185 protein-coding genes, 16 tRNA genes, 4 rRNA genes and 2 other RNA genes (2 of these 207 only partly in view) are annotated in these 230,686 nt (G+C 41.6%); 145 read left to right on the top strand and 62 right to left on the bottom strand.

Annotated elements, in window-relative coordinates:
* Both ACXAFE_RS10330 and ACXAFE_RS10325 read left to right on the top strand, forming a co-directional pair.
* On the top strand, positions 1-831 hold the 3' portion of the coding sequence (locus tag ACXAFE_RS10330; protein ID WP_475152016.1) for an ABC transporter ATP-binding protein. It extends 69 nt beyond the left edge of the window; only the last 831 of its 900 coding nucleotides appear in the window; the start codon falls outside the window, past its left edge; it ends in the stop codon at positions 829-831.
* Positions 824-1,837 (top strand): ABC transporter permease, encoded by a 1,014-nt coding sequence (locus tag ACXAFE_RS10325; protein ID WP_475152011.1) that lies wholly within the window; start codon positions 824-826, stop codon positions 1,835-1,837. Before ACXAFE_RS10330 ends, ACXAFE_RS10325 begins: the two co-directional genes overlap by 8 nt.
* Before the next feature lie 34 nt (positions 1,838-1,871).
* Here the strand turns inward: ACXAFE_RS10325 and ACXAFE_RS10320 are convergent, their stop codons facing one another.
* Positions 1,872-2,768, bottom strand: a complete 897-nt coding sequence (locus ACXAFE_RS10320) for a DUF350 domain-containing protein (RefSeq protein WP_237129855.1) — start codon at positions 2,766-2,768, stop codon at positions 1,872-1,874.
* Between the two features lie 69 nt (positions 2,769-2,837).
* Here ACXAFE_RS10320 and glnE point away from each other — a divergent pair, with 69 nt between their 5' ends.
* Entirely contained in the window at positions 2,838-5,630 is a 2,793-nt protein-coding gene (gene glnE / locus ACXAFE_RS10315; protein WP_475152007.1) for a bifunctional [glutamate--ammonia ligase]-adenylyl-L-tyrosine phosphorylase/[glutamate--ammonia-ligase] adenylyltransferase, read from the top strand.
* Here the strand turns inward: glnE and ACXAFE_RS10310 are convergent.
* The 3 genes from ACXAFE_RS10310 to tolC all read right to left on the bottom strand — a co-directional run bounded on the left by ACXAFE_RS10310 (position 5,627) and on the right by tolC (position 8,680).
* The gene (locus ACXAFE_RS10310) at positions 5,627-6,193 is read right to left on the bottom strand and encodes a TcpQ domain-containing protein (RefSeq protein WP_475152003.1); all 567 of its coding nucleotides are present in this window, start codon (positions 6,191-6,193) and stop codon (positions 5,627-5,629) included. The genes glnE and ACXAFE_RS10310 overlap by 4 nt on opposite strands.
* A gap of 181 nt (positions 6,194-6,374) precedes the next feature.
* On the bottom strand, positions 6,375-7,301 hold the full coding sequence (gene lpxL, locus ACXAFE_RS10305) for an LpxL/LpxP family Kdo(2)-lipid IV(A) lauroyl/palmitoleoyl acyltransferase (protein ID WP_475152001.1): 927 nt from the start codon (positions 7,299-7,301) through the stop codon (positions 6,375-6,377).
* Positions 7,302-7,399: 98 nt separating this feature from the next.
* Positions 7,400-8,680: an outer membrane channel protein TolC gene (gene tolC / locus ACXAFE_RS10300; protein WP_100913868.1), complete on the bottom strand. Its 1,281-nt coding sequence runs from the start codon at positions 8,678-8,680 to the stop codon at positions 7,400-7,402.
* A gap of 194 nt (positions 8,681-8,874) precedes the next feature.
* On the opposite strand from tolC, the gene nudF reads away from it, so the two are divergent.
* The 8 genes from nudF (at position 8,875) to rraB (ending at position 16,793) form a co-directional block, all read left to right on the top strand.
* A complete protein-coding gene (gene nudF / locus ACXAFE_RS10295; protein WP_475151998.1) occupies positions 8,875-9,498 on the top strand; it encodes an ADP-ribose diphosphatase in 624 nt (207 codons plus the stop codon).
* Entirely contained in the window at positions 9,492-9,938 is a 447-nt protein-coding gene (locus tag ACXAFE_RS10290; RefSeq protein ID WP_010561704.1) for a DUF1249 domain-containing protein, read from the top strand. The genes nudF and ACXAFE_RS10290 overlap by 7 nt, the downstream gene beginning before the upstream one ends.
* The gene (locus ACXAFE_RS10285; protein ID WP_475151994.1) at positions 9,925-10,707 is read left to right on the top strand and encodes a metallophosphoesterase; all 783 of its coding nucleotides are present in this window, start codon (positions 9,925-9,927) and stop codon (positions 10,705-10,707) included. Before ACXAFE_RS10290 ends, ACXAFE_RS10285 begins: the two co-directional genes overlap by 14 nt.
* On the top strand, positions 10,689-11,255 hold the full coding sequence (locus ACXAFE_RS10280) for a YqiA/YcfP family alpha/beta fold hydrolase (RefSeq protein ID WP_475151991.1): 567 nt from the start codon (positions 10,689-10,691) through the stop codon (positions 11,253-11,255). The genes ACXAFE_RS10285 and ACXAFE_RS10280 overlap by 19 nt, the downstream gene beginning before the upstream one ends.
* 113 nt (positions 11,256-11,368) lie before the next feature.
* Positions 11,369-13,267, top strand: coding sequence for a DNA topoisomerase IV subunit B (gene parE / locus ACXAFE_RS10275; RefSeq protein ID WP_010561701.1), 1,899 nt, complete (start codon positions 11,369-11,371; stop codon positions 13,265-13,267).
* Between the two features lie 29 nt (positions 13,268-13,296).
* A complete protein-coding gene (gene parC / locus ACXAFE_RS10270; RefSeq protein ID WP_475151988.1) occupies positions 13,297-15,603 on the top strand; it encodes a DNA topoisomerase IV subunit A in 2,307 nt (768 codons plus the stop codon).
* Positions 15,604-15,745: 142 nt separating this feature from the next.
* Entirely contained in the window at positions 15,746-16,483 is a 738-nt protein-coding gene (locus tag ACXAFE_RS10265; protein WP_100914545.1) for a 1-acylglycerol-3-phosphate O-acyltransferase, read from the top strand.
* Positions 16,458-16,793 (top strand): ribonuclease E inhibitor RraB, encoded by a 336-nt coding sequence (gene rraB, locus ACXAFE_RS10260; RefSeq protein WP_010561698.1) that lies wholly within the window; start codon positions 16,458-16,460, stop codon positions 16,791-16,793. The genes ACXAFE_RS10265 and rraB overlap by 26 nt, the downstream gene beginning before the upstream one ends.
* 59 nt (positions 16,794-16,852) lie before the next feature.
* Here the strand turns inward: rraB and ACXAFE_RS10255 are convergent, their stop codons facing one another.
* Entirely contained in the window at positions 16,853-17,137 is a 285-nt protein-coding gene (locus ACXAFE_RS10255) for a hypothetical protein (protein WP_010561697.1), read from the bottom strand.
* Between the two features lie 522 nt (positions 17,138-17,659).
* On the bottom strand, positions 17,660-18,031 hold the full coding sequence (locus tag ACXAFE_RS10250) for a PilZ domain-containing protein (protein ID WP_010561696.1): 372 nt from the start codon (positions 18,029-18,031) through the stop codon (positions 17,660-17,662).
* A gap of 124 nt (positions 18,032-18,155) precedes the next feature.
* On the opposite strand from ACXAFE_RS10250, the gene ACXAFE_RS10245 reads away from it, so the two are divergent.
* Positions 18,156-18,731, top strand: a complete 576-nt coding sequence (locus tag ACXAFE_RS10245; protein WP_237129843.1) for a hypothetical protein — start codon at positions 18,156-18,158, stop codon at positions 18,729-18,731.
* A gap of 6 nt (positions 18,732-18,737) precedes the next feature.
* On the top strand, positions 18,738-19,820 hold the full coding sequence (locus ACXAFE_RS10240; protein WP_475151976.1) for a rhomboid family intramembrane serine protease: 1,083 nt from the start codon (positions 18,738-18,740) through the stop codon (positions 19,818-19,820).
* Between the two features lie 62 nt (positions 19,821-19,882).
* On the opposite strand, the gene ettA is transcribed toward ACXAFE_RS10240, so the two are convergent.
* Entirely contained in the window at positions 19,883-21,556 is a 1,674-nt protein-coding gene (ettA, locus tag ACXAFE_RS10235) for an energy-dependent translational throttle protein EttA (RefSeq protein WP_040641993.1), read from the bottom strand.
* A gap of 195 nt (positions 21,557-21,751) precedes the next feature.
* Between ettA and ACXAFE_RS10230 the strand changes: the two genes are divergently transcribed.
* From ACXAFE_RS10230 to ACXAFE_RS10180, 11 genes are all read left to right on the top strand, one after another.
* Entirely contained in the window at positions 21,752-23,929 is a 2,178-nt protein-coding gene (locus ACXAFE_RS10230; RefSeq protein WP_475151970.1) for a patatin-like phospholipase family protein, read from the top strand.
* Between the two features lie 199 nt (positions 23,930-24,128).
* Positions 24,129-25,385, top strand: coding sequence for a serine hydroxymethyltransferase (gene glyA, locus ACXAFE_RS10225; RefSeq protein WP_054980014.1), 1,257 nt, complete (start codon positions 24,129-24,131; stop codon positions 25,383-25,385).
* Between the two features lie 70 nt (positions 25,386-25,455).
* Positions 25,456-25,905: a transcriptional regulator NrdR gene (gene nrdR / locus ACXAFE_RS10220; protein ID WP_010561691.1), complete on the top strand. Its 450-nt coding sequence runs from the start codon at positions 25,456-25,458 to the stop codon at positions 25,903-25,905.
* Positions 25,906-25,909: 4 nt separating this feature from the next.
* The gene (gene ribD / locus ACXAFE_RS10215; RefSeq protein ID WP_475151967.1) at positions 25,910-27,031 is read left to right on the top strand and encodes a bifunctional diaminohydroxyphosphoribosylaminopyrimidine deaminase/5-amino-6-(5-phosphoribosylamino)uracil reductase RibD; all 1,122 of its coding nucleotides are present in this window, start codon (positions 25,910-25,912) and stop codon (positions 27,029-27,031) included.
* Position 27,032: 1 nt separating this feature from the next.
* Entirely contained in the window at positions 27,033-27,692 is a 660-nt protein-coding gene (locus tag ACXAFE_RS10210) for a riboflavin synthase (RefSeq protein ID WP_475151965.1), read from the top strand.
* A 24-nt stretch (positions 27,693-27,716) separates the two neighbouring features.
* Entirely contained in the window at positions 27,717-28,829 is a 1,113-nt protein-coding gene (gene ribBA, locus ACXAFE_RS10205; RefSeq protein ID WP_054980017.1) for a bifunctional 3,4-dihydroxy-2-butanone-4-phosphate synthase/GTP cyclohydrolase II, read from the top strand.
* Between the two features lie 109 nt (positions 28,830-28,938).
* Positions 28,939-29,403 carry a 6,7-dimethyl-8-ribityllumazine synthase gene (gene ribH, locus ACXAFE_RS10200; RefSeq protein WP_010561687.1) on the top strand — a complete coding sequence of 155 codons (465 nt, stop codon included), beginning with the start codon at positions 28,939-28,941 and terminating at the stop codon, positions 29,401-29,403.
* A gap of 9 nt (positions 29,404-29,412) precedes the next feature.
* On the top strand, positions 29,413-29,826 hold the full coding sequence (gene nusB / locus ACXAFE_RS10195; RefSeq protein WP_475151963.1) for a transcription antitermination factor NusB: 414 nt from the start codon (positions 29,413-29,415) through the stop codon (positions 29,824-29,826).
* Between the two features lie 34 nt (positions 29,827-29,860).
* Positions 29,861-30,829 carry a thiamine-phosphate kinase gene (gene thiL / locus ACXAFE_RS10190; protein ID WP_475151959.1) on the top strand — a complete coding sequence of 323 codons (969 nt, stop codon included), beginning with the start codon at positions 29,861-29,863 and terminating at the stop codon, positions 30,827-30,829.
* A gap of 11 nt (positions 30,830-30,840) precedes the next feature.
* Positions 30,841-31,311 carry a phosphatidylglycerophosphatase A family protein gene (locus tag ACXAFE_RS10185; protein WP_100913855.1) on the top strand — a complete coding sequence of 157 codons (471 nt, stop codon included), beginning with the start codon at positions 30,841-30,843 and terminating at the stop codon, positions 31,309-31,311.
* Between the two features lie 14 nt (positions 31,312-31,325).
* Entirely contained in the window at positions 31,326-34,445 is a 3,120-nt protein-coding gene (locus ACXAFE_RS10180) for a diguanylate cyclase domain-containing protein (protein WP_475151948.1), read from the top strand.
* Between the two features lie 71 nt (positions 34,446-34,516).
* On the opposite strand, the gene dxs is transcribed toward ACXAFE_RS10180, so the two are convergent.
* The 3 genes from dxs to xseB form a co-directional block, all read right to left on the bottom strand.
* Positions 34,517-36,382: a 1-deoxy-D-xylulose-5-phosphate synthase gene (gene dxs / locus ACXAFE_RS10175; protein WP_475151944.1), complete on the bottom strand. Its 1,866-nt coding sequence runs from the start codon at positions 36,380-36,382 to the stop codon at positions 34,517-34,519.
* Positions 36,383-36,451: 69 nt separating this feature from the next.
* Positions 36,452-37,309: a (2E,6E)-farnesyl diphosphate synthase gene (gene ispA / locus ACXAFE_RS10170; protein ID WP_475153604.1), complete on the bottom strand. Its 858-nt coding sequence runs from the start codon at positions 37,307-37,309 to the stop codon at positions 36,452-36,454.
* Positions 37,310-37,350: 41 nt separating this feature from the next.
* Positions 37,351-37,584 carry an exodeoxyribonuclease VII small subunit gene (gene xseB, locus ACXAFE_RS10165; protein WP_010561680.1) on the bottom strand — a complete coding sequence of 78 codons (234 nt, stop codon included), beginning with the start codon at positions 37,582-37,584 and terminating at the stop codon, positions 37,351-37,353.
* Positions 37,585-38,003: 419 nt separating this feature from the next.
* Between xseB and pomA the strand changes: the two genes are divergently transcribed.
* Both pomA and ACXAFE_RS10155 read left to right on the top strand, forming a co-directional pair.
* Complete coding sequence (gene pomA / locus ACXAFE_RS10160; protein ID WP_010561679.1) at positions 38,004-38,765, top strand: flagellar motor protein PomA; 762 nt, start codon at positions 38,004-38,006, stop codon at positions 38,763-38,765.
* Positions 38,766-38,768: 3 nt separating this feature from the next.
* Positions 38,769-39,686, top strand: coding sequence for a flagellar motor protein MotB (locus tag ACXAFE_RS10155; RefSeq protein ID WP_010561678.1), 918 nt, complete (start codon positions 38,769-38,771; stop codon positions 39,684-39,686).
* Positions 39,687-39,752: 66 nt separating this feature from the next.
* On the opposite strand, the gene ACXAFE_RS10150 is transcribed toward ACXAFE_RS10155, so the two are convergent.
* Complete coding sequence (locus tag ACXAFE_RS10150) at positions 39,753-41,810, bottom strand: TonB-dependent receptor (RefSeq protein WP_475151937.1); 2,058 nt, start codon at positions 41,808-41,810, stop codon at positions 39,753-39,755.
* Positions 41,811-41,932: 122 nt separating this feature from the next.
* On the opposite strand from ACXAFE_RS10150, the gene ACXAFE_RS10145 reads away from it, so the two are divergent.
* The 5 genes from ACXAFE_RS10145 (at position 41,933) to ACXAFE_RS10125 (ending at position 46,847) form a co-directional block, all read left to right on the top strand.
* Positions 41,933-42,199 carry a hypothetical protein gene (locus ACXAFE_RS10145; protein WP_475151935.1) on the top strand — a complete coding sequence of 89 codons (267 nt, stop codon included), beginning with the start codon at positions 41,933-41,935 and terminating at the stop codon, positions 42,197-42,199.
* Positions 42,196-42,522, top strand: coding sequence for a hypothetical protein (locus tag ACXAFE_RS10140; RefSeq protein WP_475151933.1), 327 nt, complete (start codon positions 42,196-42,198; stop codon positions 42,520-42,522). The genes ACXAFE_RS10145 and ACXAFE_RS10140 overlap by 4 nt, the downstream gene beginning before the upstream one ends.
* Positions 42,519-44,138, top strand: coding sequence for a PepSY-associated TM helix domain-containing protein (locus ACXAFE_RS10135; protein WP_475151930.1), 1,620 nt, complete (start codon positions 42,519-42,521; stop codon positions 44,136-44,138). Before ACXAFE_RS10140 ends, ACXAFE_RS10135 begins: the two co-directional genes overlap by 4 nt.
* Positions 44,139-44,390: 252 nt before the next feature.
* Complete coding sequence (locus tag ACXAFE_RS10130; RefSeq protein WP_475151925.1) at positions 44,391-44,873, top strand: hypothetical protein; 483 nt, start codon at positions 44,391-44,393, stop codon at positions 44,871-44,873.
* Positions 44,874-44,942: 69 nt separating this feature from the next.
* Complete coding sequence (locus ACXAFE_RS10125) at positions 44,943-46,847, top strand: DNA topoisomerase III (protein WP_475151923.1); 1,905 nt, start codon at positions 44,943-44,945, stop codon at positions 46,845-46,847.
* On the opposite strand, the gene ACXAFE_RS10120 is transcribed toward ACXAFE_RS10125, so the two are convergent.
* Positions 46,844-47,044, bottom strand: a complete 201-nt coding sequence (locus ACXAFE_RS10120) for a hypothetical protein (protein WP_475151921.1) — start codon at positions 47,042-47,044, stop codon at positions 46,844-46,846. The two genes, ACXAFE_RS10125 and ACXAFE_RS10120, sit on opposite strands and share 4 nt — an antisense overlap.
* 90 nt (positions 47,045-47,134) lie before the next feature.
* Positions 47,135-47,548, bottom strand: a complete 414-nt coding sequence (locus ACXAFE_RS10115; protein ID WP_475151917.1) for a hypothetical protein — start codon at positions 47,546-47,548, stop codon at positions 47,135-47,137.
* 251 nt (positions 47,549-47,799) lie between these two features.
* Between ACXAFE_RS10115 and ACXAFE_RS10110 the strand changes: the two genes are divergently transcribed.
* From ACXAFE_RS10110 to ACXAFE_RS10090, 5 genes are all read left to right on the top strand, one after another.
* Positions 47,800-49,056 (top strand): efflux RND transporter periplasmic adaptor subunit, encoded by a 1,257-nt coding sequence (locus ACXAFE_RS10110; protein WP_475151916.1) that lies wholly within the window; start codon positions 47,800-47,802, stop codon positions 49,054-49,056.
* A 41-nt stretch (positions 49,057-49,097) separates the two neighbouring features.
* Positions 49,098-49,799 (top strand): ABC transporter ATP-binding protein, encoded by a 702-nt coding sequence (locus ACXAFE_RS10105; protein WP_010561670.1) that lies wholly within the window; start codon positions 49,098-49,100, stop codon positions 49,797-49,799.
* Positions 49,800-49,810: 11 nt separating this feature from the next.
* Positions 49,811-52,234, top strand: a complete 2,424-nt coding sequence (locus ACXAFE_RS10100; protein ID WP_475151912.1) for an ABC transporter permease — start codon at positions 49,811-49,813, stop codon at positions 52,232-52,234.
* Between the two features lie 153 nt (positions 52,235-52,387).
* Entirely contained in the window at positions 52,388-53,764 is a 1,377-nt protein-coding gene (locus tag ACXAFE_RS10095) for a sigma-54-dependent transcriptional regulator (protein WP_475151911.1), read from the top strand.
* Between the two features lie 2 nt (positions 53,765-53,766).
* Positions 53,767-55,065, top strand: a complete 1,299-nt coding sequence (locus tag ACXAFE_RS10090) for a sensor histidine kinase (protein WP_475151908.1) — start codon at positions 53,767-53,769, stop codon at positions 55,063-55,065.
* Here ACXAFE_RS10090 and ACXAFE_RS10085 read toward each other — a convergent pair.
* A complete protein-coding gene (locus ACXAFE_RS10085; RefSeq protein WP_475151904.1) occupies positions 55,058-56,359 on the bottom strand; it encodes an NAD(P)/FAD-dependent oxidoreductase in 1,302 nt (433 codons plus the stop codon). The two genes, ACXAFE_RS10090 and ACXAFE_RS10085, sit on opposite strands and share 8 nt — an antisense overlap.
* 235 nt (positions 56,360-56,594) lie before the next feature.
* Here ACXAFE_RS10085 and ACXAFE_RS10080 point away from each other — a divergent pair, with 235 nt between their 5' ends.
* The 3 genes from ACXAFE_RS10080 (at position 56,595) to ACXAFE_RS10070 (ending at position 60,121) form a co-directional block, all read left to right on the top strand.
* A complete protein-coding gene (locus tag ACXAFE_RS10080; RefSeq protein WP_475151899.1) occupies positions 56,595-57,596 on the top strand; it encodes a 4-hydroxyproline epimerase in 1,002 nt (333 codons plus the stop codon).
* A gap of 12 nt (positions 57,597-57,608) precedes the next feature.
* The gene (locus ACXAFE_RS10075; RefSeq protein ID WP_475151897.1) at positions 57,609-59,087 is read left to right on the top strand and encodes an aldehyde dehydrogenase (NADP(+)); all 1,479 of its coding nucleotides are present in this window, start codon (positions 57,609-57,611) and stop codon (positions 59,085-59,087) included.
* A gap of 380 nt (positions 59,088-59,467) precedes the next feature.
* The gene (locus ACXAFE_RS10070) at positions 59,468-60,121 is read left to right on the top strand and encodes a GntR family transcriptional regulator (RefSeq protein ID WP_040642007.1); all 654 of its coding nucleotides are present in this window, start codon (positions 59,468-59,470) and stop codon (positions 60,119-60,121) included.
* Positions 60,122-60,200: 79 nt separating this feature from the next.
* Here ACXAFE_RS10070 and ACXAFE_RS10065 read toward each other — a convergent pair whose 3' ends face one another.
* Positions 60,201-60,575 carry a rhodanese-like domain-containing protein gene (locus ACXAFE_RS10065; RefSeq protein WP_475151894.1) on the bottom strand — a complete coding sequence of 125 codons (375 nt, stop codon included), beginning with the start codon at positions 60,573-60,575 and terminating at the stop codon, positions 60,201-60,203.
* 11 nt (positions 60,576-60,586) lie between these two features.
* Entirely contained in the window at positions 60,587-61,894 is a 1,308-nt protein-coding gene (locus ACXAFE_RS10060) for an amidohydrolase (protein WP_475151892.1), read from the bottom strand.
* A gap of 81 nt (positions 61,895-61,975) precedes the next feature.
* On the opposite strand from ACXAFE_RS10060, the gene ACXAFE_RS10055 reads away from it, so the two are divergent.
* From ACXAFE_RS10055 to ACXAFE_RS10025, 7 genes are all read left to right on the top strand, one after another.
* Positions 61,976-62,833 carry a tetratricopeptide repeat protein gene (locus ACXAFE_RS10055; protein WP_475151889.1) on the top strand — a complete coding sequence of 286 codons (858 nt, stop codon included), beginning with the start codon at positions 61,976-61,978 and terminating at the stop codon, positions 62,831-62,833.
* A 654-nt stretch (positions 62,834-63,487) separates the two neighbouring features.
* Positions 63,488-65,020: ribosomal RNA gene (locus ACXAFE_RS10050) — 16S ribosomal RNA — on the top strand.
* Between the two features lie 283 nt (positions 65,021-65,303).
* Positions 65,304-68,186, top strand: a 23S ribosomal RNA gene (locus ACXAFE_RS10045).
* A gap of 193 nt (positions 68,187-68,379) precedes the next feature.
* Positions 68,380-68,494 (top strand): 5S ribosomal RNA (rrf, locus tag ACXAFE_RS10040).
* Positions 68,495-68,578: 84 nt separating this feature from the next.
* Positions 68,579-68,693 (top strand): 5S ribosomal RNA (rrf, locus tag ACXAFE_RS10035).
* The 16S, 23S and 5S rRNA genes sit together here with 1 tRNA gene alongside, the layout of an rRNA operon.
* A gap of 394 nt (positions 68,694-69,087) precedes the next feature.
* A tRNA-Leu gene (locus ACXAFE_RS10030) sits at positions 69,088-69,172 on the top strand.
* A gap of 150 nt (positions 69,173-69,322) precedes the next feature.
* A complete protein-coding gene (locus ACXAFE_RS10025; protein ID WP_105171802.1) occupies positions 69,323-69,820 on the top strand; it encodes an RDD family protein in 498 nt (165 codons plus the stop codon).
* 45 nt (positions 69,821-69,865) lie between these two features.
* Here the strand turns inward: ACXAFE_RS10025 and lptG are convergent, their stop codons facing one another.
* Together lptG and lptF are read right to left on the bottom strand one after the other, a co-directional pair.
* Positions 69,866-70,930 carry an LPS export ABC transporter permease LptG gene (gene lptG / locus ACXAFE_RS10020; protein WP_475151887.1) on the bottom strand — a complete coding sequence of 355 codons (1,065 nt, stop codon included), beginning with the start codon at positions 70,928-70,930 and terminating at the stop codon, positions 69,866-69,868.
* The gene (gene lptF / locus ACXAFE_RS10015) at positions 70,927-72,042 is read right to left on the bottom strand and encodes an LPS export ABC transporter permease LptF (RefSeq protein ID WP_475151884.1); all 1,116 of its coding nucleotides are present in this window, start codon (positions 72,040-72,042) and stop codon (positions 70,927-70,929) included. Before lptF ends, lptG begins: the two co-directional genes overlap by 4 nt.
* A 155-nt stretch (positions 72,043-72,197) precedes the next feature.
* Between lptF and pepA the strand changes: the two genes are divergently transcribed.
* From pepA to ACXAFE_RS09995, 4 genes are all read left to right on the top strand, one after another.
* On the top strand, positions 72,198-73,709 hold the full coding sequence (gene pepA / locus ACXAFE_RS10010) for a leucyl aminopeptidase (RefSeq protein ID WP_054981005.1): 1,512 nt from the start codon (positions 72,198-72,200) through the stop codon (positions 73,707-73,709).
* 21 nt (positions 73,710-73,730) lie between these two features.
* A complete protein-coding gene (locus ACXAFE_RS10005; protein WP_475151882.1) occupies positions 73,731-74,171 on the top strand; it encodes a DNA polymerase III subunit chi in 441 nt (146 codons plus the stop codon).
* Positions 74,172-74,188: 17 nt separating this feature from the next.
* On the top strand, positions 74,189-77,035 hold the full coding sequence (locus tag ACXAFE_RS10000) for a valine--tRNA ligase (RefSeq protein ID WP_475151879.1): 2,847 nt from the start codon (positions 74,189-74,191) through the stop codon (positions 77,033-77,035).
* A 179-nt stretch (positions 77,036-77,214) separates the two neighbouring features.
* Positions 77,215-79,374, top strand: coding sequence for a S46 family peptidase (locus ACXAFE_RS09995; protein ID WP_475151878.1), 2,160 nt, complete (start codon positions 77,215-77,217; stop codon positions 79,372-79,374).
* Between the two features lie 46 nt (positions 79,375-79,420).
* Here the strand turns inward: ACXAFE_RS09995 and ACXAFE_RS09990 are convergent.
* Positions 79,421-80,622, bottom strand: a protein-coding gene (locus ACXAFE_RS09990) for an IS3 family transposase (protein WP_475149860.1) whose coding sequence is annotated in 2 segments (ribosomal slippage) — positions 79,421-80,274 and positions 80,274-80,622 — 1,203 coding nt in all. Because the reading frame shifts where the segments join, the coding sequence is not laid out codon by codon here.
* A 105-nt stretch (positions 80,623-80,727) separates the two neighbouring features.
* Here ACXAFE_RS09990 and iscX point away from each other — a divergent pair.
* Complete coding sequence (gene iscX, locus ACXAFE_RS09985) at positions 80,728-80,928, top strand: Fe-S cluster assembly protein IscX (RefSeq protein WP_475151876.1); 201 nt, start codon at positions 80,728-80,730, stop codon at positions 80,926-80,928.
* Between the two features lie 5 nt (positions 80,929-80,933).
* Here the strand turns inward: iscX and ACXAFE_RS09980 are convergent, their stop codons facing one another.
* Positions 80,934-81,785, bottom strand: a complete 852-nt coding sequence (locus ACXAFE_RS09980) for an HDOD domain-containing protein (RefSeq protein WP_475151872.1) — start codon at positions 81,783-81,785, stop codon at positions 80,934-80,936.
* 149 nt (positions 81,786-81,934) lie between these two features.
* Between ACXAFE_RS09980 and ACXAFE_RS09975 the strand changes: the two genes are divergently transcribed.
* On the top strand, positions 81,935-82,894 hold the full coding sequence (locus tag ACXAFE_RS09975; RefSeq protein ID WP_475151870.1) for an FAD:protein FMN transferase: 960 nt from the start codon (positions 81,935-81,937) through the stop codon (positions 82,892-82,894).
* A gap of 25 nt (positions 82,895-82,919) precedes the next feature.
* On the opposite strand, the gene ACXAFE_RS09970 is transcribed toward ACXAFE_RS09975, so the two are convergent.
* Genes ACXAFE_RS09970 through ACXAFE_RS09960 form a run of 3 tightly spaced genes read right to left on the bottom strand, consistent with a single transcriptional unit; the run spans position 82,920 to position 88,138 of the window.
* Positions 82,920-84,500: a hypothetical protein gene (locus ACXAFE_RS09970; RefSeq protein ID WP_475151867.1), complete on the bottom strand. Its 1,581-nt coding sequence runs from the start codon at positions 84,498-84,500 to the stop codon at positions 82,920-82,922.
* 10 nt (positions 84,501-84,510) lie between these two features.
* Positions 84,511-86,937, bottom strand: coding sequence for a LamG domain-containing protein (locus ACXAFE_RS09965; protein ID WP_475151866.1), 2,427 nt, complete (start codon positions 86,935-86,937; stop codon positions 84,511-84,513).
* A gap of 1 nt (position 86,938) precedes the next feature.
* Positions 86,939-88,138, bottom strand: coding sequence for a hypothetical protein (locus tag ACXAFE_RS09960; RefSeq protein ID WP_475151865.1), 1,200 nt, complete (start codon positions 88,136-88,138; stop codon positions 86,939-86,941).
* Positions 88,139-88,332: 194 nt separating this feature from the next.
* On the opposite strand from ACXAFE_RS09960, the gene ACXAFE_RS09955 reads away from it, so the two are divergent.
* The 30 genes from ACXAFE_RS09955 (at position 88,333) to ACXAFE_RS09810 (ending at position 116,476) form a co-directional block, all read left to right on the top strand.
* The gene (locus ACXAFE_RS09955; protein WP_475151860.1) at positions 88,333-90,894 is read left to right on the top strand and encodes an HzsA-related protein; all 2,562 of its coding nucleotides are present in this window, start codon (positions 88,333-88,335) and stop codon (positions 90,892-90,894) included.
* A complete protein-coding gene (locus tag ACXAFE_RS09950; RefSeq protein ID WP_475151857.1) occupies positions 90,894-91,625 on the top strand; it encodes an SH3 domain-containing protein in 732 nt (243 codons plus the stop codon). Before ACXAFE_RS09955 ends, ACXAFE_RS09950 begins: the two co-directional genes overlap by 1 nt.
* A complete protein-coding gene (locus tag ACXAFE_RS09945) occupies positions 91,595-92,242 on the top strand; it encodes an outer membrane beta-barrel domain-containing protein (protein WP_475151853.1) in 648 nt (215 codons plus the stop codon). The genes ACXAFE_RS09950 and ACXAFE_RS09945 overlap by 31 nt, the downstream gene beginning before the upstream one ends.
* A 12-nt stretch (positions 92,243-92,254) precedes the next feature.
* Positions 92,255-92,749, top strand: coding sequence for a TlpA family protein disulfide reductase (locus tag ACXAFE_RS09940; RefSeq protein WP_475151851.1), 495 nt, complete (start codon positions 92,255-92,257; stop codon positions 92,747-92,749).
* Positions 92,742-92,969 (top strand): DUF4266 domain-containing protein, encoded by a 228-nt coding sequence (locus ACXAFE_RS09935; protein ID WP_475151849.1) that lies wholly within the window; start codon positions 92,742-92,744, stop codon positions 92,967-92,969. Before ACXAFE_RS09940 ends, ACXAFE_RS09935 begins: the two co-directional genes overlap by 8 nt.
* Positions 92,956-94,095: a DUF3570 domain-containing protein gene (locus ACXAFE_RS09930; RefSeq protein ID WP_475151846.1), complete on the top strand. Its 1,140-nt coding sequence runs from the start codon at positions 92,956-92,958 to the stop codon at positions 94,093-94,095. Before ACXAFE_RS09935 ends, ACXAFE_RS09930 begins: the two co-directional genes overlap by 14 nt.
* 12 nt (positions 94,096-94,107) lie before the next feature.
* The gene (locus ACXAFE_RS09925) at positions 94,108-94,626 is read left to right on the top strand and encodes a hypothetical protein (protein WP_475151842.1); all 519 of its coding nucleotides are present in this window, start codon (positions 94,108-94,110) and stop codon (positions 94,624-94,626) included.
* A 3-nt stretch (positions 94,627-94,629) separates the two neighbouring features.
* A complete protein-coding gene (locus ACXAFE_RS09920) occupies positions 94,630-96,426 on the top strand; it encodes a hypothetical protein (RefSeq protein WP_475151839.1) in 1,797 nt (598 codons plus the stop codon).
* Positions 96,423-99,221 (top strand): tetratricopeptide repeat protein, encoded by a 2,799-nt coding sequence (locus tag ACXAFE_RS09915; RefSeq protein WP_475151836.1) that lies wholly within the window; start codon positions 96,423-96,425, stop codon positions 99,219-99,221. Before ACXAFE_RS09920 ends, ACXAFE_RS09915 begins: the two co-directional genes overlap by 4 nt.
* Positions 99,208-99,906, top strand: coding sequence for a tetratricopeptide repeat protein (locus tag ACXAFE_RS09910; protein ID WP_475151832.1), 699 nt, complete (start codon positions 99,208-99,210; stop codon positions 99,904-99,906). The genes ACXAFE_RS09915 and ACXAFE_RS09910 overlap by 14 nt, the downstream gene beginning before the upstream one ends.
* Positions 99,899-100,195: a hypothetical protein gene (locus tag ACXAFE_RS09905; RefSeq protein ID WP_475151831.1), complete on the top strand. Its 297-nt coding sequence runs from the start codon at positions 99,899-99,901 to the stop codon at positions 100,193-100,195. Before ACXAFE_RS09910 ends, ACXAFE_RS09905 begins: the two co-directional genes overlap by 8 nt.
* Positions 100,196-100,220: 25 nt before the next feature.
* On the top strand, positions 100,221-100,877 hold the full coding sequence (locus ACXAFE_RS09900) for a MotA/TolQ/ExbB proton channel family protein (protein WP_100913818.1): 657 nt from the start codon (positions 100,221-100,223) through the stop codon (positions 100,875-100,877).
* 10 nt (positions 100,878-100,887) lie between these two features.
* Positions 100,888-101,394 (top strand): ExbD/TolR family protein, encoded by a 507-nt coding sequence (locus ACXAFE_RS09895; protein WP_138630099.1) that lies wholly within the window; start codon positions 100,888-100,890, stop codon positions 101,392-101,394.
* Positions 101,391-101,894: an ExbD/TolR family protein gene (locus ACXAFE_RS09890; protein ID WP_475151826.1), complete on the top strand. Its 504-nt coding sequence runs from the start codon at positions 101,391-101,393 to the stop codon at positions 101,892-101,894. The genes ACXAFE_RS09895 and ACXAFE_RS09890 overlap by 4 nt, the downstream gene beginning before the upstream one ends.
* Complete coding sequence (locus ACXAFE_RS09885; RefSeq protein ID WP_475151825.1) at positions 101,891-102,838, top strand: AgmX/PglI C-terminal domain-containing protein; 948 nt, start codon at positions 101,891-101,893, stop codon at positions 102,836-102,838. The genes ACXAFE_RS09890 and ACXAFE_RS09885 overlap by 4 nt, the downstream gene beginning before the upstream one ends.
* A gap of 304 nt (positions 102,839-103,142) precedes the next feature.
* Positions 103,143-103,751, top strand: coding sequence for a GTP cyclohydrolase II (locus ACXAFE_RS09880; protein ID WP_010559595.1), 609 nt, complete (start codon positions 103,143-103,145; stop codon positions 103,749-103,751).
* Between the two features lie 68 nt (positions 103,752-103,819).
* Positions 103,820-104,635: a BPSS1780 family membrane protein gene (locus ACXAFE_RS09875; protein WP_475151824.1), complete on the top strand. Its 816-nt coding sequence runs from the start codon at positions 103,820-103,822 to the stop codon at positions 104,633-104,635.
* Positions 104,635-105,099 carry a regulatory protein RecX gene (locus tag ACXAFE_RS09870; protein WP_475151822.1) on the top strand — a complete coding sequence of 155 codons (465 nt, stop codon included), beginning with the start codon at positions 104,635-104,637 and terminating at the stop codon, positions 105,097-105,099. The genes ACXAFE_RS09875 and ACXAFE_RS09870 overlap by 1 nt, the downstream gene beginning before the upstream one ends.
* 8 nt (positions 105,100-105,107) lie before the next feature.
* The gene (gene alaS, locus ACXAFE_RS09865; RefSeq protein ID WP_475151820.1) at positions 105,108-107,708 is read left to right on the top strand and encodes an alanine--tRNA ligase; all 2,601 of its coding nucleotides are present in this window, start codon (positions 105,108-105,110) and stop codon (positions 107,706-107,708) included.
* A gap of 2 nt (positions 107,709-107,710) precedes the next feature.
* The gene (locus ACXAFE_RS09860; protein WP_475151819.1) at positions 107,711-108,925 is read left to right on the top strand and encodes an aspartate kinase; all 1,215 of its coding nucleotides are present in this window, start codon (positions 107,711-107,713) and stop codon (positions 108,923-108,925) included.
* A gap of 82 nt (positions 108,926-109,007) precedes the next feature.
* The gene (csrA, locus tag ACXAFE_RS09855) at positions 109,008-109,199 is read left to right on the top strand and encodes a carbon storage regulator CsrA (RefSeq protein WP_010559600.1); all 192 of its coding nucleotides are present in this window, start codon (positions 109,008-109,010) and stop codon (positions 109,197-109,199) included.
* A gap of 117 nt (positions 109,200-109,316) precedes the next feature.
* Entirely contained in the window at positions 109,317-111,137 is a 1,821-nt protein-coding gene (locus tag ACXAFE_RS09850) for a DUF885 domain-containing protein (RefSeq protein ID WP_475151815.1), read from the top strand.
* 169 nt (positions 111,138-111,306) lie between these two features.
* Positions 111,307-111,399 (top strand) — tRNA-Ser (locus ACXAFE_RS09845).
* Between the two features lie 104 nt (positions 111,400-111,503).
* Positions 111,504-111,580, top strand: a tRNA-Arg gene (locus ACXAFE_RS09840).
* A 59-nt stretch (positions 111,581-111,639) separates the two neighbouring features.
* A tRNA-Arg gene (locus ACXAFE_RS09835) sits at positions 111,640-111,716 on the top strand.
* Positions 111,717-111,775: 59 nt separating this feature from the next.
* Positions 111,776-111,852 (top strand) — tRNA-Arg (locus ACXAFE_RS09830).
* Positions 111,853-111,955: 103 nt separating this feature from the next.
* A tRNA-Arg gene (locus tag ACXAFE_RS09825) sits at positions 111,956-112,032 on the top strand.
* A gap of 1,252 nt (positions 112,033-113,284) precedes the next feature.
* The gene (locus tag ACXAFE_RS09820; RefSeq protein WP_105171778.1) at positions 113,285-113,521 is read left to right on the top strand and encodes an OadG family protein; all 237 of its coding nucleotides are present in this window, start codon (positions 113,285-113,287) and stop codon (positions 113,519-113,521) included.
* Between the two features lie 17 nt (positions 113,522-113,538).
* Positions 113,539-115,329 carry a sodium-extruding oxaloacetate decarboxylase subunit alpha gene (oadA, locus tag ACXAFE_RS09815; RefSeq protein WP_475151814.1) on the top strand — a complete coding sequence of 597 codons (1,791 nt, stop codon included), beginning with the start codon at positions 113,539-113,541 and terminating at the stop codon, positions 115,327-115,329.
* Between the two features lie 16 nt (positions 115,330-115,345).
* Complete coding sequence (locus tag ACXAFE_RS09810; RefSeq protein WP_054981336.1) at positions 115,346-116,476, top strand: sodium ion-translocating decarboxylase subunit beta; 1,131 nt, start codon at positions 115,346-115,348, stop codon at positions 116,474-116,476.
* Positions 116,477-116,688: 212 nt separating this feature from the next.
* Here ACXAFE_RS09810 and ACXAFE_RS09805 read toward each other — a convergent pair whose 3' ends face one another.
* Together ACXAFE_RS09805 and ACXAFE_RS09800 are read right to left on the bottom strand one after the other, a co-directional pair.
* The gene (locus tag ACXAFE_RS09805; protein WP_475151811.1) at positions 116,689-118,884 is read right to left on the bottom strand and encodes a DUF6351 family protein; all 2,196 of its coding nucleotides are present in this window, start codon (positions 118,882-118,884) and stop codon (positions 116,689-116,691) included.
* Positions 118,885-118,964: 80 nt separating this feature from the next.
* On the bottom strand, positions 118,965-120,281 hold the full coding sequence (locus tag ACXAFE_RS09800; protein WP_105171775.1) for a peptidoglycan DD-metalloendopeptidase family protein: 1,317 nt from the start codon (positions 120,279-120,281) through the stop codon (positions 118,965-118,967).
* A 185-nt stretch (positions 120,282-120,466) separates the two neighbouring features.
* Between ACXAFE_RS09800 and tyrS the strand changes: the two genes are divergently transcribed.
* Both tyrS and ACXAFE_RS09790 read left to right on the top strand, forming a co-directional pair.
* The gene (gene tyrS, locus ACXAFE_RS09795; RefSeq protein WP_010559608.1) at positions 120,467-121,666 is read left to right on the top strand and encodes a tyrosine--tRNA ligase; all 1,200 of its coding nucleotides are present in this window, start codon (positions 120,467-120,469) and stop codon (positions 121,664-121,666) included.
* A 29-nt stretch (positions 121,667-121,695) separates the two neighbouring features.
* Positions 121,696-122,202 carry a methylated-DNA--[protein]-cysteine S-methyltransferase gene (locus tag ACXAFE_RS09790; protein WP_475151810.1) on the top strand — a complete coding sequence of 169 codons (507 nt, stop codon included), beginning with the start codon at positions 121,696-121,698 and terminating at the stop codon, positions 122,200-122,202.
* Here ACXAFE_RS09790 and ACXAFE_RS09785 read toward each other — a convergent pair.
* The 4 genes from ACXAFE_RS09785 to ACXAFE_RS09770 form a co-directional block, all read right to left on the bottom strand.
* Positions 122,199-123,029, bottom strand: a complete 831-nt coding sequence (locus ACXAFE_RS09785) for a helical backbone metal receptor (RefSeq protein WP_475151808.1) — start codon at positions 123,027-123,029, stop codon at positions 122,199-122,201. The two genes, ACXAFE_RS09790 and ACXAFE_RS09785, sit on opposite strands and share 4 nt — an antisense overlap.
* Positions 123,007-123,960, bottom strand: a complete 954-nt coding sequence (locus ACXAFE_RS09780) for a cobalamin biosynthesis protein (RefSeq protein WP_475151806.1) — start codon at positions 123,958-123,960, stop codon at positions 123,007-123,009. Before ACXAFE_RS09780 ends, ACXAFE_RS09785 begins: the two co-directional genes overlap by 23 nt.
* Positions 123,961-124,671, bottom strand: coding sequence for a 5'-methylthioadenosine/S-adenosylhomocysteine nucleosidase (gene mtnN, locus ACXAFE_RS09775; protein ID WP_237131109.1), 711 nt, complete (start codon positions 124,669-124,671; stop codon positions 123,961-123,963).
* A gap of 134 nt (positions 124,672-124,805) precedes the next feature.
* On the bottom strand, positions 124,806-125,399 hold the full coding sequence (locus tag ACXAFE_RS09770; RefSeq protein WP_475151805.1) for a DUF2726 domain-containing protein: 594 nt from the start codon (positions 125,397-125,399) through the stop codon (positions 124,806-124,808).
* 253 nt (positions 125,400-125,652) lie between these two features.
* Between ACXAFE_RS09770 and ACXAFE_RS09765 the strand changes: the two genes are divergently transcribed.
* Together ACXAFE_RS09765 and ACXAFE_RS09760 are read left to right on the top strand one after the other, a co-directional pair.
* On the top strand, positions 125,653-127,491 hold the full coding sequence (locus tag ACXAFE_RS09765; RefSeq protein ID WP_475151803.1) for a type 1 glutamine amidotransferase family protein: 1,839 nt from the start codon (positions 125,653-125,655) through the stop codon (positions 127,489-127,491).
* Between the two features lie 41 nt (positions 127,492-127,532).
* Positions 127,533-129,857 (top strand): ATP-binding protein, encoded by a 2,325-nt coding sequence (locus tag ACXAFE_RS09760; protein ID WP_475151802.1) that lies wholly within the window; start codon positions 127,533-127,535, stop codon positions 129,855-129,857.
* Positions 129,858-129,861: 4 nt separating this feature from the next.
* Here the strand turns inward: ACXAFE_RS09760 and arcA are convergent, their stop codons facing one another.
* The 3 genes from arcA to ACXAFE_RS09745 form a co-directional block, all read right to left on the bottom strand.
* Positions 129,862-130,575 carry a two-component system response regulator ArcA gene (gene arcA / locus ACXAFE_RS09755; protein ID WP_010559616.1) on the bottom strand — a complete coding sequence of 238 codons (714 nt, stop codon included), beginning with the start codon at positions 130,573-130,575 and terminating at the stop codon, positions 129,862-129,864.
* A 417-nt stretch (positions 130,576-130,992) separates the two neighbouring features.
* A complete protein-coding gene (locus tag ACXAFE_RS09750; RefSeq protein WP_475151800.1) occupies positions 130,993-131,502 on the bottom strand; it encodes a YfiR family protein in 510 nt (169 codons plus the stop codon).
* Entirely contained in the window at positions 131,502-133,151 is a 1,650-nt protein-coding gene (locus ACXAFE_RS09745; protein WP_475151799.1) for an ATP-binding protein, read from the bottom strand. The genes ACXAFE_RS09750 and ACXAFE_RS09745 overlap by 1 nt, the downstream gene beginning before the upstream one ends.
* 132 nt (positions 133,152-133,283) lie before the next feature.
* Between ACXAFE_RS09745 and ACXAFE_RS09740 the strand changes: the two genes are divergently transcribed.
* Positions 133,284-133,742, top strand: a complete 459-nt coding sequence (locus ACXAFE_RS09740; protein ID WP_475151797.1) for a hypothetical protein — start codon at positions 133,284-133,286, stop codon at positions 133,740-133,742.
* Here ACXAFE_RS09740 and ACXAFE_RS09735 read toward each other — a convergent pair.
* Positions 133,724-134,746 carry a methyltransferase gene (locus ACXAFE_RS09735; protein WP_475151795.1) on the bottom strand — a complete coding sequence of 341 codons (1,023 nt, stop codon included), beginning with the start codon at positions 134,744-134,746 and terminating at the stop codon, positions 133,724-133,726. The two genes, ACXAFE_RS09740 and ACXAFE_RS09735, sit on opposite strands and share 19 nt — an antisense overlap.
* A 4-nt stretch (positions 134,747-134,750) precedes the next feature.
* Positions 134,751-135,476: a tRNA (guanosine(46)-N7)-methyltransferase TrmB gene (gene trmB, locus ACXAFE_RS09730; RefSeq protein ID WP_475151794.1), complete on the bottom strand. Its 726-nt coding sequence runs from the start codon at positions 135,474-135,476 to the stop codon at positions 134,751-134,753.
* 163 nt (positions 135,477-135,639) lie between these two features.
* Between trmB and mutY the strand changes: the two genes are divergently transcribed.
* Positions 135,640-136,698: an A/G-specific adenine glycosylase gene (gene mutY, locus ACXAFE_RS09725; RefSeq protein ID WP_475151792.1), complete on the top strand. Its 1,059-nt coding sequence runs from the start codon at positions 135,640-135,642 to the stop codon at positions 136,696-136,698.
* 31 nt (positions 136,699-136,729) lie between these two features.
* Complete coding sequence (locus tag ACXAFE_RS09720; protein WP_054981351.1) at positions 136,730-137,002, top strand: oxidative damage protection protein; 273 nt, start codon at positions 136,730-136,732, stop codon at positions 137,000-137,002.
* Positions 137,003-137,310: 308 nt separating this feature from the next.
* Here the strand turns inward: ACXAFE_RS09720 and ACXAFE_RS09715 are convergent, their stop codons facing one another.
* Positions 137,311-140,061 carry a hybrid sensor histidine kinase/response regulator gene (locus ACXAFE_RS09715; protein ID WP_475151791.1) on the bottom strand — a complete coding sequence of 917 codons (2,751 nt, stop codon included), beginning with the start codon at positions 140,059-140,061 and terminating at the stop codon, positions 137,311-137,313.
* Positions 140,062-140,472: 411 nt separating this feature from the next.
* Between ACXAFE_RS09715 and ACXAFE_RS09710 the strand changes: the two genes are divergently transcribed.
* The 9 genes from ACXAFE_RS09710 to ACXAFE_RS09670 all read left to right on the top strand — a co-directional run bounded on the left by ACXAFE_RS09710 (position 140,473) and on the right by ACXAFE_RS09670 (position 150,713).
* Positions 140,473-140,548: transfer RNA gene (locus tag ACXAFE_RS09710), tRNA-Phe, on the top strand.
* Positions 140,549-140,575: 27 nt separating this feature from the next.
* Positions 140,576-140,651 (top strand) — tRNA-Thr (locus ACXAFE_RS09705).
* A 57-nt stretch (positions 140,652-140,708) separates the two neighbouring features.
* Positions 140,709-140,784: transfer RNA gene (locus ACXAFE_RS09700), tRNA-Phe, on the top strand.
* 27 nt (positions 140,785-140,811) lie between these two features.
* Positions 140,812-140,887 (top strand) — tRNA-Thr (locus ACXAFE_RS09695).
* Between the two features lie 140 nt (positions 140,888-141,027).
* A tRNA-Phe gene (locus tag ACXAFE_RS09690) sits at positions 141,028-141,103 on the top strand.
* A 617-nt stretch (positions 141,104-141,720) separates the two neighbouring features.
* Complete coding sequence (locus ACXAFE_RS09685; RefSeq protein ID WP_475151789.1) at positions 141,721-143,136, top strand: efflux transporter outer membrane subunit; 1,416 nt, start codon at positions 141,721-141,723, stop codon at positions 143,134-143,136.
* On the top strand, positions 143,126-144,430 hold the full coding sequence (locus ACXAFE_RS09680; RefSeq protein WP_475151788.1) for an efflux RND transporter periplasmic adaptor subunit: 1,305 nt from the start codon (positions 143,126-143,128) through the stop codon (positions 144,428-144,430). The genes ACXAFE_RS09685 and ACXAFE_RS09680 overlap by 11 nt, the downstream gene beginning before the upstream one ends.
* Positions 144,427-147,540: an efflux RND transporter permease subunit gene (locus tag ACXAFE_RS09675; RefSeq protein ID WP_475151787.1), complete on the top strand. Its 3,114-nt coding sequence runs from the start codon at positions 144,427-144,429 to the stop codon at positions 147,538-147,540. The genes ACXAFE_RS09680 and ACXAFE_RS09675 overlap by 4 nt, the downstream gene beginning before the upstream one ends.
* Before the next feature lie 437 nt (positions 147,541-147,977).
* On the top strand, positions 147,978-150,713 hold the full coding sequence (locus ACXAFE_RS09670) for a TonB-dependent receptor plug domain-containing protein (protein WP_475151785.1): 2,736 nt from the start codon (positions 147,978-147,980) through the stop codon (positions 150,711-150,713).
* 108 nt (positions 150,714-150,821) lie between these two features.
* On the opposite strand, the gene ACXAFE_RS09665 is transcribed toward ACXAFE_RS09670, so the two are convergent.
* Positions 150,822-155,744: an ImpA family metalloprotease gene (locus ACXAFE_RS09665; RefSeq protein WP_475151783.1), complete on the bottom strand. Its 4,923-nt coding sequence runs from the start codon at positions 155,742-155,744 to the stop codon at positions 150,822-150,824.
* Between the two features lie 144 nt (positions 155,745-155,888).
* A non-coding RNA gene (ssrS, locus tag ACXAFE_RS09660) (6S RNA) lies at positions 155,889-156,071 on the bottom strand.
* Between the two features lie 176 nt (positions 156,072-156,247).
* On the opposite strand from ssrS, the gene ACXAFE_RS09655 reads away from it, so the two are divergent.
* From ACXAFE_RS09655 to ACXAFE_RS09620, 8 genes are all read left to right on the top strand, one after another.
* The gene (locus tag ACXAFE_RS09655) at positions 156,248-156,808 is read left to right on the top strand and encodes a UPF0149 family protein (RefSeq protein WP_010559630.1); all 561 of its coding nucleotides are present in this window, start codon (positions 156,248-156,250) and stop codon (positions 156,806-156,808) included.
* A gap of 15 nt (positions 156,809-156,823) precedes the next feature.
* A complete protein-coding gene (gene pepP, locus ACXAFE_RS09650) occupies positions 156,824-158,143 on the top strand; it encodes a Xaa-Pro aminopeptidase (RefSeq protein ID WP_475151782.1) in 1,320 nt (439 codons plus the stop codon).
* 16 nt (positions 158,144-158,159) lie between these two features.
* Positions 158,160-159,332: a 2-octaprenyl-6-methoxyphenyl hydroxylase gene (ubiH, locus tag ACXAFE_RS09645; protein WP_475151780.1), complete on the top strand. Its 1,173-nt coding sequence runs from the start codon at positions 158,160-158,162 to the stop codon at positions 159,330-159,332.
* Positions 159,332-160,498, top strand: a complete 1,167-nt coding sequence (locus ACXAFE_RS09640; protein ID WP_475151779.1) for an FAD-dependent oxidoreductase — start codon at positions 159,332-159,334, stop codon at positions 160,496-160,498. The genes ubiH and ACXAFE_RS09640 overlap by 1 nt, the downstream gene beginning before the upstream one ends.
* A gap of 21 nt (positions 160,499-160,519) precedes the next feature.
* Positions 160,520-161,671: a cell division protein ZapE gene (gene zapE, locus ACXAFE_RS09635; RefSeq protein ID WP_475151778.1), complete on the top strand. Its 1,152-nt coding sequence runs from the start codon at positions 160,520-160,522 to the stop codon at positions 161,669-161,671.
* Between the two features lie 121 nt (positions 161,672-161,792).
* Positions 161,793-162,023, top strand: coding sequence for a TIGR02647 family protein (locus tag ACXAFE_RS09630; RefSeq protein ID WP_054980885.1), 231 nt, complete (start codon positions 161,793-161,795; stop codon positions 162,021-162,023).
* A 76-nt stretch (positions 162,024-162,099) separates the two neighbouring features.
* The gene (locus ACXAFE_RS09625; protein ID WP_475151774.1) at positions 162,100-162,927 is read left to right on the top strand and encodes a DUF4124 domain-containing protein; all 828 of its coding nucleotides are present in this window, start codon (positions 162,100-162,102) and stop codon (positions 162,925-162,927) included.
* Positions 162,928-163,157: 230 nt separating this feature from the next.
* Positions 163,158-163,541, top strand: coding sequence for a DUF1842 domain-containing protein (locus tag ACXAFE_RS09620; RefSeq protein ID WP_100913786.1), 384 nt, complete (start codon positions 163,158-163,160; stop codon positions 163,539-163,541).
* Between the two features lie 73 nt (positions 163,542-163,614).
* Here ACXAFE_RS09620 and speB read toward each other — a convergent pair whose 3' ends face one another.
* Together speB and speA are read right to left on the bottom strand one after the other, a co-directional pair.
* Positions 163,615-164,544 carry an agmatinase gene (gene speB / locus ACXAFE_RS09615; RefSeq protein ID WP_475151772.1) on the bottom strand — a complete coding sequence of 310 codons (930 nt, stop codon included), beginning with the start codon at positions 164,542-164,544 and terminating at the stop codon, positions 163,615-163,617.
* Positions 164,545-164,547: 3 nt separating this feature from the next.
* Positions 164,548-166,461: a biosynthetic arginine decarboxylase gene (gene speA, locus ACXAFE_RS09610; RefSeq protein ID WP_475151771.1), complete on the bottom strand. Its 1,914-nt coding sequence runs from the start codon at positions 166,459-166,461 to the stop codon at positions 164,548-164,550.
* A gap of 221 nt (positions 166,462-166,682) precedes the next feature.
* On the opposite strand from speA, the gene ACXAFE_RS09605 reads away from it, so the two are divergent.
* The 4 genes from ACXAFE_RS09605 to ACXAFE_RS09590 all read left to right on the top strand — a co-directional run bounded on the left by ACXAFE_RS09605 (position 166,683) and on the right by ACXAFE_RS09590 (position 170,097).
* Positions 166,683-167,471 (top strand): RMD1 family protein, encoded by a 789-nt coding sequence (locus ACXAFE_RS09605; RefSeq protein ID WP_475151768.1) that lies wholly within the window; start codon positions 166,683-166,685, stop codon positions 167,469-167,471.
* 168 nt (positions 167,472-167,639) lie between these two features.
* Positions 167,640-168,650 carry a GlxA family transcriptional regulator gene (locus tag ACXAFE_RS09600; protein WP_475151765.1) on the top strand — a complete coding sequence of 337 codons (1,011 nt, stop codon included), beginning with the start codon at positions 167,640-167,642 and terminating at the stop codon, positions 168,648-168,650.
* Positions 168,647-169,894 carry a S41 family peptidase gene (locus ACXAFE_RS09595; RefSeq protein ID WP_475151762.1) on the top strand — a complete coding sequence of 416 codons (1,248 nt, stop codon included), beginning with the start codon at positions 168,647-168,649 and terminating at the stop codon, positions 169,892-169,894. Before ACXAFE_RS09600 ends, ACXAFE_RS09595 begins: the two co-directional genes overlap by 4 nt.
* A complete protein-coding gene (locus ACXAFE_RS09590) occupies positions 169,894-170,097 on the top strand; it encodes a DUF1272 domain-containing protein (RefSeq protein WP_475151760.1) in 204 nt (67 codons plus the stop codon). Before ACXAFE_RS09595 ends, ACXAFE_RS09590 begins: the two co-directional genes overlap by 1 nt.
* Before the next feature lie 90 nt (positions 170,098-170,187).
* On the opposite strand, the gene ACXAFE_RS09585 is transcribed toward ACXAFE_RS09590, so the two are convergent.
* Positions 170,188-171,354 carry a hypothetical protein gene (locus ACXAFE_RS09585; protein ID WP_475151758.1) on the bottom strand — a complete coding sequence of 389 codons (1,167 nt, stop codon included), beginning with the start codon at positions 171,352-171,354 and terminating at the stop codon, positions 170,188-170,190.
* A gap of 258 nt (positions 171,355-171,612) precedes the next feature.
* On the opposite strand from ACXAFE_RS09585, the gene ACXAFE_RS09580 reads away from it, so the two are divergent.
* On the top strand, positions 171,613-172,473 hold the full coding sequence (locus ACXAFE_RS09580; RefSeq protein ID WP_475151756.1) for an IS982 family transposase: 861 nt from the start codon (positions 171,613-171,615) through the stop codon (positions 172,471-172,473).
* Positions 172,474-172,751: 278 nt separating this feature from the next.
* Here the strand turns inward: ACXAFE_RS09580 and ACXAFE_RS09575 are convergent, their stop codons facing one another.
* Positions 172,752-173,180, bottom strand: a complete 429-nt coding sequence (locus ACXAFE_RS09575; RefSeq protein WP_475151753.1) for a hypothetical protein — start codon at positions 173,178-173,180, stop codon at positions 172,752-172,754.
* Positions 173,181-173,568: 388 nt separating this feature from the next.
* Between ACXAFE_RS09575 and ACXAFE_RS09570 the strand changes: the two genes are divergently transcribed.
* From ACXAFE_RS09570 to ACXAFE_RS09555, 4 genes are all read left to right on the top strand, one after another.
* Positions 173,569-174,078 (top strand): hypothetical protein, encoded by a 510-nt coding sequence (locus tag ACXAFE_RS09570; protein ID WP_475151751.1) that lies wholly within the window; start codon positions 173,569-173,571, stop codon positions 174,076-174,078.
* Positions 174,075-174,479, top strand: coding sequence for a hypothetical protein (locus tag ACXAFE_RS09565; protein WP_475151747.1), 405 nt, complete (start codon positions 174,075-174,077; stop codon positions 174,477-174,479). Before ACXAFE_RS09570 ends, ACXAFE_RS09565 begins: the two co-directional genes overlap by 4 nt.
* 891 nt (positions 174,480-175,370) lie before the next feature.
* Positions 175,371-176,228, top strand: a complete 858-nt coding sequence (locus ACXAFE_RS09560) for a DUF6694 family lipoprotein (RefSeq protein ID WP_475151743.1) — start codon at positions 175,371-175,373, stop codon at positions 176,226-176,228.
* A gap of 751 nt (positions 176,229-176,979) precedes the next feature.
* A complete protein-coding gene (locus ACXAFE_RS09555) occupies positions 176,980-178,371 on the top strand; it encodes a hypothetical protein (RefSeq protein ID WP_475151740.1) in 1,392 nt (463 codons plus the stop codon).
* Positions 178,372-178,558: 187 nt separating this feature from the next.
* On the opposite strand, the gene ACXAFE_RS09550 is transcribed toward ACXAFE_RS09555, so the two are convergent.
* The 7 genes from ACXAFE_RS09550 to ssrA form a co-directional block, all read right to left on the bottom strand.
* Positions 178,559-178,756, bottom strand: coding sequence for a hypothetical protein (locus ACXAFE_RS09550; RefSeq protein ID WP_475151737.1), 198 nt, complete (start codon positions 178,754-178,756; stop codon positions 178,559-178,561).
* A gap of 199 nt (positions 178,757-178,955) precedes the next feature.
* Positions 178,956-179,381, bottom strand: coding sequence for a hypothetical protein (locus tag ACXAFE_RS09545; protein ID WP_475151736.1), 426 nt, complete (start codon positions 179,379-179,381; stop codon positions 178,956-178,958).
* A 16-nt stretch (positions 179,382-179,397) separates the two neighbouring features.
* A complete protein-coding gene (locus ACXAFE_RS09540; RefSeq protein WP_475151733.1) occupies positions 179,398-179,850 on the bottom strand; it encodes a hypothetical protein in 453 nt (150 codons plus the stop codon).
* Positions 179,851-179,861: 11 nt separating this feature from the next.
* The gene (locus ACXAFE_RS09535; protein ID WP_475151732.1) at positions 179,862-180,113 is read right to left on the bottom strand and encodes a helix-turn-helix transcriptional regulator; all 252 of its coding nucleotides are present in this window, start codon (positions 180,111-180,113) and stop codon (positions 179,862-179,864) included.
* A 99-nt stretch (positions 180,114-180,212) separates the two neighbouring features.
* Positions 180,213-181,055 (bottom strand): hypothetical protein, encoded by an 843-nt coding sequence (locus tag ACXAFE_RS09530; protein WP_475151730.1) that lies wholly within the window; start codon positions 181,053-181,055, stop codon positions 180,213-180,215.
* 4 nt (positions 181,056-181,059) lie between these two features.
* The gene (locus ACXAFE_RS09525; protein WP_475151729.1) at positions 181,060-182,295 is read right to left on the bottom strand and encodes an integrase domain-containing protein; all 1,236 of its coding nucleotides are present in this window, start codon (positions 182,293-182,295) and stop codon (positions 181,060-181,062) included.
* Positions 182,296-182,468: 173 nt separating this feature from the next.
* Positions 182,469-182,824, bottom strand: a transfer-messenger RNA (tmRNA) gene (gene ssrA, locus ACXAFE_RS09520).
* Positions 182,825-183,040: 216 nt separating this feature from the next.
* On the opposite strand from ssrA, the gene ACXAFE_RS09515 reads away from it, so the two are divergent.
* Entirely contained in the window at positions 183,041-184,339 is a 1,299-nt protein-coding gene (locus ACXAFE_RS09515) for a hypothetical protein (protein ID WP_475151727.1), read from the top strand.
* Between the two features lie 84 nt (positions 184,340-184,423).
* On the opposite strand, the gene rnt is transcribed toward ACXAFE_RS09515, so the two are convergent.
* Positions 184,424-185,083 (bottom strand): ribonuclease T, encoded by a 660-nt coding sequence (gene rnt / locus ACXAFE_RS09510; protein ID WP_475151724.1) that lies wholly within the window; start codon positions 185,081-185,083, stop codon positions 184,424-184,426.
* 228 nt (positions 185,084-185,311) lie between these two features.
* Between rnt and ACXAFE_RS09505 the strand changes: the two genes are divergently transcribed.
* Positions 185,312-186,148, top strand: a complete 837-nt coding sequence (locus ACXAFE_RS09505; protein WP_475153603.1) for a flagellar protein MotY — start codon at positions 185,312-185,314, stop codon at positions 186,146-186,148.
* Positions 186,149-186,201: 53 nt separating this feature from the next.
* Here the strand turns inward: ACXAFE_RS09505 and ACXAFE_RS09500 are convergent, their stop codons facing one another.
* Both ACXAFE_RS09500 and ACXAFE_RS09495 read right to left on the bottom strand, forming a co-directional pair.
* On the bottom strand, positions 186,202-186,531 hold the full coding sequence (locus ACXAFE_RS09500) for a hypothetical protein (protein WP_010559649.1): 330 nt from the start codon (positions 186,529-186,531) through the stop codon (positions 186,202-186,204).
* A gap of 29 nt (positions 186,532-186,560) precedes the next feature.
* Positions 186,561-186,980, bottom strand: coding sequence for a CBS domain-containing protein (locus ACXAFE_RS09495; protein WP_475151721.1), 420 nt, complete (start codon positions 186,978-186,980; stop codon positions 186,561-186,563).
* Between the two features lie 372 nt (positions 186,981-187,352).
* Between ACXAFE_RS09495 and ACXAFE_RS09490 the strand changes: the two genes are divergently transcribed.
* Entirely contained in the window at positions 187,353-190,151 is a 2,799-nt protein-coding gene (locus ACXAFE_RS09490; protein WP_475151720.1) for a collagenase, read from the top strand.
* A 67-nt stretch (positions 190,152-190,218) separates the two neighbouring features.
* On the opposite strand, the gene mnmC is transcribed toward ACXAFE_RS09490, so the two are convergent.
* Positions 190,219-192,201, bottom strand: a complete 1,983-nt coding sequence (gene mnmC / locus ACXAFE_RS09485) for a bifunctional tRNA (5-methylaminomethyl-2-thiouridine)(34)-methyltransferase MnmC2/FAD-dependent 5-carboxymethylaminomethyl-2-thiouridine(34) oxidoreductase MnmC1 (protein ID WP_475151718.1) — start codon at positions 192,199-192,201, stop codon at positions 190,219-190,221.
* Between the two features lie 207 nt (positions 192,202-192,408).
* Here mnmC and fabB point away from each other — a divergent pair, with 207 nt between their 5' ends.
* The 10 genes from fabB to purF all read left to right on the top strand — a co-directional run bounded on the left by fabB (position 192,409) and on the right by purF (position 206,544).
* Complete coding sequence (gene fabB, locus ACXAFE_RS09480; protein ID WP_010559653.1) at positions 192,409-193,623, top strand: beta-ketoacyl-ACP synthase I; 1,215 nt, start codon at positions 192,409-192,411, stop codon at positions 193,621-193,623.
* Between the two features lie 116 nt (positions 193,624-193,739).
* Positions 193,740-194,867 (top strand): 4-phosphoerythronate dehydrogenase, encoded by a 1,128-nt coding sequence (locus ACXAFE_RS09475; RefSeq protein ID WP_475151716.1) that lies wholly within the window; start codon positions 193,740-193,742, stop codon positions 194,865-194,867.
* A 1-nt stretch (position 194,868) separates the two neighbouring features.
* Positions 194,869-195,885, top strand: coding sequence for an aspartate-semialdehyde dehydrogenase (locus ACXAFE_RS09470; protein ID WP_010559655.1), 1,017 nt, complete (start codon positions 194,869-194,871; stop codon positions 195,883-195,885).
* A gap of 321 nt (positions 195,886-196,206) precedes the next feature.
* On the top strand, positions 196,207-200,598 hold the full coding sequence (locus ACXAFE_RS09465) for a FimV/HubP family polar landmark protein (RefSeq protein ID WP_475151713.1): 4,392 nt from the start codon (positions 196,207-196,209) through the stop codon (positions 200,596-200,598).
* A 100-nt stretch (positions 200,599-200,698) separates the two neighbouring features.
* Entirely contained in the window at positions 200,699-201,490 is a 792-nt protein-coding gene (gene truA / locus ACXAFE_RS09460) for a tRNA pseudouridine(38-40) synthase TruA (protein WP_475151710.1), read from the top strand.
* 131 nt (positions 201,491-201,621) lie between these two features.
* The gene (accD, locus tag ACXAFE_RS09455) at positions 201,622-202,497 is read left to right on the top strand and encodes an acetyl-CoA carboxylase, carboxyltransferase subunit beta (protein WP_010559658.1); all 876 of its coding nucleotides are present in this window, start codon (positions 201,622-201,624) and stop codon (positions 202,495-202,497) included.
* A gap of 29 nt (positions 202,498-202,526) precedes the next feature.
* A complete protein-coding gene (folC, locus tag ACXAFE_RS09450; protein ID WP_475151703.1) occupies positions 202,527-203,795 on the top strand; it encodes a bifunctional tetrahydrofolate synthase/dihydrofolate synthase in 1,269 nt (422 codons plus the stop codon).
* Positions 203,796-203,797: 2 nt separating this feature from the next.
* Positions 203,798-204,448: an SPOR domain-containing protein gene (locus tag ACXAFE_RS09445; protein ID WP_475151701.1), complete on the top strand. Its 651-nt coding sequence runs from the start codon at positions 203,798-203,800 to the stop codon at positions 204,446-204,448.
* A gap of 60 nt (positions 204,449-204,508) precedes the next feature.
* The gene (locus ACXAFE_RS09440; protein WP_010559661.1) at positions 204,509-204,997 is read left to right on the top strand and encodes a CvpA family protein; all 489 of its coding nucleotides are present in this window, start codon (positions 204,509-204,511) and stop codon (positions 204,995-204,997) included.
* Between the two features lie 26 nt (positions 204,998-205,023).
* Positions 205,024-206,544 (top strand): amidophosphoribosyltransferase, encoded by a 1,521-nt coding sequence (purF, locus tag ACXAFE_RS09435; protein WP_475151698.1) that lies wholly within the window; start codon positions 205,024-205,026, stop codon positions 206,542-206,544.
* 92 nt (positions 206,545-206,636) lie between these two features.
* Here purF and ACXAFE_RS09430 read toward each other — a convergent pair whose 3' ends face one another.
* Entirely contained in the window at positions 206,637-207,239 is a 603-nt protein-coding gene (locus tag ACXAFE_RS09430; RefSeq protein ID WP_010559663.1) for a Yip1 family protein, read from the bottom strand.
* Between the two features lie 262 nt (positions 207,240-207,501).
* Here ACXAFE_RS09430 and miaE point away from each other — a divergent pair, with 262 nt between their 5' ends.
* Positions 207,502-208,278, top strand: a complete 777-nt coding sequence (miaE, locus tag ACXAFE_RS09425; protein ID WP_475151696.1) for a tRNA isopentenyl-2-thiomethyl-A-37 hydroxylase MiaE — start codon at positions 207,502-207,504, stop codon at positions 208,276-208,278.
* 24 nt (positions 208,279-208,302) lie between these two features.
* On the opposite strand, the gene ACXAFE_RS09420 is transcribed toward miaE, so the two are convergent.
* Both ACXAFE_RS09420 and ACXAFE_RS09415 read right to left on the bottom strand, forming a co-directional pair.
* A complete protein-coding gene (locus ACXAFE_RS09420) occupies positions 208,303-209,025 on the bottom strand; it encodes a UDP-2,3-diacylglucosamine diphosphatase (RefSeq protein ID WP_475151694.1) in 723 nt (240 codons plus the stop codon).
* 44 nt (positions 209,026-209,069) lie between these two features.
* On the bottom strand, positions 209,070-209,564 hold the full coding sequence (locus ACXAFE_RS09415; RefSeq protein ID WP_054979888.1) for a peptidylprolyl isomerase: 495 nt from the start codon (positions 209,562-209,564) through the stop codon (positions 209,070-209,072).
* Positions 209,565-209,706: 142 nt separating this feature from the next.
* Here ACXAFE_RS09415 and cysS point away from each other — a divergent pair, with 142 nt between their 5' ends.
* Positions 209,707-211,083: a cysteine--tRNA ligase gene (gene cysS, locus ACXAFE_RS09410; protein WP_475151692.1), complete on the top strand. Its 1,377-nt coding sequence runs from the start codon at positions 209,707-209,709 to the stop codon at positions 211,081-211,083.
* A 67-nt stretch (positions 211,084-211,150) separates the two neighbouring features.
* Here the strand turns inward: cysS and folD are convergent, their stop codons facing one another.
* Positions 211,151-212,005, bottom strand: coding sequence for a bifunctional methylenetetrahydrofolate dehydrogenase/methenyltetrahydrofolate cyclohydrolase FolD (gene folD, locus ACXAFE_RS09405; protein ID WP_475151690.1), 855 nt, complete (start codon positions 212,003-212,005; stop codon positions 211,151-211,153).
* 271 nt (positions 212,006-212,276) lie between these two features.
* On the opposite strand from folD, the gene ACXAFE_RS09400 reads away from it, so the two are divergent.
* The 11 genes from ACXAFE_RS09400 (at position 212,277) to ACXAFE_RS09350 (ending at position 221,672) form a co-directional block, all read left to right on the top strand.
* Positions 212,277-212,353: transfer RNA gene (locus tag ACXAFE_RS09400), tRNA-Pro, on the top strand.
* 43 nt (positions 212,354-212,396) lie between these two features.
* Positions 212,397-212,473 (top strand) — tRNA-Arg (locus tag ACXAFE_RS09395).
* A gap of 37 nt (positions 212,474-212,510) precedes the next feature.
* Positions 212,511-212,586 (top strand) — tRNA-His (locus ACXAFE_RS09390).
* A 19-nt stretch (positions 212,587-212,605) separates the two neighbouring features.
* A tRNA-Pro gene (locus ACXAFE_RS09385) sits at positions 212,606-212,682 on the top strand.
* Positions 212,683-212,708: 26 nt separating this feature from the next.
* Positions 212,709-212,785, top strand: a tRNA-Pro gene (locus ACXAFE_RS09380).
* Between the two features lie 305 nt (positions 212,786-213,090).
* Positions 213,091-214,395 carry a trigger factor gene (gene tig / locus ACXAFE_RS09375; protein WP_475151689.1) on the top strand — a complete coding sequence of 435 codons (1,305 nt, stop codon included), beginning with the start codon at positions 213,091-213,093 and terminating at the stop codon, positions 214,393-214,395.
* Between the two features lie 190 nt (positions 214,396-214,585).
* A complete protein-coding gene (clpP, locus tag ACXAFE_RS09370) occupies positions 214,586-215,197 on the top strand; it encodes an ATP-dependent Clp endopeptidase proteolytic subunit ClpP (protein WP_475151686.1) in 612 nt (203 codons plus the stop codon).
* A gap of 111 nt (positions 215,198-215,308) precedes the next feature.
* On the top strand, positions 215,309-216,592 hold the full coding sequence (clpX, locus tag ACXAFE_RS09365) for an ATP-dependent protease ATP-binding subunit ClpX (protein ID WP_010559671.1): 1,284 nt from the start codon (positions 215,309-215,311) through the stop codon (positions 216,590-216,592).
* A gap of 173 nt (positions 216,593-216,765) precedes the next feature.
* Complete coding sequence (gene lon, locus ACXAFE_RS09360; RefSeq protein WP_105171735.1) at positions 216,766-219,123, top strand: endopeptidase La; 2,358 nt, start codon at positions 216,766-216,768, stop codon at positions 219,121-219,123.
* A gap of 204 nt (positions 219,124-219,327) precedes the next feature.
* Entirely contained in the window at positions 219,328-219,600 is a 273-nt protein-coding gene (gene hupB / locus ACXAFE_RS09355; protein WP_010559673.1) for a nucleoid-associated protein HU-beta, read from the top strand.
* Positions 219,601-219,764: 164 nt separating this feature from the next.
* Complete coding sequence (locus ACXAFE_RS09350; RefSeq protein WP_475151673.1) at positions 219,765-221,672, top strand: SurA N-terminal domain-containing protein; 1,908 nt, start codon at positions 219,765-219,767, stop codon at positions 221,670-221,672.
* A gap of 82 nt (positions 221,673-221,754) precedes the next feature.
* On the opposite strand, the gene ACXAFE_RS09345 is transcribed toward ACXAFE_RS09350, so the two are convergent.
* From ACXAFE_RS09345 to pspF, 6 genes are read right to left on the bottom strand one after another with little or no spacing between them, the layout of a single operon-like run.
* A complete protein-coding gene (locus tag ACXAFE_RS09345) occupies positions 221,755-222,516 on the bottom strand; it encodes an ATP-binding cassette domain-containing protein (RefSeq protein ID WP_475151670.1) in 762 nt (253 codons plus the stop codon).
* Complete coding sequence (locus tag ACXAFE_RS09340; RefSeq protein ID WP_010559676.1) at positions 222,516-223,514, bottom strand: peptide ABC transporter ATP-binding protein; 999 nt, start codon at positions 223,512-223,514, stop codon at positions 222,516-222,518. Before ACXAFE_RS09340 ends, ACXAFE_RS09345 begins: the two co-directional genes overlap by 1 nt.
* Positions 223,515-224,408 (bottom strand): ABC transporter permease subunit, encoded by an 894-nt coding sequence (locus tag ACXAFE_RS09335; protein ID WP_010559677.1) that lies wholly within the window; start codon positions 224,406-224,408, stop codon positions 223,515-223,517.
* Complete coding sequence (locus ACXAFE_RS09330) at positions 224,395-225,429, bottom strand: ABC transporter permease (protein WP_475153602.1); 1,035 nt, start codon at positions 225,427-225,429, stop codon at positions 224,395-224,397. Before ACXAFE_RS09330 ends, ACXAFE_RS09335 begins: the two co-directional genes overlap by 14 nt.
* On the bottom strand, positions 225,429-227,111 hold the full coding sequence (locus ACXAFE_RS09325) for an ABC transporter substrate-binding protein (protein WP_475151663.1): 1,683 nt from the start codon (positions 227,109-227,111) through the stop codon (positions 225,429-225,431). The genes ACXAFE_RS09330 and ACXAFE_RS09325 overlap by 1 nt, the downstream gene beginning before the upstream one ends.
* A complete protein-coding gene (gene pspF, locus ACXAFE_RS09320) occupies positions 227,095-228,174 on the bottom strand; it encodes a phage shock protein operon transcriptional activator (protein WP_475151661.1) in 1,080 nt (359 codons plus the stop codon). The genes ACXAFE_RS09325 and pspF overlap by 17 nt, the downstream gene beginning before the upstream one ends.
* 184 nt (positions 228,175-228,358) lie before the next feature.
* Here pspF and pspA point away from each other — a divergent pair, with 184 nt between their 5' ends.
* The 4 genes in view from pspA to ACXAFE_RS09300 are tightly spaced (at most 37 nt apart) and all read left to right on the top strand, a layout consistent with a single transcriptional unit that may run on beyond the window.
* A complete protein-coding gene (gene pspA, locus ACXAFE_RS09315; RefSeq protein ID WP_475151659.1) occupies positions 228,359-229,024 on the top strand; it encodes a phage shock protein PspA in 666 nt (221 codons plus the stop codon).
* A 31-nt stretch (positions 229,025-229,055) separates the two neighbouring features.
* A complete protein-coding gene (gene pspB, locus ACXAFE_RS09310) occupies positions 229,056-229,289 on the top strand; it encodes an envelope stress response membrane protein PspB (protein WP_010559682.1) in 234 nt (77 codons plus the stop codon).
* Positions 229,286-229,696, top strand: a complete 411-nt coding sequence (gene pspC / locus ACXAFE_RS09305; protein ID WP_010559683.1) for an envelope stress response membrane protein PspC — start codon at positions 229,286-229,288, stop codon at positions 229,694-229,696. Before pspB ends, pspC begins: the two co-directional genes overlap by 4 nt.
* 37 nt (positions 229,697-229,733) lie before the next feature.
* Positions 229,734-230,686, top strand: partial view of a YcjX family GTP-binding protein gene (locus tag ACXAFE_RS09300; RefSeq protein ID WP_475151655.1) — the 5' portion only. It continues 484 nt past the right edge of the window; only the first 953 of its 1,437 coding nucleotides appear in the window; it begins with the start codon at positions 229,734-229,736; its stop codon lies beyond the right edge, outside the window.

Raw genomic sequence — 230,686 nt, 5'->3', positions numbered from 1 at the left:
GATTTCAAAGTGACTAAAGGTTCGTGTTTTGGTTTGTTAGGACCAAATGGTGCGGGCAAAACCACCACCATCGAAATGCTTGAAGGGATTTTAACGCCAACATCCGGTGAAATTTTATTTAATGGTCAGGGAATTACACGAGAAGATTTTCAAAAGCTGGGTATTCAGTTTCAGCATACCGCGTTGCAAGATTATTTAACGGTACGAGAAACGCTCAATTTGTTCTCGTCGTTTTATAAAAAGACAGTGCCAATCGACGAGCTTATTACGCAATGTCAGTTAACTGACTTTATTAATGTTGATCACCGAAAGTTGTCGGGCGGGCAAAAGCAGCGTTTGCTATTGGCGCTGGCATTAATTAACGACCCAGAACTTATTTTTTTAGATGAGCCAACCACCGGACTCGACCCCCATAGCAGGCGCTTATTTTGGGATTTAGTAAATGATATTAAAGCGGCGGGCAAAACTATTTTATTGACGACCCATTATATGGATGAAGCCGAGTACTTATGTGACCAAATTGCGATTATGGATAAGGGGCAGATTATCGCGATGAATAGCCCTGAAAACCTATTGAGAGAGCATTTTAAAGGATCATTAATATCGTTACCAAAGCAAAATGTATCGTCACAAATTTCGTTTACGAATGCTCATTACAGTCAAGATAGTGTGCTGATTCATAGTGATAATACCGAGACCACATTAGCTCAGTTGTTAACGGAGCAAATTTCATTGCAGGGGCTGCAAGTTAAGTCGGCTAATTTAGATGATTTATTCCTAAAGTTAACAGGTCACGCATTACACACTAACGAGGAAAAAGCAGATGTTTAAACGATTTTTTGCTGTTTTAGTGGCGCGTAATTTAGAGTTTTTCCGCGACCGCTCGGCGCTCGGTTGGAATTTAGCATTTCCTATTTTGTTAGTGGTTGGGTTTGCCTTTATCTTTAAAAATGATAACCCGACACTGTTTAAAATTGGCTACGTAGGTGATTTACAGCAACATAGTATTAGCCAGTATAAGCATTTAGAGTTTATTGAGTATCAAGATAAAAGTGTGGCAATCGAAAAACTACGTCAACATAAATTGGATTTACTGGTGAGCTTTGATGCAAAACAGTATTGGGTAAATTCAAGTTCGGCAAATGGTTATATTGCAGAAAAATTGCTACTTGCTGAAACAACACAAGCAACCGCGCAGTTTGTAAAAGAGGCAATAGAAGGCCAAGAAATACGCTATCTTGATTGGGTTGTGCCCGGAATTTTAGCGATGAACATGATGTTTTCTTGTTTGTATGGCGTGGGTTATGTGATTGTACGTTATCGTAAAAACGCAGTGCTAAAGCGTTTAAGTGCCACACCATTAAAGCCGGTAGAATTCCTGGCAGCGCAAATCGTTTCGCGTTTATTGATTGTTGTGGCGTTAACATCCGCCATATTTGTAGCCTGTCATCTTATCTTTGATTTTTATTTAATCGGCAGCATGTGGTGGTTATTAGTACTGTGCGTACTTGGTGCGTTTTCACTTATTTCGTTATCTTTATTAATCGCGTGCCGCTCTGAGTCGGAAGAATTTACCGGTGGCATTCTCAATTTAGTGTCATGGCCGATGATGATGTTGTCAGGTGTGTGGTTTTCGCTTGAAGGCAGCCCGGCATTTGTACAGGCAATTTCTCAGATATTTCCGCTTACGCAAATGCTGATTGGCGCGCGAGCCGTGATGTTGGAAGGGGCAGGGTTTGTTGAAATTGCACCACAGCTGTTTATTCTCATCGGGCAAAGTGTGGTGTTTTTATTGCTTGGCGCTCTATTCTTTAGCTGGAAAGGGCAAACGCGGTAAACCGCGCTTGCTCTAATTCCAACTAAACCAAATATTAAAGCGAGAACAAACGCAGTAGTAAAATGCCTATCGCAATATGAACAGCAAGCTCAATACTGGCGATGCCGATGTTGTCTTGTTGTTCCACTTCAATGTTGTTTTGTACTTTTGGTAGCGCCAGTTTTAATACCAATAATGCGGTAATTTGGTGCAGTGCAACAAACACAACCACGTTTAATAAAATCATCATGATATTGTCGATAAAGTTACCGGCAATAAACTGAATACTGGCAAGTGCTGCAAAAATTGCGAGCGATAACGCAATCATTCGTGATGCAAAGCGCAGGCCTATCGACGTGTTGTCGTAGGCAAAATATGTTTGCATTGAAGCGCCTTGATTGGTGGCGGCAAAGCGTTTCTCTTGCCAGCGAGTATGTAGCAAAATAATAAATTGAATCGCAATAAACGCGATAATATCAATTAGTAAAGTATTAAAGTTCGTCGCTTTAGACCATTTATAAAGACCAAGCACAATAATTGAATTTGCCAGCAATACACCGGTATCGATGAGTGCCGCGCATACATTGCGCTTCTCTATTGCTCTTGCTTCATTAAAATCTCTTAGAATGAGCCGGTTATGGATCCATTTACCAAACCAAATAAAAACCAATGCGAGCGCGAGAGCGATAGCCATGTGCGGTAAACTTTCTTGCCATTGCGACAAGTCAAATTCCCTTGCAATAAAACTAACAACTAAAATAATGCTGAAAATAGAAGACGCATAACTAATGCCCATAGCAAAGTTATCTTTTTTCGCTAATTCATCCATTAAATCATGTTCGCTGCTGTCGGCTTGTAATTGCTTTTTAACCACCATTAAGACAACCAAAACTAATAGTCCGGTGATGGCGAATGCGACTAAAAGATCGTTAGATAGACTGATATAAGACATAAAAATAGCTTTCTTTTTTGCTAAGATACTGGATAGCTTTAGAATTTAGTTTAAGAGTGTAAGTAAGTTATGGAGTTAGCACAAGGTTTACAACAACTGGGGCAGCAGCGATTTATTGAGATCTTCGCTGATAAGCAAGCTGAACCAAATGTAGTGGCACTATTAGCGTTGAGCGACTTTGCTTTTCGTATATTAGCGCAGCACCCACACTTTATAGACTATTTACACAATGACCAATGGCTTGCGTCGCGCGATGCCAGCGCTGTTTTTGATAAGCAATCACTTGCCCAGATTACAGAAAGTGATGCTTTTCAAACGCTCAGAGAATATCGCAACTTACATTGGTTAAAGCTTGCATACCTTGATCTTGTGCTTAAAAATGATATTCGCGACAGCATTAGTTACACCTCTCAATTAAGTGAACAGTTAATAGACTCAGCCTATCGCTGGGCATATGCGCAGGTTGCTAGCGTTTGGGGCAAGCCTACCGATGAACAAGGGGATGCCATGCCGATGCTGATTTTAGGCATGGGCAAGCTGGGCGGCTATGAGCTTAATTACTCGTCAGATATCGACCTGATATTTACGTATCCGTACCAAGTTGAAACCCAAGGTGGACGTAAATCTTGTGAAGCCCAAGTTTTTTTTACGAAAGTGGCGCAAAAAACCATTGCCGCATTGAATCAAGTTACGCCTGAAGGGCAGGTTTTCCGCGTTGATATGCGTCTTCGACCATTTGGCGACAGCGGCCCATTAGTTATGAGCTTTAATGCAATGGAAGAGTATTACCAAGAGCAAGGTCGTGATTGGGAGCGTTATGCCATGTTAAAGGCGCGGTTACTGGGCACTGAATCAGGCTATTGGCAAGAGTTTTACGATTTACTAAGGCCGTTTGTTTATCGTAAATACATAGATTTTTCGGTGATTGAATCGCTTCGAAAAATGAAAGCACTTATCGCACAAGATGTGCGTCGTAAAGGACTTACTGAAAACATTAAACTTGGTGCTGGTGGCATTCGTGAAGCCGAGTTTGTGGTGCAGGCACTGCAAATGATCCGAGGAGGGCGCGAGCCGAGTTTACAGGTGCAATCATTTTGCAAAGCGCTTGAAGCATTAGCAAAGCTTAATGAAGTACCACAAGATGTTGCCAATACATTAACTGACGGATATTTGCTCTTACGCCGTATTGAGCAATATTTGCAGCAATTTGATGACAAACAAACACAGACATTGCCACAAGATGACGTTGGCCAAATGCGTTTAAGTGCCTTGTTAGAAACGTCAAATTATGGTGATGCAACAGCATTGATTAACCAACAAATGCGACTTATTCACGATGAGTTTAATGCCATGATCGGCGCGGAGGACGATGATGAACAAGATGTCGACTCACGCTATGAACTGCTGTGGGAAAAACCAAGTATTGAGGTGATTAGTTCGCATCAGTTGTTTGGGCAAAATACTGAGTTTTTTAATATCGTTTATGATTTTAAAGTGTCGGGAACCAAGCGCAAATTGGGCGGGCGCGGGCGCGATGTGCTTGATAAATTGATGCCGCTATTACTGCAGCAAGCAGATAAATGCGGTTGTGAACCGATTATTCTTAAGCGCGTACTCGCTGTGGTAGAAAAAGTGATTTCACGTACAGCCTACTTAGAGTTATTGCTAGAAAACCCAGGGGCACTCAATCAGCTATTTAAACTCTGCGCGCATAGCAAATGGATAGGCGATCATTTAGCTTGTTATCCTATTTTGCTGGATGAGTTAATTGACCCAGCCCAACTTTATAAAACTTTGCCGCTAAGTGGCTATGAGCAGGAAATCCGTCAGTACTTTTTACGTATCGATGAAAATGACCTAGAGCTGCAAATGGAAGCATTGCGTCAGTTTAAACAAACGCATCAATTACGCATCGCCGCGGCAGATGCCACCGGTGTGCTTGATGTTATGAAAGTTAGCGATCACCTTACGGCACTATCAGAAGCGATAGTAGCTCAGTGTGTAAATCTGGCTTGGCAGCAAATGGTAACGCGTTTTGGCTATCCACCTGAGGCCAGCGATGATGAAAAAGGCTTTGCAGTTATCGCGTATGGCAAAGCGGGTGGGGTAGAGCTAGGCTACGATTCTGATCTTGATTTAGTATTTGTGCATAACTGTGATGGTGTTGGGCAAACTAATGGCGATAAACAAGTTGATGCGCGCCAGTTTTATTTGAAGTTAGCACAGCGTTTATTGCACTTATTTAATACTCGTACAGCCTCTGGCATTCTATATGAGCTTGATACACGCTTACGCCCGGAAGGGGCGTCTGGTTTATTGGCTATTAATATTGAAACTTTCCGTGAATATCAGTTAAAACAAGCGTGGACATGGGAACATCAGGCGCTAGTAAGAGCGCGCATGACCTATGGGCAAGCGTCGTTACTTACACGTTTTCATGAAATTAGAAATGAAGTGCTGTCGCGTCAGCGTGATGAACAAAAATTACGTGAGGACGTTGTAAAGATGCGACAAAAAATGCGCGACCATTTAATTAAAGGCAGTGGTGCTGAGTTTGATATTAAACAAGGCGTGGGGGGCATGGCGGATATTGAGTTTTTAGCGCAGTATTTTGTCTTAAAAAATGCCTATGCTCAGCCAAAAATAACTCAGTATTCCGATAATATACGTATATTTGCCAGTGCAGCTGAGTATGGTTTTATTGAGCCTAATGAAATGCAACAGCTAACATCAGCATATTGCGATTATCGCGAACTCTATCACCAAGTGAGCTTACGCCAAGAAGCGAAGCTAGTGAGCCTTGAAAGCGTGCAAAACGATGTAAGCGCCGTTACGACAATTTGGCAAAAGTACTTAGCTTAGAGAGTTGCTTTAACGCAGTTATCACGCACATAGCGGGTTGGATTTTCAGTGATAACTGCGGTGCTGTGTTTATAACAGAAAAAGCCGTACACCGTGTTTTCGAAGTCACTGTCGATGGCTTTAGAAACTTGGTACAGGGTTGTTATAAAGGTTTCGTCTACGCGAAAGTTATCTTTAATGACGTAATCTTTGTCGAGATACCACAAAAATTCAATGCCTTCTTGCTTGGCAAAATCCGACATTACTTCTTTTAATGTATCACCCTTATCGAAGCGGCGCGCTTTAATTTCACCGCGCCAATGCGCTGGAATTTTGTTTGAGGTACGGCGTTGCCTTAGTTGCTCAGCTAAAGAGCTGTCGGGTTCGCCTAACTGAATGACGTATTTCTCGCGTTCAGTCATCGAGCTTAAGGTACTGCGAAAGCTATTATAGAAGTTAGATAAGCCCTCTGCTGCTGCATTTGATTTGTTAGCTTCTAATACAGGCCCTTTGCCAAGTAGAAGATACAGTGCGGCCGCAATTAAGATAAAACCCAAAGATAAATGTTTAATCCAAAACCACACAACGACACTCACAATGATTAAATATAAAGCAAGTCAATAATAGCTGTAACCTAATACTAATTTGCATAATACTTAATTCGTATTTTTAGGTAATAAATTAACACTGATAACGCTTTATCTGCTTTTTGACAGACTGAAATGAAAAGCCGCTTTGTAATTTGAAGTACAAAACGGCTATGTATTATTTTTTATAGTACGACGGAGCGTTTGGATCTTTTTGCGTTTTAAAGCGACGGTGAAGCCACAAATATTGCTCAGGTGCTTTAGCAATCGCCTCTTCCATAGCTTGATTGACACGTGTTACATCGTCAACATCGTTCCCGGTTGGGAAGTTCTCAAACACAGGACTTACGTCAAGATAGTATTTATTATCCTTACGATGAGTAGAGAGTGCGACGGTTTCACTTTTCTTGCTGCTGGCAAAAATAAGCGTGCCAGTTGTAGTACACGTTTCTTTAACCGCAAAAAACGGCACAAATTCAGAGCGTTTGCGGCCATAGTCTTGATCAGGCAAGTAATAGCATAGCTTTTGTTGGCTTAATGCTTTTAATAAGCTTTTTACATCGCGCTTTGTAACCAGTGCTTCACTAAAGCGTAGGCGACCGTTGACAATAATGTATTCCATTAACGGGTTATTGTGAGGGCGATAAAAGCCAACTCCGTTGTTTTGTATTCCCATCATGCGGCCCGCAACTTCTAAGTGCATCATATGAGGAACCAGCAACAATACGCCTTTGCCATTATTAATCGCTTTTTCAATATGGTGATAACCAGTAATGCCACCAAAATGTTTTTTTGCACGCCACTGTGGCCACCACCACGCCATACCTGATTCAAAAATCGCAATGCCGGTATTTTCTAAGTTCTCTTTTACTAATTTTGCCTGCGCTGCTTTGTCTAGTTCGGGAAAGGCTAATGCAATGTTAACTTCGGCGATTTTACGGCGTTTTTTTACAAACCGATAAACGAGGCGACCTAATAACTTACCCAGCCAAATTTGCAGTCGATACGGTAACCAAGACAGAAGATACAAAATCAACACACTTAACCAAGTAAGCCAGTATTTTGGAGCAAGAAAAGAATATGAAAATGGCGCTTTAGTGATCACAATATTCGAAGGAAAAAGTAAAAATTAGCGCGAGTATAACAAAAAGAGAGGAAAACGTGGGAATTGATTTATTCCCACGTGGAATTACATCACCGAGATTAGTTTAAACCGCGGTTAATTGCTTCGATATCACTGCGCGACAGTGTACCTTCAGCAAGTTTTAAGCCTAGTGTAGAAACAACGTAACGGTAGCGTACCGCAGATAAATTACGGCTTGCGTCATATAAGTTACGTGTACTTAGCAATACGTCAACGATGGTACGTGTACCTACTTCAAAACCCGCTTCAGTTGCTTGTAATGCACTTTCTGCTGAAACAACCGCTTGCTCAAGGGCGCGGTAAGTTGCGATATCTGACACTACTTGGTTGTAAGAAGTACGTACTTGCTTATTTACATTGCGGTATGCGCTTTCGAACTCTTGGCTTGCAGCAACAAAGTACTCAGATGCTTGGTTTACAGCAGCTTGCGTACCGCCACCTTGATAAATCGGCACAGTGAAGTCTAAACCAACACTTGTTTGGTCAGCACGTGGACCTGTTTCGCCTAATTTATCACCATAAGATGCTGATAACGTAAGCTTTGGATAATGACCTGCTTTTGCTTGTTCAATTTGCTCTTTCGCAATATCTACAGAAACGCGTGATACCTGCAGTGAAATATTGTTTTCTTTTGCAGATTCAACAAACTCAGTGCTCTTACGCGCTGGTTTTACCGTTGAGAATTTGTCTGTATTAAGTGCGTTAAGCTTTTCGTGATATTTACCTGTGATTTCACCTAGTTCTTCACGTGCTGTTTCAACATCGTTAAGTGCCACAATTTCGCGGGCTACTGCGTTATCGTACTGTGCTTGCGCTTCGTGTACGTCAGTAATTGCTGTTAAGCCTACTGCGTGACGCTGTTTCGTTTGCTCTAACTGACGCTCAATCGCACGCTTTTCTGCGCGAACAAACTCTAAATCATCTTGGCGTGCTAGTACGTTAAAGTAGGCATTTGATACGCGTACAATCAGGTTTTGCTGTGCTAATCGGTAGCTAGCATCAGCTTGTAGCGCTTGCTTTTCTGCAATGTTTAGTGACTTCCATGAGCCTAAGTTGAATAGGTCTTGGTTAAGTGAAATACCGCGGCTGAACGTATCAGAATCGCCAGCATCGCCATCAACTTTGCTATAACCCATTGATGCGCCAATTTGTGGTAATAAACGCGACATTGCGATGTCAGTGTTGTAGTCTTGCGCATCACGTGTTGCTTTTGCTTTTAGTACAACAGGATCGTTTGCAAGTGCAATTTCGTATACTTGCATAAGGTCTTCTGCATTAGCGTGTGTAACTGAAAAGCCACAGCTTAATGCAACAAGCGCAGATAGTAATTTCTTTTTCATAGTGGTTGTCATCCCCAGACAATTTTTGAAAGCATCTTAGCGTGTTTTTTTATTGATTAGAAAAACAATACAGTAAAACAAAGTATTCAAGTGTAACAGAATATGAAAAATTCGTTTTATTCACTTTATCAGCTAAAATACCGAAAATTCGATAGATTATCGAATAGATTTTAAACTAATTAATCACCTTTTATATGGCCAAAATTACAAAATTCAAGCAATCAGACGTAGAAATCGTCGCGAAAAAGCGCACTTTTAACGGTTTTTTTAAAATTGATGAATATCACTTTCGTCATGCATTATTTGCTGGTGGGCAATCTGACGTGATTGTGCGAGAAATATTTGAACGCGGCGATGCGGTAGCAGTCTTACCTTATGATCCAAAATTGGATGCGGTGCTGCTTATCGAACAAATACGCATTGGCGCATTTAACGATGATAAATCGCCATGGTTGCTTGAAGTGATTGCAGGTATGACGGATGGCAGTAAAGATTATGAAGCCGTGGTAAAAAAAGAAGCGAAAGAAGAGTCTGGCATAGCACTTAATAATATTAAGTTTATGCTGTCGTATCTTTCAAGCCCCGGCGGAACATCAGAGCGTTTATACTTATATTATGGTGAAGCGGATTTATCACAAGCGGGTGGCATTTATGGCGTACCTGAAGAGGGTGAAGATATTAGGGTACATGTAATCCCAGTAGAGCAGGCGTTTCAACTACTTGATGAAGGTGAAATGGATAACGCTGCCACCGTAATTTGTTTGCAGTGGCTTAAATTAAATATTGATGTAATAAGAGAGAAGTACCGTACGTGTTAGCACAGGCTTATCGACAAAACTTACCTAAGTATATTCGTTTATGTGAGCAAAACTATGCTCGCATAAACCGCCTGATGCCAAAAGAAAATGATAGAGGGGCGGTAAATAAGGTATTGGTTGGTGGTTTTGAATTTACGCTTACCGTATTAGAAGCATCGCCTTACACTAATTTAGTCTCGCTTAAACAAACAGACCACCAAGTGATAGGATTTACGCGACCTGATTTAAACGTACGCGTCTATCACGATGCCAAAGTTGCAGAAGTAGTATGTAAATATTATCCCAAACGGGTTAAACCGGCTTATGGTTACCCAAACCCTGATATGCATCAAAAAGATGAAAAATATCAATTGAATGCATTTTTAAAAGATTGGTTAGAATACTGTATTAACCAAGGACGTAGTACTTTCCACTGGGATACCGATCATGACATGGTTTAGCCAACGCGAACACTTTGATAAAGCGCAATTAACACTGGTTCATATCACCGATAGTCATGTCTTTGCAGAACCAAATGGTGAATATTTTTGTGTAAATACCGCAAATAATTTAGCAAAAACATTAGCGTGTATTAAATCAATTGAATGCGATGCCATTATTTTTGGCGGAGATTTAACACAAGACCACAGTGAGGCGTCATATCACTTGTTCGCTCAATTGGTACAACAAGCAGGTCTTAGTGATAAGTTGTTTTGGCTACCGGGTAATCATGACGAAATAGGTGTTTATCGCGAGATTTTTAGTCAGTATGGCATTCGCGACAGTAAAGTGTTGGAAAATGAACATTGGCAAGTGCTATTAGCTAATTCTAAAGGGCCAACGCCAGCGGGGTTTGTAAGTGAAGCACACCTCAACGAAATACAAAATGAGTTAACGAGCAATACTAAGCATGCTTTGCTGTTTACTCATCATCACCCAATTCCCATTCAGGGTTATCTTGATAAACATATGTTAGAAAATGGCGAAGCACTGCTTTCACAATTAACCCAATTTAAAAAGGTGAAAGGGTTAGTCCATGGCCATGTTCACAATGAATACAGCTGGTTGTTTAATGAGTTTTCAGTATTTGCTACGCCCGCCACCTCGATACAATTTGAAAAAAATACCAGCGATTGGCAACAAGTCGACTTAGGTCCTGCCTTTCGTATGATACGATTACAGCAAAATGGCAGTTTAAACACTCAGGTAGTATGGCTAAACAACGCGTAATATACATTCATGGTTTTAATAGTTCACCAGAATCATTTAAAGCACAACAATTTGGTCGGTATTTAGCGGAACATCATGATGTTGAGTATTTAGTACCAAAACTAAACCATGAACCGCGTGAAATTTTGCTGACGCTCGAAGCGCTAATAACGGCCAATACTAAATTGATTGGCAGTTCATTGGGCGGATACTTTGCGACTATTTTATCCGAGCGCTATCAATTACCCGCGGTGGTTGTTAATCCGGCCGTTGCTCCATTTGACCTAATGCATGATTACCTAGGTACGCAGTACAACCCGTATCAAGATTACTATTACGATGTGACTGAACGTCATGTAGACCAGTTAAAGCAGTTTTACATTGCCAACTTGTCACAGCCTGAGTTGATTTTACTTTTACAACAGATGGGTGATGAAGTATTAGATTTTTCACAGGCGGTCGATTATTATAAAAACTGCCGTCAGCACGTTGAATTTGCTGGCGATCACAGCTTTATAGGGTTCGAACGTTATTTTCCTGTTATTGTAGATTTCCTGAAAATATCGTAAAACAATAGTGATAAGGGAATAACCTATAAAAACGCGCTAAAACCTAGTAAAAAAATACCCAGAAAAGGGCAGCTAGGTATCAAAGATAATTAATATAAAAAGAACCGCATTTCATGACGACACAAGATTATAATGCAGAAGCCATTGAGGTTTTAAATGGACTCGAACCGGTAAAGCGCCGTCCCGGCATGTATACCGATACCACACGTCCAAACCACCTTGGCCAAGAAGTTATCGATAACAGTGTGGATGAAGCCTTAGCTGGGCATGCATCGAAAATTGATGTGATCCTGCACGAAGACAACTCGCTGGAAGTAGTCGATGATGGCCGTGGTATGCCAATCGATATTCACCCCGAAGAAGGTATTCCGGGCGTTGAGCTTATTCTTACCAAACTTCACGCCGGTGGTAAGTTTTCCAACAAAAACTATCAATTCTCAGGTGGTTTACACGGGGTAGGTATTTCCGTTGTAAATGCCTTATCAACGCGTGTATTAGTTACCGTACGACGCGATGCAAAAGTGTATGAAATTGCGTTTGAAAACGGCGATAAGGTACAAGATTTAACCGAAGTAGGTACTGTAGGCAAGCGCAATACCGGTACGTCAGTGCACTTTTGGCCTGATCCAAGCTACTTCGACTCGGCAAATTTCTCGCTATCAAAGCTCAAGCATTTATTAAAAGCCAAAGCGGTTCTGTGTCCTGGCTTAAAAATCCGTTTTATCAATAAGCAAACTAAAGAAACCATTGAATGGTTTTTTGAAGATGGCTTAAAAGATTACCTTGCTGATGCATTAAAAGAATACGAAGTTTTACCGAAACAACCATTTACCGGTGAGTTTGCCGGTTCTACCGAAGGTGTAGATTGGGCGGTATTATGGTTGCCTGAAGGCGGCGAAGGGGTTTATGAGAGTTATGTAAACCTTATTCCCACAGCACAAGGTGGTACCCATGTAAATGGTCTGCGCCAAGGCTTGCTAGAAGCAATGCGCGAATTTTGTGAATTCCGCAATTTATTACCGCGTGGGGTAAAACTAACACCTGACGATATTTGGGACCGTTGTAGCTATGTGCTTTCGGTCAAAATGCAGGACCCACAATTTGCAGGTCAAACTAAAGAGAAATTATCATCACGTGCAACCTCAGCATTTGTTTCGGGTGTGGTAAAAGACTCGTTTAGTTTATGGCTTAATGAGCACACAGATATTGCAGAGTTGCTTGCCGAGATTTGTATTAGCAACGCGCAAAAACGCATGCGTGCGGCGAAAAAAGTGGTTCGTAAAAAAATCACCTCAGGCCCTGCATTACCGGGTAAATTAACCGACTGTAGCACGCAAGAAAGCGAGCGCAGCGAACTCTTTTTAGTAGAGGGTGACTCGGCGGGTGGTTCAGCTAAACAAGCACGCGATCGTGAGTTCCAAGCGGTAATGCCACTGCGTGGTAAAATCCTTAATACGTGGGAAGTTGAATCAGGACAAATTCTTGCGTCGCAAGAAGTGCACGATATCTCTGTGGCGATTGGTATGGATCCAGATTCAAAAGATTTAACTAATCTACGCTATCACAAAATTTGTATTTTAGCGGATGCGGATTCTGATGGATTGCACATTGCAACCTTGTTGTGTGCACTGTTTGTAAAACACTTCCCTGTTTTGGTAGAGCAAGGGCACGTTTATGTAGCAATGCCACCGCTTTACCGAATCGATGTGGGTAAAGAAGTATTTTATGCCCTTGATGAAGATGAAAAAACCGGCATTTTAGACCGTATCGAAGCAGAGAAAAAACGTGGCAAAGTGAATGTACAACGCTTTAAAGGCTTGGGTGAAATGAACCCAATGCAGCTGCGCGAGACGACAATGGATCCAAATACTCGCCGCTTAGTGCAATTAAGCTTAGAGGGCGACGAAGAAACGTTGGAAGTAATGGATATGTTACTTGCCAAAAAGCGCTCAAGCGATCGTCGTGAGTGGTTAGAAACCAGTGGCGACCAAGCGGATTCATGGAACTCATAACTAGCATTAAAAAATTTAGGTAAACGAGCATGTCAGATCTCGATACCCTCGCAATGCAAGGGATAGAAAAACAAACAATGGCGCAGTTTACGCAAAGCGCCTATTTAAATTACTCAATGTACGTAATTAAAGACCGTGCCTTGCCACATATTGGCGACGGTTTGAAACCCGTACAACGTCGTATTGTTTACGCAATGAGTGAACTCGGCCTATCGGCAGCGGCAAAATACAAAAAATCAGCCCGTACCGTGGGTGATGTACTCGGTAAATATCACCCACACGGTGATAGCGCCTGTTATGAAGCCATGGTACTGATGGCGCAGCCATTTTCTTACCGTTATCCGCTGGTGGATGGTCAGGGTAACTGGGGTGCGGCAGATGATCCTAAGTCTTTCGCGGCAATGCGTTACACCGAAGCGCGTTTATCTAAGTTCTCAGAGGTTTTATTAAAAGAACTAGGCCAAGGCACAGTCGATTGGATCCCTAACTTCGACGGCACCATGAAGGAGCCGGAAGTACTGCCTGCACGTTTACCGCATATTCTATTGAACGGTATTACCGGTATTGCTGTAGGTATGGCAACTGATATTCCGCCGCACAACGTACGCGAAGTGGCAGATGCCTGTTGTACATTACTGGATAAACCAAAAACCGAACTTGAAGAGCTGCTTGATTTAGTACAAGCACCGGATTACCCAACGGATGCGGAAATCATTACGCCTAAGGCTGAAATTCGCAAAATCTACTCAAGTGGTAAAGGCTCTATCAAAATGCGCGCGGTATATACTGAAGAGCAAGGCGATATTGTCATTACGGCGTTACCTCACCAGTGTTCTGGCGCTAAAGTGTTAGAGCAAATTGCTACGCAAATGCGCGCTAAAAAATTACCTATGGTGGCCGATTTACGTGATGAATCCGATCATGAAAATCCAACGCGTATTGTAATTGTACCGCGTTCAAACCGTGTAAAAGCTGAGCCACTTATGGCGCACTTATTTGCAACTACCGACCTTGAGAAAAACTACCGTGTTAACTTAAACATGCTGGGCCTAAACGGCCGTCCTCAAGTAAAAGACTTAAAAACAATTCTATCTGAGTGGTTAGTGTTTAGACGCGAAACGGTTCGTCGCCGTTTGCAATACCGCTTAGACAAAGTATTAGCACGTTTGCATATTTTAGAAGGCTTATTGATTGCCTTTTTAAATATCGACGAAGTAATTGAAATTATCCGCAGCGAAGATGAGCCAAAGCCAGTTTTAATGGCGCGTTTTGGTATCACTGAAACGCAAGCGGAGGCAATTTTAGAACTTAAACTTCGCCATCTTGCTAAATTAGAAGAAATGAAAATTCGCGGTGAGCAAGACGAGCTTGCCAAAGAGCGCGATAAACTTGAATTGATTCTTGGTTCTGAGCGCCGTATGTCGACGTTACTGAAAAAAGAAATTCAAGAAGCCGCTGAGCTTTATGGTGACGACCGTCGTTCGCCTGTAGTTGAGCGCGGTGAAGCTAAAGCCTTAAGTGAAAAAGACTTAATGCCATCAGAAAGCGTTACTGTTGTGCTTTCTGAAAAAGGCTGGGCACGTTTTGCTAAAGGCCATGATATTGACGCGGAAGGCCTGAGTTATAAATCAGGTGACAGCTTTAAGTCTCTTGCTAAAGGGCGCAGCAATCAGCCGAGTGTATTCTTAGATAGCTCTGGCCGAGCATTTGCAACCGATACCCATAGTTTACCTTCTGCGCGTAGCCAAGGTGAACCAATGACAGGGCGCTTTAATGTGGCACCTGGAGCGAACCTTGAACACGTGGTTATGGGTGAAGAAAAAGCCAACTTCCTGATGGCATCAGATGCAGGTTATGGCTTTATTACCGAGTTTAACGACTTGGTGAGTAAGAATAAGAACGGTAAAGCACTGGTAACGATTCCAGAAGCTGCATTATTAATGACACCACAGCCAATTCACGACATCACGACAGATCGCTGTTTAGCAATCTCCAACGAGGGTCGCATGCTGATCTTTCCAATTCGTGATTTGCCAAAACTAGGTAAAGGTAAAGGAAATAAGATCATTTCCATTCCGAGTGCCCGTGTTAAATCGCGAGAAGAGTTTGTTAAAGTGCTGGGCATTGTGCCTGATGGCGCATCTGTTACTCTACATGCAGGTAAGCGTAAACTAACGTTAAAACCAAGTGATTTAGAACATTACTACGGCGAGCGTGGCAGACGTGGTAATAAGTTACCGCGTGGCTTACAGCGTGTAGATTTAATGGAAGTTGAGTTTACTGCCGCACAAGAATTGATCGACGATGCTATTGATGCGGAAAATAGCGAAGATTAGTGCTTCTTTGCGTCGAAAAGCGTTAAAATAACGAAAACCAGTCTCAATATGGGGCTGGTTTTTTTTATAAACCGTGTTTTTTAGCTTACACATGTTAGCTAAAATTCGTATAATGGCGCGCTTAGTTATTGGAGACGTTATTTTGATATTTGCTGTTCGCTTAGTACTACTTGCGATTTTTATCTTTTTTAGTGCGATCTTTGGCTTGCTATTATGTTTAGTGATGCCGTTTAACCGCAACCATGTTCATCGTTTTGCTTCTTGGTATGGCAGCATGCAGGTGTTACTGGGCGCAAAAGTTGAAGTGAAGGGATTAGACAAACTGGATAAAAATAAATCCTACGTCTATGTATCTAACCATCAAAATAACTATGATTTGTTTACGGTGACCAACGCAGTACCAGAAAATACCGTAAGTATTGGTAAAAAAAGCATTCGCTTTATTCCATTTTTTGGCCAGCTGTATTGGTTGTCAGGTAATATTTTAATTGACCGCAATAATAAATCGAAAGCAAAAGGCACTATTGATAAGGCCGCGTCAAAAATTAAAAACGATAAGATTTCTGTGTGGTTATTCCCTGAAGGTACGCGCAGTTATGGTCGCGGTTTATTACCATTTAAAACAGGCGCGTTTCACACGGCTATGCAAGCCGGTGTGGAGGTTGTGCCTGTCTGTATGAGTACAACAACAGGGCGTATTAAATTAAATCGTTGGGCTAACCCAACCATTTATGTTGAATTACTTGATCCGATTTCGTTGGAAAAGGATGTATCGGCAAGAGAGCACGCAAAGCGAATTCATGCTATGATGCAGAGTAAAATTGAACAGCTAGATGCTAAAGTAGAGAGCGATTGTGGAAAACTGGCGCGAAATAAGTGAAGACATTGTTGAGTCGTTATTAGAAGACGGCTCAAACCCAGATAAACTGTACGAAGTAGAACACCACTTTGTATGTGAAGACTTTGATAAGCTAGAAGAAGCGGCACTTGCTGCATTCAAACTTGGTTTTGACGTGGAAGACCCAGCTGAACTTGAATTAGAAGATGGCAGCAAAATTTGGGGCTTTGACGTTGTAGTTGAATGTGAACTTGACGCAGAACTTATTCTTGAAGATGTAGATAAACTTATCGATCTCGCTGCAAAAGCTGGTGTGGAATACGATGGTTGGGGCACTTACTTTCAAGAGTAAGCTCCTGTGTTGTATTGACAAATCGAGTACAAAAAAATAGCGCCAAATGGCGCTATTTTTTATTGCGGCTTATCTTGTGAGAGTTTGAACGGGGAGAACAATAAGACAGGCACTAAAATCAATGTGTGAATTGATAACCAAGCAAGAGTTCCTTCATATACGCCTAACGCTGTAACTGCTGTAAAAAGGGCAAGTGCAGACGATACGACCGCCAGCAACCAATAAAGACCAATCGGGCTATTGCTATCAAAGCGAATACTTTCAGCGCATTGGTTACTTTTGAAATAGCACGACATTGCAATAATTACCGTAATAAATGAAAAAGCAATCAAAATAACTTCCATGGATTTTCCCTGCTAGGTTTACATGTTGGTAAGATTATACTGCGCAGAATTGCAAGTCAATAAAAATGATAATGATTATCAATTAATTCAATCGTAAATATATAAGTGCCAATAATCATAAAGTCTTTTGTCTTTTAAGGCGTATAGCTTAACGAATGTAATTACAAAGCTGCCAAACTCTCAACACTCCACGTTTTTAATGAAAATAATGATCCAATATTTGCAGAGTTAAAGTGTGTTTAAGGCTGTGATTTTTAGCAGGTAACAATGACGATAGGGGTTGTACTGGCTGTGAAAGGTGTTAAGTCTATAAAGTCGCAATAAATAAAAAGTTGCCTTGGTTATATTTGATGACAAAAAAGTTAACAAAGGGGAAAGTAGCAATGCTAAAAATGACTTGCGCGAATGAGCCTCAAGCTCACAATAAATAGAAAACGCGCTTTAGCGCGTGCTGGTGACCTCAAAAACGAGGTTGCGATTTACATTACCTGCAGCTAACTTTTGCTGCGATATTGAAACCGCCTAATCGTTTAACACCGATAAATGCTCAAGTTCACGATAAAGCTCTTCTTCATCTCCCATATTAAGTTCGATAAGGCGTTTTAAATGCGTCACACTGTCAATTTCAATTTGCTCACAGCGTAGCCCCAATTGGTCACTTTCAACATGTGCCAGCGACACCAGCATCTCAATCGCAATATCACTGTTAGAAAGTTGAAACACTAACTTGGCGTGATGCGAAAGATCACACGCAGTAGGCCAGTTATCAGGCTTATTTAAAAGTGCACCTTTAAGCGATAAATCAAGGATTTCAGCGTTATACTCTACGCCCATAAAGGTTAATTTTGCAGGCGTGCGGTAAATAATACGAGTGAAATGTCGTCTTTCTTGCATTAGGAGCGCTCCTTATCGTCATCTTTAAAGCATAGCCGATTAACAAAAAATATTAAATATTTTCATGCTGATATGTTTAAATAGCGGGCGCCACTTATGGAATTTATTTTTAAAGGGAAAAACAATGCCAGAACACGCTGAAAAACAAAAGATTGATCACGGTGAATTGAAAAAAACCGGATTTTGGTTAAATCAGGCGTTTATGATTGTATCGACAATTGTTGGTGTATATTTAGCTGCGCAAAGCGGTCTTGAACAAGCGCTAAAATTCGATACGTTAAGCAAAATGGAAGATAACTATTATCTGCGCATGTCGTTATACGATGAATTAGATGACGCGGTTAAAGAACTTGAAACGTACGCAAAAGTCCTCGCCAAAAGCCCGCCAAAAGTAGTGATTACAGAGCAGCGCCCAATGCTAGACAAATACGTTTGGCAAACGATGAAGTACAATCCCACTACTTTAGAAACGCCAAGTGAAATTCTTTCTGAAGTGCGCCGCTTTTACGGTAAGGCCGACCGCACCATCGATCAGGTAGGTCGCTGGGCCATCGGTTCCCGCCATGCATCAAAATTATTGTTAGAACAAACGGAATATTTTAAAAATGGCCCGCTGTTAAAGCTTAAAGACAGTGCTGATGAGCTAAAACGCTTGTTAGCGAAAGAAGATATTCAAATTGGCGTATTAAAAGGAGAGTAATGAGCCATGACCAAACGTTGTCCAAAATGCGTTAATGTTGCACTTGAAGTTACCCATTATTGCGGTGAAGAAATTGATGTTTGCCGTCAGTGCGGCGGTTTGTGGTTTGAGAAAAACCAAGTTAATCGCATGATTGAAGAGATTAATGACGGCCCGATTGGCGAATGTTATAGCCATCACTTTGGTGAGCCTCAGGGTAGCACAGAATTAAACTGCCCTGATTGTGGTAGCCATTTAGAAGCTGTGCACTTATTAAAAGATTATCAAACTGAACTGGACATTTGTCGTAAGTGTGATGGTAGCTGGATTGATAAAGACGAACTCACGTCAGTTGAAAACAGTCCTGAGTTACGCGGTGCACTTGATGAGCTAAATAAAAAAGTATCTTGGAAAACCTACTTATTCCAATTTTTAACGCAAATGCCAGTGGAATATAACTTAAAAACCAAGTCAAAACCTTGGGTAAACTGGTCTTTAATTGCGATTAATATTCTGATTTTCTGTGCGTACTTCTTTAACATTGAGAGCTTTGCTTATGTCTTAGAAAACTTTGCACTAAGACCTGCTGATGTTAACAACGGCCAAGAAATTTGGACGTTATTAACGTGTGTCTTTTTACATGGCTCTGTGATGCATTTAGTCGGAAACATGTATTTCTTATACATTATTGGTGACAACTTAGAAGATGCGCTCGGCCATAAAAAATATCTTATGTATTATTTAATATGCGGCATAGGTGCATCGCTGTTTAGCTTAGTTATGTCACAAGACCCGAATATTCCATCAGTTGGTGCCAGTGGTGCAATTGCAGGATTATTTGGCATGTACTTAATGTGGTTTAGACACGCCAGCTTAACCTTTATGTTTGTTATTTATCAAAAGAAACTGAGCGCGGTGTGGTTCTTTGCGATTTGGATAGCAATTAATATTTTCGGTCTAATCGTATTACAAGATGGCGTTGATTATGGCGCGCACATCGGTGGTTTTATTGTTGGTTTAGTGATTGGTTACTTCTTAAAAGAGAAGGTGCTTGCTGAAAACCCATTAATCAAACTGCTCAATCAGCCAGAAGCTGTGCTAAAACGTTAATAACGTTTATGCATTAAAAAGCCCGCACATTTGCGGGCTTTTTTGTATTGTGTGAAAACCAATTAACCGATTTTCTTGTATTTAATACGCTTAGGTTGCGCAGCTTCTGCACCAAGCGTTTTCTTAAGCCATGCTTCGTATTCTGTGTAGTTGCCTTCGAAGAAGTTAACTTGACCTTCATCACGGTAATCAAGAATATGCGTAGCAATACGGTCAAGGAACCAACGGTCGTGCGAGATACACATTACACAGCCTGGGAATTCTAAAATCGCATTCTCAAGGGCACGCAGTGTTTCAACGTCGAGGTCATTGGTAGGCTCATCGAGTAAAATCATGTTGCCGCCAGCTTTTAGAAGCTTTGCTAGGTGAAGACGGTTACGCTCACCACCTGATAGGTCTTTCACGTATTTTTGCTGGTCGTTACCTTTGAAGTTGAAACGCGATACATAAGCACGGCTAGCAATTTCAAAGTTACCAATTTTCAATACGTCTTGGCCTTCAGATAATTCTTGGAATACGGTGTTTGAACCATCTAAATCGTCACGGAACTGATCAACTGTTGCAAGTTCAACGGTTTCACCTAGTTCAAATGAACCTGCATCTGGTGTTTCTTGACCGCCTAGCATACGGAATAAGGTTGATTTACCAGCACCGTTAGCACCGATAATACCGACGATTGCACCTTTTGGTACTGAGAAGCTTAAATCATCAATTAGTACACGGTCGCCGTAGCCTTTTTTGATGTTGTTTACTTCTAGTACTTTATCACCTAGGCGAGGACCTGGAGGAATAAATAGCTCGTTAGTTTCGTTACGCTTTTGATAATCAGAATGTTGTAGTTCTGAGAATTGCGCCATACGTGCTTTCGATTTAGCCTGACGGCCTTTCGGATTTGAACGCACCCACTCAAGTTCTTGCGCAATTGATTTCTGACGTGCTTTTTCCGCTTTCTCTTCTTGCTTCAAACGCGCATCTTTTTGCTCAAGCCATGATGAGTAGTTGCCTTCCCACGGAATACCTTCACCACGGTCAAGCTCTAAAATCCAACCTGCCACGTTATCTAAGAAATAACGGTCGTGGGTAATTGCTACAACAGTGCCTTCGTAATCGTGTAAGAAGCGCTCTAACCAAGCTACTGACTCAGCATCTAAGTGGTTAGTTGGTTCGTCGAGTAATAGCATGTCTGGCTTTTCAAGTAACAAGCGACAAATCGCTACACGGCGACGCTCACCACCCGAAAGCACTTTAATTGGCGTGTCCCACTCTGGTAAACGAAGTGCATCGGCAGCACGCTCTAGTGCATTATCTAGGTTGTGACCATCGTGCGCCTGAATAATTGCTTCAAGTTCACCTTGCTCTTTTGCCAATGCGTCAAAATCTGCACCGTCCATTGCGTATTCAGCGTAAACTTCATCTAAACGTGCAAGTGCATTCGTCACTTCAGAAAGCGCTTCTTCAACTGTTTCACGAACAGTTTTGTTTTCGTCTAGTACAGGTTCCTGTGGTAGGTAACCAATTTTTGTATCAGGGAACGCGCGCGCTTCACCTTCAAATTCAGTGTCAACGCCCGCCATAATACGAAGCAAGGTAGATTTACCTGCACCGTTTAAACCAAGCACACCAATTTTTGCGCCAGGGAAAAATGATAGCGAGATATCTTTTAAAATAGTACGCTTTGGCGGCACTACTTTACTTACACGATGCATCGTGTAGATAAACTTATCCGGTAAAGGCATGAATAATCCTATAGTGATTTTAATAATGTAATTGCTGCATATTGTAGTGTGATAAATGGGGGCATTCAATGTCGTAGTAGATTTAAAATGTCATTCTGTTAAGTTAAGGTAAAGTCACATAAAAATAATAGTAATTGCTTACCTATGCCGGCGCTTAATAAAACCTCTCTTTACCTTTTATTTTGTTCAATATTGATGAGTTTTGAACTGACTGCATCGAATCAGCCAAAAATAGGTTTAGTGCTCGGTGGGGGCGGTGCCAAAGGTGGCGCGCACATCGGTGTGTTAAAGGTACTTGAAGCGAACAATGTAAAAATCGATTATATCGCCGGTACTAGCATTGGTGCTTATGTTGCAGGTATGTATGCCTTGGGTTATTCAGCAAGTGAAATTGAAAAATTTATGCTTAATGAAGATTGGAACCAAGGTTATTCAGATGATATTCCAAGAGAAGTATTACGCTACCGCGACAAAGAGTTACGCGATAAATATAATCTACAGCTGAATTTTGGTATTCGTGACGGTGCATTGCGCTCATCTAAAGGTTTGCTTGTCGGGCAAAGTATGAGTCGTTTATTGCGAAATTCCACCCGTTCAGTGCATTTGTTTGATGATTTTGACCAGCTGGCAATACCGTATCGCGCAATTGCGACCGATTTATCGACCAGTGAAGCTGTGGTAATTTCATCTGGTAGTATTGCTGAAGCAATGCAAGCTTCGGCCTCGGTACCGGGAGCTGTGCAGCCGACCGAAATTGATGGTCGCTTGCTGGTTGATGGTGGCATCGCCAATAATTTGCCGGTTGACGTAGTAAAAGAGATGGGCGCAGATATCGTTATAGCCGTAGATATAGGTGCATCACTTGCTCAGTCGAATGAGTTCACATCAACTATGGAAGTACTTGGCCAACTTTCTACCATTTTGACCAATGCCTCAACACAATGGCAAAAACGTTTGCTAAGTGAAAAGGACATATATATTCGCCCCGACATTGATGACTTAAGCACCACTGACTGGGCTGATTTAGAAGAGTCGTTAGTGCGCGGCCTTGCCGCTGCAAAAATCGCGGAACCAAAACTGCAAACCTTAGCTATTTCACCGAGTGCATTTGAAGCTTATCAAGTCGCTAAACGCGAGCGTAGCCAAGTGTGGTTTCAGCCAATTTATAACCCAGTACTTGCGATTTCGTTGGATAATTTGTCAGACGTTAATAATAAATTGATACTCAAACACTTTTCGATTTACCCCGGAGACACTCCGTCAGAGCATGATGTGCAGCAGGCGGTAAATCGCGTCTATGCGCTCAATGAATTTGAGCGTGTTGAAACCGAGTTTAAAGATACCGAGCAAGGGCGAGTGTTAGTATTAAAAACAATTGGCAAATCGTGGGGGCCAAATTACTTAGATTTTGGCGCTAATTATCAAAGTGACGTGACAGTAAACTCGGTGCTCTCGATTGATATGGCGTTTACGCGTAGCAATATTAATCGCTATGGAGGACTTTGGCGCAATGAGATTTCGCTTGGTTTTGAAGAGTATATCGCGACCGAGTTTTATCAACCACTAAACGCAGGAGATGACTATTATACGCGTGCTCGCTTTGCGTTTATCAAAGACAGATACAAGCTACAAACGGTAACGCAAGCGTACTTTGACTTAGAAAAGAATCACCTGCGTGGTAATTTAGCGCTCGGCTACAACATTAATAATTTTTGGCGATTTGAGTTTGGCACAATACGGGATGTAGGCGAACTTGAACAAAAATCATTGATTAATGATAAATTCCCCTTTGATCAAACGGGCTTTTACAGCAGTTTGATGTATGACACCTTAGATAGCATTAGTTTTCCAACTCAAGGTAATCGACTACGTGTTTATTATGGTCGTTTTAAAGAAGCGTATGACGATCGCCTTGATCCAATCGACAGTCGCTATGCCAGTAAATACAAAATTGATTGGCGCGGCGCTTTTTCTATTCGCCACCATGGCTTAGTTGGCACAGCATCGTATACCAGTTATGAATCAGACGGTACGTTTACCGTTAACACTGAGCGCTTGGGCGGCTTTTTAAATTTATCGGGTTATGGCAAAAACGTGTTAAACGGTCCTAAAAAAGCGTTTGGCGCAGTGATTTATCAATACGATTTAGGTCGCGATATGCTTAATATGACCAGCATGCCACTTTACCTTGGTGTGAGTGCTGAAGTAGGCAATGTGTGGGATATTCAACAAAGTGTCGATTTATCTGAACTTATTTTTGCCAGCAGCTTGTTTGTTGGCACCGATACACGCTTTGGCCCAGCTGCATTTGGTTTTGGTGCAACCGATGATGGCGAATCCAGCTTTTTTGTCTCATTAGGCAAACACTGGTAGTTGTATAATTAAATTTAATGAATGGTTTGTTTTGTATTTTAAATATTTATGTTTCGATTTAAAAATATCATTAAAAATACACTGTGAAAAATTTTCAATCCCTGTTTAAATAACTTCACATATACAAAGTAGGCAAGGGCGCTTTTTAAGCGTACAATACGCCCTTTATCCCACAACCATCTTCTATTTAGGAGTAACCATGTTAGAACGTAGCATGAATATCTCGGATTTTGATCCAGAACTATTTGGCGCAATGGAAAACGAAAAGCAGCGTCAAGAAGAGCATATCGAACTTATCGCGTCTGAAAACTACTGTAGCCCGCGTGTACTTGAAGCACAAGGTTCTCAGTTAACTAACAAATACGCGGAAGGTTACCCTTACAAGCGTTACTACGGTGGTTGTGAGCACGTTGATGTTGTTGAGCAATTAGCAATTGATCGCGCTAACGAATTATTCGGCACAGATTACGCAAACGTACAACCGCACGCAGGTTCACAAGCAAACGCGGCAGTATTCCAAGCGTTGCTTCAGCCGGGCGACACAGTTTTAGGTATGAGCCTTGCACACGGCGGTCACCTAACTCACGGTTCACACGTAAACTTCTCAGGTAAAACGTACAACGCAGTTCAGTACGGCCTAAACGAAGAAACTGGCGAAATCGACTACGCACAAGTTGAAGCGCTAGCACTAGAGCACAAGCCTAAAATGATCATCGGTGGTTTCTCAGCATACTCAGGTATTGTTGATTGGGCTAAATTCCGTGAAATCGCAGACAAAGTAGGTGCTTACCTTCTAGTTGATATGGCACACGTTGCTGGCCTTGTTGCTGCAGGCGTTTACCCAAGCCCAGTACCATTTGCACACGTTGTTACAACAACTACGCACAAAACATTAGCAGGTCCTCGCGGTGGCTTAATCGTGTCTAACTGTGGCGACGAAGAGATTTACAAAAAGTTAAACTCTGCGGTATTCCCAGGTGGTCAAGGTGGTCCTTTATGTCACGTTATCGCTGCTAAAGCGGTTGCATTTAAAGAAGCACTAGAGCCAGAGTTCAAAGCATACCAAACACAAGTTGTTAAAAATGCGCAAGCTATGGTTGAAGTATTCAAAGCTCGTGGCTACGACGTTGTTTCTGGTAAAACAGACAACCACCTATTCTTACTTGATTTAATCAACAAAGATATCACAGGTAAAGATGCAGACGCAGCACTTGGTAATGCTTACATTACAGTTAACAAAAACTCAGTACCAAACGATCCACGTTCTCCATTTGTAACATCTGGCCTACGTATTGGTTCTCCTGCAATCACACGTCGTGGTTTTAAAGAAGCAGAAGCAAAAGAGTTAACTGGCTGGATCTGTGATGTTCTAGACAACATCGAAGATACAAAAGTACAAGATGAAGTACGTGAGAAAGTAAAAGCAATTTGTGCGAAACACCCTGTTTACGCATAATGTTTTCTCATTGTTAACATGATATGATAAGGCCGCTTTTTTGCGGCCTTTTTTCTTTCGAGAGTTGTTTATGCATTGTCCTTTTTGTACAGCCAATGACACCAAAGTTATCGATTCACGCTTAGTAGGTGGTGGTCATCAGGTTCGCCGCCGTCGCGAATGTAATGAATGTCACGAACGTTTTACTACCTTTGAAGGTGCCGAGCTTGTTATGCCACGTGTAATCAAGCAAGACGGCAGCCGAGAGCCGTTTAATGAAGATAAACTTCGCAATGGCTTGCATCGTGCGCTAGAAAAGCGCCCTGTCAGTACAGAACAAGTAGAAGAAGTAGTACACCAAATTAAATCGCAATTGCGTGCAACAGGTGAGCGCGAAGTTGATAGTAAAACAGTCGGCGAATTTATTATGGAAGCGCTGAAAAAACTCGATAAAGTTGCTTACGTACGTTTTGCATCTGTTTACCGCTCATTTGAAGACATTAAAGAATTTGGCGAAGAAATCGCACGCTTAGGTGAGTAATCTGATGCACAACAATCGCTTTTCTGAATGTGACCACAAATATATGGCGCGCGCCATCGAGCTTGCTAAACGCGGTCGATTTACCACTACGCCTAATCCCAATGTAGGTTGCGTTTTAGTTAAAGATAATCAAATCATCGGTGAAGGTTTTCATATTCAAGCGGGTGGCCCTCATGCCGAAGTGCATGCACTGAAAATGGTTGACGATAACGCTAAAGGGGCAACCGCGTATGTTACGCTCGAGCCGTGTTCGCATTATGGCCGTACGCCGCCATGTGCTGAAGGCCTTATTAAAGCAGGCGTTAGCCGTGTTGTTGCTGCTATGGTTGATCCAAACCCAGAAGTCGCAGGTCGCGGCTTAAAAATGCTCGAAGATGCCGGAATCGAAACCGATTTTGGCTTATTAAACCATGAAGCCGAAGCGCTCAATTTGGGCTTTTTAAAACGCATGCGCACCAACTTACCTTATGTACGCTGTAAACTCGCGGCAAGCCTTGATGGCAAAACGGCACTTGAAAATGGTGAAAGTAAGTGGATTACCAGCAGCGAATCGCGCCGCGCTGTGCAAGATTTACGCGCTGAAAGCTGTGCAGTACTGTCGGGCGCTGATACCGTTATTATCGATAATGCGAAGTTAAATGTCCGCCCTGATGAATTAACAGATCTTGATGCAAAACACAGTACTCGCCAGCCAATACGTGTGATTATTGATTCGCAAAACCGACTTACGCCAGATCTCGCGTTATTTCAGCAACCATCTAAAATAATTATTGCACGTACAACTCTTGATAAATCGCATACTTGGCCGCATTTTGTTGAACAAGTAGTGGTTGATAAAAACAATAGCAAAGTAGATTTACACGCTTTATTGTCATTATTAGCAGAGCGCGGCGTTAACTTAGTATTGTTAGAAGCGGGCGCAACCTTGGCAGGTAAAATGTTCGAACAACAGTTGGTCGATGAACTTGTTTTGTTTATGGCGCCTAAATTGATGGGACACAGTAGTAAGAGCTTGATTAACTTGCCAACATTTTCAACCATGTCTCAAGTCCCTGAACTTGAAATAAACACACTCAAGCAAGTTGGACAGGATATCTGTCTACATGCATTAGTTAAAAGAAATTAATATGTTTACAGGCATTATAGAAGCAACCGGAAACGTTGCGGCAATTGAAATGATTGCTGGCGACATGCGCGTTACTATTAACTCAGGCAAACTTGATTTGGCTGATGTTAAATTAGGCGACAGCATCGCAACCAATGGCGTATGTCTAACGGTTATTGCTTTAACAGGCCACGGCTATGTAGCCGATGTATCAAAAGAAACCCTATCGTTAACCAACTTTGAAAACTATCAAGTTGGGCAAACCGTTAACCTTGAAAAAGCGTTAATGCCTCAGTCGCGTTTAGGCGGTCATTTAGTTTCAGGGCATATAGACGGCATTGCTACCGTAACCCGTATTGAAGCCAATGCCCGTGCAACCGATTACTGGCTTTGTGCACCAGCGCAATTACTCAAGTACATTCCGTATAAAGGCTCGGTTTGCATTGATGGCATTAGCCTTACCGTAAACGAAATAAACGACAACGAATTTAAGCTAACTATTGTGCCACACACAGCAGGCGAAACCACGATTAGTGGCTTTAAAGTAGGTAGCACAGTGAATTTAGAAGTGGATCAGCTCGCACGCTATTTAGAGCGTTTAATGATGCCACAGCAAGATGCAAAACCAACCAGTTCTCTCACTCATGAGCTTCTAGCGCAAGCTGGCTTTATGAATCGATAACCAGTCGCAAGCAAAGGTAACAAAATGGGCTTACACACTGCAGCAGAAATTATTGAAGATATCCGTCTAGGTAAAATGGTCATTCTGATGGATGACGAAGACCGTGAAAATGAAGGCGACTTAATTATGGCATCTGAGCACATTAGTGCCGATGCAATTAACTTTATGGCGACACATGGCCGTGGTTTGATTTGTTTAACGCTAACACAAGAGCGTTGCCAGCAACTTAACTTACCACTAATGGTAAGCAATAACGGCGCACAGTTTTCTACCAATTTTACCATGTCGATTGAAGCGGCAAAGGGTGTAACAACGGGTATTTCAGCAGCAGACCGTGCACGCACAGTGCAAGCTGCAGTGGCAAAAGGTGCGGTACCTGACGATATCGTACAGCCAGGTCACATTTTTCCAATTATGGCGCAACCGGGTGGGGTATTGACTCGTGCAGGACACACCGAAGCCGGTTGTGATTTAGCGCGCTTAGCAGGCTGCGAGCCATCTTCAGTGATCGTTGAAATACTCAATCCAGATGGCACCATGGCGCGCCGCCCAGACCTAGAAATTTTTGCTAAAGAGCACGGTTTAAAAATGGGTACCATTGCCGATTTAATTGAATACCGCAACTTAAATGAAGCCACTATTGAACGTGTAGCAGAATGTAAATTGCCAACTGAACACGGTGAGTTTGATCTAGTGACGTATAAAGACACCATCGACGGCCAACTTCATTACGCAATGAAAAAGGGTGACGTAAAAGAAGATGATGCAACCTTAGTACGTGTTCACTTACAAAGTACGTTCAACGATATTTTATTGTCAGATAGGGCATCTGATCGCAGTTGGACACTGTCAGGTGCGATGAAGTACATCGCTGAAAATAACGGTGTATTAGTTATTTTAGCGAAACACGAAAACCCTGAAGAACTAGAGCACTTGTTTAAAGCGTTTGAAGCACAAGACAAAGGCGAAAGCCCGAGCGTTCGCAAGTTCCAAGGTACATCGCGCACCGTAGGTGTAGGTTCTCAAATTTTGGCTGATTTAGGCATTCATAAAATGCGTTTAATGAGCATGCCGAAGAAGTACCATGCGATTTCAGGTTTTGGCTTAGAAGTAGTTGAATATGTTGAGCCGCAATAGGCTCAACCACAAGCCTAAAAATAAGCCTAAAAAAATTTAATTTAGTATGATAAACTCCGCGCCTTTGCGATTGCGCGATAAATGAATTAGCCAAAGAGAAGGGCATAAAATGAAAGTGATTGAAGGTAAATTAAACGCTCAAGGGAAAAAGTTTGCTATCGTTATTTCTCGCTTTAACGATTTCATTGGTAAAAGCTTACTTGATGGTGCAGTTGATACCTTAAAGCGTATTGGTGATGTAAATGACGACGATATTACCGTTGTTTATGTACCAGGTGCTGTAGAGCTTCCTCTAGCAGCTAAGCGCATCGCAGCAAAGAAAGAATTTGATGCAATCATTTCACTTGGTGTGATTATTCGTGGTGGTACGCCGCACTTTGACTTAGTTGCTAATGAGTCAAATAAAGGCCTAGCAAGTGTATCGCTAGACTACGACATTCCTGTAGCGTTTGGTGTTTTAACAACTGAAAACATCGAGCAAGCAATTGAGCGTGCAGGCACCAAAATGGGCAACAAAGGTGGCGAAGCTGCTTTAGGTGCGCTAGAAATGGTTAACCTGTTAGAACAAATTTAAGGGTACTTAATGAAACCAGCAGCTAGACGTAAAGCCCGTAAACTGGCATTACAAGCAATTTATTCATGGCAAGTAAGCGGTAATCCGGTTGCAGATATCGAACAACAAATGCTTGTCGAAAACGACGTAACCAAAATTGATGTGGATTATTTTAAAGACTTAGCACGTGGTGTTGCAGTCAATCATAAGGCGCTAGATGAAGCTGTTACGCCGCATTTAGATCGTCCTTTTGAAGAAATCGATTTAATCGAGAAAGCGATTTTGCGTCTGTCTTGTTATGAACTTAAGTTCCGCGAAGACGTACCTTACAAAGTTGCTATCAATGAAGGTATTGAGCTGGCAAAACTATTTGCTGCTGATGATAGCCATAAGTTTGTGAACGGGGTGCTAGATAAGACCCAGAATCAGCTTAGAAAGAAATAATTGGAGAGCCGGCTTTAGGCCGGCTTTTTTGTGCATGCAAGAATTTGAATTAATCTCTCACTTTTTCAAAGGCCGCGGTGTCGCACGTAAAGATGTCTCATTGAGCATTGGTGACGATGCAGCACTGATAAACGTTCCTGAAAACTGCCAATTAGCTGTGACCACAGATACCCTTGTTGAAGGTGTTCACTTTTTTAAAGATATCGACCCAAAAGCACTGGGCTATAGAGCGCTTGCCGTAAACTTAAGTGACCTAGCCGCAATGGGCGCAGAGCCTGCGTGGATTTCTGTGGCGCTTACGCTGCCAAACGCCGAGACAAAATGGCTTGAGCAGTTCACCCAAGGAATGCATGAAATTGCTGAGTACTACAATGTGCAAATTGTCGGTGGTGACACGACACAGGGCCCATTAACCATTAGTATTTGTGCTAAAGGTTTTGTGCCAAATGGCAGTGCTTTAACGCGCAGTGGTGCAAAAAATGGTGATTGGGTGTTTGTTACGGGGTCACTCGGTGATGCTGGGCTCGTAATTGATAGCAAGTATGGCAAAGTATCGCTTACTGAGCAGCAGTTTACCAATGCCAATAAAGCGTTTGATTACCCCACACCACAAGTTGCCGCAGGGCAAATGTTACGTGGCAAAGCAACCAGTTGTATTGATATTTCAGATGGTTTAATTGCCGATCTCGGCCATATTTGTCAGATGTCGGGCGTTGGTGCTAAATTGTTTGCTGAAAATATCCCACTGGCGGCAACAATAAAAGACGTATTGCCATTAGAGTCAGCGCTTAATTATGCCTTAACCTATGGTGATGAATATCAGCTGCTATTCACGTTACCGGAAGAACGTCGTACCACAGTTGAAATGACGCTCAAACAGTATGGCGTTGCTCTGTCGTGTATCGGTCAAATCAACAATAATGTTGGTAAGGTTGAATTGACGCTTGAAGGTAAACCGTTAACATTAACGCAATGTGGCTTTGAGCACTTTAATGCAGAATAATCGGAGTGTGCGTGGCACAATTTAACTTAAAAAAATTTACACATTTCTGTGCGCTGGGTTTTGGTTTAGGACTGGCGCCTAAAGCACCTGGCACCTTTGGTACCTTAGCGGCAATTCCGTTTATTTTCCTTACTATGATGGCGCCGCTGTGGCTACAGTTGGTTGTTGCGATTGCAATTTGCGCTATAGGTATTTGGTTTTGTGACGTTGCAAGTCGCGATGCTGGCGTACATGATCACCCATCCATTGTTTGGGATGAAGTTGCGGGTTTTTATATCACCATGATTGGTGCCGCGATTTCGTGGCAAACCTTACTGGTTGGCTTTATCTTATTCCGCTTTTTCGATATTGTTAAACCTTGGCCGATCACACTGCTCGATAAACACGTAAAAGGTGGCTTTGGCATTATGGTTGACGATATTCTGGCAGGGATATTTTCACTTATATGTTTACAGCTAGTTGTTTATTACGGGCTAATTTAATAATGAGATAAACCGTGCTGTTTCGCTTAATATTGTTATTTACAGTTGTACTGCTTAGTACACTCAAACCGACATACGCTTCGCTTGATGACTATGTGGTAAAACAGTGGCATATTCAGCACGGGCTTGCATCACAATCACTTAAAAACATTGTACAAGATCAACAAGGTTACTTGTGGATTGGCTCCCAGTTCGGCTTGAGTCGTTTCGACGGTAATCGCTTTACTAATTTTAATGTTAACAACAGTGATTTTTTGCCAAGCAATGCAATTAACAGTTTGCTTATCGATAACGACGGTTTTTTATGGATTGGCACCGATAACGGGCTAGTTAAATTTAGCCCAAGTGAGCTGACATCAGAGCGCTTTAGTTTAAACGGTCCAGTACGTGATATCGCACAAGATAACAACGGCCGTATCTGGATTGCATCGAACAGTCTTTACCTTTACTCCAACCAAAAACTCAATACCATTTCTCAGCTGCTTGGTGTAAGTGACACCAATAATAACTTTAGCAATAAACGAAATGCCTTAGTGAAACTGATTGGTGAAGTGCGCAAAATGGCACTGTCGCCTGACGGTATTTGGCTTATTAACGATCGCTTCTTACTACATTTACAAAGTTTAGCGAATGAAACTACCGGTAAAATTCGCTTTGAAATTACTGAACGTATTTCATTGCCACAGCGCTTAGCACAATCGGTATTATACGACTTAGCGTGGCTGGAAGGGGACTTATTTATTGCCTCTGAAGTTGGCGCTTACTTTCTTGATATTGACCAAGAGTTAAGACCTTTTTCATTACCCTATGCCAATAACGCCACAGTATATAAATTCATGTACGATTCGGATGGTTCATTGTGGGTTTCGACTAAAGGGCGGTTATTGTATCGCGATAGCAGTGGTATTTGGCAGTGGATTGAGCAGTCAGACCTTGAGCAAACGGTTTGGTTTTCCGATATTTTCAGAGGGCAAGATGACATTATTTGGCTTGCAAGTTTAACCGAAGGATTGTGGCAAGCGCGCCCTAGCCAAGTAAAACGTCATCGCGATAGTAAAGGCTTAAATCAATCGGTTACTACGCTAAAGTACGGAGAAGATCAGCGTTTATGGTTAGCTACCAAAAACGGTATTGGTTATTTAGATGAAAGCGGTTTATTTAACGTAGAAATCGCGGCTGCAAAACTCGGCGGTTTGACTGTTCATGATTTACATTTTCAGGGCTCGCGTTTATTTATCGCAACGAACCGTGGGGCCTTTGTTTACGATGGTAAAGAATTACTTAAGCTTGATGCTGCAACCTTGCGTGCAACAGCCGTGTTTGCTATCGAAAGTGCAGAGCAAGGCGGCGTTTGGTTAGCCACAGATCGTGGTTTATATCGTTTGGCCTTTAACGGGTTACGCTCGTTTGTTTATAACTCGTTTCTTGATAGTAAATACATTACCTTTATCGATGAGCAAAATGGCAAAGGTTACTTAGGCACTTCGCGCGGCGCTTATTTTTTCAGTGAGCGTGGTATCGAGCGTTTAGCCATGGGCAGCGCATTAGCTGAATCAAATATCAGTTTTATTCTCCCCGTTGAAAATAGGCTGTTTGTTGCAACGCAAAATAATGGCTTATTTTATCGCAGTGAAAAAGGCGTTTGGCGTCAGTTAGATGTATCTAATGGCTTGCCTTACGGACCTATTTTAAGTTTGCATTTTGATCAAGTACTGAACTATTTATGGGTGAGCACTAGCAAAGGTGTCTATCGCTTGCCGCTTAAACAGTTTGAAGAAGGCATTCACTCCCTTGAAGTTGAACAGGTTATCTCACCTTACAATAAACAGCTTGATGGCAAAACCAGTCAGTGTTGTTCGGGTAATGCGCTTGGTGCAATTGCTCGTGTTGGTTCGAGCTTGTGGTATCCAAGTAAATCTGGTTTAGTTGAAATCCCAACCAATATTCGGTTATTTAGTGAAAGTGATATTCGTCCGATTATTGAAACGGTCACGGCCGATAACGGTGGCGAGAAAAATACCTATTCAGTACCTGAGGTCGATACGCTTACACTGCAAACCGAGGAACGAAATTTAACACTGGGTTATACCGCAATTAATTTCCAAACAGCCTCTGAAATTGATTTTCGCTACCGCCTTGTAGGTCTTGATGGGGTATGGCGCGAAGCAAATAATAGCCGTGAAGCAAACTATGCAAACTTACCAGCTGGACAGTTTATTTTTGAACTGCAAGCAAAACGACGCGGACAAGAGTGGAGTAGTGCCGATACAATCTCACAAACGTTGATTATTCCAAAAGCATTCGATGAAACTGTGGTGTTTCGTTTAATCGTTGTGATGTCGTTTATTCTTGCCCTGTATATTGTGTTTCTGTTTTATCGCAATCAAGAGCGTCGTAAGCAAGAAGAACTAGAACGCTTAGTTGAAACGCGCACACAGGCGCTTATTTCAGCGAATGAGCAACTTAATAAAGCCAATGACAGGCTAAAACTGGTAAGTCACTCAGATGAGCTTACAGGCCTTCGCAGTCGTCGCTTCTTATTTGATCAACTACCGAAAGACATCGAGCATTTCCAAAGTAACCGCGAAAGCCTTGAAATTCAGGGTAAATGTATGGCACTGCTGATTTTGAACTTAGACAAGTTTAGCCGTGTAAACGATGTGTTTGGTTCGTTTGCTGGCGATAACTGTTTACAGCAAATTGCGTCCTTGCTGACAGAGCAGGTACAAGGTGCCGACTATGTGGTACGTTGGAGTGGCGACGAGTTTTTGATTTTACTAAGGGATATGCAAAAGAGCGCTGTACATCAGTTTGCGCGCAGTATTAGTCATCAGCTTGCTGGGCAAAACTTTGTTATGCCTGATGGCCGTAAAACAAAACTAACAGGCTCGGTTGGTTGGGCATTTTATCCGCTACCGTTGCTAGGCGGGCAAATTATTAGCTGGGAAACATCCATTAAAATTGCCGATATTGCACTGCAAAAAGCAAAGGCGAAAAAACCGGGCAGTGTCGCTTATTTTAGCTTTTCAGATAATATCGATGCGTTTGAATTTGAAGACAGTGAACGTGTTGCTCAGCAGTTAGAATCGTTATTAGATTCAGAGCAAGCTAAACTGCATATTTCTGAGATATAAAATAGGTAAGTGAGAACATTTAGAATTCAGATTTCAGAAAGTTGCTGAAACCTGAATTCTTAAGGAATGCGCTATTTGGCTAAGTACGCTTCGATACTCTTTTGAATACCGTCAGCGTCAAGGCCAAGCTCTTGATGGATCTCTTGCTGCGTACCGTGTTTAATAAACACATCAGGTAAGCCTAAGTTAAGTACCGGTATGCTTAACTTTTCTGCCATCACAAATTCGTTCACAGCAGAACCTGCGCCGCCCATAAGCGCGTTATCTTCAATGGTAACTAACGTCCTGTGAGAAGCTGCAAGCTGTTTAATTGCCGTTTCGTCAAGTGGCTTAACAAAACGCATATCAAGTAGTGTCGCGTTAAGCGCTTCAGCCACTTGCTTTGCTTCGTCAAGCAAGGTGCCAAAGCTTAAAATGGCTGTGTCCTTACCTTCACGAATAACCTTAGCTTTACCAATCTCAAGTGCGCTCATCGCATCATTTGGCATAATGTCGCCTGCGCTGCCGCGAGGGTAACGTACCGCACTTGGTCCTTGATGCAGATGGCCGGTGTAAAGCATTTGACGACATTCGTCTAAATCACTTGGTGCCATTATCACCATATTTGGAATACAGCGCATATAGCTTAAGTCGTATGCACCTTGGTGAGTTTCACCGTCTGCACCTACCACGCCAGCGCGGTCGATGGCAAACATTACTGGTAAATTTTGCAATGCTACATCGTGGATAAGTTGATCGTAACCACGTTGTAAAAAGCTTGAGTAAATCGCCACAACTGGGGTAAGCCCTTCACAGGCTAAGCCTGCACCTAAGGTTACTGCGTGTTGTTCAGCAATTGCCGCATCATAATATTGGCTTGGGAACTCTTTTGAAAATCGCACCATGCCTGAACCTTCACGCATCGCAGGCGTAATTGCCATAAGTTTCGGGTCTTTTGCGGCCATATCGCATAACCAATCGCCAAATACTTTTGAGAAAGTAGGTGCGCTTGGTTTTGACTTTGGTAAGCTGGTTTCGCTTGGGTCAAACTTTGGTACGCCGTGGTAGCCAATTGGATCAGCTTCTGCTGGTTTATAGCCTTTACCTTTTTGAGTGCGTACGTGAAGTAATTGCGGGCCCTTTAAGTTACGCATATTACGTAAGGTGTCGGTTAGCATGCCAACATCATGGCCATCAATTGGCCCAATGTAGTTAAAGCCTAACTCTTCAAAAAACGTACCTGGGATCACCATACCTTTAAGGTGCTCTTCCATACGACTTGCCAGCTCTTTTACCGGTGGCATGCCTGACAGTAGCTTTTTACCGCCTTCACGAATGTTGGTATAAAAGCTACCTGACAGAATACGCGCAAAGTGGTTGTTGAGCGCACCTACGTTTTCTGAAATCGACATTTCGTTGTCGTTTAGAATGACCAGCATATCGGGGTTTAAGTCACCGGCGTGATTCATTGCTTCAAATGCCATACCCGCGGTAATCGCACCATCACCAATAACGGCAACGACTTTACGGTCTTGGCCTTCTTTTTCAGACGCCAGTGCCATACCAAGTGCCGCAGAAATTGAGGTACTTGAATGGCCTACGCTAAAGGTATCGTATTCACTTTCTTCACGGAAAGGAAACGGGTGCAAACCATCTTTTTGGCGAATGGTATGCATTTGCTCACGGCGACCAGTTAAAATTTTATGTGGATACGCCTGATGGCCAACATCCCAAATCAAACGGTCAAATGGTGTGTTATATACGTAATGCAACGCCACAGTTAGCTCAACGGTGCCAAGACCTGAGGCGAGGTGCCCACTACTTTGTGATACCGAGTTAAGTAAGTACTCTCTCAGTTCATCGCTTAGCTCAGCCAAGTTTTGCTGCGGTATTTCGCGCAGTTGCTCTGGCGTATTCGCTAAGCTTAATAATGGATACTTGCTACTATCAAATGTCATGATGTTTTAAATTCTATCCTAAAAATGAGTCGCCAATTTATTGTTATCGCTTATTTGGCATACTAGGGATCAGTGATCTCTAGCAATTATATATTCTGCAATCGCTTTGAGTCGACCTGTATCGGCATCTATTTCAGACAAAGCGTCAATTGCTTGGTTCACAAGATTTCGCGCTTTATCTTTTGCGCCTTCAATACCGAGTAAAGCAGGGTAGGTTGCTTTGTTGGCTTCGATGTCTGATCCTTGTGGTTTACCTAAGGTGTGGGTATCACCTTCAACATCAAGAATGTCGTCTTGAACTTGGAATGCAAGGCCAATTGCTTCAGCATAGCGTGCTAGTGCCGCAATTTCTAATTCGTTGGCATTACCGGCAAGAGCGCCCATTTTAATTGCCGATTTTAGCAATGCACCGGTTTTTAATTTATGTACTTGCTCAAGTTGAGTTAGGGTAATTACCGAATCGGTTGCCGCAATATCAAGTGCTTGTCCGCCACACATACCTAATAATCCAGACGCATTTGCTAACGTGTTCACGATTTTTAGCTGGTTGTTAACAGTAGTGCCATTGAATTGTGATTCAGTAATGGTTTCAAATGCTAAACACTGCAGTGCATCGCCGACTAAAATTGCAGTCGCTTCATCGTAGGCAATGTGACATGTTGGTCTGCCGCGGCGCAGTTCATCATCATCCATCGCTGGCAGGTCATCGTGTACTAACGAATAGCTATGAATACACTCAATTGCGCATGCAATTCGGTCTAGGTCGGCGTTGTCGGCGTTAAATAATTCACCTGTTAGGTAAACCAAAATCGGTCGTAAACGTTTTCCACCATTTAATAAACTGTAGCGACATGCGGCTACGAGTTTTTCATCCGTGTGATGTGACGCTGTGCTCAGCGCACTCAAATTTTCTTCAATGCGCGGCAAATACGCAGAGATTATAGAGTCGACAGAATTCAATGGAACGCCTATTGGTTAAAATCCACAAGTTGGGCATTGTCATTTTGCCCCATCAAGATTTGCACTTTTTGTTGTGCTTGCTCAAGCTTTTGTGATGAAGCTGAGGCGAGGGCAATACCACGCTCAAATTGCTTTAACGCTGTTTCGAGAGGCAAATCACCGTGTTCCATTTCAGTTACAATTGTTGAAAGTTCTGAAATGGCTTCTTCGAAGCTTAAATTTTCAGGCTTTTTGCTCGCCATAAGTTACCTGCCACGCAAAGTAAAAAAGAATTGGCTAATTTTATGGTTATTGCCGCGCTAATTCAATTTAACTTGCTAAATAACCTAACGAATGTGCTTTAACGCTTTGTTTTACTCCTATTTGAGCTAAATTAATTTGTTAAAGGTTGGGTTAGAGCGCATAAATTTGTGATAAATGCGGCTAAACTTTATTGCTAGCAGTATTAAGGTGATTCTGTCTGGGGCGGACATCATGCCACTGTTTTTACTGAACGCTAAGTTGATGTATGCAAAATAAATTACTAATACTTTGCTAGCGCTTGCCGATAAATAAAAGTAAATTATTATAATAGTTACGGTATCTTGTCTTCACGCAAGCATATTGAGCCTCAAATTTAAAACCCAAATTTGGTTTATAAGTATTACAACTGGGAGTCAAAGTGGATTTAGCAACGGTTATAGGCATTGTCGGTGCAATCGGTTTCATTGTGATGGCAATGGTCATGGGTGGTGATATTGGCATGTTTGTCGATGTGCCCTCAGTACTCATTGTATTTTGTGGTTCATTATTTGTTGTACTCTCTAACTACACTATGGGGCAATTTTTTGGCATAGGTAAAGTCGCCGGTAAGGCCTTTATGTTTAAAATTGAAGCGCCAGAAGAACTTATCGAAAAATCAGTAGAGCTGGCAGATGCAGCCCGTAAAGGCGGCTTTTTAGCACTAGAAGAAGCTGATATCCCTAACCCTTTTATGCGTAAAGGCATTGATATGCTAGTGGATGGTCATGACGCTGATGTAGTGCGTGCCACATTGCAAAAAGATATTAGTTTAACCACAACACGTCATGAGGCTGGCGCTGGATTGTTTAAAGCATTGGGTGATGTTGCGCCCGCGATGGGCATGATTGGTACCTTGATTGGTCTGGTAGCCATGTTATCGAACATGGATGACCCAAAAGCCATCGGTCCAGCAATGGCGGTTGCTTTACTTACAACACTTTATGGTGCATTCCTTGCGAACGTAATCGCCATTCCAATTCAAGCTAAATTAGAAAACCGTAAAGACGAAGAGCAACTCAATCAGCGCTTAATTTTAGACGCTATTTTAGGTATTCAAGATGGCCAAAATCCAAAAGTGATCGAAGGTATTTTGAAAAACTATTTAGCAGAGTCTAAACGCCAAGTGGATACTGAGGGGTAGACGATGTCGGACGAAGCAGAAGAGTGTAAATGCCCGCCCCCCGGATTACCGGCGTGGATGGGCACCTTTGCTGATTTAATGTCGCTATTAATGTGCTTCTTTGTATTGTTATTAGCTTTCTCAGAAATGGATGTACTGAAGTTTAAGCAGATTGCAGGCTCGATGAAGTTTGCATTTGGTGTACAAAATAAGATTGAAGTTAAAGACATTCCAAAAGGTACTAGCGTTATTGCTATGGAGTTTCGTCCAGGTAAGCCCGACCCAACGCCGATAGAAACAATTCAGCAGCAAACCGTTGAGATGACTCAGCAAATGCTTGAATTTCAAGCCGGTGAAGAAGACAGTGCAGGTGGTAGGCAAGAGCAACGCGGTAATCGCCGAGGTGGCGAATCGGCAAGTACCTCTAAACAGACCGCCAGTGAAGCGCAGCAAGAAAAAACCAACGAGCTACTTAAAAAAATCGCGCAGCAGCTGGAGCAACAAATTATTGATGGCGCAATTGAATTAGAATCGCTCGGTCAGCAAATTGTGATCCGTATTCGGGAAAATGGCTCGTTTCCATCGGGTAGTGCATTTTTACAGCCACAGTTTAAGCCGATTATTCAAGAAATAGCGGCGTTACTAAATGATGTGCCCGGCGAAATCACGGTATCGGGTCATACCGATGATTTTCAAGTGAGCAACGAGCTTTACACTAATAATTGGGATCTTTCTGCTAAGCGCGCTGTTGCGGTAGCAACGGAAATGCAAAAAGTACCGTCGTTTGACAAAGGTCGCATGGTGGTAATTGGTCGCGCAGATACCAGACCGTTAGAGCCGAATGTTGATGAAGAGTCGCGTCGCCGCAACCGTCGGGTTGAAATATCAATTATGCAAGGTAAGGCAAAAGAATCGACACCAATTGATTTACAGTCAAATTAGGGCATAAAGGTCTACTTTCTCAATAAAAAACCCCGCAACTGCGGGGTTTTTTTTATGGCTATTTAATTAGAAACGATACGTGATTGAGCCACCAAATGTACGTGGGTCAACAATCGCTGCATAACCGTCAGGGTAACGACGACCTGCTGGTTCGTAAACTGTAACCGCTTCTTCATCAGCTAAATTATTGATAAACGCATTGATGATCCAGTTTTCAAGCTCGTAGTTAAGCGAGACACGTGCTACCGTGTAATCGCCAGCGATGCGCTCTTCTGAATTTGATATTTCACCGTAATAATCATCAACATATGAAACGGATGCTTTGGCCGATAAGGCATCGGTAAACCAGTAACTTGCGCCTAAGTTGGCTGTAATGCCCGGTGCTGAACTGAGTTCGTTACCATTAATGCTTTCGTATTGTGGGCTATCATCTTTTATTTCTGAGTTCATTAAGCCAAGACCTGCGTTTAAGCGAAGATCTTGCGTTACCATCGCGCTGATTTCGGCTTCTAAACCGTATGTAACGACCGAGTCGATATTTGAAATACGGCGCTGTAAATTAGTTGCTTGGTAATCTGAATAGTCATTGTAAAAAAGGTTAGCGCTTACGTTAATATTGCCATTATTTAGGCTAGAGCGAATACCTGTTTCAAAAGTATTAACCGATTCAGAATCATAATAATAGTATTCACCCGCAAACCAATCGAGTGCGCCGCCCGCTGAGTTATAGCCTTTACGTGCGCTCACTGTCGCTGTTGTCACATCTGAAATGGCATATTGCAGTACTAGTTTTGGCAGGGTAATGGTGTTGTCTTGGTCAAGTACCGATAGCTCATCATTCCCAAAATAATCGCGATACTGTGATTCTTTTTCCACACGACCACCCACAATCAGGGTAAAGGCATTGGCAAACTCAAAGTTAACTTCACCGTACAACGCTTTTGAGTCACTTTCATCGTGTCCATGATAAATTGAACCGCCAACACTCTCATAATCTTGCTCACGTTCAAAATAGGCTAAACCAACAAAACCATAAAGCGCATCATTGTTTAACCCGAAGCGCATCTTGCCATCAATAGTAAGGTTTTGTTCTTCGGTTGTTAGTGTTTGCTGGCGTGTAATGTCTGGGTCATAACTATCAAAACCCCATTGGTAATCCATACCTGCAATTAATAAGTCAAATGCAATATTGTCTGATGCTTTATAGTCAAACTTAGCGCTTACTGTTGTGCTGTCTGTATCCATATAACGTTGACCTGTTGGAATATAATCCCAAGGGTTGTCTGCTGTGAAGTATTTACGCCCGGTATCGCCTTTCTCTCGGTTATCAGAAACAGTGAAAAGTGCCGAAAAATCTTCTAATGCTGATGGTTCCCACAGTAACTTTGCTTTTAGTCGTGTTGTTTTTAATTCATCTAAATCAAATGTTGGATTGTGACTTTCATAAATTACACTGTTATCGTACGATTCACCGCTCAGTAGCTGACCTGTAAAACGAAACGCAAGTTGATCTTCGATTAATGGACCAGAAGTCATAACTGACGCATCAACATATTGGTCTTGGTTGCGATAGCCTACACGTGCTGCACCTTCCCAATCGTAGCTAGGATCTTTGGTTTTAATGTAAATTAAGCCACCTAAGCTGTTGCGGCCATTACTAGTAGATTGCGGACCGCGAAATACTTCAATTTGTTCAACGTCCCAAATACCACTATCACCCGTTAAATCAGCCATAAAGGGCTCGGCAACGCCGTCAATTAATGTTGAAACGCGAGCACGAGCCCCGCCAGTTACGCCATTAAAACCACTTGCTGAGCCGTTACCAGATACACCTCGAATGTCAGGCACTGCGCCAGTTAACGCAACCACATTTGGAATTTCAGATACCGCCTGACTGACCGTAATGTTTTGTATTGAACGCAGCGTTTCTTCGGTAATAACAGATACACTAGATGCAGTGTCTTTTAAGGTGCGGTCGGCTTTTTCACCAATCACAATAATTTTTTCGATTGATTCTAATTCTTGCTCATCTTCTGCAATGGTGAAGCCGGAATATAAACTTGCTGAAATAACTAACGTAAGGGTACTAAGTTTAAAACTAGCAATTGACTTTGCTGTAGGCATTTGTGGGATTTCCTTTGTAAGATATTAATAGTATTATGAATACGGATTGAATTCTAAATGCAAATAATTATCATATCAATTTAAATTTATTTAATTTTTAAACTAGTTTAACGGGGCGTTTAATGAGTTATTTTATTGTATTGCCTGCAACAATCATGTTGTTTGCAGTTGGCTTGTTATATTTATCGAATAAACATCAGCTGCTACGTGTAAAACCGCTTACAAAAAAATTACGCCCAATCGCCTATCTTATGTTGCTACTTGCTTTTGTGCTAATGGCAGCTAAATACGCTGTTAGTGCCTCGCTATTTATCGGCCTGATGGTGATTATGTTGTGTGTGATTGCTTTGCCATTGATGGCGTTATTTTTAAAGGGGAATAAAACGTGAGTGAACATCTTAGTCGGCAGCAAAATAAGATTCAGCCTGACTGGTGGTCAAAAACACTGGCGGGCGTGGTATTGGGGTTTTTCTTAAGTTATGGACTGGTAGCGCTTTTTGCATGGTTTGGCCCTGATAATCTGACAACAAGCTTATCAAACGAGCGCGCCTTGTGGCGTGTGCAATTTAACATGTGGTTAATTACGCCAATTTGGTTGTGTGTTATTGCCTTTGTGTATTTATTCAAAAGTGGCAAAGTAGCCTGGCTTAAACTAGGCCTAGCGAATGTGTTTGTTTATAGCGTTTGGGTATTACTAAGGAGTACGCTATGAAAGTAAGAAGTGATATTTTAAGGGTTTATCAAAACGTTCATACATGGACGGGCATTATCGCAGGGCTGTTTTTATTTATTGGCTTTTTTGCTGGCAGCATTACCATGTTTCGAATGGCCATTGATGATTGGGCCACACCACCAAGTGTAAAGCTTGAACAAGTTGAGTTTTCAAAAATTGAGTCGGCGCTGCCAAAACTTTTAGCGCAGCACGAGCAAGCACAAAAAGAACTCACCATACGTTTTGATGAGGCACATTCGCCATTTCAATGGTATAGCCAAGGTCAAGGCCGCGGTTTACGGCTTGATGACAAAGTGGTTAATGCCAGTGTTGACCAAAACGGCGAGATAATCACACAAGATGCCAATGTAAATGAGCTTTCGGCACTGGTTGATATGCTGCATAGAACAGGCGGTATTTTAGGCGATGTAGCGGGGCACCATATCCTCGGTGAGTTTATAATGGGGTTTGCGGCATTTTTATATTTTGTTGCCTTAGTGTCTGGAGTGATTTTTTTATTGCCAACATTAACCAAAAGCTTTTTCGCGCTGCGTACAAAAAAAGGGGCGAGTCGTTTTTGGCTAGATACCCATAATTTAGTTGGCATTGCGAGTTTACCCTTTCATATCATTATTGCGTTTACTGTGGTGGTGTTTGCGTTTCACGATTTTTTGTATGCAGGGCTTTCAAAAGTATATGGCGATAAGCCCATGTTTCCATCTGATCCGCCAAGTAAGGTTGAATATTCCTTGGCTGAATTACCGACTTTATCAGATTACATCAATAAGGCTAAGGAATATGCCCCTGGTTATTCTGTGAGTGAAATTCGTTTGTCGGGTTTAAGCGGTGCACGTGCCAATGCGGCTATTTCTTTGGTTAATGAAAACCAAGTTATGCGAGGACCAAATAACGATTTTATTTTTATGCACCCGTATACACTTGAAATACAAACCAGCAGTGTTGCAAACGGCGATCAAGGTGTGTGGGGCAGCGCAGTAAGTACGTTCTTTGCTCTGCATTTTGGCAGCTACGGTGGCAACTTTGGACGCTGGCTTTACTTTATTATGGGCTTAGCGGGTGCGTTGTTGTTTTACACGGGCAACTTGCTGTGGCTTGAAAAACGTCGCCAAAAGCAAGGTGGGCAAACAAAGTCGGTTCGCTTTATGGCAAACCTAACTGTTGGTGTGTGTTTGGGGTCATTACTTGGTGTAATAAGCTGTTTTGCGGCAACTAAATGGTTGACCATTGGTGGTATTAACATTAATGCGGCGTATATGTGGATTTACTATAGCTGCTTTATTGGTGCGCTGTGTTTAAGTTTTTACAAAGGCGCAACGAGTGCCGCAATGGTATTGATTAAATTAAGCATTGTTGCCTGCCTTTGGGTACCGCTAACGTCGATTATTGCATTAGTGATCCCCACATTGGGTTTATGGCCAGCAACTGGATTATCGCAAATAACGCTCGAAGTATGCGCAATAATAACGGCATTTATTTACTTTAAAGCATATCAACGCCTCGAAAAACGCGCTTACTTTGGTGACCAAGAGAGTATTTGGTCACTCGATAAATCAAAGCAACTAAACGTTGAAGGCACTGCAAGCATCGCAAAGTAAACCGTTACTTGCATAGAGACTGTACAAAAAGGTGTTTTTTTATAGGCAAACACTTCTTTGTAATAACATGAAATAATTTTTCATGAAAAAGTACTTGTGTTTTTTAGTAATTTCAGTAATTTGAAAGGTGCCTTAAGGCAAAACAACTACAAGGAGATAATTATGAAAACAGTAGATAAATTTTCTTATATGCCAGGTACCGGTGGAAACGGTGGTGGTACTGATGATGAAAATAAAAAATAGCATTCGCTAATGCCTATTAAAGAGCTGCTTATTGTATTAGGCAGCTATCAAACCTTACTTGTTGTTATTTCTTTTTTACTTCTTGTAGCTTTAAAACAAAAACAAGGAGCGATTTTTGCTGGCACCACAGCGTTCTTTTTTTTGTTCGCTAATTTTTACTTTCCTTATTTAATTGAGTGGGACTCAGAAAACCTTTATCGCTACTTTATTTGGTTGCTCCATGATTTAGCATGGATGGGCAGCATTGCCTATTTAGGTTTGAAGGATAAAGTCTCTTGGCGTCAATCAGTGCTTGGTCAACTTTTTTGTATTCCAATTATTTGCTTAAATGCATTTCGTGCAATGGACATGGGGTTTAATAGTTTCAACTTCTCACTAGCACCCTATCAATTTATATACCCTGTGTTTGAAACAGCCATTGTTGCACTTTGCTGGATGCCCATTTTTGTTTATTTAAAAAACAAATTCTTTGTAAAATCGCAACCTGCATAATTCTTTATTAGCATTTATTCTGTAATGCGATATAGTTAACTGTAATTATATACAGTTGTTTGTTTTGATTTGAAACTTTATATCGCAGAAAAACCATCATTAGGGCGTGCTATTGCCGATGCACTGCCAAAGCCTCATAAAAAAATGGATGGCCATATTATTGTGGGTAATGGTGATGTGGTGTCATGGTGCATTGGTCATTTGCTTGAACTTGCCGAGCCTGATGAATACCATGAACGCTATAAAAAATGGAACTTAGGCGATTTACCCATAGCGCCCGACACATGGCAATTAAAAGCCAAAGCTAAAACTCGCAAACAACTCACCTTGCTTAAAAAACTCATAAAACAAGCCAGCCAACTTGTGCATGCAGGTGACCCTGATCGTGAAGGGCAGTTGCTGGTGGATGAAGTTATTAGTGAAGCGAAAGTATCAAAAACAAAACTTGATAATACCGAGCGCTTACTGATCAGCGACCTAAACTTAAACGCCGTTAAAAAAGCGCTTGCCAACTTAAAGTCGAATCGCGATTTTATACCACTGTCTGTGTCAGCGCTCGCACGCTCGCGTGCCGATTGGTTAATTGGCATGAATTTAACCCGTGCTTATACCATTAAAGGTAAACAAGGCGGCTATACGGGAGTGCTCTCGGTTGGGCGGGTACAAACACCTATTTTAGGGTTAGTGGTACGTCGTGATTTAGAAATCGAAAACTTTGTCAGCCGCCCATTTTTTGAAGTACTCGCTGAGAATATCACTGAGCAAGATGAGCAATTTCAAGCTAAATGGCTGCCAAGTGAGGCGTGCGTGCCTTATCAAGATGAAGATGGCCGTGTGCTCCATAAGGGCCTTTGTGAAAATGTTATAAGCCGCATTACGGGACAACAAGGGCAGGTGTTATCTGTTGAGGAAAAAACCAAAAAGCAAGCACCGCCATTACCTTATAATTTATCGGCACTACAGATCGATGCGGCAAAGTTATTTAAAATGCCAGCCAAAAAAGTGCTGGATATTTGCCAAAGCTTGTATGAGAAACACAAGCTGATTACGTATCCACGTTCAGATAATCGCTATTTGCCCAATGAACATTTTTTTGAAGCGTCACAGGTGCTTAGTGCGATAGAAAATAACAAAGGGCAAACGAGTGAGTTAATTGCAAACGCCGACACGTCACGAAAGCATAAATGTTGGAATGATAAAAAAGTGGAGGCGCACCACGCTATTATTCCTACCAGTAAAAAGCTTAAAAGCGCGAGTTTAGGCTTTGAAGAAGAAAAAGTTTACGGCCTTATTTGCCGCCAATATTTAGCATTGTTTTACCCAGATTATATTTATCACGACACAACAGTGTTGGCAGAAATTGCTGGTGGTAAGTTTAAAGCGACTGCAAAGCGCGAAAGCCAACTAGGCTTTAAAGTGCTTATGGGTAAAAGCGAGTTAAAAGACGAAGTAACCCTACCTGCGCTTTCAAAAGGGCAACTATTCACCTGCCAACAAGGACGCTTGGTTGAAAAGCAAACAGAGCCGCCACAACATTTTAATGATGCCAGTTTATTAAGTGCCATGACCGGAATTGCGCGTTACGTGGATGATGCTGAAATTAAAAAAATTCTGCGCGACACCGACGGGCTAGGCACCGAGGCCACCCGTGCTGGCATTATTGAATTACTATTTAAACGCGGCTTTTTACAACGCCAAGGTAAACACATATTAGCCACCGAAACCGGCAAAGCCTTAATCAATGTATTACCTGAAAAATTAACAAAGCCCGATATGACCGCGCTTTGGGAGTCGCAGCTTACTCATATTGCTGAAAAGCATGGCAGTTACAGCAGTTTTATGACGCCATTACTCAATGAGCTACAAGGTCATATTGAATTGGCTAGCGAAACACCCGTCTCTGGATTTAGTAATTTACCCTCACCCAAGCAAAAGCCGTTTAAACGCCGATACAAACGTAAAAAGCCGGCTTAAAGCAAGCCGTCACGTTTGTAAATTAGCGTCATTTCACCGCTTTCATTAGTTACGTATGTAAACATTGCTGAGCTGTTTTTAGACCACGTTTGCTCATCTAACAGGCGGGCAAAGTTCATACCGATCATCAGTGTATGCTGTTGATTAGGCTGAACTGTGATTTTGCAATGAGTTGATTTACAACTGGAGTTAACCAAGGTGACATCTGAAAACTCAAGCCTATCAGCAAAAAGTTGTGCGATATTTTGCTCAGTTTCAGTTGCCCACGCGTAATCGATTTCCTCATTTTAAAATAGGTTGAGGGCATCAGCTACAAAGTCGGTAGGTCCTTCTGAATTTTGTTGTGTCGCGACCTTGTTTGCCAATTCAGTTTGACCAGACTGTTCTGGGATCGACGTCTCAATATTTGCTAGTTCGGAGTGTGAAGTAGTTGGTTGTGTATCGGCATTTGTGTCATTCGTTAGTCGTTGATTAAGCCTTTCAATCTCAAACTGCAATGCTGCAACTTTGTTATCTCCTGTTGTCACGCTCGCAAGCTTCTTTCTTAATTCGATTAACTGTTGTTCTTGCATAAAAGTGGTTTCTTCTTGAGATATAAGCTCATTACTTAAGCCTGAAATTGTTAGGCTTTGTTGGTAACTCATATTTGCAAAGTAAAGAGTTGTCGCACCTAGTAATACAGGCGCAATAAAGTTTTTCATATTAAGTCCTTTTAGTTATTGTTGTTTTGTTAAAGTACCACTTACCTATTCAGCTGCCAAATTATAGTGGTGAATGTAAAGCTATCCCAACTTTGGGATGTGGTTTTTTAAACGTCATCCCAAAATTGGGATGTGATAGAATCCTCAAAATTGCGACTTTATAGTAACGTGCTGTTATTATTGGTTTTTATTGTTTGGCACGCTCTTTGATATAGGTCTATTACCAATGCAAACATAATTAGGCATTTAAAATGGACATTATCAAAACTAAAAAAACACCGTTTTACAAAAAGAAAGCAGCAGTATTTTCTGTGGCAGCTGCGCTTTTCGCAGGCGCCGTTTATGGCTTTGCGCAAGTGGATTTTGCAAGCGCAACGGTTAAGCGTTCTAACTTACTAACAGCAGAAGTTAAAGCAGGCGAATTTACAATTAAAGTATCGGGCCATGGTGTGTTAGCACCGCGCGATGTGCGCTGGGTTGCCAGTAATGTTGAAGGTAAAGTCGAAAAAATTCTTATGAAGCCAGGTGCAGCGGTTAATCAAGGTGACTTAATTGTTGAACTTGCTAACCCTGAACTAAAGCAAAAAGTGGAAGAACTACAGTGGGAGCGCACAGCGCTTGAAGCTGAGCTAGCTGCACTAAAAGTAAGCCAACAAACCAAATTACTGGATATGCAAGCAAGCTTGCTACAAACCAAAATGGCCTATGATAAAGCCAATATGCGTTTGCAAGCAGAAGAGCAATTAATTCAAAAAGGCAACGCTACGGTTTCTCGTCTTGATTACGAAAGCTCAAAATTGACTGTGTCGCAGTTAAAAGAAACCCTTGCGATTGATAAGCGCCGTGAAATGCAGCTTGGCGAAAACTTAAAAGCAAACCTTACCGCGCAGCAAGCGCGTTTGGAAAAACTAAACAAAACCATTGAACGTGCCGAATTTCAACTTGCATCACTAAAAGTAGTGGCGCCGGTTTCGGGCATTTTACAAGCAATGCCGCTTGAATTAGGTCAGCGAGTATCACTTGGTAGTAATGTTGCTAAATTTGCTAAGCAAGATGATTTAATTGCTGAATTAAAAATCCCAGAGCTTAAAGCATCGGCCATTGCACTAGGTCAAAGCGTGGCGATAGATACCCGCTTTAACACCATTATGGGTAAAGTTAAACGAATCGATCCTGCGGTTGTAGAAGGTACGGTACAAGTGGATGTTGAGCTTGAAACACCATTACCGCAAGAAGCGCGCCCCGATCTCTCTGTTGATGGCGACATCATAGTCGCTAAGAAAAGTAACACCTTATTTGTGCGTCGCCCAGCATTTTCGCAAGCTGAGCGTACCCTAAGTGCTTTTAAACTGGTTGAAAATGGCCGTTACGCTGAAAAAATAGCGGTGACCTACGGTAAAGCATCAAGCACCGAAATTGAAATTGTAACTGGATTAGCCGTGGGTGATCAGGTGGTCATCTCTGAGCAAAGCGAATTTTCACGTCATGCACGTGTTGCGCTTGACTAATCCAAAACCACATTAATAACGAATTTTGAAGGAATAATCACATGAATACACTAATTAAACTAACAAACCTAAAAAAAGTATTTGCTACCGATGAAGTTGAAACTCACGCACTAAGCGAGATTAATTTAGATATTAAACAAGGCGAGTACGTATCAATTTCAGGCCCTTCAGGTTGTGGTAAATCAACCTTACTATCAATTTTAGGCTTACTGGATACCTGCTCGGGTGGCAGTTTTGAATTAAATGGTCATCAAGTAGCAGGGCTTGATCACAAACAGCGTGCATATATTCGTAACAAAGAAATCGGTTTTGTATTTCAATCGTTTAACCTGATTAGTGATTTAACGGTAGAAGAAAACGTTACATTGCCACTGACTTACCGTAAAGATTTAACTAAAGCCGAGCGTAAGCAAATGGCAATGGCAGCGCTAGAAAGAGTTGATATGAGCCACAGAGCAAAGCATTACCCAGCGCAACTTTCAGGTGGTCAGCAGCAACGTGTTGCTGTAGCACGTGCCATTGTTGGCAACCCTTCAATTATTCTAGCGGACGAACCAACCGGTAACCTTGATTCTAAAAATGCAGAACTAGTGATGGCGTTACTGGACAAGTTACATGCAGAGGGCACCACTATTTGTATGGTTACTCACGACCCCCGTGGTGCAAAACGTGCTGAGCGCATTGTTGAAGTATTTGATGGCCGTATTGTTGGTGATACGCAAGCGCAAGTTGCAGTAGCATAAGGAGAAATGCCATGTTAGACGATATTTTATATGCTGTGCGTGGAATGCTTAAAAATCCACGTTTTGCAGCGCTAACCACCTTTGTTATGACCATTGGTTTAAGCTTATGCATTTATATGTTCAGCTTTATTTTCAATACCTTAAGCGGCACTATCCCACTTGAAGATGGCGAGCGTTTACGCAAAGTGACCACGGTAGTAAACGGTGTGGCGTACGATGGTACTTCGGTGCGTTACCAAGAATACCTAGATATTGTAAATCAACAAACCAGCTTTGAGTTTTTAGATGCTTACGATACGTACACTGTAACCGTTTCAACAAGCGATCGTGCTGTTCGTTATTCATCACACTTTGTCAGTGAAGAGTTTTTTAAAGTGTCAGAGGCAAAAGTTGCTCTGGGTCGTTTACTAACAAAAGCAGACTCTACCAGCAATGAGCGTGTAGTGGTGTTAGGGGATTTTGTATGGCGTGAAATGTTTGCGTCTGACCCAACAATTGTCGGTCAAAAAATACGTATTGATGGCAAAAACCATACAGTGGTAGGGGTAACAGCGCCTGGTTATCGCTTTCCTGACTTTGCACAAATGTACATGCCGTTTAAAGTTGAAAGCCAAGGCACTGCGCGAGAAGATTCAAATTACGTAGCGGTTTACGGCTTATTAAAAGAAGGTGTGTCTGAGCAGCAGGCAAATCGCGAAATGGAGACCATTTTTGCGGAATTTGCACGCCAGTATCCAGAGTTAAACTCTACAAAAATTGGTTTTGTTTGGACTTTCCAATTGGAAAAAATTGGTAAAGGCGGTGATGCGCTGGTACTTGCTATGGCGTTAGCTGTGCTATTTATTTTAGTTCTTGCGTGTGTAAACGTGGGTAACTTGTTGTTATCTCGCGCTATTGAACGCAATAAAGAAAGTGCAATTCGTACAGCGTTGGGTGCGCCACGTTCGGTACTTATTCGCCAATTAATGTGTGAGAGCTTAATTATTAGTGTGCTGTCTGGTTGCTTAGCAGTGTTAATTGCAGGCTACGGGTTAGATTTAACGTTTGACTACTTTTTAAATTCGCTGCCAATTGAGCCTCCGTTTTGGTGGCAAGCAGGGCTTACGCAAGCAAGCTTAATTATTACTGTGGTAACGGTATTAAGCACCATACTAATTACAGGTGGCTTACCTGCATGGCGCGCAACTAAAACCGATATCAACGCAGTGCTGCGTGATGGCACACGTGGTGCGCAAAGTAAAACGGCAGGTCTACTTAGCAAGGTAATTGTTGGTTTAGAAGTAACTTTATCGTGCGCGCTAATTATGCTTTCAGCAGCGATGCTTAACTTAGTAAGCAAGATGAATGATGCTGATTATGGTGTTGCAATTGATAACCGCGTTGCGGCACGTATTGCACTGCCAAGTGAACGCTACGGAAAAGAAAATATTGAAAGAGCAAAACAGTATTATCGTTCACTGGAAGAAAAGCTAACTGCAAACCCAGCAATTGAAAGTGTTACGTTTAGTCAGTCGTTACCGCACACATGGGGCATTTTCCAAAATATCTCGGTTGAGGGTGTCGATTACGGCAAAAAACCAAGTTACCCAGGTTCTAACGTGAACATTGTTATGAATAACTACTTTTCAGCAATGGAGATGACATTGTTGGAAGGGCGCTTATTCAATAACACAGATTCAGCAGGAACAAGCCTAAATGCAGTTGTTACCAAAAACTTTGCTGAAAAACACTTAGCGGGTGAAAACCCGATAGGCAAGCGCATTAAATTAATGGAAATGGATAATGCCGTAGTGACCATTGTAGGTGTTACTAACAATGTCATATTCGGCCAACCATTTGATCACAATAGTGATGAGGCATCGATGTTTTTGGCTTATCAGCAGTTCCCTCGTTTGAATATGAATGTGGTAATTAAAAATGCCCCTACAGCAACTGCAATGCATAACCCTGTAAGCTTATTAACTAAAGCCGCGGTTGAGTTAGATACTGATGTTGCACCTTACAGCATCACTGACATCCAAGCGGGTATTGACAGTCGTTTATCGGGTATGAACTTTATTGCTAATATCTTTATCTTGTTCGCTATCTCGTCAATGGTCATTGCATTTAGTGGTATTTACGGTGTTATGGCTAACTCTATTGTGCAAAAAACACAAGAAATCGGTGTTCGCCGAGCGCTTGGTGCAGATAACAGTAATGTGTATAACCACTACCTAATGCAAGCGATAAAGCAGCTAGTAGCTGGTTTAATTTTAGGTATTCCAGCCGGCGTACTGTTAGTAAAAATGTTAGAGCAAGGCAGTATGGCCGAGGGCTCACTGCTTGTTTATATTGGTGTACCAGTGTTAATCAGCTTAGTAATTATTCTTGCTGTTGTGCTACCAGTTCGTAACGCACTTAATATGGAACCATCAAGTGCACTTAGGCACGAATAAATAAAACTAAATAAAAAACCAGTGCTTGCACTGGTTTTTTATTTATTGATTTAACGAAAGTTAACTTTTACCCTAAAACCACTATCCCGCTTATGCTTAGCAGCCTTTGTGCGCTTATAAGCAAATAAGAATTAACGCAGTAAAGGATAAATTGTGTCTCATATTTTAATTGCTGATGACGATCTCAGTATTGTTGCCGCACTTCGCCTATTTTTAAAGAGCGAAGGGTTTAAAGTCAGCACAGTAAGTTCACCAGCAGAAGCTGTTTTCTTTGTTAAACAAAATGACATTGATCTCGCTTTAATCGATTTAAATTATCACGCTGATACTACCTCTGGTCAGGAAGGTATTAATCTTACCGAACAGCTCGCAGCTCTTGATGAAAGCTTGGCAATTGTTTGTATGACTGGATGGGCAAGTGTTGAAATTGCCGTTGAGGTAATGAAAGCAGGAGCGGGCGATTTTGTTGAAAAGCCATGGGAAAACGAACGCTTATTAACAGTCATCACCAATCAGCTTAAATTGCGCGAGCAGAAGCTGCAAAACCAAGTGCTTAACCAAGAAAACCAAAACTTAAAAAGCGAACTAGCACAAAGTGATGGGGAGTTGATCGTTGAATCTGCACCGATGAAAGCCCTGCTTACACAACTAGCGCAAATTGCCAAAGCCGATATCAATGTGCTGATCACAGGGCCAAATGGCACCGGTAAAAGCTTACTCGCGCAGCATATTCATAATTTAAGTAGCCGAAATAATGAACGTTTTGTTTCGGTAAATATGGGCGCAATCAGCGAAAGCTTATTTGAGTCTGAACTTTTTGGCCATGTAAAAGGCGCCTTTACCGATGCCAAGGAGAATCGTATTGGCCGCGTTGAACTTGCCGAAAAAGGCACCTTGTTTATGGATGAAATTGGTAATATTCCGTTGCCACAACAAGCAAAGTTACTGCGCTTATTAGAAGAACACCAATTTGAAAAAGTTGGCTCAAGCAAAACCCAAACAGCCAATATTCGTTTAATTTCAGCAACCAATGCCAATTTAGATGCGATGGTTGAAGACGCTACATTTCGCCAAGATTTGCTTTACCGGTTAAACACCTTTGTAGTGCGTTTACCAAGTTTAGCTGAGCGCAAAGACGACATCTTGCCTATGGCAAATAACTTTATTGCTAAAGCAGCGAAGCGTTTTAATAAACCAGCGCCAAGTTTATCGACAGCTGCGTGTGATGCATTAATGACATACGATTGGCCGGGCAATGTACGCGAGCTATCTCACACCTTAGAGCGCGCGACGTTACTTGCAGTAAGCGAAATCAGCCCAGAGCATTTAATGCTAACGCCAAGTGTAGCTCAAACCCCAGAGACTTTTGAGCAAACAACCACTAAGTACCAAGGCACCATGGATGACATTGAAAAAGCGGTGATTGAACAGCGTTTAATGGAATACCAAGGCAACGCATTGGATACGGCAAAATCACTTGGCTTAAGTCGCAGTGCGTTTTATCGTCGACTCGATAAGTTTGGTATCTAATCGTGAAAAACTTTTTCAATCAGTTACAACGTTCGGTGTTGTGGGCAGCGCTGCCGGGCAATTTTATTGCGCTGGTGATGATTTGGCAGGCGGACTTCAGCATCTATTTGCAAGCACTGGTGAGTGTGTTACTGATTTTAGTGGTGTTGGTAAATCTTTATTACTTGTTTGATAAATTAAACGAGCAGTTTTTGTCGTTAGCAAATTTAGTTGAAGCGTTAAATGCAGGTGATTACACCTTGCGTGCTAAGGGCGCTGCTGAGTCATCGGCGCTTGGCGATTTAGTTCAGCAGATTAATCGACTTGCAGATAACTTATCAACCACACGCTTTGAATATAAAGAAAGCCAATTGTTATTAGCGAAGCTGATTAAACAAATAGGCGTAATTATTTTCGCTTGTGATGAAAATCAAAAGATCACCTTGGCAAACCCTGCGGCAGAGCGCTTTTTTGAAAAATCTGAATCCAAGTTGATTAACCATACACTTGCGGATTTAAATTTGGTCGAGCTTATTGATGCGCCCAATAATCAGTTAGTTATGGTTGCGAATAAACAAGCATCATCTCGCTTGCATTTGTATCGTGATAATTTTAGAGAAGCAGGTAAGCAGCATAACTTGTTTATTTTATCGGATTTAGAAACAGTACTGAGCCATCAAGAACAAAAAGCATGGAAAGACTTAGTGCGTGTGTTAAGTCATGAAATTAATAATTCGTTGTCGCCCATTATTAGCTTAACCGACACGATAAATAAAATATCATCGAGCTTGCCGATTGACGGTGAAGACAAAGAAGATATTCAAGGTGGCTTAACCATTATTGGCGAACGTGCAACTCGCTTAAAATCCTTTATTCAGGGTTATCGTCAACTTGCGACTTTACCTGAGCCGCAAAAGAAACCGCATGATTTAGTAAAAATAATCTCAAGTAGTACAGAGTTACTTGGTTACCCCTGTAATTTACATTTACCAGATAACTGCATGGTTGAGGTGGATGCCGCCCAGCTAGAGCAATGTTTAATTAATTTATTGAAAAATGCCCATGAAGCAGCGCCAGATCACACGATAGATATTTCACTTAAGCAAGATGAGCAACAAGTAGTGATTGAAATCAGAGATTTAGGCACAGGAATTAGTAACCCTGATAACCTTTTTGTACCTTTGTACACCACTAAAAAGCAAGGCACAGGCACGGGCCTTGCGCTTTGTCGCCAAATTGTATCAGCGCATAACGGAGTGATTTCACTTAGCAACCACCCTGAACGTGGTTGCGTAGCAAAAGTGGTGCTGCCTGTTAATTAAAACGAGCGATTGAATAAGGGGTTAAGTCAATTAAGGGTTTAACTCCTTGCACATCACAAGCGATAAGCTCGGCACAAATTGCCGCTAGGGTTAGACCTAGGTGCTGGTGGCCAAAGTTAAAAAATACATTGTTGTGTTTAGGTGCGCGTCCGATCACAGGCAGTGAGTCGGGTAGCGTAGGTCGAAAGCCCATCCACTTCTTATCATGATCAGGGTAGTCATCCACCATATCTGGCCAAATAGATTCGCCAAGCTGCTTTAACATATCCGCACGGCGGTAGGTTGGTGCTTTTGAAAGGCCTGCAAATTCCACTGTACCCGCAAGGCGAAGCCCTTCTTGCATTGGGGTTAAAATAAACTTTTTCTCAAATGAAACAACCGGCATGGTTGGCATGTTCTCACTACTTACCATGTAATGATAACCGCGCTCTGTATCAAGTGGCACGTTATAACCAAGTTGTTTACACAGTGATTTACTGTGAGCACCGGTACACATTACGAGTGCATCAAAGAGGAGGTCATCGTGGTTGGTATTTATGGTTACAGCTGAACCGGTAGTAAATAGCGATGTGACCTCAACTTGTTTAAAGCTAACGCCTAACGATTTTGCATGCTCAAATAGCGCGAGGTTTAATTGATATGGGCTACAAGTGTGCCCTACATCAGTAAAATATAATGCATGCGTTATATTTTGATGTAAGCCCGGTTGTAATTCATCAAGCTCATTGCGTTCAAGTAGCGTGACATTAACGCCTTCATTTTTATAGTGTTCTAGTGTTGTGAGCGCATTTTTTTGCGAGTCTGACTCAAAAGTGAGTAAGCTGCCATTTAAATGGAATAGTCCTTGGCTATTACTTGCTTGGGTAAGTCGCTGCCATGCGTTTATTGCCGCGCAGTTTAGTTTTTTTAACGCTTCTTTGTTTTGCTTGAAAATGTGCGGACGCATATTTGCTAAAAACCGCATAAACCACGGTAATGCTTTAAATAAATAACTCGGGCTAATACGCAGTGCGCCTTTTGGATCGAGCAGCATTTTTGGCAGTTGCGGCAATAAAGAGGCCTGTGCCAATGGGAATACTTGCTCTGTCGCAAAGTGCCCTGCATTACCTTTTGAACAGCCTTCGCTAATACCTTGTTTATCGAGTAATGTGACTTGATAACCACATTTTTGCAGCTGAATTGCGGTTGCAATTCCAATTACGCCTGCGCCAATTACAGCGACATTTTGATTAACCGAGTGAGAGGTGTTTTCCATTAGATTAAAATAGTGCTTTACATTGTATACAATATACATTAACTTAATCGGTATACAATGTACAGTATCACTTTTCGAAGTAAAAACAAATGAAACTAAATTGGCAATATGTGTAGTCGTTTTTCACAACACAACGCAAAAACGCAATGACACATCCTGATATGGTTTTAGCGTACGACGTATAACAATTAGGCTTTCCCCTTAGCCAAGGTGTGCATCAAGGTGCACGCCTATTTCGCATTATAAGAAGTAACAATAGATAGGAGAGCAGCAAGTGAAGAAAGGGACCTATTTTTGTATTGATGCCCATACCTGTGGCAATCCAGTGCGACTGGTAACCTCGGGGCACCCTGTGCTTGATGGTAATACCATGGGTGAAAAGCGTATGCACTTTATGCGCGAATTCGACTGGATCCGCCAGTCTTTGATGTTTGAGCCTCGTGGTCACGACATGATGTCGGGCGCGTTTTTGTATCCCCCCTGTTCAGATAATGCCGATGCGTCCATTTTGTTTATTGAAACTTCTGGCTGCTTACCTATGTGCGGACATGGCACGATAGGTACGGTTACAGCGGGTTTAGAAGCGGGGCTTATTCAACCCAAAGAGCAGGGTAAATTGATTATTGATGTGCCAGCAGGGCAGATCAATGTTGAATATCAGATGACTAACAACAAAGTTGAGTGGGTCAAAATCTATAATGTTGCGGCTTATTTAGCACATCGAGATATTGAAATTGACGTGCCAGAGCTTGGCAGAATCAAACTCGATATCGCCTATGGCGGTAACTTTTACGCAATTGTTGAGCCGCAAGAAAATTTCCCTGGTATTGATAAATGGTCACCTGGGGATATTTTAAAATTCAGTCCATTGGTACGTGAAATTGCAGCGCGTGCGGTGGAATGTACTCACCCAGAGGATAGTAAAGTGACAGGGCTATCGCATGTGTTATGGACCGGCGTACCAAAAACTGAAGGGTCTACCGTCGCAAACGCGGTGTTTTATGGTGATAAGGCGATTGACCGCAGCCCGTGTGGTACAGGTACATCGGCACGTATGGCGCAACTGCATGCCAAAGGCTTATTAAAGCCAGGCGAGAAGTTCGTTCATGAAAGTATCATTGGCAGTCAGTTTGTTGGCACTATTGAGTCAGTAACCGAAGTGGGCGGCATTACTGCCATAAAACCATCGATTCAAGGATGGGCAAAAATTACCGGATACAACCAAATACTAGTGGATGATGATGATCCCTATGTTAATGGTTTTCAACTTGTATAAAGGGGAAAGTAAATGTTTACAGGATTAAGTTTTATTAATAACGAATGGGCTTCACAAGGTGAAGGTTCATTTAACGCAATAAATGCATATGACCATACACCGCTTGAGCCTGCATTTAAAAACTGTAGCCTTGTTCAGCTAGCACAAGCATGTGATGTGGCAGATACTGCATTTAAGGTTTATCGTAAAACCACTAAAGCTCAGCGTGCTGCATTTTTAAATACAATTGCAAATGAACTAGCAAGTAAAGAAGACGAACTTGTTGCACGTACTCCTCTTGAAACCGGTTTACCTGAGATGCGTATTAAAGGTGAGCTAGGTCGTACTGTCGGTCAGTTACGTTTATTTGCAGCAAACTTAGAAAAAGACGTTGAGTTTATCGCTGAAGATGCAGCATTACCTGAACGTCAGCCTTTACCGCGTCCAACATTAAAAATGGCAAAAATAGCGATTGGTCCGGTTGCGGTATTTGGTGCAAGTAACTTTCCACTTGCGTTCAGCGCAGCTGGCGGTGATACAGCCTCGGCATTAGCGGCAGGGTGTCCTGTGGTTTATAAATCTCACTCAGCACACCCGGGTACCAGTGAAATTGTGGTTCGCGCAATTGAAGCGGCAATTAGTAAATGTGATATGCCAAAAGGTGTTTATCAGTTATTACACTCAAAAAGTTATGATGTAAGCCACGAACTGGTTAAAAATCCAAAAATCCAAGCGGTTGGTTTTACAGGCTCGTTTGGTGTTGGTATGGCACTGCAAGACAGCATTAAACAACGCAAGCAGCAAATTCCATTTTATGGTGAGCTTGGCTCAACAAATCCGCAAATACTGCTTCCGGGGTTTGTAAAAGGCCAGGAAGATAAGCTGGCAGCAACATTTATTGCATCGCTAAATATGGGTGCAGGTCAATTCTGTACCAATCCAGGTTTATGGCTAATTGCTGAAGAAGAAGCTGAAAGTTTTAAGCAAGCTGTAGCAAAAGAAGTGGAAGTGTCTACACCGCAAGCCATGTTAACACCAGCTATTTTAAAAGCGTATCAATCGGGATGTGAAAATTTCGCAAGCAATGCAACGCTTGTTGCAAGCGGGCAATCTGAAGCACTTCGTTGTAGCACGCAAGTATTTGTAACTACAGCAACTGAGTTCAGAAACAATAAAGCATTGCATGAAGAAGTATTTGGCCCAGCAGCGTTAATGGTAACGTATTCATCGAATGATGAATTAGTAGCATTGATTGAAGAACTCGAAGGTCAATTAACAGCAACAATTCATGGTAGCGAAACATTAGTACAGCAACATACTGATATTACTGAGTCGCTAAGTTATGTTGTTGGCCGTTTAATATACAACCAAATGCCAACGGGAGTGGAAGTGTGTGATGCAATGATGCACGGCGGTCCATTCCCAAGTTCAACCGATGTGAGAAGCACATCTGTCGGCAGCCAAGCAATAGAACGATTCTTGCGTCCTCTATGTATACAAAATGCATTTTAGGGTCTGTTGATCTTTCAAGTTCGTTTTTGCAGTAGCTTGATTGGGTTTTATGCAAGGAAGAGGCTGCGTGGCATAGTTATTCTATGCGAGTCAGCCGATAACAAAGCAGAAAAGCCAATCAAGCACTGCCGGAAGGTTTTTTCGAGCGCGCTTTTATCATTGTTGCCCGATATTTGCTTAGGCGACTAGGCTACACATCGAGCGCCGCGATAAAAACACGCTCAGAAAAACAAAAATAGAACAGCAAAGATTAACGGACCCTAGAGTTCGCATGAAATAATTGTGTGTTCCCGTTCTAAGGTAAAAGGCCAGCTTTGCTGGCCTTTTTTTATAATTTGTATAAACTATTGCCAAGTTTATACAAAATACAAAGAGATAAAATGGGGCTAGCATATAAAACACGTACTGAATTTGTAGTGGATGCAATTCGTGAAAAAATCTTAAAAGGCGAAGTAAAATCCGGTCAACCGTTACGCCAAGCAGCGCTTGCGGAAGAGTTGGATGTAAGCCGTATTCCTGTACGTGAAGCCCTATTACAACTTGAAGCTGAAGGCTTAGTTAAGTTTCAAGCGCATAAAGGCGCGGTAGTAACTGAACTTGATGCCGCACATGTTGATGAGCTTTTTGAATTAAGAGCAATGTTAGAAGCTGATCTCCTTGCTCGCTCTATTCCAAATATGAATGCAACTGACTTTGATCATGCTGAAGAATTATTATCTAAGTTAGATGAAGCGCTTACCCATGAAGACAGTGCCAACTTATGGGCAGATTTGAATACCAGTTTTCATACCTATTTGTATCAAGCAGCTGAGCGCCCACAGACGCTAGAAGTAGTAAATATTTTAAATAAAAACTCTGACCGCTATATTCGTATGCACTTATTACTTGCTGGTGGTATCAAAAAAGCAGGTGGTGAGCATAAGCAGTTAATCGACTATTGCCGTGCCGGTGACACGAGCAATGCCTGTCAGCTACTTAAGCAGCACATTCTTGGTGCAAAAGAAGAAATTAAAGCACTGTTAATTGAAGAGTAAGTGCTAAATGAATATAAAAAACCAGCCTGATGTGGCTGGTTTTTTGTTTTAATTGCTTAGCTAAGAAAGCCCAGAGAAATTACTTTTTAATTAACGGTAATTGTTTTTCACTCCAAGCGAGGTAGTCACCTTCTAAATGCTTTAATTTAAAGCCTTTCTTTGATAATACTTCTTCAAATAAGCCCGCGCGACGACCCGAACGACAATACACAACTAGCGTCTGATCTTTTAGTGCTTCTAATACCGACATGTTTTCTTCAATTTGATTATGCGGAATATTAAGTGCGCCTTTTACATGGCCATCGTTAAATTCTTCTTTTGAGCGCACATCTATTATGGTGTAAGCATTAGTCGACATTTGGTTTTCAAGAAGTTGCTGCTGCGTAATAACTGGCGTATTAGCAAAACAAGCAACACTAAATAGTAGTGATGCAACAAATGCGATGTATTTCATGGTAGGTTCCTTTAGTTGTTATTAAATAGATCAACAGCGGCTTGGCTCATCGCCGTTACGCCTGTTTTGATTGTCAGTGGGTAATCGGGCGCAAATTTACTTGAATGAAGCGAGGGTAGCTTAGTGCCATTTTTAATTGCGCTTTCATACTCTGTTGGGTTTACACCACCAAGCCAAAAAATGGTAATAGGCACATTTTCATCGGTGCGACCAAACAGCCCAAAATCTTCACCGGCCATTACTGGTTCGGCTTTTAATGTATTGTCTTCACCAATTGCTTTTTTAATACTGGCGGTAACACGTGTCGCAAGCTCTGGGTTATTATAAGTAGAAGGAATACTTTCCGACTCGTGTACTATTACTTCAGGGTGTTCGTTTTCTGAAAGACCAGCACTTAGTGCAATCCCTTTAGTAATACGTTTAATCGCCGCAATTTGTTGATTGCGCACGTCAGGATTATAAGAGCGTAAAGTAAGCTGTAGTTTCACTTGATTTGAAATAATGTTGTGTTTTGAGCCACCATGAATAGAATCGACCGTAATCACGTTTGGTTCGAGTGGTGATACTTCGCGGCTCGCAATTGTTTGTAGTGCAAGTACCGTGCGAGAAGCTAATACAACAGGATCAATAGTCGTGTGAGGGTAAGCGCCATGACCACCGCGGCCTTTTATAATCACATCAACCGAATCTACATTTGCCAATGCATACCCTGGAGCAATTGCGATTTTACCTGCAGGGGCTGAGGCGCTAACGTGTAAGCCTACAACATAGTCCGGTTTGGCAAATTTAGTATACAAACCTTCTTTTAACATGGCTTTTGCGCCGCCACCTACTTCTTCAGCAGGTTGCGCAACCATCATCAAGGTACCTTGCCAATCACTTTTGTGTTCAACTAGCTGCTGAGCTGTGCCAATAAAACTGGTCATATGAATATCATGACCGCAGCCATGCATCACTCCTACTTTATTGCCGCCTTTGTCAATCACAGTTACTTTTGAAGCGTAATCTTTATTTGTTTCTTCAATAATAGGTAAGCCATCAGTATCTGCTCGAAGCATAACAGTTGGTCCGTTACCATTTTTATAAATACCAACGACGCCAAAACCTCCAACATTTTCAGTAACACTAAAACCCAATTGTGTTAACTCTTTAGCAAGTCGCTGAGACGTCGCTTTTTCTTGGTATGACAGTTCAGGGTTTTGATGGAGGTGTTTATACAATTCGTTTAAGGTGTTTTGCTGGTTTGTGTTTGGGGTGAATTGACTGGCAGCAAGTGCACTATTACTTATAAGCAGTGCTGATAGGAATGCATATTTCATTTGTTATTCTCTTTCTAAGCATTGTTTTTTAGTTATATTGCCTCCATATTGAAACTAATTGAAGTTAATAATTAATTTTATATGTCGAATATTATTGAACTAACAGCTGAAAGCTTTCAGCAAGTTATCTCAGAAACAGCTCCTGAAACACTTATTGCTCTGTACTTTCATACTCAGCAAGCGCCTGAATGCGCAACTATGACACCAATGCTTGAAGCAAAAGCAGCGCAATACGCTGAACACTTCCTATTAGCCAAGTTAAATTGCGATGTTGAGCAAGCGCTAGCATCTCAACTTGCACAGCAAATTGGTCTTCAGGGTATTCCTGCTATTTTACTTTTAAAAGGCGGTGCACCTGTAGATATGTTGCCAGGACCGCAAACGCAAGAGATGTTAGATGCTGCATTTGAAAAACATTTACCTAATGCTGAAGATCTACTTGTTACTCAAGCACAACAATTACTGAGCCAAGGTAATTACTCTGAAGCCTATACAAAAGCAAAACAAGCTTATGACCTAAATGCTCAAAACAGTAAGGTTAAGCTCATTCTTGCAGATATCTGCTTAAACATACAAAAAGTAGATGATGCCGATGCGCTGTTGTCGACTATTCCAATGGTTGATCAAGATGCCTACTTTAATAACTTAAAGGCTAAAATTGAATTAGCGCAAGAAGCTAAGGACTCGCCAGAGATAAAACAATTAGAAGCTGAAATTGAAAAAGACGAGACTAACTTTGCCGCAAAAGTGAAACTAGCAGTGCAATACGATCAGGTCGGTCGTAAAGAAGAGGCATTAGAAACCTTGTTTAGTGTACTGCAAAAGGATTTAGCATTCGGCGATGCACGTAAGATGTTTTTAGATGTAATCGCCACATTACCAGATGGTGACGAGTTAGCAGGGAAATATCGTCGCAAGCTATATAGTATTCTTTACTAACACACTGTATAAAGGAGAAGGAGCCAAAAGGCTCCTTTTTTATTTCATATTGTTTTAAAAAATATGACATATAAATTTGCAATCCTGAAAGATTGATCGATACTTAAATTCCTCTTTTTGAGTTCAAATGCTCAGAATCGTACATTTAACGTTCGGTTTTGTAGCCTTAATGTTAAATTTAGAATTAAATCGCTATTTTTTACAAAAAACTCAAAAAAAGGGTTGCGCCCAAATCAAATCTCTCTATAATGCGCCTCCACCAACACGGGGAACGACGCAGCATAGCAGCGAATCACGATTTGGTTGAGTCAAGTAAAGCTGAATTTTGAAGGTTTTCAAAGTAAAAAGAAAATAATCAAAATTAAGTGTTGACAAAAAAATAGGAAAGCGTAACATACGCAGCCCTAACAGCGACGAAGCGTCGCGGCAAACACAAGATTGTTTGCACTGTTCTTTAAAAATTTAAGCAATCATCTGTGTGGGCACTCGTACAGATTAAGTTCTAACATACGCTTTTAGCGTAACAAAATTTAGGCTTAATTGAACTGAGTGACCAACGGAAATAAACATAGTTTATTTCAGTACAGTCAATTCGATTTCGAAAGAAATCAAAATCAGAATTCATTGAGTCGGACTTATGTCCAAAAACACTTTTAATTGAAGAGTTTGATCATGGCTCAGATTGAACGCTGGCGGCAGGCCTAACACATGCAAGTCGAGCGGTAACATTTCTAGCTTGCTAGAAGATGACGAGCGGCGGACGGGTGAGTAATGCTTGGGAACATGCCTTTAGGTGGGGGACAACCATTGGAAACGATGGCTAATACCGCATAATGTCTACGGACCAAAGGGGGCTTCGGCTCTCGCCTTTAGATTGGCCCAAGTGGGATTAGCTAGTTGGTGAGGTAATGGCTCACCAAGGCGACGATCCCTAGCTGGTTTGAGAGGATGATCAGCCACACTGGAACTGAGACACGGTCCAGACTCCTACGGGAGGCAGCAGTGGGGAATATTGCACAATGGGCGCAAGCCTGATGCAGCCATGCCGCGTGTGTGAAGAAGGCCTTCGGGTTGTAAAGCACTTTCAGTTGTGAGGAAAGGTTAGTAGTTAATACCTGCTAGCTGTGACGTTAGCAACAGAAGAAGCACCGGCTAACTCCGTGCCAGCAGCCGCGGTAATACGGAGGGTGCGAGCGTTAATCGGAATTACTGGGCGTAAAGCGTACGCAGGCGGTTTGTTAAGCGAGATGTGAAAGCCCCGGGCTCAACCTGGGAACTGCATTTCGAACTGGCAAACTAGAGTGTGATAGAGGGTGGTAGAATTTCAGGTGTAGCGGTGAAATGCGTAGAGATCTGAAGGAATACCGATGGCGAAGGCAGCCACCTGGGTCAACACTGACGCTCATGTACGAAAGCGTGGGGAGCAAACGGGATTAGATACCCCGGTAGTCCACGCCGTAAACGATGTCTACTAGGAGTTCGGTTTTTCGGAACTGTCTTCCAAAGCTAACGCATTAAGTAGACCGCCTGGGGAGTACGGCCGCAAGGTTAAAACTCAAATGAATTGACGGGGGCCCGCACAAGCGGTGGAGCATGTGGTTTAATTCGATGCAACGCGAAGAACCTTACCTACACTTGACATCCAGAGAACTTACTAGAGATAGTTTGGTGCCTTCGGGAACTCTGAGACAGGTGCTGCATGGCTGTCGTCAGCTCGTGTTGTGAGATGTTGGGTTAAGTCCCGCAACGAGCGCAACCCCTATCCTTAGTTGCCAGCGATTCGGTCGGGAACTCTAAGGAGACTGCCGGTGATAAACCGGAGGAAGGTGGGGACGACGTCAAGTCATCATGGCCCTTACGTGTAGGGCTACACACGTGCTACAATGGCGCATACAGAGTGCTGCGAACTCGCGAGAGTAAGCGAATCACTTAAAGTGCGTCGTAGTCCGGATTGGAGTCTGCAACTCGACTCCATGAAGTCGGAATCGCTAGTAATCGCGAATCAGAATGTCGCGGTGAATACGTTCCCGGGCCTTGTACACACCGCCCGTCACACCATGGGAGTGGGTTGCTCCAGAAGTAGGTAGCTTAACCTTAGGGAGGGCGCTTACCACGGAGTGATTCATGACTGGGGTGAAGTCGTAACAAGGTAGCCCTAGGGGAACCTGGGGCTGGATCACCTCCTTATACGATTTAGAACTTTTTGTTCGAAGTGTCCACACAGATGATTGTTAGCTAAGCAATAGCTTAGTTAATTTGCTCTTTAAAAATTTGGAAAGCTGACAAACTTTAAATTAAGTACTTACTTAGTAAGTGCAATATTTAATTTAGAGTTCTCAAAATAAAGTAAAGAAAATATGCCGCATACTCTTTAATAAAGAATATGTTGGTATCTACTTTAGTATTCAATATTTAACTTCTGGCGGAGTTAAAAACTGTCTTTGACGATACAAACCATTTTGGGTTGTATGGTTAAGTGACTAAGCGTATACGGTGGATGCCTTGGCAGTTGGAGGCGATGAAGGACGTATTAACTTGCGATAAGCCTAGTCAAGCTAGTAAAAAGCGCTTGAGACTAGGATTTCCGAATGGGGAAACCCACCACTTAGTGGTATCACTTACTGAATACATAGGTAAGTGAGGCGAACCGGGAGAACTGAAACATCTAAGTACCCCGAGGAAAAGAAATCAACCGAGATTCCGAAAGTAGCGGCGAGCGAAATCGGATTAGCCCTTAAGCTGTAATGTAGTTAGTGGAACATTCTGGAAAGTTTGACGATACAGGGTGATAGTCCCGTACACGAAAACTTATTTACAGTGAAATCGAGTAGGTCGGAGCACGTGAAACTTTGACTGAATATGGGGGGACCATCCTCCAAGGCTAAATACTCCCAACTGACCGATAGTGAACCAGTACCGTGAGGGAAAGGCGAAAAGAACCCCTGTGAGGGGAGTGAAATAGAACCTGAAACCGTATACGTACAAGCAGTAGGAGCAGATTCGTTCTGTGACTGCGTACCTTTTGTATAATGGGTCAGCGACTTATATTCAGTAGCGAGGTTAACCATTTAGGGGAGCCGTAGTGAAAGCGAGCGTTAACTGCGCGTTTAGTTGCTGGGTATAGACCCGAAACCCGGTGATCTAGCCATGGGCAGGTTGAAGGTCAGGTAACACTGACTGGAGGACCGAACCGACTATCGTTGAAAAGCTAGCGGATGACCTGTGGCTAGGAGTGAAAGGCTAATCAAACCGGGAGATAGCTGGTTCTCCCCGAAATCTATTTAGGTAGAGCCTCGGACGAATACTATTGGGGGTAGAGCACTGTTAAGGCTAGGGGGTCATCCCGACTTACCAACCCTTTGCAAACTCCGAATACCAATAAGTAATATCCGGGAGACACACGGCGGGTGCTAACGTCCGTCGTGGAGAGGGAAACAACCCAGACCGCCAGCTAAGGTCCCAAAGTGTATGTTAAGTGGGAAACGATGTGGAAAGGCCCAGACAGCCAGGAGGTTGGCTTAGAAGCAGCCATCCTTTAAAGAAAGCGTAATAGCTCACTGGTCGAGTCGGTCTGCGCGGAAGATGTAACGGGGCTAAACATACCACCGAAGCTGCGGCTGCGAATTTATTCGCGGGGTAGGGGAGCGTTCTGTAAGCTGTTGAAGGTGTGCCGGGAGGCATGCTGGAGGTATCAGAAGTGCGAATGCTGACATGAGTAACGATAAAGCGGGTGAAAAACCCGCTCGCCGGAAGACCAAGGGTTCCTATCCCATGCTAATCAGGGTAGGGTGAGTCGACCCCTAAGGCGAGGCCGAAAGGCGTAGTCGATGGGAAACGGGTTAATATTCCCGTACTTGGAATAATTGCGATGGGGGGACGGAGCAGGCTAAACAAGCATGGCGTTGGTTGTCCATGTGAAAGTATGTAGGCTTGAAACTTAGGTAAATCCGGGTTTCTTTAAGGCTGAGATACGAGACGAGCATCTACGGATGTGAAGTTGTTGATGCCATACTTCCAGGAAAAGCCTCTAAGCTTCAGATTATTTCGAATCGTACCCCAAACCGACACAGGTGGTCAGGTAGAGAATACTAAGGCGCTTGAGAGAACTCGGGTGAAGGAACTAGGCAAAATTGTACCGTAACTTCGGGAGAAGGTACGCTCTTATCTGTGATGAGACTTGCTCTCTAAGCGGACGAGAGTCGCAGTGACTAGGTGGCTGGGACTGTTTATTAAAAACACAGCACTCTGCAAAATCGAAAGATGACGTATAGGGTGTGACACCTGCCCGGTGCCGGAAGGTTAATTGATGGGGTTAGCTTCGGCGAAGCTCTTGATCGAAGCCCCGGTAAACGGCGGCCGTAACTATAACGGTCCTAAGGTAGCGAAATTCCTTGTCGGGTAAGTTCCGACCTGCACGAATGGTGTAACCATGGCCACGCTGTCTCCACCCGAGACTCAGTGAAATTGAAATCGCAGTGAAGATGCTGTGTACCCGCGGCTAGACGGAAAGACCCCGTGAACCTTTACTACAGCTTGGCACTGAACATTGACCCTACATGTGTAGGATAGGTGGGAGGCTTTGAAACACAGTCGCTAGATTGTGTGGAGCCGTCCTTGAAATACCACCCTTGTAGTGTTGATGTTCTAACATAGGCCCCTGAATCGGGGTTGTGGACAGTGCCTGGTGGGTAGTTTGACTGGGGCGGTCTCCTCCCAAAGAGTAACGGAGGAGCACGAAGGTTTGCTAAGTACGGTCGGACATCGTACGGTTAGTGTAATGGTAGAAGCAAGCTTAACTGCGAGACAGACACGTCGAGCAGGTACGAAAGTAGGTCATAGTGATCCGGTGGTTCTGAATGGAAGGGCCATCGCTCAACGGATAAAAGGTACTCCGGGGATAACAGGCTGATACCGCCCAAGAGTTCATATCGACGGCGGTGTTTGGCACCTCGATGTCGGCTCATCACATCCTGGGGCTGAAGTCGGTCCCAAGGGTATGGCTGTTCGCCATTTAAAGTGGTACGCGAGCTGGGTTTAGAACGTCGTGAGACAGTTCGGTCCCTATCTGCCGTGGGCGTTTGAGAATTGAGAGGGGCTGCTCCTAGTACGAGAGGACCGGAGTGGACGAACCGCTGGTGTTCGGGTTGTGATGCCAATTGCATTGCCCGGTAGCTACGTTCGGAATCGATAACCGCTGAAAGCATCTAAGCGGGAAGCGAGCCTCGAGATGAGTTCTCACTTTAACTTGAGTTAACTGAAGGGCCGTTGAAGACTACAACGTTGATAGGCAGGATGTGGAAGTGGTGTGAGCCATTAAGCTAACCTGTACTAATTACCCGTGAGGCTTAACCATACAACGCCAAAGTGGTTTAGACCCGCAGAAGTTGAATAGATTAAGTTACTAAAGTAGATAACTTTACGATTGAGATAAAAGAAACAGCTTTCCGAATTTAAGCAAAGTGTGTCTCTTAACAACAAGTGTTAACAGATATGCACCTTGCGCAAATAAAATGGCTGCGCCATTGAACATTTGCACACAGAATTTGCTTGGTGACTATAGCGTTTTGGAACCACCTGACCCCATGCCGAACTCAGAAGTGAAACGAAACAGCGTCGATGATAGTGTGGGTTCGCCCATGTGAAAGTAGAACATCGCCAAGCTCCCAATTAAAGAAACCCGTTGCATTAATGCGACGGGTTTTTTAAAGCCTAAAATAAATAATAAAAAGCAAATTACCGAATTTGCTTGGTGAACATAGCGTTTTGGAACCACCTGACTCCATGCCGAACTCAGAAGTGAAACGAAACAGCGTCGATGATAGTGTGGGTTCGCCCATGTGAAAGTAGAACATCGCCAAGCTCCTATTTAAAAGAAAGCCTCAACATTATGTTGAGGCTTTTTTGCGTTTGGGTGTTTAGTGAATTCACAGCGCTATAATTCATCCATGAAACTACCATTGCTAGCAAGTATAGTAACTGCGAAACGACAGCTCTCCATTCAGAATTTAAAGTCTTTGACTAACAATTTATATATCGCTGCTTCAATAACCTTATTCATAGCCTAAGCGCTTCGATTTGTTATTGTCAGATAGCTTGCTTATTAAATAATAAGTGCACACTGCAAGGTGTTAATTAGTATTTGAGTTTATTTCCTAACCAGTTGAGTCGTAAACATAAAAAACTACTTGCTGTGGTACTATTAGTTTGTATAATGCAATTACTTTATAAAGCGTAGCCTTTGTATTGTAATTTGTGCCAGTGTGATGGAATTGGTAGACATAGGGGATTCAAAATCCCCCGCAGCAATGCGTGGCGGTTCGAGTCCGCCCACTGGTACCATTTAATGCTATACATAGTATTAAATAAAATTAGCCGACGTAAGTCGGTTTTTTTGTGCCTGAAATTAGCTTGTTTTAACTTTAATTAGCGTGTGATCTTAACTCTAGGTTAGAATAACGCATCCCATAGATTTAAGGTTTTACTACTTTTATGTCAAATATCGAACAACGAACTGGTTTTATGCGTCGTCTAGCATCATGGGTATACGATGCGTTAGCGACAATCGCGATTATCATGTTGGCGCAGATTATCTTCCTTGGCGCTCTTGAGCTGCTTCTTTCATTGGGGTTAATAAGTAAAAGTGAAGATGCAGATATCTCTCACTTTGTAACAACCCAACCATGGAACTTTATTAATCAGTTTTATTTAGTGTGTGTGGCTTGCTTCTTTTATGTTTACTTTTGGACTAAGGGTGGCCAGACAATCGGTATGCGTGCATGGCGATTAAAAGTGAGAAACTTAGACGGTACACCTATTAGCAAGCCACAAGCGCTTATCAGAGCGATTACGGCGTTATTAGGGCTAGGAAATCTGATCGTGCTGATTGATTTTAAGAACAAACGTTCATTACAAGACTATCTTGCTAAGACGGAAGTGATTACGTTGTCGAAAGAAGAAAATAAAAAGGTGTATCGCGAGCTCGATTAATATTTCACGAGCTCTGTGACATAGTTCAGAAAATAAAAGGCGCTATTATTGGCGCCTTTTTAGTAAGAAAGTCGCAATTGCGATAAAGATCAAACTAGGCATTATTGCGCCAATTGACGGATGTAGTTCATACACTAATACAAACGGGCCAAAAATACGGTCTGTTAAATGAAATATAATACCTGTTACCACGCCCATAATAATTCGTGCGCCCATTGTTACACTTCTTAGTGGGCCAAATATAAATGACAACGCTACTAATAACATCACAGCGATAGTAAGCGGTTGCATTACCTTACGCCAAAACGCTAGGTCATAGGTGCTGGTATCTTGGTCATTCTCTTTTAGGTATGACAGGTAAGAATACAAGCCTGTGAAAGATAGTGTTTCGGGTTTAACAGACACCACACCAAGCTTTTCTGGGGTAAGTTTTGACTCATAGAAATAGTTTTCTGATGTAGACGTATCTGTACTGTTTGCATCAATTGCTAAATGTTGCACTTTAAAAAGCTGCCAACCGTTTTGTTCTGGAATCGCTTTTTCTGCACGTTTGATTGTTTGCAGTTCCAATCGCTCATTAAATTGGTACATGGTTAAACCATCTAAGCGACCCGACTCATCAACATTATTGATATTGATGAAAGTATTGCCATCTTTAGCCCAAACGCCTTTTTGTGCGTTAAAGATGCTCCCGCCGGATATTTCCATTGTACGAAGCTGCTTAGCCGTTTTTTGCGCTTCAGGTACAACCCATTCAGCGATTGCCATCATAACAACCGCTAAGATCAGTGCAGTTTTCATCACTGAACGAATAATTTGAAAACGTGATAAACCAGCTGCTTGCATAACAACAAGCTCGCTGTTTGAAGCAAGCGCACCAAGCCCAAGCAGGCCACCAATTAATGCAGCCATAGGAAAGAATACAACGATGTCGTAGGGCATGCTGTACAAGGTGTATAAAACAGCATCTACGATATCATATGTACCGCGGCCAACCGATCTTAGTTGCTCTATAAACTTAATCAGTGTACCAATGCCTACTAATACGAGTAGGGTAAAGCCTGTGGTTTGCAATAAACTGCGACCTAAATAGCCATCTAAAATTCTCATGCTACGGCCTCCTTCTTACTAAACCAAGCTCGAATGGTGGAGCCTAAAGGCCTATCGCGAAGAATTAAAAAGGCACCTATAAACAGAGCACTTAGGTGAATCCACCAAAGGCCAATAGATGTCGGCACTTTACCTTCTTGTACTAAAAACGTGCCTGCATTCAACAGCACAAAGTAACCCAAATAAAGGGAAATAGCAGGCACTAACTTGGCGAACTTTCCTTGTCTCGGATTAACTACCGATAGCGGCACAGCGATTAGGGTTAAGAGTGGGATTGATAATGGTACCGCTAATCGCCATTGAAACTGTGCAACCGCCTCGGTCGTACCTTGCTCTAATAATTGCATGGATGGCAAGGCTTCTAATTTACGGCGTTTTTGCTCGATTGCTTGATCTTGAATTTGCACTTCGTAGTTAGTGAATTCTGTTAGCTGAAGTTGCTTACTGCCCGCAGGGTTTTCATAACGCTTACCATCACTGAGCACTAATTTTTGTTCGCCGGTATTTCTGTCTTCTTGTACTTTGCCTTTTTCAGCGTATACCACTTCCGATGTAGGGCCATTTTTATCGCTATCTATTTGCGCATAAAAAACACGGTCTAGTTCAGTACCATTTTGTTTAATATCGTGAATAAACACGACGGCTTTTTCGTTATCGGTTTGTTGAAAGCGCCCGGAGCGAAGCGCAGCGAGGCCGGCATCAGCTTCAATTTTTTCTTTTAGCTGATATTCATGTTCGTTTGCCCATGGTGCAAGGGTCAGGGTTAAAAAGCCTGCCAGTACTGCCAACACAGTAGATGACACGAGTGTTAGGCGAACTACGTACCATTCACTCACACCACATGCCTTTAATACAGTCATTTCGCTGTCGGCATAAATGCGGCTGTAGGCCAAAATAATGCCAAGAAAAATACTTAACGGTAAAATTAAAGATGCCAATTGTGGCAGCTTTAATAGCACCATTTGCAATACCAATTGGCCGGGAATAGAGCCCTCTGCAGCGTCAGCTAAAATCGAGACAAATTTCTGGCTGACGAAAATAGTCATCAAGGTGAGGAATACAGCGAGCTGTGATTTGAATACTTCTGTCGATAAATAGCGAAAGATTAACACCGCGACCTCTACAAAACTTGTCTTTTTACTGGAATAGTCTGAAATTTTAAGTAAACTTTGTATTTTTACAACTTAAATATATGCCATTAGGACTTAAATTTAAAAATTAAGTTTGTTTTGGTTTAATTTATAGTCAAAATCACTCAGGAGTCGCTATGGAATTTAGCGTTAAAAGTGGCAGCCCAGAAAAACAACGCAGTGCATGTATTGTTGTGGGTGTTTATGAACCTCGTCGTTTATCACCAATTGGCGAGCAACTCGATCGTATTAGCGATGGTTATATTTCTAATTTGCTACGCCGCGGCGATTTAGAAGGTAAGCCTGGGCAAATGTTGCTATTACACCATGTACCAAACGTGTTAAGTGAGCGCGTGTTATTAGTTGGTTGTGGTAAAGAACGTGAGCTTGATGATAAGCAATATAAGCAAATTATTTCGAAAACCATTAGTACGTTAAACGATACGGGCTCAATGGAAGCAGTATGTTTCTTAACTGAATTACATGTTAAGGGTCGCGATACCTACTGGAAAGTACGCCAAGCGGTAGAAACAACACAAGACAGCCTATACGTTTTTGATCAGTTAAAGAGCAAAAAAAGCGAAGCGCGCAGACCGCTTCGTAAAATTGTTTTCAACGTACCGACGCGCCGCGAATTAACCATTGGTGAAACAGCAATTGAACACGGCCTTGCAATTTCACACGGTCAAAAACTGTGTAAAGACGTTGCCAACATGCCACCAAATATCTGTAACCCAGCGTATCTTGGCGATCAAGCAAAGGAACTTGAAGCAAATTATGACAACGTAAAAGTTAACCTTGTTGGCGAAAAAGAAATGGAAGAGTTAGGTATGCACTCATACCTAGCAGTAGGGCGTGGTAGCGCGAATGAATCGATTATGTCGGTAATTCACTACACAGGTGCACCAGAAGACAAAGCGCCAATCGTGTTAGTAGGTAAAGGTCTAACTTTTGACTCAGGCGGTATTTCAATTAAGCCAGGCGAAGCCATGGATGAAATGAAATACGATATGGGCGGTGCTGCAGGCGTACTCGGTACGATGCGTGCGATTGTAGAAATGCAATTACCAATTAATGTGATAGCAGTGCTAGCGGGCTGTGAAAACATGCCAAGCAGTAATGCATATCGCCCAGGTGATGTACTAACCACAATGTCTGGTCAAACAGTTGAAGTATTAAATACCGATGCTGAAGGCCGCTTAGTATTATGTGATGCATTAACCTATGTTGAAGCGTTTGACCCTGATACCGTAATTGACGTAGCGACGTTAACAGGTGCATGTATTATCGCACTTGGTCACCAAACATCAGGTTTACTTGCTAACCACAATCCACTGGCCCATGACTTATTAAAAGCATCAGAGCTAAGTGGTGACCGAGCATGGCAATTACCGCTTTGGGATGAGTATCAAGAACAGCTAGAAAGCCCGTTTGCCGATTTCACTAACTTAGGTGGACGTGCAGCCGGTACAATTACTGCGGCATGTTTCCTATCGCGCTTCACTAAAAAGTACAATTGGGCTCACCTTGATGTTGCTGGTACCGCATGGCGTAGCGGCAAAAACAAAGGTGCAACAGGTCGTCCAGTTGCAATGTTAACTCAGTATCTATTAAATCGTGCTGATGTTAATATGGAGCAAGATGCCTAAAGTGATTCTAGAGGCAGTTTAATGAACGCAGTATTTTACGTTCTAAAACAACTAAATGAGCCGGTAAATTCCATTCCGGCTCATTTTGATCTAGCGGCAAGGCTAGCTGCAGATTGTTACCGACAGGGAAAAAAAGTATTTATTCTTGTAGATAATCAAGAGGATGCACATGTAATAGATGAGCACCTGTGGCAATTCGAAGTAGATAGCTTTGTGCCGCACAATCTGCAAGGCGAGGGACCACAAGCAGGATCACCTGTTGAAATTGGCGAGTCAGCGCCAGTGGCAAATCGCAAAGTGATAATAAATCTGGCCAAAACAGTGCCCGATTTTATTCGTCGCTTTTCAGAGGTATATGATTTTGTACCTGCTGATGAAGAATTAAAAGGCGTAGCGCGTGAACGCTACAAAGTAATGCGCCAACTAGGGGCGCATTTGTCGACACAAGAGATAGAGATTTAGTATTAAGGTTCTGTGCAATGGATAAAACCTATAATCCACAAGATATTGAACAGTCGTTATATCAAGGCTGGGAAGAGAAAGGCTACTTTAAACCGTCAGGTAAAGGTGACGCGTATTCAATTATGATCCCACCGCCAAATGTCACAGGTAGCTTGCACATGGGCCACGCCTTCCAAGATACCATTATGGATACGCTGACACGTTTTAAGCGTATGCAAGGCAATAACACCCTTTGGCAGGTTGGTACTGACCACGCAGGTATCGCAACGCAAATGGTTGTAGAGCGTAAGCTTGCAGCTGAAGAAGGTAAAACACGCCACGAACTTGGCCGTGATAATTTCATTGACCGCATTTGGCAGTGGAAAAATGAATCTGGCGGTACTATTACCAAACAGTTACGTCGTCTAGGCGCATCAGTCGATTGGGATCGCGAACGCTTTACGATGGACGAAGGTCTTTCTGAAGCGGTGAAAGAAGTATTTGTTCGTCTACACAAAGAAGATTTAATTTACCGCGGTAAGCGTCTTGTAAACTGGGATCCAAAACTACACACGGCAATTTCAGATTTAGAAGTTGAAAACAAAGACAAACAAGGTCATATGTGGAACCTGCGTTATCCACTGGCTGATGGCCTAACAACGCAAGATGGTAAAGATTACATCGTAGTTGCGACAACGCGCCCTGAAACAATGTTAGGTGATACTGGTATTGCAGTAAACCCAAATGACGAGCGCTACCAAGACCTTATCGGTAAAGAAGTAATTCTGCCAATTGTAAATCGTCGCATTCCTATCGTTGCCGATGAACACGCCGATATGGAAAAAGGCACAGGCTGCGTAAAAATTACCCCTGCTCACGACTTTAACGATAACGAAGTGGGCAAACGCCAGCAACTACCTATGATCAATGTATTTAACAAAGACGCTGCGGTATTGACTGCAGGTGAAGGTTATACATTTGATGGCAAGCCGCAAGAAATAGATGCGCCAATTCCAGAGCGCTTCCATGGTCTTGATCGTTTTGATGCGCGTAAAGCGATTGTTGCTGAATTTGAACAGCTTGGTTTACTAGAGAAAATTGAAGATCACAGCCTAACAGTACCGTACGGTGACCGTTCAGGTGTGGTGATTGAGCCACTTCTTACAGATCAATGGTATGTGCGTGTTGCACCACTGGCCGAGCCAGCAAAACAAGCTGTTGCTAATGGCGACATTAAGTTTGTACCAGCACAATACGAAAACATGTACAACGCGTGGATGAATGACATTCAAGATTGGTGTATTTCACGTCAGTTGTGGTGGGGTCACCGAATTCCTGCATGGTACGACGCTGAAGGTAATGTGTATGTAGGTCGCAGCGAAGAAGAAGTACGTAGCGAAAATAACATCGCTGCGGATGTTGCACTTACACAAGATGAAGACGTGCTTGATACTTGGTTCTCATCAGCACTTTGGACTTTCTCTACGCAAGGTTGGCCTGCACAAACTGAAGATTTAAAAGTATTCCACCCATCAGATGTGCTGGTAACGGGTTTTGATATTATCTTCTTCTGGGTTGCACGTATGATCATGATGACCATGCACTTCATCAAAGATGAAGACGGCAAACCACAAGTGCCATTTAAAACGGTTTACGTAACCGGCCTTATTCGCGATGAAAACGGCGATAAGATGTCTAAGTCAAAAGGTAACGTACTTGACCCAATCGATATGATTGACGGTATTGACCTCGAAAGCTTAGTAGAAAAGCGTACCGGTAACATGATGCAGCCACAACTGGCGGCAAAAATTGAGAAAAATACGCGTAAAACGTTTGAAAAAGGCATTGAAGCACACGGTACTGATGCACTGCGCTTTACTCTTGCTGCAATGGCATCAACAGGACGTGATATCAACTGGGATATGAACCGTCTAGAAGGTTACCGTAACTTCTGTAACAAGCTTTGGAACGCGAGCCGTTACGTATTAATGCACACAGAAGAAAAAGACTGTGGTTTTAATGGCGGCGAGATGACGCAGTCACTTGCAGATCGTTGGATCTTAGGTCAATTCCAAAACACGGTTAAAACATTCACCGATCATTTAGATAATTACCGTTTTGACTTAGCAGCAAGCACCATTTACGAATTCACTTGGAACCAATTCTGTGACTGGTATCTTGAACTGACTAAGCCGGTATTGTTTAAAGGCAATGAAGCAGAGCAGCGCGGTACACGTAATACGCTAGTAACGGTACTTGAAGGCTTACTGCGCTTAATGCACCCATTAACGCCATATATCACTGAAACAATCTGGCAGCGTGTTGCACCTCTTGCAAATATTAACGCAGATACCATTATGCTACAGGCATTCCCTCAGTTTGATGAATCGCAGGTAGATGAATCAGCAATGGCCGACCTTGAATGGGTTAAGCAGTTTATCGTTGCTATTCGTAACATCCGTGGTGAAATGGACATTAGCCCTAACAAGCCGCTTGAAGTACTGCTTAAAAACGCAAGTGATGAAGATAAGCGTCGCCTAGAAGAAAATGCTAAGTTCTTAGCATCACTGGCTAAATTAGAATCTACAACTGTATTAGCAGAGACTGACGAAGCACCAGCATCTGCTACAGCATTAGTAGGTGGCTTAGAAGTACTGATCCCAATGGCGGGCCTTATCGATGTTGAAGCTGAACTTGCACGTATTAGTAAGCAGCTTGAAAAAGCAGAAAAAGGCCTCGAGCAAGTAGAACGCAAGTTAGCAAACGAAAAGTTTGTTAACAATGCCCCGGAAGCGGTACTTGCTAAAGAGAAAGAAAAACTTGCTGAATACAGTGAAGCGAAAGCCAAGTTACTAGAGCAAAAGGCTAAAATCGAAAGCCTTTAATCTTTAAACTTAATAAAAGCCGCGTTTATCGCGGCTTTTTTATTTGTACGTAATCATTTACTTACCGTTACAAAATTAGTGAAGATTGCATCGCAAAAAATTGACTCGTAAAGTCATTTTAAGACATAGTGATAATGTAACATTATTACAAAAAATACTGATAAAAAAGGAAACGCACAATGCGCATTAAAGCGATCGCAGCTGCACTTGCATTTAGTTTTGCAGGCTCAGCATTTGCCGACGAAGGTATGTGGCAACCACATCAATTACCTGAATTAGAAGATATTCTTAAATCAAAAGGCTTAGCAATCGACGCTAAGTCAATCTCAAAGCTTACCGAATTCCCAATGAATGCCGTAATTAGCTTAGGCGGTTGTACAGCATCATTTGTATCGCCAAAAGGTTTAGTTGTTACTAACCACCACTGTGCTTATGGTTCTATTCAGTACAATTCAACTACTGATAACAACATTTTAGAAAATGGCTTTTTAGCAAAAAAACCATCTGAAGACTTACCAGCAGCACCTGGTTCACGTGTGTATGTTACTGAAGAAGTGACTGACGTAACGGCTAACGTAAAAAAAGGCACTGAAACACTTACCGGTAAAGCGCGCTACGAAGCCATTGATGCAAACCGTAAAGCACTTGTTGCTGAATGTGAAGAAGACAAAGGCTACCGTTGTAATGTGTATACCTTCCACGGTGGATTAGAGTATTACCTAATTAAATCGCTTGAAATTAAAGACGTGCGTTTAGCTTACACACCAGCAATGGGTGTAGGTAAATACGGCGGTGATATCGATAACTGGATGTGGCCGCGCCACACAGGTGACTTTGCATTCTATCGTGCATACGTTGGTAAAGATGGCAAACCAGCAGAATTTTCAAAAGATAACGTACCGTTTGAATCTAACTCATTCTTAAGCGTGAGCGCTAAAGGCGTGCAAGAAGGTGACTTTGTGATGGTAACTGGCTACCCAGGCCGTACTAACCGTTACCGCGTATCACCTGAAGTGGATTATGTTTTTAACACTGCATATCCACTTGCGCGCAAGCATAACTCTAAATACGTTGAGCTAATCGAAGAAAATGCACCTGAAGGTTCGCAAGAGCGTATCGCATACGAAAGCACGATTGCTGGCTACAACAACTACATCAAGAACTATGGCTCAATGATTGAAAGCTTCAAAAAAGGTTCTATGTATACGCGTAAGCAACAATTCGAACAAGATTTACAAGCATGGATCAATAGTGATAGCGACCGCAAAGCAAAATACGGCAACGTATTAGCTGATTTAGAAGCGCTTGTTGCAGAGTCTCAAAAGCACAACCAACGCGATCGTATGTTAGGTTACGTTCACCGCTCACAAATGATTTCAACAGCACGTATGTTGTATCGTTTAGCTGTGGAAAAACAAAAGCCAGACGCAGAGCGCGAAAGTGGTTATCAAGAGCGTGACTTACCGCGTATCGAAGCGCGTCTTAAGAGCATGAGCCGTCGTTACGCCGAGCCAGTTGATAAAGCAATTCTACTCCACTTCTTAGAGCTATATGCTGCACTTCCGGCAAATGAGCGTTTAGTTGAAGTTGATAACGCGCTAAGTCTAACCAATGGTTTTGATAAAACAAAACATGCAGCAATGCTAGATGACATGTATGCAAACTCTAAACTGGCTGATGAAAAAGCCCGTTTATGGATGCTGGATTTAGATCTTGCGCAGCTTGATCAAAGTAACGACCCATTCGTGAAATACGCAAAAGCGATTTTCAGTGTAATGAAGTCAATTGAAGATCAAGATAAAGAGCTTGTAGGTAAAATGCAGGCGGCTCGCCCAGCATTAATGGAAGCGATTATTGCGTACAACAAATCACTTGATAAGCCAGTATACGCAGATGCAAACAGCACATTACGCGTAACTTACGGTACAGTGGGTGGTTACTCACCGCAAGACGGACTAGTTGCAACGCCGTTTACTTCACTTGAAGGTCTGCTTGCGAAAAATACCGATGTTGAACCATTTAACTCACCGAAGAAGCAAAACGACTTAATCAAGCAAAAGCAATACGGTGATTACACAGGTGGTATGAACACTGTACCTGTTAACTTCTTGTCAAATGTTGATACAACAGGTGGTAACTCAGGCTCACCAACGCTTAACGGTAAGGCAGAACTTGTTGGTTTACTGTTTGACGGTGTTTACGAAAGTATCATTGGTGACTGGGATTACGATGCAAACTTAAATCGTTCAATCCACGTAGATTCACGTTATATGCTTTGGGTTATGGACAAGGTTGATAACGCGCAGAATTTACTAGATGAAATGAAGATTGTGCGTTAAACAATCTTTCTATGACCCATCCTAGCATGGGTTGACACTTTTAATATTAAAACGCTCGATGCACTTCATCGGGCGTTTTGTATTTTAAAGCCGTGTGTGGCCTTCTTTGATTATAGATATCAATGGATTGTTTCACCATTTTCGCAGCTTCTTCCAAGTTATTAGGCTTTGTCAGTAAATACTCGTTTTTCAGTATACCGTTTACGCGTTCCGCCAAGGCATTTTGGTAGCAGTCATATCCATCTGTCATTGAGCACGTTATGCCATATTCTTCGTGTATGCGTTGGTATTCATGTGAGCAATATTGAATACCTCTATCTGAATGATGGATAAGAGGTGAAGTGACTTTTCTATTTTTTAACGCTTGTTTAAACGCCTGTTTTACTGAACTCGTTTTTAAATTATCACTTAGGCTATAACCCACTATTTTTCTAGAGTAAGCATCTGTTACTAGACTTAGATAGGACTCGCATTCTTTCGTTGGCAGGTAAGTGATATCCGCCACCCATAATTGCTCTGGACGAGTTAATTCAATCCCATCTTTTATGATGTTTGGGTGTTTATAAAATCGATGCAGACTCTGTGTTGTTCGGTGATAGGCGCGCTTAGTTAGCACTAATAAGCGGTTTACTCTCAGTAAGGCAAACAAGTGGTCTCGGCCAATGTGTAGCTCTGACTGTTGCATTATGTACTGTAACTTTCTGGTACCAATGCGAGGATGAGTCATCCGCTGTGCCTTTACGAACGATAATACTCGTTGCTCAAACTGCTCTTTTATTACCGCCACTTTACAGCGTTTATAATAAGCTTGTCGTGTTATACCCAAGTACTTACACGCCTTGGTCACTGACAGTTTGGCTATGACTTTTGATTCAACAACCTGTCGCGTTGCTTTTTTGTGATACGTACCCCAAAGTCTTTATCAAGCACATCGACAATTTTCTCGAAGAACTCGGCTTTTAACTTGGTATCTTCTAACTCTTTCTCAAGGGCTTTAATCTTTTGCTCTGGTGTTAAATCTTTAGGCTCTGACATACCGGTAGCCTCACTCATGTGATTAGGTGTTCCCTTACTCCAATCTAGTCGACCATGCTTACGAAGCCAAACTAAAACTGTTGAAGCACCTTGGATACCATAGTGGTCTTGCGCTTGTTTGTATGTACACTCGCCTTTTTCTACTTTTTCCACAATTGATAATTTAAAGGCAAGTGAATAATCTTTTTGAGTTCTCTTAGATATAGGGTTCATAACATTCTCCAAATTTAAGTTGGAAAAGTGTCAACCGTATTTAGGACTGGTCACTACTAAATTAAAAAGGAGGCGTATGCCTCCTTTTTTTATGAGGTAAACACAATGCAATTAAAATGGATTGACTCACAACACATTGCGCTGGCGCTACTTGATGAACACCCCAGCGTTGACCCACGTGAAATTAGGTTTACCGATTTGCGTGATTGGGTGCTTGCGTTAGAAGATTTCGATGACGATCCAAGCCATTGTGGAGAACGAATATTAGAAGCAATTCAAATGGCTTGGATTGAGGAATATGACTAAATAACTTAGGCTAAACTATGAAAAAGCTCTTCCGTATCTTCTTTTATATCTTGGTAATCTTCTTCATCAAGGTCGAGCACCGTTAACACTTTCTCTTGCATATCAGGCCAATCAGGTGAATGCACAAAGCGACGATTTACGTGCACTATGTCTTCAGCCATTTTCAGTGTTGCGTAGGTGAGTTGGTCTTGGCTAAAAGTAGGTGTGTCTAAATACGCATCGTCATGATGACGTAATATAAGTTGGCAAATATTCTTTGGAAGGTTCCAACTGGTAGCCAAAAAGTAACCGATCACCGCATGATTTGTACGGTACGCCGCTTCTTCACGTGCAACAAGAGATAGATGGTAATTGCGGTTAGACTCTTCCAGTACATCAACATAATTAGCGTAGTTCATCGCCATCGCAGGAATGCCGGCATCGTGAAATAACCCCACCATATGCAAATTTTCAGTTGGCACTTTTGCTTTAAGCTTTTTACCAATCAAGGTTGAGACAGCTGCGATTTCGCTTGCGGTATCCCAAAAGCGCTCTAGTCGAATGCAGCATTTGTCTTGATCAAACGCTTTTTCAAGTAAAAAACCTGTCACTAAATTAGTTATGCCTTCCAAACCTAAAAACATAACAGCTTGTTTAATATCGGTTATTGTTCTGGCAAGGCCGTAATAAGGGGAATTAATAACCTTTAATACCATAGCGGCAATGGCTACATCACCAGCCACAATGTTGGCAATATTGTTAAGTTCTGGCGAATCACTATTTAATTCAGTCTGCAGTGATTGCAGTAATTCAGGTTTTGGGGGAATCGTAAAGCCAGATTCTAGATCAGTAAGAACCTTACTATCAATTTCGATCATTATAAGCACCTTAATCAACGAGTGGCGCCATTATACTTGGTCTTTATTTCTCATGTTAGAGCCAAATCAAAGGAATTACGTTTATCATTATCAAATATTTAAGCATAATAGAACGCTAATTTGTTCAATTATAAATTTTAGGCTTGGTTTTGCGAAAGTTACTCTTCATATTACTGATTTTCCCGCTTTTTTGTTACGGTGAATGGCTATCCGATGAACAAGCAATTATGGGCACATCCGTCAAAATAACACTTTGGCATCATGATAAAAGCCTTGGTGAAGCCGCCATTAACGCCGTTTTTGATGAAATGGAACGAATTAATCAGCTAATGAGCCCCTACATAAGTAGCAGTGAGCTTTACCGTGTGAATAAAAATGCGGCAATCCAACCAGTTAAAATCAGTAATGAGTTATATTTATTAATCAAACAAGCCCAACTAATTTCAGCACAAAGCAACGGTGCATTTGATATTACCTTTGCCAGTGTTGGCTTTTTATATAATTATCGCGAGCGTATTTCACCCAGTAATCAGGTGCGAGACACCAACCAAGCCTTAATCGATTATCGTCAAGTTGAGCTAAACGACAAAAATCAAACAGTGTATTTTAAGCAGCAGGGCATGAAAATTGATTTAGGCGGCATTGCAAAAGGCTACGCTGTTGATAATGCCATTTCTATTTTACAGAGTCAGGGTATCGATTCGGCGTTGGTGAGTGCTGGTGGGGATACCAAAGCACTTGGCAAACACGGAGGTAGGCCTTGGTTACTCGCCATTCAAGATCCACGTAAGAAAGGCAAACACGCGATTCAATTACCGATGGAGAATGAGGCCATTTCTACCTCGGGCGATTACGAACGTTACTTCATTCAAGATGGCGTGCGCCACCATCATATTATTGACCCAAAAACCGGCCATTCAGCTGCTAAAGTACAAAGTGTATCAATTATCGGTCAGAAAGGTGTGATGACAGATGCGCTGTCGACCAGCGTTTTTGTACTTGGAGTGAAGGATGGTTTGGCATTGATAAATTCAATGCCAAATTTTGAAGCGTTAATTATTGATAAAGACCGCAAACTGCACTTTTCAAGTGGTTTGTTAGCCCATTAGAGAGGCGTTGCCGGTGTATTTGCGATTACGCAATCGGCTCGAACGCAATTAAGCTGTCCATTAATCTGGCGTTACCTAAGCCATGCATCGGGAATAAATTAGCAAAATTGCCTTGCTCACCATGCAGTGCCATGTAATTGAGAATAACGGTTTCAACCAGTAAGTTAACATTGTTGGCAGCAGGTCCCGATGCGGTTTCTACCGACGCATCACGGCGCATATAACCAATTTGCTGGCGCTTAGCTTGTTGCTCTGGTGTGGCACCCAATAATTGTGGCGTGCCTTGGGGGTTATAGACCAAGAAGAACGACGCTGAGGTTGATGAGTTGTCGCCTGTCCAAACACCTTTACCGCGGCCAAATTCCGAATCGTCTATCATACCGTTACTGGCAACAGAGCCATCACTGTAAACATACATCATTAGTGGCACGCCAAGTCTTGCGGCATATTCTAAACATGCGCCCATACAACGTCCTGCACGTAAATCACGAATTTCACCGGTCGCTCTGTCACCGGTGTGATAGTCAAATCCACCCATAGTGATAGTACCTGCGCCGGCGTAACCGTTAAGTACTAACTTCATAATCGAGGCTGTTTTTCTAAACTCACCATCTTGGTTAAGTTCTTCGGCAGTAAAAATAGCGTTGTCACCGGTGATCAGAGGATCTGTCATCGGATTTAAATTGTCTGGATTACCAAAACGGTCGGTAATATCTGCAGTTTTAACGTAACCGCAGCGTACCAAGTCTTTCAGTACATCATCGCGGCTTATTTGAGTGCTTACGCTGTTTAGCTTCATATCACTAATGCGTTGAATGGACTCCATCACCGCAACGGCATCACTTTGGTCAAGTAAACCAACCAAATCACCGGTATCGACAAGGCCTGTTACATCGCTGGGCCTGTCTATTTTGGTAGGGCGTTTGGCCGCATCAAATAAACTATCGGGTGACATGGAGTTCGCACCGGAGTCGGAGTTACGAGAACCGACTAAACTCAGCAGTGAGCCATCGGCGCCAACACGGTTTATGCCAAACATAGGGTTATGTGGGTTAGTGCCGGTATCATTTTCAGACCGTGCTGGGATCACCGCACCATTAATATTGGCGCGATTAGTCACGGATACTTTTTCAAGTATGCCTTGTAAAAATTGACTGTCTGAGTGAAATGCCAATCCCAGTTCACTATTAACAAAATCGCTTAACCCAGTTTGTGCATTCGCGATTGGTGGGATCATATCGCCCGGTAAACCGAGTTTGCTGTAGCCTTCGGTCGATAAAAAATCCATTTGCCCGTTGGGTCCACCAACCAGTACATTTGAGCCAGCAATGTTTGCGCCTCCGGCCAAATCAAAGCAAATAAAGGGGATTTTTCCAGCGCCAGCGGTGGCGATACCACAACTTTGTTTCAGCGCTTCTAAATCACTGGAAAGTGTACTTTGTGCTTGCAGTGGGCTTGAGAATAAACTAAACAGTGAACCACTAAAAAACGTGCCTAACCCTGCGGCAAACCCCTGTGCGATAAAATCGCGACGGCTGATTGGTTTACTGTGATCTTGGTGCAGTAATGGTGTATCTGGGTTGAGAATATGATTTTGTTTTTTCATAACATTTCCATTACTTAATTATTGTTGCTGCGCTGCCAACGATTGCTGAGCAGCTAGCTTTAGCGATAATTAAAGTACGCGCAGCATCACAGTCTTGAGGGCAGCGGTTTAAGCGCTGAATAAGTGTGTTTAATTCTTGTTGCATGCTGTCGTATTGCGGCGCTGATGCGAGTTCTTGGCCAAGCAAATAATGCGATAATCCGGAGCTAAATTGCAAAGTGCGCTCAGGCGTAAATGCCATATTGGGTGTTGCATTAAAGTCGAAATCTGCAAATGCGTTTGCACGCAGAGCCTGATCGTCGATAAACGCGCTACAGTACTTAATTGCTAATTGTGAAATCGCCATTTGGTTAGCTGCAACAAAACCATCAAGTGTATTTACGGTAGGCAACTGTTGTTTTAACTGTTCATAGGTTTGCACTATTTCAGCAAGTTTTGTACTTACCCCCGTCATTTGCGCCATTGAAAAGTTAATTTCAGAAAATGCTTTTATACCGATATCACTGCTGAGCTCAGCTGGAAATTCAATGGGGAAAGGCGGTAATTCACCTGGCACTCTGACAAATTGGTGTTCTCCCAGTACATCAAACGACAAAAAGAACTCATCGGTATTGGGACCTTGTTCCAGGGGAATTAAACTGCCCAAGCGTGAAAGCGGCTGCCCAGTTTGACTTGAATAATTACTGCCTAGGGTTGTTTTAAGGTTTGCAAAGCTTTGTCCTAATGGGCTTTCTTTGCCGTTAATGCCAATGCGTATGCCTTCAAGTGCAATGGCTTGTGGTGATACGTTGCTATCAAGTGACAAGAAAAATGGTTCTTTAAACAAGTAGCTATAACTATCGAATTGACTCACTTCTGCAATAATGTAACTGCGCGGTAAGTCTATTAAATCGCTTACAGAGAATAATAAAAAGAATTTTTCACCAACCCCCACATCGTAGTTTTGAGCAATTTGTTCAGGCGTAATCGCGCGATTGTGAAGGGCCATCATGCGCACTTGACCACGCCATTTAAAATTACTGCTGGTTTCACTGCCAACGACAAGGGCAAAGCTTGCATCCCAATTAGACAGTACGCCTTGATTATCTTCTTGTTGCGATATCAAGTTGCCATTAACGTAAATGCGTTTGCCATTGACTGGATCAAAGGTCAGTACCACATGCTGTAAGGTAGCTTGCAGTACTTCATCATTATTTGTCGTTGATAACATTGGCTCGCCATTACTGCTGGTGGTGTTATCACGTAATAAAAAGTCGTAGTTATAAAGTGTTTGGCCGAGCGTAAAGTTACGACGATCGTCACCCCCTGAATAACTAATAATCCGTGCAGGGCCTTCTTGCGTCACGTTGTCAGGTACAAGCCATGCTTCAAGGCTAAATTCACCTGTGGCTGTAAGCATTTTGTGTAGTTTCGCGCTCGCGCTAGTTGATGCTTGCGCGCGGCCTCCATTTAGCTTAATGCCCCAACCACCAACCCAAGAGACATCGCCATTAAAGGTTAAGTTAGCAGCTGGCTCAACGCCACTGGTGTCGTAGGCAGTATACCCTTGGCCTGATTTGAATTCCCACTTTGCAATAATGTGTTGTTCAAAACGGTTACCATTGTTAGCAACAATGCCTTCGGTGAGTTTTAATGCTTTGCTGAGCACTAATGCATCATCAACTTGGTTCGTTGGAATTGTATCGGCCATTTGCGTAATGGCTTCTTGCATAAGGGCTGCATCGCTTTCGCAATCGGACCAGCAGTTATGAAATTCGCTGCCTAAACGTAGTACAAAACGTGATAATTCAGGTTGGTTTAAATCTATTTTTGCTTGTGCAACTTGATAAGCAGCGTCTGCATTGGGCTCAGCAAAGTAGGGCGCTACAGGAAATGCCGCACTGCTACTGTGGCAGTTTGCACAGTTTTGCTGCAAAATCGGGTGAACATACGTGGTAAATAATGCACTTGATGCAGGAAAGCTTTTACTGCTGCCGGGGACTTTTAGAATTGGGTCGTCAAAGTCGATGGTGGTCGCAGTGTTATCTGTTTGCGCCCATTCGCTTATCCACGTAGTAAGGATATCGGCACATACGCTATCGCTTTGTTGCCAACAGTTATGACCACCTGCCACTTTTGTTACTAGCAATGAGTCTTTTGGTGAGGTTAAATTGATGAACCCATTAATTGCGCCATAGGCAAGGTTTATATCGTCGCGTCTTGCAAATTGCGGGGATTGACCTTGTTCATTATGGCAAGCACCACATTTATCATTGCCAACAAGGTTATCCCAAACAGCTATCTTAAATTTTTGTATATCTGCGGTTTCCGCTGCAGGCCCTGAATAAACAAACTCTCCCGAATCATCAATAGGGGGTTTTGGCTGCTCTTTTACTTCAGAATCTGAGCCACAGCCACTCAGTAATGCCATTAGCAAAAGCGATAAAAAAATGCGCATATTAATCTCCTTTGCAATAGTTGGCAGTTGCAGCAAACACGGTTTTTAGTTTGTAGCCTGAGTTTTTAAACGTATCGGTAATTGTTGCGAGTGTGGTTGCATCTTGTTGATTTTGTACTTTGCGTAAACACACTTTTTCAAACACTTTACTTACTTGGCAACTGGCAAATTGCTCACTGTAGGCGATTTCTTTACCTAAGCTTTTTGCGCCATTACCGCTTCCTGAAAGTTGTTCATCCCAACCCAAACGGCGGTTTAACCCTTGTCGCCAATAGTTGTCCCATTTATCGGATTCAGTAATAAAGCCAAACTTAAATGTTTCGTTATTGATATGGTATTTATCTTGCACAGTATTGGCCTGGTAACTCAATTGACCATTCTCGCCAGTAAGATCGTTATCGCGATCGTACTCGAAATTATAATAAGCATAGGCTTGCGCCATGGGGTCCATACCTGAATGGCAACCGCTGCAAGAGTTCATAAAAATGCGGCTATCGCCCCCAGGACTGCGGCTGACATCTTGGCGAATGCGGTTAGTTGCAATGCTGGTATCTTTGAGTGCGTCTAGGTCGGTACACATATGATTGATAAAGGTATAGCGAAACATCGCCCTGTTTGTGCCAGCAATAAAAAATGCTTTACTGGCAGCACGCGACGTAATTACGCCGCTCGTCGCTTCAATGGGTAAATTAGTCACGCTTGATTGTGTTTGTCGCGTCAGCGTGTCTTTTAAATTAAGTGCGCTTTGCTCAAGTGCAGCGTAATGATCGTTATTACTGATTGAATAATTCGGCACGTTAGCACTTGCGGCAGCCGTATAAATAATGTCGTCAAATAATATGGTACGAAAATCTAAGTCATCCCTTACCACGCCCATAATGGTGGCGGTGTAGTCGTTGAGCGGCTGGTGTACATCAAAGTCGCGATTGGTCCACGGTGTCACCCAATCTTTTAAAGTCACGCGGTAAAAAGCGTCATTCTCCATAGCGAGCTTAGCGGCGTCATCGCCTTTACCGGCTTCAAGCAAACTGACCATATTTTCAAGCACAGTAGCGCTCGGTGATACGCCTGTTAAACGGGTATGTATACGATTGGCTTGCTCTTCAACACCAGCAAATGCGGAACTTGCGCTCATCGCTAAGATCAGTACTAGCGCTTTACTTAATAAATGGGGGGTAGATGTATTGTGTGATAATTGCATATCCATTTTGCTAGTTGACCTTGGTAGAGGTACGCATGTTAACATTGTTAATGCGTAAACAGTAAAGAAAAGTTATTGTAAAAATATCTTTGCGTGCAATAATATTATATTGCTAATTTTTCATTCTAAAATAATACTAAATAATTAATTTGTTTGGTGGTGCTTTAGGGTTTTGTTTTTATAGGGATAGGGAAGTGAGTAAGCTGCTAAAATTATTTGTACTGTTATTGCTAACAGGATGCGGCAGTGACGTTGTTGAGCAGCAACCACAAGTACAAGATCCAATCGCTGAAGAAGTTCCCCTTGCATTTGTTATTCGTGATAGCAGTGAAGCTGTTAGTTTTTCGTTAGCCGACCCAACGCTTTTTAACCCCGGAGCTGCGCTTTATTTAAAAAAACTTGCGGGTGTTGATGCGCCGTTAGTAAATATTTCTAGCACATTGTTCGAACAGCCTATTGATATTAAACACGTGTCGGCATCAGCCGATGGCAATAAATTGGTGTTTAGTTTACGTGCGCCAGAGCTTGAAGATGCTTCTGATGATATGCAGCCGAAGTGGAATATTTGGCTTTATGACGTTGTAAGCGACAAGGCGACAAAACTAATTAACGATGAATTGATTGCAGAAGAAGGCGATGACTTATTCCCCGTTTTCCTGCCAGATGGTCGTATTTTATTTAGCTCTAACCGACAGCAAGGTAACAAAGCCCGCCTGCTTGATGAAGGCAAACCTCAATATCAGGCACTAAGCGACAACTTTCGTGAAAAAGCACTCACACTGCATGTTATGGAACAAGATGGTAGTGATATTAAGCAAATATCGTATAGCCAAGGTCACGACCTTTATCCTCACGTATTACAAAGTGGTAAAATTGCGTTTGTAAGGTATGAACATCGAGGCCGCAATCGTGGCTTACATATTTATCAAATAGATTCAGATGGTAAGCAGTTAGAGCTGATATTTGGCGCCCACTCTGATTATCCAAATGACTTGGCGATAGCAAGTTTACAGCAAGCACCTAATGGACAACTAGTGATTGGTTTACGTGGTGGTGACAGTGAGTTACCAAGTACCGACTTTTACTATCTCGACACTGAACAATATATGGATAATGGGCGTTTTCATGATGGTAATGAAACTCAGCAGTCCGCGTTTAGTTCATCATTGTTCGCATTAAGTCCGCCAGAAGGCGAACTGGCACTTACCGGTAAGTACCACTGGTTTACTCCTATTTTTGATGAATCCCAACGCAGTCTTGTGGTGTGGAGTCAGTGTCAGGTTGTCGACCCAAATAATAGTGATAATGTAATTCCCTGCACTGAGGCCTTGTTAAACGATGAAAACACGCAAGCCGCCTCTGATTTATTTGGCTTGTGGATTTACGATGAAACCACTAAAACACAAAAACCTGTTGTGTTAGCTGAACAAAATAAATTAATTGAAGAAGTGGTGGTGCTTGAATCGAAAAACGCACCACTGGAGACTGAATACCCGTCGGATTTAAGTTTGCAAAACGAACAGATGGGGAGCATTCATATTCGCAGTGTGTACGATTTTTCCGGTGAAGATACAGCAAACCCAAATATTACAACCATTTCAGATCCGAGCGTCAATGCTGAACGCGTTTATGCGGTACGTGTAATAAAGCCAGTGTCTATTCCAGATAGAAATGAATATAACTTTTCTAATGCATTGTTTGGCCGAAGTCGTGGTCAGTCAATGCGCGATATTTTGGGTTATGCGCCTGTTGCCCCGGATGGTTCGGTGTATGTCAAAGTGCCAGCCGATGTACCGTTTTCCCTTGAATTATTAAATCGTGATGGCCAGCGTATTAGTGGCCGTCACGAAAGCTGGCTGCAGCTAAAAGCGGGTGAAACACGCACTTGTAATGGGTGCCACCAAAGTACCAATGAATTGCCACATGGTAAGGTTGCACAGCAACACAGTATTAATTTAGGCGCCGTCTCTAACAGTTGGGTGGGGAGTTTTGGTGATATTGACGCACAAATTGGTGAAACTATGGCGCAAAGCTTTGCCCGTGTTGTTGGCTTACCCTCGCTGAGCCCCGAGCCAATTTTCCCAGATATTTGGCGCGAAGGTATTGCCGCAGAGGTTGATTTATCAGGCAGCTTGCTAAGCCTTGAAACGGCATCACCACTTACTGATGCGTGTGCACAAAATTGGACAAACCTATGCCGCTTATCGATTCATTTTCCCGAGCATATTGCGCCACTGTTTGCATTATCACGACCTCAACTCGATGCAAATGGCGATGAAGTGGTAAATTTCCGCTGTTTAAATTGCCATATTACAAGCGATGAAAATGGCGATACGCAAATACCTGCAGCACAGTTAGATTTAAGCTTGTCGCCTTCAAATGAGAATAACCAGCATGCAATCGCCTACCGTGAACTGTTTTTTAACGACAACGAACAAGAATTGGTCGACGGCATTTTGATTGATAAATTAGTCGATAGACTCGATGAAAACGGCAATCCAGTTTATTTAGTCGATGAAGACGGTAATTTAATTTTAGATGAAGACGGTAACCCGATTATTGAGCAGGTTACAGTCACAATTCGCCCTGCATTGAGTGTGGCCGGCGCCGCTGCAAATTCGCGCTTTAATACGTTGTTCACTGCAGCAGGCAGCCATGCAAACTATTTATCAAAGGCGGAAAAGTCGCTGCTTTGGCAGTGGCTCGACATCGGTGCGCAATACGCCAACAGCCCATTTTACAGTGAGGAAGAGTAATGACGAAGTGGCTCTTACTATTGGCATTACTGTTTAGTTTTCAAACGGCTGCGCAATCACTAAAACTAGCAGTAAAAGAACCGTTTTTAAATATTCATAGCGGCGCAGGGCGCGGTTACCCGATTATTTATGTCGCAGAAAAAAACGAAACCATTACGGTTATTAAGCGCCATACATCTTGGTATTTAATTTCCCTCGAAAATGGGCAACAAGGCTGGGCAAAACAACAAGAGTTGGTTGAAACCTTAACATTAGACGGTAAGCCTTTTTTAGTGACCGACGCAACGCTTGATGCATTTGAAAACCAGACATTTAGCTTTGGTATTGGTCTTGGCCAGTTGGAAGGTGTAAATAGCCAGTCAGTTAATGCGAGTTGGCGTTTTACGCGTCATTTATCAAGTCAATTAGAATACAGCTATGCACTTGGTTCAGTGGCAAAAAATCAACTAGTTGATTTATCGGTTTTCCATCACCCATTTCCCCACTGGCGCTTTTCACCTTATTTAGGCATTGGTGCAGGTCAGGTTTGGACAACGCCAAAAACCCCGATTATTGGTGGTGGCGATGAAACCAGACAGTCAGACTTATTAAGCGCCACTGTGGGCTTAAACACATATATTACCAGTCGTTTTGTCTTTAAAGCAGAATACAAACGTTTTAGCGCACTTACCGAGCGTGATGTTACAGAGGATTTAGAGTTGTGGAAATTAGGTATCACGGTATTTTTCTAACGGCGTTAGCAACCTTAGCATTGACTTTTTCAGCGCCAAGTAACGCAAATAATGAGCAACAAGTAAGCCCAGTTGTTGACCCGCAAATAGCACGTACCGATATAGAAGAAGCGCAGATAGATAGCGATGATTTTGAATTGGGCGTTTATGGTGGCGTTATCTCAATTGCTGACTTTTCATCGACTTCGCTGGTGGGTGCAAAGTTGGCGTATCACATCAATGAAGACTTTTTTAGCTATTTTAAATACGGCACAGCAACTGCCGGAGAGACAAGCTACGAAAAGCTTAGCGGTGGCGCGAAACTATTGACAGATGAAGAGCGCGATTATCAGTTACTAGATTTAGGTATCGGTTATAACCTTAAAGGCGAAACCTTTGTGTCACAAAACCTCACGCTTAATAGTGCTTACTATTTTACGTTAGGCGCAGGCACAACCGAGTTTGGTGGTGACGACCGTTTTACGGTATCTGTTGGTGCGGGTTACCGCATGTTGCTGAACGATTTTGTCACGGTGCAAATCGATATGACCGACTACGTATTTGAAAGCGACATTTTAGGTGATCCTGAAACTGTTCATAACTTCGCATTTACACTTGGCTTAAGTGTTTATTTCTAAGGTATTTGTTTAATGAAAAAAATAATAATCATCCTCACATTATTTCTAACCAGCATGTTTGCGGGCGATGCAACATCGGCAGAGCTTGATAAAAGTGCGCCCGACTTTACATTAAAGGCGTTAAGCGGTGAGAACATGCGCTTGAAAGAGCTAAGTGGTCAGGTTGTGCTGATTAACTTTTGGGCGAGTTGGTGCGGTCCGTGCCGTAAAGAAATGCCATTACTTGACGAGTTACACGCTAAATACAGCGATTTAGGCTTTACTGTGCTTGGCGTTAATGTGGAACAGCAAAACCAAAAGGCAAAAGAGTTTATTAATGAACTAAATGTGTCTTTTCCAATTTTGCTTGATGAGCAAAATACCGTTAGCAAGCTTTACGATGTAGAAGCCATGCCAACAACGGTTGTGATTGACCGCAATAGCAACTTACGCTACGTCCATTATGGTTATCAGGCTGGCGATGAAAAACTCTATAAGAAAATGGTTAAGGCATTGATCCGTGAATAAGTTAATTGCGATTTGTTTTACTTTATTGCTAACCGGCTGTGCTGCAACAGATGGCTTTGAGCCGTGGGTAAAACCGTATGAGCGTGAAAATCTTGCACAACCGGTTATGCAGTGGCAGCTCGATGCAGTTGAATCGGGTTACATTCACCATGTTTATCAATCACGGGAAGGCGCAAAGGGTGCAGAAGGTACATCAGGTGGTGGCTGTGGCTGTAACTAATCTATTTAAATACCTTGCTGCGAGCTTTATGTTCGTGAGTTTAAGTATTTGCGCGGCGGTATTACCGGAAGATCGCGTTGATGCTATGTACCATAGTTATGATGGTGGCGGCATGAGTATTGACGGCCCGTCGATTTTAATTCGTAAAAAAGTCTCCAAAGCGGTATCGGTTTCGGCTAATTATTATGTGGACTCGGTAAGTTCGGCATCGATTGATGTATTGGCAACGGCCAGCCCTTATAAAGAAGAACGTGACGAGCAATCGGTTGGCGTTGATTTTCTAAATGAAAAAACGTTGTTTTCACTTGGTTACAGTCAATCGCAAGAAAATGATTACGACGCAAAAAGCTACAAATTGGCTGTTAGTCAGAGCTTTTTTGGTGATTTATCTGTGCTCAGTTTGAGCTATGCCCAAGGCGACGATATTGTAATGCAAAACGGCAATGCGCTTTTTAATGAAAAAGTGAAGCGCGCCAACTATGCATTGTCTTGGTCTCAAGTGGCGAGCAAAAACTGGACCTTTGATTTCAATATTGAGGCGATTACCGAACAGGGCTATTTAAATAACCCGTACCGCTCATACCGCTATCGTGATGACACCGCTGCACTTGGCTACAGCTACGCTACCGAGATTTACCCTGAAACTCGCACCAGCAATGCAGCAGCACTTAGAACCCGTTATTTTTTGCCAATCAACGCCGCACTATACGGTGAAGTTCGTTATTTTAGTGATACTTGGGGCATAGCTGCCAGTAACTATAAGCTCGGTTACAGTCAGGCGTTATATGATAATTGGTTAATTGATTTTCATGTGCGCCATTACACGCAAAGCAAAGCCGACTTTTATCAAGATATGTTTGATAGAAAAGATCAGTTTAACTTTATGGCACGTGATAAAGAAATGAGTTCTTTCAATGATTTAACCATAGGTCTCAAAGCGCGCTATTTACATACTTTTGATCGTTCCAGCGTGATAAAAAGTGCCAGCGTAAACTTTGCTTGGGATCATATTCGTTTTGACTATGACGATTTTAGAAACGTGCTACAAACGGATAATCCGGGGCAAGAAGATTTTTATAGTTTCTCAGCAAATGTGCTAAGGGCTTATGTGTCGCTTTGGTACTAGGGAAAAGTAACAATGAAAACCAAACTAAAAAATACCTTAATTATGTTGTGCACTGTGCTTAGCCTTAATGTGTACAGCGTTGATAATAAGCCACTTAGCGAGCAAATTGAAAACTTAAAACAGCAAGCAATTGCGCTCAATCGAGATCTATTTATTTTAGAAGAAGATTTACTTTATCCACCGGCGACGCAAATTGCATTTTATGTGGCTACGGACGCCAGTGAACTGTTCACAATTGACTCAATTAAACTCATGGTTGATGACGAGTTAGCAACTCATTATTTATATACCGAAAAGCAAGTTAATGCGCTTGCTAAAGGTGGGGTACATCGTTTGTACCAAGGTAACGTGAAACAAGGTGAGCACCAACTTACTGCTTATGTTATTGGTAAAGGGCCGCAAGGTCGCGATATTAAACGTGCAGCCACATTAACCTTTAATAAAGATGATGAGGCAAAAGCAATTGAGCTGGTGATCAGCGCGAACAGCGCGAAAGAGCAAGCCGATTTCACTATTCGAGAAATTGAGTAAGTCATGAGAACCTTGGTTGTTACCACATTGCTTGCGTTAGCCGTCAAGGCGTATGCTGAACCCAATTCCACGCAACAAGCAGCTGTAAGTGACGAGAATTATGGTGTTGCGTTGTACCAGCTTTACCAGCAAAACTACCAGCAAGCACTCACCGAATTTGCTATTGCAGATGCCAGAGGTGGCATTGAACATCAAGGGGTTGATGCTCGAGTTGTAAAAGCCGGCGCTGCATTTTCATATGGCTTGCATATGACGGCAGCACGTGACTTTAAAGCATTGCTGAGTGAGCAAGACCAAGACTTACTGAATTACGCTAAATTACAGTTAGCGCGGGTTTATTTTGCAAATAACGACGCAAAGCTCGCACAGCAAACGCTAACAGAAATTACACCTCCAACAAAAGATATGGCGTGGCATAACACCTTTTACTATTTACAAGGACGACTTGGTTTAGCACTTAGTAACCCTGAACAGGCAAATGCTGCGTTATCGCAGCTGCCCGTTGAAAGCAAATTACATCACTACCTTGCCCATAACATACTGGTTGGTTCACCAAGCAATCAAGATGCGGCGCTGGCATTATTAACATTGCCAGAATTAGACCAAGAACAGCATGCATTACTTGATAGAAGTTTTCTCGCTTTAGGTTATGCCGCTTTAGAAAATGACCAAGCAACGCATGCCGAACAGGCATTTTCGCAAGTGTCGCAGCAGTCGCTTTGGTTTAACGAAGCTTTATACGGATTAGCTGCGAGCTTATTAATGCAGCAGCAATACGCCAAAGCCTTGGCGGCACTGAATGTTATTATTGAATCAACAAGCGGAGATGTGTTTGCGAAGCAGCAGGCATTAACCGCTAAAGCACATGTGTTTGTTAGTACTGAACGTTTTGCACTCGCTGTTGATGCCATAAATGCCGCAGAGCAGCAATTTGTCGCCTTTAATACGCGCATAGATACGGTGAATAAACAGGTCAATAATACGGCATGGCTGCGCGATACATTACAAAATGACACTGCGCTTAAAGGTTACATGGATATACTCCATGTTGGATTATTAAGTGATGATTTTGATGCAAAACGCCATGCGCTTTTTGAGTTAACAGAATTAGCGTCGCAATTTAATGTGCAACAGCGTCAGCTCACCAATTATGCTGCGCTATTGCAAGAAAAGGCAGCCCGTAAAAATCGCATTATCCAAGCTACTAATTTAACAAACTACTTATCTGATTTGCGCCAGCAACAGCACCAGTTGCAAGTGTTAAAAGCATCATTAAATAAGGCTAAAAATACTCGCAGTGGCTTGTTAAATAAAACAGAACTACAAGCGCAAAAGCGTATTTTATCAGCCCAACATAAAATTGATTTACTCAAATCGTCTCGCAATACTGCATCGCAACAAGCGCGTTTAGAACGCTTAAAAGGTATTTTAGTATGGCAGCAAGATTATCAGTTTGACGAGCGCTACCAAGTGCATAAGCAGCAACTTGCACAAGCGCAATCGATGCTAGATAAAGCACAGTCGCAATATAATAACAGCCAAGCATTAATTGAGTTGCAATGGGACTTCAATGCGCTCAATGAACGGTTAGCAAAAACGCAGCAACACTTGGCATTAAACCAACAAAGTGTAAATACCCTGATTAATAAGCAAGTCGCTGAAATTCAACAGTTACTGTTGGACGACCTAAAGACATCATCACAATTTTTAGCCGATGACCAATTTAAGTTAAAAGTGATGCGCAGTATCGCGCTTGAAGCGCTAGCAATGCAGGCAGACAGTAAAGGTGATGCTTTATGAAGCGCTTAACTGTGAGTGTGTTGTCATTGAGTTTGACCGCGTGTTTTTTAACAGAGCCGGAACCGGCTAAACGTAATACGTTGGGACAACTCGACTTAGCGGCAGAGTTACCGCAAACCAGGGTGACTGAAGCCGCACCTACACCTGAGCAACTTGCTGCTGCATATCAAGAAATTGTCGCGCTTGCACCTAAAGCAAGTGCACGACAACAAGCTAATAGCCGCTTAGCCCAGTTAAGCTTAGAACAACAGCAACTCGCGCAAGAACAAGGTGTAACGCAAGATTCTGGTTACTTTGATAATACGGTTAATCAGTATTTGGCGTTGTTGGCAAACTCTGAAGCACTAGAGGGGCGAGATGAGGTACTTTATCAATTAGCCAAAGCGTATTTCTTACAAGGGGATCAGCAAGCGGCATTTGACGTGACGAGCGAACTGATCCGCGATTATCCTAACTTTGCCCATAATGAAGAGCTGATTTTCCGCCAAGGCGAATACATGTTTAATCAAAAGCAGTATGAGCAAGCGAAAAATCGTTACCTAACGCTGGTTGAGAGTTACCCTGACTCGCCACTTGCTAGTACATCGCGCTATATGTTGGCATGGTCAGATTTTAAACTGTTTAACTATCAAGCATCGCTTAATAGCTTTACGCAAGTACTTAGTCTTGCCCTTGAACAAGATGGCGAGACGGTGCTAAATATCGAGCAGCTTAATAATAGCGACCGTTATTTAGTAGCGGATACACTGCGTATTATGAGTGTGATTTTCTCGTATAGCGATTTTGAACAAGATCCGGTTTCTCATTATCAGCAGTACGGTTGGCAAGCCTTTAGCTTTATGAATTTTGACTCGCTGGCAAATTACTATATCGAGCAAAAACGCTATCTTGATGCGGCCAAAACCTATCAGAGCTTTATTACCACATCGCCAGAGCCAAACCACAAAGTAGATTTTGCCTTGGCGCAAATGTCGGTGTTTAAAAAAGCGAACTTTAAATCATTACTAACGGATTATGAGCAGCAGTTTATTCGCGAATTTGGTGTTGGCAGCACCTACTTAGCTACTGAGCCAACAGATGCACATTATGTCGCGTTAAAAACCCTTGAAAAGAAATACGCAGATCGCAGTTATTATCAAGGGCAACAACTTGCTAAGCAAAATGAAAGCGCGATTACTGCGTTTAGCACTGCCGCTTTAGGTTATCGACGTTATCTCAACACCTTGCAACTAAAGCAACAAGGCGATATCGACAGCCATTACTTGTTAGCTGAAAGTTTGTATCAAAGTCAGCAATGGCAAAAAGCGTTATCTGAGTATCAAACAATTGCCTATTCAGCAGAGCCGAACAAATACCAAAGTGATGCAGGGTTTGCCGTTGTATCAATTTACAAGACACAGCTTGCTAATAAACAAAAATCGCAACGCGATGATGTAACGCAACATGAATTTGTAGTTGAAGTCGTTGATAACTGGCTTAAGTTTGCAACCACGTTTAGCACGCACAAATCGGCAAGTACTGTTGTATTACAAGCGTTTAATTTATTGTTTGAACGTCAAATGTATGATGTTTTGCTAACTAAGTTCGCGCATGTTAAACAGTTTAGTTTATCTGAATCTGAAATGTATCAAGCGCAGCTGCTAGCAGCGCACAGTCATTACAATTTACAAGACTATGCCAGCGCCGAGAGTGCTTACAAGCAGTTGTTAGCAAAGTCATCAGAGCAAGCATCGTTAGTGCGCGAAAATCTTGCACAAAGTATGATTAAGCAGGCCGAAGCAGTGGCGGCGACCAATCCGCAGCTCGCAGCAGATAAATACATTGCGCTGTTAACCTTGTTGCCATCCACATTGTACCGTGAGCAAGTACAATACAATTTAACGCAATACCTCATATCGTTGCAGTTATTTAGTCAAGCGAGCAATTGGGTCGACGATTTTATTACGCGTTATCCAACGTCAAAAAATATTGAGTCGCTGCAAACGCAAAAAATAGCGATTTATAAAAATACACAGCAAGGGGATAAGCTGGTCGCGCAGTACGCCTATCTTGCAACGAGCCACAGTGATGAAAATACGCGTCGTATTTCGCTCTATCAAAGCGCTGAGCATTATCGCAATATGGGCGATATTGAAAATGCGCGTCTGCAGTTTCGTACATACGCTCACCGCTACCCAACACCATTTGCACAAAACCTGCAGGCAAAAGTGGAACTGGCAAATATTTATCAAAAACAAAATAAAGCCAGTGAACGTCGCTTTTGGTTAAACAAAATTATCGCCGCTTATAAAGTTGCACCCGAGAGTGAACTCACTTGGGCTAAAACCGAGGCTGCCAAAGCAACCGAGGTCTTTGCTAACGATGCGTTTTATGTTTACCAAAAAAGTAAATTAACCGTACCGCTAAAAACAAGTTTAGCGCGCAAGCGTAAACATATGGCTGTGGCGCTAGAGCGTTATCAACAGTTGGCAGATTACGCACTTGGCCAGTACTCCACGCAAGCGAATTTTAAGATTGCACAAATCTACCACCTTATGGCGCAAGATATTATGTCGTCAGAAAGGCCAAAGCACCTTAAAGATCTTGCGTTAGAACAGTACGAGTTGTTACTTGAAGAGCAAGCGATACCCTTTGAAGATCAGGCAATAGAACTGTACGCACGCAATAATCAATTACTGCATTCAGGTCTTTATGACGAATGGATCAAAAAAACGCTCACCGCGTTAGCAAAGCTAATGCCAGCGCGCTTTGCTAAAAAGGAAGTTGAGCCTGGAGAAAATCATGCAATTTATTAAGCTTTTTTCTATTAAGCGCTGTGGCTTGTTGGTCTTGCTGTTTTCGTTAGCTGCGTGTCAAACAGCCCCAGAAACTATTAAACAAGCAGAACAAACTGCCGAAGCAAACGAAGTGCAGGTACCCTTAACCGAGAAAGAAAAATTACTGCAAGCGCCTAACTATTACCTGCAAACAAGCGCATCGGATGATGCAAAGGCCGCGTTCGAAAAAGCGCTTAACTACAAAAAAGAGGGAAAATTGGCGCTTGCGAAGCAGCATTTCACTAACCTTACCTTGCAATATCCAAATCTGTCTGGCGCGTATTTGCAATTAGCGTACATGGCAAAACAAGCAGAGCAAAGCACCCAGTATTTAGAATATTTAGAGGCGGCAGTAAACGCTAACAAATACAATTACTACGCGGCAAATGAACTGGCGTTATTAAAGCGCGAACAGGGCGAATTTCGCGAGGCGCTTGCGCTTTATGATTCGGCAATCGCAAGTTGGCCGGGATTTGCAGCAAGTTATATCAATAAAGGCATTTTGCTAGATCTTTACTTAGATCAAAAAGAACAAGCGGTAGCGGTGTATAACACATACTTAAAGCTTGTTCCTGAAGAGTCTCAAAGCTATCGTCAAGTTGCGACATGGCTTGTGGATTTAGAGCACCAACTTAAACAACGCGGAGCAAACGAAAATGGCTAGATACTTAAGTGTTTTATTGCTCTTTTTTGCTGTGCATTCGGTGGCAAAAGAAACACCAAAAGAGCAATCTACTCAAAGCAAAAAAATTGAACTACAAACAACCATATCGGGCTCACAAGAAGAGCCAAAGTTTATGTCAATTTTACCATGGCAAGACTTGTCACGAGTGACACTACCCAAGCCAAAATTAACGATTAGGCCGCGTCATAAAATTACCGCAATCGACCCTGCAAAGTTACATCGTCAGATTGCGTTTCATACATCACAAAATAAAAACAATAACCAATAATTAACGGTTACATTTGGAGTTTAAAATGGAAAGTTTCGATACTGTTGTCAGATTTTTTCAAGATGGTGGTAGCTTTATGTTACCGATTGCAATCGTGTTAGCGATTGGGCTGGCGATTGCCCTAGAGCGCTTTTTTGTGCTGACGGGTGCTAAGTTAGCTAATCAAAAAGCCTTTAAACAGCTAATGCCTCAATTAGCGAAAGGCGATTATAAGCAAGTGCTTAATCAAAAAAGTAACGCAGGCGTTGCTAAAATTATCTCGTCTGGCCTTGAGCGTATTGAGCACACTCAGCGCCGAGAAGAAATTGAATATGCGATGGAAGAGCAAGTACTTGAACTAATGCCGCGCCTTGAAAAGCGCACCGCTTATTTAGCTACGCTTGCCAATATTGCTACCTTGCTTGGTTTATTAGGCACCATTATCGGCTTGATTGCGGCCTTTTCGGCGGTTGCTGATGCCGATCCTGCAGAAAAAGCGTCATTGCTTTCGGCAAGTATCTCAGTTGCAATGAATACCACAGCGTTTGGTCTGATTGCTGCAATTCCACTGCTACTTTGTCACTCAGTATTACAAACAAAAACAACCGAAATTATTGATGGCTTGGAAATGGCGGGCGTAAAGTGTCTTAATTTATTAACCAAGCAAAATCTCGTTTCGCAAAAAACACGTCAAACAGATTAAGGGGACGACTATGTTTCGCCGCAAGTTGCCAAATAGGCAAGATGCTGAGCTGGATATTACGTCATTTATGAGTTTGATGATTGTGCTTGTGCCTGTGTTGCTGATGATGATGGTGTTTTCGCACATCACCGTGATGCAGTTAAAATTACCACCATTATTAGCAAATCAAAGTGCTGAGCAGCTCAAAGAAAAAGAACTGCAACTTGAAGTAACTAATGATGCAATCACAATTTACTACCCAGCTGGTGCACCGCTTAAACAGTTTTCCAAGCAAGATGAAACGTATCCATTTGATCAAGTTCAGCTCGCGCTTAAAGACGTAAAAAATCTATTGCTTGAAAAAGGGGTGGATAAAAAAGACATCACCTTGTTAATTGCCGAAGACGTTGATTACCAAACCTTGATTACAACGATGGAAACGGTTCGTAGTTATCAAGCCGTCGTTGTTGCGTCAGTGGTTGATGCTGAGTTGTTTCCAGATATCGCCTTAGGTGATGCGTTGGTGGAGGCGTTATGAAAAAATCAGTAAGAGCACTTCGTATGGAGCGCCATCATCGCAGAGCAAATCAGCAAGCTAAGTTGAGCCTAGTCTCTCTGATGGATATTTTTACGATTTTAGTATTTTTCTTAATTGTTAATTCATCAACGGTACAAGTGCTTGATGCAAATAAAAATATTGATTTACCTAAAGCATCAAAACAAGCACTCGCAGAAGAAACCTTGGTACTGATGGTGAGTAACAAAGCGCTTATCTTGCAAGGGCAATTGATTGCTGACTTAAATAATTTAGATAACGCCAGCGAAGAGATATTTTCGCCACTTGAAAATGCGCTTAAAGTGCATGCAGAATCAATCGAAGCGGTTGACAATATGCGTCCGCTAACCATTATGGCTGACGGCAAAATTGCCTATCATCGTTTAAAGAAGATTATGCAAACCTGCCAGCAAGCAGGGTTTGGTGATTTATCTTTGGCTGTAGAGCAAGTGGCAGAAAAAAGCGGTGGTGAGCAATTATGACAAGCGCCACAGTGAATACCCATTTTGAGCTTTATAACAACTCAGACAATCGCTTATTTACCCGCTTAACGTACGGCTTTTTGGTTTGTACATTAGTGTTTGCTGTGATTGTTAAAATTACCGAACTTCCGGAGTTAACGAAAGCACAAAAAGCCAAAATACCGCCTAGTTTAACCCGGGTGATTGAGCGCGTTAAAGTTGAGCCTAAGCCTGAAAAGCCGAAGCCTGAAGTTAAGCCCATCGAGCAAAAGCCCGAGCCGGTGAAAGAAGTAAAGCCAGAAGTCAAAGCTGAAGTTAAACCTAAAACACCGACCAAACGAGCGCTTGAAAAAGCGAAGGACGAAGCCAGCCGTGCAGGGCTTGTTGCATTAGCGGATGATTTAGCCGCGCTGCGTGATGATTTTAAATTGACGCCATCAACGCAACCGGTAACTAAGGCTCAAGCAACGCGTAAAACGGTTAAAAGTGAAGACGTGAGCGTAAAAGCGAATGCCGCACAACCATTGAATATTGCCGAACAAAAGCAAGCAAAAGCGAATGTACAAGCGCTTGCCGATAAATCGCTGGTGGCGTTAGGAGATGAAGTCGTGGCTGAAACAGGAGGTTATCAAAGTGATGTAACCGCCAGTGAAAGCATTAGTGAAGAAGCGTTAGAGCAGCGTAAAGTCGAAGCCATTCGTGCAGTACTTGATAAAAACCAAGGGGCCTTTTACACCCTTTATCGCCGTGCTTTACGTAAAAATCCAAGTTTACAGGGTAAAGTAACGGTTGAGATTGTGGTTGCTGGAAATGGCCAAGTTAAGGATTGCCAAATCTTATCTAGTGACTTGAACGATGCGGAACTCGAGCGAAAATTGGTTAATCGTATTCGTATGATCAATTTTGGCTCTGAGTTGGTGTCTGAAACTAAACTCAATTATTCGTTTAATTTCTTACCATTCTAACGCATTAAGTTTCAAACTTAAGTCTTTGTAAAATTAGCGTGTTGCTCTTTATAAATGGTGTAAAGAGCAATGCGTTTTTTGTTATCTGCCTACCTATTTATATTTTTCTTACAAGAAAGTGAACCAACTGACGGTCTATTACTTATATTAGGAGCTGTTTCGGTCTTTGCTAAAATAAGTAAAGGCCTTTTTGTGTTTGAACTTCCACAGTTGAAAATGTGAAAAATGCACAAATATAAACGTACACGCTAGTGCGGCTAAATGCCTAGTGTTACAATATTACAAACTATTCGTTGGAAATGTCGTGGCTGAAGTAAGAGCAAGAGTCCAGCTCAAAGTTGGCAAAGAAAGTAACATCCCTGCAGAAATCGTCTCATTTCATGGTTTGCTAGATGGTGAAGAGCATGTTGCTTTAATTTTTAACAATGCGGATAAAGAACACAACCCGTTAGTGCGTATGCACTCAGAGTGTTTAACCGGTGATGTGTTTCATTCATCACGTTGTGATTGTGGCGAACAACTTGAAGAGTGCATTCATACCATGCACCAGCAAGGCGGAATTATTTTATACCTTCGCCAAGAAGGTCGTGGTATTGGTTTATACAATAAAATTGATGCATACGTACTGCAATCGCAAGGTATGAATACCTATGAAGCGAATAATCACTTAGGGTTTGCCGACGATTTACGTGAATTTAGAGATGCGGCTTTAATGCTCACTGCATTGGGTGTAGATAAAGTAAAATTGATGACGAACAATCCACGCAAGATCAAAGAATTGACAGAAGCGGGTATTGAAGTTGCAGAGCAAGTAGGCACTTCTGCACACGTAAAAGATGGAAACGAAGCCTATTTGGCAGCAAAAGTTTCACGTGGTTCACATATGCTGGATTTAACGCAAGTAAAAAAGTAGCATAGGCATATCGTGTTGATTTATTAACGCTCCATTTTATGGAGCGTTTTCATTTATAAGAAAATAAAATGGCAGTAGAAATACGTATTTTTAAGGCGAAAGCAGGACTAAATTGGTTTAAAGCAGGGTGGGAGTTATTCAAAGCTCAGCCGGGTACCTTTATTTTAATGCACTTGTTTATTGGTGTGTTGTCGTTAATTGCTTTGGTGGCGCCTATTTTTCAATTACCAGCCGCGCTTGCGATGCCATTTTTTACAGCAGGCTTTTATCGTGCCATGCTCAATCGTCAGCAAGGTAAGCAAATTGCGTTTACCGACCTGTTTGATGTATTTAGCGAAGCAGGGCGCCGTTTAATGCTGTTTCGCTTAGGTTTGTATCACCTGTTTGGTGGTTTCATATTAGCCCTTTTAACGACTACCCTGTTCCAAGGCCTGAGCGAACCAATTAATGCTTATTTGCAGGCAGTAGAGTCACAGAATGTTGATTTAGTGCAACTGCACGCACAGCAGGTGATTGATAGCATTCAAATATCTAATATTATTGTTTTAGTTGCGGCTTATTCGCTGTATACCATGTGTTTTGCTTTCACTATACCTTTGGTTTACTTCTCTAAAAACAACAGTATTTTAGAGTGTATTAAAGCAAGCCTATTCGTGTTTTGGCACAATATGGCAGCACTGGGTGTATTTGGTGCAATTTCAACAGGGCTTATCTTGTTTGCAGCGTTTCTGTCGTTTATCCCACTGTTATTCATTTTACCTATTCTGTACGCTGGATTTTTTGTGTCTTTTCAAGCGATGTTTATGTCAGCCATGGTTGAGCAAACAACATCACAAAACAGTGACGACACCCCGAGCGATAATCACGATAGATTTGATGCTTAATGACCGAAAAAGAACAAGCAAAATTAAAAAACTATGTGCTTTGGTTATTGTCTCGACAAGAGTATTCCAAAGCACAAATCGCCAAAAAATTAACTAGCCGTTGCGAAGATACAAGGTTTATTGAAGAGCTAATTGCATGGTGCGAAGAATATGGCTTTATTGATGACGTGCGTTACGCTGAAAGTTTTGTACGACGCCAAATAAATAAAGGTTTAGGATTGATGCGTATTAAAAATGAAGCGTATCAAAAAGGAGTCAATGCAGACCTAGTACAAACTATTGTCGAAGAATTAGAAATAGACTGGTATCTGCAGGCCCAATCCGCATATAATAAGAAATTCGCTTATACAAGTAGTTCCCTCGATTTTAAAGAAAAAGCGAAGCGCATTCGCTATATGATTTATCGAGGTTTTAATCATGAACAAATTGAATTTGCAATGCAAACAAGTCCGTCAAACGAATGAGAGGTAGCATGCAGCATATGACGACCGCGGAAATCCGCAACGCGTTTCTAAATTATTTCGCATCAGAACAACACCAAGTGGTGCCATCAAGTTCATTGGTACCAGGTAACGATCCTACTTTACTATTTACCAATGCCGGTATGGTGCAGTTTAAAGATGTATTCTTAGGTGGCGAGCGCCGTCCATACAACCGTGCAACAAGTTCGCAGCGCTGTGTACGTGCCGGTGGTAAGCATAACGATTTAGAAAACGTAGGTTATACTGCACGTCACCATACCTTCTTTGAAATGTTAGGTAACTTCAGCTTTGGTAACTACTTTAAGCAAGATGCAATTAAGTTTGCATGGCACTTCTTAACTGATGTAATCAAGTTGCCAAAAGAAAAGCTGTTAGTAACGGTTTATCACACCGATGATGAAGCGTTTGATATCTGGCACAAAGAGATGGGACTTGCTGAAGACAAAATTATCCGCATTGATACGGCTGATAACTTCTGGTCGATGGGTGACACAGGTCCTTGTGGCCCATGTTCTGAAATTTTCTACGATCACGGTGAAGAAATTTGGGGTGGTCCTCCGGGCAGTCCAGAAGAAGACGGTGACCGTTTTATCGAGATCTGGAACCTAGTATTCATGCAATACAACCGTCATGCTGACGGTACACTGGAACCATTACCGAGCCAATCTGTTGATACAGGTATGGGCCTTGAGCGTATCTCCGCGATTATGCAGGGCGTTCACTCAAACTACGAAATCGATATTTTCCAAAACTTAATTAAAGCTGCGGCTGCGGTTACTAATGCGCAAGATTTAGAAGATAAATCATTACGCGTTATTGCAGACCATATTCGTTCGTGTGCGTTTTTAATTGCCGATGGTGTGATGCCGTCAAACGAAGGTCGTGGTTATGTATTGCGTCGTATTATTCGTCGCGCAGTGCGTCACGGTAATAAATTAGGTGCAACTGAAACCTTCTTCCATAAGTTAGTTGCGGCACTTGCAACTGAAATGGGTGAAGCGTACCCAGAACTAATCAAGCAACAAGCGATTATCGAAAAAGTGCTTCGTATTGAAGAAGAGCAATTCGGTAAAACCCTTGACCGTGGTCTAGCTATTCTAGAAGAAAGCTTAAAAGGTCTTAAAGGCGACGTGATCCCAGGTGATCTTGTATTTAAGCTTTACGATACTTATGGTTTCCCAGCCGATTTAACCGCTGACGTTGCGCGTGAACGCTTTATGACAATTGATGAGCGTGGCTTCCAAGAAGCAATGGAAGTGCAACGTAAACAAGCGCAGCAAGCGGGTAAATTTGGCGCTGATTACAACGACCAATTAAAGTCAGAGAAAACCACCGAATTTAAAGGCTACGATAGCGAGCAGTACACAGGTACTGTGGTAGAGCTATTTAGCGGTGCGGATGCCGTATCTGTGTTAGAGGATGGTCAGCAAGGTATTGTTGTACTCGACCGCACACCTTTCTATGCTGAAAGTGGTGGTCAGGTTGGCGACACAGGTATTTTAAAAGTTGCTAATGGCGAATTTATTGTTGAAGACACTACTAAGCTTGGTAATGCATTTGCGCACAAAGGTAAAGTAGTTGGTCGCATTGGTATCAATGATCGTGTTGATGCGCAAGTCGATGCATCGCGTCGTGATAACACTAAGAAAAACCACACTGCAACGCACCTATTACACGAAGCGCTTCGTGTTGTGCTTGGCGAGCATGTAACGCAAAAAGGTTCATTAAATGATCCTGAGCGTTTACGTTTTGACTTTTCACACTTTGAAGCAGTAACGAAAGAAGAGTTACAACGCATTGAAGATATGGTGAACCTAGAGATCCGTAAAAACATTGATCTAAATACTGAGTTAATGGCAATTGATGCTGCGAAAGAAAAAGGCGCAATGGCATTATTCGGTGAAAAATACGATGACGAAGTACGCGTAGTGAGCATTGGTGATTTCTCAATTGAACTATGTGGTGGTACACACGTTAAGCGCACCGGCGACATCGGTCTATTCAAGATTGTGTCGGAAGGTGGTATTGCAGCAGGTGTTCGTCGTATTGAAGCGGTGACAGGTGAAGGTGCCGTTGCATACATTAACAAACAAGCAGAAACGCTGTCTGCAATCGCTGCGTTAGTGAAAGGCGATGGCAACAATGTGCTAGACAAAGTATCAGCATTAGTTGAGCGTGCGAAAGGTCTTGAAAAAGAAATTGCACAACTTAACGATAAACTTGCCAGCGCTGCGGGCGCGTCATTACTTGATGCGGTTGTAGATGTTAATGGTGTTAAGTTACTCGTTGCTAACGTTGAGGGCACTGAGTCTAAAGCGCTACGTGGCATGGTTGATGATCTTAAGAACAAACTCGGTTCTGGCATTATCGCGTTAGGTGTTGCAAATGGCGAAAAAGTAAGCCTAATTGCCGGTGTAACAAAAGACTTAACGGGTCAGTTCAAAGCGGGTGAGCTTGTAAACCACATGGCATCGCAAGTTGGCGGTAAAGGTGGCGGTCGTCCAGATATGGCGCAAGCAGGCGGTTCACAACCTGAAAACTTAAGCTCGGCACTTGAAAGTGTAAACGCTTGGGTGAGTGAGCGCGCTTAAACTTGGCGTTATTAGTTAAAAAGTTTGGCGGCACTTCAGTTGGTTCTATAGAGCGTATTGAAGCTGTCGCTGACCTTGTTGTACGTTCTAAACAGCAAGGGCATCAAATTGTCGTAGTGGTGTCGGCAATGTCCGGCGAAACCAACCGTTTAATTAACCTCGCAAATCAAATTGATTCCAATCCAAGTTCTCGCGAACTCGATGTACTGCTAACTACCGGTGAGCAAGTCTCAGTGGCGCTTCTTGCCATGGCGATTATCAAACGTGGTCATTCTGCGATTAGCTTACTCGCTGATCAGGCAGGTATTATGACGGATAATCTATTTGGTAAAGCGCGTATTCAGATGATCCCGCCAAAGCGTTTGAATCAGGAACTCGAGCAAGGTCGCATTGTGATCCTTGCGGGATTTCAAGGGCGTGATATCGAAGGAAATATCACTACGCTTGGCCGCGGAGGCACGGACACCACAGCGGTAGAAGTGGCAGCAGCAATTAACGCTGATGAATGCCAAATTTATACTGATGTAAATGGTGTTTATACAACCGATCCACGCATTGAGCCAAAAGCAAAACGAATGGATTATGTTACCTTTGAAGAAATGCTGGAGCTTGCTAGCTTAGGTGCAAAAGTACTGCAAATTCGTTCAGTGGAAGCTGCTGGCAGGCATAACCTACCTTTACGTGTGCTTTCAACATTTGAGCCGGATCACGGAACACTGATTAGTTATGAGGAAAACCCTATGAATTCTAAAGTAGTTTCAGGCATCGCGTTTAGTAAAGATGAAGTACTCATTAAAGTGCATAATTTGGATAATACGCCTGAGCAACTCGCTGAATTATTAGAAGTATTCTCTGATAATAATATAGAAATTGACATGATCAGTAATTTTTCCTGCAAAGGCGATAAAGTCGGCTATGCTTTAACTGTACATGCAGTCGATTCGCAGTTGGCAGAAAAGTTAATTAAACAAAATCTTACAACTCTTAATGCGGATTCAGTTACAGTTAATGAAACTGTTGCTAAGATTTCTATAGTTGGCATAGGAATGAAATCTAATGCTGGGGTAGCAGGAAGGCTATTTCGTGCATTAGCGAATGAAAATATTAACGTTCAACTTATTTCAACATCGGAGATAAAAGTCTCAGTTTTAGTAGATGAGAAGTACCTAGAATTGGGAGTTAGAGCTTTACATAGTGCTTTTTCTTTAGACCAGTAAAAGTTTCTAACTTTTTGAATAATATTCATGTAAAATGGAATTGATACGGAATCTTTAAACTTTGGATATTTAGGAGCAAAGAATGCTAATTTTGACTCGTCGCGTAGGTGAAACCCTAATGATTGGGGATGAAGTTACAGTTACTGTACTTGGCGTAAAAGGAAATCAAGTACGTATTGGTGTTAATGCACCAAAAGATGTTTCAGTACATCGTGAAGAAATTTATATGCGTATTCAAGCTGAGAAAGCAGGTGCTGAACCAGGCAACGAATAGTTTAAAGCAGAATTTTAAGAGCCAGCATTTTATGCTGGCTTTTTTTGTTTTTATTGTATTGTCAGAGCCTTGTGGGCTGATATGATGTATACAATTTTAACAATCAGACAGAACGCTATGATCAAACAAACTTCTCTCGCGTTTGCTGTAGGCCTAGCACTAACAGGCTGTATGGATACGCAAACAACTACACAAAAAACATCAGTCGAACAACCGGCAGCAGAGCAATCAGCTCAAATTTCAGAAAATCAAAAACTAAATCAACTGGTAGAAACTTACTTTGATGAAGCGTTAGCATTCTCACCTGTGTCAGGTACTTATGTCGGAGAGTCTCAGTACAATAATCAGTGGAGCCCGGCAATTAATGCAGAGAACAGAGCAAAAGCCACTGCATTTACTAAAAAGTATCAGGCTAAACTTGCTGAAATTGACGCATCAAAACTAACAGGGCAAGACCTACTAAGTTATCAAATTTTCAAGCGCGATTTAGCACTATCACTTGAAGCGGAGCAATTCCCTAGTTACTTAATTCCCATTGATCAAATGGCGGGTCAGCATAACACCTTTGCCAGCCTTGGCTCGGGTAAAAGTGCGCAACCGTTTTCTACTAAAGCCCAGTTTGACGATTTTATTGGCCGTGCAAATGGTTTTGTAACTTGGCTTGAAAGTGTTGAAGCAAATATGCGCGAAGGAATGAAGCAAAATGTGACTTTGCCGCAAGTACTAGCCAAAAAACTACTGCCACAATTCCAAGCGCACGTTGTATCGGATCATACGCAAAGTGTTTTTTGGATGCCTGTGACTGAAATGTCAGACAGTATTCCTGCAAAAGATAAAGCGCAAATCGAAGAAGACTATCAAGCGCTTATTCTGAACACGCTTGTACCAGCATACGCAAAAATGGCTAAATTCTTAGAGCAAGAATACATTCCAGCTGCAAACGAGAAAGTAGGCTATGCAAACTTACCAAATGGTAAAGCTTGGTACGAGTTCTTAATTAAACAACACACCACGCTTGATTTAAATGCCGATGAAATTCACGAAATTGGTTTGAGTGAAGTAGAGCGCATTTTAAATGAAATGAAAGGCGTGAAAGAAGCTGTTGGCTTTGAAGGTGATTTAGCGGCGTTTTTTGTTCATTTACGTGATAGTGATGAGTTCTATTACGATAAACCGGAAGACCTTGTAAAAGCGTATGAAGATGTAAAAGTTAAGATTGATGCTAAGTTGCCAAAACTCTTCGATATTGCGCCTAAGGCAGATTACGTAGTTAAACCAGTAGAAGCATTTAGAGCGGCATCTGCTGCGGGCGCTTCTTACCAAGCCCCAGCACCAGATGGTTCAAGACCGGGTGTGTTTTACATCAATACACATAACCTAAAAGCGCAGCCTAAGTTTTTACTTGAAACGCTCTCTATTCACGAGGCAGCGCCTGGCCACCATTTCCAAATTGCATTACAACAAGAAGTAGAAGGTTTACCTCGCTTTAGAAAATTTGGTGGCTACACCGTGTTTGCTGAAGGTTGGGCACTGTATGCGGAAAGTTTAGGTAAAGAGCTGGGCTTATTTACTGACCCTTACATGTGGTACGGACGTTTAGTTGATGAGCAATTACGTGCGATGCGCCTGGTATTAGATACCGGTTTCCATGCCAAAGGTTGGACACGTGAGCAGGGTATTGAATACATGAAAGCAAATTCATCTATGGCTGAAAGTGACATTATTTCAGAAGTTGAGCGTTATATCGGTTGGCCTGGTCAAGCGCTATCATACAAGTTGGGTGAATTTAAAATCCGCGAGCTTCGTGAAAAAGCAAAAGCAGCGCTTGGTGACAAATTTGATATTAAAGCGTTCCATACACAAATTTTAATTGATGGTGCACTGCCAATGCCGATTTTAGAAGCTAAACTAGATAGCTGGATTGAAAGTGTAAAATAGGCAAATTTAAGTAGCAGTTTCGGCTGCTACTTAAGACAAAAACTTGTATATTCTAGCCGCCTTAGCTACAAAAATAAGCAAACTGCATATTCTGTGAACGAACAGAAAAAATATGACTAAAATTGTTTGACTTATTTTCAATAGGCTTTAATATACGCACCCACAAGACGGAGAGGTGGCCGAGTGGCCGAAGGCGCTCCCCTGCTAAGGGAGTATAGGGTTTGTAGCCCTATCGAGGGTTCGAATCCCTCCTTCTCCGCCATGTCTTGTACGAGCTCGTAGAACAATTGGATAGTTTATCTAGGTTAAGTTGGCTACGAACAAGGTTCGTGTACATCAGAGTAAGATGTAAAAACTAAAAATTTCGGACGCGTAGCTCAGCTGGATAGAGTACCTGGCTACGAACCAGGCGGTCGGAGGTTCGAATCCTCCCGCGTCCGCCACTTTACTAAAGTGGTTAAATAAATAGTCATCGGCTAAGATGTAAAGTTAGAAATATCACGGACGCGTAGCTCAGCTGGATAGAGTACCTGGCTACGAACCAGGCGGTCGGAGGTTCGAATCCTCCCGCGTCCGCCACTTTACTAAAGTGGTTAAATAAATAGTCATCAGCTAAGATGTAAAATTAGAAATATCGCGGACGCGTAGCTCAGCTGGATAGAGTACCTGGCTACGAACCAGGCGGTCGGAGGTTCGAATCCTCCCGCGTCCGCCACTTCTTCTGAAGTGACAACAACCGACAAAAGTCGGTTTTTTTGTCTCTATGATTTAATAGATACAAAACATCAGAGTGAGATGTAAACACTAACATATATTGCGGACGCGTAGCTCAGCTGGATAGAGTACCTGGCTACGAACCAGGCGGTCGGAGGTTCGAATCCTCCCGCGTCCGCCACTTCTTCTGAAGTGACATAAACCGACGAGAGTCGGTTTTTTTGTGCCTAAAATTCAATAGTAGCTTAAGTAAATAGCTAGATATGAACTCTGATATATAATGCGGACGCTTAGCTCAGCTGGATAGAGTACTTGGCTACAAACTAGTCGGTCAGAGGTTCACTCTTTTTAGGTGAAGAAGTTCCGCGTCCGCCACTTCTTTTGAAGTGACAACAACCGATGAAAGTCGGTTTTTTTGTGCCTAAAATTCAATGAACCTATACTGCTAACGCGCAGCCCAGTTGGGTAGAGTAGCCTTGCTACAAACCAGGCGGTCGGAGGTTCACACTTCTTAGGTGAAGAAGTCCCGCGTCCGCCACTTCTTTTGAAGTGACATAAGCCATTGAGCGTCGGTTTTTTGTGCCTAAAATTCAATGAATCTATACTGCAAACGCGTAGCTCAGCTGGATAGAGTACCTGGCTACAAACCAGACGGTCAGAGGTTCCCTCTTATAGGTAAATAAGTCCCGCATCTACCACTTCTTTTGAAGCGACATCAACCGACAAAAGTCGGTTTTTTTGTGCCTGAAATTCAATGAATCTATACTGCAAACGCGTAGTTCAGCTGGATAGAGTACCTGGCTATGAACCAGACGGTCGGAGGTTCACTAAGCAAGTAAAGCGGGCGAAATTTGATTTAAGTAGTACTAACCAACTTGGAGTGGTTGCCGATAGGCGAAATCCAGTTATTCTATTTCTCAACTCTCAACTCTCAACTCTCAACTCTCAACTCTCAACTCTCAACTCTCAACTCTCAACTCTCAACTCTCAGTCCAGCCACAAACATATCTGGCTAAATTGCCTATTTTGAAACGCTTTTCATTGTTACTTTACGTTAACGTAAAGTGTACTTTTAAATTTGAATAACCATTCTTATCGAACAGTATAAGTTAGAACATAAAAATTGGTCTTACCAATTTCATGTGTTATGTCTAGAATAACTCATTCTGATTAGATTGATTTGATTATAACGTTAGGTATTTAATTTCTATTGCCTAGCTAGTTAAGCGTGACTAATCATGGAGCAAAATAAGTCATGAAATAAGCTCATGTTTGTCATCTTTTTAGCCTATTGTTAATGGACTGTTTAATAATGTATAGTGTTGTGAATTGGTTTTACCAATTGACAACTAAGTTTAAGTGATCAATATTGATTACCAATTTTGAATAGTTATTAAAAATATTTAACTAAAAATTCTTGATTGAGGTGGGGAATGGACGTATCAGGATTGCTGTTAGAGGCGGCTGTTTTAATGTTAACAGGTATGGTGGTGGTATTTGTCTTTTTGACGATACTGATCTTTACCATCAAAGCAATGTCTAAAGTACTTGCGAATTTTCAAACGCCTGAGGTAACGCCAAATCCAGTTAAATTATCTGGGAATCAAGTACCAACAAGCCACGTAGCTGCGATTGCCGCGGCAGTTAAGCAATACCGCGAAAAGCAATAATAAGAAGGGGCCAAATCATGTCACAACTAAAATTAACAGAATTAGTACTGCGCGATGCACACCAGTCATTACTCGCGACCCGTTTACGCTTGGAAGATATGTTACCAATTGCTGAAAAGCTAGATAAAGTAGGTTATTGGTCAATGGAATCGTGGGGCGGGGCGACGTTTGACGCATGTATTCGTTATTTAGGTGAAGATCCTTGGCACCGCATTCGTGCGTTAAAAGCGGCAATGCCGAATACTAAACAACAAATGTTGCTTCGTGGTCAAAACTTATTAGGTTACCGTCATTATGCTGATGATGTGGTAGAACGTTTTGTTGAACGAGCACATAAAAACGGTGTCGACGTTTTTCGTATTTTTGATGCAATGAATGATGTGCGTAATTTAGAAACCGCTATTAAATCAGCGGTAAAAGTAGGCGCACATGCACAAGGTACAATCTCATACACAGTTAGCCCTGTGCACAATCTTCAAATGTGGCTTGACCAAGCAAAGCAATTGGAAGATTTAGGCGTTCATTCTATTTGTATTAAAGATATGGCGGGTTTGCTCAATCCGTATGATGCGGAAAAACTGATCACCGGATTAAAAGAGACTGTTGCAGTGCCTATTGCAATGCAATGTCACGCAACTACCGGACTAAGCACCGCAACGTATCAAAAAGCAATTGATGCTGGTATTGATATGCTTGATACAGCAATTTCAAGTATGAGTATGACCTATGGTCACAGCGCTACTGAAACGATTGTATCAATCGTTGAAAACACAGAGCGTGCAACAGGCCTTGATATGAATTTACTGGAAGAAATTGCTGCGTACTTTAGAGACGTACGTAAGAAATACGCTAATTTCGAAGGCAGTCTAAAAGGCGTTGATGGCCGTATTTTGTTAGCGCAAGTGCCAGGTGGCATGTTAACAAATATGGAAAATCAGCTGAAAGAACAAGGCGCTGACGATAAATTAGACGATGTATTGTTGGAAATTCCTAAAGTACGTGAAGATCTTGGCTTTTTACCGCTTGTTACACCTACATCGCAAATTGTTGGTACCCAAGCAGTGTTAAATGTACTTACTGGTGAACGTTACAAGTCAATCACCAAAGAGACCGCTGGCGTGCTTAAAGGCGAATACGGTTCTACGCCTGCGCCAGTAAATAAAGAATTGCAAGAGCGTGTACTTGATGGCGCAGAGCCAATCACGTGTCGTCCTGCAGATCAAATTGAACCAGAACTCAGTAAATTAGAGCAAGAGCTTGATGAAATTGCACAAAAAGATAACTTAGATTTAGCCGATGATGCGATTGATGATGTATTAACGTATGCATTATTCCCGCAAATTGGTTTGAAATATCTGAAAAACCGCAATAACCCTGAGGCATTTGAGCCAGCACCAAGTAATGAGCCATTACCTACTGAGCAGGTACCTGCACCAAAACCAAGCGGTAAAACAGAGCATTACAGCATTAGTGTTGATGGTAAAGTGTATGCAGTAAGTGTTGCACCAAGTGGTGAACTTACCAATATTCAGCCAGCACCAAGTGCATCAAGCCAACACACTGACGTATTACCGCAATCAACCTCTGTTGATGCCGCTGAAACGCTAAATTCTCCACTGTCTGGTAATATTTTTAAAGTGAATGCCAAGCCAGGTCAACAAGTGGCTAAAGGCGACGTTGTGATCATTATGGAAGCCATGAAAATGGAAACTGAAGTTCGCGCAGCTAAAGACGGCACTATCGCAGAAATATTTGTATCTGAAGGGGATTCAGTAGCAACTGGCGAACCTTTATTGTCGCTAGCGTAAAGGTTGGAGAGTTGTAATGGAAAGCTTAATGACCTTATGGCAAGCCACGGGTATTGCCAACTTAGAACTTCCTCAGCTGATTATGATGCTGGTTGGCGCATTGTTGCTGTATCTTGCAATTGTACGTAACTTCGAGCCTTTGTTATTGGTGCCAATTGGCTTCGGGGCAATCTTAACTAACATTCCGCTAGCAGGTTTATCAGAAGCCGGTGGGTTACTCTACTACGTGTATAAAATTGGTATTGATTCAGGGGTGTTCCCGCTGCTTATTTTTATGGGCGTAGGTGCGCTTACTGACTTTAGTGCATTGATTGCTAACCCTAAAATGTTGCTGTTAGGCGCAGCGGCGCAATTTGGTATTTTTGCCACATTATTTGGCGCGATTTTCTTAAACTACATTCCTGGCTTTGAATTTACGCTACAAGATGCATCGGCAATTGCCATTATTGGTGGTGCAGATGGTCCAACGGCTATCTTCTTAGCGTCTAAACTTGCCCCTGATCTGTTGGGTGCAATTGCTGTTGCTGCGTATTCTTACATGGCGTTAGTGCCAATTATTCAACCACCAATTATGAAGCTGTTTACCACAGAAGAAGAGCGCAATATTGAAATGCCACAGTTACGCCATGTTAGCAAAGCGGAAAAAGTGATATTTCCATTATTAGTACTAGTGCTTATTGCCATGTTCTTGCCAGCAGCTGCACCACTTGTGGGTATGTTTTGTTTAGGTAACTTAATGCGTGAGTCGGGTGTGGTTGATCGTTTGAGCAAAACAGCGCAAAACGAGCTGATTAATATTACAACGATATTCCTTGGCTTAGCTGTTGGTTCAAAGCTTGCGGCTGATCAGTTTTTAACGGTTGAAACCTTAGGTATCTTAGCACTTGGCGCGGTCGCGTTTGGTATTGGTACGGGTTCAGGCGTTCTGATGGCAAAGGCAATGAATAAATTCAGTAAAACACCTATCAATCCATTAGTTGGTGCAGCGGGAGTATCAGCTGTACCAATGGCTGCGCGTGTAGTTAATAAAGTTGGTTTAGAAGCAAACCCACATAACTTTTTACTCATGCATGCTATGGGTCCAAATGTGGCAGGCGTATTAGGCAGTGCAGTTGCTGCCGGTATATTACTTGCCATGGTGGGATAAGTTTCATCGTAGAGCTCAACCAGCTCATTTTGCGGCCGTTAATTCGGCCGCTTTTTTATCTTCACTTTTCTCGGTACAATCACTCATAAAGCTAATATATTGGATTGTTTTAATGAATGTTTTTATTTTGTTGATTGCGCTTTTCGTGGCATTAATCGTGATTATTCCCTTAATTGAGAAATCAGGTGTACGCTTTTCAGAGCAGCAAACGGCTAATATCGCCCGTTGGATTTGGCCACTTGTGATGATTTCAATGGTGGTAAGTCTGATTTATCATTTAGTACGTTAAACGGATTACCTAAATCAGGTTTATCGTAATCACACACACCATCTGGAAAAGTGCGCTTTAGTTCAGCAAGGTAGGGCGTCATATCGATGGGCGCATACACTCCGTTTGCTACCGCTTTTTCTACAGCAATACGCTGACATTTAAAAATACTGCCAGAAAATGGCCCGCCGGCTTGAATTCGTGAATTAGTATAAATTGGAAAATGTTTTGTACATGCACCTGCTGGCTGATTATTCCAATCTCCGTGCCAGACATTTTCACCTTGCGCAATTATCTCACCTGACTTATTAAAACACCGATCGCTTGCATCATCAGGTGCTTGCTGAGTGCTCAACCATTTATCAATAACAGAAAAAGCTTCATTGAGCGGTGTGTAGTGTTTATCGGCAATCCAAATACGGTGGTTTTTGAGATGCCCTTGTTGTTTTAAGATTCTAAGTCGCGTGGCAAATGACGTAGAGATATGGTGCATATCAAGCTGATCTTCGAGGTAGTGATGAATATCAATTGTAGGGATGCTGTTAAATCCCAAATACACTTGACCATAGCGATAAGCTTGCTTTACGGCAGCTAAGTTCGCCACCGTGCGCTTGGCTGGCTTTTTTCCTGCAACATAGATATTGTGCCGGCTCCATTGTGTAAGCCAAATAGGGGTTTTTACAAATGGAAAAAATAGTAATTGTTCAGGGCGCTGCTCTGTTTGTGCTTTCCATCCACCAATATGATAGTTTAAATGCAAAAACTCAGTTGCTGATAAGCTGCCTTGTTTAAGGCCATTTAAGCCATATTGAACCCCTTGGTTATCCCAAAGAGCGGGAGCTCTTGTTGCAGCATTAGGTGTTTGTGTTATTAAGGCTAAATCTTGCCAATAACTCCAATTAGTTTGGTGATTAATCGTTTGGCTAAATAAAGGTTTTAAAAAGCCTTGCGCGGGATTATTAACAAGGCTGCTTAGCCCAAAGTAGCCATGTACACACTCGCTATATATTTTAGGGCGATAAAACGCCTTACCTGTAAGAAATTGATTTATCGGCGTATAAAACCAAGATTTATGTTCAATCTCGGCATTGTTTAGACCTTCAATGGCACGCTTTTTCTCACTGCTATCCCAGTTAGCTAAATCACTTTTAAAGTGGTAATAGGTATTGAATAAGTCACAATCTAGAGCATATATCGTTTGTGACACCATATCGGGGTAGGAATAGAGCGGTATGGCAGCATCAATTAACCCAGGGCTATTTTGTGCAATTAAGTACTGTGCTAAACCGCCACCTGAGCCTCCAATGCCAACGGTGTAAATGGGTTTGCCATAAAGTGCTTCAAACTGTCTTTTTACCCGCCATGCGCTGTCTTCGGCAAGCAGCATATTATAGGTGTAGCTGGTTTTATTGGCGCTAGAGGTGATCACAGCATAGCCGTTGTGTAGTTGCTCAAAGCGCCGCTGTAATAGTTTTTTAGGGTTTACTTTGCCTTGACGGAAGCCAATACCTACACCGCCCGCAAATTGATAAATAAGTTTTTTGTTCCAAAGAGAGCTGGTTCGCCATGTGTTAAATTCCGTTTTTTTGATTGGCATTGCAATGGTATAAATATGTCTATTTATTGTACCTTGCTCTAACCTGATTAGTTGCTGATTGCTATCGAATTGGTGTTTATCAAGGGATGAAGAGTCGGTAATTTCTTCACTTTCGCCGTTTAAGTTCACTACAAAGTAGCGCAATCTTGAAGGCACTAAACAGTCTTTGCTGTAGCCAATAATAGTGTTGCTCAAACTACCATCTGGATTTTCTTTGAAAACCGCAGTGCCAAGCGCTTGTTGATTATCGACTAAGGGCTGTCCAAGTCCTGAGCGAACGGTATCACATGAAAATGGATAGCGATTGTTACCGGCGTAAAGAGGCTTTATCGGCCCAACATCACCAAGCGCAATGGGGTATTGAGTATTATCAGCAGGGCGAGGGGTCGTGCGAAGGTGATTGATGACATTGATGCGATTAGATTGCTGTTCGGGAGCGGTATTTAGTACGCGAAATTGTGAATGAGGCACAGGCGTACACGTTAACAATAAAGAACAAAAGGTGATCAGCATTAAGCGTTTAACAAGCACAAGTAACAGCATAACTACCTCCTGCACTAAGTATAGGCAGAAGATTTTTGCTCTGTTAGAACGAATAAGGCACCGTTAGGTACCTTATTATTCTATTTTGCTAATGCGAGTTGTAACTCTCTGTTTTTCTGTAAACTTACGAGCATCTCTTGTGCATATGGCCTGAAATTAGCAAGTTCAGATTTAGGCAGTGATTGTGCCTTTGGTAGTTTAACTGTTCGCGGATTACGGTGTACACCGTTAACTAAAAACTCATAATGTAAGTGAGCGCCAGTAACGCGTCCAGTTGCCCCAACGGTACCAATTAATTCGCCTTGTTTCACTTTTTCGCCACGTTTTACCTTACGTTTATGCAGGTGTAAGTACTTAGTCACATATTGTTGACCATGGCGAATAAATACATAGTTACCATTATATTTATTGTAACCCGCTTTAATCACAGTGCCGTTACCCGCTGCAACAACTGGTGTGCCAGTTTTCGCTGCGTAATCGATACCGCGGTGCGCTTTAACACGGCCTGTAACTGGGTGCTTGCGACGTGGATTGAAGTTCGAGCTAATATATCTAAAGTTAACAGGAGCGCGTAAAAATGCTTTACGTAAGCTGCGGCCTTCAGGAGTATAGAAGTTATCATCGGTATGACGTACCGCGGCATAGCTCTCGCCTTGGTTAACGAATTCAGCGGCAAGAATTTTACCGGTACCAATAAACTCACCATCAACGTAGTGGTTTTCATAAATTAGAGTGAACGCATCGCCTTTACGAAGATCGTTGGCAAAGTCGATATCCCAACCAAAAATATTGGCAAAGCTAATAATTTGCTTTTCATTTAGGCCAGCGCTAAGGCCTGCATTCCAAAAACTAGAATCAATCGTACCCGACGCGTAATCAGTGCGCTTTTCAATTGCTTTTTTATCAAGGCTAGAGCTAATGGTTTGATCGTCATTAAGTTTAACGACTAAAGTTTCTGTGCGGCTAATTTGATAGTTTAACTGAATTAATTCGTTGTTTTCGTTAGCTGCGAAAAATAATGAGTCACCAGGGTGAATTTTAGTTAACTGTTTATTGAGTTTGTTGGCATTAACTATTTTATGAAGTGTGGAAGCCGAAAAACCTGCGCGTTTAAATATTTTAGCTAGGTTATCGCCTTTTTTAACTTTGAACTCTTTAAAATTAAGTGTTACTTCTGGCAATACCTCTTCTGCTTTGGCGGTAACAGCTTCTTGTTCTAACTTTTCTACTTCAATTGCTAATTCATAACGCTTGCCAATTTCTAGCGCATCATGATTTGTATGCCTTGATGCGCTCGCCTTTTCAGAGGGTAGCAGCACCAATGCGGAAATAAATGTAACTACCCCAGCGAGCAACAATTTATGTTTTTTCGGTAGTTTTTGTACTTGCAAAACCATAATGTGCCTTTTGCTACATTAATTAAATAAAAGTGAATAAAATCAGAATAACCTTATATCACCTGTAGCGCCAGTGTTTTGTGCATTTAAAGTGACCAGAATATAGGGTAGAATCAAGAAATTGTTATCTTAAAAATGAATTTTTTGCAAAAGTACGCAACGTGCTTTTTCGAATGGAGAAATACATGGCTGATATCCAAGCAGCGTTAGCAGAAATAAAGCGTGGCGCTGAAGAGATCCTGATTGAAGATGAGTTAGTTGAAAAATTAAAGTCAGGTAAAAAATTAAAAATTAAAGCAGGCTTCGATCCAACGGCACCGGATCTTCACTTAGGCCATACTGTGTTAATCAATAAAATGAAAACTTTCCAAGACTTAGGTCACGAAGTTATCTTTTTGATTGGTGATTTCACAGGTATGATTGGTGACCCTACAGGTAAAAATGTAACGCGTAAGCCACTTACTCGTGACGATGTACTTGCTAATGCTGAAACATACAAAGAGCAAGTATTTAAAATTTTAGACCCTGCTAAAACTACGGTTGCATTCAACTCACAGTGGATGGAAAACCTAGGTGCAGCAGGTATGATTAAACTAGCTGCGCGTCAAACGGTTGCGCGTATGTTAGAGCGTGACGATTTCAAAAAGCGTTATGCAGGCGGTCAGTCAATTGCAATTCATGAGTTCCTATACCCATTAGTACAAGGTTGGGATTCCGTGGCATTAGAAGCAGATGTTGAACTCGGTGGTACCGATCAGCGTTTTAACTTGCTAATGGGTCGTGAGCTACAAAAAGACGAAGGTCAAAAACCACAAACCGTATTAATGATGCCTTTACTTGAAGGTACTGACGGCGTTCAAAAGATGTCTAAGTCATTAGGTAACTATATTGGTATTACTGATGAGCCAAACGATATGTTTGGCAAAGTAATGTCAATTTCAGATGATCTAATGTGGCGTTACTACGAGCTACTTAGTGCATTAAGCATTGAAGAAATTGATGCACTGAAAGAAAAGGTAGCAAATGGCACAAATCCACGTGATATCAAAATTGAATTCGCGAAAGAGATGATTGCACGCTTCCATTCAGAAGAAGCAGCTGAAGGTGCGCACCAAGATTTCATTAAACGTTTCCAAAAGAATGCGCTGCCGGATGATATTCCAGAAGTAACGATCACTGCAGATGGCGAATTAACCATTGCAAGCTTACTAAAAGAAGTAGGCTTAGTGGCAAGCACATCTGAAGCAATTCGCATGATAAAACAAGGTGCTGTAAAGATTAACGCGAAAGAAAAAGTTTCAGACAGCAAAATGTTGATTGAAGCTGGCACAACGGAAGTTTACCAAGTTGGTAAGCGTAAGTTCGCTAAAGTAACTGTTAATTAATGAGAGCCCACGAACGTGGGCTTTTTTATATGTCTAAAATACTAACGACCGAATATTTAAGCCCTGTAGGCAAATTACTAATTGGCTCGATTGATGAGCAATTATGTTTGTGTGACTGGCAAGAGCGAAAAGCCCGCAGCACTGTTGATAGTCGCTTAGCGAAAGGGTTAAGCGCAGAGTTTGTTAACGAAAACAGTGATTTTAATCAGCAGGCTATAAATCAACTAGAAGCTTACTTTGCAGGCGAATTAACACAATTTTCAATCCCTTTAAAGCTGGTAGGCACTCACTTTCAACAGTTAGTTTGGCAGGGGTTACAAGCAATTGACTATGGCCAAACGCAAAGCTACGGTGAATTGGCAACAAATCTTAATATGTCAAGTGCCGTGCGAGCAGTTGCGAATGCCAATGGTGCTAACGCAATTTCGATAATTGTGCCATGCCACCGTATTATTGGCAGCAATGGTAAGCTAACCGGTTACGCCGGTGGTTTAGCCGCGAAAAAGCGATTACTCGAAATTGAGGGGGTTAGTTAGTTTTGAAAGGCACTGACCTTTTCACATAACTCATTTGCGGCAATAAGCACTCGATTGGTGTAGCGGTGTAAGTGATCTGGGTTGAGTTTTATTATTTGACCTTTTTTAACAGCTGGAATCGAATTCATATCACGCCAAATTTTTGCTTGTGTGTTGTCTTCATCCATCTCTGAAATCACGATAAATTCTGGCTGTTTTAACATGACCTGCTCTTTATTAACGGTTGGGTAATTAACCGAGCTGTCGGCAAATACATTGTTTAGGCCGCAGATGTCAAAAATTTGATTAACCAAAGTATGTTTATTGGCTGTCATAATCGGTGTATGCCAGAGTTGAAAAAATGCAGTGGCAGGCTTTTCTTTTTGATAGCGCGTTTTTAACTCGTTAATCTCATGCTTAAATTGTGATGTGTAGTCAATAGCTTTATTTTTGGCGTTTAATGTTTCGCCGAGCGCAAGCACTTCGTTTTCTATATCTTCTAAAGTATGTGGGTTGGAAATAAACACATTTAAACCCAGCTTTTTCATTTTCTCAATTTGGCCAAGTTTAGCGTTAGATCGCCATACCAGTACAAGATCTGGGTTTAACTCAACTAATTTGGCTAAGTTTATACCATTAGCATCGGCAATTTCCGAGTGCTTTTTGGCATCTTCAGGAAAATCACTGTAACTGCTTACGGCGACAATATTTTCACCTAGTCCTAGCGAGTATGTCCATTCAGTTAAATGGGGGGCAAGTGATGCGATGCGTTTAGGCGTCGCTGAAAGCGGCAAGCTTAACAATAAAGTAAAAACAAATATAAGCTTAGAGATGGTTAGTCGCGGCATAAATAATTTCCAAGAAAAGAATAAGGCAAAGCCAAAATGCACTGGCAAACATAAGTGCGTTTTTCGCTTGTTTAATTGCTTTTTGCTGTGGCAGTGTTTTAGGTCCGATACGTGTTTTGCTATAGCGCTTACCAGAGTAAAAAGCAGGGCCGCCAAGTTGTACGCCAAGATATCCACTAAGACAAGCAAGCAAAAAACACGAGTTTTTCTGGTAACTATTAGCTACAAATAGCGCTAAGTATCGAAAACCTCGGGTTTTGGGTTTTAACAGTAAAGGCAAGCAAAAAAGTCTAATCGGTAAAAATTCTATGTAATAAATAACGGCGCTGGTTGCGCTACTAAACCGGCTATCTGGTGGTGCAGTCTTAGAAAACACATTGGCACAATGTAAAAATAGGCAATAAATAAGTGCCACGTTAAAACCCAAGCAGTAATAAAGAATAAGCGGCAAAAAGAAGTGGCGAAAGTAGCTTAAACTTTGGTGTTCAATGATTGCCTTTATTAATCCAGATTCTGATAAGTTGTTACTATCACGACGTAAAAACTGGCTTAAAATATCACGTACCACAGGCTTTTGTTGTTGAGTTAATAGCCACGCTGCGCGTTTTAATTTAGCGTTAGTGTAAGGATTGTTGATCAGTAAAAATAAGATTAACAACTCAAACGCAACGGGATATTGGGCAAAGCTTGTGATGCCAATCGCCAATATTGCAACGCAGCCCACGATTAAACAGCTTAATAATAATGAAGAAAAGCATGCGTAGACATTCGATGCGTTTGCATCATAAATACGCCCAGCCATTTTGCTTATCAGTAGGCGAAAAAACGGGGTGGGGTGATATTGCGAGGGGATAACTAATAGTGAGCTAACCAGCGCAAGCAATAGTGTTTGCCATGCACTGGTCGAAAAAAATGGCAGCTCAAATGCCACTTACAGAGAGACCTGCTTTAGGTTTTTTAACAGTGCAATCACCATCTCTGATGAGTTTTCTGATGCTTTCACTAAATAAGACTCGAATGATTCTGGTGATTCTTTACCAGCAATATCTGACAGAGAGCGGATCACTACAAATGGTGTATTTAGCTGGTGACATACTTGTGCAATTGCTGCACCTTCCATTTCAACCGCTAACATATTTGGAAATTGTTCGCGTGTTTTGTCAATGCGCACAGGATCACACATAAATGAATCACCGGTACAAATTTGGCCAACCATTGTTTTGATGCCTTTCGACATTTCAGCAATCGCTTTTTCAGCACTTTCTACAAGTGTTTTATGAGCAATAAACGCTGGTGGCATTTGTGGTACTTGACCCATTTCATAACCAAAAGCAGTAACATCAACATCGTGATGACGAACTTCACTTGAAATAACCACATCGCCAACGTTTAGGCTTTGCTCAAAACCACCCGCAGAGCCAGTGTTGATAATGCAATCTGGTGCGAACAACTCAATCATTAGCGTAGTAGCGAGTGCCGAAGCCACTTTACCAATACCAGATTGAACTAAAATAACGTCTTGATCAGCAAGTTGACCTTGGTAAAACGTGAAGCTACCGCGCTCAGTAATTTTAGTGTTTTCAATCGCAGCTTTTAAAATAGCTACTTCTGGCTCCATAGCGCCAATAATACCGATTTTCATAATGGTTACGCCTATTTATAGGGAATAAATAAAATATGGCGGAATTATAGCTAGGTTACTAATAAATTCACAGACAAAATAAAACCCGCAATATGCGGGTTGTTAGCGCGTAAAGAACAACACGCTGTAAAAAATTAAACTTGTGCCAGAGCCGTTGACTGCGACTTAACCTGTGACGGTGATAATACAGCCGTTGGTTTACTGGTTGCTTTTCGAATAGGTGGTTTAGAATTGGTTACTTGTTTACCCAATTTAAATAAAATGGCCTGTCTTACTTCCTGTGGCTTGTAACCTGTTTTTACTTTTATGCGAATAAGCGGTACACCGGCAGATTCTAACGCGCCATTTACAAACCAGTCTTTTTTCGCTTTGTGACCATTTTTACTAGCATTATTGACTAAGTCGATTGCTGCAACAATCTTCAAGCTTTCTTTATCCAATAATACGTAATCAAGTTGCTTATTTTGCGCTTTAGCAAGTGCACTGCGACGTGATTTGTCATCAGTGCCCGGTTGAAAATCTAAAATATCAACCAACCTAACGCGACTTACAATTTTGTAGTCAGAGCCAATCGCTTTTTCCAGCAAATTTAAAAACGCCGTTTCTACCTGAGTAAATAACGATTTTTTTTGTGTAAACGGGTAAGGATTTCCCGAATGGGAAAATTTAGACGCAACAAACGCCGCCAAAACCACTAACACTAGAATTAATAACGAAACAAGTTCCATAGATACTCCAAATCAAAACTTTGACGCAAACTTTTTCAAAATGAATTAAGCAATAAAAGTGCCAAAACTTTATTACTACATTGATTGGGTTTTATGGGAATTTTGTTGGCTTAACAGCGCTACTACTTGTTACTCGCACAGATACTGGGTAAAATTCAAGATTCCGTTGTGCTCATTCGAATTTGGGGTTTGCCGACTCGCTCTGTTCGGTATCTAGATTGACGCAATAAAATAACAATAAATGGTGTTACTTATGCGCTTCGCTCGACTTTGCTTGTTTAAAATGACAAATAAAAACACGTTTAGCAAAAACGTACAAACTTTTGTTAGTTCAATAATCGCAACTTCTTTTGTTGCCTTCACACCTGTGTCGGCTATTTCGGCTAACACGTTGCTTATGCTCTCAGACGACCTTAAGGTTTGTTCCAGTGAAAATCAACGTTTCTGTACTAAAGAGGGTAAAGAATCGTTTTCCGATGATGTAAAACAAAAAGCAATTTTTGATATTACTGATGAAGCACTGTTGCGGGTTTCTGAGTATGCTTGGACTGAGCAAGAAGAGTTAAAGAAACAGGTTGCTGATATTCTAAAAGCGGTAAAACCTAAGTTTGAGAATAAAACATTAACCGAGCGCCAGTTTGTAAGAGCGCTGCGTGGTGTATCAATTGAAGTTGGCACAGAAACGGTTTCAGGTCGTGATATTTGGCAAAGTCTGTACGAATTTGAAAAGCGTAACTTGTTCGATTTGTTAGAGCAAAAGCAGGCTGAAAGTCGCACTAAACGCAAGAAAACCGAAGTTAACTGGGCGCAAAGCACAAATTTAGAGGCAACACTTGCTTACCAAAAGTTATTTGATTTAAGTGTTGAAATTTCAGGTCCTAAGCGCAAACCGCGTATTGCTGTAGTAACAGGCACGGATCGCGACCCATATGCACGCGTTGACTATTACCTAGGATTGTTTGAGCAAATTGGTTTTGAAACGACTTGGTTGCCAATTGATGCAGCAATGCAAACGGCTATTACGGCAAAAGAATATGAAAAGTCATCTTGCGATAGCCTAGAAGAATTTCAAATAAAGCGTTTAGCGAGCTTTCGCCGTGAAGTGCTTTACCCAGATTTATACCGTCAGCAAGTAAGCGAATGTAAAAAGTCGTCGCCATTAGTTGACACAATCAAGCGAATGGATGCGATTTATATTGCTGATGGTAGCCCGTTATTAAGTTACCACGCGTTTTACACGCCAACTGGTGCACCAAGTGAGTCGCTTACCAAAATCATTGATATGTTTAAAAAAAATGAAGTGTTAGTTGCGGTTGAAGGCGGCAGTGTAAATGCGATCACCAATGCTAGAAAACCACTTAGCATTTTGGCGGGCGCTGTTAATGAAATTAATACGATTGTGCCTATGTCTTTCGCATCTGGCCATGACGCGTGTAGCTTAGGTGCTGATTGTATTGCACTTGAAAGCGAACGTGACTTTACAGTTGTTGAATCACCAATTCTACCATTACTACCGTTTGGCATTGTAGACACTCAAGTATCGAAACGTGGTAAACAATTACGCGGCCTGCATGCGGCGCTATTTAGTGATAATCAGCGTCTATTTGGTTTAGATGGTAAAACAGCTGTCGTTGTTACCAATCAAGATAATAACCTTGAGCTAGAAGTGATTGGTTCAGGCGGCATGTGGTTGTTTGAAGTAAACAGAGAGAATAATGAAGCTGGTGTACGCGAGTTTACTAGTCACTACTTTACACATGGTGATCATATCGCAATGCGCAGCGGTGGGGTTTCGGTTGAGTTTCCAAGTTGGAAGTATGCAACTCAGTTAAATGGGTCTCAGCCACAAGTAACTTCAGCACAAGCGCTTTCTCGTAACAACTTCTTTAAGTTAAACGAAATGATGTGTCAAACAGGTGCTAAGCAGGCAATTGGCAACGACCGAATTAATGAGCAAGACGTTAGTTTATCAATTGCACAAAGCAGTTCAGCATTGGCACGCTTAGGCGTAGCTAAAGTACGTGGCGGTGAGTTTAGAGTATGTTCGCTTTCGCAAGTCGCAAATAAGCTGACGGTTTCACCAAACCTATAACTTTGCGTGGTGAGCTATAACTTGAACTATAGTTACATATTATGAATAGCTCACTTTCAAGCTTTTGGGTACTCACCCTTAACCGATTAATTGACCGCCTTGGCACAGGTAAAGCTGGGGCGGTCATTTTTGTTTTAATTCAACTAATTGCATTAGCGGTAGCCTGCACTTATTACTATATCTCGTTAGGCGAAGTGCCTTGGTTAGAAGTTGTGGGCATGTTGGTATTTGCGGCAATTCTAGCGCCATTATTTATCATTTCTATTTTTGATATTAACCATCAATTGAGCGCCTCCAATCACTATATTGAAAGTGCTACCAAACAAGAAAAGCTGCTTAACCAAAGCCTAAAAGAAAACATTCGTCGTTTAAATAATGAAATTGACGACAGAAAATTGGCATTCCAAGCAAAGCGTCGAGCGATTGAAGAGTTGCGCCGAGAAATTGCTGAACGTAAACGTACACAACAAGAGCTAGATGAGCAAGAAGTGCTGTTGCGCTCAATTGTGGATTCATCTCCCGACTTATTTTATTACCGCGATAATTCAGGCCGCTTTGCTGGTTGCAACAGAATGTTTGAAGAGGTGATGGGGTTGTCGTCAGAGCAACTTATAGGACGTCGTGCGGATGATATTTTTGGCAAAGGGTTAACACCATCGGTACTTAATACCGATAACGAAGTTCAGCAAAACCATGTTTCTGTCACGCTAGATGTCAGTTGCCAAGTTAATAAAGAATTACGCTGGTTTGAAATGCGTAAGGTGCCGTTCTTTAATCCAACTAACGAATACATTGGCTTGCTGGGTTTTGGTCGAGATATCACATCGCGTAAGCGCGCAGAGCAAGATCTCGAAACAGCATATAAAGACAAGGGTAAATTTATTGCAACCCTGAGCCACGAGTTACGTACACCGCTTAACGGTATTGTTGGTTTAACTCGCATGCTACTTGATACCGAGTTAAACGATGATCAGCGCAGCTGGTGTAATACCGTATTTTCGAGTGCGGAAACCCTTGGCAATATATTTAACGACATAATCGACCTTGATAAGGTGGACCGAGAGCAATTAGACATTGCATGTGAGAGCGTCAATCTTGCTGATTTTCTCAATGACATCTTTAATTTTGGCGGCTTAATCGCACAACAGAAAGATCTTGAATTTAAAGTACACCAAGACGGCGTGTTTGATGTACATGTGGAAATCGACCCGACCCGTTTACGCCAGGTATTGTGGAATCTTATTAATAATGCGGTGAAGTTTACGCAGCAAGGAACCGTCACTCTCGATTGTAAACGCATCTATCGCGGTAACACATCTTATCTCGAAATTAGTGTGAGCGACACAGGTATTGGTATCGCCAAGGATGAGTTAAGCCGAATCTTCGATTTATACTATAAGGTGCCTGATTTATCAGGAGGCAACGCACTTGGCTCTGGAATTGGCTTAGCGGTGTCACGTGCACTTATTTTGGCTATGGAAGGCGATATCCATGTTGATAGTAATGAGGGAGAGGGCAGTACCTTTAGTATTGAAATTCCATTGTTATTAACCGAGCAGCCAGTGCAACAAGTTTATGATGGGCGCCCACTAAATATATTATTAGTAGAAGATGTGCCGCTTAATGCAGATATCGCAATTAACTTGCTAGAGCAGCGTGGTCACGATGTGATTTGGGCAGAAACAGGTGAAGATGCACTTTCGTTTATTGAAACCGAAGACGATCTAGACTTGGTACTGCTCGATATGCAGCTGCCTGACATTAATGGTGACCAGGTGGCGCGAATTGTGCGTTCACGTGAAGAGTTTGACCATTTACCATTGGTTGCATTGACTGCAAACGTGCGCCGCGCTGAGGAAGATTTAGCAGGTGTTACCATGCAAGGATCATTGGCTAAGCCAATTAATACGCGAAAGCTTGATGGAGTACTTGCAGAATTATTCCCTCATTCAACCAAAGAGGTTGAAGTAGAAGACAAGAGTTTCGATAAAAAGTCTACGCTGATTACAACGCAGGATAGTGAATTACTGGATGTTGAAACATTAGAAGATTTTGTTGAGTCTATGGGCGCTCAGTCTTTTTTACGTGGTGTGCAGTTGTTTGAAAAGTTATGGCCAAATTACTTACAAGAGCTGGAACAAGCCCTTGAGAATAAGCAGTACAGTGAATACAAGTCAGTTGCTCATAAACTAAAAGGTGCGGCAGGTTCAGTGGCTTTAAAAGTAGTGCAACAGCTCGCGAAGCGAATGGAAGATAATGCTGAAACTGCTGAGGATAGCCAATTAGCACAGTGGTTGATTGAGTTAGTTTCAGATATAGAAAAAGGGCTTAAAGCCCTTCATCAAGTATTGGATTTAGCTGATTAACTAATTAATCAATCTTACCAATAAAGCGGTAACCTTCACCGTGAATTGTGCTGATAAGCTCAGGTGTGTTTGCTTCGCTTTCGAAATGCTTACGAATACGACGAATCGTAACATCTACTGTTCTGTCATTAGCGCGTAATTCACGGCCTGTCATGTGCTTGATTAGCTGCTCGCGGCTAAAGATACGACCAGGAGCGTCAAGCATTAAACGTAATGCGCGATATTCACCTTTAGGTAAGCGCTTAACATCACCTGTTGGCGAAGTTAAACAACGACTATTTTCATCAAGTTCCCAGCCATTAAAGGTGAGAAGACCAGAACTATTGCTTTCGATTTCGTCGCCATTTGAGTTAGTGCGCGTTAAAAGGTTACGTGCACGAATTGTCAACTCGCGTGGGTTGAATGGTTTAGTAATGTAATCGTCTGCACCAATTTCTAGACCAAGAATACGATCTACGTCGTTGTCACGACCAGTTAAAAAGATAAGACCAATATTACGTTGCTGACGAATTTCGCGTGCTAAGATTAAGCCGTTTTTCCCTGGCAGATTAATGTCCATGATCACCAAGTTAATATCATCATTTTGTGAAATACGCTCGTGCATTTCTTCACCGTCAATGGCTTCTAGCACTTTGTAGCCTTCAGCTTCAAATAAGCTGACAAGATTTAACCTAGTTACGTCTTCATCTTCGACGATTAAAATCACAGGCGTTTGCATTCTTATTTAACCCTTATAGGTAAATTAAAATTATTTTCAGTAACTACTTACATTTTAGGATTATAGGGGCTAACACATTAGTAAACAAGTTTTCACGACTAGTGAAAGAGTACATTTGTGACCTAAGGGGGGATTTTGCAATAATTTGTCGAAGTTAAGGTTTATGATGCGGAATTTTAGCGTATTGCTTGATAAATTATGCGCACTATTTGGCATGTTATAACCAAGCATTGCATTCTACTCAAACATAGACATTAGTATAGTGCTTGCTTAAATAAGCGCGTTGAACAGAATCCAAATGCTACGTTTTTGTGTTGATTTATCGCTTACTGTTTGACGAGCTTAATGCACTGTTGAGAGCGCCAATAAGTCTAAGTGACCGCTACAACATGCCTTGTTCTCACAGACTCAGGTTATTTAGTATGGTGCTACTTTTGCTAATGCCAATAAACGTGCATTAAAACTAATGATGTTTTCGTCCAACTTGGTTTGGTTTATGTGTATACGTATTTTCTTTTGTTCTTGCACTAATGCCATCAGGGCGCCCGCGTTTAACGTTGATTCTTGTTCGCCAATGGTAATTGTGTGACTCGTTATTTTCTCTAAATAGCGGTCGGTATTTTTAATGTCTTTTGATAAGTATAAATACGAGCACTGTTTTAGTTTATCTGAATCTAAGGTATCAATAACCTGCAGGGAAAAGTTAAGTCTTTGACGTAGCACCTGCTGTTGCGCATTGATCAATTCGCCAACAGGGCCTAATTGTTCGGCAAAACAAAAAGTTATTTCGTAAGGTTTATGATTTGGATCTGTGTAGCGTACGAAAGAAGGAATTTGCATTAAGTAGGCCGCCCGCAATTGCTCCGCGGTTTTTGCCGATACAAATGAGCTGAATAATCCAATAACAACAAGCAGTAGCAAACGCATTACTGAGCTCCTTGTTTGATTGGTAATTCAATTACGAAATGCGCACCTGTTTGTGCTTCGGTATCGAGTTTAATGCTGCCATCAAGGGCTTGGGTTACCAAGTTATAAACTAAATGCAAACCAAGGCCACTGCCACCTTCGCCACGGCGTGTTGTAACAAACGGGTCGAAAATACGGTTGCGAATACTAATTGGCACACCATTACCATCGTCTTGGTAGTCAATAATCGTAGTATGTTCGTTTGCTGATACCGTTATGACGATATTGCCTTGCTGCTCGGGGCCAAATGCATGGATTAAACTATTGCTAATAAGGTTTTCAATAATTTGTTGAATAATTGGTGGTTTTGTCCAAATTTCAAGGTGTGTATCACCTTCAATACTTACCTGATGTGGGAATTTGGTTAATTCACCGCTCAGTGTAGTAATGACCTGATTAATAAAATCGTGAAGGTGGATTAATTTATCTTCTTGCGTTTCGTGGGTAACAGCAAGTTGCTTAAAGCTTGAAACCAGTTCAGCAGCGCGATTTAAATTACGATAAATTAAATCTAAGTTTTCAACACCATCTTCAATAAAACGACTCATATGAGATGAGGTAAGGGTTTTATTTTCGAAATTAACTCTAAGCTCTTCAAGCTTGTCTTTTAGCAACGTAGAGCCTGTAATACCCAATCCAAGTGGGGTATTTACCTCGTGAGCAACGCCCGCAACCATTTGCCCAAGCGATGCCATTTTTTCGTTTTCGACAATTTTTGTTTGGTACTGATGCATTCGCTCAAGCGTGCTTAACAGTTCTTGATTGGCTTCTTTCAAGGCCTCTGTACGCTGGTTAACTTTCTGCTCAAGGTTTTGGTTTAATTGTCTTATTTCTTGCTCATCTTTTTTCTGACGCTCTAGTTGCGCCAAGGTTCGGGCAAATAAGGTATTGATACTTTTAGCCAACATATCAAGTTCAGTAATTTTGGCAGTAGGTACAATAACATCGTAATTTTTGTTTTTTGAGACATCTTTAACCACTGTACTTAGTGCTTCAATTGGACGTGAAAAGCGACGTTGAAAGGTGAGCGTTATCAGCAATACAGAAAGTAAAATAACAACGCCGACTACTACATCAACTGAAATTCGATTTTTTAGCGCTTCTTGAATTGAAGCATCGGTACCCATTATATACACATAACCGTCAATCTTAGGGTTAGCGCTAATAACGTTATCGTTATCATCGGTTCTAATTGGGTAAATTACTTCAATATTGTCGCCATCGATATTTGAGCTTACTCTGTTAGTGAGCTTTTTGACTTTTGAGGCTATGGGAGGGTTGTCACCGGTGTTGTAGGTGGCAAAAAGTGAGATTGCACCACTAAACTCATCAACTTGATAAATGTGAATGTTTTTAATGTAATCAATCTTTTCATAGGCTTTTAACTGCTTTTGCATTTCGTCTTGATCGAGAAATACTACGGGCACATAAGCATTAAAAGAGATGATGCCGGCAATCGTATTTAGCTCTTCAATCAGGTTCTTTTTCTGATTAGAGACGTCTAATACTGTACTTACGATAACCGAAAGCAATATGCTTAAAGAGGTGATGACAATCACCGCACGGCTTAACGCCTTTCTAATTGTTATTGTTTTATGATTATTTTGCATACGGCATTAAGTTATCAGGGTTAATTTCATATTACTCAGCACCATCACGTTAAGCAAATTTATTAAATGCGTAAAATCTAATAGGTGCTATTGCAAGTTTAGACGTTAATTTGGTGGATAATCAATAAGGTTATGGAAAATAACAGTTTGGCATTGTGGCAAATATATCAAACAGCGAGATTTAGTCAGTTTTCACACAATTCTAGGACTAACCGTGTTTTAGTTGTTTTGAGCGTTTGGAATGCGCACGGGCAAACCAGCTCAGCCATGCAAAATCGCAAGCTCGCTGCCTTTGTTAGTGCGCTACTTAGAAAGCGAGGCATTCAGTTTCAAACCCTTTGGGGCGGCTCAGAGAATATGTGCTATCGCGAATTAACCTTTGCTTTTTATGTAAGCAATACAAACGATGCATATATTTTTGCAATGCGAGCTAAGCAAAAGGCGTTTTACATTGTGAAAAATCGCAAACTTACCTTATGTGCAACAAATAAACGCTACTTGCCAAAAACGCTCGGCAACGTAAAAGAGTACTTGGTTTCTGTGCCAAAAAGGCAGTTAATCTATGCTAAAAATCAGGCGGTTGCAGAATAAATCGTGAACTTTTTGTTGTCTTTGAGTTTGCTGAAATCACCAAACTCATCACGCAATGCATCGGCATAGGGTAAAAAGCTGTTAGCAACAATAAGTAATTCACCGCGTTTATTTAAGCGCTTTTTTGCATCGGCGATAAACAGTTGGGTGATGTCGTAGTTAGTTGAAAGACCTGTATGAAATGGCGGATTAGAGACAATATAGTCAAATTTAGCATCAATTGATGAAATACCATCAGCCAGCTTTAATTCGGCATTTACCCCATTTTCGGCAAAGGTCAGCTCTGCAGCTGCCAACGCAAGTGCACTCACGTCTGATGCAACAATCTTACATTCAGCATAATGCTTGGCTAAAAATGTAGAGATCACACCACAGCCGGTTGCAAAGTCCAGCAGCGTTTTAGGATTGTTTAACTTAATTGTTTCAAGCAACAACTCTGTACCTTTATCAAGTTCGCCGTGGCTAAATACGCCAGGTAAAGTTACTAAGCTAAGCGGTGTTCCCGCAACATTGATTTCAAACTGTTTTGCGTAGCTGGCTAGTTGGAAATCAGGATTAACGGTTAAACCTGTGAACTGAAACAAACTGCAATGACGAGCCGAGTCGACTTTACGGGAAAATTGCGCTTCTGTTTTAAGTTGTTTTACAACAGACTTAACGCCGCCTTTGTTTTCACCCACTACCAATAAGCGTGTTGACTCTGTACTGATAGCACGAATGTTATCAAGCAACATTTGCGCTTCAGCTTTTGCTTTCGGATAGTAAAAAACTACTAAATCGAATTGCTTTTTAGGCAAGCTAGCTGCAATTACTTGTTCAAAATTATCGTGTTGAAATTGGGTTCTGTTGGTCAAAATGCTGGTAAACCCGGTGACTGATGCGTTCGGGTACAGGTCGCACAGCTGCTCAGCAAAGCCATCGTTTACATGGTTTACTAATAAAACAGATTCGGCTTCTAAGTATTCTTGATTGCGAATTAATACTTGGCTGGCAGCTGATAGCATAGTGTTATACCTTTCTTTCGAACATTAAGTCCCAAACGCCATGACCTAAACGGTGGCCGCGCTGTTCAAATTTAGTCAATGGACGGTCGTCCGGACGCGGTACGTAATCGTTAGTTTCTGATTGGTTTTGGAACTTTTCAGCCGCAGTCATCACTTCTAACATGTGCTCAGCGTAGTTTTCCCAGTCAGTTGCCATGTGGAAAACACCACCGATTTTAAGTTTGCTGCGCAGGTTTTCAACGAATTCAGGCTGCACAATACGACGTTTGTGGTGGCGCTTTTTATGCCATGGATCAGGGAAAAACAGCTGTAACTTAGCGAGTGAACTATCGGCAATGCAGTCGGCAAGTACTTCAACAGCATCGTGCTCATAAACACGTAGATTTGTTACGCCGGCTTCGCTTGCATCCATTAAACATGCACCTACACCTGGGCGGTGAACTTCAATACCGATAAAGTTTGTATCTGGCGCATTCTTTGCCATTTCAACTAAAGATTTACCCATACCAAAGCCAATCTCAAGCACAACTGGGTTGTCATTGCCAAACACTTTGGTGAAATCAAGCAGGCCGTCTTGGTGGTTTAATCCCATAGTCGCCCAGTTATCTTCAAGTGCTTTCGCTTGCCCTTTGGTTAAACGACCTTCGCGTTTTACAAAGCTGCGAACTTTACGAATGTATTTACCTTCTTGTTCTGCTTGCTCTAAAGCAGTTTTAGATGTATCGCTCATATCTCACCGACGTTGAAAATTTGGTGGCGTATTATCCCCGCAACTTGCTTTTAGCTCAAGTAACCGAACGCCTTTTTTATAATAAATAGCAACAATTCCTTGAATTTTCAGTTTGCCTTTATAGACTGGCGACGATTTTGATGAAATCTATTTAGGGTCGTGCGTGAAAATAGAAAAGAAAGAAAGAGAGTGGTTTTCTAACCAAGTGGTTGAATGGTATCACTTATATGGTCGAAAGACGCTGCCATGGCAACTCGGCAAAACGCCATATAAAGTATGGGTGTCGGAAATTATGTTGCAACAAACCCAAGTGATAACGGTTATTCCATATTTCGAACGCTTTATGGCAAGTTTTCCTACAGTGCAAGATTTAGCGCAAGCAGACGAAGATCAAGTGCTACATCATTGGACTGGTTTAGGATATTACGCACGTGCTCGCAACTTGCATAAAGCTGCAAAGATTATTGTGGAGAAATACAACGGGCAATTTCCAGAAAACATTGACGAAGTTATTGCATTGCCAGGCATTGGCCGTTCTACCGCGGGCGCTATTTTGTCACTATCACTTGGCCAACATCATCCGATTTTAGATGGCAATGTTAAGCGCGTATTAGCGCGCTTTTTTATGGTGTCAGGTTGGTATGGTGAAAAGAAAGTAGAAACCTTATTGTGGCAGCTTTCAGATCAAGTGACACCAAAAGGCAATGTTGTTGAGTTTAATCAGGCGATGATGGACTTAGGAGCAAGTCTTTGTTCTCGTACAAAGTTTGATTGCGATCCTTGCCCATTAGTTAATAAATGTGGCGCACATAATGCCGAACGCGTAAAAGAGTTCCCAAATCCAAAACCGAAAAAAATCAACCCAACAAAGTCATGCCTAATGGCAATTGTTAAAGTAAATAATCAAGTGCTAATGGAAAAGCGTCCATCATCGGGTATTTGGGGAGGGCTATTTGGCTTTTTTGAATTTGCTAACGAAAATGAATTAGAAAATTGGCTGTTAAGCAATGGGTTGGCAGGTGAAAAAACATATCTTGATGAATTTAAACATGTGTTTAGTCATTTTAATTTAATGATCACACCTGTTGTGATAAACGTTACTAAGCTGCCATTGAATGTCGCTGAAAAAGAGGTTTTGGCGTACAACTTAATGCAGCCACAAGAAGTGGGGCTTGCTACGCCTACAAAGAAAATAATTAAAACTTTGACCAGAAAAGGGTAAACTGAAAACAAAGTTTACAGTGAGATTGATTATGGCACGTACCGTTTTTTGTCAAAAGCTACAAAAAGAAGCCGATGGCTTAGATTTTCAACTTTACCCAGGTGATGTGGGTGAACGTATCTTTAATAACATTAGCAAAGAAGCATGGGCTCAGTGGCAACACAAGCAAACTATGTTAATTAATGAAAAACATCTAAATATGATGGACCCAGAACATCGCGGGTTTTTAGAGGAGCAAATGGTTGGCTTCTTGTTTGAAAACAAAGATGTTGAAATTGAAGGTTACAAACCGGTAGAAAAATAAAAAGGCGCCAATTGGCGCCTTTTTTGCTTTTTGTTTGCTGTTATTAGAGCGTGTTGACCTTTGCTGTCTATTTCTGCAGCAGTTTGTTTGGCATTTAGACGAGGCAGAGCGATTGCGGTGTAGTTAGTTTACATAAATGAGCGATAACACAGTATAAACGCCAAACAAGCGCTACCTAATAGGTTCAACCCAAAGCGTTTTGTTCGTTGTTGTCGCTTCTTGACTTAGCCCGCTAGGCCTACAAAGCAACGCCGCGATCAAAAAGCTTTGGATTTGAACAGAATTTAGACCACAAAGATCAACACGCTCTAGTTATTCAGGCTATTTTTCAAATAGTCATGTATAAACTCATTGGCTTCAAAGAAGCTGCGCTCAAGCTCATCAGCGTAATGCGTTAAGGTTACGCTAGCAATGTCTCTTTCTTGATTAACAAGTGTTTCAATCGCTTGTGCTGCATTGGCAACGCTCACTGCACCAATGGTTTGTGCTGTTGATTTTAATTGATGTGCGAGCTTACCTGCTTGCTCTACATCTTCTTGCTTTAGCGCACGTGAAATATCAAACGCGAGATCTTGCCCGTGTTTGGCAAACATATCTAAATAATGTTGATGCTGCTGAACATCATTTCCAACATAACTGATTAATTTTTCAATTAAAATAGGTGTGGCAGTGGTGTGCGATTGTCCCTGCGGGAGCCATTTATCCATTAGTTCTTCAAGTACATTTAGCTCGACTGGTTTAGTAATGTAGTCGTTCATGCCGCCTTCAATACACTTTTCTCGTTCCCCCTTTAGGGCATTAGCAGTTACTGCGACTATGGTAGTTGCGGCTTTTAGGTCTTTACGATAAGGAGACTCTTGTCTAATTTTACGGGCTAAATCATAACCAGACATTTTAGGCATATGTAAATCGGTTAATACAAACTCGTACTGGCCGTTTTTCCACATTTCAAAACCTTCTTCACCATTGGAAGCAATATCTACACTGTAACCAAGTAAGTTAAGCTGGTCGCAAATCACTTGTTGGTTCATTAAATTATCTTCAACCAATAATACTTGGCAGTACCCTTTGTTCTGTTGGTTCGTTAACGGACTAATTTGTTTTTTAGTATTAATTACTTTAGGAGACTGAAGTCCAGCAGCAATTAACAATGAGTTAAAAAAGGCTGTTTTACACAGTGGCATTGCCGAAAGGTAAAATAGGTTGTTTAAATTTAGTTTAGCTTCGGTTAAGCGGCCTAAAACAATTGCTTGCTGTTTATGCTCTTCTAAGTTGTAGGCTATTTTACGTAGCAGCTTATTTGCTTCATCCATGTCATGTGTGCCATCAAGCACCCAGATCAGACCTTGTTTAGTTTGCCACTCGGCAAGCTCATCAGATATTTGATTAAACGGTGTTACCTGTGCCCCTAAATAGCTTACGTAAGATTGTAAGCGCTGCTTATTAATGTCTGTTGGGCTAAAGAGGGCAATTTGGCGCTTTTGCAAACGTCCGCGGTTGCCTTTTTTAGCTTCTGAATCTTTGGTGAAAGGAATGCTTACAATAAATTCACTGCCAAGACCAAGCTCAGAACTAACGCGAATGGTGCCGTACATTAATTCCGTTAAGCTTTTACAAATAGAAAGGCCTAAACCAGTACCGCCATATTCACGAGTAATGCTCTCTTCAGCTTGGCTAAAGGGTTGGAAAATACGTGCAAGTTGCGTTTTATCCATGCCTTTACCGTTATCGCTAATAATAAAATCGATAGTATCGAAATCATGGCTATTTGAGGCAAGTTTGGCTTCAATAGACACTTGCCCCTGCATATCACTATTTGTTTGGGTGAATTTAATTGCGTTTGAACACAGGTTATATATTACTTGGCGCACGCGCACGGCATCACCAAGCACAGATTCTGGAATTTCAGGGTCGATAAATAACGAAAGTTCTAAATCACTCTTGTGTGCGATTGAGCTCATTACTTTTGCAACTTCTTCAACGACATTAACAACGCTAAATGGTTTGTTTTCAACCGTTAGTTTGCCAGCTTCAATTTTAGAAAAGTCTAAAATGTCGTCCAAAATCCCTAACAGCGAAAAAGCAGATTCACGAATAATGCTGCTAAGCCGGTGCTGAGAGCCCGTTAAGGTTGTATTGCGTAATAAATCAATGGTGCCAATGACACCATTCATTGGTGTACGTATTTCGTGGCTCATGGTTGCGAGGAACGTTGTTTTAGCTTCGCTTGCACGTTCAGCAACTTTTATTGCTTTTTCTAGTTCTTGGGTGCGCGCAACCACCTGATGTTCAAGGCTAGATTGTAGGTCTTGTAAATCGTTTTCAGCCTTTATATGTAACTGCTCGCTCTTGTTTACCGCATCAAGTAGCAAATTAACGCGCTCAGCAGTGGGGGCAAGACCTAACCCGATATTTGTATCGACGCGAAGTTGATAATCACCTTTTTCGGTAATGACGCTAATTTCTTTATCTAGCTTTTCTGTATTCGAAATGATTTTTCGCGAAAGTGCGGTTGGTAAAAAGGTAAAACAAAAAATGCCGCTCAAAATAGCTAATGCTGTCCAAACGTATGCCGCGGTTGGCGAAGTAACGGTATTTATGATTTGTGATGGCTTTTTGTACTCGATAACAAGTAGGCCATGGTTCTTTCCTGCAAGGGTTAATTGTTGGCTTACGGTAATGGCGCTATCTGTTTCGGTTGCGGCGGTTTTGTTTTCAGGGTTTGAAAAGTTGCCACCAGTTTTACTGATTAGCTGTAACTCGTCACGTTTTAAGTTGTAAAGGTAGTAATCAATTCCTTTATCAACGGATTTTAAAGAATGAAGAATTTGAATCGCATTATTAAAACCAAATCGGGTGATGGCATCAACCAATGGTCTATCGACTTTATCTGCAATGGTTTGAATATCGAGTTTGGTATAGCTGGGGAGTTGTGGTTCGTTAGTTTGTATTTTGGAAAAGCTGTTTATTGCCATATATAACGATGCGGCAAAAATTATAAAAACAATGGCATTAATTGTATGAATAGCTTTTAGCGATAAAAACTTGTTAGTAAGCATTTTAAAACCTTACTCCAGTTACAGGGGCTTCTTTGGATATTATTGTTGCTTTATTTGTACAAGGCCAAAAAATTATGTTTTTGACCCAATTACTAGTACAAAATACCGATAAATCTTACTATTACATACGAATTTAGCAAAGTGAAATCATTTGTAGTGCTTTGTTTGTGTTCAATTTGGCGGATAAGTGTGCAAACGAAAATGAATGTTGAAAAAAGTGTTGACTTGAAGCGGTAAAACCCGTTTAATACGCCGCACGCCCAGACAGGCAGAACGCAAAAGCAAGATGCAAGTAGCGCTCAAATGTTTAGTAAAGTTAGTTTTACGTAATGCCCAAGTAGCTCAGTCGGTAGAGCAATTTGGAATAGCATTGAAAATCTTTTTAGATTTTCTAATTTACCGAATTAAAACGCCCAGATAGCTCAGTCGGTAGAGCAGAGGATTGAAAATCCTCGTGTCGGTGGTTCGATTCCGCCTCTGGGCACCATCTTTTAAAGATGACCAGTTTTAGTGTGCCTGCTTAGCTCAGTTGGTAGAGCAACTGACTTGTAATCAGTAGGTCGCCAGTTCGACTCCGGCAGCAGGCACCATTTATTTACTCGAAAGAGTGTACTTTAGCAGTACTAAAATAGCTAATGCATTAAAACGCCCAGATAGCTCAGTCGGTAGAGCAGAGGATTGAAAATCCTCGTGTCGGTGGTTCGATTCCGCCTCTGGGCACCATCTTTTAAAGATGACCAGTTTTAGTGTGCCTGCTTAGCTCAGTTGGTAGAGCAACTGACTTGTAATCAGTAGGTCGCCAGTTCGACTCCGGCAGCAGGCACCATTTATTTACTCGAAAGAGTGTACTTTAGCAGTACTAAAATAGCTAATGCATTAAAGCACCCAGATAGCTCAGTCAGTAGAGCGATTTGGAATAGTATTGAAAATCATTTTTTAAGATTTTCTAACTTACTGAATTTAAATGCCCAGATAGCTCAGTCGGTAGAGCAGAGGATTGAAAATCCTCGTGTCGGTGGTTCGATTCCGCCTCTGGGCACCACTTATTTTGAAACCCTGACCTAAAGGTCAGGGTTTTTTTATGCCTGTAATTTAGTGTTTAGCGAAATCTCACGTTAGTTCGATGAGAAAATACCTCCTTGTATTTTCCAAGCCATGCTGCGCATGTTCAAAATTGTTCCTGACAATTTTGTCCGCCTCTGGGCACCACTTATTCTGAAACCCTGGCCGTTAGGTCGGGGTTTTTTTATATCTGTAATTTAGTGTTTCCGAAATCTCACGTTAGTTCGATGAGAAAATACTTCCCTGTATTTTCCAAGCCATGCTGCGCATGTTCAAAATTGTTCCTGACAATTTTGTCCGCCTCAATTGCTGGGCACCACTTATTCTAAGTTCCTTTATTTATTTTTTTAACTTATACCTTTATAAGTAACTGTTTCAAAATAACTTTAAGCTCTTTTATCTATTGATGACTAATTCAATCGTCCATTTACTTCTCACGTATTCTATTAAGTTTTGACGGTTAGCCATAATGATCTTATTGGCAGGTGTTTCTGTATTAGCAATGAATGTAAGTCTATGTAAAGTTTATTGAGACACTTCTTAGACAATTATTAAACTATGATATTGAAGATATTTATTCTCTAGTGAGAAGACACCATGGGCAACAGGTTGAAGCCGCTTTTCAAAGTAAGTCTCGCTGTAGGTTTACTGATAACATTAGCTGGCTGTAATACAACAAATAAAATAACGTCAGATTATCGGGCTAACATAAATACCCCCGAAGCATGGCAGGCGCAAAGCCAATACTTGGCGGTGAAAAATAACTGGTTGAACGAATTGCAAAATACGCAAGCGTTTGAGTTGGTCGAAAAAGCACTTGCGAATAACCGCAGTTTGCAGCAAAAGGCGTTAGATATTGCCGTTTCGAAACAACAACTCATCGTGACTGGTAGTGATTTATGGCCAACTCTTGATTTATCGCTTGCAAGTAATCGCCGCTATAATCCAACCACAGACAGCTACTCCAATGGTAATGGGTTAGACCTAAATTTATCTTATGAATTAGATGTTTGGGGGAAATTATCGGCAAAAGAGCGAAATGCTAATTTAAATGTGATGGCATTAGAGGCCGATTACTTATCGCAAAAACAAGCATTAGTTGCTGCTGTCGTTAAAGCTTGGTTTGCCGTAATTGAGGCGAATAATCAAGTTGCACTTCTAAACGAACGCCTTGTGCTTGCGCAACAAAATTTAGAGATCATAGAGTCGGGATACCGCCAAGGACTCAATGACGCGCTGGATGTGTACTTAACACGTAACGAACTTAACAACGAAAAATCTCGTTTAGTTGCGCAGCAAAATACGCAAGTAGAGCGCATTAGGGATTTAGAGTTGCTGCTAGGTGACTACCCATCGGGTTTACTTTCGGTGACTGCTGAGCTTCCGCTATTAGCATCAGATATTCCACTTGGTATGCCGTCAGAGTTAATCACTCGAAAGCCATCACTTATTGCAAGTTGGTACAGTTTACTGGCAAAAGATGCTGCACTGGCTTATGCCCATAAACAACGTTTTCCTAGTTTAAAATTGACCGGCAGTGTTGGACCAGATAGCAGTGATATCAGTGATTTGCTGGCTGGTGGCAATGTTGCGTGGTCGTTGGCAGGGTCGCTTACCGCGCCATTATTTAACGCGGGTCGCTTACAAGCCAACGAAGAAAAAGCATTGCTTGAACTTAATAAACAAGAACTCAGCTATTTAGATAGCCTCTATTTGGCATTCCAAAGTGTTGAAAATGGCATTTCAGCAGAGCGCAATTTGCAGCAAAGGTACGAATCAACCTTACTTGCCGCAAATAACGCTAAGCTTGCTGAAACCTTATCATTTGAGCAGTACTTGAAAGGTTTAGTGAGTTATACCACGGTACTTGATGCGCAGAAGCGTTCTTTTGACGCACAAAGTAGCTTAATAACGATAAAAAATTTACTGATAGCAAACCGTGTTGACTTACATGTTGCACTCGGTGGCGATTTTAACGTCGCAGAATTAAAGGAAAACGCTAATGCCAACTAATAAAATACGATTCCCACGTTTTGTAATGCCAGTTGTAATTTTGATTGTGGCGGGCATTATCGTCAGTGTTATTTTTAAAAATCCACCTACAGCAAAGCGTTTTGGTGGCGCTAAACAAGCGCAGCTTATTGTTGATGCAAAGACTATTGAACCGCGTTCTTACCGAGTACAGGTGGCAAGCTATGGTATTGTAAAACCGCGCACGCAAAGTATTTTGGTGGCACAAGTGTCAGGCGAAATCAGCTTTATCAGCGATAGCTTGCGCGATGGTGGCTTTTTTGAAAAGGGTCAAATGTTACTCAGCATTGATGAGCGCGACTATCGTGCTGAAGTAAAAATTGCAGAGGCCAGTTTATTATCGGCAAAGCAAGCGTTAGTTGAAGAGCAGGCAAGAGGAAAACAAGCGCTGGCTGATTGGCAGCGTTTAGGAAGTGGCGATGCACCCAGTGATTTAGTGTTGCGTAAACCGCAATTAGCCGCGCAGCAAGCCAATGTATTGTCGGCGCAAGCAAAACTTGAAAAAGCACAGCTTGCACTTGAGCGCACAAAAATTGTCGCGCCGTTTTCTGGGCGTGTACTTAAAAAGCATGTTGATATTGGTCAGGTGGTGTCAAACAATGCCCAACTTGCCGAGATTTTCGCCACCGATAAAGTCGAAATTCGATTACCGATTAATAATAAAGATTTAGCCTTTATAAATTTGCCAGAAGTGTATCAAAGTGGTGAAAAAACCAATCAAAATAGCCTTGTTACGTTTAATTCAGATTTAATTGGCGAGCAAACATGGCAAGGCACCTTAGTGAGAACGGAAGGGGCAATTAATGATGCGTCACAACAACTTTATGTAGTTGCTCAAATTGAAGACCCTTACTCAACGCCGATATCTGGACAAAATCCAGTAAAAATTGGCCAATATGTTAGTGCTACTATTAAAGGTCGTGAAATTTCAAACGCCTTAGTTATTCCAAATAACGCGATATATCAAGGTAGCTACGTTTATGTATTGGATAAAGAAAATCAATTACTAAGAAAAGATATCTCTCTTGCTTGGCAGGGCGAAAGTGAGAGTTTGGTCGCGACAGGTTTAATGGCGAATGACCGCTTGGTAGTGACACCGCTTGGTCAAGTAAGTAGTGGCACGCGCGTAGCTGTTATTGGTGAATCGCCAGTAAAACAACGCGACTCAGAGCAACGCGTAACTAAGTTACAAGAAATCGCGAAACAGCGCGGCATTACCGTGGAGCAATTAAAAGCTGAACGTAAAGCCATGCGTGAACAGGAGAAAGAACTATGATCGCCTGGTTTACACGCAATCATGTTGCCGCAAACTTGTTGATGATCAGCATTTTAATCGGTGGCCTGTTTTCGCTAACAACACAATTACCGCTTGAAGTGTTCCCGTCGTTTGAAACCGATCGTATCAGCGTGAATATGTCGTTGCGCGGTGCAACACCGGAAGATGTAGAGCAAGGCATTACTATTCGCATCGAAGAAGCAGTGCAGGATTTAGAAGGCATTAAAGAAATCCGCAGTCGCTCTTCTGAGGGCTCGGCGTCAGTTACCATCGAAGTCGATTCAGGTTACGACCCTCGCGATATGTTGGCCGACATTAAAAGTCGCGTAGATTCTATAAATACCTTTCCAAGTGATGCTGAAAAACCAGTAGTATCACTTGCCCAGCGTAAACGCGATGTGATTAACGTGACTGTTTCGGGCAATTATTCAGAGAAAGAAACACGAGAATTTGCCGAAAAGGTTCGCGATGATTTATTACGTATTCCGGGCGTAACCCAACTTGAACTGGACGGTGTTCGTAACTATGAAATTGCGGTCGAAATAAGCCAAGATAAACTGCGCCAATATCAATTAAGCATTGCTGATATTAGCAATGCGATTGATCGTTCAAGTGCCGATATTTCGGCGGGTAATTTACGCTCAAGTGGCGGTGATATTTTACTGCGCTCAAAAGGCCAAGCGTATTACAAAGATGAATTTGCAAGTATTATTGTAAAGAGCTTGCCAGATGGCTCACTGATCCGTTTATCTGATGTGGCTAATATTCAAGATGGCTTTGAAGAGTCACCCGTTCGCACGCGTTTTAATGGTAAACAAGCTGCGTTTATTGAGGTGTATCGCATTGGCGACCAAAGTGCGATAGATGTAGCTGATAAAGTAAAAGATTATATTCAAAGTCAGCAAGGCAAATTACCGGCAGGGTACGAGCTAAGTTACTGGGATGATGACTCTGTTATCGTTAAAAACCGTATTTCAACATTAACCTCAAATGCAATGCAAGGCGGCATTTTAGTGCTTGCTTTATTGACCTTATTCTTACGTCCCGCAATTGCGTTTTGGGTATTTATTGGTATTCCTGTGTCATTTATGGGCGCATTTTTAGCGATGCCACTTTTTGGCATCACACTCAATATTATGAGTCTGTTTGGCTTTATATTGGTGCTCGGTATTGTGGTCGATGATGCCATTGTTACCGGAGAGAACGTTTATACTCACTTAAATGGCTCTGAGTCCGGAGAGGAAGCGGCCATAAAAGGTACGCAAGAAGTTGCAACGCCAGTAACGTTTGGCATCTTAACCACAGTAGCGGCGTTTTTACCGCTCGCTTTTATTGATGGGGCTCGCGGCGCTTTATTTGCGCAAATTCCAGTAGTTGTGATCCCTGTTCTGCTAATGTCGTTGGTGGAATCTAAATTTGTATTACCGGCTCACCTTAAGTACTTAAAGTTGCGTAAGGAAAAAGGGCAGGTAAGCAAGTTTAGTCAGTTCCAACAGAACTTTGCTGATGGCTTTGAACGTAAAATTTTTAAATACTATCGTCCTCTTCTAAATAAAGCGGTGAGTAATAAGGGCATCACATTATCTGTATTTGTGGCGGTATTTTTTATTATCTTGTCATTGATTATGAGCGGCTGGACTAAATTTATTTTCTTTCCGAGAATCCCGAGTGAAACCGTGCGTGCAAACCTCACTTTACCAACAGGTACGCCTTTTAACGTGACTGCAAAATACATTGACTTAATGGCTGATAAAGCAGAGGTATTGCGAGAAAAGTATCGTGATCCCGATACCGGTGAGAGTGTTATTATAAATGTATTAGCTACCACTGGCGGGCGCGGTGGGGCAACAAATACAGGTGGCGTGCGTTTTGAAATAACGCCACCGGAATCTCGTGCTCTTGATATTGGCTCGCGCGAATTAGTATCCGAATGGCGCGGTTTAATAGGGCAAATTCCAGGAGCCGAAACGCTAACATTTAGAGCCGAAATTGGTCGTTCAAGCGATCCAATAGATGTGCAACTAACGGGCATGTCACTGACTACTTTGCAGGAAGTGGCCGACCAAGTTAAAAAGCATTTGGCAACGTACCCTACCGTTTTTGACATCGCAGATAGCCTAAGTGATGGTAAGCAAGAGTTACAATTAGAGCTTACCGCGCAGGGTAAAGCGCTGGGTTTAACACGTACAGATGTAACACGTCATGTACGAAATGCATTTTTTGGTGTTCAAGTACAGCGTATTCAACGCGGTAGAGACGATGTGCGCGTCATGGTGCGTTTACCACTCAGTGAGCGCAGTTCACTTACTACATTAAATGCGTTGCTGATTGATACGCCAAGCGGTGGTCAAGTACCGTTAAATCATGTGGCAACATTAACTCCGGGTAAAAGCCCATCAAGCATTTATCGTATTGACCGTTTCCGTACGGTAAATATCACCGCGGATATTGAAAAAGCCAATACGAATATGACCGTGTTGCAGGCAGAGCTAAAAGACTTTTTAGATGGCTTAGTTGCAAAGTATCCTGGTGTGCGTCATTCACTGGAGGGTGAAGCAAAAGAGCAGCGCGAGTCATTTAGTTCGCTTGGGTGGGCACTAATCTTCGTATTTTTTGTCATTTATGCGCTGTTAGCGATACCTTTTAAATCGTATATTCAACCGCTTATTGTAATGAGTGTAATTCCTTTTGGCATGATTGGTGCGGTGCTAGGCCATTGGATCATGGCAATGGAATTAACCATTATGAGTTTACTCGGTATGCTTGCGTTAATTGGCGTAGTGGTTAACGACTCCTTGGTGTTGGTTGATTATATTAATAAACGACGAAACGATGGTCATGATCTTATGGAAGCCGTATTAACTGCAGGTGTATCGCGCTTTAGACCCGTAATGCTTACAAGTATTACTACGTTCTGTGGCTTAATGCCGTTATTGTTTGAACAGCAAACTCAAGCGCAGTTTTTAATTCCAATGGCCGTATCACTTGGCTTCGGTATCATTTTTGCCACGTTAATTACGCTAATTCTGGTGCCAGTAAATTACTTAATTGTTGAGAAGTTAAAGACGGGATATGCAAAACTAACAGAGACAAATCAGCAAACGGCTTAAGTAGCGAGTTACTCTAGTGCCCTAAATATAGCGTACTGAGTGTACTTAAATTTATCGCATTCGAATGGCTATATTTGAGAACTTTGCGCATATTTGGTTGGTACTAAATCTGTTGATGTTCCTGATGCAATAGGTTCGCTAATCAAAAACGTCATTTGTAAAAAGGAGCTTAGGCTCCTTTTTTATTATTTTTATAAAAATATTTTGTGATTACATTTAATCACATGCCTTTTTCTATCTCACTGATAAATAAGTATTAAAAATACTATTGCAGTCCAATCAACAAACCTCTTATTAATATTTTGTATACAAAAGTGTAAAAAAGTATTAATTTATGTAGAAAGTATACAATATATTTTATATAAATTAGCACGTGTTACGAACTCTCACATCAGTAACACGTACGTAAATTATTTTTATAAATGGCGAGTAAAATAATGAAAACAAATAAATGGGGTTCTCAAACGGGCTTTAAAAAGGCATTGTTGCCTTTCACGATTTCTTCACTTCTTCTTGGTGCACCAGCACTTATGGCTGCCGAAGAAGATGCAGCAGCAGAACAAGTAGAACGTATTGCAATTACTGGTTCGCGTATTAAACGCGTTGATATGGAAGGGGCATCACCGGTTATTTCAATTACTGCGGCCGATATGGAATTATCGGGCTTTTCAACAGTAAGTGATGTTTTACGTAACTCAACACTAAACAGTTTTGGCTCATTTGGTGGCGCATCAAATAATGGATGGAGCTCGCAAGCGCAAGTTGCACTGCGTGGTGCCGATCCTCGTCAAACGTTGGTTTTAATTGATGGTGTTCGATTGACTAAATCACCAGTTACGGGCGGCTCTGCAAACTTAAATATGATCCCAACTGCGGCAATTCAGCGCATTGATATTTTAACGGATGGTGCGTCGGCAGTTTACGGTTCAGATGCTGTCGCGGGTGTAATTAACGTAATTTTAAAACGCGATTATGAAGGTGCTGAGTTCTCAGCAAAACTTGAAACGCCAGATACAATCGATAGCGGCGATTCGCAGCGTTATACGTTTACAGCGGGCGGTTCGTCAGATAAAACATCGTTTGTATTTGCTTGGGAGCACTATAAAGAAGAGCAAGTTCTTTACGCTGACTTACCTTATGCTAAAGCGCAACTTAAAGAGGAAGGGTTAGATCCACGTTATCTTGATAACTGGCATGGTATTAGCCCAACAGGTCGCGCATTAGAGCAATGGAGTAACGGTTGGGTAACGCAATCGCTAAACCAAGAAAATAACTGTGATGTATATAACGGCCAAGGTTCTGGTACATTTATCGGTCCATTAACGCGTTTATCTGATGAGAGCTACTCAATTTGTGGTTACGACTGGACGCAAGCGGCACAAGTTTTACCAGAAACGCGTCGTGACTCTGTAATGGCTAACTTCACTTATTCATTAACTGAAGATACAAGCATGTTTGTTCGCGGTATGTGGATGAACCAAAACACAGTCGATGTTTCGGCAGGTGATCCTGCATGGTTCCCAGTAAATGACGCATTACCTGCACGCACAATTACCACATCAGATGGTACAACACTTAACTTAACGCCAGTAGAAGCGGGCGGTTGGTTTGGCTACCGTATGAATTCAGCGGGCGACCGTACTGCAGATCACAATGACAACTCGCTGGATTTAGCAGTAGGTTTTGACGGTAACTTTGGTGATGTTTACTGGGATTTAAGTGCTAACTATGCGCGCTACGATGCATTTACTTGGGGCACAAATTACACAAGTACGCCACAGCTTTCAGGTTCAGTAGGTAGCTTTGATGACGACGGTGTATGGCAAGGTTGGGATCCTCGTGATCCTGAATCTCGTCCACCAGCATCCGTATCAGCAAACTTTGATAAGTTTCGACGTGCAACACAAACAGCCGTTCGCGGTGGTTTACAATTTGATATCGTAGAATTACCGGCAGGTGCACTGTCAACTTATGTTGGTGCATCACATACCCGTGAAACTTACTACAGCAAAATCGATGGTCAGGCTGAAGCGGGTAACGTAAGTGGCGGTAACGGCGGTAGCGGAGGCGTTGGTTCACGTACTGTTTCTGCAGCATTTACTGAGGTTGCTATTCCTGTTATTGAAGGCATGGAAGTGAAACTAGCCGCTCGTTATGATGATTACAGCGACTTTGGTGGCACATTTAACCCTCAAGCAAATATTAGTTACCGTCCAATCGATAGCCTATTACTTCGCGCATCAATAGGTAGTGGTTTCCAAGCACCATTATTAACCGATTTATACAGCGATGTAGTGCGCGGTTATGCTGAAAACGAAGTGGATTTTATTGGTTGTTATCAAGATGGCATTAGTATTGGCGATTGTGAATATCGTACATCTTACTGGGCAAGTTCAGGTGGTAACCCAGACTTAGAGCCAGAAGAATCAGATAATACGAACTTAGGTGTGGTTTGGCAGTTCTCAGACGGTTGGTCACTTTCAGCAGATTACTGGACGCTTGATGTAGAAGGCCGTGTAGATACGATTGACCATGAATTACTGCAAATTATGCAAATTCAAATTTGGGAAACTGAAGGCCAAAACGTACCAATTTCAGCGCGTTTACCAGGTGTTGATATTCTTTACCGTGGTGACAATGTTTCTGAAATTATTAGCCCATTAGCAAACGCTGGTCTACGCGAAAGTGCAGGTCTTGATATGACACTGACAGGTAAGTTTGACTTTGAAGCTGCAGGCGCACTTGATTTTGACTTAAATTGGTCGCACATGGTGGCGTACAAAACCAGCTTTATTAATGAAGAAGGTGGTGTAGAGCTTGGTGAAGACGAACTGGGTGATGTTTACCGTCCACAAGATAGAATAAACGCGAACATCACTTGGTCACTTGGCGATCATGCTGTAAACCTTTACTCATACTACATTTCTGCACAAGAAAATGCGTATGTTGATGACAACGGTGAAAAGCAAGTTACCAATGAGCTGGATTCGTTTACTGGCCACAACTTAACGTACACTTATAACGCGCCGTGGGATGCAACTGTGTCAATTGCTGCGTTAAATGTACTTGATGAAGATACACCACGCGAAACTAGTTCACCGCGTGAACCTGTGTTATCTCTTTATGATGTACGTGGTCGCGTATTTACGTTGAACTATACACAGCGTTTCTAACATCAACCTAATTATTAACTCTCTTAATTTCCCTGGAGTTAGTTAGCGAAAGCCCAGTTATAATAACTGGGCTTTTTTTGTTGTTGCTGTTGTAAAAGGGTGGAGTGGTTAGTTATGTGGCCATGTTTGTGTGCCATCAACCGGTAATTCAGGTTGATTTAAACTCGAGCAATAACCTGTACCGTCACTTATGTAAAATACTTCTGCTAGTTCGTTAAAACCATTCGATTTTACCTGTGTTTGCGCTTTATCTGATACGGTGAATCCGTACATGGTAAACCACTTGGTTAAATCAAGCTGCGTAATGTGGCTCAATGAAATATACAGCCAATCGTTGCGCGCAATACTGGCAACTTCCGCTCGGGTGTAATTGGCAAAGCCCAAGCCTACTTTTTTACTTTCCCACGCGCTATCTGAATCATCAGCTCGATAAAATTCCCGCTCCCAAATATGCAAGCGTGGGTAAACAAACCAGCCGTTATTTAGCGTGTTTTGTGCTTGTGCAGCCATCATAAGCTGCATGTAAATAGCATGATGCTCAGACCAGCTTTTCGTTAAGTTAGCTTGCATATAAGCGACAGGGTCGACATCAAGCTTGCTCTGCTGCAGCGTATTAAATAGCGCTTTAAAAGGTAAGCTTTGGCAACTTGCAGACTCACCTGTTTCATCTTCGTATACTGATTTACTAAAGTACGAATAAAAGTTGGTATTTGAGTGACCGCCATAGCCTTCAAAGCGCATGCTACCACGTTCTATGCCATGGCCAAGTTCGTGTAAGTCACCGTGACCCGTAGGGCTAAAGTTCCAACCTGCATCATACGGGTTACCGCTACAACCCCAGCCACAAGTGGGTTGATCGGCATTCATATGCTTCACTATGTCGATGGTATCAACATCCAAACCACGAGCGGTTACAAAGTCGTGTATTTCTGGTTCTACATCAATTCCAGGTCCTTTAAAACCTGCAAGCACATGTACTAAGTTATGAGTATAGCGAGATGTTGCATTGGCAAAATCAGATGCCACAGGCCAGATGCTGCCTGCTAGCGAGGCTTCTAATTTAGTCAGTTTTGAATGCACCTCAAAGCCGGGCGTCGCAATTTCTGCCCAGTCATAATCGCCACTTGCCATACGCTCTGCAAAAATGGCATCGTCAGCTTTGTTACGCCAATGCGGGTGACGCCCAATGTGGGTAAAGCTAAAGCTTACATCCACATCTTTTTTATTAAATGCAATTTGAATTGGCCCACCATAGCTGGATGTTAATGTGACTGATTCGTTGGGTTTTACTTCAATTTTTTGCGTTTGCAGTAAATAAGGTCGGTTGTATTTATTTTCATTAAATATATGCGTTGCGCCTGTACGCAGCGTATTAATAAACACGTGGGTTGATACATCTTGGTTGTCGGTACGTGTTACGGTAAAGCTTTGCCCAGGAATAGCGTACACCCCAGCAGAGCGAAAGTACGGTTTTGCAGTTAGCGTAACTGAAGCATGCTCTGGGGTAATGTGACTGAAATCAGAGCGACTAAAGTTACCCATATCTGGCTGAATAGGGTTGATATCTCGTACATTGTAAACCGCGTAATCGGCATACAAAGATTTAAAAAATGAGGTGGTATCAGTAGTGATTTTATCCATCGGAAAACTAACTGTTTGGCGATAATGATCAGCCAATAAAATCAGCAATTTATTTAAACGATAGTCAGCACTTGTAAAAATATTCCGTTTTTCACTATCAAACCCGTTAAACATTGCTTTAACAGCATCGGCACCGGCAAAAAATTCGCTTTGAGTATTAGATTCTGCAGGGCAACTGCGCGTTTCACAATTTGATAAATCGACATTAAAGTTACCCGCTTTAAAATTATTTAGCAGGGTATTTATTGCCACCATATCGCTTGGCAAGGTATTAAATACGGTATTTGGATTAAAGTCGTCCAAGTAAAGCTTCCACCAATAATTATCATTTTGATGGCTAATATTTAGCAGTTGTAACAGCTTACGGCCATGATCGCCGATACCACCATCGTATTGGATGTATATTACAGGGATATCTTGTTCAAGTGCCGAGCTAACTGCATCTAAAATGGCTTGTTTGTCATCACCATCACGTACCATACGAGAAATAATAATCACATCGGGCTTAGCAGCAACACACTGAGCCAGTTTGCTGCCATCACAATCACCCGCTTGGTTGTAGGAAACATTGCTGTAGTTATTATCAAGCCACGCGCGCGTTAAACTGCGGTCTCTAAACCAGTAGCTTTCATCAAGCTGAGTTAGCACTACATTAAATTGGCTTTTAGTGGTTGTGGATGTTTGCGTAAGCCAATCAAATGCATTGGTCATAAAGGTTAGCATTTGATCGTTTACCGTGTTTCTAAATGGGTTGCCACCATATGCTAGGTATCTGCCTGTGTTTTCAGTTTTACTGCCGGCAATGGCGATAGGTAATGTTCTATCTGGCCCGCCAGATTGATTTGAGTTGGTGGTGTAAAGCACAGTATCGTTAAACGGGTATTGGCCTTGTAAAATCGCAGCGTCATGCGTTGGGTCCCAATCAATCGCGGTTAGCACGCCACCTTGTGCGTTTTGTTTAAACAATTGTGATTTAATCGTGTTAAAACGCGCCTGATGTGACGATAACTCGTTAATCGCGGCATTTAAGATGGTATCACTATCCTTAACAACCAAAGCATTGCCGGTTTCAATGGCAATTGTCAGCCAGCTCTTTTCAACTTCTAAAGTGAGTGATTGAGTATTACTTTCTTTACCATCAGATAAGCTAAACGTTAATTGCTGTGAGCCAACACTGTCATCACTCGCACTGCCCGTAAGTGTCTTAGTATTTTGATTAAACGAAAGCCATGTTGGTAAACTAACCGGGGTAATTGTGATTGTATCGTTATCATCGTCTTTAACGTCTAGCTCTAGGCTAAATGCCTCAGCCGCTCGTGTTTTAGCTGTTGTTGTGAGCAGTACAGGCAGATTGTTAATTGCTTCAACAGTTATCTCGATAATGAGTGTAGCTTCAGCCTTACTGTCAGAAACGCTAATTGAAATATTAGAATACGTTGCCACGTTATCCTGAGTTGGCGTACCAAATAGACGACCCGTTTTATTATCGAAACTTAGCCAGTTGGGTAAGTTTTTCACGCTAAAGTTAAGACTGTCCCCATCACTGTCTTTCGCGGTTGGAGTAAACTCGTAAGCGGTGTTTACAACCGCATTCGATGGCGTACCTGAAATCTCTGGTGGGTTATTGATAATTGGCGCCGCATCAACGGTAATGCTCACGGTTATACTTGCAGTATCTTTGCCGTCATTAACGGTAATTACAATATTGTTATAGGTACCAACGCTTTGTTCGTGCGGCGTTCCGTAGATTTCACCGGTTATAGTATTAAACGCAGCCCAGCTTGGCAGATTACTTACACTAAAGCGTAACGTGTCTCCATCAGCATCACTTGCGGTGGGAATAAATGAGTAAGCAGTGTTTACTAGCGCATTAGATGGTGTACCTGAAATTTCTGGTGGGTTATTGATAATTGGCGCCGCATCAACCGTAATGCTCACAGTTATACTCGCAGTGTCTTTGCTGTCATTAACGGTAATTACAATATCATTATAGGTACCAACGCTTTGTTCATGCGGCGTTCCGTAGATTTCACCTGTTATAGTATTAAACGCAGCCCAGCTTGGCAGATTACTTACACTAAAGCGTAAAGTGTCACCATCAGCATCACTTGCGGTTGGAATAAACGAGTAAGGATAATTAGCTTGTGCATTCGTTGGTGTGCCTGATATAACAGGTGCGGTATTTGTAGGTTCGGCGGCTAATACAGTAATCGAAAAGGTTATTTCGCTTTGTAGCTTGCCGTCACTTACAGTTAGGTTGATATTATTGTGTTGTCCAACATTGTCGCCTGATGGGGTGCCATTAAAAGTGGTGTTTGACTCATCAAACGAAAGCCATGTTGGAAGATTATTAACCTCAAAAGTGAGTATATCGTTTTCTTTATCGGTAACAGAAAGCACAAATGTATATGCTTTATTTTCATATGCGTTTGGCGGCGTACCTGAAATTTCAGGCGCTGTATTGGTATCGTTGCTATCCGATACTCTGATATCAAAGGTATCACTTACGCTGTATTCACCGTCAGAAATTGTGATTTTTATATCTTTATAGATGCCTAAATCACTAGCTGCGGGTGTACCTGTTACTTGGCCAGTCGCGTTATTGAAGTTGAGCCAACTCGGAGCATTGTTTATTGCCATGGCAAGCGTATCATTTTGCGCATCGCTGATAATAGGCGTATAAGAAAACGCGCTATCAACAATTGCAGTTTGGTCACTGACTTTGATGCTTGGTGGCGTATTCATACCTGTATTGCTTTGTACTTTAATATCAAAATTAAAAGCGACGTGGTTAACACCATCATGCACATTGAGTACTACATTTCGATGAGTGCCAACATCCTGCACACTAGGCGTGCCGCTTAACCTAGCTGTTTGCAGGTCAAATTCAGCCCAAGTTGGTGCATTTTCAATTGTAAAGGTAAGAACGTCGTTTTCTTTATCGTAAATGGTAGGCGTAAAACTAAATGCTTTACCAGCATAAGCACTTGGGATCTGACCCGACACAACAGGCGCTGTATTGGTTTCTTGTGAGTCAATGACTTGAAGGCTGTAGGTATAAGTCGATGAGCCTTTGCCATCTGACGCAATCAATTCGAATGTAGCACTTCCTAAATCCGTCGCGGCAGGTGTGCCTGTAAGTATGTTGTTTGAAAGCGTCAACCAACTGGGCAAATTGTTCGCACTTATTGAAACAACGTCGTTGTCTTTATCGCTAACCGTTGGTTTAAACTCGAACATTTTGCCAATAAAGGCATTGTCTGGCTCGCCAGTTAGTGTAGGAGGAGTGTTGAGTACTATTTGCGTATTCTCTTCGCTGCTATCGCCACCACCACAGCCCGATAACGTAAGAGAGGCAATAGCAAGGAAAATTGCACTGATGTTTTTCATTGTTATTGTTGTTAATTTTGCATTTAAGTTGAGTTTTAACTCTAACATTTGTGCAATAACAGGGGTATAACCAAAAAGTTGGTTATTTAAGCTATGGATCAAAAAGTTAGCTTAAGGTAGGAAGGGAAACATAAAGCAAAGAAAGGTGTTCCCAAAAGTGCGGTATCAGGTGTCAGCCCTTGAACCCTAAGGCTCAAGGCGGAGCGCAGTTAGTTACCGTAGGCTTCTCGGTACATGCCGAGCTTGCGCAATAGTAATCTGAACTGAGTTCCTAAGAAAAGTTTATCGGCTCAGGGACGTAACCTTTCTCCAACACTCGAGGGAACATCTTTATTATAAGAAATATTGCAGAGATAACTAGTGCAAATCTAAGATTGTTTGATCAAGTGCAGCAAAAGTATTCAAATTGTGTGTGTTTTCAACACTGTTGTCTAAAACAATGGCGTGAATAGGGCGTCAGTGTTAGCATTATCATTGAACTACAGCAACTCAAATAGCGCGTTATGTCACAAGATTATCAAGCAACTCAAGTTACTCTCGAACAAAATGAACTGTTTATTATGCCAAGCGAAGTACACGGCGTTATTACCGGCTTACTTGCTTGCGGCATTGATATTGAAGATAAAGAATACCTAACAATTTTAAGCGATGTGTTTAATGACGGCATTGCATTTTCTGGCGATCTGAAAAAGTTATTAGTAGGCTTTTATAGTCAAATTCGCAGCACGCTAGACAATCGAGAACTGCAATTTGAGTTGTACCTACCAGACGAAGATGAATCGCTACATGACAGAGCAAACGCTTTAGTATCATGGGTGTCAGGCTTTTTACTTGGTTTTGGCTTAAAACAAAAAGATTACGGCAAGTTATCCGCAGAGGTAAAAGAAGTTATTCACGACTTTACCGAGATTAACCAAATGGATACAACCTTTGATGAAAGCGAAGAAGATAAACAAGCGTTTCATGAAGTAGTTGAATATGTGCGTATTTCGGTGCATTTATGTTTTGCTGAACTAGGCAAAATTGAACAACAAAACGCCGCAGTTAACACCACCATTCACTAAGCAGTAGGAAGTAATATGACACATCCACTTTCAATTTCAGTTGAAGAAGTAAATGCGCGTCGCAGTAAATTACTTGATGCAATGGCAGATAACTCGGTTGCGATTATTCCTGCCGCTGTTGAAATAACACGTAGTCGTGATACGGAATTTGCGTTTCGCCAAGACAGTGATTTTTTCTATTTAACGCAATTTCCAGAGCCTGATGCTGTGCTCGTACTGGTAAAAGGCGAAACGGCAGAGTCGCACTTATTTTGTCGCGAGAAAGATAAATTAGCAGAAATTTGGTGTGGTCGTCGTATCGGCGCTGAAAAAGCAAAACAAGACTACGGTTTTGATAATGCATTCACATTAGCAGAACTTGACGACAGCTTGATTGATTTAGTGTCTGGTAAACAAACACTTTATTACGCACAAGGCACTTACAAAGAATTCGATGACAAAGTGTGGTCGCTGTTAAGCACATTACGCGGTGCGCCAAAGCGTGGCTGGAAAGCACCAACGGTGATTAGTGATATTCGCAGCACCTTGCATGAAATGCGTTTGTTTAAATCAGACGCAGAGCTTGCAATTATGGCTAAAGCAGGTGAAATCAGTGCACAAGGCCATATCCGTGCAATGCAATTTGCTAAAGCGGGCGCCACTGAGTACCAATTAGAAGCTGAACTTCATCACCATTATGCAATGAATGGTGCGCGTCACCCAGCGTATGGCACTATTGTTGGCGGCGGCGATAACGCAAATATTTTACACTACACCGAAAACAGCGATGTACTTAATGATGGTGATTTAGTGCTAATTGATTCTGGTTGTGAGCTAAATGGCTATGCAGCAGATATTACCCGTACCTTCCCAGTAAATGGCAAGTTTAGCAACGCGCAGCGAGAAGTATATGACTTAGTCTTAAAAGCGCAGCTAGCGGCACTTGAAATGGTAAAACCAGGCAATACGCTAAAACAAACTGCTGATGTTGTGGTGCGTATTTTAACGCAAGGATTGGTTGATTTAGGTATTTTAAATGGCGATGTTGAAAGCCTGATTGCAAACGAAAAATACAAAGATTACTACATGCATGGCTTAGGCCATTGGTTAGGGTTAGATGTACACGATGTCGGTGAATATAAATTAGACGACCAAGACCGCCCATTTGCGCCAGGCATGGTACTGACGATTGAACCGGGTTTATATATTGCTAACGATAGCGACGCACCAGAGAAGTACCGCGGTATTGGTATTCGCATTGAAGATGATGTGGTCGTTACAGAGCAAGGTCATCAAAACCTCACAGCAAGTGTGCCAAAAGCGATTGACGAAATTGAAGCAATAATGGCTCAGTAACCTCAGGTATAAAGCTATGTTCGATATTGTAATTGTAGGCGGTGGTTTAACTGGTGCGTGCGCAGCCCTTAGCTTAAAATTGCGCAATCCAAAGTTAACTATCGCCGTGATAGAAGCGTTTGTTGCAACTGATGAAAGTCAACCAAGCTTTGACGAGCGCAGTATTGCATTGGCAAGCGAGTCATTTAAATATTTATCGGCACTTAATTTGTTAGATGCCAATAATGACTTTACTGCCGCAATAAACGATGTATTAGTATCTGATCGCGGCCATTTTGGTAAAACCCAAATATCGAGCGCAGAATATCACGTACCAGCGCTTGGTTATGTGGTTGAGGTAAGACCATGGGGCCAACAATTACATAAAAAGATGGCATCACAAGGCATAGAACTTTACTGCCCAGACAAGGTAAGTACTTACCAACAATACGCAGATAAAGTTGACCTCACGCTTGAATCAGGCGCTGAGATCAGCACAAAATTAATGCTGGTGGCAGATGGCGCGCATTCTAAAACATTGGCGCCATTGCACATTCATACCGAAACCCTTGATTATGACCAAGTGGCACTGATTGCCAATATTGAGGTGGCAGACGGTCACCACAATAAAGCATTCGAACGTTTTACAGAAACAGGCCCAATGGCACTATTGCCAATGACGAAAAATCGTTTTTCATTGGTGTGGTGTGTTAAACCAGAACAGCAAGAGACCTTATTAGCACTGCCAGATGACGAATTTATAGCACAATTACAGACATCATTTGGCTATCGAGCGGGACTTTTCACTAAAGTGGGTATGCGCGCAGCGTATCCTCTTAAAGTGGGCAAGCCCGAGCGTTTAATGCATCATCGCGTTGCGATTTTAGGTAATGCTGCTCATCTTGTTCATCCTATTGCAGGTCAAGGCTTTAACCTTGGTTTGCGCGATGTGATATTACTTGAAAAGCTCGTGACTGAAGCACTTGCAGCAAAACAAGATATTGGCGATGTAAGTTTGCTTAATCGATATCAAGTTGAGCGAAATCAAGATGTTGACACTGTGTTGTGGTTAACTGATGCTCTCGTTAGAGGATTTTCTAATGATAACCGTGCGTTTGCATTAACGCGCAGTCTTGTTTTAACCGCTATGGCCAAGTGTAAACGTGTAAAAGCGCCACTAGCAAAACAACTGATGGGGAATGTAGGTTAGTGAAACAGGTTCAAGCAATTGTTGTTGGTGGTGGCTGCATTGGGTTAAGCGCAGCGCTAGGCTTAGCTAATCTTGGCAAAAAGGTGTTATTGATTGATGCAGGCAAGCCAGCTCAGGTAGATAGCGACGAATTTGGTTTACGAGTCAGCGCGATTAGTAAAGCAAGCCAAGCACTTTTTGAAAAGCTAGGGATCTGGCAGGGCATTCAAGCACAGCGCTTAGCTGCTTATACAAATATGGATGTACGCGATAAAGATTCAATTGGTCGCATTCACTTTGCCAGTAACGAACTCGATTTATCTGAGCTTGGTCATATTGTCGAAAACGAAGTGATCCGTCAGGCGCTGATTGCTCAATGTGAAAAAAACGACAATTTAGAAATTTTGTTCGAAACACCGTATAGCAGCATTCATCAAACCGATGAGCAAGTATTGGTTACCCTTGCTTCTGGTGAGCCGGTTATGGCAGAGCTGTTAATTGCGTGCGATGGCGCAAATTCAGCAATTCGCAGCCAATTTAAAATGCCAATTACGTTTTGGGATTATGACCATCACGCAATAGTGGCAACCGTAACAAGCCAAGCTCCACACGTAAATACAGCGCGCCAAGTGTTTTTACCTACAGGCCCGCTCGCATTCTTGCCATTACCTGAGCAAAATACCCACTCAATTGTGTGGTCTACTTCGCCGGAACATGCCAAACAACTAGTGGCAATGGAAGAGGGTGAATTTAATAAAGCACTTACTGCTGCATTTGATAGTGAACTAGGTTTATGTTGTGTAAATAGCCAACGACTGAGTTTTCCACTTAAAATGCGCTATGCAAGAAAGTGGGTCGAAAATCGCGTAATTTTAATGGGGGATGCGGCACATACCATTCACCCGCTAGCTGGCCTTGGCATGAATTTGGGCTTAAAAGATGTAGCAAAATTACTACAGTTAGTTGCAGATGACCAAAGTAATGTATTTGCCAGTGGCAAACTATTGCGTCAATACGAAATGGCACGAAAAGCCGATGCACAAACGCATATTGCAATGATGCAGGGTTTAAAAGAGCTGTTTGAAGGCAGCAACCCAGTTAAAAAGCTGATCCGTGGCATTGGATTAAATCTGGTTGATGCCGCTAAACCAATAAAGCACTTGTTTGCTGAAAAAGCACTGCAATAACGCTTCCCAGTTTGGCGCATAATGCGCCAAATCCTTGCACTTATGTCTATCTCTCAAACAGCCATCGGACCTCTCGATACATACAATAACGCGTTAGCCAAGGGTTTTAAACATGATGCGGCGCAAGCGGTTGCTGTCGCTGCGCTGCAAGACTGTTATTTAGCGCTGGAAAATAAGCAAAAAGCTGTGACAGGCGTTTATTTGTATGGCCCTGTTGGCCGTGGTAAAACCTGGTTGATGGACAGTTTTTTCAACGCATTAACTGTGCCTGCAAAGCGCCAGCATTTTCATCACTTTATGCGCTGGGTACATCAACGCTTATTTCAATTAACGGGTCGTGAAAACCCGCTTAATGTGCTTGCAAGTGAACTGGCAAATGAAGTTGATGTACTGTGTTTTGATGAGTTTTTTGTTAGCGATATTGGCGATGCAATTTTATTAAGTGGTTTGGTACAGGCGTTTTTTGACCAAGGTTTAGTGCTGGTGGCCACCTCTAATCAGCACCCTAATGCGCTTTATGAAAATGGTTTTAATCGTGAAAGGTTGCTTCCTGCCATTAATGCGTTAAAACAACATATGCAGGTGTTAAGTGTTGATGGTGGACAAGATCATCGCTTACACCCAGGTGAACAATTTTGTCGCTATTGGGTCAATCAAGCAAGCGCATTAGAAACGAGTTTTACCAATACGTTTTTAGCACTGGACCAGCAGCAAATGATAACCACACCGTTTGAGTTAGGTCATCTACAAATTCCAATACATAAGCGCAGCGAGAAATTGCTTTTGTGTGATTACAGTGCGTTATGCGAACAACCATTAGCTGCGGTCGATTTTATTGCTTTATGTGATTCGTTTAAGGCCATATTTTTAGACAAGGTACCGCAACTTTCATGTCAGTCGGTTACTAAGCAAATAGCGCGGGGCACGGAAGATGGTGCGGTACGCGTTGCTGCTGGCGATCGTGAATTGCCAATGCTGTCGCGAAAAGACGATGGCGTGCGCCGTTTTATCGCGTTAGTTGATGAGTGCTATGACCGTTCAATTCCACTTTACATTAATGCCGATGTGCCTTTAGATGAACTATATACGCAAGGCATTTTGGCGTTTGCATTTAGGCGTACACTAAGTCGTTTGAATGAAATGCAGCTTGCGCGTTTTCAGTACAAACCTTAAACAAAATACTGTGTAAACAAAGTATTATTGAAAATTCAGTGTTTTACATGAGCAAGATCAAGCAATTTTAAAAAGCTTATCTATACTGTGTAACGGAACCAATAATAAAAAAGGAAACACAATGAGCCTAGCGACAGAACAAATCACCGATTTAGAATTACTTTTAAAATTTCCTACAGCGAGTGCGATGCAAGGTCTTAAAATTCATCATGATGCGCCAGAAAGTATGCAGGCCTCGGCAAAACGTTTATTTGATCGTGGCATTATTGATCAAGTAGATGGTGGCTATCTAACCGAGTTAGGCCATGAACTACAACAACACGCGTTACATTTAACCAACGCACTAAAATAATACCGCGCAAAATAAACAGTCCAAAACCTGTCTAGATTGGTGTAATCTAGACAGGCTACGTTAAATAAGGACTGTTATGTTTAATCTTAAATTTCCCCTTTTATCTGTTTGTTTGTTGAGTAGTTTTGCGTCTTATAGTGCAATTTATAAGTGCGAAATTGATGGTGTACTAACGTTTAGCGATACCCCATGCAGTGATAAATACGAGAAAATCGAAGTCAGTCCACAAGTAATCAAAAAGCGCCCGCAGTCGGGAGCGAAGCAAAATACCGATTCGACCGATAACTATGTTAAATCTCGTCAGTTAAAGCGCGAGATAGATAAAGTGAAAGCGCGTATTAAAAAGCTACAAAAAGACATGGATGCCGAGATAAGCGAGGTTAAAAACATGACAGTGCGTACTGCAAATAACCTTTATGGTGCCACTCGTTCAGAAGCGTTAGCACTTGAAATGAATGCCATTACAGAACGTTACAAGTCGTCTATTGAGTTAGAGCAAGGTAATTTAGAGCGTTTGCAAAAGGAGCTAAATAAGCTTAATAGCAGTAGTCAAAGTAGCGGTTTTAGCGGTAACTCACACGAGCAAGAATTAAATCGCATTGGCAGTTATGTTGAACAGCGCGCGGTAGAGCGAAAAATAGCGAACAATAATGCGCAAATAAAGCGTTTACAGCGTGAAATGAATGACGAGTTAGCAGCCTTAAAAAATCAATCTGGGCAAGCCAAAAGCAATATTGCTGGCGCCAAACTGCAGCAATCGCTGGCGCAAGAAATGGCCGCAATTAACAAGCAATATCAAGTAAAAATCGATGCGTTGGCAAAAGATAATACACTGCTACGAGCACAAAAGAATAAAGCGCCAAAATCATCCTCGCAGAATTTTAACGGTGATGGAGAACAATAAATACCGTTATACTACCTTTTGACAATCTTGAATTAATTTCTACCTAGCTAAGTAATTGATTTTGAATGGCTATTTGTTTTTTCAAATCCTTTGTTTTTGGCATGTTATAAGATGTGATAACCAAATATAGCTACGTAAACTAGCCTTTTTGATGGTTGATAACTGTTCAATCAAACATTGCTTAACCTGAATTCAGGTTGCTTAGCCAATTCATTAAAGAGGAACTTAACATGGCTGATTCAAGTTTATATTTGGTAAAACTGCAATTTAAACCCGAAGCACTAGGTGCAGGATCTATGGTGTTACAGCTTGCCGTTAATCCAAGCACAGGTACAATTAACGGTGCAGCAGAAGGACATATTTTAGAAGGCACGCAGCATTCGCCAAGCTTTACAGGAAGTGGTTCAGGGCATTTGCATGCAACAGGCTTAGGCACAAGTACAAAAGTGGCGGCATTAACCGGTAACGCTGTTGTATCATTCCCACCACCTGCGATTGGCAGCTATCAAACTAATTTCACCGCATCGCTCTCTGTTGATAATAACTGGAGCGGTACAGGCAGTTTCTCTGTTGGTGATAATACCTATGCATGTCAGGTATCTATGATTGATTAATAGGGCTTGAAAACCCTAAAAAAAAGCCTGTGAAAACACAGGCTTTTTGTTGGGTGCCAAAATATAAACGAGGTTAATTGCCAAGCTTATGTTTATATGTCCACAGATGCAGCATTTCGAGCGCAATGGTGGCGCCTGCAAGTGCGGTTATTTCACTGTTATCGTAAGCGGGAGCAACTTCTACCACATCCATTCCTACAATATTCAGCCCTTTTAATTCGCGAAGAATATTGAGCGCTTTGTCGGTGGTTAAGCCACCACATACTGGTGTGCCCGTACCTGGTGCAAACGCAGGGTCAAGGGCGTCAATATCAAATGTTAGATAGACAGGTAGCTCACCCACTGAGTGTTTTATCATCTCGGCAATCGTGTGTGCCGATAGTGCATTACTTTCAGCGCCATCAATCACTTTAAAGCCATGCTCAGCTTGGGTGTAATTAGTGCGAATACCCACTTGCACCGAACTGTTTTTGTCGATGAGTCCCTCGTTTGGAGCATGGTAAAACATAGTGCCATGATCATACTGACTGCCATTAGCATAGGTATCTGTGTGCGCATCAAAATGCACTAACGCCATTTTGCCAAAACTTTTTGCATGGGCGCGCAGTAATGGCAAAGTAACAAAGTGATCGCCACCAAAACTTAAAAGGCTTTTACCTTGTTCTAAAAGTTGTGTGGCTGCATCTTCTACTTGTTGTGTAAAACCTTCGCTATCGCCCGGTGCAAACACCAAGTCGCCTGCATCAATTACAGTACAATGGTCGTTTAGTGTAAATGGCCAAGGGTAACGGGTTTCTTCCCATGCAAGATTAACAGATGCGCGGCGCATCGCATCTGGGCCCATGCGGGCACCAGAGCGACCAGAAGTTGCCATATCAAATGGCAAGCCAAGTACAACCACATCAGCATCACTTGATGTTGGGTCGTTAACTAATGGCTGGCGCATAAAAGTTGCGCCGTTGCCAAAAAGCATGCCGTTGTGTTTTTCAAAAACCTTAACCATAGGTTAAATATCTTCCAAGTAGGTGTAGCCTTTTAAACCCGCATCTAGCTCAGCAAGAACTGCGCTGCGCTCGTGCTCAGGTAATTTACTATTCGCTAATTGAGCAAATGCGTGTCTGAATTCTTCTGCATCTAAGTGCACATAACGCAGCATATCTTCTACGCTGTCGCCTTCGTTAATTTCAACAATTTCGCTGTTGCCATCTTCATTTACATTGACTACCACACTGTGAGTGTCACCAAATAGGTTGTGCATATCACCTAAAATCTCTTGATAAGCGCCCACTAAGAAAAAGCCTAACAAGTAAGGTGAATCGGCCTGCCAATTTGGCACTGGCAAGGTGGTTTCAATACCTTGGCCATCGACGTACTGGTCGATTGTGCCATCTGAGTCACAGGTAATATCAAGTAGCACTGCACGGCGGTCTGGCATAGTTTCTAAACCAGAAAGCGGTAACACTGGAAACACTTGATCAATGCCCCATGCATCAGGTAGCGATTGAAACAACGAAAAATTAACAAAGAATTTATCCGCTAATCGCTCGTTTAACTTGTCCATAATTGGCCGATGAAAACGGTTTTTGCCATCCATTAACTGCTGTAACTCGTAGTTAATACGCAGTGTAATTTGCTCTGCCCATGCGCGTTGCTCTAGACTTAAAAGCCCCATTGCAAACTGACTATGTACTTCCGCTAAATCACTTATACAATCGTGATAAATCTCAATTAACGCCCTGTCATCAACACGGTTATTAAGTTGTAACCACGAACGCCACATGTTTTGTAAAAGTAGTGGTGCATCGCTCTCAAGCGCTGGCAATTCTTCAACCTGATACGATTCAGTGCCAATCACATTGGTAATAAGTACCGCGTGATGCGCTGTTAAGGCGCGGCCTGACTCTGAAATAATCATCGGCATCGGCTGCTCATATTGTTTACACATGTCACCAATGGTGTAGACGATGTTATTTGCATATTCAGCAAGCGAGTAATTCATAGAATTGCTCGATTGACTGCGCGTGCCGTCGTAATCAATAGCTAAACCACCACCTACATCCATACAGGCTAAATTTGCACCTAAACGGCGCAATTCACAGTAAAAACGTGCTGCTTCACTGACACCTGTGCGCACATCGCGAATGTTCGCCATTTGTGAACCTAAGTGAAAGTGAACGAGTTGTAGTGCGCTTTCCATTTTGTGCGATTTAAGTTCAGCTAATACGCTTAATACTTGTGATGCAGATAAACCAAACTTTGATTTTTCACCACCGCTTGCTTGCCACTTGCCTTTACCTTGCGATGCTAAACGTACGCGCACACCTAAGCGTGGGCTTACGCCAAGTTTGTGTGCTTCTTCAAGCACCATTTCAAGTTCAGAACGTTTCTCAAGCACAATATTAACTTTGTGACCAAGCTTTTCGCCGATAAGTGCTAAGCGAATGTATTCACGGTCTTTATAACCGTTACACACAATCACAGAGCTGACTTTTTGTGCCATCGCAAGTACAGCAAGTAGCTCAGCTTTACTGCCAGCTTCTAAACCTAATTGCTTTACCGATTGGCTCGCTTGGCTTGCTAAAATTTCTTCCACCACTTCGCGTTGCTGGTTTACTTTAATTGGATAAACCAATAAGTAGTTGTTGCTGTAATCATAGCTTTCAATTGCCGCGTTAAAGGCATTGCATAAACTATGTACGCGGTGGTGTAAAATTTGCGGAAATCGCACAAGCGCTGGTAACGATAACCCTTGCTGTTGAATTTGTTCGGCAATTTTAGACAAACTTACTGCATGCATTGGTTTCGCCATATTTGGTGACACAGTAATTTCGCCTTGGTCATTAATGCCATAATAACCTTGGCTCCAATGCGGTACATTGTAGCTTGCACGAACATGTTCAATTGCAGTGGTTTCTTTCATTTCTACCCTTAAAAAATAAATCGGTCATAAGACCAAAAAGTGCGCGCATTTAAATGGAATAGGGGGGTGAAGTCCAACACAAAATTTTTGTCGTATCGACAATTATTATGTTTTGAAAAAGCGCATTAAAATAATTTATTTTTAACGAGTTACAGGCTATAAACCAAAAGCAAATTGGTGACCCAGAATTGCGGTTAACTGGTTTTACTCGGAGCGACTACATGCGTGAACTAGCGCACAACGAACATCGGCTAACGATAAGCTTTTTAGGACATTCGCTTGATACACTAAAAGTGGATGAGAATTTTTTAGCACAGCCAAATGTAATCAAAATTCGCGATGCCTATGGTATTAGGCTTGAAACAAAACAAGCTTGGTTATTTGATTATGCGGTTTTGGTGTGTTGGGATTTTACGCCTTTCGAGCTTGAGCAGTTAATACAACAGTTAGATGATGTAATTATTGCACCGCTTAAGCGCCCAAGTATTGATCATTACATATATTGTGAAAGCGAAAGCAGTGAGTTTTACATTAAAAATGATTGCCTATTTTTAGATAACTCAGATGATATGACTAAGTTGGCGCTTAGTCATGCGCTAGCACAGTCGGCGAAGCTTGAGTTTTTTGAAGAGCAAGCTCAAGCGGTAATTAGCGAAAATGCATATTTATCTCAGCAGCTTGCGCAAACTGGCAAGGTGCCTTTAACACGAAAAGAATTAGCAAAGTTACGTGGTACCTTGTTTAAAACCAGCACCGATATTAATTTGCACTTTAACTTGCTCGATACCCCCGAGTTCTTTTGGGATAACCCAAATTTAGAAGGGGTTTATCAGCAGCTCAGCAAATATTTAGATTTATTGCCACGTATACATATTTTGCAAAAGAAGCTCGACACCATTCACAACTTGGTCGACATGCTAAGAACCGAGCAAAACCACAAGCATTCTGCGTTTTTAGAGTGGGTGATTATTATTTTAATTGCTGTCGATATCGCGATTTATTTCTTTTAAGCCTGTGCTTAAATTTTAAAAGCAACAAAAAGCCTGTGTATCGCACAGGCTTTTTTTTTACATGTTTTATGCCTCTAACAAAATAAATACCCAAATGTCTTATTATGTCGTTTTAATGTATTAAATGACATTTTAAGCGGGGTATGATGAGCGCGTGGAGGAACACACATGACGATTAAACAAGTTTACTTTATTGCAAATGGATTTCAGGCGCTCGACTTATTTGGCCCGCTTGAAGCGTTTATGGAAACCAATAGTTTTAAACGCGGTGCTTACGATTGTAAGTTATTGGGCATAAATGGTGAGGATGTACAAACGGCATATCATCAAAAAGTGAGCGTTGATTTTACGCTAGAAGATGACTTTGAACTGGATGATTTGATTATTTGTGGTGGTACAGGCATGCGTACACTTGCGCTTAGCCACATTGAACTTGCAGCGCTCAAAAAAATAGCGTTAAGAGCGAAGCGCGTATTTAGTATTTGCACGGGCGCTTTTATTTTGGCCCAACTCTTTCAAGATAAAGCGTTAACGCTGACAACCCATTGGCGTCATGCAGCTAGTTTAGCCAAACAGCATCCCAATAAAATTGTAACACCAGAGCCACTCTTTATTCGTGACCACAGTATTTGGTCATCAGCTGGCGTGTTATCGGGTGTGGATCTTGCCCTTGCGATTATTCGTGAAGATTACGGCAACAGTATGGCGGCAAAAGTTGCGAAAGATTTGGTGGTATATTTACAGCGTGCAGGATCACAGCAGCAATATTCCGATGTGCTTGCGCTGCAATCGGGTGACAGTTTAAAACTTTCGCCACTTATCGACTGGCTAGCAACACAGCTTAATAATGCAATTTCAGTTTCGCGCATGGCAGAGTATTGCAGTTTAAGTGAAAGACAGCTTACGCGGTTGTTTAAGTTGCACCTTAACTGCACGCCGAGCCATTACTTTCGTACTCTAAAACTCAACCATGCACGGGATTTGTTATCTCAAGAAAACAGCAATTTACAACTAATCTCAAGCAAGCTGGGTTTTAATAATTACGATAGTTTTCGCCGCGCCTTTACCAAACAGTTTGGTGTGTCGCCTTCCCATTATTTAAATGGTACACGTCATTCTGCGTTAATTAGCAATAACACCGTTACTCAAGAAACAGTGCTGCTAGGAGAAGGGAAATGAGAGTTCAATTGATTTTAGCGATGCTGGTTGTTGCATCGTTTAATTTAAACGCAACTAACTTAACAGCAAAGCAGCAAAAACAGTGGTTGGAAGATATCGACTTTTATCAAAATGAAGTTAAAACAAAGCATATAAACCCTTTCCATACCTTGTCAGAAACTGAATTTAATAAGCGACTTAGAGACTTAAAAAATGATTTAGCGAACCTTACTGAAGTAGAGGTAGAAGCACGCCTTATGGCAATAACCGGTGCTTTAGGTGATGGGCATAGTAACTACTTTATGATGTCTGGGCCGCATCAGCATTTTCCGTTTCGCTATAAATTTTTTGAAGGCAGATTGCGCGTAGTAGATACAACAAACGCTTATCGATCACTACGAGGCACAGAGTTAAAAACCATAAATGGTAAGAGCGTGAGCGAGCTATTTAAGATTGTTTCACCGTTGTTACCTGGTGTGGATAACCAACTTAGTGCAAAAGTGAGTTTTGAATATTACCTAACGTTGCATAAGTTGTTGCTGGGATTAAATATTGTAAAAGAGGGGCAGCCTACAAAGTTTGAGTTTTGGCACGATGGCCAAGTGATTGAAAAAGCGATACTGCCTGTTTCAATGGGGGAGTTTGGCCAATTAAGTTCAGCTTTTTCGATAACATCGCCAAAGTTGCAAAATACAGACATTGCAATGCCTGGCATTAGATTAAGCTATTTTAACAAAAAGAGTGTCGCCTATTTTGCGTTTAAATCATACCCCAAATTTGAACAGGTTGTTGATAATTGCACGGCATTACAAACGCAGCTTAAAAGTGCGCAATCACGCTATTTAGTGATTGATTTTAGAGCAAATGGCGGAGGTAATTTTTATACGGGAATTGCATTTTCATCTTGCTTATTACCCCTTGATCAATTTGATTGGCAACACGGAGTTTATGTACTAACCGATGGCCAAACATTTTCAGCTGCCATGAGTAATGTGGTGCAATATCAGCAGGTTTTAAACGCAAAAATTGTTGGCACGCCAACTGGGGGCGACCCAAATCATTATGCAGAAAGTTATCGTTTTACTTTACCTAATTCGAAACGAAAGCTGAGTTTATCAAAGCGCTATTACGCCTTTGCAAAAGAGCCAACAGATGCCATCTATCCCGATATTCAAATAACACCAACTTGGCAAGACTATCAAAACGGCAAAGATACCGTATTGCTCGAAGCGCTTAAGTTAATTAACAAACATAAGGGGCAATAATGTTAAAACTTAAACCAAATTGCGAGTGCTGTAACAAAGTTCTTTTGCCAACATCAACCGATGCAATGATATGCAGTTATGAGTGCACGTTTTGTAAAACATGTGTTGAAAAGGTACTTTTAAACGTATGCCCGAATTGCGGTGGGAGTTTTAAGCCCAGATTAGCGGATGAAAAAAGGAAACCCCTGAGTCTGATAAGTTGAGCCTAAACGCGCTAACGTGTTAACTAGGTGTTATTGAAAGAGAGAAGCGGTTTATCGAATGCAATTATTAGATAAACCACAATTTAGTATTTAAGGATGACCTAAGTAGTTACGAATTGACGTTCTGAATATTCTCGCTTGGCTTAATCCAGAGCGACTCGTTTCCAGAACATCTTTCTTCTCGGCGTTCAGGAAAGTGCACATATTTATATTTACCTTTGAGGTTTTTTCACGGCATTCAACCACAGTATAGAGATGCCCATTATGAGTAATATTAGGAATGGCATTCCATTGTTCTACTGCTGTTTGAATCGATAAGCCTCTTTGACCAATTAACGATAACAATTGGTTATTTGTGTTATTTACATGATCGTTAATTGCTTGTGTGATTGTGCCGTTACCTCGCACTGCTCTGATTCTGCCGACCAAATCAGAGTCGTTATAAGTCATGGCTCGAGCACCTAACTTTAAAATACCATTACTGTTATTTGTGCCTGTGCCGATAAAAGAAGAATAGCCCTTAAAGTTTGCGCCTAAAGCATCTTTTGCCCAGCCGCTACCGCCGCCACCTAACCGGTTTGAGTGGGTCAGTACCACATTTATAAAGGCTAAAAATAGCGATAAACGCAATCCCTCAATCTGAATTTGAGGTATATTGCGGTGGTGCCAAAGCGCAGCACCTGCTGCAAATAATTCCTGTTGAGCGGTAACTGCGGCTTCTGCAATCGCGATGACTATTCGCTGCTTTCTTCTATCTCCTACGAGCATTTTTATACAGTTTTCTCGGCGATTAGCATTTGCGCTTAGCAAACGATGCACCCCAACACCCACAGTGGTTTGCAGGCTACCACCAATACTGCTGGGGCGAAATTTACCCCAGCGGTTATCTGTAGTACGTGTGCCGCCATAATTAAAGGTGTTTTGACCTGTTCTGACTCCGCGAGGACCTAATGCTTTCCACACTGAGTTGCGTAATCGCAGCAAATTGAGGTCATTAATTCTATGGGGTTTAGAAACCAGCTCTGCAGGACTTGATTTACCAAAATTATCCGAGTCTTCAGGTGTTATATAAACACCTCTAAAGTTTGCATAACTTCGCGAACGTACCAAGGGGGTACGTTTAAATACATCGTGAAAATTAGCTGCTTGAATAATATCTTCGTTATTCCATCGAGATGAAACACTACCAACGCCTTCAACTTCAATTCCTATTAAAGGGTGGCCGGCAAGTGGTGCCGCTTCCGTATCTATCGGCATATAAACATCCTTTTTATTGCTTTGAACAGCAAATAATTTAGTTTTTATTATAGGAACAAAAATGCTACCACAGACATATAAAACAGCAAAAGTGTTTGTTATACAAAATAAATAATAATCAAACTTTATATAGTGCTAGTTTGTGTATGGGCGTAATAACATTTACTTAACCTGAGCTGCACATAAGAAGTGGAACTAAATGCCCTTGCGGTGATCAGATCTTTCGACCAAGAAACATAAGATTACCGAGGCAAGGGCATGAATAACTTAGATGCAATTTACGTAGATGTCGATGATTTTTGTTTATTGTTTGAACCTCAATGGCTTAAACACCTAATAGAATCAGGGGAAAAGCAACGCATTAAGCCATCTCGACTATCCTCCAGCGAAGTGATGACTATATTAATTGCCTTTCATCAATCAGGTTATCGCGACTTTAAAACTTACTACACCAAATTTGTTTGTCAGTATTGGCGACATTATTTTCCTGATTTAGTTAGTTATACACGCATGTTGAAGCTACTTCAGACTACGTTACCTGCTTTGTGTAGCTATCTGAAACAGCGATTCGATAAACCAACAGGCATTGCATTTATCGACTCCACTTCTCTCAAGGTGTGTCACAACATGCGCATTCCTCGCCACCAAGTTTTCGCGGGAGAAGCCAAACGAGGCAAAGGAACAATGGGCTGGTTTTATGGCTTTAAACTTCACCTCATCATGAATGATGAAGGTGGTTTATTAGCAGTAAAAGTGACAGCTGGGAATGTTGATGATAGGAAACCTGTACCAGATATGGTCGCTAATGTTACAGGGAGTTTATACGCTGATAAAGGTTATGTATCTGCAAACTTAAAAGCGGAACTTGCTGAGCAAGGCATTGATTTTATTACAGGTCAACGAAGTAATATGAAACGTCAGCCAATATCAACTTGGGATAGAGCGATGTTATCAAAGCGTTTCATCATTGAAACAGTTTTCGACCAGCTGAAAAATATGGCTCAAATAGACCACACAAGGCACCGCAGCTGCATCTCATTTATGGTTAATTTAATGGCTGGATTAATTGCCTATACCTTTCAGACTAAAAAGCCGAGTATAAAAGTGGCTCGGCTTTAATACTTATGCAGATCTGAGGTTACTTAGCATCGCTAAAGCTAAATGATATTGCCAATATATTACGGAAATCAGACTTGTGTTTAAAAAGCCATAAAAAACAAAAAAGCCCGTGCAATGCACAGGCTTTTTATATTTGGTGGGCTGGGGTCATCTTAACTAATGTTGTAATCTTTTGAATTTTAAAGTTTATGTTAACTACATTTATGGTTGGTACTACCTTTGGTACTACTTTGGATCGATGCTAGTTAAGTGTTACAGGTCTAAGTTGAATATGTAAATTAATCACTACAATTTTCTTTTTCTGAAACTCCCAGATCTTTCTTCAAATTTGGAAACTTGTACAATAAACGGAAAAAAAGCTCTGCTCCGATAAAAACTACAAATGAAACAATACCCAATAGAGTGTTAAACGCTAAAAGTAAAATCATTAATCCAAAGATACTAAATACTGCAGACACGCCAGCAATAAATGCTATAGCTAGACCATTATTGATCAAATCAGAAAAACGTTCATCGGAACTGTTGCCATACACGACTAGGCTAAAGGTTGTTGTTACCACAATTATCAAACTTGAATAAAGGAATAAGCCCTCTAAACGATAAGTGCTAAGTATGGTTGGGAGTAATATTAAATAAGCGAAGCCAATCGAGAGGCTTACTCTATTTAAAAACAAAACTCTTTGAAACCTAGTTTCTTGTTCAAACAAAATATCAATCCTTGTAAGATACTATTCCGTTCTATTTTTAACTTAAAGCGCTGTTTTTGTATATATTTTCAAAAAAATAACGCGGAAGTGGAAATGCCATTTTTACGGGGTTTTTAATAATGTGAGATACCTCGAGTGTTTTCTACCCGCATTACATGGGGCTATCACTCTAAAGTACCTTTTAAATTTTTCCTTATAAAACAAACTACGAACTCAAATTACTCTAAATTTTTGAGAAGTAGTTTTGATTTTTAACTAAAATGAATCCTCTTTTAAAGTTAACTTTCTTCATACTAGCAATTACTTAGCGTCTCTGGTAAAAATAAAGGCGATACGTTTGTTGATGGAACAAGTAACATGTTAGATATTTCAAGGAACTATGGTGCATATGGATAATGAAAATAATATCCCGCAACCAGACGCTTCAGGTATTAGAGGTAATCAAATAAAAGAAAATGATTCTATACCGTTGGTTGAAAGTAGACCATTTGAGGGTCTTCAAATGGTTAGAACGATAGAGGGGTTAGCAAGTTCTCATGCTCGCTCTTTAGGGGGAGAAGTGACATCAGCTTTAATTGCTGGCGCTACTTCTCAGTTGGCTAATGATTACCAAGAGTTGAAATTTAAGTATCACCAGCTGAATGAGAAATATGAAAAACAAAGAGATAAGCTCGAAGAAATAAAAATAGATAAAGCTGTGCTTTCTGAAAAAATTAAAGCTGATGGGCGGAATAAACACTTGCGTAATTTGTCTATCACTATAGGAACTAGTTTGTTCGGAACTGGAATATTTTTAAGTAGAACAGAATTGGATTTATACGCGTATGGAGCTTATGGTTTTGGCTCACTTCTTCTTATATTAGGCTGGTTTTCCGATAACAAGGAGAACCAAAAATGATTTTGTCAGGGATAGCAGAGCTAACGTGTACCTCTGTTTTAGAGCGTGGTGTTCCAAATAAAGAGTGTATCGCGATTCAGGTAAATCAAACAATAAACCTAGGGCAATTTGGAATTATGTTAGGCCAGTACTCAGGTTTAAATAGCGCTGTACCACTAAGGGATAATTTATTTTGGTTCGGTGATGGAGTTGTCGAGGCTGGCGATTGGATATTTATTTATACAGGTTTAGGAACTCCAACTAAATCTAGATCAAAAGATGATAAATTCAATGTTTACAGCACATTCTGGGGTCGTAACAGCACAATGTTTGCTAATTCAAATGTTGTGCCTATGTTATTCAGAGTCGATGCTGTTAATGTTTCAGCTCCCCCTGAAAACTCTCCACAAATAGGCGTCTAGTTACTAACAAATGCTGAGCAAATATTTTTTTGTCTGTTCCGCAGCACAATAGATTTAAAGGTTATCATTTTATTGGTTCGTTATGATGTTGAGTTAACTATTAACTATCAGATTATCCAAGTGCTGATTTAAATAGCTAAAAAAATAATTCTTATTTATTTCGTGTAAAAATTTAGCTTCGGGGCTGTTCTATAACGCTGTAAAGCTCGTAACAATTGAACACCCCATACCATATAAGAATTTATTTTCGCCAGAAATGCCTATTTAGTTTACGTTTTATCCCTGTTTAAGCCCGTTTTAAAGGCTTTTTTGGTAATAAATATGTAAACGTAAACTCGCTTTCAAAATGGCTCACATGTATTCAAAACTCGGGCAGGCGAAATACCCTCGAGGCGTTAACTATGAATAAGGACCCAGTTTTTAGTCAAATTCGACTAGAAAATTAGTCGATTTTGACTAGTTAATCGGTGAATTATTGCATGTTTTGCTCTTGGAACTGACGAAGGGTGTGCCCGATAAGAGTTATTGCGATCTAACTGATTCTGTTTCTTGACGTTTATAATGACGCATTTCTTCCGACTATATTAATTCTTTATCAAATAGACCCAAAGATGGATAACAAACTTTTGTATAGAGAAATAATGTAAAATTTAACTCTCGCAAGCTTATAAATATTGTGCCATTTAAAGCCTAAAAATACAGAACACTATGTTTTTCCTAATACTCCATATATGGCGTATATATCCAGCTAATAGCGGTAACTACCGTTTTTCGAGTGAAAACAACGTTGCTTCAAATCAAATTAACAACATTTCAATTTGTATATCCCATGACTCTTGTTTAATGTGTATTAAGAATATGTAACTAAATATAAGAAAAAGGAATTCTAAAATGAAAAAGTTATTGATACCTTTAGCGATCATCACTTTGTCTGGTTGTTTTGGGCCCGAAAAATTCGATTCAACTGACCAATCATCAATTCAAGCTTCTACTCAAGCTATTATAGAATCATTACCAGAATCTGATCGTCCCGAGTTTAAGAAAGCAATTATGTATTACTCTATTGGTGGGAAAGAAGGTTTGTCTAGTATGCTAGGAGCCGCTTTTACCGGTGCAGATAAAGCTCTCACCAAAGAAAGTTTGATAGCTGCAAACTTAAGCTCATTAGATGGCTTAACCGGACAAGAAATCTTAAGCAGATATAGGAACCAGATTGAAAGCAACAAAAAAGTTTCTGCACTCAAACTAGAAGCAGAAACACTTCTTAAAAATAAGCAATTTCAAGAAGCAATAGTGAAGTATGAAGAGCTCGGTAAAGTTGATTCTGGTTCAGAAGTATCTCAAAAAGGCCTTGATAAAACTATTAAAGCAATGACCGAGTTCGAAGAAAAGCTTAACTACATGGGTAAAGTAGAAATAACCGAGTTTGAAGCGACCAGGATTGATACTTACTTAAAAAAAGACGTTCCTGCTGTTCGTTTATCAGTTAAAAACAATGGTGAGCGCTCTCTCGATAAAGTTAAGGTTATGGTTTATTTCAAAGATGCAGATGGCAATGTAATTTTTGAAGAAGATTATTTTCCAGTTTTAGTAAACAATTACTCAACCCGGGACAAACCATTGAAGCCTGGCTATATCCAAGAACAAGGTAAAGGCAAGTATTACACTTTAGACTCAACCCTATCTACTTGGAAAGTTGGAAGTGCTACCGCAAAAGTTGTTGATATAGAATTTTCGAATAACCTTTAATTTAATTTGGCGTGAGCTATCAAACACTCACGCCTTAAGCGCAATATCACTAGTAAAGTATTCTCTGTATGCATTTAATGCTGTTGTCATTTAGATATGTTAAGGCGCTTGGGTAGAACTTGTTGAATCGAACAAATGGGAGTCAATGTAAGCCAACTTTCGAGTTCGTAAACCACTTTCAAGCGAACAGCATTTGATTCCTTAACATATCCATCGATTTTTCATGATTACGCCAGAAACCGCCACACACTTTTAGCCATTTACGCAGCTTTTTGATGTCATTATTTTACGTATCTTTAATTTGTGTGATGTTTAGGACTAGTGTGTCTGTCACTATTACGTGAAAGTTATATTGAATCGACGCTTTTCCATTTTCCCACCGTTGATAGTTCCTGAAAGTACGACCGTATAAGCGTGTTAGTTCGAATTGTGTTAATTCTCAAAAATTCCGAGCTTTACTTTAGATCTTAAAATTACGTAGGCGTTTAAATTTTCCTCTACGGGAAATTCTAAAAGTCGCTGTAAGCCTCTAATTAAAAGCTATATAGAGTTTATGTTGATATTCTGATGTCGGGATTATGTCGGAGTATTAATGTCTATTATCACAAACTATGAAGTTACATTAAAAAAGGTGACATAAACAATAATTCATATCTCATTAATTAGATTACTTTATACCAATTGATAAATGTGATTAATAAACAAAAAAGTATATTATTTCAATTAGTTTAGTTGTGGGTAGGTTACAAAAGTGAAATATAAAAACCTGATACTTTTAATTTTTGTTTTAATTATTATAAGTTCTTGCTCTTCCTTCATGTCTGGATCAGATCCTGTACCTATGAGTACCGCTGATAGGAAGTTAATTATAGATTCAGTTAATGAAATGAAACGTATACCAATAGTTAAGGATTCATTAAAAGAGGATGGAACAAAAGTTTTTGTGTTTGCTTTTGACGGTACTAGCAATGATAAAGACAACTTTGATGCTAATGATGAAAGACAAACTGTCGTTGGTTACCTTTTTTCTAAGTTAGAAAAGGAAGGCTTAAAACCGGCATATATTGTTGGGCCAGGAGTAGATGACCTGGGTGACGCAGTAGCATGCTTTACCTGTGAAGAAAAAGCTAACGAAGCTTTGTCTATGCTAGAAGAAAAGGTTAATAAAAGCATATCGTTAAATGTTGATACTAAAATCAACGTTGTAGTTTTAGGATTTAGTAGGGGAGCTGCTATTGGTCGTCATTTTATGAACCTTCTAAGCACTAAGTGGCCAGCAGAAGGGGAAATTCAAGTTAGAAGTTACAGCTTGCTGTTCGATACTGTAGCTACTTCGGTAACAAATGAGCTCATGCTTGGAATCGCCCCAACTTCCAATTATTTAATTCATATTATTGCCAGGGATGAACGTAGAATTAAATTTCCAGTGATCATTGACGAAGATTTGGCTTTTAAAGCTAAAACAACAGATCATTTTGTTACTACTCCTAGGTTAAAACAAGTAACTTTGCCAGGTGTTCACTCAGATATCGGCGCATCATATAAATATGGAATTGGGACATTTTATAGGTATTTGGGAGAAGTAATATTGGCAAGTTATGGACTTATGCCACAACCTATTACTAAATTTAATGAAGACTTCTTTAGCCAAGGCGCTCATGATTCGAGAGGATGGTTTTCTAAATCATTTGGTGTCAAAAATTATCTAGATGACCCCAATGCTAAAAGGGAAAGCATAATTAAAAAAAGTGTTCCTATTTCAGTTAAGCGAGCTACAGAAGTTGAGTCTGAAAATAAGCGCCATGATTTCAAAAATATGCAGTCTCAATATGGTTATAATGAAACCCATCCAATAATCTTTACGGTTAATAAAAATGGTAACTACCTGAAAATTCTGTCTATAAAATCAAGCTATCTTACTCCGTCAGAAAATTACAAATTGGAAAGTGTTGATGGTCAAAGGTACATAACATTTAATTATATAGGACAAAAGCAAACTCAGTGGTTTAAATTATCACACAAGATATGGGATGCTTTACCTGAAAATAGGACTTCTGAAATTGAAATGACATCAGTTATTAAGGAAGGAATCATTCAGTCATTTATATTAGTTAATAATAAAAAAGTGGAGAGGTATAATTGACTTTAAATATACTTTACCTTCTCGAACTTTTTAAGACCGAACTTCTAAGGTATAACAAATAAATTATATAAAACGCTGTGTATATGAACATTGCATCTATATAAATCGTTTTCAGTATTCGGAAGTCAGATTTATTTTTACTTAAAATTAAGTCTGACCTTTTAAATATAAACTGAGGTACTGAGTTTTAAAGCATGTCTACGAGCTTGATTGTCTGCTTCATCCTATCTTCGATTAACCAAAATACATCATTTATCTCTTCATCTAGAACTTGAGAAAGATTGCTCCTAGACAACGAGCCAGCAAGCGCTCTTGTTTGAGCTAAAACACTGTGAAGTTCATCGAAGACTGCTAGCTTTTCAGATTGTGTTAATTCTTTTTTCATTTCTTATTTCCTTATGTTTTTATATTGATGTATGGCTATATATAAAGTGCCCCAGTTTCTGTACTTGGTAACACCCTTAAATAGCCCCTGACGGGTTCAGTTTCTGTACTCGTCAGAGTGTTTTCAAAAAGTTCGGGTACAGTTTCTGTACTCGTGAGTATTAGTTCGGGTACAGTTTCTGTACCCGCTTAAATTGAAATTAACTCCAATTTGTTCTAGGTGGAGTAGCACTGGCAGCTAATGAATGTTTGGGGTTTCCATTTGAGTAAAATACTTCATCAATTGGTTGCCAACTTACAGCGTATAAGCTGCACACTCTTCGCCCATCAACACCAGCTATGCCTTTTCTGGTTTCGACTATAAGCTTCTTCGAAAGTAACTCTTCTTTACACCGTTGAAGCGTTGCTTTTGATTTAAAGCCACGTTCTTTTAATAGTGACCAGGCGCAAGTTAGATCACCATTATTAGCGGCTTTTCTCCCCTTATACTGGCTAGCTAACTCAAGAAGCAGCTTTACAGCGCTACCTGATAGGTTTTTATAGTCGCTACTCTCCATTACCTTTCTCGGTATGCCTGCAAAGCCACCTTGACCAATCCAAATGTCTTTAGAGCTTTTCTTTGCCATTAAGCCCCCTTGAGCGTTAGCGCTCGTATATTGGGGTTGAGTAGGGCATTAATAAGAGTTCAGACTCTTGCTTTGATAAATATTGCGCTTTCCGCCTTACTCTTCGTTCGTTGATTGCAACTAGTATGCGTTTAGCGTCCTTTAAGCTTTCAATAACATATTTAAAGTGGCTACCGATCCCATCAGGGTTTGGCTGGTTGAATCGAATAAATTTAAAACCATGTTTTCGCTCTAATTCAGTAAAATAATTACGCCCACTTGATAAACGAACATTAATCAATATATCGTTTTCAGTTACCCCTTGAGGGTTCGATAAAATATAGTAATAAGCACGTTCTTTCTTGCACTGCTTTGGTAGTGAAAGATTTTCACTACCCCTGTTACCTTTACCAATACTTGCAAAGGCGTTACTATTTAAATTGGCTATATTAGTGGTTGCGGCTTGTATGCCGCGCTGCTTCATACTCATTGCGGCTTTCCTTAAACAAGTTGCTTACGTTGCTCTATTAGCTCATTAACGAGCTTCTGAATCTCTTGATGAGACTTTCCAGCTACCATTGCTTTCAATACTGTTTGCATTTCCTGCAAAACAAAGCCTACGGCTCTACCGCCTAATGAAATCGGTGGCGGAATAAGCCCATCATTAATTCTGTTCTGAAGAGTGCTTTTTGAGCACCCAAATACTTCTAACGCTTCTGGTCTGCGAATGACCGTTAATTGCTCATTAATCATAAATAGCCCTTATAGTGGTTACTTGGTTTAGATGAGGCAATTATTAGAATTGAACCAATTTTTGTATATATTCAGTACTGCATGGGCATGCTTTTGCAGCTAAAGCACACTTCCAGTTTTTTTGAATTTCACCACCCACTTCGCAATAGTTTCCCGCGCTTGAATGTCGTCAGCGCTGAGCCCGTATCTGTGACGCTTGTCGAACCCCCTAATCAAAGGAAGTAAGTCCTTAGCAAGTGATCTTGCTGATTTTGATTCAACAGTATTTAAGCTTCGAAGATGATTGTTAAGATCTGTTTTAATGTTCGCCAGAGGCTTATTTCTTTTATTTGCATTTTCAGAAGCTAAGTTTTTTTTGTATTGCTGTTTAAGTATCGAAGGAAAATTAGATAAAGAAGCACCATGAAGCATTTGATGGTAATACCAACTTCTAGCTTCAATTGAGTCTGTCAGAAGCCTCAAGAGAGAAGAATTGAAGTTTTGAAAATCTAAGAACTTGAATAAACTCTCTTTCTTATTTCTTATTAAGGCTGCGGTGAGGACATATGAAAGCGCAAAGTAACTTCTATCCGTGAGCTCACAACAGTTTTCAATTTCCCAGTGAACAGGGCCATGAAATTCTTGCTCCCATCCACTTATATCTTCAGAGAGTAACTTATTAAGGAAATCAGGGAAGTAATCGGTTAGATATAGCTCTAACTTATTAACTTCCTCTTCGATGTTAATTGGATTAGAGCTATTTAGATAGAACTCAAGTATTGAAGTTAAAAAGTTTATGTTGTGGCTAACTAAACCGCCTAGCCAATCATCTGTTGCTAGCATCATATCTATCCAGCCATATTCATCCTTGAGTTCGTTATAATCAAAGCAGTTAAAATATTCCATAGCTTGGAGCTCAAGCATCATTTGTGCTTGCGAGAGTCCATAAAGATTTTTATCCATTTTATCAAATTACCTTTAAATGTTGCTTCCCTGAATCAATGCTTTTACCGCTTGCACAAGCGGAAATATGTTCACTCCACCAAATCATCATTACTCGCCTACGGTCTAGATAATCAGCGCGGTTGTATGCGCGTCTAACTTCATTTTTGTCTACGTGGGCAAGAGCTGCTTCTATTACATCAGGATCAAAGCCTTGTTGATTCAGCGTGGTACTTGCAAGCGCTCGTAAGCCATGGGCGACTAGGCGCTTTTCATAACCCATACGCTTTAACGCCATATTTGCTGTTTGCTCATTTGTATGGCTGCGCGGGTTTCTATCAGCAGGGAATAAATACTCTCTATGCCTACTGAGTGGCTTTAAACGTTCAAGTATTTCTATAGTTTGATCACTTAAAGGAACTATATGCTCACGCTTTTTCTTCATACGCTCAGCTGGTATTGTCCATAGCTTATTATCAAAATCTATTTCTACCCATTTAGCACCAGCCGCCTCACTCGGGCGCACCATAGTATGAAGTTGCCATTCGATAAGTAATCGCGTTACTAATTTGATACTGGCATAACTAATATCATTTAATAATTGCGGTAGTTCTTCGGGTGTTATGGTTGGCATATTTTGCTTAACAGGCTTTTGAAAAGCAGCTCTTATACCTGTTAATGGATTTGCGTGAATCAGACCTGTGTTAACAGCAAAGTTCATTACTTCGTTTAGTCTTTGGCATAACCTTTTAACTGTCTCAAGGCTACCTTTTGCCGCTATCGGCTTTAGAATGTCGATAGTCATAGGGGCGTTAATTTTATTGATAGGGTAGTTACCCATTGGAGGAATTAAGTGGTTTTCAATTGAACGCCAAAGGTCAATGCTATGTTTTTCGCTTACTTGAGTTTGTTTAACCTCGAACCAATTCTTTGCGACTTGAGCAAAGGTATTTAAAGCTGCTTCACTTTTCTTACGTGCTATTTCGTCTTTGTGTTCTTTTGGGTCAATTTCCTTGGCAAGCAAAGCCCGATATTCATCACGCTTTTTTCTGGCGTCAGCAAGTGTTACTTCTGGATAAGTACCCAGTCCAATAGAGGTACGCTTATTTGTATGAGGTTTGTAGTAATCCAAAAGCCAAGATTTAGAACCATTAGGTTTTACTCTTAGTTGTAATCCATTTCCATCTGATAACTTAAAAACCTTTTCTCTAGGCTTTGCGCTTTTGATTTCGGTGTTCGTTAGGGGCTTTGTCCTTGCCATAAGTAGTACCAACTTTTCTAAACTTTAGGTGTACTACTTAACGTACCACCAAAAACTTTAGGTGTCACTGGTCACTAAAAATCTTTAATAATCTCTAACTTGTTGATATTTGGCGCTTGTGAGGAATTTCAGGCAAAAGAAAAGCCGCTAAAAAGCGGCTTTGTCCTTGCTATTGGTGGAGCTGGGGGGATTTGAACCCCCGTCCGAAAAGCGTCGACCTTCGGTCCTACATGTTTAGTATCGTCTTTTGGTTAACCTTTAAATCTCGGACGAACACGATAAGTAAAGGCGAGGCCGCTTCAATTTAGCCCTTCAACCCCGGCCAGGGTTTCCGTAGCGATCTTGTGTAGGGTGACACTTCGAATCTCAGTCCACAAGCATACTTGAGTGAAGTGCTAGCGGGAATTAAGCCGCTAGAGCGTAAGAATCGTCGTTTGCGATTACTTTAAATACGGCTTTTTTACGAGGCCAGCCGCACCTCGACATGCACCTTAGGCTTCATGAATCCCGTCGAATCCTAATCAGCCCCTGAATTTGTTTCATCTGAATCATACTCAGTTGGTACGATTATAACGCTTAGTTTTTATGTTAAACAAGGGCAAAGCACAATTAACTGTATTTAAATGGTTTAATCGCTTTAAATTTAAACGAATGTTGATTTGAAAGTGAGTTGGCAGGGATTGCTTGCTTGTTAATATTGCTCGGCGCTATACAATGCAGCTGATTGAAATAATGGAGGTTTTCAATGAGTATCAGTAAAACAATAATAATATGTTTGATGTGTATCGCGATGAATGCGGTTGCACAGAGTAAAGTAGCACTGTCGATTAATGTTGAAAAACAGATTGGTAGCAACGTGTGGCAAGTAAGTTATCAATTGCCCAAATTTACTCAAACGTTAGATTTTTCTCACTTACCACCTCATTTCCTGACTAACCATTTTGCGCTTAAAGGCAAAGCGGTGGTTAAAGATGACAGCACAATTCAGCTAACTAATCCTAATGACATTTTAATGCTTGAAGTTTCCGATGGTTTTGATGTGAGTGAACTTAGATTTAATGCGCCGTTTATTAACTTTTCTAACAACGGCGCGTTTTATGCTGACTATTTTGTGCCACATTCACTGAAAGTAGCGGATGAATTACTAACACGCGATGCGCTAAGTGTGACATTTTATATAACAACAAAGATGAAAAATGAGCAAAATCAGCGAACGCGCACCATTAACAAGGTATCGTCGTTAAATTTAGCGCAGTTTGTGAGTCTAACTTCACCGTCTAATGCCTCTAATGATAGTGTTTCTTTCGTTATTGAGCCAAATTTGCCAAATGAGTTTAAAGTGCAGCTTGAGCAAAATAGCGCTAAATTTATGCGTTATTTTAGCCAACAGTTTAATTCCCCATTAAACCGCGACGTTACATTTTTGATTAACGCTAATAGCAATGCGCCATACATTGGCTTTTTGGGTAGTGCACTATCCAACCAAGTTATGTTTGAGATATCAGGGCAAGATGCAGTTCAGCATCCGAGTAAATACCAACGAACAATCTATTTAACCCTAGCACATGAAACGTTACACCTTTGGAATGCGCATTTTTGGCACCCATCAGACGGCACACCCATTTGGCTTTACGAAGGCCCAGCAGACTTTTTTGCCTATCGCGCAATGGTGCATTCAGGCTTAATGCCACAATCGCATTTTGAGTACTTTTTACAGCAGCAACAAAAAGAGTGTTTAGAAGGGATTAAACAAACGGCGCTTTCACATTTGGAGTCAACACCTGCAATTGGTGCAAGTTATCCATGTGGTCGGGTATTTTTCGAAGTGTTAGCTAACGCATTGAATAAAAATGGTTTTGAGCTTTGGTTAGCGATTATGAATGTAAGCGAAGGCCGAAGTTATTTGGTAGAAGATGTGTATGTGTTTATTGAAAGAGCCGAATTATCAGACTCGCTAAAACACGCGTTACAAGACATCTTATTTAACAATGAAAAAGCACATGACGCGCTGAAAAGCATTATTTCAGCGCAATCGAAGAACTAAACGCGTCACTGAGTACGCGCTTGTCATAATCTGTTTCACTCATAATCCATGTATCAAAAGTAACGGTGGTAATAAACTCCGCCGTTACTCGTCTACTTGTCCAGAATCGTTTGGCATTGGCCAGCCGCCTAGGGCTTGCCATTTATTCACGATGTAACAATAAAGCTCGGCGGTGCGCTCGGTGTCATACAGTGCGCTGTGGGCTTGGCTGTTATCGAACTCAATGCCTGCGGCGCGACATGCTTTTGCAAGCACTGTTTGGCCAACCGCTAAGCCAGCTAGGGTGGTTGTATCAAAACTTACGAATGGGTGAAACGGTGTGCGCTTAATATTATTACGCTCAATTGCGGCATTTAAAAAGCCGTGATCAAAGGCCGCATTATGCGCTACCACAACGCTGCGCTGACAACCTGCTGCTTTTTGTGCTTTGCGCACAGCTTTACAGATTTCTTTTATTGCTTCATCTTCTTTTACCGCGCCACGCAAGGGCGAAAACGGGTCAATGCCATTAAACTCAATAGCTGATTGCTCAATATTGGCACCCTCAAACGGTTCTACGTGAAAATGCACAGTTTTGTCGATACTTAGTTCGCCTGAATCGTCCATTTTTAGTAGGCTGACAGCAATTTCTAACAATGCATCGGTTTTATTATTAAAGCCTGCGGTCTCGACGTCGATAACTACAGGAAAGAAACCGCGAAAACGCTTGGCAAATAAAGTTGTTGGTGCTTCAGCTTGAGACATATACTTACTTTCAGTGCTTATTAAGGCCGCGTATTATGTCAAAATTAGGTTGTTGCTGACCAGTAAAATATTACGCAAGGACGTTTGATTTAGGTATATTTATTGCTTAAATTTTAATAGGGTGTTGCTTGTTGCAGCGGTGTTTTAATTTAACCAAGCGTTTATCAGATTTAGGAGACCTCAGTGCTAGTAAAAAAGCAAGTACAGTGTTTGTTCGTTGGTCTGTCGATGGGTGCTGTGTTTTCTGCCAATGCGGCGCTACGTAGTTACGGCGCAGCTGAAAGCAATGCAATTTGGAATACCCCTGAAGCATCACGTTTAAGTTGTCAGTTAGAGCATAATATTCCGCGCTTTGGGAAGGCGCGATTTTTAGCGACTGCGAGTAAAGATAAACCACTGCATTTCACGTTAGATATGCTTATTAAGCCAGAAGGATACGATGTTGCTGATGTGCTGTCAGTGCCACCTATTTGGAAAGCGGGTAATCCTGCGCGTAGCTTATTTGATGCTAATTTATTGAAACAGTTTGATACAGAGCTAGATTCCAAAGCATCTTGGTTACTGCTAACCGAACTTGAAAAAGGCAATGTGCCTACGTTTTATTATCAGGATTGGCATAACAGCCAAGACAAGATCAAAGTTGAATTGTCGTCGGTTAATTTTCGTCGTAATTACTTGAGCTTTTTAGAGTGTCGCGATGCGCTATTGCCATTTAGCTTCGATGATATTGCGTATACAGTGATGCGATATGAGTCGAATAGCAGTGAGTTAACGCGCGACTCGAAAAAGCGTTTAGAGAAAATAGGGTTATATTTGGAGAACGATCCTAATATTGATTCGGTGGTAATTAATGCCTACACCGATTCATACGGTGGTCGCTATATTAACCAACAACTTTCTGAAAAGCGTGCCGATGCAATTAAAAGCTACATGACTGAAAAGGGCATAGCAGCAGATAAAATTGTAACGCAAGGGTTTGGCGAAAAACGCCATGTTGCAACCAATAACACCATTATTGGCCGTGGCAAAAACCGTCGGGTAGTTATTCAAATAGAAAAGGTTTAGCGGCTTTTAGCTGAAAAGTCTGTTAAGACGGTTTCTAAATTATGATGACGAAGTTATTTCGTCATCATAATACTTACTTCACACCAACTCTCTTGCTGGTAAAAACCAATTTTAACGCGTTTACCCGATACCGTATAAAAATAAGTATAGCGGCCAATATCTTCGGTGATGGTTTCTGGCTCGCCTAAGGTGTTGCGATAAAACGCCATTACTGAATCTAAGTCTTGTTTTACAAAACCGGAGATGATCATAGGGTAATCGTCTTCAAGTGCCATACGTACTTGAAAATCGTTCGGAAGGGGTACGTCGTCAATATTTGCTTGCGCAGCAAAGCTAAAGCTCATTAAAACGCCCAGTGCGATACTGCAACATAACTTCTTCATTTTGTTACTCCTGATCACCCATATATGGGTTAACTTTCTAATAGTGTTAAGGATAGTCTAACGAAATCGGATGAGGTAACTATTCCTTGCAACCGGTTGTTGTCGTCTACGACTGGCAAACATCCGTGCCGATTATTTAAGAAAAAGCGTGCCGCCTCGGTCAATGGCATTGTCGCGTTGGCGAAAACCACGTCTTTATCCACTAGCTCTGAAACAGGTACTTGCTTTTCCCTTCTATTTAACGCATTTACGCCGTATTTGTCTAGTAAATACATGGTTTTAGCAAGCACACTTTTTTGCGTTACCATACCGTAAAAAAGGCCATCTTCTAAAACCGGAATATGGCGAATATTATGATCTTTCATCATTTGGTGAACATCAGCCATCGTGTTGTCTAGTTCAATTGATAGCACGTCACACGTCATTAACTCTGCAATTGTTTTTGTCATAACTATTAACTTATTAGTGAACTTAATATTAAGTTTAGCGCTTATTTGTTTTGTCGCTTTGCGCTAGGGCAATGTAAGCCCGAATAACTGTTGTTTTTAGTGCAATTAAACCTACCAGCACTTCATCTCAAAGTAACTATTGCAAATATAGCGTGATTTTCTAATACAATTTTCGCATTTTTACAATATAACCAATTGAAAAATATACATTATCAAAAAAACTGTTAGTTTGCCCCTATATTTAGAACAAAAGTTAATATATTGTATACAGTATATTGAATCCATGTTTTATCGATTCAATATGTCGTTCAGCAACGAAACTCGATACTGGTTTTATCGAAAAATTATGACAACAACAATTGGAAATAAACAATGAAACTTACAAAATTGGCGTTGGTGCTTGCCACATTAAGTTATGGTCAAAGTGCGTTTGCAGCCAGCGCGCCTATTTCACAAAATCAACCTAAGGTTCACCATCATGGTGTTGAGTCTAAGCGCATGGACAACGCGCCAACTGCGGTAACCACTCAACAATCAACGCACACTTTCGATCATGCGCACAAACGTATTCATACGCTTAAATCACAAAGTATGCAGCAAGCCGCTGCGGCAACGTGTGATGTGAATGCCCTAGCAACTAGTAACTCAACCCAGCTAATAAGCGAAATTAAATCGCAGGGTACAACTTGCGTTAATGAACTATTTGGTGCAGCGAGTAACATTCAAGTTGCGGCGTACGATTCAAATAATATGTACGCAGTGGCGAATCACGTTAAAAACCTTGCCGATAGCTATCAAGGCGGTGGTGATAACGATATCGAGGCATTATTTTTGTATCTGCGTGCCGGTTATTATGTGGAGTTTTATAACGACCAAGTAACGTTTGCGTCTTGGGTAAAACCAGCTGTTAAAAATGCCATTGATGCATTTGTAAATAATAGCCATTTTTACGATGACAATGATGCGCACGGTAAGACACTTTCAGAAGTACTTATCACAATGGATAGCTCTGAGCAGCAAGATGTGTATTTACCAGTGGTTGTTGAATGGCTAAACCGTTGGAATGCAAGCTACGCAGGCAAGTGGAATATGCGTAGTGCGGTAAACGGCGTATTTACAATTTTATTCCGTGGCCAATGGAATACTGAATTTAAAAATAAAGTTGGTTCAGCGAATGATTTGGTAAGTGCACTTGCGAAGTTTACAACAAGCACTTATATGATCGATTCTGATGCTGAATTTATGATTGCAAATGCTGCACGTGAATTAGGCCGATTAAAACAATACCCAGGTACTATTCAAACAGCTGTTGATGCAGCGTTAAATCGCATTTTCTCAGATTATCAAATGTATGGATATGGCGATTCGGTATGGTTAGGTGCGGCAGATACAGCGGGTTATCACGGTAGCTGCGATACCTATAATATTTGTGGATTTGAACAGCAACTTGAATCACAAGTGTTATCACAAACGTATACCTGTAGCAGCACGATTAAAATCCGCTCACAAAATATGACTAGCGCGCAGCATCAAGCAGCGTGTAGCAAAATGGGTTATGAAGAAACTTACTTCCACGGTCAACTGCAAACCAATAACACACCAGTTGCTGATGACGTAAACAGCCAGTTACAAGTAAATATTTTTGATTCAAGTGACGACTACGGTAAATATGCAGGCGTTATTTTTGGTATTAACACGAATAATGGTGGTATGTACTTAGAAGGCAACCCATCAACACCGGGTAACATTCCAAACTTTGTTGCGTACGAAGCAAGCTATGCGAATGCCGACCACTTTGTATGGAACTTAGAGCACGAGTATGTACATTATCTTGATGGTCGTTTTGATTTATACGGCGGCTTTAACGCACCAACAGAAGCAATTGTGTGGTGGAGTGAAGGTGTTGCAGAGTACATCGCAAACGAAAACGATAATCCTGCGGCAATTGATACTATTAAAGATGGTTCGACTTACAGCTTAGGTACGGTATTTGAAACTACTTACGATGGTTTTGACCAAGATCGTATTTACCGTTGGGGTTACTTAGCAGTTCGCTTTATGTTCGAAAACCACCGCGATGAGCTAAACCAAATGTTAGCGTCAACGCGTTCAGGCGATTGGGCAGGGTATAAATCACGTATCAATACTTGGGCAACAAACTATGATGCTGAGTTTACGCAGTGGACACAAGCACTTGCTAACGGTGATACAAACCCACCACAAAATAAAGCACCTGTGGCGGTAATTAATGGTCCATATAGTGGCGAAGTGGGCGAGTTAATTTCGTTTACGAGCAATGGCTCTTATGATGAAGAATCAAGTATCGCGTCATACAGCTGGGACTTTGGCGATGGCACAACAAGTTCAGAAGCTAACCCAAGCCACAGTTACGCAACCGCTGCAGACTATGCAGTAACACTTACTGTGACTGATTCAGAAGGTGTAAGTGCTAGCGTGTCAACTACAGCAACAGTGACAGGTACACAGCCACCAGTTGGTAATGAACTACAAAACGGCGTAGCGCAGCAAGTAACGGGTAACACCGGCGATGAGAAACGCTTTGTTGTAAACGTACCTGCAAACGCCAGTGATTTAGAAATTACTTTAAATGGTGGTTCGGGTGATGGTGACTTATATGTGAAGTTTGGTGATGCACCAACAATGGAAAGCTATGATTGTCGTCCATATGTTGGCGGTAATAGCGAGCGTTGTACTATTGCAGAGCCACAAGCGGGGACTTATCACGTAATGGTTTACGGCTATGCTAATTTTGATACGCAACTAAAAGCTAACTACACAGTACAAAGTGGTGGTGGTTTTAATGTACCAAATGCATGTGCAACAGAGGGTCCAAGTGGTGGCGGTCGTTTATACGATGGCGATGTAATGTGTCTTGCTGAACAAGAACCAATTTGGTTAAGCATTGCGGATGTAAGTGGTGCAACAAGTGTAGCTATTACTACGTCAAATGGTTCTGGTGACATTAATCTAGAATATCGTAATGGCGGTTGGCCAAGTGCTGGTAGTGTAGATGCATCATCACTAAATGTGGGTAATGGAGAGTGTATTTACATTACTAACCAAAGCGAGTACTGGGGTTATGTAAAAGTCTCTGGTACCGCTAGTGGTGCGTCGATTGTTGTCGACTTTAATACGCCAGGTTGTCGTTAATTTCCCGAAATTAACTAACAAAAAAGCCGCACAGTGCAAACTATGCGGCTTTTTTTATCGCTTGTTTTTATCGTTTGTTGCGTTTTAAATCGCGCACAATAAAGCGATTAGGGTGTAGCATTTCACTGATGTGTGTTGGCACAGGCAATGGCTCATCGCAAAGAGACGCGACTAGCATTTCTGCAGCGAGCGGCGCTGTACATAGCCCGCGCGCACCTAAGCCTGAAAACACAAATAAACCGTTATTTGGATTAGCATTAGTTTCAAAGCCATAGTGTTTGCCGTTTCTTAGTGGCGCAAAGTTGTTTAACAACGTGTCTTCATCGGGAACTTCACCAACGATAGGTTGGTGATCTGGGGTTGTACAACGAATAGCGGCTTTAGCATCGAGTATTGATTCTTCGGTGATACCCAACTGCTCGGGGTAAAAAGAGCGCAACTGATTTAAATTAATTGCGTTGTCGCTACTACTAATTTCTCGACTCATACTACGTTTTTCAAACGTTGCGCCCATACAGTGAGTGTTATCTAACTGGGGAGTGAAATATCCTTTATGACACAGCACGGTTTTTAGCTTTTGCGATAAGTTGTTTGCCTTAACGCGTGTAACTTGACCACGTACAGGGCTAAATGGCAGTACTTGGGTTTGTGAAAAACCGGTGGTTAACTCACCACAGGTGATGAATACTTGGCTAAATTCACCAACATCTTGATTGTTTGAATCAATAAGTTGATAACCATTTTGTGTTTTTACAATATCGCTAATTTCGGTGTTAAAAATGGTATTATGTGGCGTATTGCTATTACTTGCAGTGAAAATAGCGTTTACTAATGCCGGTGGTTTTACCCAGCCCGCCTCACTAATAAATAAGCCAGAAAAGTTAGCCTCAAAACCGGCAATATCGTTTGCTTGTTGTGCTGATACACCGCGAATTAAAGAACTTGGCCACGCTTTTTTTTCAATAAGTCGCTGTTGAATCTCTACTTTACTGTCGCTGATACCATGTAATAGTACACCGCACCAATCGTGTGGATAGTGATAGCCATTATCATGTATTTGCTGATAAACACGCTTGGCATAATAAAAGCTATGAGCAAAAAACTCGCTTATAGCATTAAAATCAGCTTGTAGATTTGGGTAAACAGCGCCTTGGTGATTATGCGACGCACCTTTTGCGAGCGCATCATCTTTACAAAAAATATCGCAAGTTATGCCCCGTTTTGCAAAGCTGTAAGCTAAGGTTGCAGTGGCAATGCCGCCGCCAATAATCGCAACATTTTCAAGTGATTGCGTGCCCCGCTCAAAATAGGCTGGTTGTGTACTGTTTTGGTTTGCTTTTTCTAATGTGCCAACCACCATTTCACGTTTACGGCCGTAACCTTTTACTTTCTTTACGCTAAAGCCCGCATCGGCAAGGCCTCGGCGTACAAAGCCTGCGGCGGTAAAGGTGGCAAAGGTACAGTCGCTGTGCCCTAGATTGGCCATGCCATCAAATAACGACTGTTGCCACATATCAGGGTTTTTACTGGGAGCAAAACCATCAAGATACCAGGCGTCAACAATACCGTTTTCACCGTAACAAAGCTGTGGCAGTGTGTCTTGAATATCGCCAAACCACAAATCCAATATAACGCGACCTTGGTCAAACTCTAAACGATGACAGCCAGCAATGGCAGTTGGATAACTTGCGACAAGTTGTTCACTTAAGCTTGTTAACTCTGGCCAAGCAGCAAGCGCTTGTTGCAGCGCTGATTGTTCAAGCGGGAATTTTTCAAAGCTAATAAAGTGCAGTTGCTCAACTGATTTGTCGCTATCTTGGTTAAAGCGCTGCCAGGTATTTAAAAAATTTAGCCCTGTGCCAAACCCCGTTTCAGCAATAACAAAGTGCCTTCTAGGATGATGTTGCCAACGCGAAGCAATATTGTTTTGTTGAAAAAACACATAGTCTGACTCTAACAAGCCGTTATCGTTCGAAAAATACACATCGTCAAAGTCTTGTGCGACCGGTGTGCCTGATTCATTAAACTCAATTTTTGCGTGGCGGATCATAATTATTTAAAACAAACTTAACGTAACGCTATTGTACGAGATATAAGGGGGCGGTTAAACTTGATTTAGAACAATTAAGTCTTATTTATTTGGCAGTTAAAGTTAAAATACTGTAAATTCGAAACACGTGTACGCTGAGATTAGACCAGTTTTTTGTAAATAACACGTAGAATAGAGCACAATTATCTTTGTAGAAAAGGTTTATCCATGAAAAGAGCCGTAATTACGGGTATCGGTATTGTTTCAAGTATCGGTAATAATCAAGAAGAAGTACTTGAATCATTAAAAGCAGGCCGTTCAGGCATCACATTCAATCAAGAGTTTGCAGATTTAAAATTACGTTCAAACGTGAGCGGTAGCATTGATCTTGACCCGAAAGAGCATGTTGATCGTAAAGCATTCCGTTTTATGGGTGACGCAGCAGCGTATTCATATATCTCAATGCAACAAGCAATTGAAGATGCTGGCTTAAATGAAGAGCAAGTTTCTAACCCGCGTACGGGCATTATTGTAGGTTCAGGTGGTGGTTCATCTAAGTATCAAGTTGAAGCTGCTGATATTCTTCGTGAAAAAGGCGTTAAGCGCGTAGGTCCATACATGGTACCGCGTACGATGGCATCAACTACTTCAGCATGTTTAGCAACACCGTTCAAAATTAAAGGTGTTAACTACTCAATCAGCTCAGCATGTGCAACGTCAGCACACTGTATTGGTAACGCGGTTGAGCAAATTCAGTTAGGCAAGCAAGATGTTATTTTTGCTGGTGGCGGTGAAGAACTTCACTGGACATTAGCAATGGAATTTGACGCGATGGGTGCATTATCAACGAAGTATAATGAAACTCCTGAGCTTGCTTCACGCACTTATGACGCAAATCGTGATGGTTTTGTTATTTCTGGTGGTGGCGGTATCGTTGTTGTTGAAGAATTAGAGCACGCGCTTGCGCGCGGTGCGAAAATCTACGGTGAAATTGTAGGTTACGGTGCAACGTCAGACGGTTACGACATGGTTGCACCATCAGGTGAAGGCGCAGTTCGTTGTATGCAACAGGCGCTTGCAACAGTTGAAGGTGAAGTGGATTACCTAAACACGCACGGTACATCAACACCGGTAGGCGATGTAAAAGAGCTTGGCGCAATTCAAGAAGTGTTTGGTGGTAAATCACCTGCAATCAGCGCGACAAAAGCGATGACAGGTCACGCTCTGGGCGCCGCTGGCGTACACGAAGCGATTTACTCAATTCTAATGCTACAAAATAACTTTGTTGCACCATCTATCAACATCGATGAATTAGATGAGCAAGCTGAAGGTTTAGATATCGTAAAAGAAGCGCGTGAAACCGAGCTTAACACTGTGATGTCAAACAGCTTCGGTTTTGGCGGTACAAACGCAACGCTTGTAATGCAAAAGTACAAGGGTTAATTAGCGAATGTTTTAGTTATCGCTAAATGAATCTAAGAAAAGCCACTTAAGTGATTGAGTGGCTTTTTTATTCCCGTTAAAATAGCGCATCTCCCGTTCGCCTCAATAGGACAACTATGCGCATTCTTGCAGACCAAAATATGCCTTTGGTCGAAGAGTTTTTTTCAGAATTCGGTGAAATCACTCGATTTGCCGGTCGTGAGCTAGATCCCCAACAACTTATTGATACTGATATTCTATTAGTACGTTCAATTACCAAAGTTGATGCCAATTTATTAGTGCATGCAAACAAACTGAAATTTGTTGGCACTGCAACCATAGGCACAGATCACGTTGATCAAACGCTGTTACAGCAAAAAGGTATCGCGTTCTCCAGCGCACCGGGTTGTAACGCAACGGCGGTTGCTGAATACGTGGTGTCGAGCCTGCTGGCGCTTGCGCAAGAAGATGATTTTAGCTTACGCAATAAAACGGTTGGCATTATTGGGGTAGGCAATATTGGTAGCCGCCTTGCGGTTAAACTTGAAGCTTTGGGCTGTAAGCTACTTTTGTGCGATCCGCCAAAGCAAGCTGCAGGCGAACTAAGTGAAGGTGTGTCACTTGATAAGGTGATTGATGAAGCTGATATCTTGAGCTTTCATGTGCCATTAGTAAAAGAAGGCATTCACAAAACAAAACATCTACTTAATCAAGGTAATTTAGCCAAGTTAAAATCAAATGCGATTGTGGTGAACTCATGTCGCGGTGATGTCATTGATAACTTGGCATTGCTCAACTTTATGCAAGCGGGCGGTGGATTATCGTTAGTACTGGATGTCTGGGAGAATGAACCGAGTATTGAGCAAGCCTTACTACCATACACACGCATTGGCTCGGTGCATATTGCCGGTCACAGTCTCGAGGGTAAAGCTGGGGGGACCGATATGTTGTATCAAGCAGTTTGTCAGCAACTCGGTAAACCAATAACGCACAAAATGGCAGATTTTCTCCCTCAACCTGAGTTTATGGCGGTACATTTAGGCGCTACGTTTTGCGATGCAAATATTTGTCAGTTAGTGCATAGCGTGTATGATGCGCGCCGCGATTATGGCTTATTAAAAAACGGCTTAAATAGCGAAGGATTCGATAGTTTAAGAAAAAACTATCCGGGACGTCGCGAATTTAGCACTTTAACGGTAAAATGCAGTTCAACTGCAAATGCAAAACGTTTAAGCCAGCTGGGCTTTAACGTGATTGAGGAATAACATGTCACAAAAATTCAATGTTGCCGTTTTAGGTGCAACGGGCCTAGTAGGCCGTCAAATTATCGAAACACTAGAAGAGCGTAAGTTTCCAATTGATACGCTGTACTTATTGGCATCAGAGCGCAGTGCCGGCGAAGATATTAAGTTCGCAGGCGAAGACATTGAAGTGATTGATGTTGAGACTTTTGACTTTGCTAATGCCCATATAGCCCTGTTCTCAGCGGGTGGCAGCGTTTCGGAAAAATACGCACCAATTGCAGCAGAAGCAGGGTGTGTGGTTATCGACAATACCTCACATTTTCGTTACGACTACGATGTGCCGTTAGTTGTGCCTGAGGTTAACCCTGAAGCGCTGAGTGACTTTAGAAATCGTAATATTATTGCTAACCCGAATTGTTCAACTATTCAAATGATGGTAGCACTAAAGCCGATTTATGATGCCTATGGTATTGATCGTATTAACGTAACGACTTACCAGTCTGTTTCAGGTGGTGGTAAAAAAGCGGTAGATGAGTTAGCAAAACAAACAGCAAATCTAATGAACGCGCGTCCACTTGAAAACGACGTATTTCCTAAGCAAATCGCGTTTAATGTGATCCCACAAATTGATTCGTTTGAAGATAACGGCTACACCCGTGAAGAGATGAAAATGGTGTGGGAAACGCAGAAAATATTCGGCGATAGCAGTGTAATGGTTAACCCAACCGCTGTGCGCGTGCCTGTATTTTATGGTCATGCAGAAGCAATTCACCTAGAAACGCGTATGCCGGTAGATGTTGAACATGTGAAGCAGCTATTAAACGATGCACCGGGCGTAGAATATATCGAAGATGAGCAAGACTACCCAACACCAGTGACAGATGCGAGCGGCAATGACGCGGTCTATGTTGGCCGTGTACGTCAAGATATTAGCCATCCTCACGGATTAAATCTGTGGGTTGTATCTGATAACACACGTAAAGGTGCGGCAACAAATAGTGTGCAAATCGCAGAGTTGCTAATCGAACAATACCTATAATTGTCAATTCTTTGATGCCAAACAATTATACCACCGTAATTGTTTGGCATTATTCGTAACTTATTGAGTTTCAGTTTAAAGCGGCATGTTCAAATACTGAGATAATGTAATCCCGCCAGTTACTTTACTAATGCTAATTAATGGATATTCAGTGTTTTCTGGTTTATAGTTTTACGCTGAAAATTATAAAAAGAGTCGCACTATTTTAAGCTGTTACAGCTAAGAAACTATAAAAATGGTGCAAACTTTGCATAAGTTTGATGTTCGAGCACCGTGTTCAAGAACATATAAACTTCTCAGAGTTAATATTAAAGGAAACCCATGCGCAGCTTCTTTTCTTCAAAAGCGATTATTTTATTTTCGGCAGTGTTGCTAGGTGCATCGACCCTATCATTTGACCTTTTTGCCGACAGCACTCGCATCCGCGGACCGAAAAACGTAGATATCGGTGAACAGGGGAAACGCTATGGGCCAATCCGCGATTCAGACACGCTATGGCGCATCGCAACAAAATTAAGACCTGATAACTCGGTTACGATTTATCAGGTAATGCAAGCGATTTATCAGAAAAACCCCAATTCTTTCCTCGATAATAATATTAATCACTTGCGCCCTGGCGCTTACTTAGCAATGCCATCAATGCGGGAAATCCGAAGCATTAATGCAGGCTTTGCTCAAGAGCGTTCAGAGCTAGATGACAAACTTTGGGATAAAAAGGTTAAAGGCGAACTTACTCAAACCGAAATCGACGTTGTTGCAAAGCAAGCAGAGCAAGCTAAAAAAGAAGATGTAATCGTTGCTAAAAAAGAACTGAGTGACGAAATTAAGCAGGCAAAAGAAGCGCAAAATGAGAAGTTAGAGCAGCTTAAAGACGAATTTAAATCATCGGTTGATAACGTTGAGGCAATTCTTAACGAAAATGAAAACCTGAAAAAACAAGTTACCAGCCTATCAACTGAACTTGAGCATATTCGCGGCCAATTAGATAGCGATAGACAAACGCTAGACGAATTAAAAGCGCTACTTGCTGACCAGCATCGCATTCTTGCAGAACAAGAAGCCAAGGCTAACGCTGAGGCGGAATCGTTTAGTTTACAAAATTTGACTAATAACCCACTGCTGTTAGTAGTGCTTGCACTTATTCCTGGATTTTTAATTGTTGGCGGCGCAATTTATTGGTTTAAATCGCGTGCGAACAAAGTAGAACCTGAAGAAGAACCCATTTTTGACACGCCAATGTCAAAGGTGCCAGACCCTATCGTAAACGATACCTTAGATGATGATTTAAGTGATGGATTAGATGATGTTCTGGCAGATAACACAGTTGACGATGATTTAAGTTCAGGTTTAGATGAAGGGTTAGACGACCCATTTGATGATGTACTTGATCAAAGCTTTGACGATGCATTAGACGATGATGTTGTTGCACTTGATGATGATCTAGACGACACACTGGGCGAGCCTGAAGACTTGCTCTACGAAGATGAAGAGCCAGCGCTTGAAGAAACTAACACGCTGTTAGATCAAGACGAGCTTGATGGTTTACTTGGTGATGCGCTTGATGATGACTTGTTAGATGAAAGTGATTCAGATGATCTCGTGCCAGATTTAAATAATGATAGCGCAGACGACGAATTAGCAGGTGCTGACGATATTGATGCGATTCTAGCGCAAGATTTTGACACTGGCGCTGATAGTGATGATGTGGCGATTGACGAAATAGCAGAAAGCGATAGTGAAATTGAACTAGATATTCCAGAAGAGCAAGAGCCGCTCAGTCAGGAAGAGCCTGATGTAGCTGATGTCGATGCTATTATGGATGAGCTAAGTAATGATGAGCTAGAGTCTGAAGTAACAGAAAGCGAAGAAGAGAAAGAACCTGAAATCCAATTAGATATGGATGATATTGATGCGATGATCAATGAGGTTGAGGCTGATGATACTGACCTAACCAATCTTGATGCATTAATCGAAGAGGCTAACTCAGATGCAGAACGTTTAGCAGCGCAACAAGCCGCTGCAGAAGCTATTGCAGATACAGACACATCAGAAGATGAATTGGAAGATTCGCTTGAATCAGATGACATTGCCGTCGATACGTTAGAGGAACAACCTGCAGACGAAGCAGATACAAGCGATGTTGATGATATTGACGCATTGCTAGACGAAGCTGCGCAGCCGACAGAAGCTATTGAGTCAGATGATGATATTGATGCCTTATTAGAGCAGACAGCTGAAAGTGATAATGCATCGGCACTCGATGACATCGATGAGCTAATTGAACAAAGTGGAGAAATAGAATCTGAATTAGATGCGACAGAGTCAAATGATACTGAAATTGATGTTGATGATGTAAACGCTGAAGCAGCTGCCCTTGAAGATGAAATAATCTCTGAAGAGTTAGACGAACCAGTAGAAGAATTACTCGAAGAATCGCTAGATGAAGCACTCGAAGAGTCGTTGGGTGATTCACTTGCATCGAGTGAAGAGACGCTAGATGAATTAGATGAACTTGATGCGATTGAGCCTGAAGCGGATGAAATAGAAGCGCTTGAATCTGATGAAGCGTCTAGTGAAGCTGAAATTGATGTTGATGATGTAAACGAGGAAGCAGCTGCCCTTGAAGATGAAATCACCTCGGAAGAGTTAGACGAACCAGTAGAAGAATTACTCGAAGAATCGCTAGATGAAGCACTCGAAGAGTCGTTGGATGATTCACTTGCATCAAGTGAAGAGGCGCTAGATGAACTTGATGCGATTGAGCCTGAAGCGGATGAAATAGAAGCGCTTGAATCTGATGAAGCGTCTAGTGAAGCTGATATCGCTGAAATTGATGTTGATGATGTAAACGCTGAAGTAGCTGCCCTTGAAGAGGAAATCATCTCTGAAGAGTTAGACGAGCCTATAGAAGAATCAGTTGAAGAGTCACTAGATAATTCACTCGGAGAGTCGTTGGATGACACCCTTGAATCAAGTGAAGAGACACTAGATGAATTAGACGAACTTGATGCGATTGAGCCTGAAGCGGAAGAGTTAGAGGCGCTTGAATCTGATGAAGCATCAAGTGATAACGATATCGCTGAAATTGATGTTGATGATGTAAACGATGAAGCTGCAGCCCATGAAGACGAAATCATCTCTGAAGAATTAGACGAACCTGTAGAAGAATCAGTTGAAGAGTCACTAGATAATTCACTCGGAGAGTCGTTGGATGACACACTTGAATCAAGTGAAGAGACACTAGATGAATTAGACGAACTTGATGCGATTGAGCCTGAAGCGGAAGAGTTAGAGGCGCTTGAATCTGATGAAGCATCAAGTGATGCCGATATCGCTGAAATTGATGTTGATGATGTAAACGATGAAGCTGCAGCCCTTGAAGACGAAATCATCTCTGAAGAATTAGACGAGCCTGTAGAAGAATCAGTTGAAGAGTCACTTGAAGAATCATTAGATGATTCACCTGTATCTAATGAAGAGGCGTTAGACGAGTTCGATGAACTTGATGCAATTGAGCCAACAGCCTCAGAAGATATTGACGCACTTGAGTCTGATTTAACGGATATTGATGCTAACAACTTCGATAATTTAACTGAGCAAACGCCCGAGCATGATTTATCGATGCTTGATGAATCTGCATCTGACGTGCAAACAGCAGATGAAGCGTTACTCGATGCACTTGATGGTGACGATGCATTATTAGATGCGCTTGATGAGCCACTTGAAATAGCTGAGCATACTGAATCAGTAGAAAGTGATGAGGTAACGGATACGCTTGAGCCAGAGCAATTGCTTGAAGATATGGCTTTTCCTGATGGTGAATCGTTAAGCGACGATGAATTAGAGAATGATCTTAATGACGCGCTTGATATTGGCATCGACGACAGCATTCTATCTGAAGAAAATGTTGATTTTGGTGATGATCCATTAGCAATTGATGTCGATCTTGGTGCTGAGGATGAGCGTCTGTCTGAGCAATTTGAAAGTGACGAACAATTACGCGCCGATACGCCAAGTCAAACGCTTGATGAATACCCAGAACTTGAACTGGATGAAGCGCTTGAAGAGTTGGATGCGCCAGTGTTTGATAACGAGCAACCGTTACCAGAAATTGAACAAGCGCAAGCAATTAATGATGAAGTCATTACAACAGAAGATTTATCAGCGACAGAATCAGAAAATGACGACTTACTTGATGATGATTTGTTAGGTAGTGACTTAGACAATAGCAATGATATGCTAATCGATGAGCTAGAGAGCACTGACTTTGACAGCTTGTTGAATGAATTAGCAGAGCCTGAGCCTATTTCTAGTGAATCTCAGAAAGATTTTGAATTAGATTTTGATTCTTTGCTTGATGAAAAGTCAGAAGCGCAACCGTTTGAAGTAGAAGAGATTGATACTGCCGAATCTGATTATCTAGATATTGATGATCTGCTTGACGAAAGTGATGACTTAGATGCCGATAATGAGCCTTATCAAAATGTTGATATGGACGTTGGTTTAGGTGATTTTGACGATTTACTGGCAGGGGAAGATTCGCTCGATGTAGATACCGAGAACCAAGGCTTTTCTGCAAAACTAGACCTTGCCCGCGCATACCTTGAAATTAACGATTCAGAAAGTGCGCTGAAAGTTATTGACGAAGTGATCAAAGACGGCCCGCCTGAAGTACAAGACGAAGCGCTTGCATTAAAACAGCAACTGTCTTAAGTTTAATTTGAAAAAGCCCGCATAGCGGGCTTTTTTATACTTGGTATCAAGGCAAGCTCTCGGTATAATTAGGGTTTTTCAAATTCATGGAATAGTGTTCATGCGAGTCGCTCTAGGCGTAGAATATGATGGTTCTCAGTACAGTGGTTGGCAGCGCCAACAACACGTAAACAGTGTACAAGAAGAGCTCGAAAACGCGCTTTCAAAGATCTGTAACGAAAAAATAGAAGTGACTTGTGCGGGTAGAACCGATGCTGGTGTACATGGAACAGGGCAGGTAGTGCATTTTGACACCACCGCTGACAGAGCCATGGTGGCGTTTACGCTCGGTGTGAATGCCAACTTACCGGATGCCATTGCAATTCGCTGGGCAAAACAAGTAAGTGAAGACTTTCATGCGCGTTATAGCGCAACAGCAAGACGCTATCGCTACATTATATATAACAGTACTTATCGACCAGGCATTTTACGTTCCGGTCTTAGTCATTATCACCACCCACTCGATGTAAAACAAATGCAGTTAGCAGCGCCTTATTTGTTGGGCGAGCAAGATTTTACATCGGTGCGCGCTGTGCATTGTCAATCAAAAACGCCGTTTCGAAACATTATGCATTTAAATGTTGAACGTTATAACGACTTTATTGTGATTGATATTAAAGCCAATGCGTTTGTGCATCACATGGTGCGAAATATTGCCGGATGTTTAATTGATATTGGCCAAGGCAAGTACCCACCAGAGTGGATGCAAGAAGTATTAGCGCTTAAAGATCGCACCCAGGCATCTGCAACGGCAAAGCCTGGTGGGTTATATTTAGTGGAAGTGGATTATCCTGAACATTTTGAAATACCTAAATCGAATCCAGGGCCGCTATTTTTACCAAATAGCTTATAAAAAACCGATTAATTAACACAATTTAGCGACATATTAGACCAGTTTTTTATACCTTAGTCGCACGATTAGTGTTTTAATTGCAAAAATTTTCTGTGTAGTTCAAAGCAGATATAGCAGTGAGAGAGATTTAAATGAGCTGGTTAGAAAAAATCTTACCAAAAACAACCAAGTCTACGGGTCGTAAAGAAATTCCTGAAGGTGTTTGGGCTAAATGTGGTGATTGTGACACGATCGTTTACAAGGCAGAACTAGAAAAACAACAACATGTTTGCCCTAAATGTGATCATCATATGCGTATTGGAGCACGTAAACGTCTTGAGCAGTTTTTAGATGACGGTGAGCGTTTAGAGCTTGGCCAAGAGTTTGAGCCAAAAGATGTTTTAAAATTTAAAGACTCAAAGAAATACTCAGACCGTATTTCAAGCGCACAAAAAGTAAGTGGCGAAAAAGACGCACTTGTCGCCATGACTGGCCGCTTAAAAGGTGTACCGGTTGCTGCTGTGGCGTTTGAATTCTCATTTATGGGTGGTTCAATGGCATCGGTTGTTGGTGCGCGCTTTGTTGAAGCAGTTAACAAATGCTTAGAGCATAAAATGCCGCTAATTTGTTTCTCTGCATCAGGTGGTGCACGTATGCAAGAAGCCCTTATGTCACTAATGCAAATGGCAAAAACCAGTGCTGCACTGGATAAAATGAGCGAGCAAGGCTTGCCGTTTATTTCAGTACTTACTGACCCAACTATGGGTGGTGTTTCTGCATCATTAGCAATGCTAGGTGATATCAATATTGCTGAGCCGAAAGCGCTAATTGGTTTTGCTGGTCCGCGTGTAATTGAGCAAACAGTACGTGAAACGTTACCAGAAGGTTTTCAGCGCTCTGAATTCCTTTTAGAGCACGGCGCAATTGATATGATTGTTGACCGTCGTGAAATGCGTGACACCATTGCACGCCTAGTTGCGAAATATATGCACTTGCCGTCAACTGAACAAGAGCATAGAATTGCATAATCTAAACTGATTTAGCAACTTATTGCACTATGACACATGTTGTACCAAGCCAATCATCGAGTCTAGATGATTGGCTTTGTTATTTAGAAAGTATTCATCCTTCAAACATTGATATGGGTTTAACGCGCGTTCGCCAGGTCGGTGAAAAGCTCGGTTATACCGCACTTCCTAATGTTATTTTAATCGCAGGTACCAATGGTAAAGGCACAACTGCACGTTGTTTAGAAGCCTTATTACTATCTCAAGGTTATTCAGTTGGCACTTATGCATCACCCCATTTAATTCGTTATAACGAACGTGTACGTATTAATGGTTCGGAATTACCAGACCAAGATCATGTTGCAGCGTTTCATGCGCTAGAGCAGGGGCGTGGTGAAATTAGTCTGACTTATTTTGAATTTGGCACACTGGCGGCACTTGAAGTATTTAAACAGAAAAAGCCTGACTACATCTTATTAGAGGTAGGTTTAGGCGGGCGATTGGATGCTACCAACATTGTTGAGCCCATCGCTTCTGTTATTACTACCATCGATTTGGACCATAAAGAATACTTAGGTGATACACGTGAGTTGGTTGGTCGCGAAAAAGCAGGTGTTTTCAGAGCTAATGCGCCTGCGATTGTCGGTGATTTGGCTATTCCAAACTCCATTTGGCAATATGCAGAAGAGCTGGGCACACAGGTAACTGCGGCACAGAAAGATTATTCGTTTGCACTGACAGCTGATTTGCTAACGTACCAAAATGGCGATTTAACCTTGTCTTTACCGGTACCAAATATTCCATCGCAAAATGTGGCAACGGCAATTACAACGCTTTACACACTAGGTTTGTTGCCAAATGAAAACACCATTTGTGATGTATTGGCTAACCTTACGGTTGAAGGACGTTTTCAATGCTTGAGCGAACAGCCGTTGGTGTATGCGGATGTTGCACATAATCCTGAATCGGCACGATACTTAGCATCGAAATTAGCGACATTTCAAGCACAGGGCAAAACGATTATTGCACTTGCTGGTATGCTGCAAGACAAAGACCAAAAAGCGGTGTTTAATGCGGTTAAGTCAAATATTGATCAATGGCATTTAGCTAATCTAACGTGCTTTAGAGGCGATAAAGCCGATAATTTATTACAGCAATTACACAGTGAAGTGGACAAGCCAAACGCAACAATTCATGACAGTGTCGCAAGCGGCTTGCAATCGGTTTTAGCAAATATGACCGAAGATCAGTTGCTAATTGTATTTGGCTCATTCTACACTGTGGCTGATGCAATCGCGTTTTGGCAAAATAAGGAGTAAAGGTGAATAGTCAATTTATCAATCGCTTAGTGGGTACGGTTATTGTTGTAACAGCGGCGATTGTATTTATTCCTAATATATTAGATGGCGAAAAAGTACAAAAACGCGAAACGTTTAAAGATATACCTGAACGCCCAGAGTTTAAAGCTATCGATTTAGATCCTGAACCGGATCAAGTGTTGGCTCGTGAGTCATTGCCAAGTACGCCAGTGATTGAAGAAGCCGCAATCGATGAAGGCGAAAATTCGCCATTCAATAGTGATTTGGTTGAACAAGCGCAAAATGAAGCCGAGTTTACGGAAGAAAAGAAAGTCGCAACGGTTGATTTAGGTGAAACACCAACGGTGAACGATGCTAAGGTTGAACCAAAAGTTGCGGTTAAACGACCTGAAAAAAGTAATCTTGAGGATTTCGCTTGGGTGATTCAATTAGGTAGTTTTTCTCATAAAGCGAACGTTGAATCGTTACTTGCGAAACTTAAAGGTGCGGGCTTTACCGCATTTACAAAACCGATTAAAACCCCATCAGGCACACTAACAAAAGTGTTTGTAGGGCCAGAGCTTGATAAGCAAAAATTAGAATCACAATTACCCCAATTGAAAAAATTAACCAAGCTGAATGGCCGAGTGACGCAATTTGAAATCACAAATTGAGCTGGCAATTAGGCGTAAGCTTATATAAAATGCGCGCGAAACATAAAAGGGCAGGTTAATATGATCTGGGTAGATTACACCATTTTGGGTATCATCGGACTTTCATCCTTAGTAAGTTTGATGCGCGGCTTTGTTAAAGAAGCAATGTCGCTTGCTGTTTGGATCGCTGCCTTTTTTATCTCAAGCATGTTTTATGAACATCTCGCCGTCTTCCTTGCTGACACTATCTCCGAACCCCTAGTACGTAATGGCGCTGCAATCGCAATCTTGTTTTTCTCTACCTTGATTGTTGGCAGTCTAGTGAATTATGTACTTGGAGAACTCGTTCAGCGCACAGGTTTATCAGGTACAGACCGAATTATTGGTTTAGTGTTTGGCGCATTGCGTGGCGTGCTCATAATTAGTGCACTATTATTTTTTCTCGATGCTTTCACCAGTGCCCCAAGTAAAGACTGGTGGAGTAGTTCAAGTTTAATTCCAGAGTTTAGCTTTATTATCGAATGGTTTTTTGAATACCTCGAAGATAATTCAAGCTTCTTAACTCAATAACCCCTTATCAGGCGAGGATTTTTCTCATGTGTGGTATCGTTGGTATCGTCGGAACTACCCCGGTAAATCAAACTCTTTATGACGGTTTAACCGTTTTACAACACCGTGGTCAGGATGCGGCGGGTATTATTACCATTGACAATAACACCTTTAGCTTACGTAAAGACAATGGCCTAGTGAAAGATGTATTTCACACGCGCCATATGAAGCGTTTACAAGGCGATATGGGTATTGGTCATGTTCGTTACCCAACTGCAGGTTCTTCAAGCTCAGCTGAAGCACAGCCGTTCTACGTAAACTCGCCATTTGGTATTGCGCTTGCGCACAATGGCAACTTAACCAATGCAGAAGCGTTAAAAGAAGACTTATTTAAAACAGCAATGCGTCATGTAAATACGACGTCAGACTCTGAAATTTTACTTAACATTCTAGCGCACGAATTAGCCAAGCCGAATAAACTTGAGCTATCGCCTGAAGATGTATTCACTGCAGTAACAACGGTAAATAGCAAAGTTGTAGGTGGTTACGCGTCAATTGCGATGATTATCGGTCACGGTATGATTGCATTTCGTGATGCTAACGGTATTCGTCCACTTGTATTTGGTAAACGCGAAACTGAGCAAGGTGTTGAGTACATGTTTGCATCAGAAAGCGTTGCGCTAGATGCTTGTGGTTTTGAATTTATTCGTGATGTTGCGCCAGGCGAAGCCATTTTTGTATCAAAAGACGGTCAGCTGCATTCACAACATTGCGCACAAAATGCAGCATACAGCCCATGTATTTTTGAATTTGTATACTTTGCACGTCCAGATTCGACAATCGATAAAATCTCGGTTTACGCTGCACGTGTAAACATGGGTACTAAACTAGGTGAAAAAGTAAAACGCGAGTGGGCTGACAAAGAAATTGATGTTGTTATTCCAATTCCTGAAACTTCGTGTGATATCGCACTAGAAATGGCAAACGTACTTGAGCTTCCTTATCGTCAGGGCTTCGTTAAAAACCGTTACATTGGCCGTACTTTCATTATGCCTGGTCAAGAAATGCGTAAAAAATCGGTTCGCCGTAAGCTAAATGCCATCGCACAAGAGTTTAAAGGTAAAAACGTATTACTTGTAGATGACTCAATTGTACGTGGTACAACATCGGCACAGATTGTTGAAATGGCACGTGAAGCAGGCGCTAAGAATGTTTATTTCGCATCAGCAGCACCGGAAATTCGTTTCCCTAACGTATATGGTGTTGATATGCCATCAGCGCAAGAACTGATTGCGCATGGTCGCGAAGTTGAAGATATCAATGCAAGCATTGGTGCAGATGGCCTAATTTATCAATCACTGCCTGATCTTATTAGTGCTGTAAGCAAAGAAAACCCTGAAATCAGCAACTTCGAAACATCTGTTTTTGATGGTAACTACGTTACAGGTGATATTGACCAAGCTTACTTAAATCGTATCGATGCACTGCGTAATGATGCGGCTAAATCTGGTCGCGAATCAGCGATGTCATCGGGTTTAGAGCTTCATAACCAAGATGCGAGTGAATAATTTCTAAGAAGTTAATCGATAAAAAAGGAGCTTAAAGCTCCTTTTTGTTTTTATTAACTATATAGTTTGCTGGAAATAGGAATTTATTGGGCTTAGCCCGATGTAAACATAGGGCCAAAACCCGATGTCCACATAATTGCGGTTGCCGCAAGAATTATCACCAGTAACACTAAACCGCAGGTCACTACTGAACTTGCGTAAATAAAGCCTCGCTCTTCAGGAATGTGCATTAAAATTGGTACGCCGGTATACAATAAGTAAACTGAGTAAGCGACCGCGCCACAACCCACAATCACGATAAACCATAGCTCAGGATACACCGCCGCTAGTGCCGACATGAAAATAGGTGTTGAAGTGTAAGCGGCAAGCTCAAGTGTTTGCGTATAACTCGGCTCTGCACCAAACGTAATTGCCATCCAATGTGCTAGGTAGGCGAGTGTAAATACGCCGGCAATGAGGGCGAAGTACATTGATATCGCAAGTAGCATTGCGCTTGATTCAGTTAAGAAAATCCGGTCGCCTACGCCAACACTCCAGCCTAAGTAAACCGATGAAAAATACCCCATAATGCTTGGTACTAAAGCAATCAGTAAAATATGTGACATGCTGTACCCAAAGCTTTCGTGGCGAGCATCAATTGTTTGCCATTCTTCTTTTGGGTGAGCATATAAGCCCCAAAGATGATTTAATATCATATTGTGTTCCTTGTATTACCCTAAACGGATTGGCTAATGTGGTTTTTGACTTCAAATTCATCACTTAGCGTTTGTTGTTTTTTTAAACAAGCTCACTACTACTTATTGGTTATTGTTAATAAAATGTCAAGAAATATAATTTAGGGTTGCTTTTGAAATCTGATAAAGATCAATCTAAGCAAAGGCGGTGCAAGAAGAATCAAGACTTAGTTTAAGTTGTTATGATAAAATTAATTATTATTCATTTTTGTCTAACATAGATATGAGTCTAGCGAAATATCAGGAACTATTAGCACCCATTTATCAGTTTTTGCAGTGCGAAACCCCCGATGAATGGATTACTGAAGCCAAAAAAGCAGAAAACTTACCTGTTTTATTACTCGATCATTTAATTTGTGAATTAAAAGCAGGGCAAACGGCTATGTGGTTAATTCGTAAATATGCCGCAGACAAAAAAAGTGGTGAAGCCTTACTTGAATGGTTTCAGCCTTACGAGAAATTTGTCTATAAAAAAGAAGGTTCGCTTGAATCCTTGGCTGAACACTACAAATTAAGTAAAGAAATTGTGCCAAAGAGTGACTCTAATTTTGGTCAAGACTTAATTGATAAAATGGTATTGCTAATTAAAGAAGAGCTTCATCATTTTTACCAAGTATTAGAGATCATGGTTGCTCGTGGCATTGATTATGAAAATATCACCGCAAGCCGTTACGCTAAAGGCATGATGACTCATGTGCGTACCCACGAGCCTGCAATTTTAGTAGATAAACTGATTTGTGGCGCTTACATCGAGGCACGTTCTTGCGAGCGTTTTGCCAAGCTCGCACCACACTTAGATGATGAACTGTGTAAGTTCTATATTTCCTTGCTTCGCTCAGAAGCGCGTCATTATGAAGATTATCTGGCCCTTGCAGAGCAAGTTGCCGGAGAAGATATTTCCGGTCGCGTAAAGTTTTTCGGTGAAATAGAAGCCGAACTTATTTCATCACCGGATGATGATTTTAAATTTCACAGTGGAAAACCAAAAGAGCGCAGTTAGCGCTCTTTTTGATTGTGTTACATTTTATAAAGGCTCACTAATCAGTTTAATGCCTTGTTGTGATGCCTCGATATACCATAAATCAGTATACCAATCGCCAAGTACATAGCGCGTTTTATTATCATACTTATGCACATTAGGGCGGTGAGTGTGGCCGTGGATCATCTGGCTGACGTTAAATTTAGTAAAGGTGTCACTCACAGCTTGCTCGTTAACATCCATAATGGCCTGTGACTTCATTTTTTTTGATTGTTTGCTGTGCGCACGAATCTTAGCCGCTTTTTTTTGGCGAAAACTGAGCGGTAAATTAAGCATTAATGTTTGCCACCACCAAGAGCGACTCTTTTTACGAAATTTTTGGTATTCGATATCGTCAGTGCAAAGCTCATCGCCATGGCAAACTAGCGTTGGCGTACCATATAAATCAATAACAGTTTGCTCTGGTAGCAGTGTCATATTGCAGGCTTTGGTGTAGCGCTTTTTAATTAAAAAGTCGCGATTACCGTGAGTGAAATAAAGTTTAACCCCTGCCTGACTCAAGTCGTTTAATTCATTAGCAACTTTTTGATTGAGCGCTGTATGATTGTCATCGCCAATCCATGCTTCGAAAAAGTCACCCAAAATATACAGTGCATCTACCGATTTTGCATTCTGCTTTAAGTTATCTATAAAGTTAAAAAAGCCTTGATTTATCAAGGAAGTGTCGTCGCTTAAGTGCAGATCTGCAATAAAGTAGGTTTTATTCATAGTAGGTAAGAATTTGCCTCGGTTACCCGAGGCAAATATGCTTATTAAGCGTCGATAGTTGCGCTTTCAATCACAACTGAATCAAGCGGTACGTCTTGGTGGAAACCATAGCTACCTGTTGGTACTGCTTTGATTTTCTCTACGATGTCCATGCCTTCAACAATCTCGCCAAATACACAGTAACCCCAACCTTGCGATGTTTCGCTAGTGAAGTTTAAGAAGTCATTGTTGTTCACATTAATGAAAAATTGTGCTGTTGCTGAGTGTGGATCTGGCGTACGCGCCATTGCAACCGTGCCTACTTTGTTTTCTAGGCCGTTATTTGCTTCGTTTTCAATTGGTGCTTGTACATCTTTTTGTTCCATATCAGCAGTGAAACCACCACCTTGAACCATAAAGCCGTCAATAACACGGTGGAAGATAGTACCGTCGTAAAAACCCGATTTTACGTAGTTAATAAAGTTTTCTACTGTTTTCGGTGCTTTTTCTGCATTTAAAGCGATTTTGATGTCGCCAAAATTGGTTTTAATAGTAACCATGTTTATTCCAACTGTTAGTTTTTAATAAGTGTCAGGCCTATTTTATAAAATATCTGGTAATAGAACAAAGAAAGATTTATCCGTTAACCACAACCATGTTAAAATGCCGCTTTAGTATGCGCAAACATAGAGGAAATTATAAATGTTGCAGATTTACAACACACTTACACGACAAAAAGAAGCCTTTAAACCACTTGTAGCTGGCAAAGTAGGCATGTATGTGTGTGGTATCACCATTTATGATTACTGTCACGTTGGTCACGCACGCACGTATGTGTCGTTTGATGTGATGAATCGTTTTCTTCGCCACAGTGGCTTTGATGTTACTTATGTCCGTAATATCACAGACGTTGATGATAAAATCATTAAACGTGCAAACGAAAATGGCGAAGCAATTGATGCGCTGACCGTACGCATGACCAAAGCGATGCACGAAGATTTTGATGCGCTTAATATGTTGCCAGCTGATATCGAGCCAACCGTAACCGGTCATATGGATGAAATTATTGAGATGATTGAACGTTTGATTGAGAAAAAGCATGCCTATGTAGCAAGCAATGGCGATGTGCTTTTCGATGTATCAACTTTTGAGCAGTACGGTTCACTGTCGCAACAAGATTTAGATATGTTGCAAGCAGGTGCGCGCGTAGACGTTGCTAAAGGCAAAGACGATCCACTTGATTTTGTACTTTGGAAAAAAGCAAAAGTAGACGAACCGTCATGGTCAAGTCCGTGGGGTGAAGGTCGCCCAGGTTGGCATATTGAGTGTTCAGCAATGAGCAACAAGCATTTAGGCGCGCATTTTGATATTCACGGCGGTGGGTCAGATTTACAATTCCCTCACCATGAGAATGAAATTGCCCAGTCATGCTGCGCTACCGGTGAAAAGTATGTGAATACGTGGATCCACACTGGCATGGTACAAGTAAATAAAGAAAAAATGTCTAAGTCGTTAGGCAACTTTTTTACATTGCGCGACGTGTTAAAAGAGTATGATCGTGAATCGGTACGCTTTTTCTTAATTAACGGTCATTATCGTAGCCAGCTAAATTACTCAACCGAGAATTTAGAACAAGCGCGTGCAGCAATGGAGCGTATCTATACTGCACTTCGTGGTGTTGAGGTGGTCGAAACATCACTTGAAAATGACTATGTGGCACGCTTCAACACTGCGATGAATGATGATTTCAATACGCCTGAAGCATTGCCTGTTATTTTTGAACTGGCAAAAGAAATTAACCGTTTAAAAGATGAAGATGCGAACCAAGCTGGTCAACTTGCATTTATTCTTAAAACACTCGGTGAAATTCTAGGTATCGCACAGCAAGATCCTGAAAGCTTTTTGCAAGGCGAGCAAGCCGATGATGAAGTAGCAGAAATTGAAGCGCTGATTTTACAGCGTAATCAAGCACGTGCTGACAAAAACTGGGCACTAGCAGATGAAGCCCGTGATAAGCTAACCGCTATGGGTGTTGTGCTAGAGGATAGCGCAGGCAACACAACGTGGCGTAAAGCTTAACTTTTTAAGTTTGAACAATAAAAAAGGTTGCCACGGCAACCTTTTTTATTAGAGTGAACTCTGAACGCTAGCTGTGATATGTCTCACACGCTTCAAGTGTATTCGCAATTAAGCTTGCCACTGTCATTGGGCCAACACCACCTGGTACAGGGGTAATAAAGCTGGCGTTTTCAGCGGCAACATCATATGCCACATCACCCACTAATTGACCTGACTCTAGACGGTTAATACCTACATCAATAACAATGGCGCCTTTTTTAATCCACTCACCAGGAATAAATTCAGCTTTACCTACTGCCACAACAACTAAGTCGGCACGGCGAACATGCTCTTCAAGGTTTTTAGTAAACTTATGACAAACGGTTGTTGTACAACCAGCAAGTAACAATTCTAACGCCATTGGGCGACCTACAATATTAGATGCACCAACAACCACTGCGTCCATACCTTTGTATTTAACGCCAGTTGAATCAAGCAATGTAATAATACCTTTAGGCGTACATGGACGAAGCGCAGGCATACGCTGTGCTAATCGACCTACGTTATAAGGGTGGAAGCCATCAACATCTTTATGTGGTGTAATTCTTTCTAAGATTTGCTCTGCATCTAAACCTTCAGGTAACGGCAGCTGTACTAAGATACCGTCAACGTCTGAATCATTGTTTAGCTGTTCTACTAAATCGAGTAGTTGCTGTTGTGTTGCATCACCCGGTAAATCGAACGACTTAGACACAAAACCCACTTCTTCACATGCTTTACGTTTTGAGCCAACATAAACTTGACTAGCAGGATCTTGACCTACTAACACAACCGCTAGGCCGGGGGCGCGTAGTCCTTGTGCTTTACGTTCTGTTACACGTTCTGCAACAGATGTTCTAACTTGTTTTGCAATTGCTTTGCCGTCAATGATGTTTGCTGACATTAAAAAACCTACATATAAGATACTAAAGTGTGGAGTGGGGCGCATTTTCTCATGAATTTAAACAATAGCCAACAGGTGTTAGCGGACAAATGTCCGATATGTTTGATTATCTTTTATGCGTTAAAGTCATGCTTTTAACAAAATGTGAACACTTAGGGTTAAATTTAACCAGTTGAACAGTTTTTTCAAAAAAAAGGTTTGACGGGGCAAGGTCAAATCACTATTATGCACCCCGTTGTTTACGAGCACTCACATGAATGTTCAAAACAGTCGGCGTTTAGCGCAGCTTGGTAGCGCACTTGGTTTGGGTCCAAGGGGTCGCAGGTTCAAATCCTGCAACGCCGACCACTTTTTTATAAAGGGTTTCTGCACGTAAGGTGTGGTTCGAAATGCGCCCGTAGCTCAGCCGGATAGAGCAACGGCCTTCTAAGCCGTCGGTCGAAGGTTCGAATCCTTCCGGGTGCGCCATTTTATAAAAGTAAACAACACACTGCATAAAGTAGTGGCGGCTGTAGCTCAGTTGGTAGAGCCCTGGATTGTGATTCCGGTTGTCGCGAGTTCAAGTCTCGTCAGTCGCCCCATCTTACTTTAGTACTGTTTCGGCGTTTAGCGCAGCTTGGTAGCGCACTTGGTTTGGGTCCAAGGGGTCGCAGGTTCAAATCCTGCAACGCCGACCATTTTTACAGTACACACATCTTATAGTCGGCGTTTAGCGCAGCTTGGTAGCGCACTTGGTTTGGGTCCAAGGGGTCGCAGGTTCAAATCCTGCAACGCCGACCACTTTATCTCCCTCAAAAATCTTTCATTTTGCTTCAAAATTCATCGAAATTATCCGTGTTTTTATCCATTTTCATTAATTTCACTAGGATGCTCGACTATCTCAATTATTGCGTTATAATGCCGCGTCTAAAGTTTAACTTGAAACGCTTCATACCAATCTGATAAGCAAATTTGATGGTTTGATTATCAGATTGGTATTAGGGTTATTCCACAGTGAGCAATAAAGCGATACACACTCTTTTTTGCACATGTCACTGGGTAAAGGAAGGCGTAAAAACGCCATATTTAAAAGATTGAGGTAAAACATGCAAGTTTCTGTTGAGACTACTCAAGGCCTAGAGCGCCGCATTACAATCACTGTTCCAGCTGAGAACATTGATACAGAAGTTAAAAAACGCTTACAACAACTTTCAAAAACACAGCGTATCGATGGTTTCCGTCCAGGCAAGGTTCCTGTGTCTATCATCAATAAGCGTTACGGTGCAGCAGTACGTCAAGAAGTTGCTGGTGACCTTATGCAACGTCAGTACATTGATGCGGTAATCGCTGAGAAACTAAACCCAGCTGGCGCGCCTTCATTCGAGCCAAAAACGCTTGAAGCTGGTAAAGACCTAGAATTCTCTGCAACTTTTGAAGTTTACCCAGAAGTTGAAATCAAAGATTTAGAAAAAATCTCAGTAGAGAAGCCAGTTGCAGAAGTAACTGACGCAGATCTTGAAAACATGCTTGTGACACTTCGCAAGCAGCACGCTACTTGGGTTGAAACTGAAGAAGCAGCTGCTGAAGAAAGCCGTGTAACAATCGATTTCGTAGGTACTATCGACGGTGAAGAGTTTGAAGGCGGTAAAGCTGAAAACTTCCCACTAGAACTTGGTCAAGGTCGTATGATCCCAGGTTTCGAAGACGGTATCGTTGGTAAAAAAGCGGGCGAAGAAGTTGTTGTTGACGTAACGTTCCCTGAAGAATACCACGCAGAAAACCTTAAAGGTAAGCCTGCTCAGTTCACTATCACTGTAAACAAAGTTGAAGCTCAAGAACTTCCTGAACTTACAGATGAGTTCGCAGTAACATTCGGTGTTGCAGAAGGCGGTTTAGACGCACTTAAAGAAGAAGTGAAGAAAAACATGAGCCGTGAACTTGACCAAGCTGTTAAAGCACAGGTTAAAGATCAGGTAATCAAAGGTCTTCTTGAAACTAACGAAATCGAAGCGCCTAAAGCACTTATCGGTCAAGAAATCGACGTACTTCGTCAGCAAGCGGCACAACGTTTTGGCGGCGACGCTAAAAACATGCCTGAGCTTCCTGCTGAACTATTCCAAGAGCAAGCAGCGACTCGCGTAAAGACTGGCCTACTTTTAGGTGAAGTAATCAAGTCAAACGAGATCACAGCAGACGACGCTAAAGTTGAAGAGCTAATCGCTACTATGGCTTCAGCATACGAAGATCCTACTGAAGTTGTTGAGTACTACAAGTCAAACGAGCAACTTATGCAACAGATGCGTAATGTAGCACTTGAAGAAGCTGCAATCGATTCAGTACTTGCAAAAGCAACTGTTTCAGAAGTAGCAAAAGGCTTTGACGACATCATGAATCCACAAGCTGCGCAATAAGTCATTGACTTAAACGTTAGCTAACGATTAAATGGCTCGTGTATCTCTGCAAAATTTGCAGTTTGTACCGGGCCATTTTTATTGCCGGTAATCTGATAATCAGTTGGAATATTAATTCCGCATAGTTTCAGCGTCATATGTTAACAAAATTACGTTTGGACTTTGTTAGCACAAAAGGAAAGTATTAATAATGTTAAATAACCCAGTCGATCCTTTAAATGCATTAGTGCCTATGGTAGTTGAGCAAACTGCTAAAGGTGAGCGCTCATACGACATCTATTCGCGATTATTAAAAGAACGTGTTATCTTTCTAACAGGTCAAGTTGAAGACAATATGGCTAACTTAATTGTGGCCCAATTATTGTTTTTAGAATCAGAAAACCCTGAAAAAGACATTTTTATTTATATTAACTCGCCAGGTGGCTCGGTTACTGCGGGTATGGCAATTTACGATACCATGAAGTTTATCAAGCCTAATATCAGTACAGTATGTATTGGTCAAGCGGCAAGCATGGGCGCATTTTTGTTATCCGGTGGTACTAAAGGCAAACGTTTCTGTTTACCAAATTCTCGTGTGATGATTCACCAACCACTGGGTGGTTTCCAAGGTCAGGCATCTGATTTTGAAATTCATGCTAAAGAAATTTTATCAATCAAAGATAAACTAAATAGATTAATGGCCGAGCACACTGGACAGCCGTTAGACGTTGTATCGAACGATACAGATCGTGACAACTTTATGAGTGCTCAGCAAGCAGTTGACTACGGCTTAGTTGACGGCATACTTTCACAGCGAGATTAATTTAGCGTTGCTAATAAACCTTTGCCATAATGGTAAAGAAGCTCGTTGTAAACAAACGCCTTTTATTTAGGTAAAATAAAAAGGTCGGGAAGAATATTAAGAGGTAGCTTAATGTCTGAAAATCGGAGTGACGGCGATAAGAGCGGAAAATTACTCTACTGCTCATTTTGTGGTAAAAGCCAGCACGAAGTTCGTAAACTTATCGCAGGACCATCTGTGTATATCTGTGATGAGTGTGTTGAGCTGTGTAATGACATTATTCGTGAAGAAATAAAAGATATTGCGCCAGCACAAGCTAGCCAAGATCGCTTACCAACACCAAAAGAAATTCGCAGTAACTTAGATGACTATGTAATTGGTCAAGAGCATGCGAAGAAAGTACTTTCGGTTGCAGTATACAATCACTACAAACGTTTACGTCATTTAACTGGCAAAAACCCTGTAGAGCTAGGTAAAAGTAATATTTTGCTTATCGGTCCAACAGGTAGTGGTAAAACATTACTTGCTGAAACCATGGCTAAGCTACTTGATGTACCATTTACGATGGCAGATGCAACCACGTTAACTGAAGCAGGTTATGTGGGTGAAGATGTAGAAAACATCATTCAAAAGCTGCTACAGAAATGCGATTACGATGTTGAAAAAGCGCAGCGTGGTATTGTTTATATTGATGAAATTGACAAAATTTCACGTAAAGCAGACAACCCATCGATTACCCGTGATGTATCGGGTGAAGGTGTGCAGCAAGCATTACTTAAGCTAATTGAAGGAACGGTAGCGTCAGTTCCACCACAAGGTGGCCGTAAGCATCCACAGCAAGAGTTTCTACAAGTAGATACTTCTAAAATCTTATTTATCTGTGGCGGTGCATTTGCAGGCCTAGATAAAGTGATTGAAGCGCGTGGAAGCAAAAATACCGGTATCGGCTTTGGTGTCGATGTAAAATCAAGCGACTCAAAACGTTCACTTACGGAAGCGTTCCAAGATGTTGAACCGGAAGACTTGGTTAAATACGGTCTTATTCCTGAGTTTATTGGTCGTCTACCGGTTGTTGCAACACTAGGCGAGCTTGACGAGGCTGCACTTGTGCAAATCTTAAGTGAGCCGAAAAACGCATTAACCAAGCAATATGGTTCATTGTTTGAAATGGAAAACGTTGAGCTAGAATTCCGCGAAGACGCACTTAAAGCGATTGCGCATAAAGCAATGGAGCGCAAAACAGGTGCACGTGGCCTACGTTCAATTGTTGAAGGTGTACTGCTTGATACTATGTACGAGTTACCATCAATGGATGAAGTATCGAAAGTCGTAATCGATGAAACCGTAATCAAAGGTGAGTCAGACCCAATTCTGATTTACGAGAATGCAACGCCTGATAAAGCAGTATCAGAATAGTTGTTTGATTATTGAACGAAAAAGGGGCCAAATGGCTCCTTTTTTTATAAAAGCATTGATCTCTTGATTAACTATCCCCATATTCACAAATAATCTAAAAATTTATAATTTGCTGACTAAACTGAATACAGTTTAAAAAAGCTAAAGTTACCAGTTTTACGCAAGGAACAAGTATGACCCTTGAACGTACCGATACGATTGAAATTCCAGTTCTCGCACTACGCGATGTAGTTGTGTATCCACACATGGTTATTCCGCTCTTTGTTGGCCGTGAAAAGTCAATAAAATGCTTAGAAGCCGCAATGGATAATGATAAGCAAGTGTTGCTTGTTGCACAAAAAGACTCAAATATCGATGAGCCAGAAGCGTCAGATATTTATGAAGTAGGCACAGTTGCCACTATTTTACAGTTATTAAAACTGCCAGATGGTACTGTTAAGGTACTTGTTGAAGGTACGCAACGTGCTGCAGTAAAAGAATTTGTAAGCACTGATGAGTTTTTTGTTGCGACTGCCGAGTTTTTAGAATCAACCGAAATTCCAGAAGCTGAGCAAGATGTATTTATGCGCAGCGCTGTAAGCCAGTTTGAAGGCTACGTTAAGCTAAATAAAAAGATTGCGCCAGAAGTATTAAGCTCAGTGCAAGGTATTGAAGAAACAGCGCGCCTAGCTGATACCATGGCTGCACATATGCCGCTTAAAGTTTCTGAAAAGCAAAAAGCGCTTGAATATGCCGATGTTAAAGAGCGTTTAGAGTTTTTAATGGCGCTGATGGAAGGCGAAATTGACTTATTGCAAGTTGAGAAGAAGATTCGTTCACGCGTTAAAAAGCAAATGGAAAAAAGCCAGCGTGAGTATTACCTCAATGAGCAGATGAAAGCGATTCAAAAAGAATTAGGTGACATGGATGATGTACCTGATGAGTTTGAAGGCTTAACCAAAAAAATTGAAGAAGCGGCAATGCCGGCAGAAGCAGAAGAAAAGACCAAGTCTGAGTTAAACAAGCTGAAGATGATGTCGCCAATGTCTGCTGAAGCGACAGTGGTACGCACTTACATCGATACTATGATAGGTGTACCTTGGAAAAAACGCTCTAAGGTGAAAAAAGATCTTGCGAAAGCAGAAGAGATTTTAGATGCCGATCACTATGGTCTCGATAAAGTAAAAGAACGCATTATTGAGTATCTTGCAGTTCAACACCGCACCAATAAGCTAAAAGGTCCAATTTTATGCTTAGTAGGTCCTCCTGGTGTAGGTAAAACGTCGCTAGGTCAATCAATTGCTCGCTCAACAGGCCGTAAGTACGTGCGTATGGCACTCGGTGGCGTGCGTGACGAAGCTGAAATTCGCGGTCACCGTCGTACTTACATCGGCTCTATGCCGGGTAAAATCGTACAGAATATGTCGAAAGTAGGCGTTAAAAACCCGTTATTCTTATTAGATGAAATCGATAAAATGTCGTCTGATATGCGTGGTGATCCGTCATCAGCGTTATTAGAAGTACTTGATCCTGAACAAAATACGAGCTTTAACGACCACTACTTAGAAGTTGATTACGACTTAAGTGATGTAATGTTTGTGGCAACATCAAACAGCTTCAATATTCCAGGTCCGTTACTGGATCGTATGGAAGTTATTCGTCTTTCTGGTTACACCGAAGATGAAAAGCTGAATATCTCGATTCGTCACTTAATTCCAAAGCAAATTAAACGCAATGGATTAAAAGAGTCTGAAATATCAATTGAAGACAGCGCAATTATCGGCATTATTCGTTATTACACTCGTGAAGCGGGTGTGCGTAGCTTAGAGCGCGAAATTTCAAAACTTTGTCGTAAGGCAGTTAAGAACATCTTACTTGATAAGTCACTGAAACAAGTTGTGATCAATGAAGATAACCTTGAAGACTATCTCGGCGTTAAGCGTCATGATTACGGTAAAGCGGAAGATAGCAACAAAGTAGGTCAAGTAACCGGTCTTGCATGGACTGAAGTAGGCGGTGATTTACTAACTATCGAATGTGCTTCAATGGCGGGCAAAGGTAAGCTTAACTACACAGGTTCACTTGGCGATGTAATGCAAGAGTCGATTCAAGCGGCAATGACAGTAGTACGTAGCCGTGCTGAAGCGCTGCGCATTAATGAAGATTTCTACGAAAAACGCGATATTCACGTTCACGTACCAGAAGGTGCGACACCAAAAGATGGCCCAAGTGCGGGTATTGCAATGGTGACAGGACTTGTATCGAGCTTAACGGGCAATCCAGTGCGCTCAGAAGTGGCGATGACAGGTGAAATCACTTTACGCGGTGAAGTATTGCCAATTGGCGGCTTAAAAGAAAAACTGTTAGCGGCACACCGTGGTGGCATTAAGACCGTGATTATTCCAAAAGAGAATGAGCGTGACTTAAAAGAGATCCCAGAAAACGTAATGGAAGGGCTTTCTATCCACCCTGTTAAGCGAATTGAAGAGGTACTTGAACTCGCTTTAGCCGAGCCAATTGCTAGTTTTTCAATCGAAACGGCAAAAAATTAAAAAAATTCATCAAAAACCGTCGAAAAGGGCTTTTCAAATAAAATGTCTGTGCTAATTTAGGCACTGTAATTTTGCTAGCCCTTTAAATACGGTGATTAGCGCGAATTTTTATTGTTAATTTAACGCATTATTTTGGTGCATTAACTTAGCCTTTGTGTGGTCTTATACCACGATTAAATAATAACAATGGAAGGGGATGATATAGTGAACAAGTCTCAACTAGTTGATCAAATCGCAACAGATGCAGATATTTCTAAAGCAGCGGCAGGCCGTGCGTTAGATTCATTTATCGAATCAGTAACAGGTGCACTAAAAGACGGTGATTCTGTTGCATTAGTAGGTTTTGGTACTTTCTCAGTACGTGAGCGTGCTGCTCGTACAGGCCGTAACCCACAAACTGGTGAATCAATTGAGATTGCTGCAGCAAATATTCCATCTTTTAAAGCGGGTAAAGCGCTAAAAGACGCAGTAAACTAATTGACTGTAGAAGGCTAAACTTGCCAATTTCAAAATAACCTTTGAAACAGCAATTTTAATCTTCAAGTAAAAAGGCGCATCTGCTAAGATGCGCTTTTTACATATATAGCGTGCTGTAATTTCAGTCTGAAATTGACACTGAAACAGAATAAAAGAGAAAAACAATGCTAGAGAGAATTAGAGAAGGCTCACAAGGTGCTACGGCAAAAGTCATTTTAACCTTAGTGATTTTATCATTTGCTCTTGCCGGTATTGGTAGTTATTTAGGTCAACCTACGGAAACGCCTGTTGCAACTGTCAATGGCAAGGAAATTAGCCAGATGAGCTTCGCTCGTGCTTACGAGAACGAACGCAGTCGTCTAGAGCAGCAATTTGGTGAATATTTTTCACAAATCGCTTCAGACCCTGCATATGTTGCACGTATGCGTGAAAACGTAATGCAACGCCTAGTGCAACAAGAACTACAAATGCAACTTGCACAAGAACTAGGCCTGCGTGTCAGCGACGAAGCAATCAAAAAAGAAATCCGCAATATTCCTGCATTTCAAGTTGCTGGTCAGTTTAATAATGATCGCTACCTTCAGGTAATTCGCCAAATGAACTATCAACCAGATGGTTTCCGCGATTACTTACGTAAAGAAATGACGCTAAACCAATTAGCGACAGCGTTAATTGCAACTGACTTCACGTTAGATAATGAACTTGCGAGCGCAGTAAAACTGCAAAACCAATTACGTGATATTGAAACTGTGACGTTAAGCGCGGCAAACTTCAAAGCAGACGTAACAGTTTCAGAAGACGAAATTAAAGAATACTATCAGCTTAATCAAAACCAGTTTATGGCTCCTGAAATGGTGGCATTAGAGTACATTGAGTTAAAAGGTTCAGAGCTACCACTTGAAGAAGCGGTAACAGACGCTGAAGTTGCAGCTAATTACGAAGAAAACAAGGCACTATACATGGAGCCTGAGCGTCGTCGTGTGGCACATATTCTTGTTGAGAACTTAGAAGACGATGCAGCTGCTCAAGCAAAAGCGGAAGAGATTTTAGCTGAGTTACAAAACGGTGCTGATTTTGCAAAGCTAGCTGAAGAAAAGTCAGATGATTTAGTAAGTGCAGAGCTAGGTGGTGATCTTGATTGGATCGACCGCGATATGATGGACCCTGAGTTTGAAACAGCAGCGTTCGCGCTTGAAAGCGTAGGCGATATTTCTGAAATCGTAAAAACAGAATTCGGTTACCACATCATTAAACTAACAGATTACGAGCCAGAGCAAGTAAAAGAACTTGCTGAAGTATCTGTAGATATCAAAGCGCAGTTAGAACTTGATAAACGTTTAAATCAATTTTATGAAGTACAAACACGTGTTGCAGATCTTGCATTTGAAGTTGCAGACAGCTTAGCAGATGCAGCAGAAGTTGCAGGTGTTGAAGTTAAGAACACTGAGTTATTCTCACGTAATAACGCACCAGCGCCACTTAACAACCCTAATGTATTAAATACAGCATTTTCGGTAGAGATTTTAGAAGATGGTGTTAACTCTGAGCTGATTGAAATTGCTGATGAACACATTGTGTTTATTCGTGCAAAAGAGCATAAAGCGGCAGCGGTAAAACCACTTGAAGAAGTAACTGCGGGTATTCAATTAACACTTGAGAACCAAAAAGCGAGCGAACTTGCAAAATCTAAAGCACAAGAGTTATTCGCAAGCCTACAAGCAGGTACTGCACTTAGCGAAATCGCAACACAAGCAAATGCTGAAGTGGTTTCGACTGAAGCGGTAACACGCCAGTCGTTTGCACCATCATATGAAGTAGTTCAAGCTGCATTTAAAATGCCAACACCAAATGATGCGAAAAGTGCTGAGTTAGTAACGCTTGGTAACGGTGATGTTAGCTTAGTTGTGTTAAATAAAGTGTATGACGCGCCAGCGGCAGAAATTAACGACCAACTACGTGATGGTATTGCACGCCAGCAAATGAATAAACACTATGAGAGCTTTATCGAAGCGTTAAAAGACGATGCTGAAGTGAAAACAGCAGCAGTTGAAACGCAAGAGCCAAACTTATAATGTTTCGCAATTAAAAAAAGCGCCTAAGGGCGCTTTTTTTTATGTCTTTAATTAATGCTTCTTTAGTTACTTTGAGCGTTGCTTAGTTAGCGAGCATGCGTTCAGCCAACTTAGTTTGTGGCTTGGCAAAGACTTGATGTGTTTCGCCATACTCAACCACCTTGCCTTTATGAAGCAGTAACAAGCTGTCACTCATATGCTTTACTAAGCTTAAGTGGTTAGTGATAAGGATATAGCTTAACCCTGTTTCGCGTTGTAATCGCAACAAAAGGTTTACCGTTTGCGCCCGTACTGAAGGATCGAGTGAGGACAGCGCTTCATCTAACACTAATATCTTAGGATCGAGAATAATTGCCCGAGCAAGCGCGACGCGCTGGATTTGGCCGCCCGAGAACATATGCGCGTAGTAGTTGCGGTGTTCGGCAAGTAAACCTACGTTCAACAGCGTTTGGTTAATGCGTTCTCTGCGCTGCTGTTTATCTAAGTCGGTATTTAGCACTAAAATTTCGCCCAAGATACTGCCAATAGTATTGCTTGGGTTTAAGCTTTTCATCGGGTCTTGGAAGATCAGGCGAATATCTTTACTGTTTTCTACGCGTTTTCCGCTATCTTCAATGATTTGGCCATTTAGTAGAATTTGTCCTGAGCTTGCGGTATCAGCGCCCGCTAAAATTTTACCTAACGTACTTTTACCTGAGCCTGTTTCACCAATGATGGCGAGGGTTTCACCTTTTCCTAAGCAAAACGATACATCAGAGACAGCATTAAACTGCTTACTTTTAAAAAGCCCAGCACGTACATTAAAGTGTTTGTGCAATGCTTGTACCTTAAGGATTGGCTCCATCAGCACTTTTCCTTGTCTTGATTAAGCGGAAAGTGACAGGCATAGGTGTGACCATGGCTATCTGACACTGGAGGTGTTGCCACACATTCTCGCTGAGCTTGCGGGCAGCGCGGTCCAAGTCTGCAGCCTATAGGAAGGTGCTGCAAGGTCGGGATTGTGCCTTTGAGCGCGTACAGCGGTGCTTTATGGGCTAGGCTCTGGTTATATTCAGGCAAACTTTTAAGTAACGCTTGTGTGTAAGGGTGTTTTGGCTTGGTAAATAATGTTTTAGTACGTCCAGCCTCTACCATTTGTCCGCAGTATAAAACGTGTAACCCATGAGTCCAATCACTTAGCTCAGATAATTCGTGACTGATCATCAAAATAGACATGCTTTTGAGCTGATTTAAACTGCGTAACAAACGAAAAATTTGTGCGCGTGTTGTACTTTCAAGCGCTGTTGTCGGCTCATCGGCAATCAGTAACTTGGGCGAGCGTGCAATCGCCATTGCAATCATCACTTTTTGACAAATACCTTCCGAAAGCTCATGGGGATAGCTGTCAAATACGTGTTCATGCTCTTTAATGCCTACTTTGTGTAGTAATGCCTTTGCGCGTTTTTTTAACAATAAGCGCTTTTGAAAAAAGTGGCCGTTAATTTTATCGCGCGGAATACTTTCAATCAGTTGATCGTAAATTTTTGCAGTGGGATCTAAACAGCTACTGGGCTCTTGATAGATCATCGCGATTTCATTGCCGATTAACTGACGACGTTTTTCGCCACTTAATCGCATTAAATCGATGCCACGCCAATGCATGCGGTCGGCTGTGATACGCCAGCGCGCATTTAACACGCCCATTAATGCTTTTGCGATTAAACTTTTGCCCGAGCCAGATTCACCAACGAGGGCATGTACTTCACCTTCTTTTAGGCTAATACTAACGCGGTCGACCGCGCGGATCACCGTTTCACCGGTATCTAACTCTATCGTTAAGTTACGAATATCAAGCAATTGCATTTAGCTGGCCTTACGTTTTTGCAGTGCTTGGCGCAAACCATCACCAACTAGGTTAGTAGATAAAATAGTAATAAATAGCAAGAAGCCGGGCAGGGCTACTGTCCATGGGGCAAGGTAAATTAAACTCAAGTTTTCCGCTAAAATAGCGCCCCATTCTGCAGTAGGTGGCTGAGCGCCTAATTGCAAAAAGCCTAGTGCTGCGATATCCAGTATGGCAGTCGATAACGACATGGTAAAAATTAATACAATTTGTTCGTATATATTGGGCAAAATACCTTTTAATAGAATGCGCCATTTGCTTGCACCATCAAGGCGGTGGGCAATCACATAGTCTTTGCTTATTTCTTGGCTAACAATATTTCGGATTGAATGGATGTATTGTGGTAACAGTGACAGAATAATTGCCCACACTGTATTCATTAAACCAGGCCCAAGAATTGCCACAATAATAATTGCCAATAATAAACTTGGGATCGCCAGTGTTACATCAAGTAGGTGGTTTAAAACCGAAGAACGCCAGCCTTTAGTAAGTGCTGCTAAAATGCCTAAAATGACACCAAAAAGAGTTGTTAATAATGCCGTGATGATGGCAAGACCAAAGGTCATAGTGGCACCGTTCATTAAGCGTGAAAGCAAATCGCGCCCTAGGCCATCGGTTCCAAGTAAAAAGTTTACGCTACCTTGATCATCCCAAGACGGCGGTAAAATAAGCGAGTTATTATGCTGCTCGTTGATACCATAAGGTGCAATAAGCGGCGCAAACATGGCAAGAACGGTTAAAAATAAAAATACCCATAGGCCCAACAACGCAAGGTGATTCGACTTAAAGTTACGCCACAAATGGCGTAATGGCGACTTGTTTGAGTCTTCGGTAAATAACTTAAACTTTGCCATGACTTTGATTTCTCGAAACTGGGTCTAATAGGTTGTGTAAAATGTCTGCCGCAATATTCGCGATAATCACAAATAATGATACGGTTAATAAGCCACCTGAAATTGCTGGGTAATCGCGCTGATAAATACTATTAATCAGCCATTGTCCAACGCCTGGCCATGAAAAAATAACCTCAGTGATCATCGCGAGCGTAATCAGTGTACTAAACTGCAAACCAATTTGTTTAATGATTGGTAGTAACGCATTTTTCAGCGCATGGCGGGTGATAATTTCATATCGAGTCAACCCTTTTGCGCGTGCAGTTTTAATATACGGTTTATCTAATACAGTGAGCGTAGAATCTTTGGTAAAGCGCGTGAGTACACTGGTTGGATAGGTTGCGAGCACTAAAGTTGGTAGCGTTAAGTGTTTAAACGCATCAATAAACGCCTGTTGTTTATAATCGATATCGCTAAGGGCAATATCAATCAAAATAAACCCAGTCGTATCAGGAATTTCATACAGTAAGCCGACACGGCCACTCATTGGCAGCCAACCTAGCTGTAAGCAAAACACCATGATTAAAATAAGCGCCAGCCAGAATATAGGGGTAGAAATACCTATCAGTGCAAATGAGTTGATCGTGTAGTCGGGTAGCCGTTTGTGATACGCCGCCGACAAAATTCCCGCAGGAACACCAATAATAATCGACACAATAAGGGCATAAAATGCCAGCTCTATTGTTGCAGGGAAAAGCTCTTTAATATGGTCAAACACCGGCTGTCCTGAAGAAAAGGACGTGCCCCAATCACCATGGAAAATATTAGCAATAAACTTGCCATACTGCGCAATATAACCTTTATCTAGGGCATATTTTTGGCTCAGCGCATCGCGTTCCATTGGTGTGGGGGTTTGCACACCACTTAAATTTGAAATCGCTTCACCTGGAAACAAATACGCTAATGAAAACGTAAATGTGCTTAATAACAACAGCATAAAGAAAAATAGCGTTAGCCTTCTTGCAAGGTAGTCGCGTAACATCATTGTGCTTTCCTCGCATTAGCGAGCGAAATACCACCAAATGGCGGTACTTCAACACCTGTGATGTGTGTTGATTTAGCTTGCAGGCGCAGTCCATGGGCAATTGGCAGTAAAGGTAATTCTTGAGCAACCATTTGTTGCGCAGCAAAGTAAATTTCTTTTCTCGCCTCAATATCTTCGGTGTCGTGGGCTTTTGTTAGCAGTAAATCAAATTCGGCGTTACACCAATTTGAAGGATTCTTACCGCTAAACACTGATGCACAGCTTAAAATTGGGTTTAAAAAGTTATCGGGTTCTGGCGAGTCAGCAGCCCAGCCAATTAAAACCGAATCGTGTTGATGCAGGGTTAATCGCTCAAGAAACGTGTTCCACTCGTACTCAATAATATTCACTTTTATGCCAATTTGCTTTAATTCGCTTTGAATAAGCTCGGCCATTTTTCGGGCGTTAGGATTATAAATACGGCTTACTGGCATCGCCCATAGATCCATGGTGAAGCCATCTTTATAACCTGCGGTTTCAAGTAATGATTTTGCTAGCTCTAAGTTATAGCTAGGGTAGTTTGGTTGGGCTTGGTAGGCCCAAGATTCTGGCGGCAAAATAGATTGTGCCATATCCGCGTTATTGAAATAGACCGCTTGCAGTATTTTCTGTTTGTCGATGGCGTGTGAAATTGCTCGACGCACTTCAACTTTGTCAAATGGTGCTTTTTGCGTATTAAAGGCCAAATAGCCCACATTTAAATTTGCCAGCTTTTCAACGGCGATGTCTTCACGGTTATTTAACACTTCGATGTGTGCGCTACTTGGGTGAGCTGCAATATCACACTCGCCAGTAAGCGCTTTAGCAATGCGCGTGTTGGAGTCTGATGTAATATCAAATACCAATTGCTCAATGGCCACATCACTTTTCCAGTAATCTTCATTGCGATAAAAGCGCACAAAGGCATCTCGTTTAAAACGTTTATATTTATAAGGGCCTGTGCCGATAGGTAAGCGGTCGATATCTTCCAAAGACTCATTTTTACTTAGCATATCGGCATATTCTTTTGATAGCACAATGGCAAAATCGGTGGCCATGTTGGATAAAAAGCTGCTATCTGGGCTAAATAACTCAAATGTAACTTGGTACTCGCCTGTTTTAGTCACTGAGCGAAAAGATTGATCTAAACCAATACTTTGGAAATACGGGTAATTACCACCGCCGACAAAGTGATAAGGGTTATAAACATCAAATAAGCGGGTAAACGTAAACACCACATCATCTGCGTTAAGTGTGCGGCTTGGTGTAAAGTAATCGGTTTGATGAAACGCCACATCCTGGCGCAAATTAAACACTACCTTTTTGCCACCATCTTGCAACGACCAACTGGTTGCCAGTTCAGGTATAAATTCACCACTGGATGGATCGATTGATAGTAAACGGTTATAGAGTTGATGCGAAATAATGTCGATGGTTGACCCTGTTGTGGTCAACTGTGGATTAAATGCCACCGGGTTTGCTTCCGAGCAATACACTAGGCCATTAATGGTTTTTTGCTCTTCAAAGGTGCACGCAGCAAGCAAGGTGCATGCGAAAATAGCCGACACCTTTGAGCAGTTAGTACGAAGTAATTCGAGTAATTTTGGCAAGTTACTTCTTTTTTTATCCGTTTGTGTTGTTGTGTTACAACGTTCGCGCATTGGCATCTAATAAATTGTATTTTTTTAAGTAGCCCCGCAGCTGATGGTAGGTTAACCCTAAGCTATCGGCCGTTTTTCTTTGATTATATTGGCAATACTTCAATGCGTCATTAATTAAATCAATTTCGTACTGATTTGATAATGTTTTTAAGTCACATGGAAAGTTAAATTCTGGCTTGCTGGTCACTGGCTCTTCTACAACTGGTGGCGCAACAGCATCAGTTGGCTCAGTTGGGGCGACGCTTACACGGTCGTTTGTTTTGACTTTTTGTTTTGGTCTAAACGGGCTAATAAATGGGTCGAGTATAATTTCATGTACTGGCACATGCGGGTTGGCGGCGCGATAAACACTTCGTTCAACAGCATTTTTAAGTTCACGAATATTGCCTGGCCAGTGGTAGTCGAGTAAGGTTTCTTGTGCTTTTCGTGTAAAACCGCTGAATAGCTCCCACTCAAGATCCCGCGCCATATTAATCGCAAAGTTTTCAGCAAGCAGCATAATATCTTCTTTACGTTCTCTTAAAGGCGGCAGTGTGATCACATCAAAAGCCAAGCGGTCGAGTAAGTCACTGCGAAACTCGCCTTGCTCAGCAAGACTGGGTAAATCTTCATTGGTTGCGCAAACTAGACGCGTATTAATGCGTACAGTGGATTTACCGCCAACACGCTCAAACTCACCATATTCAATGACACGTAATAGTTTTTCTTGAATAAGTCCCGATGTATTGGCTAATTCATCTAAAAACAGTGTGCCACCATCAGCCCGCTCAAAACGCCCTTCATGGCGTTTGCCTGCACCGGTAAATGCGCCCGACTCATGTCCGAATAATTCACTTTCTAGCAGGTTTTCGTTTAGCGCCGCACAATTAAGCTTTACATAATTTTGATCCCAACGGCTTGAGAGGAAGTGTAAACGTGCAGCAATCAGTTCTTTACCGGTTCCGCGCTCCCCAATAATGAGTACTGGCTTATTAAGCTGTGCTACTTGCGATACATGCTCTAATACTTCTAAAAAGCTGTTAGACTGACCTAAAAGATTGTCCTGTTGATTAGTGCGACTCATTTTTGCTAACTCTTAGTCAAATTTACTAACATCTAGTGTATTTTAATTCCGGATGTGTTTAAAGTATTTTGTATTTCAAAATATTTCATTTTAAAATCAGTGATTTATATATATTTAAAAGTTGGCAAGCATCTTGATACAGTAAAAGCGGTCAGTCATAAATTTTAAAATTGAGGAAAGTATTATGGGAGTTTTTTCACGCTTTGCAGATATTGTGAATTCAAATATCAATGCTTTGTTAGATAAAGCAGAAGATCCAGAAAAAATGGTTCGTCTGATTATTCAAGAAATGGAAGACACGCTTGTAGAAGTGCGCTCTACTTCGGCAAAAACCATTGCTGAAAAGAAAGAACTAGTACGTCGTGTTGAAAAACTTGAGCAGGAAGCTGCTGATTGGCAGGCAAAAGCTGAATTAGCACTAAGCAAAGAGCGCGAAGATCTAGCGCGTTCAGCACTTGTTGAAAAGAAAAAATCAACCGAAGCGGCAACCGCGGTAGCGCATGAGCTTGCGCAAGTTGAAGAGCACATTGAAAAATTGCAGCAAGAAGTTGCAGCATTGCAAGACAAACTAGCTGACGCTAAAGCACGTCAAAAAGCAATTATTCTTCGTCAACGTTCTGCTGAGTCGCGTTTAGGTGTTAAAAAAGCGCTTGATTCATCTAAAGTGGAAGATGCGTTAAATCGTTTTGAACATTACGAGAACAAAATTGATGGCCTTGAGTCGCAAATTGAATCGTATGAAATGGGTAAGAAAACATTGTCTGATGAAATCGCCAGTCTTCAAGATGAAGAAAAAATCGATGATGAACTAGCAGCTCTTAAGAAAAGCATGGCTAAAAAAGATAAGTAATAATTAAAGCTTGGGAGAGCAGGAGGGCACTATGAGTGGGTTTGAAGCAATAGCAGTTCCAACAATCTTGTTTATGATTTTTGTTGCACCATTATGGCTAATTTTACATTACCGCAGCAAAAAGCAAGTAAGCCAAGGTTTAAGTGAACATGAACATCGTCAGCTAATTGAACTGGCAAACAAAGCAGAAAAAATGGCCGACCGCGTGAAAACGCTAGAGTCAATTTTAGACGCGGAGGCGCCTGAGTGGAGGGCTAAGGTATGAGTAGACGTAGAGGCGAATTATATCGAGACCCAAAGCGTGGCAAAGTAGCTGGTGTTTGTGCAGGGTTAAGCGACTACTTTAATATGGAGCTATGGCTGGTAAGAATTATTTTTATTTCAGCAGTACTCTTGCTCGGTGGCCCATTCTTTATTGTTGCTTACATTGCATGCTGGTTTATTTTGGAGGTAAAGCCAGAAACTTTACCTAATCAAAGTAAAACAGAAACGGTTAATACTGAAAAGCCGATCGAAGTTAAGTCAAAAGTGTGGCAAGCAGGTGAACCACCACGTCGTGCGCTTCACGACTTAAAAGAACAGTTTGATCGCATTGATGGCCGCTTACAAGCGATGGAAAAGTATGTTACTTCACCGGAGTTTACTGTAAGCCGTGAAATCAACAAACTGTAGCGATAAGACAACGCACCTAAACGGATAAGTTTTCCCATTGGCAAACTTATCCGTTTTGTTTGTTAAGGAGAAAGTTATCAACCAATCGGAAAAGTTACAAAAACTGCGTGCCAAAGCACAAAAACTAGTAAAACGCGGTTTAGACCAACATGTAAAACTTGCCGTAACAGGACTGAGTAAAAGTGGTAAAACCGCTTTTATTACATCGTTTATTCATCATTTAACACAACCTAAAAGCAAGCTGCCATTTTTTTCATTACAACAGCAAGAGCGTTTTATTGCGGGCAAACTCGTAGGCCAAGATGATTTAAGCGTTGCTAGCTTTGACTATGGTAACGCGTTAAATCAGTTGCAATTGGGTAAATGGCCGGCATCAACCAACCGATTAAACACCTTACGTTTAAACATTAAATATAAGCCGAATAGTGGTTTACGCGCCCATCTAACCGATGTTAGCACCCTAACAATCGATATTTTTGACTATCCTGGCGAATGGTTACTTGATTTACCTATGCTTGATGAGTCGTTTCTGACATGGAATAACCGTCAGTTCGCATTGCTTAAAGAGCAGCCGCGAGCAGCTCATAGTGAAACGTTTATAAATAAATTATCGCAATTTGATTGGGCCCAAGAAGTCGACTTCGACCAACTTAAAAAGTTTGCACATGAATATCGAGATTTATTACTGATATTTAAAAATCAGTGTCAATTAACGCAGTTACAGCCTGGCCGTTTAATTATGCCAGGCGAGTTGGAAGATGCGCCAATTACTCATTTTTTCCCAATCCCTGAGATTGATGAACAAACACTGTTAAGCGCTCCGGAGAACAGTTATTTAGTAACCCTTAAAACGCGTTATGAGCAATACAAAAAAGATGTTGTTAAGACTTTTTACAGTAATTTTTTTGGCGGCTTTGACAGGCAAATTATTTTGGTTGATTTATTAGGGGCGCTAGATAAAGGACGCGATGCACTGGTAGAGCAAAGTGA

This window comes from Pseudoalteromonas sp. ABV4_021 (assembly GCF_056159365.1).
This window is presented reverse-complemented; position numbering and strand designations above follow the sequence as displayed.

Bases quoted from the DNA above. Each gene is read 5' to 3' on its own strand.
- nusB (WP_475151963.1), top strand. From the start codon at position 29,413: ATGAAACCAGCAGCTAGACGTAAAGCCCGTAAACTGGCATTACAAGCA.
- ACXAFE_RS10110 (WP_475151916.1), top strand. From the start codon at position 47,800: ATGGACATTATCAAAACTAAAAAAACACCGTTTTACAAAAAGAAAGCA.
- tyrS (WP_010559608.1), top strand. From the start codon at position 120,467: ATGGCTGATATCCAAGCAGCGTTAGCAGAAATAAAGCGTGGCGCTGAA.
- ribH (WP_010561687.1), top strand. From the start codon at position 28,939: ATGAAAGTGATTGAAGGTAAATTAAACGCTCAAGGGAAAAAGTTTGCT.
- ACXAFE_RS09850 (WP_475151815.1), top strand. From the start codon at position 109,317: ATGATCAAACAAACTTCTCTCGCGTTTGCTGTAGGCCTAGCACTAACA.
- miaE (WP_475151696.1), top strand. From the start codon at position 207,502: ATGAGTCTAGCGAAATATCAGGAACTATTAGCACCCATTTATCAGTTT.
- ACXAFE_RS10210 (WP_475151965.1), top strand. From the start codon at position 27,033: ATGTTTACAGGCATTATAGAAGCAACCGGAAACGTTGCGGCAATTGAA.
- folC (WP_475151703.1), top strand. From the start codon at position 202,527: ATGACACATGTTGTACCAAGCCAATCATCGAGTCTAGATGATTGGCTT.
- ACXAFE_RS09330 (WP_475153602.1), bottom strand. From the start codon at position 225,429: ATGTTACGCGACTACCTTGCAAGAAGGCTAACGCTATTTTTCTTTATG.
- fabB (WP_010559653.1), top strand. From the start codon at position 192,409: ATGAAAAGAGCCGTAATTACGGGTATCGGTATTGTTTCAAGTATCGGT.
- ACXAFE_RS09580 (WP_475151756.1), top strand. From the start codon at position 171,613: ATGAATAACTTAGATGCAATTTACGTAGATGTCGATGATTTTTGTTTA.
- ACXAFE_RS10280 (WP_475151991.1), top strand. From the start codon at position 10,689: ATGGCTAAACAACGCGTAATATACATTCATGGTTTTAATAGTTCACCA.
- ACXAFE_RS10075 (WP_475151897.1), top strand. From the start codon at position 57,609: ATGTTTACAGGATTAAGTTTTATTAATAACGAATGGGCTTCACAAGGT.
- ACXAFE_RS10115 (WP_475151917.1), bottom strand. From the start codon at position 47,548: ATGAAAAACTTTATTGCGCCTGTATTACTAGGTGCGACAACTCTTTAC.
- ACXAFE_RS09560 (WP_475151743.1), top strand. From the start codon at position 175,371: ATGAAAAAGTTATTGATACCTTTAGCGATCATCACTTTGTCTGGTTGT.
- ACXAFE_RS10065 (WP_475151894.1), bottom strand. From the start codon at position 60,575: ATGAAATACATCGCATTTGTTGCATCACTACTATTTAGTGTTGCTTGT.
- ACXAFE_RS09875 (WP_475151824.1), top strand. From the start codon at position 103,820: ATGGCAGTAGAAATACGTATTTTTAAGGCGAAAGCAGGACTAAATTGG.
- ACXAFE_RS10055 (WP_475151889.1), top strand. From the start codon at position 61,976: ATGTCGAATATTATTGAACTAACAGCTGAAAGCTTTCAGCAAGTTATC.
- ACXAFE_RS09675 (WP_475151787.1), top strand. From the start codon at position 144,427: ATGATCGCCTGGTTTACACGCAATCATGTTGCCGCAAACTTGTTGATG.
- ACXAFE_RS09335 (WP_010559677.1), bottom strand. From the start codon at position 224,408: ATGGCAAAGTTTAAGTTATTTACCGAAGACTCAAACAAGTCGCCATTA.
- parE (WP_010561701.1), top strand. From the start codon at position 11,369: ATGACGACACAAGATTATAATGCAGAAGCCATTGAGGTTTTAAATGGA.
- ACXAFE_RS09500 (WP_010559649.1), bottom strand. From the start codon at position 186,531: ATGAAGAAGTTATGTTGCAGTATCGCACTGGGCGTTTTAATGAGCTTT.
- ACXAFE_RS09325 (WP_475151663.1), bottom strand. From the start codon at position 227,111: ATGCGCGAACGTTGTAACACAACAACACAAACGGATAAAAAAAGAAGT.
- xseB (WP_010561680.1), bottom strand. From the start codon at position 37,584: ATGGCGAGCAAAAAGCCTGAAAATTTAAGCTTCGAAGAAGCCATTTCA.
- ACXAFE_RS09750 (WP_475151800.1), bottom strand. From the start codon at position 131,502: ATGCGTTTGCTACTGCTTGTTGTTATTGGATTATTCAGCTCATTTGTA.
- arcA (WP_010559616.1), bottom strand. From the start codon at position 130,575: ATGCAAACGCCTGTGATTTTAATCGTCGAAGATGAAGACGTAACTAGG.
- mnmC (WP_475151718.1), bottom strand. From the start codon at position 192,201: ATGATCCGCCACGCAAAAATTGAGTTTAATGAATCAGGCACACCGGTC.
- ACXAFE_RS09595 (WP_475151762.1), top strand. From the start codon at position 168,647: ATGAGAGTTCAATTGATTTTAGCGATGCTGGTTGTTGCATCGTTTAAT.
- ribBA (WP_054980017.1), top strand. From the start codon at position 27,717: ATGGGCTTACACACTGCAGCAGAAATTATTGAAGATATCCGTCTAGGT.
- clpP (WP_475151686.1), top strand. From the start codon at position 214,586: ATGTTAAATAACCCAGTCGATCCTTTAAATGCATTAGTGCCTATGGTA.
- ACXAFE_RS10070 (WP_040642007.1), top strand. From the start codon at position 59,468: ATGGGGCTAGCATATAAAACACGTACTGAATTTGTAGTGGATGCAATT.
- ACXAFE_RS09965 (WP_475151866.1), bottom strand. From the start codon at position 86,937: ATGCGCATTTTTTTATCGCTTTTGCTAATGGCATTACTGAGTGGCTGT.
- ACXAFE_RS09605 (WP_475151768.1), top strand. From the start codon at position 166,683: ATGCGTGAACTAGCGCACAACGAACATCGGCTAACGATAAGCTTTTTA.
- ACXAFE_RS09655 (WP_010559630.1), top strand. From the start codon at position 156,248: ATGTCACAAGATTATCAAGCAACTCAAGTTACTCTCGAACAAAATGAA.
- ACXAFE_RS09540 (WP_475151733.1), bottom strand. From the start codon at position 179,850: ATGAGTATGAAGCAGCGCGGCATACAAGCCGCAACCACTAATATAGCC.
- ACXAFE_RS10320 (WP_237129855.1), bottom strand. From the start codon at position 2,768: ATGTCTTATATCAGTCTATCTAACGATCTTTTAGTCGCATTCGCCATC.
- tolC (WP_100913868.1), bottom strand. From the start codon at position 8,680: ATGAAAAAGAAATTACTATCTGCGCTTGTTGCATTAAGCTGTGGCTTT.
- ACXAFE_RS09895 (WP_138630099.1), top strand. From the start codon at position 100,888: ATGTTTCGCCGCAAGTTGCCAAATAGGCAAGATGCTGAGCTGGATATT.
- ACXAFE_RS09805 (WP_475151811.1), bottom strand. From the start codon at position 118,884: ATGCTGTTACTTGTGCTTGTTAAACGCTTAATGCTGATCACCTTTTGT.
- nrdR (WP_010561691.1), top strand. From the start codon at position 25,456: ATGCATTGTCCTTTTTGTACAGCCAATGACACCAAAGTTATCGATTCA.
- ACXAFE_RS09470 (WP_010559655.1), top strand. From the start codon at position 194,869: ATGTCACAAAAATTCAATGTTGCCGTTTTAGGTGCAACGGGCCTAGTA.
- ACXAFE_RS09910 (WP_475151832.1), top strand. From the start codon at position 99,208: ATGCAATTTATTAAGCTTTTTTCTATTAAGCGCTGTGGCTTGTTGGTC.
- clpX (WP_010559671.1), top strand. From the start codon at position 215,309: ATGTCTGAAAATCGGAGTGACGGCGATAAGAGCGGAAAATTACTCTAC.
- csrA (WP_010559600.1), top strand. From the start codon at position 109,008: ATGCTAATTTTGACTCGTCGCGTAGGTGAAACCCTAATGATTGGGGAT.
- ACXAFE_RS09810 (WP_054981336.1), top strand. From the start codon at position 115,346: ATGGAAAGCTTAATGACCTTATGGCAAGCCACGGGTATTGCCAACTTA.
- ACXAFE_RS09630 (WP_054980885.1), top strand. From the start codon at position 161,793: ATGAGCCTAGCGACAGAACAAATCACCGATTTAGAATTACTTTTAAAA.
- ACXAFE_RS09970 (WP_475151867.1), bottom strand. From the start codon at position 84,500: ATGAAAAAACAAAATCATATTCTCAACCCAGATACACCATTACTGCAC.
- ACXAFE_RS09785 (WP_475151808.1), bottom strand. From the start codon at position 123,029: ATGCCGCGACTAACCATCTCTAAGCTTATATTTGTTTTTACTTTATTG.
- accD (WP_010559658.1), top strand. From the start codon at position 201,622: ATGAGCTGGTTAGAAAAAATCTTACCAAAAACAACCAAGTCTACGGGT.
- ACXAFE_RS09490 (WP_475151720.1), top strand. From the start codon at position 187,353: ATGAAACTTACAAAATTGGCGTTGGTGCTTGCCACATTAAGTTATGGT.
- ACXAFE_RS10105 (WP_010561670.1), top strand. From the start codon at position 49,098: ATGAATACACTAATTAAACTAACAAACCTAAAAAAAGTATTTGCTACC.
- ACXAFE_RS09670 (WP_475151785.1), top strand. From the start codon at position 147,978: ATGAAAACAAATAAATGGGGTTCTCAAACGGGCTTTAAAAAGGCATTG.
- truA (WP_475151710.1), top strand. From the start codon at position 200,699: ATGCGAGTCGCTCTAGGCGTAGAATATGATGGTTCTCAGTACAGTGGT.
- ACXAFE_RS09415 (WP_054979888.1), bottom strand. From the start codon at position 209,564: ATGGTTACTATTAAAACCAATTTTGGCGACATCAAAATCGCTTTAAAT.
- pspC (WP_010559683.1), top strand. From the start codon at position 229,286: ATGAGTAGACGTAGAGGCGAATTATATCGAGACCCAAAGCGTGGCAAA.
- ettA (WP_040641993.1), bottom strand. From the start codon at position 21,556: ATGCCTTTACCGGATAAGTTTATCTACACGATGCATCGTGTAAGTAAA.
- speA (WP_475151771.1), bottom strand. From the start codon at position 166,461: ATGAAAGAAACCACTGCAATTGAACATGTTCGTGCAAGCTACAATGTA.
- ACXAFE_RS10145 (WP_475151935.1), top strand. From the start codon at position 41,933: ATGAGTTATTTTATTGTATTGCCTGCAACAATCATGTTGTTTGCAGTT.
- ACXAFE_RS09680 (WP_475151788.1), top strand. From the start codon at position 143,126: ATGCCAACTAATAAAATACGATTCCCACGTTTTGTAATGCCAGTTGTA.
- ribD (WP_475151967.1), top strand. From the start codon at position 25,910: ATGCACAACAATCGCTTTTCTGAATGTGACCACAAATATATGGCGCGC.
- ACXAFE_RS09440 (WP_010559661.1), top strand. From the start codon at position 204,509: ATGATCTGGGTAGATTACACCATTTTGGGTATCATCGGACTTTCATCC.
- ACXAFE_RS09530 (WP_475151730.1), bottom strand. From the start codon at position 181,055: ATGGATAAAAATCTTTATGGACTCTCGCAAGCACAAATGATGCTTGAG.
- iscX (WP_475151876.1), top strand. From the start codon at position 80,728: ATGCAATTAAAATGGATTGACTCACAACACATTGCGCTGGCGCTACTT.
- ACXAFE_RS09870 (WP_475151822.1), top strand. From the start codon at position 104,635: ATGACCGAAAAAGAACAAGCAAAATTAAAAAACTATGTGCTTTGGTTA.
- ACXAFE_RS09465 (WP_475151713.1), top strand. From the start codon at position 196,207: ATGCGCAGCTTCTTTTCTTCAAAAGCGATTATTTTATTTTCGGCAGTG.
- ACXAFE_RS09600 (WP_475151765.1), top strand. From the start codon at position 167,640: ATGACGATTAAACAAGTTTACTTTATTGCAAATGGATTTCAGGCGCTC.
- trmB (WP_475151794.1), bottom strand. From the start codon at position 135,476: ATGAGCGATACATCTAAAACTGCTTTAGAGCAAGCAGAACAAGAAGGT.
- cysS (WP_475151692.1), top strand. From the start codon at position 209,707: ATGTTGCAGATTTACAACACACTTACACGACAAAAAGAAGCCTTTAAA.
- ACXAFE_RS09515 (WP_475151727.1), top strand. From the start codon at position 183,041: ATGAGTATCAGTAAAACAATAATAATATGTTTGATGTGTATCGCGATG.
- ACXAFE_RS09665 (WP_475151783.1), bottom strand. From the start codon at position 155,744: ATGAAAAACATCAGTGCAATTTTCCTTGCTATTGCCTCTCTTACGTTA.
- ACXAFE_RS09420 (WP_475151694.1), bottom strand. From the start codon at position 209,025: ATGAATAAAACCTACTTTATTGCAGATCTGCACTTAAGCGACGACACT.
- dxs (WP_475151944.1), bottom strand. From the start codon at position 36,382: ATGACATTTGATAGTAGCAAGTATCCATTATTAAGCTTAGCGAATACG.
- ACXAFE_RS09590 (WP_475151760.1), top strand. From the start codon at position 169,894: ATGTTAAAACTTAAACCAAATTGCGAGTGCTGTAACAAAGTTCTTTTG.
- ACXAFE_RS10100 (WP_475151912.1), top strand. From the start codon at position 49,811: ATGTTAGACGATATTTTATATGCTGTGCGTGGAATGCTTAAAAATCCA.
- ACXAFE_RS10150 (WP_475151937.1), bottom strand. From the start codon at position 41,810: ATGCCTACAGCAAAGTCAATTGCTAGTTTTAAACTTAGTACCCTTACG.
- ACXAFE_RS09495 (WP_475151721.1), bottom strand. From the start codon at position 186,980: ATGACAAAAACAATTGCAGAGTTAATGACGTGTGACGTGCTATCAATT.
- ACXAFE_RS10250 (WP_010561696.1), bottom strand. From the start codon at position 18,031: ATGCAAGAAAGACGACATTTCACTCGTATTATTTACCGCACGCCTGCA.
- ACXAFE_RS10230 (WP_475151970.1), top strand. From the start codon at position 21,752: ATGAGTTTTGAACTGACTGCATCGAATCAGCCAAAAATAGGTTTAGTG.
- purF (WP_475151698.1), top strand. From the start codon at position 205,024: ATGTGTGGTATCGTTGGTATCGTCGGAACTACCCCGGTAAATCAAACT.
- ACXAFE_RS09685 (WP_475151789.1), top strand. From the start codon at position 141,721: ATGGGCAACAGGTTGAAGCCGCTTTTCAAAGTAAGTCTCGCTGTAGGT.
- ACXAFE_RS09715 (WP_475151791.1), bottom strand. From the start codon at position 140,061: ATGCTTACTAACAAGTTTTTATCGCTAAAAGCTATTCATACAATTAAT.
- alaS (WP_475151820.1), top strand. From the start codon at position 105,108: ATGCAGCATATGACGACCGCGGAAATCCGCAACGCGTTTCTAAATTAT.
- lon (WP_105171735.1), top strand. From the start codon at position 216,766: ATGACCCTTGAACGTACCGATACGATTGAAATTCCAGTTCTCGCACTA.
- rnt (WP_475151724.1), bottom strand. From the start codon at position 185,083: ATGTCTCAAGCTGAAGCACCAACAACTTTATTTGCCAAGCGTTTTCGC.
- ACXAFE_RS09735 (WP_475151795.1), bottom strand. From the start codon at position 134,746: ATGCTATCAGCTGCCAGCCAAGTATTAATTCGCAATCAAGAATACTTA.
- ACXAFE_RS10255 (WP_010561697.1), bottom strand. From the start codon at position 17,137: ATGGAAGTTATTTTGATTGCTTTTTCATTTATTACGGTAATTATTGCA.
- speB (WP_475151772.1), bottom strand. From the start codon at position 164,544: ATGGTTAAGGTTTTTGAAAAACACAACGGCATGCTTTTTGGCAACGGC.
- ACXAFE_RS10130 (WP_475151925.1), top strand. From the start codon at position 44,391: ATGCCTATTAAAGAGCTGCTTATTGTATTAGGCAGCTATCAAACCTTA.
- ACXAFE_RS10085 (WP_475151904.1), bottom strand. From the start codon at position 56,359: ATGTATATTGTATACAATGTAAAGCACTATTTTAATCTAATGGAAAAC.
- ACXAFE_RS09745 (WP_475151799.1), bottom strand. From the start codon at position 133,151: ATGCAAAATAATCATAAAACAATAACAATTAGAAAGGCGTTAAGCCGT.
- ubiH (WP_475151780.1), top strand. From the start codon at position 158,160: ATGTTCGATATTGTAATTGTAGGCGGTGGTTTAACTGGTGCGTGCGCA.
- nudF (WP_475151998.1), top strand. From the start codon at position 8,875: ATGGCCAAAATTACAAAATTCAAGCAATCAGACGTAGAAATCGTCGCG.
- glyA (WP_054980014.1), top strand. From the start codon at position 24,129: ATGTTAGAACGTAGCATGAATATCTCGGATTTTGATCCAGAACTATTT.
- ACXAFE_RS09340 (WP_010559676.1), bottom strand. From the start codon at position 223,514: ATGCAATTGCTTGATATTCGTAACTTAACGATAGAGTTAGATACCGGT.
- ACXAFE_RS09550 (WP_475151737.1), bottom strand. From the start codon at position 178,756: ATGAAAAAAGAATTAACACAATCTGAAAAGCTAGCAGTCTTCGATGAA.
- ACXAFE_RS09950 (WP_475151857.1), top strand. From the start codon at position 90,894: ATGACGAAGTGGCTCTTACTATTGGCATTACTGTTTAGTTTTCAAACG.
- ACXAFE_RS09720 (WP_054981351.1), top strand. From the start codon at position 136,730: ATGGCACGTACCGTTTTTTGTCAAAAGCTACAAAAAGAAGCCGATGGC.
- ACXAFE_RS09765 (WP_475151803.1), top strand. From the start codon at position 125,653: ATGCGCTTCGCTCGACTTTGCTTGTTTAAAATGACAAATAAAAACACG.
- ACXAFE_RS09545 (WP_475151736.1), bottom strand. From the start codon at position 179,381: ATGGCAAAGAAAAGCTCTAAAGACATTTGGATTGGTCAAGGTGGCTTT.
- ACXAFE_RS09820 (WP_105171778.1), top strand. From the start codon at position 113,285: ATGGACGTATCAGGATTGCTGTTAGAGGCGGCTGTTTTAATGTTAACA.
- ACXAFE_RS09535 (WP_475151732.1), bottom strand. From the start codon at position 180,113: ATGATTAATGAGCAATTAACGGTCATTCGCAGACCAGAAGCGTTAGAA.
- ACXAFE_RS10000 (WP_475151879.1), top strand. From the start codon at position 74,189: ATGGATAAAACCTATAATCCACAAGATATTGAACAGTCGTTATATCAA.
- tig (WP_475151689.1), top strand. From the start codon at position 213,091: ATGCAAGTTTCTGTTGAGACTACTCAAGGCCTAGAGCGCCGCATTACA.
- ACXAFE_RS09995 (WP_475151878.1), top strand. From the start codon at position 77,215: ATGCGCATTAAAGCGATCGCAGCTGCACTTGCATTTAGTTTTGCAGGC.
- ACXAFE_RS09430 (WP_010559663.1), bottom strand. From the start codon at position 207,239: ATGATATTAAATCATCTTTGGGGCTTATATGCTCACCCAAAAGAAGAA.
- ACXAFE_RS09770 (WP_475151805.1), bottom strand. From the start codon at position 125,399: ATGGAACTTGTTTCGTTATTAATTCTAGTGTTAGTGGTTTTGGCGGCG.
- pspB (WP_010559682.1), top strand. From the start codon at position 229,056: ATGAGTGGGTTTGAAGCAATAGCAGTTCCAACAATCTTGTTTATGATT.
- pepP (WP_475151782.1), top strand. From the start codon at position 156,824: ATGACACATCCACTTTCAATTTCAGTTGAAGAAGTAAATGCGCGTCGC.
- ACXAFE_RS09740 (WP_475151797.1), top strand. From the start codon at position 133,284: ATGGAAAATAACAGTTTGGCATTGTGGCAAATATATCAAACAGCGAGA.
- ACXAFE_RS10005 (WP_475151882.1), top strand. From the start codon at position 73,731: ATGAACGCAGTATTTTACGTTCTAAAACAACTAAATGAGCCGGTAAAT.
- ACXAFE_RS09980 (WP_475151872.1), bottom strand. From the start codon at position 81,785: ATGATCGAAATTGATAGTAAGGTTCTTACTGATCTAGAATCTGGCTTT.
- ACXAFE_RS10245 (WP_237129843.1), top strand. From the start codon at position 18,156: ATGCCAGAACACGCTGAAAAACAAAAGATTGATCACGGTGAATTGAAA.
- ACXAFE_RS10285 (WP_475151994.1), top strand. From the start codon at position 9,925: ATGACATGGTTTAGCCAACGCGAACACTTTGATAAAGCGCAATTAACA.
- ACXAFE_RS09345 (WP_475151670.1), bottom strand. From the start codon at position 222,516: ATGGAGCCAATCCTTAAGGTACAAGCATTGCACAAACACTTTAATGTA.
- ACXAFE_RS10135 (WP_475151930.1), top strand. From the start codon at position 42,519: ATGAAAGTAAGAAGTGATATTTTAAGGGTTTATCAAAACGTTCATACA.
- ACXAFE_RS09505 (WP_475153603.1), top strand. From the start codon at position 185,312: ATGGGTGCTGTGTTTTCTGCCAATGCGGCGCTACGTAGTTACGGCGCA.
- ACXAFE_RS09760 (WP_475151802.1), top strand. From the start codon at position 127,533: ATGAATAGCTCACTTTCAAGCTTTTGGGTACTCACCCTTAACCGATTA.
- ACXAFE_RS10060 (WP_475151892.1), bottom strand. From the start codon at position 61,894: ATGAAATATGCATTCCTATCAGCACTGCTTATAAGTAATAGTGCACTT.
- ACXAFE_RS09570 (WP_475151751.1), top strand. From the start codon at position 173,569: ATGGATAATGAAAATAATATCCCGCAACCAGACGCTTCAGGTATTAGA.
- pepA (WP_054981005.1), top strand. From the start codon at position 72,198: ATGGAATTTAGCGTTAAAAGTGGCAGCCCAGAAAAACAACGCAGTGCA.
- thiL (WP_475151959.1), top strand. From the start codon at position 29,861: ATGCAAGAATTTGAATTAATCTCTCACTTTTTCAAAGGCCGCGGTGTC.
- zapE (WP_475151778.1), top strand. From the start codon at position 160,520: ATGCGCCAAATCCTTGCACTTATGTCTATCTCTCAAACAGCCATCGGA.
- ACXAFE_RS09940 (WP_475151851.1), top strand. From the start codon at position 92,255: ATGAAAAAAATAATAATCATCCTCACATTATTTCTAACCAGCATGTTT.
- ACXAFE_RS09905 (WP_475151831.1), top strand. From the start codon at position 99,899: ATGGCTAGATACTTAAGTGTTTTATTGCTCTTTTTTGCTGTGCATTCG.
- ACXAFE_RS09925 (WP_475151842.1), top strand. From the start codon at position 94,108: ATGAAAACCAAACTAAAAAATACCTTAATTATGTTGTGCACTGTGCTT.
- parC (WP_475151988.1), top strand. From the start codon at position 13,297: ATGTCAGATCTCGATACCCTCGCAATGCAAGGGATAGAAAAACAAACA.
- ACXAFE_RS10325 (WP_475152011.1), top strand. From the start codon at position 824: ATGTTTAAACGATTTTTTGCTGTTTTAGTGGCGCGTAATTTAGAGTTT.
- ACXAFE_RS10240 (WP_475151976.1), top strand. From the start codon at position 18,738: ATGACCAAACGTTGTCCAAAATGCGTTAATGTTGCACTTGAAGTTACC.
- ACXAFE_RS09475 (WP_475151716.1), top strand. From the start codon at position 193,740: ATGCGCATTCTTGCAGACCAAAATATGCCTTTGGTCGAAGAGTTTTTT.
- lptG (WP_475151887.1), bottom strand. From the start codon at position 70,930: ATGAGAATTTTAGATGGCTATTTAGGTCGCAGTTTATTGCAAACCACA.
- ACXAFE_RS10155 (WP_010561678.1), top strand. From the start codon at position 38,769: ATGTCGGACGAAGCAGAAGAGTGTAAATGCCCGCCCCCCGGATTACCG.
- ACXAFE_RS09625 (WP_475151774.1), top strand. From the start codon at position 162,100: ATGTTTAATCTTAAATTTCCCCTTTTATCTGTTTGTTTGTTGAGTAGT.
- ACXAFE_RS09890 (WP_475151826.1), top strand. From the start codon at position 101,391: ATGAAAAAATCAGTAAGAGCACTTCGTATGGAGCGCCATCATCGCAGA.
- ACXAFE_RS09915 (WP_475151836.1), top strand. From the start codon at position 96,423: ATGAAGCGCTTAACTGTGAGTGTGTTGTCATTGAGTTTGACCGCGTGT.
- ACXAFE_RS10025 (WP_105171802.1), top strand. From the start codon at position 69,323: ATGTCAAATATCGAACAACGAACTGGTTTTATGCGTCGTCTAGCATCA.
- ACXAFE_RS09350 (WP_475151673.1), top strand. From the start codon at position 219,765: ATGCTAGAGAGAATTAGAGAAGGCTCACAAGGTGCTACGGCAAAAGTC.
- pspA (WP_475151659.1), top strand. From the start codon at position 228,359: ATGGGAGTTTTTTCACGCTTTGCAGATATTGTGAATTCAAATATCAAT.
- glnE (WP_475152007.1), top strand. From the start codon at position 2,838: ATGGAGTTAGCACAAGGTTTACAACAACTGGGGCAGCAGCGATTTATT.
- mtnN (WP_237131109.1), bottom strand. From the start codon at position 124,671: ATGAAAATCGGTATTATTGGCGCTATGGAGCCAGAAGTAGCTATTTTA.
- ACXAFE_RS09790 (WP_475151810.1), top strand. From the start codon at position 121,696: ATGTCTAAAATACTAACGACCGAATATTTAAGCCCTGTAGGCAAATTA.
- ACXAFE_RS09920 (WP_475151839.1), top strand. From the start codon at position 94,630: ATGAGAACCTTGGTTGTTACCACATTGCTTGCGTTAGCCGTCAAGGCG.
- folD (WP_475151690.1), bottom strand. From the start codon at position 212,005: ATGTCAGCAAACATCATTGACGGCAAAGCAATTGCAAAACAAGTTAGA.
- ACXAFE_RS09800 (WP_105171775.1), bottom strand. From the start codon at position 120,281: ATGGTTTTGCAAGTACAAAAACTACCGAAAAAACATAAATTGTTGCTC.
- ACXAFE_RS09960 (WP_475151865.1), bottom strand. From the start codon at position 88,138: ATGCAATTATCACACAATACATCTACCCCCCATTTATTAAGTAAAGCG.
- ACXAFE_RS09565 (WP_475151747.1), top strand. From the start codon at position 174,075: ATGATTTTGTCAGGGATAGCAGAGCTAACGTGTACCTCTGTTTTAGAG.
- ACXAFE_RS09585 (WP_475151758.1), bottom strand. From the start codon at position 171,354: ATGCCGATAGATACGGAAGCGGCACCACTTGCCGGCCACCCTTTAATA.
- ACXAFE_RS09525 (WP_475151729.1), bottom strand. From the start codon at position 182,295: ATGGCAAGGACAAAGCCCCTAACGAACACCGAAATCAAAAGCGCAAAG.
- ACXAFE_RS09900 (WP_100913818.1), top strand. From the start codon at position 100,221: ATGGAAAGTTTCGATACTGTTGTCAGATTTTTTCAAGATGGTGGTAGC.
- pspF (WP_475151661.1), bottom strand. From the start codon at position 228,174: ATGAGTCGCACTAATCAACAGGACAATCTTTTAGGTCAGTCTAACAGC.
- oadA (WP_475151814.1), top strand. From the start codon at position 113,539: ATGTCACAACTAAAATTAACAGAATTAGTACTGCGCGATGCACACCAG.
- ACXAFE_RS09620 (WP_100913786.1), top strand. From the start codon at position 163,158: ATGGCTGATTCAAGTTTATATTTGGTAAAACTGCAATTTAAACCCGAA.
- ACXAFE_RS09885 (WP_475151825.1), top strand. From the start codon at position 101,891: ATGACAAGCGCCACAGTGAATACCCATTTTGAGCTTTATAACAACTCA.